At 61.3% G+C, this 230,686-nt stretch carries 191 protein-coding genes, 1 tRNA gene, 7 pseudogenes and 1 riboswitch (2 of these 200 running past the window's edge); of the genes and pseudogenes, 105 read left to right on the forward strand and 94 right to left on the reverse strand.

Features of this window, described 5'->3' with window-relative positions; translation table 11 throughout:
• Positions 1-222 carry the 3' end of an ArnT family glycosyltransferase gene (locus AB3G88_RS01545; RefSeq protein ID WP_480452933.1) on the forward strand. The gene continues 1,383 nt to the left of window position 1, outside the view, so only the last 222 of its 1,605 coding nucleotides appear in the window; its start codon lies beyond the left edge, outside the window; it ends in the stop codon at positions 220-222.
• A 53-nt stretch (positions 223-275) separates the two neighbouring features.
• Here AB3G88_RS01545 and AB3G88_RS01550 read toward each other — a convergent pair whose 3' ends face one another.
• From AB3G88_RS01550 to AB3G88_RS01570, 5 genes are all read right to left on the reverse strand, one after another.
• Complete coding sequence (locus tag AB3G88_RS01550; RefSeq protein ID WP_099583874.1) at positions 276-596, reverse strand: hypothetical protein; 321 nt, start codon at positions 594-596, stop codon at positions 276-278.
• A 416-nt stretch (positions 597-1,012) separates the two neighbouring features.
• Positions 1,013-1,088 (reverse strand) — tRNA-Phe (locus AB3G88_RS01555).
• A 103-nt stretch (positions 1,089-1,191) separates the two neighbouring features.
• On the reverse strand, positions 1,192-1,464 hold the full coding sequence (locus AB3G88_RS01560; protein ID WP_099583873.1) for an oxidative damage protection protein: 273 nt from the start codon (positions 1,462-1,464) through the stop codon (positions 1,192-1,194).
• Entirely contained in the window at positions 1,461-2,528 is a 1,068-nt protein-coding gene (mutY, locus tag AB3G88_RS01565; protein ID WP_099583872.1) for an A/G-specific adenine glycosylase, read from the reverse strand. Before mutY ends, AB3G88_RS01560 begins: the two co-directional genes overlap by 4 nt.
• Entirely contained in the window at positions 2,525-4,738 is a 2,214-nt protein-coding gene (locus tag AB3G88_RS01570; protein ID WP_400527440.1) for an AsmA family protein, read from the reverse strand. The genes mutY and AB3G88_RS01570 overlap by 4 nt, the downstream gene beginning before the upstream one ends.
• Positions 4,739-5,063: 325 nt before the next feature.
• Here AB3G88_RS01570 and AB3G88_RS01575 point away from each other — a divergent pair, with 325 nt between their 5' ends.
• The 7 genes from AB3G88_RS01575 (at position 5,064) to AB3G88_RS01605 (ending at position 10,827) form a co-directional block, all read left to right on the forward strand.
• Positions 5,064-6,725, forward strand: a complete 1,662-nt coding sequence (locus AB3G88_RS01575; RefSeq protein ID WP_158879025.1) for an OFA family MFS transporter — start codon at positions 5,064-5,066, stop codon at positions 6,723-6,725.
• A gap of 233 nt (positions 6,726-6,958) precedes the next feature.
• A complete protein-coding gene (gene hisB / locus AB3G88_RS01580; protein WP_003218037.1) occupies positions 6,959-7,552 on the forward strand; it encodes an imidazoleglycerol-phosphate dehydratase HisB in 594 nt (197 codons plus the stop codon).
• The gene (hisH, locus tag AB3G88_RS01585; protein ID WP_112193017.1) at positions 7,552-8,190 is read left to right on the forward strand and encodes an imidazole glycerol phosphate synthase subunit HisH; all 639 of its coding nucleotides are present in this window, start codon (positions 7,552-7,554) and stop codon (positions 8,188-8,190) included. The genes hisB and hisH overlap by 1 nt, the downstream gene beginning before the upstream one ends.
• Positions 8,191-8,448 (forward strand): DUF2164 domain-containing protein, encoded by a 258-nt coding sequence (locus AB3G88_RS01590; protein WP_112193018.1) that lies wholly within the window; start codon positions 8,191-8,193, stop codon positions 8,446-8,448.
• Between the two features lie 39 nt (positions 8,449-8,487).
• The gene (gene hisA / locus AB3G88_RS01595; RefSeq protein ID WP_048723388.1) at positions 8,488-9,225 is read left to right on the forward strand and encodes a 1-(5-phosphoribosyl)-5-[(5-phosphoribosylamino)methylideneamino]imidazole-4-carboxamide isomerase; all 738 of its coding nucleotides are present in this window, start codon (positions 8,488-8,490) and stop codon (positions 9,223-9,225) included.
• A 9-nt stretch (positions 9,226-9,234) separates the two neighbouring features.
• A complete protein-coding gene (hisF, locus tag AB3G88_RS01600) occupies positions 9,235-10,005 on the forward strand; it encodes an imidazole glycerol phosphate synthase subunit HisF (protein ID WP_003171107.1) in 771 nt (256 codons plus the stop codon).
• A gap of 66 nt (positions 10,006-10,071) precedes the next feature.
• Complete coding sequence (locus tag AB3G88_RS01605; RefSeq protein ID WP_480452938.1) at positions 10,072-10,827, forward strand: substrate-binding periplasmic protein; 756 nt, start codon at positions 10,072-10,074, stop codon at positions 10,825-10,827.
• On the opposite strand, the gene AB3G88_RS01610 is transcribed toward AB3G88_RS01605, so the two are convergent.
• The 5 genes from AB3G88_RS01610 to gpmI all read right to left on the reverse strand — a co-directional run bounded on the left by AB3G88_RS01610 (position 10,808) and on the right by gpmI (position 17,383).
• A complete protein-coding gene (locus AB3G88_RS01610; RefSeq protein WP_480452940.1) occupies positions 10,808-12,085 on the reverse strand; it encodes a Vps62-related protein in 1,278 nt (425 codons plus the stop codon). The two genes, AB3G88_RS01605 and AB3G88_RS01610, sit on opposite strands and share 20 nt — an antisense overlap.
• A gap of 71 nt (positions 12,086-12,156) precedes the next feature.
• Positions 12,157-12,942: a divergent polysaccharide deacetylase family protein gene (locus AB3G88_RS01615; RefSeq protein WP_112193019.1), complete on the reverse strand. Its 786-nt coding sequence runs from the start codon at positions 12,940-12,942 to the stop codon at positions 12,157-12,159.
• 1 nt (position 12,943) lies between these two features.
• A complete protein-coding gene (locus AB3G88_RS01620) occupies positions 12,944-14,272 on the reverse strand; it encodes a S41 family peptidase (RefSeq protein ID WP_099583866.1) in 1,329 nt (442 codons plus the stop codon).
• Between the two features lie 30 nt (positions 14,273-14,302).
• On the reverse strand, positions 14,303-15,598 hold the full coding sequence (locus AB3G88_RS01625) for a murein hydrolase activator EnvC family protein (RefSeq protein WP_099583865.1): 1,296 nt from the start codon (positions 15,596-15,598) through the stop codon (positions 14,303-14,305).
• A 258-nt stretch (positions 15,599-15,856) separates the two neighbouring features.
• Complete coding sequence (gpmI, locus tag AB3G88_RS01630) at positions 15,857-17,383, reverse strand: 2,3-bisphosphoglycerate-independent phosphoglycerate mutase (RefSeq protein WP_480452943.1); 1,527 nt, start codon at positions 17,381-17,383, stop codon at positions 15,857-15,859.
• 152 nt (positions 17,384-17,535) lie between these two features.
• On the opposite strand from gpmI, the gene AB3G88_RS01635 reads away from it, so the two are divergent.
• Genes AB3G88_RS01635 through secB form a run of 3 tightly spaced genes read left to right on the forward strand, consistent with a single transcriptional unit; the run spans position 17,536 to position 18,727 of the window.
• Positions 17,536-17,949 carry a rhodanese-like domain-containing protein gene (locus tag AB3G88_RS01635; RefSeq protein ID WP_480452945.1) on the forward strand — a complete coding sequence of 138 codons (414 nt, stop codon included), beginning with the start codon at positions 17,536-17,538 and terminating at the stop codon, positions 17,947-17,949.
• A 1-nt stretch (position 17,950) separates the two neighbouring features.
• On the forward strand, positions 17,951-18,205 hold the full coding sequence (gene grxC / locus AB3G88_RS01640; RefSeq protein WP_033896917.1) for a glutaredoxin 3: 255 nt from the start codon (positions 17,951-17,953) through the stop codon (positions 18,203-18,205).
• Positions 18,206-18,247: 42 nt separating this feature from the next.
• Positions 18,248-18,727, forward strand: coding sequence for a protein-export chaperone SecB (gene secB / locus AB3G88_RS01645; protein ID WP_112193023.1), 480 nt, complete (start codon positions 18,248-18,250; stop codon positions 18,725-18,727).
• 186 nt (positions 18,728-18,913) lie between these two features.
• On the opposite strand, the gene AB3G88_RS01650 is transcribed toward secB, so the two are convergent.
• Positions 18,914-19,369: a tRNA (cytidine(34)-2'-O)-methyltransferase gene (locus tag AB3G88_RS01650; RefSeq protein WP_010563141.1), complete on the reverse strand. Its 456-nt coding sequence runs from the start codon at positions 19,367-19,369 to the stop codon at positions 18,914-18,916.
• Between AB3G88_RS01650 and AB3G88_RS01655 the strand changes: the two genes are divergently transcribed.
• Positions 19,368-19,808 carry a hypothetical protein gene (locus AB3G88_RS01655; protein ID WP_112193024.1) on the forward strand — a complete coding sequence of 147 codons (441 nt, stop codon included), beginning with the start codon at positions 19,368-19,370 and terminating at the stop codon, positions 19,806-19,808. The two genes, AB3G88_RS01650 and AB3G88_RS01655, sit on opposite strands and share 2 nt — an antisense overlap.
• A 341-nt stretch (positions 19,809-20,149) precedes the next feature.
• On the opposite strand, the gene ntrC is transcribed toward AB3G88_RS01655, so the two are convergent.
• The 4 genes from ntrC to glnA all read right to left on the reverse strand — a co-directional run bounded on the left by ntrC (position 20,150) and on the right by glnA (position 25,007).
• A complete protein-coding gene (gene ntrC / locus AB3G88_RS01660; RefSeq protein ID WP_048723367.1) occupies positions 20,150-21,586 on the reverse strand; it encodes a nitrogen regulation protein NR(I) in 1,437 nt (478 codons plus the stop codon).
• Complete coding sequence (glnL, locus tag AB3G88_RS01665) at positions 21,583-22,668, reverse strand: nitrogen regulation protein NR(II) (RefSeq protein WP_099583861.1); 1,086 nt, start codon at positions 22,666-22,668, stop codon at positions 21,583-21,585. The genes ntrC and glnL overlap by 4 nt, the downstream gene beginning before the upstream one ends.
• A 252-nt stretch (positions 22,669-22,920) precedes the next feature.
• Positions 22,921-23,457, reverse strand: a complete 537-nt coding sequence (locus tag AB3G88_RS01670; protein WP_480452948.1) for a chorismate mutase — start codon at positions 23,455-23,457, stop codon at positions 22,921-22,923.
• 143 nt (positions 23,458-23,600) lie between these two features.
• Positions 23,601-25,007: a type I glutamate--ammonia ligase gene (gene glnA, locus AB3G88_RS01675; protein WP_032890148.1), complete on the reverse strand. Its 1,407-nt coding sequence runs from the start codon at positions 25,005-25,007 to the stop codon at positions 23,601-23,603.
• Positions 25,008-25,341: 334 nt separating this feature from the next.
• On the opposite strand from glnA, the gene thiI reads away from it, so the two are divergent.
• Both thiI and typA read left to right on the forward strand, forming a co-directional pair.
• The gene (thiI, locus tag AB3G88_RS01680) at positions 25,342-26,796 is read left to right on the forward strand and encodes a tRNA uracil 4-sulfurtransferase ThiI (protein WP_099583859.1); all 1,455 of its coding nucleotides are present in this window, start codon (positions 25,342-25,344) and stop codon (positions 26,794-26,796) included.
• 139 nt (positions 26,797-26,935) lie between these two features.
• Positions 26,936-28,756, forward strand: coding sequence for a translational GTPase TypA (gene typA / locus AB3G88_RS01685; RefSeq protein ID WP_480452951.1), 1,821 nt, complete (start codon positions 26,936-26,938; stop codon positions 28,754-28,756).
• A gap of 192 nt (positions 28,757-28,948) precedes the next feature.
• On the opposite strand, the gene AB3G88_RS01690 is transcribed toward typA, so the two are convergent.
• The gene (locus AB3G88_RS01690; RefSeq protein WP_024072902.1) at positions 28,949-29,383 is read right to left on the reverse strand and encodes a YkgJ family cysteine cluster protein; all 435 of its coding nucleotides are present in this window, start codon (positions 29,381-29,383) and stop codon (positions 28,949-28,951) included.
• A 239-nt stretch (positions 29,384-29,622) separates the two neighbouring features.
• Here AB3G88_RS01690 and AB3G88_RS01695 point away from each other — a divergent pair, with 239 nt between their 5' ends.
• The 6 genes from AB3G88_RS01695 (at position 29,623) to AB3G88_RS01720 (ending at position 39,262) form a co-directional block, all read left to right on the forward strand.
• Positions 29,623-32,073 (forward strand): glycogen/starch/alpha-glucan phosphorylase, encoded by a 2,451-nt coding sequence (locus AB3G88_RS01695; RefSeq protein ID WP_099583858.1) that lies wholly within the window; start codon positions 29,623-29,625, stop codon positions 32,071-32,073.
• Between the two features lie 173 nt (positions 32,074-32,246).
• Positions 32,247-35,759 (forward strand): DUF2339 domain-containing protein, encoded by a 3,513-nt coding sequence (locus AB3G88_RS01700; protein ID WP_480452953.1) that lies wholly within the window; start codon positions 32,247-32,249, stop codon positions 35,757-35,759.
• Positions 35,759-37,111, forward strand: a complete 1,353-nt coding sequence (locus tag AB3G88_RS01705) for a DUF3999 domain-containing protein (protein ID WP_480454401.1) — start codon at positions 35,759-35,761, stop codon at positions 37,109-37,111. The genes AB3G88_RS01700 and AB3G88_RS01705 overlap by 1 nt, the downstream gene beginning before the upstream one ends.
• 109 nt (positions 37,112-37,220) lie before the next feature.
• Complete coding sequence (locus AB3G88_RS01710; protein ID WP_003237460.1) at positions 37,221-38,231, forward strand: class 1 fructose-bisphosphatase; 1,011 nt, start codon at positions 37,221-37,223, stop codon at positions 38,229-38,231.
• A 176-nt stretch (positions 38,232-38,407) separates the two neighbouring features.
• Positions 38,408-38,662, forward strand: coding sequence for a hypothetical protein (locus AB3G88_RS01715; RefSeq protein WP_099583856.1), 255 nt, complete (start codon positions 38,408-38,410; stop codon positions 38,660-38,662).
• A 30-nt stretch (positions 38,663-38,692) separates the two neighbouring features.
• A complete protein-coding gene (locus tag AB3G88_RS01720; protein ID WP_400529941.1) occupies positions 38,693-39,262 on the forward strand; it encodes a lipocalin family protein in 570 nt (189 codons plus the stop codon).
• Positions 39,263-39,318: 56 nt separating this feature from the next.
• On the opposite strand, the gene AB3G88_RS01725 is transcribed toward AB3G88_RS01720, so the two are convergent.
• The gene (locus AB3G88_RS01725; RefSeq protein ID WP_480452956.1) at positions 39,319-40,683 is read right to left on the reverse strand and encodes a formimidoylglutamate deiminase; all 1,365 of its coding nucleotides are present in this window, start codon (positions 40,681-40,683) and stop codon (positions 39,319-39,321) included.
• Between the two features lie 147 nt (positions 40,684-40,830).
• Here AB3G88_RS01725 and hutC point away from each other — a divergent pair, with 147 nt between their 5' ends.
• The 20 genes and pseudogenes from hutC (at position 40,831) to AB3G88_RS01825 (ending at position 65,204) form a co-directional block, all read left to right on the forward strand.
• Complete coding sequence (gene hutC / locus AB3G88_RS01730) at positions 40,831-41,541, forward strand: histidine utilization transcriptional repressor HutC (protein ID WP_244653868.1); 711 nt, start codon at positions 40,831-40,833, stop codon at positions 41,539-41,541.
• Entirely contained in the window at positions 41,538-42,098 is a 561-nt protein-coding gene (locus AB3G88_RS01735) for a HutD/Ves family protein (protein ID WP_112193029.1), read from the forward strand. The genes hutC and AB3G88_RS01735 overlap by 4 nt, the downstream gene beginning before the upstream one ends.
• A 324-nt stretch (positions 42,099-42,422) precedes the next feature.
• On the forward strand, positions 42,423-44,126 hold the full coding sequence (hutU, locus tag AB3G88_RS01740) for a urocanate hydratase (protein ID WP_112193030.1): 1,704 nt from the start codon (positions 42,423-42,425) through the stop codon (positions 44,124-44,126).
• A gap of 80 nt (positions 44,127-44,206) precedes the next feature.
• A complete protein-coding gene (locus tag AB3G88_RS01745) occupies positions 44,207-45,652 on the forward strand; it encodes a purine-cytosine permease family protein (protein ID WP_099583849.1) in 1,446 nt (481 codons plus the stop codon).
• Between the two features lie 68 nt (positions 45,653-45,720).
• Positions 45,721-46,686: an ABC transporter substrate-binding protein gene (locus AB3G88_RS01750; RefSeq protein ID WP_112193031.1), complete on the forward strand. Its 966-nt coding sequence runs from the start codon at positions 45,721-45,723 to the stop codon at positions 46,684-46,686.
• Positions 46,687-46,757: 71 nt separating this feature from the next.
• The gene (locus AB3G88_RS01755; RefSeq protein ID WP_053140441.1) at positions 46,758-47,609 is read left to right on the forward strand and encodes an ABC transporter permease; all 852 of its coding nucleotides are present in this window, start codon (positions 46,758-46,760) and stop codon (positions 47,607-47,609) included.
• Positions 47,606-48,430 carry a quaternary amine ABC transporter ATP-binding protein gene (locus AB3G88_RS01760; protein ID WP_016972280.1) on the forward strand — a complete coding sequence of 275 codons (825 nt, stop codon included), beginning with the start codon at positions 47,606-47,608 and terminating at the stop codon, positions 48,428-48,430. The genes AB3G88_RS01755 and AB3G88_RS01760 overlap by 4 nt, the downstream gene beginning before the upstream one ends.
• Positions 48,431-48,572: 142 nt before the next feature.
• Positions 48,573-50,081: an HAL/PAL/TAL family ammonia-lyase gene (locus tag AB3G88_RS01765; RefSeq protein ID WP_480452960.1), complete on the forward strand. Its 1,509-nt coding sequence runs from the start codon at positions 48,573-48,575 to the stop codon at positions 50,079-50,081.
• A gap of 41 nt (positions 50,082-50,122) precedes the next feature.
• Positions 50,123-51,655, forward strand: a complete 1,533-nt coding sequence (hutH, locus tag AB3G88_RS01770; RefSeq protein WP_099583844.1) for a histidine ammonia-lyase — start codon at positions 50,123-50,125, stop codon at positions 51,653-51,655.
• A 109-nt stretch (positions 51,656-51,764) separates the two neighbouring features.
• Positions 51,765-53,174: an L-histidine transporter HutT gene (locus tag AB3G88_RS01775; protein ID WP_480452962.1), complete on the forward strand. Its 1,410-nt coding sequence runs from the start codon at positions 51,765-51,767 to the stop codon at positions 53,172-53,174.
• A gap of 15 nt (positions 53,175-53,189) precedes the next feature.
• Positions 53,190-54,395 carry an imidazolonepropionase gene (gene hutI, locus AB3G88_RS01780; protein ID WP_400529948.1) on the forward strand — a complete coding sequence of 402 codons (1,206 nt, stop codon included), beginning with the start codon at positions 53,190-53,192 and terminating at the stop codon, positions 54,393-54,395.
• A gap of 11 nt (positions 54,396-54,406) precedes the next feature.
• Entirely contained in the window at positions 54,407-55,207 is an 801-nt protein-coding gene (gene hutG / locus AB3G88_RS01785) for an N-formylglutamate deformylase (RefSeq protein ID WP_480452965.1), read from the forward strand.
• A gap of 188 nt (positions 55,208-55,395) precedes the next feature.
• Positions 55,396-56,367 (forward strand): prolyl aminopeptidase, encoded by a 972-nt coding sequence (gene pip / locus AB3G88_RS01790; protein ID WP_099583838.1) that lies wholly within the window; start codon positions 55,396-55,398, stop codon positions 56,365-56,367.
• The gene (dtd, locus tag AB3G88_RS01795) at positions 56,364-56,801 is read left to right on the forward strand and encodes a D-aminoacyl-tRNA deacylase (protein ID WP_480452967.1); all 438 of its coding nucleotides are present in this window, start codon (positions 56,364-56,366) and stop codon (positions 56,799-56,801) included. Before pip ends, dtd begins: the two co-directional genes overlap by 4 nt.
• Before the next feature lie 324 nt (positions 56,802-57,125).
• Positions 57,126-58,805, forward strand: a complete 1,680-nt coding sequence (locus AB3G88_RS01800) for a glucan biosynthesis protein G (protein WP_177411593.1) — start codon at positions 57,126-57,128, stop codon at positions 58,803-58,805.
• Positions 58,798-61,370: pseudogene (gene mdoH / locus AB3G88_RS01805) on the forward strand (glucans biosynthesis glucosyltransferase MdoH); the annotation flags it as partial. The gene AB3G88_RS01800 and the pseudogene mdoH, both read left to right, overlap by 8 nt.
• 184 nt (positions 61,371-61,554) lie before the next feature.
• On the forward strand, positions 61,555-62,355 hold the full coding sequence (locus tag AB3G88_RS01810; RefSeq protein ID WP_480452970.1) for a transporter substrate-binding domain-containing protein: 801 nt from the start codon (positions 61,555-61,557) through the stop codon (positions 62,353-62,355).
• A 218-nt stretch (positions 62,356-62,573) separates the two neighbouring features.
• Entirely contained in the window at positions 62,574-63,371 is a 798-nt protein-coding gene (locus tag AB3G88_RS01815; RefSeq protein ID WP_053140467.1) for a transporter substrate-binding domain-containing protein, read from the forward strand.
• A 146-nt stretch (positions 63,372-63,517) separates the two neighbouring features.
• Positions 63,518-64,477, forward strand: coding sequence for an amino acid ABC transporter permease (locus AB3G88_RS01820; RefSeq protein ID WP_112193038.1), 960 nt, complete (start codon positions 63,518-63,520; stop codon positions 64,475-64,477).
• Positions 64,470-65,204, forward strand: coding sequence for an amino acid ABC transporter ATP-binding protein (locus AB3G88_RS01825; RefSeq protein WP_057724449.1), 735 nt, complete (start codon positions 64,470-64,472; stop codon positions 65,202-65,204). The genes AB3G88_RS01820 and AB3G88_RS01825 overlap by 8 nt, the downstream gene beginning before the upstream one ends.
• An 11-nt stretch (positions 65,205-65,215) precedes the next feature.
• On the opposite strand, the gene AB3G88_RS01830 is transcribed toward AB3G88_RS01825, so the two are convergent.
• From AB3G88_RS01830 to ubiE, 12 genes and pseudogenes are all read right to left on the reverse strand, one after another.
• Entirely contained in the window at positions 65,216-67,123 is a 1,908-nt protein-coding gene (locus AB3G88_RS01830; RefSeq protein ID WP_480452973.1) for a methyl-accepting chemotaxis protein, read from the reverse strand.
• A 153-nt stretch (positions 67,124-67,276) separates the two neighbouring features.
• Complete coding sequence (locus AB3G88_RS01835) at positions 67,277-68,149, reverse strand: methyl-accepting chemotaxis protein (protein ID WP_371929514.1); 873 nt, start codon at positions 68,147-68,149, stop codon at positions 67,277-67,279.
• Positions 68,135-69,193 (reverse strand): annotated as a pseudogene (locus AB3G88_RS01840) (methyl-accepting chemotaxis protein); the annotation flags it as partial. The gene AB3G88_RS01835 and the pseudogene AB3G88_RS01840, both read right to left, overlap by 15 nt.
• Positions 69,194-69,322: 129 nt before the next feature.
• The gene (locus AB3G88_RS01845; RefSeq protein WP_480452975.1) at positions 69,323-70,030 is read right to left on the reverse strand and encodes a 16S rRNA (uracil(1498)-N(3))-methyltransferase; all 708 of its coding nucleotides are present in this window, start codon (positions 70,028-70,030) and stop codon (positions 69,323-69,325) included.
• Entirely contained in the window at positions 70,027-70,818 is a 792-nt protein-coding gene (gene tatC / locus AB3G88_RS01850; RefSeq protein WP_049710428.1) for a twin-arginine translocase subunit TatC, read from the reverse strand. The genes AB3G88_RS01845 and tatC overlap by 4 nt, the downstream gene beginning before the upstream one ends.
• On the reverse strand, positions 70,815-71,225 hold the full coding sequence (tatB, locus tag AB3G88_RS01855) for a Sec-independent protein translocase protein TatB (protein ID WP_480452977.1): 411 nt from the start codon (positions 71,223-71,225) through the stop codon (positions 70,815-70,817). The genes tatC and tatB overlap by 4 nt, the downstream gene beginning before the upstream one ends.
• 10 nt (positions 71,226-71,235) lie before the next feature.
• Positions 71,236-71,514, reverse strand: a complete 279-nt coding sequence (locus AB3G88_RS01860) for a twin-arginine translocase TatA/TatE family subunit (RefSeq protein WP_017738835.1) — start codon at positions 71,512-71,514, stop codon at positions 71,236-71,238.
• Positions 71,515-71,540: 26 nt separating this feature from the next.
• Positions 71,541-71,873: a phosphoribosyl-ATP diphosphatase gene (locus AB3G88_RS01865; RefSeq protein ID WP_003209299.1), complete on the reverse strand. Its 333-nt coding sequence runs from the start codon at positions 71,871-71,873 to the stop codon at positions 71,541-71,543.
• Between the two features lie 2 nt (positions 71,874-71,875).
• Positions 71,876-72,268, reverse strand: coding sequence for a phosphoribosyl-AMP cyclohydrolase (gene hisI, locus AB3G88_RS01870; RefSeq protein WP_012721796.1), 393 nt, complete (start codon positions 72,266-72,268; stop codon positions 71,876-71,878).
• A 41-nt stretch (positions 72,269-72,309) separates the two neighbouring features.
• Positions 72,310-73,914: a ubiquinone biosynthesis regulatory protein kinase UbiB gene (ubiB, locus tag AB3G88_RS01875; RefSeq protein WP_099583824.1), complete on the reverse strand. Its 1,605-nt coding sequence runs from the start codon at positions 73,912-73,914 to the stop codon at positions 72,310-72,312.
• Positions 73,911-74,534 (reverse strand): ubiquinone biosynthesis accessory factor UbiJ, encoded by a 624-nt coding sequence (locus AB3G88_RS01880; protein WP_099583823.1) that lies wholly within the window; start codon positions 74,532-74,534, stop codon positions 73,911-73,913. The genes ubiB and AB3G88_RS01880 overlap by 4 nt, the downstream gene beginning before the upstream one ends.
• Positions 74,534-75,304 carry a bifunctional demethylmenaquinone methyltransferase/2-methoxy-6-polyprenyl-1,4-benzoquinol methylase UbiE gene (gene ubiE, locus AB3G88_RS01885; protein WP_003171186.1) on the reverse strand — a complete coding sequence of 257 codons (771 nt, stop codon included), beginning with the start codon at positions 75,302-75,304 and terminating at the stop codon, positions 74,534-74,536. The genes AB3G88_RS01880 and ubiE overlap by 1 nt, the downstream gene beginning before the upstream one ends.
• 144 nt (positions 75,305-75,448) lie before the next feature.
• On the opposite strand from ubiE, the gene AB3G88_RS01890 reads away from it, so the two are divergent.
• From AB3G88_RS01890 to AB3G88_RS01900, 3 genes are all read left to right on the forward strand, one after another.
• Positions 75,449-75,724, forward strand: a complete 276-nt coding sequence (locus AB3G88_RS01890) for a polyhydroxyalkanoic acid system family protein (protein ID WP_099583821.1) — start codon at positions 75,449-75,451, stop codon at positions 75,722-75,724.
• Positions 75,725-75,828: 104 nt separating this feature from the next.
• The gene (locus tag AB3G88_RS01895) at positions 75,829-76,251 is read left to right on the forward strand and encodes a phasin family protein (RefSeq protein ID WP_191959770.1); all 423 of its coding nucleotides are present in this window, start codon (positions 75,829-75,831) and stop codon (positions 76,249-76,251) included.
• Between the two features lie 12 nt (positions 76,252-76,263).
• Entirely contained in the window at positions 76,264-77,187 is a 924-nt protein-coding gene (locus tag AB3G88_RS01900) for a phasin family protein (protein ID WP_480452981.1), read from the forward strand.
• 70 nt (positions 77,188-77,257) lie between these two features.
• Here AB3G88_RS01900 and AB3G88_RS01905 read toward each other — a convergent pair whose 3' ends face one another.
• The 6 genes from AB3G88_RS01905 to AB3G88_RS01930 form a co-directional block, all read right to left on the reverse strand.
• Complete coding sequence (locus AB3G88_RS01905) at positions 77,258-77,785, reverse strand: fimbrial protein (protein ID WP_099583817.1); 528 nt, start codon at positions 77,783-77,785, stop codon at positions 77,258-77,260.
• An 18-nt stretch (positions 77,786-77,803) separates the two neighbouring features.
• Positions 77,804-78,745, reverse strand: coding sequence for a fimbrial protein (locus tag AB3G88_RS01910; protein ID WP_480452984.1), 942 nt, complete (start codon positions 78,743-78,745; stop codon positions 77,804-77,806).
• Between the two features lie 2 nt (positions 78,746-78,747).
• The gene (locus AB3G88_RS01915) at positions 78,748-81,282 is read right to left on the reverse strand and encodes a fimbria/pilus outer membrane usher protein (protein WP_480452986.1); all 2,535 of its coding nucleotides are present in this window, start codon (positions 81,280-81,282) and stop codon (positions 78,748-78,750) included.
• A 159-nt stretch (positions 81,283-81,441) separates the two neighbouring features.
• On the reverse strand, positions 81,442-82,209 hold the full coding sequence (locus AB3G88_RS01920; RefSeq protein WP_480452988.1) for a fimbrial biogenesis chaperone: 768 nt from the start codon (positions 82,207-82,209) through the stop codon (positions 81,442-81,444).
• A gap of 8 nt (positions 82,210-82,217) precedes the next feature.
• The gene (locus AB3G88_RS01925) at positions 82,218-82,988 is read right to left on the reverse strand and encodes a fimbrial biogenesis chaperone (protein WP_400528608.1); all 771 of its coding nucleotides are present in this window, start codon (positions 82,986-82,988) and stop codon (positions 82,218-82,220) included.
• Positions 82,989-83,040: 52 nt separating this feature from the next.
• Complete coding sequence (locus AB3G88_RS01930; RefSeq protein WP_158879053.1) at positions 83,041-83,619, reverse strand: fimbrial protein; 579 nt, start codon at positions 83,617-83,619, stop codon at positions 83,041-83,043.
• A gap of 370 nt (positions 83,620-83,989) precedes the next feature.
• Here AB3G88_RS01930 and AB3G88_RS01935 point away from each other — a divergent pair, with 370 nt between their 5' ends.
• The gene (locus AB3G88_RS01935) at positions 83,990-84,652 is read left to right on the forward strand and encodes a response regulator transcription factor (protein WP_112193048.1); all 663 of its coding nucleotides are present in this window, start codon (positions 83,990-83,992) and stop codon (positions 84,650-84,652) included.
• A 7-nt stretch (positions 84,653-84,659) separates the two neighbouring features.
• Here AB3G88_RS01935 and AB3G88_RS01940 read toward each other — a convergent pair whose 3' ends face one another.
• The 10 genes from AB3G88_RS01940 to AB3G88_RS01985 form a co-directional block, all read right to left on the reverse strand.
• Positions 84,660-85,280 carry a TetR/AcrR family transcriptional regulator gene (locus AB3G88_RS01940; protein ID WP_099583808.1) on the reverse strand — a complete coding sequence of 207 codons (621 nt, stop codon included), beginning with the start codon at positions 85,278-85,280 and terminating at the stop codon, positions 84,660-84,662.
• Between the two features lie 27 nt (positions 85,281-85,307).
• Entirely contained in the window at positions 85,308-86,990 is a 1,683-nt protein-coding gene (phaC, locus tag AB3G88_RS01945; RefSeq protein ID WP_099583806.1) for a class II poly(R)-hydroxyalkanoic acid synthase, read from the reverse strand.
• Positions 86,991-87,078: 88 nt separating this feature from the next.
• A complete protein-coding gene (phaZ, locus tag AB3G88_RS01950; protein ID WP_017526534.1) occupies positions 87,079-87,924 on the reverse strand; it encodes a poly(3-hydroxyalkanoate) depolymerase in 846 nt (281 codons plus the stop codon).
• A gap of 87 nt (positions 87,925-88,011) precedes the next feature.
• Complete coding sequence (gene phaC / locus AB3G88_RS01955) at positions 88,012-89,691, reverse strand: class II poly(R)-hydroxyalkanoic acid synthase (RefSeq protein WP_112193051.1); 1,680 nt, start codon at positions 89,689-89,691, stop codon at positions 88,012-88,014.
• 248 nt (positions 89,692-89,939) lie between these two features.
• Positions 89,940-90,317, reverse strand: a complete 378-nt coding sequence (locus AB3G88_RS01960; RefSeq protein WP_099583804.1) for a gamma-butyrobetaine hydroxylase family protein — start codon at positions 90,315-90,317, stop codon at positions 89,940-89,942.
• Positions 90,318-90,465: 148 nt separating this feature from the next.
• Positions 90,466-91,803 carry an ATP-dependent protease ATPase subunit HslU gene (hslU, locus tag AB3G88_RS01965; RefSeq protein WP_480452992.1) on the reverse strand — a complete coding sequence of 446 codons (1,338 nt, stop codon included), beginning with the start codon at positions 91,801-91,803 and terminating at the stop codon, positions 90,466-90,468.
• Between the two features lie 37 nt (positions 91,804-91,840).
• Positions 91,841-92,371: an ATP-dependent protease subunit HslV gene (hslV, locus tag AB3G88_RS01970; protein WP_010563201.1), complete on the reverse strand. Its 531-nt coding sequence runs from the start codon at positions 92,369-92,371 to the stop codon at positions 91,841-91,843.
• Positions 92,372-92,560: 189 nt separating this feature from the next.
• The gene (locus tag AB3G88_RS01975) at positions 92,561-93,262 is read right to left on the reverse strand and encodes an SPOR domain-containing protein (protein WP_099583801.1); all 702 of its coding nucleotides are present in this window, start codon (positions 93,260-93,262) and stop codon (positions 92,561-92,563) included.
• Between the two features lies 1 nt (position 93,263).
• A complete protein-coding gene (gene argS / locus AB3G88_RS01980) occupies positions 93,264-95,000 on the reverse strand; it encodes an arginine--tRNA ligase (RefSeq protein ID WP_400528600.1) in 1,737 nt (578 codons plus the stop codon).
• Between the two features lie 110 nt (positions 95,001-95,110).
• Positions 95,111-97,330 carry a primosomal protein N' gene (locus AB3G88_RS01985; protein WP_480452995.1) on the reverse strand — a complete coding sequence of 740 codons (2,220 nt, stop codon included), beginning with the start codon at positions 97,328-97,330 and terminating at the stop codon, positions 95,111-95,113.
• Between the two features lie 223 nt (positions 97,331-97,553).
• Between AB3G88_RS01985 and rpmE the strand changes: the two genes are divergently transcribed.
• The 3 genes from rpmE to AB3G88_RS02000 all read left to right on the forward strand — a co-directional run bounded on the left by rpmE (position 97,554) and on the right by AB3G88_RS02000 (position 100,055).
• A complete protein-coding gene (gene rpmE, locus AB3G88_RS01990; RefSeq protein ID WP_049710411.1) occupies positions 97,554-97,784 on the forward strand; it encodes a 50S ribosomal protein L31 in 231 nt (76 codons plus the stop codon).
• Between the two features lie 14 nt (positions 97,785-97,798).
• On the forward strand, positions 97,799-98,608 hold the full coding sequence (locus tag AB3G88_RS01995; RefSeq protein WP_480452997.1) for a thermonuclease family protein: 810 nt from the start codon (positions 97,799-97,801) through the stop codon (positions 98,606-98,608).
• Positions 98,609-98,786: 178 nt separating this feature from the next.
• Positions 98,787-100,055 (forward strand): malic enzyme-like NAD(P)-binding protein, encoded by a 1,269-nt coding sequence (locus AB3G88_RS02000; protein WP_099583795.1) that lies wholly within the window; start codon positions 98,787-98,789, stop codon positions 100,053-100,055.
• Positions 100,056-100,172: 117 nt separating this feature from the next.
• On the opposite strand, the gene AB3G88_RS02005 is transcribed toward AB3G88_RS02000, so the two are convergent.
• Positions 100,173-102,632: a penicillin-binding protein 1A gene (locus AB3G88_RS02005; protein WP_371929515.1), complete on the reverse strand. Its 2,460-nt coding sequence runs from the start codon at positions 102,630-102,632 to the stop codon at positions 100,173-100,175.
• Between the two features lie 220 nt (positions 102,633-102,852).
• Here AB3G88_RS02005 and pilM point away from each other — a divergent pair, with 220 nt between their 5' ends.
• The 11 genes and pseudogenes from pilM to AB3G88_RS02060 form a co-directional block, all read left to right on the forward strand.
• Positions 102,853-103,509: a type IV pilus biogenesis protein PilM gene (gene pilM / locus AB3G88_RS02010; protein WP_480454403.1), complete on the forward strand. Its 657-nt coding sequence runs from the start codon at positions 102,853-102,855 to the stop codon at positions 103,507-103,509.
• Positions 103,506-104,057 carry a PilN domain-containing protein gene (locus AB3G88_RS02015; protein ID WP_191946966.1) on the forward strand — a complete coding sequence of 184 codons (552 nt, stop codon included), beginning with the start codon at positions 103,506-103,508 and terminating at the stop codon, positions 104,055-104,057. Before pilM ends, AB3G88_RS02015 begins: the two co-directional genes overlap by 4 nt.
• Positions 104,054-105,025 carry a pilus assembly protein PilP gene (locus AB3G88_RS02020; protein WP_480453000.1) on the forward strand — a complete coding sequence of 324 codons (972 nt, stop codon included), beginning with the start codon at positions 104,054-104,056 and terminating at the stop codon, positions 105,023-105,025. Before AB3G88_RS02015 ends, AB3G88_RS02020 begins: the two co-directional genes overlap by 4 nt.
• A 138-nt stretch (positions 105,026-105,163) precedes the next feature.
• Positions 105,164-106,420: pseudogene (locus tag AB3G88_RS02025) on the forward strand (type IV pilus secretin PilQ); the annotation flags it as partial.
• A gap of 4 nt (positions 106,421-106,424) precedes the next feature.
• Entirely contained in the window at positions 106,425-106,943 is a 519-nt protein-coding gene (aroK, locus tag AB3G88_RS02030) for a shikimate kinase AroK (protein ID WP_010213757.1), read from the forward strand.
• Between the two features lie 125 nt (positions 106,944-107,068).
• On the forward strand, positions 107,069-108,169 hold the full coding sequence (gene aroB, locus AB3G88_RS02035; RefSeq protein WP_112193059.1) for a 3-dehydroquinate synthase: 1,101 nt from the start codon (positions 107,069-107,071) through the stop codon (positions 108,167-108,169).
• 10 nt (positions 108,170-108,179) lie between these two features.
• On the forward strand, positions 108,180-109,742 hold the full coding sequence (locus AB3G88_RS02040; protein WP_099583785.1) for an SPOR domain-containing protein: 1,563 nt from the start codon (positions 108,180-108,182) through the stop codon (positions 109,740-109,742).
• 353 nt (positions 109,743-110,095) lie between these two features.
• Positions 110,096-114,541 (forward strand): glutamate synthase large subunit, encoded by a 4,446-nt coding sequence (gene gltB, locus AB3G88_RS02045; protein WP_480453003.1) that lies wholly within the window; start codon positions 110,096-110,098, stop codon positions 114,539-114,541.
• Between the two features lie 32 nt (positions 114,542-114,573).
• Positions 114,574-115,992 carry a glutamate synthase small subunit GltD family protein gene (locus AB3G88_RS02050; RefSeq protein WP_016979195.1) on the forward strand — a complete coding sequence of 473 codons (1,419 nt, stop codon included), beginning with the start codon at positions 114,574-114,576 and terminating at the stop codon, positions 115,990-115,992.
• 245 nt (positions 115,993-116,237) lie between these two features.
• Positions 116,238-117,305 carry a uroporphyrinogen decarboxylase gene (gene hemE, locus AB3G88_RS02055; RefSeq protein WP_112193061.1) on the forward strand — a complete coding sequence of 356 codons (1,068 nt, stop codon included), beginning with the start codon at positions 116,238-116,240 and terminating at the stop codon, positions 117,303-117,305.
• Between the two features lie 195 nt (positions 117,306-117,500).
• A pseudogene (locus AB3G88_RS02060) lies at positions 117,501-117,989 on the forward strand (cytochrome b/b6 domain-containing protein); the annotation flags it as partial.
• Between the two features lie 32 nt (positions 117,990-118,021).
• Here AB3G88_RS02060 and AB3G88_RS02065 read toward each other — a convergent pair.
• Positions 118,022-119,242, reverse strand: coding sequence for an MFS transporter (locus tag AB3G88_RS02065; RefSeq protein WP_244653867.1), 1,221 nt, complete (start codon positions 119,240-119,242; stop codon positions 118,022-118,024).
• Positions 119,243-119,414: 172 nt separating this feature from the next.
• Here AB3G88_RS02065 and AB3G88_RS02070 point away from each other — a divergent pair, with 172 nt between their 5' ends.
• On the forward strand, positions 119,415-120,308 hold the full coding sequence (locus AB3G88_RS02070; protein WP_099583775.1) for a LysR family transcriptional regulator: 894 nt from the start codon (positions 119,415-119,417) through the stop codon (positions 120,306-120,308).
• A gap of 95 nt (positions 120,309-120,403) precedes the next feature.
• On the opposite strand, the gene AB3G88_RS02075 is transcribed toward AB3G88_RS02070, so the two are convergent.
• From AB3G88_RS02075 to AB3G88_RS02170, 20 genes are read right to left on the reverse strand one after another with little or no spacing between them, the layout of a single operon-like run.
• Positions 120,404-120,850, reverse strand: a complete 447-nt coding sequence (locus tag AB3G88_RS02075) for a hypothetical protein (RefSeq protein WP_099583774.1) — start codon at positions 120,848-120,850, stop codon at positions 120,404-120,406.
• A gap of 26 nt (positions 120,851-120,876) precedes the next feature.
• Positions 120,877-122,103: a beta-ketoacyl-ACP synthase gene (locus tag AB3G88_RS02080; protein ID WP_480453007.1), complete on the reverse strand. Its 1,227-nt coding sequence runs from the start codon at positions 122,101-122,103 to the stop codon at positions 120,877-120,879.
• Positions 122,103-122,831 (reverse strand): 3-oxoacyl-ACP reductase FabG, encoded by a 729-nt coding sequence (fabG, locus tag AB3G88_RS02085; RefSeq protein ID WP_480453009.1) that lies wholly within the window; start codon positions 122,829-122,831, stop codon positions 122,103-122,105. Before fabG ends, AB3G88_RS02080 begins: the two co-directional genes overlap by 1 nt.
• Positions 122,828-123,289, reverse strand: a complete 462-nt coding sequence (locus AB3G88_RS02090; RefSeq protein ID WP_480453010.1) for a hotdog family protein — start codon at positions 123,287-123,289, stop codon at positions 122,828-122,830. Before AB3G88_RS02090 ends, fabG begins: the two co-directional genes overlap by 4 nt.
• Positions 123,286-124,452: a beta-ketoacyl-[acyl-carrier-protein] synthase family protein gene (locus tag AB3G88_RS02095; RefSeq protein ID WP_158879065.1), complete on the reverse strand. Its 1,167-nt coding sequence runs from the start codon at positions 124,450-124,452 to the stop codon at positions 123,286-123,288. The genes AB3G88_RS02090 and AB3G88_RS02095 overlap by 4 nt, the downstream gene beginning before the upstream one ends.
• Positions 124,449-124,931, reverse strand: a complete 483-nt coding sequence (locus AB3G88_RS02100) for a hypothetical protein (RefSeq protein WP_099583767.1) — start codon at positions 124,929-124,931, stop codon at positions 124,449-124,451. The genes AB3G88_RS02095 and AB3G88_RS02100 overlap by 4 nt, the downstream gene beginning before the upstream one ends.
• Positions 124,928-125,662 (reverse strand): class I SAM-dependent methyltransferase, encoded by a 735-nt coding sequence (locus AB3G88_RS02105; protein ID WP_099583765.1) that lies wholly within the window; start codon positions 125,660-125,662, stop codon positions 124,928-124,930. The genes AB3G88_RS02100 and AB3G88_RS02105 overlap by 4 nt, the downstream gene beginning before the upstream one ends.
• Positions 125,659-126,906: an NAD(P)/FAD-dependent oxidoreductase gene (locus AB3G88_RS02110; RefSeq protein ID WP_150676092.1), complete on the reverse strand. Its 1,248-nt coding sequence runs from the start codon at positions 126,904-126,906 to the stop codon at positions 125,659-125,661. The genes AB3G88_RS02105 and AB3G88_RS02110 overlap by 4 nt, the downstream gene beginning before the upstream one ends.
• Before the next feature lie 33 nt (positions 126,907-126,939).
• Entirely contained in the window at positions 126,940-129,252 is a 2,313-nt protein-coding gene (locus AB3G88_RS02115) for an MMPL family transporter (RefSeq protein WP_158879067.1), read from the reverse strand.
• Positions 129,242-129,826 (reverse strand): outer membrane lipoprotein carrier protein LolA, encoded by a 585-nt coding sequence (locus AB3G88_RS02120; RefSeq protein ID WP_371926578.1) that lies wholly within the window; start codon positions 129,824-129,826, stop codon positions 129,242-129,244. Before AB3G88_RS02120 ends, AB3G88_RS02115 begins: the two co-directional genes overlap by 11 nt.
• 8 nt (positions 129,827-129,834) lie before the next feature.
• The gene (locus AB3G88_RS02125; RefSeq protein WP_158879069.1) at positions 129,835-130,260 is read right to left on the reverse strand and encodes an acyl-CoA thioesterase; all 426 of its coding nucleotides are present in this window, start codon (positions 130,258-130,260) and stop codon (positions 129,835-129,837) included.
• Positions 130,253-131,794, reverse strand: a complete 1,542-nt coding sequence (locus AB3G88_RS02130) for an HAL/PAL/TAL family ammonia-lyase (protein WP_112193071.1) — start codon at positions 131,792-131,794, stop codon at positions 130,253-130,255. The genes AB3G88_RS02125 and AB3G88_RS02130 overlap by 8 nt, the downstream gene beginning before the upstream one ends.
• Positions 131,778-132,713 carry a lysophospholipid acyltransferase family protein gene (locus AB3G88_RS02135; RefSeq protein ID WP_112196898.1) on the reverse strand — a complete coding sequence of 312 codons (936 nt, stop codon included), beginning with the start codon at positions 132,711-132,713 and terminating at the stop codon, positions 131,778-131,780. Before AB3G88_RS02135 ends, AB3G88_RS02130 begins: the two co-directional genes overlap by 17 nt.
• Complete coding sequence (locus tag AB3G88_RS02140) at positions 132,710-133,444, reverse strand: glycosyltransferase family 2 protein (RefSeq protein WP_480453014.1); 735 nt, start codon at positions 133,442-133,444, stop codon at positions 132,710-132,712. Before AB3G88_RS02140 ends, AB3G88_RS02135 begins: the two co-directional genes overlap by 4 nt.
• A complete protein-coding gene (locus AB3G88_RS02145) occupies positions 133,437-135,107 on the reverse strand; it encodes an acyl-CoA synthetase family protein (protein ID WP_158879070.1) in 1,671 nt (556 codons plus the stop codon). The genes AB3G88_RS02140 and AB3G88_RS02145 overlap by 8 nt, the downstream gene beginning before the upstream one ends.
• Positions 135,104-135,649 (reverse strand): COG4648 family protein, encoded by a 546-nt coding sequence (locus AB3G88_RS02150; RefSeq protein WP_099583753.1) that lies wholly within the window; start codon positions 135,647-135,649, stop codon positions 135,104-135,106. The genes AB3G88_RS02145 and AB3G88_RS02150 overlap by 4 nt, the downstream gene beginning before the upstream one ends.
• Complete coding sequence (locus tag AB3G88_RS02155; protein ID WP_003187949.1) at positions 135,646-135,900, reverse strand: acyl carrier protein; 255 nt, start codon at positions 135,898-135,900, stop codon at positions 135,646-135,648. Before AB3G88_RS02155 ends, AB3G88_RS02150 begins: the two co-directional genes overlap by 4 nt.
• A 9-nt stretch (positions 135,901-135,909) precedes the next feature.
• Complete coding sequence (locus AB3G88_RS02160; protein WP_480453017.1) at positions 135,910-136,179, reverse strand: phosphopantetheine-binding protein; 270 nt, start codon at positions 136,177-136,179, stop codon at positions 135,910-135,912.
• Positions 136,157-136,969, reverse strand: coding sequence for a lysophospholipid acyltransferase family protein (locus AB3G88_RS02165; protein ID WP_480453019.1), 813 nt, complete (start codon positions 136,967-136,969; stop codon positions 136,157-136,159). Before AB3G88_RS02165 ends, AB3G88_RS02160 begins: the two co-directional genes overlap by 23 nt.
• Complete coding sequence (locus AB3G88_RS02170) at positions 136,945-137,664, reverse strand: beta-ketoacyl synthase chain length factor (RefSeq protein ID WP_112193075.1); 720 nt, start codon at positions 137,662-137,664, stop codon at positions 136,945-136,947. Before AB3G88_RS02170 ends, AB3G88_RS02165 begins: the two co-directional genes overlap by 25 nt.
• Before the next feature lie 327 nt (positions 137,665-137,991).
• Between AB3G88_RS02170 and AB3G88_RS02175 the strand changes: the two genes are divergently transcribed.
• Together AB3G88_RS02175 and AB3G88_RS02180 are read left to right on the forward strand one after the other, a co-directional pair.
• Entirely contained in the window at positions 137,992-138,762 is a 771-nt protein-coding gene (locus AB3G88_RS02175; protein ID WP_099583750.1) for a ParA family protein, read from the forward strand.
• 452 nt (positions 138,763-139,214) lie between these two features.
• Complete coding sequence (locus AB3G88_RS02180; RefSeq protein WP_112193076.1) at positions 139,215-139,436, forward strand: DUF6124 family protein; 222 nt, start codon at positions 139,215-139,217, stop codon at positions 139,434-139,436.
• Between the two features lie 307 nt (positions 139,437-139,743).
• On the opposite strand, the gene trxC is transcribed toward AB3G88_RS02180, so the two are convergent.
• From trxC to AB3G88_RS02220, 8 genes and pseudogenes are all read right to left on the reverse strand, one after another.
• Positions 139,744-140,178, reverse strand: coding sequence for a thioredoxin TrxC (trxC, locus tag AB3G88_RS02185; RefSeq protein WP_191946955.1), 435 nt, complete (start codon positions 140,176-140,178; stop codon positions 139,744-139,746).
• 222 nt (positions 140,179-140,400) lie between these two features.
• A complete protein-coding gene (locus tag AB3G88_RS02190; protein WP_342214423.1) occupies positions 140,401-141,564 on the reverse strand; it encodes an MFS transporter in 1,164 nt (387 codons plus the stop codon).
• Between the two features lie 31 nt (positions 141,565-141,595).
• Positions 141,596-141,871 carry a hypothetical protein gene (locus tag AB3G88_RS02195; RefSeq protein ID WP_480453023.1) on the reverse strand — a complete coding sequence of 92 codons (276 nt, stop codon included), beginning with the start codon at positions 141,869-141,871 and terminating at the stop codon, positions 141,596-141,598.
• 121 nt (positions 141,872-141,992) lie between these two features.
• Positions 141,993-143,456, reverse strand: a complete 1,464-nt coding sequence (gene selO, locus AB3G88_RS02200; protein ID WP_480453025.1) for a protein adenylyltransferase SelO — start codon at positions 143,454-143,456, stop codon at positions 141,993-141,995.
• 48 nt (positions 143,457-143,504) lie between these two features.
• Positions 143,505-146,889: pseudogene (mscK, locus tag AB3G88_RS02205) on the reverse strand (mechanosensitive channel MscK).
• A gap of 52 nt (positions 146,890-146,941) precedes the next feature.
• Entirely contained in the window at positions 146,942-148,684 is a 1,743-nt protein-coding gene (locus AB3G88_RS02210) for a potassium/proton antiporter (RefSeq protein ID WP_099583744.1), read from the reverse strand.
• A gap of 172 nt (positions 148,685-148,856) precedes the next feature.
• Complete coding sequence (locus tag AB3G88_RS02215; RefSeq protein ID WP_371926581.1) at positions 148,857-149,729, reverse strand: methyl-accepting chemotaxis protein; 873 nt, start codon at positions 149,727-149,729, stop codon at positions 148,857-148,859.
• A 30-nt stretch (positions 149,730-149,759) separates the two neighbouring features.
• A pseudogene (locus AB3G88_RS02220) lies at positions 149,760-150,482 on the reverse strand (MCP four helix bundle domain-containing protein); the annotation flags it as partial.
• Positions 150,483-150,760: 278 nt separating this feature from the next.
• On the opposite strand from AB3G88_RS02220, the gene AB3G88_RS02225 reads away from it, so the two are divergent.
• Both AB3G88_RS02225 and AB3G88_RS02230 read left to right on the forward strand, forming a co-directional pair.
• Entirely contained in the window at positions 150,761-150,991 is a 231-nt protein-coding gene (locus AB3G88_RS02225; RefSeq protein WP_099583742.1) for a hypothetical protein, read from the forward strand.
• Positions 150,988-151,281, forward strand: a complete 294-nt coding sequence (locus AB3G88_RS02230; RefSeq protein ID WP_112193081.1) for a cell division protein ZapA — start codon at positions 150,988-150,990, stop codon at positions 151,279-151,281. Before AB3G88_RS02225 ends, AB3G88_RS02230 begins: the two co-directional genes overlap by 4 nt.
• Before the next feature lie 55 nt (positions 151,282-151,336).
• On the opposite strand, the gene AB3G88_RS02235 is transcribed toward AB3G88_RS02230, so the two are convergent.
• The 3 genes and pseudogenes from AB3G88_RS02235 to putA all read right to left on the reverse strand — a co-directional run bounded on the left by AB3G88_RS02235 (position 151,337) and on the right by putA (position 157,649).
• Positions 151,337-151,537, reverse strand: coding sequence for a hypothetical protein (locus AB3G88_RS02235; protein WP_480453028.1), 201 nt, complete (start codon positions 151,535-151,537; stop codon positions 151,337-151,339).
• A gap of 171 nt (positions 151,538-151,708) precedes the next feature.
• Positions 151,709-153,512 (reverse strand): annotated as a pseudogene (locus AB3G88_RS02240) (acyl-CoA dehydrogenase).
• A gap of 183 nt (positions 153,513-153,695) precedes the next feature.
• A complete protein-coding gene (gene putA / locus AB3G88_RS02245) occupies positions 153,696-157,649 on the reverse strand; it encodes a trifunctional transcriptional regulator/proline dehydrogenase/L-glutamate gamma-semialdehyde dehydrogenase (RefSeq protein WP_480453030.1) in 3,954 nt (1,317 codons plus the stop codon).
• A gap of 460 nt (positions 157,650-158,109) precedes the next feature.
• On the opposite strand from putA, the gene putP reads away from it, so the two are divergent.
• The 3 genes from putP to AB3G88_RS02260 all read left to right on the forward strand — a co-directional run bounded on the left by putP (position 158,110) and on the right by AB3G88_RS02260 (position 162,555).
• Positions 158,110-159,594, forward strand: a complete 1,485-nt coding sequence (gene putP, locus AB3G88_RS02250) for a sodium/proline symporter PutP (protein ID WP_099583739.1) — start codon at positions 158,110-158,112, stop codon at positions 159,592-159,594.
• A 204-nt stretch (positions 159,595-159,798) separates the two neighbouring features.
• Positions 159,799-161,814, forward strand: coding sequence for a type VI secretion system Vgr family protein (locus AB3G88_RS02255; RefSeq protein ID WP_480453032.1), 2,016 nt, complete (start codon positions 159,799-159,801; stop codon positions 161,812-161,814).
• 15 nt (positions 161,815-161,829) lie between these two features.
• The gene (locus AB3G88_RS02260; protein WP_480453035.1) at positions 161,830-162,555 is read left to right on the forward strand and encodes a DUF4123 domain-containing protein; all 726 of its coding nucleotides are present in this window, start codon (positions 161,830-161,832) and stop codon (positions 162,553-162,555) included.
• On the opposite strand, the gene AB3G88_RS02265 is transcribed toward AB3G88_RS02260, so the two are convergent.
• Positions 162,541-163,818, reverse strand: coding sequence for an O-acetylhomoserine aminocarboxypropyltransferase/cysteine synthase family protein (locus tag AB3G88_RS02265; RefSeq protein WP_150677445.1), 1,278 nt, complete (start codon positions 163,816-163,818; stop codon positions 162,541-162,543). The genes AB3G88_RS02260 and AB3G88_RS02265 overlap by 15 nt on opposite strands.
• A gap of 173 nt (positions 163,819-163,991) precedes the next feature.
• On the opposite strand from AB3G88_RS02265, the gene AB3G88_RS02270 reads away from it, so the two are divergent.
• Complete coding sequence (locus AB3G88_RS02270) at positions 163,992-164,828, forward strand: 23S rRNA (adenine(2030)-N(6))-methyltransferase RlmJ (RefSeq protein ID WP_016975658.1); 837 nt, start codon at positions 163,992-163,994, stop codon at positions 164,826-164,828.
• A 128-nt stretch (positions 164,829-164,956) separates the two neighbouring features.
• On the opposite strand, the gene msrA is transcribed toward AB3G88_RS02270, so the two are convergent.
• The 4 genes from msrA to aceE form a co-directional block, all read right to left on the reverse strand.
• On the reverse strand, positions 164,957-165,604 hold the full coding sequence (gene msrA, locus AB3G88_RS02275) for a peptide-methionine (S)-S-oxide reductase MsrA (RefSeq protein WP_480453037.1): 648 nt from the start codon (positions 165,602-165,604) through the stop codon (positions 164,957-164,959).
• A 72-nt stretch (positions 165,605-165,676) separates the two neighbouring features.
• A complete protein-coding gene (locus AB3G88_RS02280; protein WP_480453039.1) occupies positions 165,677-168,370 on the reverse strand; it encodes a putative bifunctional diguanylate cyclase/phosphodiesterase in 2,694 nt (897 codons plus the stop codon).
• A gap of 303 nt (positions 168,371-168,673) precedes the next feature.
• A complete protein-coding gene (gene aceF / locus AB3G88_RS02285; protein ID WP_480453041.1) occupies positions 168,674-170,323 on the reverse strand; it encodes a dihydrolipoyllysine-residue acetyltransferase in 1,650 nt (549 codons plus the stop codon).
• Positions 170,324-170,334: 11 nt separating this feature from the next.
• Entirely contained in the window at positions 170,335-172,980 is a 2,646-nt protein-coding gene (gene aceE / locus AB3G88_RS02290) for a pyruvate dehydrogenase (acetyl-transferring), homodimeric type (RefSeq protein ID WP_099583732.1), read from the reverse strand.
• A 383-nt stretch (positions 172,981-173,363) separates the two neighbouring features.
• Between aceE and glnE the strand changes: the two genes are divergently transcribed.
• The 19 genes from glnE to AB3G88_RS02385 all read left to right on the forward strand — a co-directional run bounded on the left by glnE (position 173,364) and on the right by AB3G88_RS02385 (position 196,401).
• A complete protein-coding gene (gene glnE, locus AB3G88_RS02295) occupies positions 173,364-176,303 on the forward strand; it encodes a bifunctional [glutamate--ammonia ligase]-adenylyl-L-tyrosine phosphorylase/[glutamate--ammonia-ligase] adenylyltransferase (RefSeq protein WP_099583731.1) in 2,940 nt (979 codons plus the stop codon).
• Positions 176,304-176,357: 54 nt separating this feature from the next.
• Complete coding sequence (waaF, locus tag AB3G88_RS02300; RefSeq protein WP_158879081.1) at positions 176,358-177,392, forward strand: lipopolysaccharide heptosyltransferase II; 1,035 nt, start codon at positions 176,358-176,360, stop codon at positions 177,390-177,392.
• A 1-nt stretch (position 177,393) separates the two neighbouring features.
• Entirely contained in the window at positions 177,394-178,455 is a 1,062-nt protein-coding gene (gene waaC / locus AB3G88_RS02305) for a lipopolysaccharide heptosyltransferase I (RefSeq protein WP_099583729.1), read from the forward strand.
• Entirely contained in the window at positions 178,455-179,579 is a 1,125-nt protein-coding gene (locus tag AB3G88_RS02310; protein ID WP_480453045.1) for a glycosyltransferase family 4 protein, read from the forward strand. The genes waaC and AB3G88_RS02310 overlap by 1 nt, the downstream gene beginning before the upstream one ends.
• A complete protein-coding gene (rfaP, locus tag AB3G88_RS02315) occupies positions 179,576-180,382 on the forward strand; it encodes a lipopolysaccharide core heptose(I) kinase RfaP (protein WP_099583727.1) in 807 nt (268 codons plus the stop codon). Before AB3G88_RS02310 ends, rfaP begins: the two co-directional genes overlap by 4 nt.
• Positions 180,382-181,116: a lipopolysaccharide kinase InaA family protein gene (locus AB3G88_RS02320; protein WP_158879084.1), complete on the forward strand. Its 735-nt coding sequence runs from the start codon at positions 180,382-180,384 to the stop codon at positions 181,114-181,116. Before rfaP ends, AB3G88_RS02320 begins: the two co-directional genes overlap by 1 nt.
• Positions 181,113-181,865 (forward strand): lipopolysaccharide kinase InaA family protein, encoded by a 753-nt coding sequence (locus AB3G88_RS02325; RefSeq protein ID WP_099583725.1) that lies wholly within the window; start codon positions 181,113-181,115, stop codon positions 181,863-181,865. Before AB3G88_RS02320 ends, AB3G88_RS02325 begins: the two co-directional genes overlap by 4 nt.
• Positions 181,865-183,322, forward strand: a complete 1,458-nt coding sequence (locus tag AB3G88_RS02330) for a lipopolysaccharide kinase InaA family protein (RefSeq protein ID WP_480453048.1) — start codon at positions 181,865-181,867, stop codon at positions 183,320-183,322. Before AB3G88_RS02325 ends, AB3G88_RS02330 begins: the two co-directional genes overlap by 1 nt.
• Before the next feature lie 72 nt (positions 183,323-183,394).
• Positions 183,395-184,273, forward strand: a complete 879-nt coding sequence (locus AB3G88_RS02335; RefSeq protein WP_099583723.1) for a DUF3800 domain-containing protein — start codon at positions 183,395-183,397, stop codon at positions 184,271-184,273.
• 310 nt (positions 184,274-184,583) lie between these two features.
• Positions 184,584-185,570, forward strand: coding sequence for a sugar ABC transporter substrate-binding protein (locus AB3G88_RS02340; RefSeq protein ID WP_480453050.1), 987 nt, complete (start codon positions 184,584-184,586; stop codon positions 185,568-185,570).
• On the forward strand, positions 185,570-187,093 hold the full coding sequence (locus tag AB3G88_RS02345) for a sugar ABC transporter ATP-binding protein (RefSeq protein WP_480453052.1): 1,524 nt from the start codon (positions 185,570-185,572) through the stop codon (positions 187,091-187,093). Before AB3G88_RS02340 ends, AB3G88_RS02345 begins: the two co-directional genes overlap by 1 nt.
• On the forward strand, positions 187,086-188,036 hold the full coding sequence (locus AB3G88_RS02350) for an ABC transporter permease (protein WP_480453054.1): 951 nt from the start codon (positions 187,086-187,088) through the stop codon (positions 188,034-188,036). Before AB3G88_RS02345 ends, AB3G88_RS02350 begins: the two co-directional genes overlap by 8 nt.
• On the forward strand, positions 188,033-188,959 hold the full coding sequence (locus tag AB3G88_RS02355; protein ID WP_099583719.1) for an ABC transporter permease: 927 nt from the start codon (positions 188,033-188,035) through the stop codon (positions 188,957-188,959). The genes AB3G88_RS02350 and AB3G88_RS02355 overlap by 4 nt, the downstream gene beginning before the upstream one ends.
• A gap of 166 nt (positions 188,960-189,125) precedes the next feature.
• On the forward strand, positions 189,126-190,883 hold the full coding sequence (locus AB3G88_RS02360; protein ID WP_099583718.1) for a carbamoyltransferase family protein: 1,758 nt from the start codon (positions 189,126-189,128) through the stop codon (positions 190,881-190,883).
• Complete coding sequence (locus AB3G88_RS02365; RefSeq protein ID WP_112193094.1) at positions 190,867-191,997, forward strand: glycosyltransferase; 1,131 nt, start codon at positions 190,867-190,869, stop codon at positions 191,995-191,997. Before AB3G88_RS02360 ends, AB3G88_RS02365 begins: the two co-directional genes overlap by 17 nt.
• The gene (locus AB3G88_RS02370; RefSeq protein WP_158879093.1) at positions 191,997-192,893 is read left to right on the forward strand and encodes an antimicrobial resistance protein Mig-14; all 897 of its coding nucleotides are present in this window, start codon (positions 191,997-191,999) and stop codon (positions 192,891-192,893) included. The genes AB3G88_RS02365 and AB3G88_RS02370 overlap by 1 nt, the downstream gene beginning before the upstream one ends.
• Entirely contained in the window at positions 192,890-194,287 is a 1,398-nt protein-coding gene (locus AB3G88_RS02375; protein ID WP_112193096.1) for a PIG-L deacetylase family protein, read from the forward strand. Before AB3G88_RS02370 ends, AB3G88_RS02375 begins: the two co-directional genes overlap by 4 nt.
• Positions 194,288-194,298: 11 nt before the next feature.
• Entirely contained in the window at positions 194,299-195,255 is a 957-nt protein-coding gene (locus AB3G88_RS02380; RefSeq protein ID WP_158879095.1) for a glycosyltransferase family protein, read from the forward strand.
• Positions 195,256-195,303: 48 nt separating this feature from the next.
• Positions 195,304-196,401, forward strand: coding sequence for a glycosyltransferase (locus AB3G88_RS02385; RefSeq protein ID WP_480453058.1), 1,098 nt, complete (start codon positions 195,304-195,306; stop codon positions 196,399-196,401).
• On the opposite strand, the gene AB3G88_RS02390 is transcribed toward AB3G88_RS02385, so the two are convergent.
• A complete protein-coding gene (locus AB3G88_RS02390; RefSeq protein WP_177411505.1) occupies positions 196,390-196,956 on the reverse strand; it encodes a BUD32 family EKC/KEOPS complex subunit in 567 nt (188 codons plus the stop codon). The genes AB3G88_RS02385 and AB3G88_RS02390 overlap by 12 nt on opposite strands.
• 148 nt (positions 196,957-197,104) lie before the next feature.
• On the opposite strand from AB3G88_RS02390, the gene AB3G88_RS02395 reads away from it, so the two are divergent.
• The 6 genes from AB3G88_RS02395 to AB3G88_RS02420 all read left to right on the forward strand — a co-directional run bounded on the left by AB3G88_RS02395 (position 197,105) and on the right by AB3G88_RS02420 (position 204,016).
• Positions 197,105-198,283: an O-antigen ligase family protein gene (locus AB3G88_RS02395; protein WP_099583711.1), complete on the forward strand. Its 1,179-nt coding sequence runs from the start codon at positions 197,105-197,107 to the stop codon at positions 198,281-198,283.
• 9 nt (positions 198,284-198,292) lie between these two features.
• Entirely contained in the window at positions 198,293-200,101 is a 1,809-nt protein-coding gene (gene msbA / locus AB3G88_RS02400) for a lipid A export permease/ATP-binding protein MsbA (protein ID WP_099583710.1), read from the forward strand.
• A gap of 153 nt (positions 200,102-200,254) precedes the next feature.
• Positions 200,255-200,959 carry a sulfotransferase family 2 domain-containing protein gene (locus AB3G88_RS02405; RefSeq protein WP_250926000.1) on the forward strand — a complete coding sequence of 235 codons (705 nt, stop codon included), beginning with the start codon at positions 200,255-200,257 and terminating at the stop codon, positions 200,957-200,959.
• The gene (cysC, locus tag AB3G88_RS02410) at positions 200,952-201,560 is read left to right on the forward strand and encodes an adenylyl-sulfate kinase (protein WP_099583708.1); all 609 of its coding nucleotides are present in this window, start codon (positions 200,952-200,954) and stop codon (positions 201,558-201,560) included. The genes AB3G88_RS02405 and cysC overlap by 8 nt, the downstream gene beginning before the upstream one ends.
• A 103-nt stretch (positions 201,561-201,663) precedes the next feature.
• Positions 201,664-203,088 (forward strand): bifunctional D-glycero-beta-D-manno-heptose-7-phosphate kinase/D-glycero-beta-D-manno-heptose 1-phosphate adenylyltransferase HldE, encoded by a 1,425-nt coding sequence (hldE, locus tag AB3G88_RS02415; protein WP_480453061.1) that lies wholly within the window; start codon positions 201,664-201,666, stop codon positions 203,086-203,088.
• Positions 203,081-204,016: a UDP-N-acetylglucosamine epimerase PgnE gene (locus AB3G88_RS02420; protein ID WP_099583706.1), complete on the forward strand. Its 936-nt coding sequence runs from the start codon at positions 203,081-203,083 to the stop codon at positions 204,014-204,016. The genes hldE and AB3G88_RS02420 overlap by 8 nt, the downstream gene beginning before the upstream one ends.
• 56 nt (positions 204,017-204,072) lie before the next feature.
• Here AB3G88_RS02420 and AB3G88_RS02425 read toward each other — a convergent pair whose 3' ends face one another.
• From AB3G88_RS02425 to AB3G88_RS02440, 4 genes are all read right to left on the reverse strand, one after another.
• On the reverse strand, positions 204,073-205,032 hold the full coding sequence (locus AB3G88_RS02425; protein WP_099583705.1) for a metal ABC transporter ATPase: 960 nt from the start codon (positions 205,030-205,032) through the stop codon (positions 204,073-204,075).
• Between the two features lie 41 nt (positions 205,033-205,073).
• The gene (locus AB3G88_RS02430; protein WP_480453064.1) at positions 205,074-205,886 is read right to left on the reverse strand and encodes an aldo/keto reductase; all 813 of its coding nucleotides are present in this window, start codon (positions 205,884-205,886) and stop codon (positions 205,074-205,076) included.
• On the reverse strand, positions 205,883-207,058 hold the full coding sequence (locus tag AB3G88_RS02435) for an NAD(P)/FAD-dependent oxidoreductase (RefSeq protein ID WP_480453066.1): 1,176 nt from the start codon (positions 207,056-207,058) through the stop codon (positions 205,883-205,885). Before AB3G88_RS02435 ends, AB3G88_RS02430 begins: the two co-directional genes overlap by 4 nt.
• A 99-nt stretch (positions 207,059-207,157) precedes the next feature.
• Positions 207,158-207,493, reverse strand: a complete 336-nt coding sequence (locus AB3G88_RS02440) for a DMT family transporter (protein ID WP_003236297.1) — start codon at positions 207,491-207,493, stop codon at positions 207,158-207,160.
• Between the two features lie 97 nt (positions 207,494-207,590).
• On the opposite strand from AB3G88_RS02440, the gene AB3G88_RS02445 reads away from it, so the two are divergent.
• Both AB3G88_RS02445 and waaA read left to right on the forward strand, forming a co-directional pair.
• Positions 207,591-208,481, forward strand: coding sequence for a LysR family transcriptional regulator (locus AB3G88_RS02445; protein WP_112193106.1), 891 nt, complete (start codon positions 207,591-207,593; stop codon positions 208,479-208,481).
• Between the two features lie 23 nt (positions 208,482-208,504).
• Entirely contained in the window at positions 208,505-209,782 is a 1,278-nt protein-coding gene (gene waaA, locus AB3G88_RS02450) for a lipid IV(A) 3-deoxy-D-manno-octulosonic acid transferase (protein ID WP_480453069.1), read from the forward strand.
• 22 nt (positions 209,783-209,804) lie between these two features.
• Here the strand turns inward: waaA and AB3G88_RS02455 are convergent, their stop codons facing one another.
• Positions 209,805-211,244: a TolC family outer membrane protein gene (locus AB3G88_RS02455; protein WP_480453071.1), complete on the reverse strand. Its 1,440-nt coding sequence runs from the start codon at positions 211,242-211,244 to the stop codon at positions 209,805-209,807.
• Between the two features lie 196 nt (positions 211,245-211,440).
• A riboswitch (TPP riboswitch) is annotated at positions 211,441-211,546 on the forward strand.
• Between the two features lie 147 nt (positions 211,547-211,693).
• Here AB3G88_RS02455 and thiC point away from each other — a divergent pair.
• Positions 211,694-213,583: a phosphomethylpyrimidine synthase ThiC gene (thiC, locus tag AB3G88_RS02460; RefSeq protein ID WP_099583699.1), complete on the forward strand. Its 1,890-nt coding sequence runs from the start codon at positions 211,694-211,696 to the stop codon at positions 213,581-213,583.
• A gap of 145 nt (positions 213,584-213,728) precedes the next feature.
• Positions 213,729-215,018, forward strand: a complete 1,290-nt coding sequence (gene cytX, locus AB3G88_RS02465; protein WP_480453073.1) for a putative hydroxymethylpyrimidine transporter CytX — start codon at positions 213,729-213,731, stop codon at positions 215,016-215,018.
• Here the strand turns inward: cytX and AB3G88_RS02470 are convergent.
• Positions 214,987-215,724: an RsiV family protein gene (locus AB3G88_RS02470; RefSeq protein ID WP_099583697.1), complete on the reverse strand. Its 738-nt coding sequence runs from the start codon at positions 215,722-215,724 to the stop codon at positions 214,987-214,989. The genes cytX and AB3G88_RS02470 overlap by 32 nt on opposite strands.
• A 192-nt stretch (positions 215,725-215,916) precedes the next feature.
• Between AB3G88_RS02470 and AB3G88_RS02475 the strand changes: the two genes are divergently transcribed.
• The 8 genes from AB3G88_RS02475 to AB3G88_RS02510 all read left to right on the forward strand — a co-directional run bounded on the left by AB3G88_RS02475 (position 215,917) and on the right by AB3G88_RS02510 (position 224,725).
• Positions 215,917-216,534: an NUDIX domain-containing protein gene (locus tag AB3G88_RS02475; protein WP_480453076.1), complete on the forward strand. Its 618-nt coding sequence runs from the start codon at positions 215,917-215,919 to the stop codon at positions 216,532-216,534.
• Entirely contained in the window at positions 216,525-216,974 is a 450-nt protein-coding gene (locus tag AB3G88_RS02480; RefSeq protein WP_003171323.1) for a DUF1249 domain-containing protein, read from the forward strand. Before AB3G88_RS02475 ends, AB3G88_RS02480 begins: the two co-directional genes overlap by 10 nt.
• A gap of 98 nt (positions 216,975-217,072) precedes the next feature.
• Positions 217,073-217,888, forward strand: a complete 816-nt coding sequence (cpdA, locus tag AB3G88_RS02485; protein ID WP_480453078.1) for a 3',5'-cyclic-AMP phosphodiesterase — start codon at positions 217,073-217,075, stop codon at positions 217,886-217,888.
• A gap of 49 nt (positions 217,889-217,937) precedes the next feature.
• Entirely contained in the window at positions 217,938-218,546 is a 609-nt protein-coding gene (locus AB3G88_RS02490; RefSeq protein ID WP_099583694.1) for a YqiA/YcfP family alpha/beta fold hydrolase, read from the forward strand.
• Positions 218,547-218,600: 54 nt separating this feature from the next.
• Positions 218,601-220,505, forward strand: a complete 1,905-nt coding sequence (parE, locus tag AB3G88_RS02495) for a DNA topoisomerase IV subunit B (protein ID WP_099583693.1) — start codon at positions 218,601-218,603, stop codon at positions 220,503-220,505.
• Entirely contained in the window at positions 220,505-221,500 is a 996-nt protein-coding gene (locus AB3G88_RS02500; RefSeq protein ID WP_099583692.1) for an esterase-like activity of phytase family protein, read from the forward strand. Before parE ends, AB3G88_RS02500 begins: the two co-directional genes overlap by 1 nt.
• Positions 221,501-221,573: 73 nt before the next feature.
• Positions 221,574-223,838 carry a DNA topoisomerase IV subunit A gene (parC, locus tag AB3G88_RS02505; RefSeq protein ID WP_480453080.1) on the forward strand — a complete coding sequence of 755 codons (2,265 nt, stop codon included), beginning with the start codon at positions 221,574-221,576 and terminating at the stop codon, positions 223,836-223,838.
• A 176-nt stretch (positions 223,839-224,014) separates the two neighbouring features.
• Positions 224,015-224,725: a PqiC family protein gene (locus AB3G88_RS02510; protein ID WP_178075326.1), complete on the forward strand. Its 711-nt coding sequence runs from the start codon at positions 224,015-224,017 to the stop codon at positions 224,723-224,725.
• 170 nt (positions 224,726-224,895) lie between these two features.
• On the opposite strand, the gene AB3G88_RS02515 is transcribed toward AB3G88_RS02510, so the two are convergent.
• Entirely contained in the window at positions 224,896-226,422 is a 1,527-nt protein-coding gene (locus tag AB3G88_RS02515) for an AhpA/YtjB family protein (RefSeq protein ID WP_480453082.1), read from the reverse strand.
• 133 nt (positions 226,423-226,555) lie between these two features.
• Between AB3G88_RS02515 and serB the strand changes: the two genes are divergently transcribed.
• Positions 226,556-227,770, forward strand: a complete 1,215-nt coding sequence (serB, locus tag AB3G88_RS02520; protein WP_099583688.1) for a phosphoserine phosphatase SerB — start codon at positions 226,556-226,558, stop codon at positions 227,768-227,770.
• Between the two features lie 55 nt (positions 227,771-227,825).
• Here the strand turns inward: serB and asd are convergent, their stop codons facing one another.
• The 3 genes in view from asd to AB3G88_RS02535 are tightly spaced (at most 57 nt apart) and all read right to left on the reverse strand, a layout consistent with a single transcriptional unit that may run on beyond the window.
• On the reverse strand, positions 227,826-228,686 hold the full coding sequence (gene asd / locus AB3G88_RS02525; RefSeq protein ID WP_099583687.1) for an archaetidylserine decarboxylase: 861 nt from the start codon (positions 228,684-228,686) through the stop codon (positions 227,826-227,828).
• 15 nt (positions 228,687-228,701) lie between these two features.
• A complete protein-coding gene (locus AB3G88_RS02530; RefSeq protein ID WP_250925991.1) occupies positions 228,702-229,517 on the reverse strand; it encodes a rhodanese-like domain-containing protein in 816 nt (271 codons plus the stop codon).
• Between the two features lie 57 nt (positions 229,518-229,574).
• Positions 229,575-230,686, reverse strand: the 3' portion of a protein-coding gene (locus AB3G88_RS02535) for an HDOD domain-containing protein (RefSeq protein WP_480453086.1). Its footprint extends 424 nt past the window's final position; the window shows 1,112 of its 1,536 coding nt (coding positions 425-1,536); its start codon lies off the right edge, out of view; the stop codon is at positions 229,575-229,577.

Raw genomic sequence — 230,686 nt, forward strand, 5'->3', positions numbered from 1 at the left:
ACCTGGGCGGTGCGCTACATGATGAACCTGGATCACGACGAGCAGCCGGTGTTCATCGGCGGTCATGAGCTTGGGCAACTAGCCGATGTACCTCGGCCAGCCTGGGTGGTCGTGGCGCGCAAGGAAACCGCGTTGCTGGCGGGGACGCCGTTGGAGCACCAGGGCCCGGATTTTGAAGGTCGGTTAAACGACAATCCATTGATGGTGTTTTTGTTGAGGTGAGTCAGCCAGTCAGCAAAAAGCCTGCGTTCAGCAGGCTTTTTGTCGAATACGGTTTATGCGGTTTCCAGCTGAGGGATCTGCATGCCGATCTTGGCCGAGGCAAAGTTCATGTCGCCGCTGGCGATGGACTGAGCCTTGAAGCCTTGGCCGATCAGATCCTTGATGTAGAGCTTGTTGTAGATGAACGCAAAGACGATGTTGCTGACGCCCATGGTGATCATCGCAATGACGAACTGGATCAAGCCATATTTCACGTCGCCGCGAAACAGTGCCGGGAAGCAACCGAAAAAGAAGGTTGTCCACGAAAAGCCGACTGGAGCTTCCTTCATCGCGCCCGTATTCGGGTTTTTGAAAATGATCGATGTGTATGCCATTTATTTCTCCATGTGCCCGTATGAGTAAGCGATACGCCGGGCTGCGCGTCGCCGGATGATGTGTCCTTGTTCCGCTGCTCTTGCGCGCACGCTCTCACCGTTTGGGCATGACCCAAGGTGGTGTTGAAGCGGGGGTGTGGAGTTGCAGCGTTTTGGGCGAGGAGCGCGGGGATACTGGATCCGCCGTCGTTGCCTGTTCCGATGCTACGTGGCAATGGCTGACGGGTTACAGGAGGGATGCATCCGCATACTGTTAATCGCCTACCTTGGCACATTTTGAATCATATCATAGCGCTACTAGTGCGCGGGGTAACGGGACAGGGCATTGGGGGTTAAATCCCAGGCAACAAAAAACCCGCACTTGGCGGGTTTCTTGTGTGTTTCAGATGACGTTTGCACCACCTGAAACTAATTAGTGGTGCCCAGAGACGGAATCGAACCGCCGACACGGGGATTTTCAATCCCCTGCTCTACCGACTGAGCTATCTGGGCAACGGGGCGCATTAAACGGGTTTTTCAGGGGGTCGTCAAGCAAGTTTTCAAAAAATATTTAATTATTACCGTCGCTTACGAGTCGACCCCGGTTTTTGATCAATTATTGAGCAGGTGGAACGTAGCCGTCGGCCTTGGCGTATTCCTCGCCGGAAAAGAACTTGTCCATCTCGCCCGCCAGGTATTTGCGGTCTTCGGCGTTCATCATGTTCAGGCGTTTCTCGTTGATCAGCAGGGTCTGGTGTTTGAGCCAGTCGCCCCAGGCTTTGGCGGAGACGTGGTCGTAGATGTCCTGACCCTTGACGCCTGGGTACGGAGGGCGTTCCAGGGCTGGCAGTTCTTCTTTGTACTTGCGGCACATTACGGTGCGGGTCATGACGACACTCCTGCGTTCAATACTTCAGCCGCGCGCTTCAGCAGTTTCTTCACCGGGGCGGCAAGGCCCAGGCGCGGCGGGGTGGCGAGGTTATACCAGAGCCAGTCGGCCTCGGCCACGTGATGGGCGGATTCCTCGACCTGGACCAGCCAGGGTTCGATGGCCAGCTGGAAGTGGCTGAAGGTATGGATCAGTCCTGGCAGCTCCTGGTGCTTGCCCAGTTCGAGCGCATGCTGGATGGCCAAGTGATCGAGGTCTTCCAGGTTGTCCAGCTCCGGCAGGCTCCACAGGCCGCCCCACAAGCCGGTTGAGGGGCGACGGTAAAGCAGGATCGCGCCCTCGGCGTTGGCCAGCATCGGCATCAGCGTGCGCTTCTGCGGGATGGTCTTGCGCGGCTTGGGGATCGGGTAGCGTGTCTCCAGGCCGAGCATGTGGGCTTCGCAGCCTTTTTCCAGCGGGCACAGCAGGCAGCTGGGTTTACTGCGCGTGCACAGGGTGGCGCCCATGTCCATCATCGCCTGGGTGTAGGCATTGACGCGATCATGGGGCGTGAAGCGTTCTGCGGTAGCCCACAGCTGCTTGGCTACCTTGGGTTCGCCTGGGTAACCCTCTTGTGCGGTAAAGCGCGCCAGTACGCGCTTAACGTTGCCGTCGAGGATCGGCGCGCGCAGGCCCATGCTCAGGCTGGCGATGGCGCCGGCGGTGGACAGGCCGATGCCGGGCAGTTCGGTGAGCTTTTCGACATCCCTGGGAAACTCGCCACCGTATTCGGCCACGACGATCTTCGCGGTCTTTTGCAGGTTGCGCGCACGGGTGTAGTAGCCAAGGCCTGTCCACAGGTGCAGCACTTCGTCCTCCGGCGCAGCGGCCAGGGCTTCGACCGTTGGCAAAGACGCCATGAACCGGTCGAAGTAATTGAGCACGGTGCTCACCTGAGTCTGTTGCAGCATGATCTCCGAGACCCACACCCGGTAAGGCGTGATGCCCTGCTGCCAGGGCAGGTCATGGCGACCGTGGCGGTCGTACCAGTCGAGCACCGCCTGTGAAAACTGCTCGTTTCTCATCGCTTGAACAGGCCCTTCAATGCATCTTTCAATTGCGGGTTTACCTTGTCGAGCTTCTCTTCCAGCTTCTCGCTGAGCTTGTTACCCGCCGCCTTGATCGCGACCTGGCTCAAGCCGTCCTTGTCCAGGCGGCAGGCCTTGGCGCCCAGTTCCAGCGGGCCACGGCAGCGCAGCGGCACTTCGATGTTGCGGAAGTTGGAGCCCACTTCGCAGGCCGGGTCCGGCACTTCGCGCTGGTCGCCTTCGACGATGATGCCGACGCGGTAGTCCATGCCCAGTACGCGCAGGTCGATATCACCGTTGCCGTTGACCGCCAGGCCGGGGATGCGCACTTTCAGGTCGGGGTTATTGGCCACGCCGTTACGGAAGCTCAGGTTGCCCTTCAACTCCTGGAAAGGCGTGTCTTTGCCGCGCTGTTCGCCGCTCAGGGTTTTGCGATTGAGCATGGCGATACCAGTGCACAGTTGCTGTTCAAGGTTGGCATTGAGCAGCACACCGTTGTTGATCACAAAGCTGGCGGTACCGTTGAGGCTGTCGATCAGCGCCTTTTGGCTATTGCCACGGCCGCTCAGGTTGCTGTCGAGAGTGACCTGGCCTTTCACGGGCGGCGTTTGCCCCTGGGCTTGCAGGATGCGTTCGACCGGGACCTGCTTGATCCGGCTTTGCAGCGCCAGCACTGGAATGTCCTGGCGCACATCGAGCGTGCCGTTGGCCTGGAAGCTGCCGTTGTAGAGGCCACCGCTCAGGGTGTCGAGCTTGAGTTGGCCGTCGATGCCGGACGCTTTGAGCACGGCATCCTGGATCGGCAATTTGCTCAGGGTCAGTTGGCCGAACGCAAGGTCGGCATTCACGTCCAGCTTGCGCAGATGGGCCAGGGGCAGCAGTTTGTCAGTGCTCCAGGCGCCTTTTGTCGGTGCATCCGGCAGCGGTGTGGTCCCGCCAGCCGCCATGGCGCCGGCTTCGCTGTTCTGTACTTCAGCCTGGCGGGCGGCGGTCGCGCCCTTGGCGGATTCGGACTTGGCCGGCAGATAGTTGTCGGCGTTGAAGGTATCGCCCTTGAGTTGCACGCGCAGCGACTGCTTGGCGAAATCATCCACGGCGACGCGGCCGGTGAAGGTGCTGCCGTCGAGCTTCAGGTTCAGGTCTTCCAGGGCCAGGCTGGTCGGCGTGCCCTGGAGGCGGCTGACCAGTTCGACCTTGCTCAGGCTGCCTTCGGCCATGGGTGGCAGGGGGTTGCCGACGCTGTCGAGGAACTTGGCCAGGTCGAACTGGGCGATGGACAGCGCGCCACTGAGCTGCGGGGTTTTGTCCAGATCATTGACCTTCAGCTCACCCAGTGCGCGCAATTGGTTGGCCGAGAGTTTCAGGTTGGTCCATTCGGCGATGTTAGCCGCCTGGTCCACCAGCAACTGGCCCTGGGTGGAAAAGGTCACGGTCTTGCCTTGCAGCGGTTCGCCGGTGGCTTCGCCGCTGATGCGCATGTCTTCAAACTGGTAGCGCTTGAGGGCGCGCTGGATGCGCAGATTGCCGTTGAGCTCGGTCTTGACGCGCATCACCGGCTGGTTGCTGCCGAAGAATGCGGTGAGCTTCACCGGAATGCTGGCGCCTTCGTGCACGGCGCCGGCGCTCAACTGGATGCTTTCGGCACTGAATTGCTTGCCGGTCTGCTCATCGTTGTATTCAACGCGGGCGTTGTTGATTGTCAGGCTGTCGATGTCCAGGCGGATCGGCTGTGCAGGCTTCTCCGGCTTGGCTTCGGGTGCCGGCTCTGCTGGAGCTGGCGCAGTGCTGGCGGTGGCATCGGGCACATTCTTGCCGATGTCTTCCCAGTTGCCATGGCCCTGCTTGTCGCGGTTGAGGCGCAGGTTGAGGCCTTCGACACGTACATCGCTCATCTGCACTTCGCGGCGCAGCAGCGGCAGTACGCGCACCGACAGGCCGAGCATCTGCAGGTCGGCGAAGGGCTGGGTTGGCGCGGTCAGGGTCGCCACGCTGGCTTCGTGCAGTTCAAGGCCGAGCCAGGGGAACAGGCTCCAGCCGATATCGCCATTGAGCGTCAGCTCGATGTGGGCCTTGTCGCGGGCAATCTGGCGAATCTCTTCTTTGTAGTCGTTGGGATCGAAAAGATGGGTCAGGGCAAAGCCCAGAGCCACGATGATCAGCAACAGCCCGAGAAGTACCAGACCCAGGATTTTGCCGAACGCTTTCATGGGCGAGTCCTTGTATGTCGATTTCAAAATTTAGCCGAAGAGTATAACGCCCGATGGCCGGCGTCAGGTCACCGATCGTTACATTGTATCTACGGGCGCGGAGGGCGGGATTCTGGCGTCAATAAAAGAGAATTTCCTGAAAAAGTGATATCAGTTTGGTTTTTCTCGCGTCCGCAGGTGCTAATCTCTGCGCGTTCGTCCGCCTTCTGCGACGTATCGTCGCGCCAAAATGGAGCTTCACTCAACAAAAACGGCCACGCTCTGCGTGCTAGGCCGAGGGGGAGAGCGCCTGACGGACGCATACCAATAACTGGGGGAAACACCAATGAGCACTAGCACTGTGGCCGGTTCTGCCGCCGCACAGCCGGCGTTCCTGTCCAAGGAACGCATCATCGCCAAGCCCGGGTTCAACCGCTGGCTGGTTCCACCGGCCGCCCTGGCCATCCACCTCTGCATCGGCATGGCCTACGGTTTTTCGGTGTTCTGGCTGCCGCTGTCCAAGGCGCTGGGTATCACCAAGCCGGTTGCCTGCGCGCCGGACATGAGCTTTATCGCCCAAGTCTTCTCGTCCCAGTGTGACTGGCCTATCTCCATGCTGGGCTGGATCTACACTCTGTTCTTCATCTTCCTGGGCTGTTCGGCAGCGATCTGGGGCGGCTGGCTGGAACATGCCGGGCCACGCAAGGCCGGCGTTGTATCGGCGCTTTGCTGGTGCGGTGGCCTGTTGATCTCGGCGTTGGGCATCTATACCCACCAGATCTGGCTGATGTGGATCGGCTCCGGCGTGATTGGCGGCATCGGCCTGGGCCTGGGCTATATCTCGCCCGTGTCGACCCTGATCAAGTGGTTCCCGGACAAGCGTGGCATGGCCACCGGCATGGCGATCATGGGTTTCGGTGGCGGCGCGATGGTCGGTGCACCGTTGGCCGCAGCGCTGATGGGTCACTTCGCTTCGCCGACCAGCGTGGGCGTATGGCAGAGCTTCCTGGTGATGGCGGCGATCTACTTCGTGTTCATGATCGGCGGCGCACTGTCCTACCGCGTGCCACCAACCGGCTGGAAGCCTGAGGGCTGGACCGCGCCGGCGAAAAAAGCCAGCAATGCGATGATCACCCACCGTCACGTGCACGTGAACGTGGCCTGGAAAACCCCGCAATTCCGCCTGGTATGGCTGGTGTTGTGCCTGAACGTATCGGCCGGTATCGGCATCCTCGGCATGGCTTCGCCGCTGCTGCAGGAAGTGTTTGGCGGCAAGTTGCTGGGTGTGGACGTGCCCTTCGGTCAACTGGACGCCGGGCAGCTGGCGTCGATCGCGGCAATCGCGGCGGGTTTCACCGGTCTGCTGAGCCTGTTCAACATCGGTGGCCGGTTCTTCTGGGCGTCGTTCTCCGACTACCTGGGCCGTAAAAACACCTACTTCGTGTTCTTCGCCCTGGGCTTTGCCCTGTACGCGCTGATCCCGAACCTGGGGCACCTGGGCAACGTGGCGCTGTTCGTGGCGGCGTTCTGCGTCATCCTGTCGATGTACGGCGGCGGTTTTGCGACCGTCCCGGCTTACCTGGCCGATCTGTTCGGCACCCAGATGGTCGGCGCGATCCACGGCCGCCTTTTGACCGCCTGGGCTGCGGCGGGCGTATTGGGCCCGGTGTTGGTGAACTACTTGCGTGAGTATCAACTGAGCATCGGCGTTGAACGTGCTGCGGCCTATGACATCACCTTGTACATCCTCGCCGGCCTCCTGGTGTTGGGCTTCATCTGTAACCTGCTGGTGCGTCCAGTGGCCGACAAGTACTTCATGACCGACGCGGAACTTGCCGCCGAACAGGCGCTGGGCCATGACAAAGGTGCTGATGCCAGCACATCCCTGGAGTGGAAAGCAGCTCCCGGCACGGTGCCAATGGCGATAGCCGCCTGGCTGGTGGTGGGTATTCCGTTGGCGTGGGGTGTGTGGGTGACCCTGCAGAAGACGGCGGTACTGTTCCACTAACACTGCAAAACCCTTGTGGGAGGGGGCTTGCCCCCGATAGCGGTGGATCAGTCACTGCATCACTGACTGAGACTCCGTCATCGGGGGCAAGCCCCCTCCCACATGTATACACATGTCTATCCCCCGACATTCCTCGCTCAACTCGTCAGTCTTATCCCCTCCGATGTTTCTGTTTAGCGCCCGCGCCCCTATAATGGCTGCCTTTTTCGCCCAATGATTTTGCGGAGCTGGTGATGGCCGAACGTAAGGCGTCCGTCGAGCGCGACACTCTGGAAACCCAGATCAAAGCCTCGATTAACCTGGATGGCACCGGAAAGGCCCGATTTGATATCGGTGTACCTTTTCTTGAGCACATGCTGGACCAGATCGCCCGTCACGGGCTGATCGACCTGGATATCGTCAGCAAGGGCGACCTGCATATCGACGACCACCACACGGTGGAAGACGTAGGCATCACCCTCGGCCAGGCATTTGCCAAGGCCATCGGCGACAAAAAAGGCATCCGTCGCTACGGCCATGCCTATGTCCCGCTGGACGAAGCGCTGTCGCGCGTAGTCATCGACTTCTCTGGCCGCCCAGGCCTGCAGATGCACGTGCCCTACACCCGCGCCACCGTGGGCGGCTTCGACGTCGACCTGTTCCAGGAATTCTTCCAGGGCTTCGTCAACCATGCACTGGTCAGCCTGCACATCGACAACCTGCGCGGCACCAACACCCACCACCAGATCGAAACCGTGTTCAAGGCCTTCGGCCGTGCGCTGCGCATGGCTGTAGAGCTGGACGACCGCATGGCCGGGCAAATGCCCTCGACCAAGGGCGTTCTGTAATGCAGACGGTCGCGGTTATCGATTACGGCATGGGTAACCTGCACTCGGTGGCCAAGGCCCTCGAACACGTGGGCGCCGGCAAGGTGCTGATCACCAGCGACGCCAACGTGATTCGCGAAGCCGACCGCGTGGTGTTCCCCGGCGTTGGTGCGATTCGCGATTGCATGGCCGAGATCCGTCGCCTGGGCTTTGACAGCCTGGTGCGCGAAGTCAGCCAGGATCGTCCGTTTCTCGGGATCTGCGTGGGCATGCAAGCCTTGCTCGACAGCAGTGAAGAGAACGACGGCGTCGACTGCATCGGTCTGTTTCCCGGCCAGGTGAAGTTCTTCGGCAAGGACCTGCATGAAGACGGCGAACACCTGAAAGTCCCGCACATGGGCTGGAACGAAGTCCGCCAGACGGTGGATCACCCGCTGTGGCACGAAGTGCCCGACATGGCGCGTTTCTACTTTGTGCACAGCTACTACATTGCCGCCGGTAAACCGGACCAGGTAGTGGGTGGCGGGCACTACGGCGTGGATTTTGCCGCAGCGCTGGCCGAAGGGTCGCGTTTTGCCGTGCAGTTCCACCCTGAGAAGAGCCATACCCATGGCCTGCAATTGCTGCAGAACTTCGCCGCCTGGGACGGGCGCTGGTAAATGGCCAGGAAGCCGAAGCCGCCGATCTTGAATCTCACGCCCGAGCAGGAGAGTGAGGCTACCCTCAAGATCAAGCGCTTCATGGAGGATCGCTTCGAGCTCAGGCTGGGCTCGTTCGAGGTCGCCGAGATTCTTGAGCTGTTTACCACCGAAGTGGCTCCGCACTATTACAACAGGGCGATTTTCGACACGCAGACGCTCCTTAAAGAAAGGTTCGAAAGCATCGAAAGCGACCTGTGGTCGCTTGAGAAACCCTGATTTCCCAAGCATTGCTGAATATCGAATAAGGTTTGCCAGATGCTGATTATCCCCGCTATCGATCTCAAGGACGGCGCTTGCGTCCGTCTGCGCCAAGGCCGCATGGAAGACTCCACAGTGTTCTCCGATGACCCGGTGAGCATGGCTGCCAAATGGGTGGAAGGGGGCTGCCGTCGTCTGCATCTGGTGGACTTGAACGGCGCCTTCGAAGGCCAGCCGGTCAATGGCGAAGTGGTTACCGCCATCGCCAAGCGCTACCCGAACCTGCCGATCCAGATCGGTGGCGGTATCCGCTCCCTGGAAACCATCGAGCACTACGTCAAGGCAGGCGTGAGCTACGTGATCATCGGCACCAAGGCTGTGAAAGATCCGGCCTTCGTTGCTGAAGCCTGCCGCGCGTTCCCAGGCAAAGTCATCGTGGGCCTGGACGCCAAGGATGGTTTCGTCGCCACCGACGGCTGGGCTGAAATCAGCACCATCCAAGTGATCGACCTGGCCAAGCAGTTCGAAGCCGACGGCGTGTCCGCCATCGTTTATACCGACATCGCCAAAGACGGCATGATGCAGGGCTGCAACGTACCGTTCACCGCCGCGCTGGCTGCGGCCACCAGGATTCCGGTGATCGCTTCCGGCGGTATTCACAACCTGGGCGACATCAAGTCGCTGCTCGACGCGAAGGCGCCGGGAATCATCGGTGCCATCACCGGCCGGGCGATCTACGAAGGTACCCTGGACGTCGCCGAAGCCCAGGCTTACTGCGATGCCTACAACGGCTGAGGACTGACCATGGCGCTGGCCAAACGCATCATCCCTTGCCTGGACGTCGACAACGGTCGGGTGGTCAAGGGCGTCAAGTTCGAGAACATCCGTGACGCCGGCGACCCGGTGGAAATCGCCCGTCGCTACGATGAGCAGGGTGCCGACGAGATTACCTTTCTCGACATCACTGCCAGCGTCGATGGCCGCGACACCACGCTGCATACCGTTGAGCGCATGGCCAGCCAGGTGTTCATCCCGCTGACCGTGGGCGGTGGCGTGCGCACCGTGCAAGACATCCGCAACCTGCTCAACGCCGGTGCGGACAAGGTCTCGATCAACACCGCCGCCGTGTTCAACCCCGAGTTCGTCGGCGAAGCCGCGCAGCACTTTGGCTCGCAGTGCATCGTCGTCGCCATCGACGCCAAGAAAGTTTCCGGGCCGGGCGAAACCCCGCGCTGGGAGATCTTCACCCACGGCGGTCGCAAGCCCACCGGGCTGGACGCGGTGGAGTGGGCGATGAAGATGGAAGGCCTGGGCGCAGGGGAAATCCTGCTGACCAGCATGGACCAGGACGGCATGAAAAACGGCTTCGACCTGGGCGTAACCCGTGCTATCAGCGATGCGCTGGGCATTCCGGTGATCGCCTCCGGCGGCGTCGGCAACCTGCAGCACCTGGCCGACGGCGTGATCGAAGGCCATGCCAGCGCAGTGCTGGCGGCGAGCATTTTTCACTTTGGCGAATACACCGTGCCTGAGGCCAAGGCCTACATGGCGGCGCGCGGTATCGTCGTTCGCTAAACGTTGCTGGACAGCATGGCAGGCGCGCGGCACTCTCTGCGCTTGCCATGGATTCCGGTAACTTTCATGTTCAAACACCTGCTGCTCGCCCTCGCCACTACCTGCGTGTTCATGGTCGGTAACGCCCACGCCAACGAACCGTCTGACGCCTCCCTGGTGTTGCTGACGGAAAACTTCCCGCCGTACAACATGGCGAAAAATGGCAAGAACTTCGCCAAGGAAGAGAATATCGAAGGCATCGCCGTGGACATCGTGCGCGAAACCTTCAAGCGTGCCGGCATTTCCTACAACCTCACCCTGCGTTTTCCCTGGGAGCGAATCTACAAACTCGCCCTGGAGAAACCCGGCTATGGCGTCTTCGTGATGGCGCGCCTGCCGGATCGTGAGGCGCTGTTCAAGTGGGTCGGCCCCATCGGCCCGGATGATTGGGTGCTGCTGGCCAAGGCCGACAGCAAGATCCAACTGGATGACCTGGAACACGCGCGCCGCTACAAGATCGGCGCCTACAAGGGTGATGCCATCGCTGAGACTCTGGAGAAACAGGGGCTCAACCCGGTGGTGGTGTTACGCGACCAGGACAACGCGCAAAAGCTGCTGGATGGGCAGATCGACCTGTGGGCCACGGGTGATCCTGCCGGGCGTTACCTGGCGCGTCAGGTCGGCGTGACCGGGCTCAAGACGGTGTTACGGTTCAACAGTGCCCAGCTCTATCTCGCATTGAACAAGGACGTACCGGACGAACTTGTGACCAAGCTGCAGGCGGCGTTGGATCAGCTGCGTCAGGACGGTGTCGTCGATCAGATCATGGCGCGCTACCTCTAGTGCTTGTGGTTGGCTCAGGTAATGCGTTGCTGGTGACCTGGCATTCTCTGGTGGGCGGGTATTCACTCCAATAGACGCTGTCGCCGTCGGTGTAGCTGACATCGGTTGCTACCTGTGTGCCGTTTTCACGTAGCAGCCGGTAGTCACTCTGGATCAGGTAGACCGCCACTGCCTTGTTGGCCGGCACAGCCGCAGTAATTTCAAACGCAGTCGAGGTGACCCAGCCGCTGGATGAGGTTTCGGTGTGGGTAAGGCCTTTGCTTAACTTGGCTGAAAACTTGATCGACGTGCCCCAAAGATTGAACTGCCACTCACCGCCAACTTCGATGGATGTTGTTTCGGTAAGTGTCTTGGATTTTCCACCATTCTCTCCACGGGTAGCAGTCCATTTGAAGGTCTGGTTGATTGACGTCTTGTTGTGTCCGAAGCCGACCAGCACATAGCGATCCGTTCGTTCCAGGCGATAGGTGGGTGACGTGAACAACTGTTCGGCCGGGCGCAGGTTGGGGTCCTTCACCGTAAACCACGGGATCTCACAGGTATGGGTGATGTGCGCCGCTTCGAACGGCGACGGCTGCCGGTAATCGGGTAGGGCCGGAGCTGGTGGCGCGGAGCTGACGGTCTGCCGGATTTGCATGCGCAGAGAGTAGGCGGCGACATGGGTTGACGGTTTGGTGTAGCTGTCGGCGCCGACAAAGGTACCTGCCGAAAAGTACGCCTCCCCGGAGGCGGCGCCAGGCGGTGAAATGCTCCAGGCGCTGAAATCCTTCTGGGCTCCGCTGCCCCTATCGTTCCAGATCAGGTCGCTGATGTAGGAGGCGATGACCAAGTCTGCTCGTACGCAACGAATGGCGTTGCGCGATGGTTTGTCGTGGCCGGTGCCGCACACCAGCCCCAGCGCCACATAGCCTTCGGGTGGAATCGGTCGCCAGATGGCACCATCGGTATGAGCGCGGGAGCCGGAATCATTCCAGACCAATTCATACTCCACGGGTGCGCTCAGAGCCTTTTCCAGGCGAGGCGCCCCGGGGATTAGCGGCGCTTCACTGGCCACTGCGACGATGCGTTTTCGGTTGATGTTGTCGTAGTTGCCAACCGCCAGGTCCCCGAGGGGGTAGAAACCATTCAAAAAGTCCGACGACGCTACGGGTCGCCAGAAGCTGACAGGCTTTGTGCTGCCGGCGCCTTTATCGTTCCAGAGTGGCGTGAATTCGCTGGTGAAGTTGATCAGCAGGTTTGAGTAGCAGATAGAGTCCATGGCGTGTCGCGTCCTGAAAGTGTAGGCCGTAAAGGTCTACTATTCAGGAGCGACTACGTCCTATGTGGTACTTACTTGCGCACCGGTTGGTAGGTACCGTTTTTTCCGTGTCCGCTCATGGCCTGATTACTGCGCACACTGATCATCAACTTGATATCAATCCACTCCACGCCTTGGGCCTTGAGCTTGGGCAATTCGCGCTCCAGCACCGCCAGGGTCTGTGGGTAAGGGTGCCCGATCATCACCGCCGAACCCTGCTTGTGCGCCAGCTTGATTGCGGTTTGCAGTTGCGCGGTGATCGCTGCCTCGGTGCGTTCGTCATCAAGGAACACATCCCGCGAAACATGCGCGAGGCCGATCTTCTGTGCCTCAGCGGCGGCCACGGTCTGCGCGCTGGTGCGGCTGTCGACGAAGAACTTGTTGCGCCGTTGCAGCTCGGCCATCAACCAGGCCATGGCGGCCGGTTGCGCGGTCATGCGGCTGCCCATGTGGTTGTTGATGCCGGCGGTGTAGGGTACGGCGTTGAATGCGGCGTCCAGACGCTTGCCGAGTTCTTCGATGGGCAGCTCAGGGTGCCAGGCGAACGGGCCGGTGGCTGGGTCCATGGGCATGTGCAGGATTACGATTTTGCCGGCCTTGTGCGCTTCACGGGCGAATTCGGCGGCGTGGGGTGTGTCGGGCATGATCGCCGTGGTGACCGGGCCCGGCAGGGCCAGCACGCGCCGATCCCGGGGCAGGTTTTGCCCGAGGTCGTCGATGATGAGGGTCAGGTAGGCTTTGTGGGATTCGCTGGCAGGGGCCGCTTGGGCGACCCCTGCCAGGCTGCACAGCACAGCGATGATCAGGGCAAAACGCATATCAACGGCTGCGCGTAATGCTCAGGCCTTTGAGCAGGCTCAGCGCCTGGGCCAGCTGGTAATCGTCGTCCTGCGGCATCGGCTTGGCTTTCTTGCTGCTGCCGGTCGGCTGGTCGGCGCCGCCGTTGCCATTGCCCAGGTGACCTTGCAGGTCGGCTTCCTTGTAGTACTCGCTGTCGATCTCGTTAGTGATCTTGGCCTTGCGCACTTCGATGTCCGGCACGATGCCCTGGGCCTGGATCGAACGGCCATTCGGTGTGTAGTACAGCGCGGTGGTGATCTTCAGTGCGCGGTCATTGTTCAACGGAAGCACAGTCTGCACCGAGCCTTTGCCGAAGCTGGTAGTGCCCATCAGCACGCCGCGTTTCTGGTCTTGCAGGGCGCCGGCGACGATTTCCGAGGCCGAGGCGCTGCCGCCGTTGATCAGCACGGCCAATGGCACGTTCTCGCTGAGGTCGTTGCCGGTGGCCGAGAAACGCAGCTCGGAATTGGCGATACGGCCCTTGGTGTAGACGATCAGGCCTTTGGTGATGAAGTGGTCGACCACTTCCACCGCCGACTGCAGCACGCCGCCTGGGTTGTTGCGCAGGTCGAGGACGATGCCGTTGAGTTTTTTGCCATTGTCCTTGCGCAGCTTGGCCAGGGCCTTGGCTACTTCGTCGCCGGTCTTGACCTGGAATTGGGTGATGCGGATGTAACCGTAGCCCGACTCCAGCAGCTGGCTCTTCACGCTCTTGACCACGATGGTCGCGCGGGTGAGTGTCACGTCGAACGGGTTGCCGCCATCGCGTACCAGGGTCAGGGTGATTTTCTGGCCGATCTTGCCGCGCATCTTGTCGACGGCTTCGGTCATGGTCTGGCCACGTGTCGGCTGGCCGTTGATCTTGACGATAAAGTCGCCAGCCTGGATACCGGCCTTGGACGCCGGGGTGTCGTCGATGGGGGAGACCACTTTGACGTTGCCGTCCTCGGCGCCGACTTCAATGCCCAGGCCGCCGAATTCACCGCTGGTGCTTTCCTGCAGCTCGGCGAAATCTTCAGGGCCCAGGTAGGCGGAGTGCGGGTCGAGGTTGCTGAGCATGCCCTTGATGGCATTCTCCAGCAGGGTCTTGTCGTCTACGGGTTCGACATAGGCTGCCTTGATCCGGTCCATGACCTCCGCGAAGGTACGCAGCTCGTCCAGCGGCAACGGTGCCTTGGTGGTCGCGGCAGAGCTGGCGGCCGTGGCGGCAGGTGCTGCCGGAGCGGCCTGGTCGGCGAAAGCCAGAGGCGCGCCGATCACCAGGGCGATCGTCAGGGCCAGCGAAGTGAGGCGGGACAAATGCAGCATGTCGAACGAACTCCTAATGTAGATGCGGCCCTATCCTTGGGAACGGCACCATTGTGCGGGATCGCTCGGGCGACCCTGCTGACGAATAGCGAAGTACAGCGCCGGGGTGTCCTGGCCACCACTGTTACCGACAGTGGAGATGGATTCACCGGCTTTTACAACATCACCTGCCGACTTGAGTAAAGTCTGATTGTGGCCGTAAAGGCTCAAATAGCCATTACCGTGGTCGAGAATCACCAACAAACCGGCGCCCCGCAGCCAATCGGCAAACACCACGCGCCCACCGTGGACAGCGTGGACCTGGCTGCCGGCGGAGGCGCTGATCATCACGCCATCCCACTTGGCGCGGGTGTCATCACCACGGGTTTCACCGAAGCGTGCCAGTAATCGACCATCAACTGGCCATGGAAGTTTGCCCCGCGCTGAAGCAAAAGGGCCGCCGAAGGATTCGCCGGCGCTGGAAACCAGCGGGCCAGGCGCTGCATGCGCCGGTTTACGGGGTGCCGGAGCGTCCGTGGTGGCTGCCAGTTCGGCCTCACGCTGGCGCTTTTTTTCGGCTTCCTGCTGGGCGATCAGCGCTTTTTGCCGCGCCTCTTCAGCCTCGCGTGCCTGGCGTGCCAGGGTTTCCTCGATGGTCTTGAGGACTTTGCCCAGGTCGGCCTGGTCTTGCTCGCGGGCCTGTAGCTTGGCGTCACGGGCTTTCACGTCGTCGTTGAGCTTGGCCAGTGCCAGCTGACGCTCCTTGCGGACCTTGTCGAGTTCGTCGCGCTGAGTGTCCAGGGCGAGTTTCTGATCCTGCAACTGCGACTGCTGGTTGGCAATTTCCTGTTCCACGTTGACCAACTGGCGCAGCGTCTCGTTGAAGCTTTTAAGTTGCTCCAGGCGGGCCTTGCTCAAGTAGTCGTAGTAGGTCAGGGTGCGCGCGAATTTCTCGGGGTTCTGCTGGTTGAGCAGCAGCTTGAGGTATTCCTGGCGGCCGCTCTGGTAGGCGGCGCGGGCCTGGATCGCGATCAGGCGTTGCTGTTCAACGCGTGCGCTCTGGAGTTTTTTTTTCTCAGCGTCGAGTCGCTCCAGTTCCGACTCGCTCTTCTTTAGTTCCTTTTGCAGCTCCTGGACCTGCTTCTCCAGCTTGCCCATTTCGGTTTCAGTACCGCGCAGGTCTTTCTGCACCCCGGATTTTTCTTCCTGGAGCTTGCCGAGCAGTTTTTTCAGCTCGGTAATGTCCTGACGCGTAGCGTCCAACTGTTGTTGGGTTTGTGCACGCTCGTCGGCAAACGCCGGTTGGAGCAGGCAGACAAGAGCAAGGGTAATCAAGGCGCGAAGCATAGAGGCGGGCGACACCAGGGAAAGGGACGGCCTAGTATGCCCGCCAAGCGCGGCAAAAAAAACGCCCAATTCGGGCTGGCGGGCAAGATAGGTGCCGAGTGGGGGTGGTATGGCAAAAAGACATCTACCAAACCCAGAGGATCAAATGTGGGAGGGGGCTTGCCCCCGATGGCGGTGTACCAGTCGACATAGCTGCAAACTGATACTCCGCTATCGGGGGCAAGCCCCCTCCCACACTGATTTTCAGTGAGGCTGACGTCAGACCAGGATCGAAGTGCCCGTCATCTCAACCGGCTTATCGAGCCCCATCAGCATCAACATGGTCGGCGCCACATCCGCCAGCACGCCGCCGTCACGCACTTTGAAATCGCGCTTGCCGACATAGATGAACGGCACCGGCTCGGTGGTGTGGGCCGTGTGTGCCTGGCCGGTGGATTCGTCGGACATCTGTTCACAGTTGCCGTGGTCGGCGGTGATCAGCGCTTCGCCGCCGACCTTTTCCAGGGCGTCGACGATGCGACCGACGCACAGGTCCAGGCATTCCACGGCCTTGGTCGCGGCTTCCAGGTTACCGCTGTGGCCGACCATGTCGCCGTTGGCGTAGTTGACCACTATTACGTCGTAGCGCTGGTGCTCAATGGCGTCGACGATCTTGTCGGTGACTTCCGGCGCGCTCATTTCCGGTTGCAGGTCGTAGGTGGCGACTTTTGGCGACGGGATCAGGATGCGCTCTTCGCCGGGGAACGGTTCTTCACGCCCGCCCGAGAAGAAGAAGGTCACGTGGGCGTATTTTTCGGTTTCGGCGATGCGCAGTTGGGTCTTGCCGTTTTTCGCCAGGTAATCACCCAGTACGTTGTCAAGGCTGCCCGGAGCAAACGCGGCGGGGGCCGGGATGCTGGCCGCGTATTGGGTCAGGCCGACGTAGTGCACTTTTGGCTGGCGGGCGCGTTCGAACTCGCTGAAGCCGTCTTCGACAAACACGCGGCTCAGCTCGCGGGCGCGGTCGGCGCGGAAGTTCATGAACACTACGGCGTCGCCGTCTTCAACTTTCACCGGCTCGCCGATGGTGGTGGCTTTGACGAATTCATCGCTCTCACCGCGGGCGTAGGCGGCTTCCAGGCCTTCCTGGGCGGTGGCGGCGTTGAATTCGGCCTGGCCGTCGACGATCAGGTTGTACGCCTGGGACACGCGGTCCCAGCGGTTGTCGCGGTCCATGGCGAAGTAACGGCCGACGATGCTCGCGATACGGCCCTTGCCCAGGGCGGCGAAGGTGGTGTCCAGCAGTTCGATGGAGGATTGCGCGCTTTTCGGCGGCGTGTCGCGACCGTCTAGGAAGGCGTGCAGATAGATCTTGTCGGCGCCGCGCTTGAAGGCCAGCTCGGCCATGGCCACCAAGTGGTCCTGATGGCTGTGTACGCCGCCGTCCGACAGCAGGCCCATGAAATGCACGGCCTTGCCGGCGGCCACTGCGTTATCTACCGCGGCGCAGATGGTCGGGTTCTCGAAGAACTCGCCGTCGCGGATCGCTTTGGTCACACGGGTGAAGTCCTGATATACCACTCGTCCGGCGCCGAGGTTCATGTGGCCGACTTCCGAGTTGCCCATCTGGCCGTCCGGCAGGCCAACGTCCATGCCCGAGCCGGAGATCAGGCCGTTGGGGACGCTGGCGGTCAGGCGGTCCAGTACAGGCTTCTTGGCCGCGTACACGGCGTTGTCGTGGTGGCTTTCACTGTGTCCAAAGCCATCGAGAATTATCAGGACCAAAGGTTTAGGCGTGGTAGTCATAGATCCTCTCGCGGCGGTAAATAAAGGAAGGCAATTGAAAAGTGAGTGGCAGTTTAAAGCGAAGTTCCGACCACGTCACCGCTTTACGGGGGTTGGCCCCCCCTGACGGCTGTGTATACTTACCGCCATTTTAACGCCCTGGAACCTCCTTGATGGTTGATCACCTGATTGCATTTGCCACTGCCCACTATCTGCTCGTGGGTGCCTTCGTCATCCTGCTGGCGCTGCTGATCGCTCACGAATTGAGCCGTGGTGGCCGCAGCCTGAGCACATCGGAGCTGACCGCACTGGTCAACAAGGATGAGGCCATCGTGGTGGATATCCGCCCCGCCAAGGAATTCGCTGCCGGCCATATCGTCGGTGCCCTGAACATTCCACAGGACAAGCTGATTGGGCGCCTGGCCGAGCTGGAAAAGCACAAGGCCAAGACCATCATCCTGGTCGACGCCCAGGGCCAGCACGCCGGCACCCACGCCCGCGAAATGCTCAAGACCGGTTTCACCGCCGCCAAGCTGTCCGGTGGCATCAGCAGCTGGCGCGCCGATAACCTGCCGCTGGTGAAGTGATATGAGCCAGGTTGTCGTGTATTCCAGCGATTGGTGCCCTTACTGCATGCGGGCCAAGGCTTTGCTGGAGAAGAAGGGCGTTGCCTTCGAAGAGATCAAGGTCGACGGCAAGCCCCAGGTGCGCGCCGAAATGGCCCAGAAGGCGGGGCGCACGTCCGTGCCGCAGATCTGGATCGGCGCCAGGCACATCGGTGGTTGCGACGACCTGTTTGCCCTGGAGCGCGCCGGTAAACTCGATGCGCTGCTGCTCGTCTGACTCCTAAACCCTAAAAGACCCCAAGATCAAGAAGGATCTGCGATGACTGACCAACAGAACACCGAAGCAGCAGAAGCTCAAGGCCCACAGTTCTCGCTGCAGCGTATCTACGTGCGTGACCTGTCGTTCGAAGCGCCGAAAAGCCCGGCCATCTTCCGCCAGGAATGGACCCCAAGCGTTGCGTTGGACCTGAACACCCGTCAAAAAGCATTGGAAGGCGACTTCCACGAAGTCGTGCTGACCCTGTCGGTCACGGTCAAGAACGGCGAAGAAGTGGCCTTCATCGCTGAAGTGCAACAGGCCGGTATCTTCCTGATCCAGGGCCTGGACGAAGCGTCCATGAGCCACACCCTGGGTGCGTTCTGCCCGAACATCCTGTTCCCGTATGCCCGTGAGACCCTGGACAGCCTGGTCACCCGTGGCTCGTTCCCGGCGCTGATGCTGGCACCGGTGAACTTTGATGCCCTGTATGCTCAAGAGCTGCAGCGCATGCAATCGGAAGGCGCGCCGACGGTTCAATAAGTCGATGCGTTAAACAATGTGGGAGGGGGCTTGCCCCCGATGACGGTGAGTAGCAGCTGTCGAGCCTTGGCGAGGCTGCGTCGGCGGTGTGTCAGACACGCCGCCGACGCAGCCTCGCCAAGGCTCGGCAGCTGCTACGGATTACCGCCATCGGGGGCAAGCCCCCTCCCACATTTGTTATGTGTGTTACTTGAAGCCGAGCTGGCGCCAGCCTTCGTAAACAGCGACGGCCACGGTGTTGGACAGGTTCAGGCTGCGGCAGCCCTCGCGCATCGGCAGGCGCAGGCGATGGCCGTCGGGCAGGGCATCGAGCACCTCGGCGGGCAGGCCACGGCTCTCCGGGCCGAACAGGAAGGCATCGCCCTCGGCAAAGCTGGCATCATGGAATGGCCGCGAACCTTTGGTGGTGAACGCGAACAACCGTGGATGCCCCAAGCTTTCCAGGCAGCTGGCCAAGTCGGCGTGACGCTGGAGCGTAGCGTACTCGTGGTAGTCCAGCCCGGCACGACGCAGGCGCTTGTCGTCCATGTCGAAGCCCAGGGGCTCGATCAAATGCAGGTGGCAGCCACTGTTGGCGCACAGCCTGATAACGTTGCCGGTATTCGGCGGAATTTCTGGTTGAAAAAGGATGACGTGAAACATGCACGGCTCCGAAGGCAAAGATGCGCTGCATTCTACCCCTGAAGAAGACCCAAGACCGAAGCTATTGCCAAGAGTCATGGGCTCGCTGGCGATTGTCGGCCTGATGGTGGGCCTGATGATCGGCCGCCTGACCACGGCGGACCCGGTCGAACTGCAACAGGTGGAAACGACCGCGGACGGCGTCGTGGTGTGGTTCAACAGCGAACCCAAGCTGCACGGCGAGCATATCGATGGCACCGTGGCGTTGCTGTTTGACGCCCAAGGCAAGGCCGGTACCGGGCAACTCAAGGTCAACGACAAAGACGTGAACTGGCGCGTGCGCAAGACCGATGGCGGCCTGCTGCTGAACCTGGTGGCGGCTCGGCCATTGCGCGGAGAGTGGAAGGGGGAGGAGGTCGATGACCGCTGGCGGTTGGAGATCCATCTCCAGGAGCAATAAAAGAGGGAGTTCCCGGCCTGCCTGTACCAGGGCTCCCAAAACGGTTGAAGCCAAAGGCTTCGGTGTTAAAGAGGGGATTCTCGGCCTGCCTGTACCAAGGTCCCCGAAACTGGGTTGTACTGGGGTTGTTGCAGGGCGCGTGCCAGACTCGTCAAGTTTTGCCAAATAATTTCACCACAAAGCGCAAAGCCCCGGAATACGGGGCTTTGGTGGTTTCGGCTGGCGAGAGTTTTTCAGCGATAGCGGTGTTTCAGGTATCTGACCCGTGCCCAATGCCGGTTCATGGTGCATTGAAGCGGTGCACAGCCCCCTCCCACATTGGATAGTGGTGAGGTCCAGAATCAGGCGTCGTCGCCCTCATCATCATCCCCGCCATCAACCTTCATCCCCAACTCCTTGATCTTGCGTGTCAGGGTATTACGGCCCCAACCGAGCAACACAGCAGCGTCGCGGCGGCGGCCGGCAGTGTGCTTCAACGCAGTCTCAATCATGATCCGCTCAAACGCCGGCACGGCGCTGTCCAGCAGGTTCGACTGGCCGCGCGCCAACGCCTGGTCGGCCCATTGGCGCAGCGCTTGTTCCCAGTTGGTCACGGGGGCAGAGTCTTGCGGCAGGCTCAACAGCTCCGGTGGCAGGTCGCTGATATGCACTTCGCGCCCGGACGCCATCACGGTGATCCAGCGGCAGGTGTTCTCCAACTGGCGCACGTTGCCTGGCCACGGCAGGTTTTTCAGGTATTCCTCGGTTTCGCTTTTGAGCAGCTTCGGCTCGACGGCCAGCTCCTGGGCGGCGCGGCTGAGGAAGTGGCGGGCGAGGGTCGGGATGTCCTCGCGGCGGTCCGACATGCGTGGAATGTGGATACGGATCACGTTGAGGCGGTGGAACAAGTCCTCACGGAACTTGCCCGCATGCACCAGGGTTTCGAGGTTCTGGTGGGTCGCCGCGATGATGCGTACATCAACCTTGACCGGCGTGTGGCCGCCGACGCGGTAGAACTCGCCGTCCGCCAGTACGCGCAGCAGCCGGGTCTGGGTATCGGCCGGCATGTCGCCGATCTCATCGAGGAACAAGGTGCCGCCGTCGGCCTGTTCGAAGCGGCCGCGACGCAGGTTGGCCGCGCCGGTGAACGCGCCTTTTTCGTGGCCGAACAGCTCGGATTCCATCAAGTCTTTGGGAATCGCCGCCATGTTCAATGCGATAAACGGCGACGCCGCCCGTGGGCTGTGACGGTGCAGGGCATGGGCCACCAGCTCTTTACCGGTACCCGACTCGCCGTTGATCAGCACGGTGATGTTGGAGTGGCTCAAGCGCCCGATGGCGCGAAACACTTCCTGCATCGCCGGTGCTTCACCGATGATTTCCGGGGTGCGGGTCAGGGCCGGTGGGGCTTCCTGGTTCTGCTGTTCCTGGGCGTGCTGGTTGGCGCGCTTGACCAGCGCGACGGCCTCGTCCACGTCAAACGGCTTGGGCAGGTATTCAAACGCACCGCCCTGGTAGGACGCGACAGCGCTGTCCAGGTCCGAGTGCGCGGTCATGATGATTACCGGCAGGCGCGGGTGCTGCTCGCGAATCCGGGCCAACAGGTCCAGGCCGCTGGCGCCGGGCATGCGGATGTCGGAGATGATCACGTCGGGCTGCTGGCGCGCCAGGCGGCTCATCACGCCATCGGCGCTATCGAAGCTCTGGGTGGTCATGCCTTCCTGTTGCAAGGCTTTCTCGAGGACCCAGCGGATGGAACGGTCGTCATCGACGATCCAGACGGTTTCACTACGGCTCATGTCGAAGGGGCTCCTTGTTCCAGTGGCAGAAAGATCGAGAACGTGGTGTGACCCGGATGGCTCTCACACTCGATCAAGCCCTGATGCTGGCTGATGATGTTCTGGGTAATGGCCAGGCCCAGCCCGGTACCGTCCGGGCGGCCGCTGACCATGGGAAAGAAAATGGTTTCCTGCAGTTCCACAGGAATGCCCGGGCCGTTGTCGATGATCTCGACCTTGGTCACCAGACGATGGCGCACGTGGCCGATGGTGAACTGGCGCAGGGCGCGGGTACGCAGGCTGATGCGGCCCAGGCGCAGTTCGTTCTGGCTGCTGATGGCCTGCATCGCGTTGCGCACGATATTAAGCACCGCCTGGATCATCTGCTCGCGGTCGATCAACACGTCAGGAATGCTTGGGTCGTAGTCGCGCACCAGGGTGATGCAGCCCTGGCTCTCGGCGTCGACCAGTTGGCAGACGCGCTCCAGCACCTCGTGCACGTTGGTCATCGCCAGGGACGGCAGCTTGTTGGAACCGAGCATGCGGTCCACCAGGTTACGCAGGCGGTCGGCTTCTTCGATGATGACGTTGGTGTAGTCCTTGAGGTGCTCCTCCGGCAGCTCGCGGGCCAGCAACTGCGCTGCGCCACGGATGCCGCCCAACGGGTTCTTGATCTCGTGGGCGAGGCCGCGCACCAGCATCTTGCTGGTTTCCTGCTTGGACAACTGTGCTTCCTCTTTGGTGATGCGCAGCAGGCGATCACGCGGATGCACTTCGAGCAGCAGCAAGGTGGTGCCGTTGCTCAGGATCGGGGTCACGGCGTAGTCGACAGTCAGCGTCTGGCCCGTAAGCGCCGTGAGCATCGCTTCGCGCTTGGTGAACGGGTGTGCCTGCTCCACGGCCTGGCGCAACGAGCTCAAGGCTTCGGCCGACTCGGTGAACAGCTCGCTGATGAACTGCCCATGGCTGCGCTGGCCGCTGATGGCCAGGAGCATTTCCGCCGCCGGGTTCATGTACTCAAGACGCAAATCGTCATTGAGCAGGATGGTCGCGGTGGTCAGGTTGTCGAGTAGCAAACGGTGCAGTGCATCGCTGATGGTCATCAGGACCTCTTTTGGAGCAAGGCGCGGGCTTGAGGCACACGCTGATACAAGGAAAATGCAAAAACCAAACCAAGGCTCCGAAAAGAAGCGTTAAAGCCTTGAAATAGGGGTTTGAGGCGCGAAACTGTGGCGTTCTGCCAGCCTGCGCGGGAAGTTTCGAACCAAAATGGGCTGGACAGGTGGGAAGGGTGCAGCTAGTCGCACCAATATAGTGCGATTTGCTGCAGTCTGTTCAGGTAGCCGAAAAAAGCTTTAGCCGGGGTAGATGCACAGCTCGGCCGTAGCGCGGATCATGGCCAGTTGGCGAAGCGGGTCATTCAGTGGTTCGTGTACGGCTGCCGCCAGCCATTGCGGGCATTGTGGGTCTTTGCGCTGGGGCGTGAAGTCCGCCAGTTGTTGCAGCAGGCGTTTTTGCAATTGGTCCAGCTGCGGTCGAATCTGCTTTACCAGGTCCGGGCGCGGATCGTCGGGTGCCTTGCCCTGGAACTGCCAGTCGGACAGGTGGGTGTATTGCACCAGCTTGTTCGCCTCGATCTGCGCCGAGAAAAATTGCTCGGCGGTGGCGGGGTCGAGTTTGTAGCTTGGGGCCTGGGCGACGACGCTGGCGATCACCTCTTGTTCGCGTTTCTTATCTTCCACCGGTTTGTGGCTGTCCCATTTGCTCAGGGCCACTTGGTCGGCGATTTCCAGGCGCTCGGCGATGCTGTTGAGCAACGGCTCAAGCTTGGGCGGCGCGGCACTCGCACTGGCGCTGACAAATAACAGAGCGAATACAAATCGACGTTTCAATGGATATCTCCTTATGGGAGGGGGGGGCGCTGATGGTTAGCCGTATGCTCGACCGCCAAGCGGCCATCTGACAATCACCAGGCAAAAAAAGACCTCCCGAAGGAGGCCCTTTTCATCACGCTACGTCAAGCAGCGCTACCGGATCAGCAGCTGTAGTACAGCTCGTATTCCAGTGGGTGTACGAAGGTGCGAACCTTGATTTCTTCTTCGCTTTTCAGGCCGATGTAAGCGTCGATGAAGTCGTCGCTGAACACGCCGCCTTTGGTCAGGAACGCACGGCCCTTGTCCAGCTCTTCCAGGGCTTCTTTCAGGCTGCCGCACACTTGTGGGATCTCTTTGGCCTCTTCAGGCGGCAGGTCGTACAAGTTTTTGTCGGCGGCGTCGCCTGGGTGGATCTTGTTCTGGATACCGTCCAGGCCAGCCATTACCAGGGCAGCGAAGGCCAGGTACGGGTTGGCTGCTGGATCCGGGAAGCGGGCTTCGATACGACGAGCGCGAGGGCTGGACACGTAAGGAATACGGATCGAAGCGGAACGGTTGCGCGCCGAGTAGGCCAGCATTACCGGTGCTTCGAAACCTGGGACCAGACGCTTGTAGGAGTTGGTCGACGGGTTGGTGAAGCCGTTCAGGGCCTTACCGTGCTTGATGATACCGCCGATGAAGTACAGGGCAGTGTCGGACAGGCCGGCATAACCTTCGCCAGCGAAGGTGTTCTTGCCATCTTTGGCAATGGACAGGTGAACGTGCATACCCGAACCGTTATCGCCGTACAGCGGCTTAGGCATGAAGGTAGCGGTACGGCCGTAGGCAACGGCAGTGTTGTGTACGCAGTACTTCAGGGTCTGAACTTCGTCAGCCTTGGCTACCAGGGTGTTGAACTTCACACCGATTTCGTTCTGGCCGGCAGTCGCCACTTCGTGGTGATGCACTTCGATGACCAGGCCCATGTCTTCCATGGCGTTGCACATGGAGGTACGGATTTCGTGGTCGTGGTCGAACGGTGGAACCGGGAAGTAACCGCCTTTGATGCCTGGACGGTGGCCATGGTTGCCGCCTTCCACGTCCTGGTCGGACATCCAGGAGCCTTGTTCGGAGTAGATCTTGAACATGGAACCGGAGATGTCGGACTTGAACTTCACTTGGTCAAAGATGAAGAACTCTGGCTCCGGGCCTACGAATACAGTGTCACCGATACCGGTCGACTTCAGGTATTCCTCGGCGCGCTTGGCGATCGCACGAGGGTCGCGGTCGTAGCCTTGCATGGTCGAAGGCTCGATCACGTCGCACACCAGGATCAGGGTGGCTTCTTCGGTGAACGGGTCGAGCACGGCAGTGCTGTCGTCCGGCATCAGGATCATGTCGGAGGCTTCGATGCCTTTCCAGCCAGCGATGGAGGAACCGTCGAACATTTTGCCTTCTTCGAAGAAAGCATCATCCAGCGCATCGCGAGCCGGCATGGTCACGTGGTGCTGTGTGCCTTTGGTGTCCGTGAAGCGCAGATCAATCCATTTAACGTCATGATCTTTGATGAGTTGAACCGACTTCGACATAGTGTCCTCCGGGTGGCTTCGGGCTGGGGTAGTGGAGTTAGCCCTTAGAATGTGGGTGATGCCGGCGCGGATAGTCCGCCATGGCAACCTGCCTCACAAGAGAGCAAATTGCATGCCAGTGCGCCAACATGGGTTTTCTGCTCCAAAAACGCCCCTATAAAGGTGCATTGCGACAAAAGCCCGAAATTGGCGCACCGCAATGTGGCGCACGCGCTCGCAAATGCACCGCTTTAGTGCGAGTTGAGTGCTGTGCATATTAACTGGTTAAACCTTGAGCGATTTCCGCTATAATCCGCGCCCCCCTTTTTCAGCAGGCCCGGCGCGCGCTGTTTCCATGAAATTAATCGTTAAAGTCTTCCCCGAGATCACCATTAAAAGCCGACCGGTACGGACGCGTTTCATCCGTCAGTTGGCCAAGAACATCCGTGCCGTGCTCCGCGATCTGGACCCGGCTATGGTGGTGAACGGTGTGTGGGACAACCTCGAACTGGAAACCCGTGTCACCGACGCCAAAGCCTTGAAGGACATGACCGAGCGCCTGAGCTGCATGCCGGGCATCGCGCATTTCCTGCAGGTGGACGAGTACCCGCTGGGCGACTTCGACGACATCACCGAGAAGTGCAAGCAGCACTTCGGCAATGAGATCGAGGGCAAGATTTTTTCGGTGCGCTGCAAGCGCGCCGGCAAGCACCCATTCAGCTCCATGGATGTAGAGAAATACGTCGGCAGCAAGCTGCGTCGCGAGTGTGGCGCCGCCGGAATTTCCTTGAAAGCGCCAGAAATTGAAGTGCGCATGGAAATTCGCGACCAACGGTTGTTTGTGATCCACAGCCAGCACAACAGCATCGGCGGCTACCCGCTGGGCGCCCTGGAACAGACCCTGGTATTGATGTCCGGCGGTTTCGATTCCACGGTGGCGGCTTACCAGATCATGCGCCGCGGCCTGATGAGCCACTTCTGCTTCTTTAACTTGGGCGGGCGTGCACACGAATTGGGCGTGATGGAAGTCGCGCACTTTATCTGGAAGAAGTACGGCAGCTCCCAGCGCGTGCTATTTGTGAGCGTACCGTTCGAGGAAGTGCTGGGCGAAATTCTCGGTAAAGTCGATAACAGTCATATGGGCGTAGTATTGAAGCGTATGATGTTGCGCGCTGCGTCCCGGATTGCCGATCAGTTGCAGATCGACGCCCTGGTGACCGGCGAAGCGATTTCCCAGGTTTCCAGCCAGACGCTGCCGAACCTGTCGCTGATCGACTGCGTCACCGAGAAGCTGGTATTGCGCCCGCTGATCGCCAGCCACAAGCAGGACATCATCGATTTGGCAGAAGAAATCGGCACCGCCGACTTCGCCAAGCATATGCCTGAATACTGCGGGGTCATTTCGGTGAACCCCAAGACCCACGCCAAGCGCAACCGCGTGGAGTATGAAGAACAACAGTTTGATATGGCCGTTCTGGAGCGTGCGCTCCAGAACGCCAAGCTGGTCCCGATCGATCGAGTGATCGACGAATTGGGCCAGGATGTGCAGATCGAAGAAGTCAGTGAAGCCCTGGCCGGTCAGATCGTTGTCGACATCCGTCACCCGGATGCCGCTGAAGATGAGCCGCTGGAGATTCCTGGCATCGACGTACAAACGCTGCCGTTCTATGCATTGAACGCGCGTTTCAAGGAACTGGATGACAGCCGTCAGTACCTGCTGTATTGCGACAAAGGCGTGATGAGTCGCCTGCATGCCCACCATTTGCTCAGTGAGGGGCATGCCAATGTGCGCGTTTATCGACCGAGCTAAGAGCCCGGGGCTGTTTGCCTGTGGCCTGCGTCACCGGCCCCCCGACTCTGCCGTCAAGCTGTAACGGCAAGGCCTGACTCTACTGTTAATCGCTGCCACGACCTGTCAGCACACCGAATCCTCTGATCGAGATACACAAGTGATCGAAAATCTACGTAACATCGCCATCATTGCTCACGTTGACCATGGTAAAACCACCCTGGTAGACAAACTCCTGCGTCAATCCGGCACCCTGGAGCGCAACGAGCTCAACGACGAGCGCGTGATGGACTCCAACGACCAGGAAAAAGAGCGCGGTATTACCATCCTGGCAAAAAACACCGCTATCAACTGGAACGGCTACCACATCAACATCGTGGATACCCCGGGCCACGCCGACTTCGGCGGCGAAGTAGAACGCGTAATGTCGATGGTTGACTCCGTTCTGCTGCTGGTTGATGCCCAGGACGGCCCTATGCCGCAAACTCGTTTCGTGACCAAGAAGGCTTTCGAAGCCGGCCTGCGTCCGATCGTGTGCATCAACAAGGTTGACCGTCCAGGCGCGCGTCCGGACTGGGTTCTGGACCAGATCTTCGACCTGTTCGACAACCTGGGTGCCACCGAAGAACAGCTGGACTTCAAAGTCGTCTACGCCTCGGCCCTGAACGGCATTGCCGGTCTGGACCACACCGACATGGCTGAAGACATGACCCCGCTGTACCAGTCGATCGTCGACAACGTACCTGCGCCGAATGTTGACCGTGAAGGCGCGTTCCAGATGCAGATCTCGGCACTGGACTACAACAGCTTCCTGGGTGTTATCGGCGTTGGCCGTATCGCTCGTGGTAGCGTCAAGCCGAACACCCCGGTTGTTGCTATCGGCGCCGACGGCAAGAAGCGTAACGGTCGTATCCTGAAGCTGATGGGTCACCACGGTCTGCACCGTATCGACGTTGAAGAAGCTTTCGCCGGCGACATCGTCTGCGTCAGCGGCATGGACTCCCTGTTCATCTCCGACACCCTGTGCCAGCCGGACAACGTTGAGGCGATGAAGCCTCTGACCGTTGACGAGCCAACCGTTTCCATGACCTTCCAGGTAAACGACTCGCCTTTCTGCGGTAAAGAAGGCAAGTTCGTGACTTCCCGTAACATCAAGGAACGTCTGGACAAAGAGCTGCTGTACAACGTTGCACTGCGCGTTGAAGAAGGCGACTCGGCTGACAAGTTCAAGGTTTCCGGCCGTGGTGAGCTGCACCTCTCGGTACTGATCGAAACCATGCGTCGCGAAGGCTTCGAAATGGGCGTTGGTCGTCCAGAAGTGATCATCCGTCAGGTTGACGGCGTGAAGCAGGAACCGTTCGAAAACGTCACCATCGACACCCCGGAAGAATCCCAGGGCAAGGTGATGGAAGAGATGGGTCTGCGTAAAGGCGACCTGACCAACATGGTGCCGGATGGCAAAGGCCGTGTGCGTCTGGAATACAACATCCCTGCTCGTGGTCTGATCGGTTTCCGTAACCAGTTCCTGACCCTGACCAACGGTGCTGGCATCCTGACCTCGATCTTCGATCGCTACGACACCATGAAGTCCGGCGACATGTCCGGCCGTCAGAACGGTGTTCTGGTATCGGTAGAAACCGGCAAGGCACTGACCTACTCCCTGGAAACCCTCCAGGCGCGTGGCAAGCTGTTCGTTGAGCACGGTCAAGAGATCTACAACGGTCAGATCGTTGGTCTGAACAGCCGTGACAACGACATGGGCGTCAACCCAACCAAAGGCAAGAAGCTCGACAACATGCGTGCTTCGGGCAAAGACGAAACCATCGCTCTGGTCCCACCTGTTCGCTTCACCCTGGAACAGGCCCTGGAATTCATCCAGGACGACGAGCTGTGCGAAGTTACGCCTAAGTCGATCCGCCTGCGTAAGAAGATCCTGGACGAAGGCGAGCGTACCCGCGCTGCCAAGAAAGCCAAGAACTGAGTTAACTCAGGCTGAATGAAAAACGCCCCCGGTCGAAAGGCCGGGGGCGTTTTTTTATGTCTGCGGTTTCTGTGGTGGCTGTAATGGCCCCATCGGGGGCAAGCCCCCTCCCACATTTTGATCTGTGAATACATTCAAAGGTGGGAGGGGCTTGCCCCCGATGAGGCCCTAGGAAGCTTCACAAATCTTGGATCAGAACTTGTCGAGGGTCTTGAACTTGGTCTCGCGCACCACTTCTTTCGGCTTATACGCGCAATACCCCGGACGCGGCCCGATCTTCGGGTGATTGCGGCAGGTATCCGGGCGCTTGTCATAAATAGTGCAGAAGCGCGTCTTACGATCCAGATACAGGCAGTCGTTGTTGCTCATGCGCTGCAGGGTAAAAATCTCGGATTTGTTGTTGTAGCGTTCGACGATGCCTTCCTTTTGCAACCGCTTGGCGATGTTCTTCGGCGGATCGCCGCGTTCGAACTCATCGACGATGCCAATGCGGATCAGGTCCTTGATCTTCACTTCGACCGGCAGCGTGCAGCAGCTGGACACGCAACCGCCGCACATGTGGGCGGAATATTTCTGCCAGGTCTCAAGACGGTCTAGTTCCGCGGCGGCGATCAGTTGAGGCTTCATCAAGGTTCCAAAAGGTGGGGCTGTATCCGGGCGCGGGATAATACCGGGATTGGTGGTTTTTTGAACAATATTTTGCGTATTTCATCCCCAACGGTGCGTTGGGCGAAAGCAGGCACGGCCAATGCATCAAAACCCTGCAAAGGTAAATGCGTTAAAAAAGTGCCGAACCAGAGCAGTCACCGTCTGTCAGACCGTCTAGGCTCTAGCAACTCCTTCTATCTCGCCCGAGGTCGCATTTGATGTCTCAGGAACCACTTGCACGAGAAGCAGAGGTAGCCGCATTTCGCGATGCCGTCTTGACCAAACTCACCTACGCGGTGGGCAAGGACCCGGATCACGCCTTCGACCACGATTGGTTCGAAGCCATTGCCCTGGCCGCACGCGACCAGATGGTCGACCACTGGATGGACCACACGCGGCGTATCTACCGCAAAGGTCAGAAACGGGTGTATTACCTGTCCCTTGAATTCCTCATCGGCCGTTTGCTCTACGACAGCTTGAGCAACCTCGGTGTGCTGGAGATTGCCCGCGAGGCGCTCAGCGAACTGGGCGTCGACCTTGAGCGCATCCGCCTGCTGGAGCCCGACGCGGCGCTTGGCAACGGTGGCCTGGGCCGCCTGGCCGCCTGCTTTATGGAAAGCATGTCGACCCTGGGCATTGCCGGCCACGGTTATGGCATTCGGTATGAACACGGCCTGTTCCGCCAGGCGATTGTCGATGGCTGGCAGCAGGAGCAGACCGAACGTTGGCTGGATTTCGGCAACCCGTGGGAGTTCGAGCGCGCCGAGGTGATCTACCCGATCGGCTTTGGCGGCAGCGTGGAAACCCTGCCGGACGCTGCCGGCAAGCTGATCCAGGTGTGGACGCCCAACGAAACCGTGCGCGCCGTGGCCTACGACACGCCGGTGGTCGGTTGGCGCGGTGCCAGCGTCAACACCCTGCGCCTCTGGCGTGCGCGGGCGGTGGAAGACCTGCACCTGGAGCGCTTCAACGCCGGTGACCACCTGGGCGCCGTCGCCGAAGTGGCCCGTGCCGAAAGCATCTCCCGGGTGCTTTACCCGGCTGACAGCACCGAAGCAGGGCAGGAACTGCGCCTGCGCCAGGAATACTTCTTCGTCTCCGCTTCCCTGCAAGACCTGCTGCGCCGCCACAAGAACATGCACGGCTCGGTGCTGAGCCTGGGCGAACACGCCGCCATCCAGCTCAACGACACCCACCCGTCCATTGCCGTGGCCGAGTTGATGCGTCAACTGGTGGACTTGCACGACATCGCCTGGGACGCCGCTTGGCAGGTCACGGTCGAAACCTTGTCCTACACCAACCACACCTTGTTGCCCGAGGCTTTGGAAACCTGGCCTGTAGGGCTGATGGAACGCATGCTGCCCCGGCACATGCAGATCATCTACCTGATCAATGCCCAGCACATCGACTCGCTGCGCGCCAAAGGCATCCACGACTTTGACGTGCTGCGCGCCGTGTCGCTGATCGAAGAAGACAACGGCCGCCGCGTGCGCATGGGTAACCTGGCGTTCCTCGGCTCCCACAGCGTCAATGGCGTGTCGGGTTTGCACACCCAACTGATGCGCAGCACGGTGTTCTCCGAACTGCACAAGCTCTACCCGGACCGTATCAACAACAAAACCAACGGCATTACCTTCCGCCGCTGGCTGTACCAGGCCAACCCCAAGCTCACCCAGATGCTGGTGGAAGCCCTGGGGCCGGACATTCTCGACACCATGGAAACCCGCCTGGGCGAGTTGGAAACCTTCGCCGAGAAACAGACCTTCCGCAAAGCCTTCGCCGACCAGCGCTTGCACAGTAAGCGTGCACTGGCCGAGATCATCCACGAGCGCCTGGGCATCTCGGTGAATCCGGCTGCGATGTTCGACGTGCAGGTCAAACGGATCCACGAATACAAACGCCAACTGCTCAACCTGCTGCACACCGTGGCGCTGTACCAGGCGATCCGTGCCGAGCCGGGCACCGACTGGGTGCCGCGCGTGAAGATCTTCTCGGGCAAGGCGGCGGCCAGTTATCACCAGGCCAAGTTGATCATCAAGTTGACCAACGACATCGCCCGCACCGTCAACAATGACCCGACTGTGCGCGGTTTGCTCAAAGTTGTGTTCCTGCCCAACTACAACGTCAGCCTGGCCGAAAGCATCATTCCGGCGGCGGACTTGTCGGAGCAGATCTCCACGGCCGGCTTTGAAGCGTCGGGCACCAGCAACATGAAGTTCGGCCTCAACGGCGCGCTGACCATCGGCACCATGGACGGCGCCAACGTGGAAATGCACGAGCGCGTGGGCGCCGACCACATGTTTATCTTCGGCCTCAGCGCGCAGCAGGTGGAAGCGCGCAAGCAGGCGGGTGAGTTCAACGCCGGGCTGGATATCGCCGCGTCCCATCGCCTCAACGATGTGCTGCAAGCGATCCGTGGCGGGGTGTTCTCGCCGGATGATCCGGGCCGCTATGTGGGCTTGATCGACGGGCTGATCGACTACGACCGCTTCCTGGTGTGTGCCGACTTCGATTCCTACTGGGACGCCCAGGCACGAGTCGAAGCGCATTGGCATGATTCCAAGGCGTGGTGGCGTTCGGCGGTGCTCAATACGGCGCGGATGGGTTGGTTCTCTTCGGACCGTACCATCAGGGAGTACGCGACCGAAATCTGGAAAGCACTCGACTAAGCCCCGTTGTTCTAAATGTGGGAGGGGCGGTGCGACGATTCGACTTGCCCCCGATGGCGCACCATCAGTTGCTAAATATGTCGACTGGCACACCGCTATCGGGGGCAAGTCCCCCTCCCACATTAGGTCCGCGTCGATATACTGAGCGCCGGTTTGCTTAGGGAATATCGACCATGCAATGGATTTTCATGCTGATTGGCCTGATGCTCGGCTGGACGCTCGATGAGTCGTTCTATGACGCAGGCATCGGCGCACTGCTGGGGTTGGGCATTGGCCAGGCGATTCGTCTGTCGAAGCTTGCGACTCAAGCGGATCAGCAAGCGCGTCAGCTGGAAACCACGCAGAAGGCGTTGATCGCTCTGGGTGATCGCCTGCGGCAACTGGAAGTGCCCGCGCCGACCAGCCCTGTGATTGTCGAACCCTCCATCCCTGAGCCGACACCCGTCGCCAAGGCGCCCGAACTTGTTTGGGAACTGCCGGCGGAATTGGCGCCTGTCGCCATCGTCGCCGAACCGAGCCAGCCTCTGCCGGCTGACGTGTGGGCGCCCGCTCCAACCCCACAACCTAAAGAACCTGCTATCCCTCGCGGCCCCAACCTGATCGAGCGCGCCATCGCTGGCGCACGCAATTGGTTGTTTGGCGGCAACACCGTGCTGCGTGTCGGCGTGGTGCTGTTGTTCCTCGGCCTGGCCTTCCTGCTGCGCTACGCCACCGAAGGCATGGTGGTGCCGATCGAGCTGCGTTACGCCGGTGTGGCTGGCGCCGCTGTCGGCCTGCTGGGCCTGGGCTGGTGGCTGAGATTGCGCAACAGCAATTACGGGCTGATGCTGCAAGGCACCGGCATCGCGGTGCTGTACTTGACCGTGTTTGCCGCGATGCGCCTGCACCCGCTGATCGACCCGAGCGCGGCATTGGGGCTGTTGGTGGCAGTCACGGTGTTCTCGGCAATCCTGGCGATTACCCAGGACGCCTTGGGCCTGGCCTGCGCGGCAGCCCTCGGCGGTTTTGCGGCACCGATCCTCACGTCCACCGGCGCTGGCAACCATGTCGCGCTGTTCAGCTATTTTGCCTTGCTCAACACCGGCATCCTCGCCATCGCCTGGTTCAAGGCCTGGCGCTTGCTCAACCTGATCGGTTTTGTCGGCACCTTCGGCATCGGCTTCGCCTGGGGCATGCGTTCCTACACACCGGAACTGTTGTGGAGTACCGAACCGTTCCTGATCCTGTTCTTCCTGATGTACCTGGCCATCGGCCTGTTGTTCGCCCGCCGCAAATTGCTGGAGATGGGCGACGCGCCCGAGGGCCGGGATGCGTTGTTGCGCTGGTCGGCCGCCAAAGGTGATTACGTTGACGGCAGCATGCTGTTTGGCCCGCCGCTGGTGGGCTTTGGCTTGCAGTTCGCCTTGGTGCAGCACCTGGAATTCGCTGCGGCTTTCAGCGCGTTGGGCCTGGGCATCATTTACATGGGCTTGGCGCGGTTGCTCAGTGGCGGGCGCGCGTTGCTGCTGGCGGAAACCTGCCTGGCCCTGGGCGTGATCTTTGCCAGCCTGGCGATTCCGCTGGGGCTTGATGCGCGTTGGACGGCTGCGGCGTGGGCCGTGGAAGGCGCTGGGATTTTCTGGCTCGGTTTGCGCCAGCAGCGGCCGCTGGCGCGGGCGTTTGGCTTGTTGCTGCAATTAGGCTCGGCGCTGGCCTTCCTCAGCGAGCTGCGCATTGGCGAACACAGCCTGCTTACCGGTGCGCCGCTGGGTGCGCTGTTGCTTGGCGCAGCGTTGCTGTTCAGCTTCGCTCAGTTGCGCAAGGCATCGGCAGAACAGGCGGCAGGCTGGGAGCGCAAAGGCCAGCCGGTGTTGGCGTGCCTGGGCCTGAGCTTTTTGTACCTGCTGGCGCCGTTGCTGTTGCTGACCCAAGGTACCGCGATCAGTTGGGCCATTGCCGGTCTGGCGACCCTGTTTATTGGCCTGCGCATCGGTTCGCGTACCTTCCTGTTCACTGCGTTTGCGGTGCAATTGCTGGGCGGCGCGTTGTTCCTGCTGCGCTTGCAGGGCGGGGAGGGCGCGGCGGTATTCAATGCGGGCTGGAGTGGTTTGCTCACGGCCTCACTGATCGGCCTGGCCTTGATTGGCGGCATGCTGCTCGCGGCACGCGACGAAATGGTGCGCAGCGATGCGCGGCTGTTACGTGGGTTATCGGTGGTGCTGCTCGCCGGTCTGGTGCTGATCAATCTGGCGGTGCTGTTTGTGCTGCCATGGGAAAGCGCCAGCGGCGTCTGGGCGGCCAGTGGGTTGTTGATCATCTGGCTGAGCCTGTACTTGCAACAGCGTGTCAGTTTTGTGTTCGGGTTGCTGCTGCAATTGGTCGGTGGTGGTTCGTTCCTGCTGGCGGTGCCGCAATTGCTCGGACCGTTGACCGGCGAAGGCTTGAGCCCGATGGCGCACAGTGGTTTCTGGACGCCGATGGTGTTGGGACTGGCCGCCTTGATCGGCGCGTGGCGCTTGCAACGTGAACCCCATGCGCCGGTGTTCGCGGTGCTGAAGCTGCAACGCTTGTCCGACCTGTTGCTGGTGTGGGGGGCGGCGTGGTGGACACTGGCGCTGGGCGGCGAAGTCTTGCGCTTTGTTGCGCAGGAGTTGCTGGGGGCTTTCCTGCTGGGTCTTGCGGCGTTGAGCGTGGCGATTTGGGCGCTGCTCGCGGCGCGACTGCGCTGGGCATCCCTGGGTGTGCTGTGCACCTTGCTGATGCCAGCGGCGGGCGTGGCGTTGCTGGTGTCTGCCCACGCTTACTATCACCCGGCGGCACAGTACGGCTGGCTGGCCTGGTTGGCGGTATTCGTGGTGCATTTCATCTCGCTACGCCGTTTGGCGCCTGTGGTTGCGGCCAGGATGCTGAGTATTGCCCACGTTCTCGGCTGCTGGATGTTGATCGGCGTGCTGGCGTTGGAGTTGCGCTATGGACTGTTGCGGCTGTCGGCCGAATACAACGCCTGGCGCTGGTTGGGCTGGGCGATCCTGCCAAGCCTGTACCTGGTGCTGGCTGCGGCGCCGCGCACCTGGCCGTGGCCGGTGTCGGCGTACCCGAGGGAGTACCGAGTCCTGGCCGCGTTGCCATTGGCCGTGCTGATGCTCGGCTGGTTCTGGCTGGCGAATACCTTCAGCGATGGCACCGCCAATCCGTTGCCTTATGTGCCACTGCTCAACCCGCTGGACCTGGGCCTGCTGTTCGCGCTGCTGGGTATTTACCTGTGGTCCCGAAGTGTGGCACCGCAACGCGGGCCGCGTGCCGAGTCGGTCGCCCAGGGTGTCGCGGGCCTCTCGCTGTTTGCGTTCTTCACGGCGCTGGTCATGCGCACCGCGCACCACTGGGGTGGCGTGCCGTTCCAGCTGGATGCATTGCTGGAGTCGATGCTGGTGCAAGCCGGCTTGTCGATTGTGTGGACCTTGATCGCGCTCGGCCTGATGATCGGCGGCCATCTGCGCCATCGTCGCGAAGTGTGGTTAATCGGCGCGGCGTTGATTGCGGTGGTGGTGGCCAAACTGTTCTTTGTTGAACTGAGCAACCGTGGCGGGCTGGCGCGGATCGTGTCGTTTATCGGCGTGGGTGGGCTGTTGCTGGTGGTGGGTTATTTCGCGCCGCTGCCGCCCAAGCGGGCCGAACCTGTGATCGAAACTGAAGGAGCATCCTCTTGATCGGTAAGTTGAGCGTGGCCGTGGTGGGCATGTGTGCGGCGTTGGTGGCATCGGCTCAGGAAGGTCCGGCTGATTTCACCCACCGTGTGCCGCTGAGCGTCAGCGGCAACGGCCCCTGGTATCGCCTTGAATTGCCGCTGGCTGTGCAACTCAACGCACGCCAGGCCGACCTCAGTGACGTGCGCGTGTTTAATGCCGCCGGTGAGCCCCAGGCGTATGCGCTGTCGCGTCAATCTTCCCAGCGCACCGAAAGTCGCAACGTCGCCGATGTGAAGTGGTTTCCGCTGTACGCCGCCGACACTCAGGAAACCCTGCCCGGTGTGGTGATGAAAACCACCAGCGAAGGCACCCTGGTGGAAATCAAACCTTCATCCGCCGCCAAACCCGGCAAGCAGGTGTTGCGCGGCTGGGTGCTGGACGCCAGTGCGATCAAGGCGCCGTTGCAGCAACTGAGCCTGGACTGGAGCCGCGAGCAAGAGGGCTTCCAGCGTTTCAGCATTGAAGCCAGCGATGATTTGCAACGTTGGGAGCCTTGGGGCGAGGGGCAAGTGGCGCGCTTGTCGTTCGCCGACGAACGGGTGGAGCAGCATGACGTCAGCCTGCCAGGGCGCCCGGCGCGCTACCTGCGCCTGGTGTGGAAGGGGCAGGCGGCGCCGCTGCTGACTTCGGCCAAACTGGTGAGCGCTACGCGCAGCAGTCTGCCAATGCCGCTGGTGTGGTCGCAGCCAGTGGCGGGCACGCGACTCAAGGCCGGGGAGTACAGCTGGCAGTTGCCGACGGGGCTGAGTGTCGAGCGCCTGCGCATCGAGCTGAAGCAGCCCAACACGCTGGCACCAGTGACCTTGTCGGGACGTAGCGATGCCAAACAAACGTGGCAGCCGCTGAGCAATGGCTTGCTGTACCGCCTGACGCAAAACGGCCAGGACGTGGTGCAGGATGAATTGCAGTTGCCGGGCCAGGTCGTGACTGAACTCAAATTGCAGGTGGACGAGCGCGGTGGCGGCCTCGGCGTTGATGTCCCGGCGCTGGGCTTTGCGGTGCGCGCTACGCAGTTGGTGTTCCTGGCACGGGGTGAGCCGCCGTTCAGCCTGGCGTTGGGCAATGCGTCGGTTAAGTCCGCAAACCTGCCGCTGTCGACCCTGATCCCCGATTACAGCGCCGAGCGCCTCGACACGTTGGGGCAGGCCAAGGTCGCCGGGGAAATTGCGGTCGCGTCGCCGACGGTCGTAGCCGCTGTCGACGACGGGCCGAACTGGAAAAAACTCGGACTCTGGGCAGTCTTGCTGCTCGGCGTGGCGGCACTCGGTGCCATGGCCTACAGTTTGCTGCGCAAGCCACCGGCGGCACGTTAAATAAAGTCCATGAACTCTATTGGGTTTAAATCCTCTGATAGGAGGAAATACGCCCCGACTCGCGTTAAACTGCGCGGGTTTTCAAGCCCCCCATTCTCCGGAGCCTTACATGTCCCGCGTTACCTTGAGTCGCTATTTGATTGAGCAGACCCGCAGCAACAACACGCCTGCCGATCTGCGCTTCCTTATCGAAGTGGTTGCGCGTGCTTGCAAGGAAATCAGCCATGCCGTGTCCAAAGGCGCACTGGGTGGTGTCCTGGGCAGCATGGGCACTGAAAACGTGCAGGGCGAAGTGCAGAAGAAGCTCGACGTGATCTCCAACGAGATCCTGCTCGAAGCCAACGAGTGGGGCGGTCACCTGGCCGGCATGGCGTCCGAAGAAATGGACAATGCCTACCAGATCCCGGGTAAGTACCCGAAAGGCGCCTACCTGCTGGTGTTCGACCCACTGGACGGTTCGTCCAACATCGACATCAACGCACCCGTCGGCACCATCTTCTCCGTGCTGCGTTGCCCGAACGAATACCTGAGCCAGAACGAAGCCCTGAACGAAAAGGCCTTCCTGCAGCCAGGTACCGAGCAGGTCGCTGCCGGTTACGCGATCTACGGCCCGCAGACCATGCTGGTGCTGACTCTGGGCGACGGCGTCAAGGGTTTCACCCTGGACCGCGAAATGGGCAGTTTCGTACTGACTCACGAAGACATCACCATTCCTGCATCGACCCAGGAATTCGCGATCAACATGTCCAACCAGCGTCACTGGGAAGAGCCGGTGACCCGCTACGTGGGCGAGTTGATGGCCGGTGAAGAAGGCCCGTTGAAGAAAAACTTCAACATGCGCTGGGTTGCCGCGATGGTTGCCGATGTGCACCGTATCCTGACCCGTGGTGGCTTGTTCATGTACCCACGTGACAGCCGCGAGCCGTCCAAGCCGGGCAAACTGCGCTTGATGTACGAAGCCAACCCGATGTCGTTCCTGGTTGAACAAGCGGGCGGCGCGTCCACCGACGGCCACCAGCGTATCCTCGACATCCAGCCGGAAGGCCTGCACCAGCGTGTGGCGGTGTTCCTGGGTTCGAAGGAAGAAGTTGAGCGCGTCACGGCCTATCACAAGAAGTAAGTTGCGGCGATAAGTGATCGGCGTTGTTGTGAGCCGGTTCACCCTTAAAGAAGCCCCGAAACGTTTCAGCGTTTTCGGGGCTTTTTTGTTTTTGCTCGTCGGGAACCAGACACCTGTTTTCCCTTCTAAGCTTCTGGCAGATACCCACGCTGCCTTGTCCCTCCAGGAGTTATTCCATGTCGTTACGCCGTCTCGCTTTGCTGGCTTTTTGCGTGCTGTTGGCCGCTTGCAGCAAGGTCAACCAGGAAAATTACGCGAAGTTGTCGGCCGGCATGGCCAAGGCCGATGTGGAATCGTTGTTGGGCAAACCGACCGATTGTTCCGGCGCACTGGGCATGTCCAGCTGCACCTGGGGCGATAAAACCAGCTTTATCAGCGTTCAATATGCCGGTGACAAAGTTCTGATGTTTTCCGGGCAAGGCCTGAAGTAAACCGGGGCGAGAGCCTGCGGGAGAAGAAGAATGATGCGTTTTGTTTTGTGCCTTTGTGCCAGCCTGTTTTTGGCGGGCTGTGCCAGCCATTCTGGCGATGATCTGCACCCCAAGACCGCCGGCAGCGTCAACCTCAAGCGTTACCAGGGCACCTGGTATGAGTTGGCCCGATTGCCGATGTACTTTCAGCGCAACTGCGCGCAGTCCGAAGCCCGCTACAGCTTGCTGCCCGATGGCGACATGTCGGTGTTCAACCGCTGCCTGACCACCGATTGGAAGTGGGAAGAAGCCAAGGGCACAGCCACGCCGCAAGTAGCTGGCAAGACTGACAAGCTCTGGGTGGAATTCAACAACTGGTTCACGTCACTGCTTCCGGGCGTCGCCAAGGGCGATTACTGGGTGCTGTACGTCAGCGATGACTACAAGACCGCCATTGTCGGCAGCCCGAGCCGGCGCTATATGTGGATCCTGTCGCGCACGCCAACGGTCAGCGCTGACACCCGCGAAGACCTGCTGAGCAGGGCGCGACAGCAGGGGTATGACACCACGCGGTTGATATACCGGACGTCGGACAAGCAGATGGCGAAGACTTCGCAGTAATCCAGGATCGCCACTGTTAGAAATGTGGGAGGAGGCTTGCCCCCCTCCCACATTTTTTAACCGAGCAGATCCCTTAAGACCTGCGTAAACGCCCGGCTGCTTTCTTCCTCGCCAGCATGATGCCCATCCCGCACCACCCACTTACCGTTCACCAACACATCCCGCACCTGCCGATCACCGCCGGCAAACAGCCAGCGATTGAGAATGCCGTCCTCGCTGGCCGTGGCCAGGTATGGATCTGTGCCGTCGAGCACAATCCAATCCGCACGCTTACCCACTTCCAGCCGACCAATCGGCTGCCCAAGCGCCTGGGCGCCACCGTCCAGCGCCGCATCGAACAGCGTACGGCCAACCATCGGCTGGTCATTGCGATACAAGCGGTTACGCCGTTGATCGCGCAGGCGCTGCCCGTATTCCAGCCAGCGCAGTTCTTCCACCACGCTCAGTGACACATGGCTGTCGGAGCCAATGCCCATGCGCCCGCCTTGGGCGAGGAAATCCACCGCCGGGAAAATCCCGTCGCCCAGGTTGGCTTCGGTAGTCAGGCACAAGCCGGCAATTGCCCGGCTTTCCGCCATGCGCGTGACCTCCTGCGCATCCGCGTGAGTGGCGTGCACCAGGCACCAGCGCTCATCCACGTCGACATTGTCATACAGCCATTGCAGCGGACGCTTGCCGCTCCAGGCCAGGCAGTCGTCGACTTCCTTTTGCTGTTCGGCGATGTGGATATGGACCGGGCAGGCCTTGTCGCTGGCGGCCAATACTTGATTGATTTGTTGCGGCGTCACGGCGCGCAGTGAGTGGAAGCACAGGCCCAGTTGCTGCGCCGGCTGCGTCGCCAGAATGGGGCTGAGGCGCGCTTGCAGGTCCAGATAGTTTTCGGTGCTGTTGATAAAGCGCCGCTGGCCTTCATTCGGCGCCTGTCCGCCGAAACCGGAGTGGGTGTAAAGCACCGGCAACAGCGTCAGGCCGATCCCGCTGCTGGCCGCCGCAAGGCTGATCTGCCGCGACAACTCCGTGGGGTCGGCATAAGGCTGGCCGCTGACAGCGTGATGCACATAGTGAAATTCGGCCACCGAGGTGTAGCCGGCCTTGAGCATCTCGATATACAGCTGGCGTGCGATGACGCGCAGCTGCTCCGGGCTGATCTTGCCAACCATGCGGTACATCAGCTCACGCCAGGTCCAGAAGCTATCGTTCGGGTTGCCGGCCACTTCGGCCAAACCCGCCATGGCGCGTTGGAATGCATGGGAGTGCAGGTTGGGCATGCCCGCCAACACCGGGCCTTTCAGCCGTTCGGCGCCCTCTGCATTGGCATTGGCCACCACCTGTGTCAGCAGGCCATCGGCGCCGACTTCAAGACGTACATCGTTGGCCCATCCATTAGGCAGCAGCGCGCGTTCGGCAAAAAAAGCGGACATGTTCAGAGCACTCCGGTCGTGTGTTTATTTGTATATACATATACAGACGTTTGCCTGCTCGGTAAACTCCGGCAATCTATGCATCTTTTCCCCCTGCAAGGATTCCCTGTGCCGACTCCGCCCGCCAAGTCTTCGCTGGCTGCCCACATGGACGAAAGTCCGGCGCCCTTGTATGCCCGCGTCAAACAGATGATCAGCCAGCAGATCCTCAACGGCAACTGGCCACCCCATTACCGCGTGCCGTCGGAGAGCGAGCTGGTCAGCCAACTGGGCTTCAGCCGCATGACCATCAACCGCGCCCTGCGCGAGCTGACTGCAGAAGGTTTGCTGGTGCGCATGCAGGGCGTCGGCACCTTCGTCGCCGAGCCCAAGAGCCAGTCGGCGCTGTTTGAAGTGCACAACATTGCCGATGAGATCGCCTCCCGCGGTCATCGACACACTTGCCAAGTCATCCACCTGGGCGAAGAGGCCGCCGGTTCCGAGCGCGCCGTCGCCTTGGAAATGCGTGAAGGCGGGCGCGTGTTCCACTCGTTGATCGTGCATTTCGAGAACGACATTCCCGTGCAAATCGAGGACCGTTTCGTCAACGCCCTGGTCGCGCCGGAATACCTGCAACAGGATTTCACCCAGCAAACGCCCTACGCCTACCTCAACCAGGTCGCACCGCTGACCGAGGGCGAGCACGTGGTTGAAGCGATCCTGGCTGACGCTGCCGAATGCCAGCTGTTGCAGATCGAACCCAATGAACCTTGCTTGTTGATTCGCCGCCGTACCTGGTCCGGTCGCCAGCCGGTGACTGCCGCACGGTTGATTCACCCCGGTTCCCGTCACAGCCTCGAAGGACGGTTCAGCAAATGAGTGCAGTCACCGTCTGGCGCGCCGCCGATTACGTCCGCATGCCGTGGAAAAACGGCGGTGGCAGCACCGAAGAAATCAGCCGTGATGCCGGCGACGGCTTGGATGGCTTCGGCTGGCGCCTGTCGATTGCCGATATCGCCGAGTCCGGTGGCTTCTCGACCTTCGCCGGCTACCAGCGCGTGATCACCGTGATCAAGGGCGCGGGCATGGTGTTGACGGTGGACGGTGAAGAGCAGCGCGGCCTGTTACCGCTGCAACCGTTCGCGTTCAAGGGTGACAGCCAGGTGTCGTGCCGATTGATCACCGGGCCGATTCGCGATTTCAACCTGATCTATTCGCCTGAGCGTTACCACGCCCGTTTGCAGTGGGTGGATGGTGTGCAGCGGTTTTTCAGTTCGGCGCAGACGGTGTTGGTGTTCAGTGTTGCCGATGAGGTGAGGGTGCTGGGCGAGAAGCTCGGGCATCATGATTGTCTGCAGGTGGACGGTAACACTGGGCTTTTGGATATCTCGGTCAGTGGCCGCAGTTGCATCATTGAACTGACCGCACGCGGTTAGAAAGTATGGGAGGGGGGCAAGCCCCCTCCCACATCTGTTTTTGTGTCGCTCATAAATCTGTTTCCAACCCTCGCACCAATTTGTTACCGAATGCCCCAGCGTGGCGCAAAACCATGCTCTCGTGACAAACCGCCCTCGCTGCCAAAGCCCCCTGCAAGAAATTTCAACACGCCCCGAAGCCTTAATTTCCAAGGCTTGCACGCGCTTTCTAAAAAAATCTCAACATCTCTCCCGTCAAGTTGGCCGCTCGATTGCATATGCTTGTACATACAAGTAAAGATGTGTGCGTAAGACTCTCCTTCGCACCATCACTGTCCGCGCACCATGCCGAGGAGTCCAGCAGTGACCGATTTTTCGAAAACTAGGCCTACAAAATACCGTGACGTCGAAATCCGCGCCGCCCGCGGTAACACGCTCACCGCCAAAAGCTGGCTGACCGAAGCGCCGCTGCGCATGCTGATGAACAACCTCGACCCGCAAGTGGCCGAGAACCCGAAAGAACTGGTGGTATACGGCGGTATTGGCCGTGCTGCGCGTAACTGGGAGTGCTACGACCAGATCGTCGAGAGCCTCACGAACCTGAACGACGACGAAACCCTGCTGGTGCAATCCGGCAAGCCGGTCGGCGTGTTCAAGACCCACAGCAACGCCCCGCGTGTGTTGATCGCCAACTCCAACCTGGTGCCGCACTGGGCCAGCTGGGAACACTTCAACGAACTGGATGCCAAGGGCCTGGCCATGTACGGCCAGATGACCGCCGGCAGCTGGATCTACATCGGCAGCCAGGGCATCGTCCAAGGTACCTACGAAACCTTCGTCGAAGCCGGTCGCCAACATTACGACAGTAACCTCAAGGGCCGTTGGGTCCTGACTGCCGGCCTCGGCGGCATGGGCGGCGCACAGCCGCTGGCCGCAACACTGGCCGGCGCGTGCTCGCTGAACATCGAGTGCCAGCAGGTCAGCATCGATTTCCGTCTGGCCAGCCGTTATGTCGACGAGCAAGCCACTGACCTCGACGACGCCCTGGCCCGTATCGCCAAATACACCCAGGAAGGCAAAGCGATTTCCATCGCCCTGCTGGGTAACGCGGCAGAAATTCTGCCTGAACTGGTCAAGCGCGGCGTGCGCCCGGACATGGTCACCGACCAGACCAGCGCCCACGACCCGCTCAACGGCTACCTGCCCGCCGGCTGGACCTGGGACGAATACCGCGCCCGCGCCAAGACCGAGCCGGCTGCCGTGATCAAGGCCGCCAAGCAGTCGATGGCCGCCCACGTCAAAGCCATGCTGGAGTTCCAGAAGCAAGGCATCCCGACCTTCGACTACGGCAACAACATCCGCCAGATGGCCCAGGAAGAAGGCGTGGAAAACGCGTTCGACTTCCCAGGTTTCGTACCGGCGTACATCCGCCCGCTGTTCTGCCGTGGCATCGGCCCGTTCCGCTGGGCTGCGCTGTCGGGCGACCCGCAAGACATCTACAAGACCGACGCCAAGGTCAAAGAGCTGATCCCGGACGACGCCCATCTGCACAACTGGCTGGACATGGCCCGCGAACGCATCAGCTTCCAGGGCCTGCCGGCGCGTATCTGCTGGGTCGGCCTGGGCCAGCGCGCCAAGCTCGGTCTGGCCTTCAACGAAATGGTGCGCAGCGGCGAGCTGTCGGCGCCGGTGGTAATCGGCCGTGACCACCTCGACTCCGGCTCGGTGGCAAGCCCCAACCGCGAAACCGAATCCATGCAGGACGGTTCCGACGCCGTGTCCGACTGGCCGCTGCTCAATGCCTTGCTCAACACCGCCAGCGGTGCGACCTGGGTCTCGCTGCACCACGGTGGCGGCGTCGGCATGGGCTTCTCCCAGCATTCGGGCATGGTGATCGTCTGCGACGGCACCGACGAAGCCGCCGAGCGGATTGCCCGCGTGCTGCACAACGACCCGGCCACCGGCGTGATGCGTCACGCAGACGCCGGTTACCAGATCGCCATCGACTGCGCCAAGGAGCAGGGCCTCAATCTCCCGATGATCAAATAACCCCATGTGGGAGGGGGCAAGCCCCTCCCACATTTGAACGGTATTGCACACCAAAACAATCCATCAGAGGTTGAATCGACATGGCTGCAAACGACACCACCCCGTTGATCGAGAAACGTTCGATCGACTACATCCCGGAAGCGGAAAGACACGGTCGTCTCTTGAGCCAGTTCACCCTGTGGCTGGGTGCCAACCTGCAAATCACGGCCATCGTCACCGGGGCCTTGGCCGTGGTGCTGGGCGGTGATGTGTTCTGGTCGTTGATCGGTCTGTTGATTGGTCAACTGATCGGCGGTGGCGTCATGGCGTTGCATGCGGCGCAAGGGCCCAAACTGGGCCTGCCGCAGATGATCTCCAGCCGCGTGCAGTTTGGTGTGTATGGCGCGGCCATTCCGATCGTGTTGGTGTGCCTGATGTACCTGGGTTTCACCGCAACCGGCACCGTTCTGTCCGGTCAGGCGCTGGGCCAGTTGTTCGGGGTCAGCGACAGCATCGGCATCCTGCTTTTCGCCAGTGTCATCGTGCTGGTCACGGTGCTGGGTTATCGGGTGATCCACTTCATCGGGCGCGTCGCCAGCGTCATTGGTGTGATTGCCTTCGTTTACCTGTTCAGTCGCCTGATGGGCCAGGCTGACATTGGTGCATTGCTGCAAATCCGCCATTTCAGCTGGAGCAGTTTCTTGCTCGCGGTATCCCTCGCCGCCTCCTGGCAGATCGCATTCGGGCCTTACGTGGCGGACTACTCGCGCTATTTGCCGAGCAGCACGTCTTCGGTGAAAACCTTCCTTGCCGCCGGCGCAGGTTCAGTGATTGGCGCACAGGTGGCGATGATTCTCGGCGTGTTTGCCGCGGCCATGGCCAACGGGCAATTCGCCGGTCACGAGGTGGCGTACATCGTCGGCCTGGGCGGCAGTGGCGCTACCGCTGCGTTGCTGTATTTCAGCATCGCGTTCGGCAAGGTCACCATCTCCACGCTGAACTCCTACGGCAGCTTCATGTGCATCGCGACTATCATCAGCGGCTTTCGCGGTCGCCTGGAGGTTACGCGTCTGCAGCGTCTGGTGTTCGTGGTGGCCATCGTCGGTACGGCGACCCTGATCGCGTTGCTCGGCCAGCATTCGTTCCTCGGTGCGTTCAAGTCTTTCATTCTGTTCCTGCTGGCGTTCTTTACGCCCTGGAGCGCGATCAACCTGGTGGATTACTACTGCATCACGCGCGAGCGCTATGACGTGCCGGCACTGGCTGATCCAAAGGGTCGCTACGGGCGCTGGAACCCACTGGGTATCAGCGTCTATGTCTTCGGTGTGCTGGTGCAGATGCCATTTATCGCCACCAAGTTCTACACCGGCCCGCTGGTGAGCGCCCTTGGGGGTGTGGATATTTCCTGGATCATCGGCCTGGTACTGCCCGCCGCGCTGTATTACCTGTGTGCAAAAAAATGGCACGGCACGGTGCCCGATCAATTGATCCTGCCGGTAGAGCAGGGCGCTACACCAACAACAACCGGGCTGGCTGCACAGGCCTGATGGGACGTGGACAAGGCAGGACGCCTTTTGACTGCCGTAATCCATTTCATGATTGGGAGCGTCACACAATGAAAATGCATAAGACCCTGCTGACCACGTTGTTCTCTGCAGGCTTGCTGGCCAGCGCTGGCGCCCAGGCGGCCGGTTGGTGCGAGTCCGGTAAACCGGTGAAATTCGCAGGCCTGAACTGGGAAAGCGGCATGTTGCTCACCGACATCCTGCAAACCGTCCTGGAAAAAGGCTACGACTGCAAAACCGACAGCCTGCCAGGCAACTCCATCACCATGGAAAACGCCCTGAGCAGCAACGACATCCAAGTGTTTGCCGAAGAATGGGTCGGCCGCAGCGAAGTCTGGAACAAGGCCGAGAAGGCCGGCAAAGTCGTCGGCGTCGGCGCGCCTGTAGTGGGTGCCATCGAGGGTTGGTACGTGCCGCGCTATGTGATCGAAGGTGACGCCAAGCGCAAGCTGGAAGCCAAGGCGCCGGACCTCAAGCACATCGCCGACCTGGCCAAGTACGCCTCGGTGTTCAAGGACCAGGAAGAGCCGTCCAAAGGCCGCTTCTACAACTGCCCGGCCGGCTGGACCTGTGAGCTGGACAACAGCGAAATGCTCAAAAGCTACGGCCTGGAAAGCACCTACACCAACTTCCGCCCAGGCACCGGCCCGGCGCTGGATGCGGCGGTGCTGTCGAGCTACAAGCGCGGCGAGCCGATCCTGTTCTACTACTGGTCGCCGACGCCGCTGATGGGCCAGGTCGACCTGGTCAAGCTCGAAGAAAAACCCGGCGTGGATAAAAGCGTGAGCATCAAGGTCGGCCTGTCCAAGACCTTCCACGAACAAGCCCCGGAACTGGTGGCTGTGCTGGAAAAGGTCAACCTGCCCATCGACCTGCTGAACCAGAACCTGGGGCGCATGGCCAAGGAACGCATTGAGTCGCCGAAACTGGCGAAGATCTTCCTCAAGGAACATCCTGAAGTCTGGCACGCCTGGGTAAGCGAAGACGCAGCCAAGAAAATCGACGCGGCCTTGTAGGTCAAGTGTGCACGGCTACCCTCAGGGGTGGCCGGGCGACTGGCCACAACCCATTGGATCGAGAGCACGCTATGTTTCCTGAGAGTTTTACGTTTTCCATTGCCGACTGGGTCAACGGTTGGGTGGATTCACTGGTCACCAACTACGGTGATGTGTTCCGGCAGATTTCCGACACGCTGCTGTGGGCCATCGTCAACCTCGAAGGCCTGCTGCGCGCAGCGCCCTGGTGGCTGATGCTGGCGATCGTCGGCGCGGTCGCCTGGCACGCCACGCGCAAGGTAGTGACCACGGCGGTAATTGTCGGTTTGCTGTTCCTGGTGGGCGCGGTTGGCCTGTGGGACAAGCTGATGCAGACCCTGGCCTTGATGATGGTTGCCACGGTGATCTCGGTGCTGATCGGCATTCCGTTGGGCATCCTCTCGGCACGCAGCAATCGCCTGCGTTCGGTGTTGATGCCGCTGCTCGACATCATGCAAACCATGCCCAGCTTCGTGTACCTGATCCCGGTGCTGATGCTGTTCGGCCTGGGCAAGGTGCCGGCGATTTTCGCCACAGTGATCTACGCCGCGCCGCCGCTGATTCGCCTGACTGACTTGGGCATTCGCCAGGTTGACGGCGAAGTCATGGAAGCCATCAACGCCTTCGGCGCCAACCGCTGGCAGCAACTGTTTGGTGTGCAATTGCCGTTGGCGCTGCCGAGCATCATGGCCGGTATCAACCAGACCACCATGATGGCGTTGTCGATGGTGGTGATTGCCTCGATGATCGGCGCCCGTGGCTTGGGCGAAGACGTGCTGGTCGGCATCCAGACCCTCAACGTTGGCCGTGGCCTTGAAGCGGGGCTGGCGATTGTGATTCTTGCAGTGGTCATCGACCGCATTACCCAGGCCTATGGCCGTCCACGGCATGAGGCGAGCAAATGACGACTGTCAGCAAAATCGAAGTCAAAAACGTCTTCAAGATCTTCGGCGCCCGCTCCAAAGACGCGCTGGCGATGGTCGGGCAGGGCAAGACCAAGGACCAGGTGCTGGCCGAGACCGGTTGCGTGGTCGGCGTGAACGACCTGTCGCTGAGCATCGGCACCGGTGAGATCTTCGTGATCATGGGCCTGTCGGGCTCCGGCAAGTCGACTCTGGTGCGCCACTTCAACCGCCTGATCGACCCCACCAGCGGCGCGATCCTGGTGGACGGCGAAGACATCCTGCAACTGGACATGGACGCGCTGCGTCAATTCCGTCGGCACAAGATCAGCATGGTGTTCCAGAGCTTCGGCCTGCTGCCCCACAAAAGCGTGCTCGACAACGTCGCCTACGGCCTCAAGGTGCGTGGCGAAACCAAGCAGGTGTGCGCCGAACGTGCGCTGCACTGGATCGAAACCGTGGGCCTCAAGGGCTACGAAAACAAATACCCGCACCAGCTCTCCGGCGGTATGCGCCAACGTGTGGGCCTGGCCCGCGCCTTGGCGGCCGACACCGACATCATCCTGATGGACGAAGCCTTCAGCGCCCTCGACCCGCTGATCCGCGCCGAGATGCAGGACCAGCTGCTGGAGCTGCAAAAGACCCTGCACAAGACCATCGTGTTCATCACCCATGACCTCGACGAGGCCGTGCGCATTGGCAACCGCATCGCGATCCTCAAGGACGGCAAGCTGATCCAGGTCGGCACGCCTCGGGAAATCCTGCATTCGCCGGCGGATGAGTATGTGGACCGGTTTGTTCAGCGGCGCGCGGCGGTGGTCTGATCCTGTTTTGTGGTGAGGCTGCTGGCCCTATCGGGGGCAAGCCCCCTCCCACCTTTGAAGGTGTTCGCAATTCAAAATGTGGGAGGGGGCTTGCTCCCGATAGGGCCGGTAAGCCTGCACAAGCATTAAAGAAGGTATGAAGATGTCCCAGGCAACAAAAATCACCATCGCCGACACCCTCCTGCACTGGCAGGACGTCGTCGCCGTCGCCCGCCACGGCGCCGTCCTCGAACTCTCCGGCCAGGCCTGGGCGCGGATCGACAATGCCCAGGCCATCGTGCAGCGCATCGTTACCAGCGGCGAACGCGCCTATGGCGTGAACACCGGCCTGGGCGCGCTGTGCAATGTGTCGCTTGCGGGCGAGCAACTCAGCCAACTGTCGCGCAATACCCTGCTGAGCCACGCCTGCGGTGTCGGCCCGGTGCTCAGCGATGAGCAGACCCGCGCAATCATCTGCGCGGCCATCATCAACTACAGCCACGGCAAGTCCGGCCTGCACCCGCAGGTAGTGCAGGCGTTGCTGGCGCTGCTCAATCACGGCATTACGCCGCAAGTGCCGTCCCAGGGTTCGGTGGGTTACCTGACCCATATGGCTCATGTCGGCGTGACGTTGTTGGGTGTCGGCACAGTGAGCTATCGCGGCCAGATCGTGACCGCACAAGCCGCCTTGCAGGCTGAAGGCTTGCAACCCGTAGTGCTCGGCGCCAAAGACGGCCTGTGCCTGGTCAACGGCACGCCGTGCATGACCGGCCTGAGCTGCCTGGCCCTGGCTGATGCCCATCACCTGCTGCAATGGGCCGATGTGATCGGTGCCATGAGTTTCGAAGCCCTGCGCGGTCAGATCGACGCCTTCGATGAAGAAATCATCGCCCTCAAGCCGCACCCCGGCATGCAGCGCGTTGGCCTCAACCTGCGTGCGTTGCTCGACGGCAGTGAAGTGATCGCCAGCAGCAAAGGCATTCGCACCCAGGACGCCCTGAGCATCCGCTCGATCCCGCAGATCCACGGCGCGGCGCGGGACCAAGTGGAGCACGCCACCCGCCAGATCGAGACCGAGCTCAACAGTGCCACTGACAACCCGTTGCTGCTCGGCACGCCGGACAGCTACCGCGTGGTATCCCAGGCCAACCCGCACGGCCAGTCCGTCGCCTTGGCCGCTGACCTGCTCGCCATCGCCATGGCCGAGATCGGCTCGGTGGCCGAGCGCCGCCTGGACCGTTTGATCAACCCCCACGTCAGTGGCTTGCCGGCCTTCCTGGTGAGCAACCCAGGCGTCAACTCCGGGATGATGATCGTGCAATACGTCGCCGCATCGCTGTGTGGGCAAAACCGTCAGCTGGCGCAGCCGGCGGTGCTCGACAACTTTGTCACCTCGGGCCTGCAGGAAGACCACTTGAGTATGGGCACCAACGCCGCGCTCAAGCTGCATCAACTGTTGGCCAACGTTACCCAGATCCTCGCCATCGAATACTTGTTGGCGGCCCAGGCATTTGAATTCCTGAAGGACCAGCGTTTCGGCGCAGGCACCAACCGCGCCTGGCGATTGCTGCGTGAAGTGGTCCCGGCTTACGAGCAGGACCGCTGGCTGGCACCGGACATCGAAGCCGCCGCCAAGCTGCTCAAAGACACCGTGTTACCCAATTTGCACTGAACACCTATTTATTCGAAAAATAATTTACAAGGAGTACGAACGTGACTGCGCTAAATCTGATTCCAGGCCAACTGAGCCTTGCCCAACTGCGGGCCATCTACCAGCAGCCGGTGACGCTCAGTCTGGATGACAGTGCCTCGGCCCAGATCGAAGCCAGTGTGGCCTGCGTGGAGCAGATTCTCGCCGAGAACCGCACCGCCTATGGCATCAACACCGGTTTCGGCCTGCTGGCCTCGACCCGCATCGCCAGCGAAGACCTGGAAAACCTCCAGCGTTCGCTGGTGCTGTCACACGCCGCCGGCGTCGGTGAGCCGATCAGCGATGCGCTGGTGCGGCTGGTCATGGTGCTCAAGGTCAACAGCCTGAGCCGTGGGTTCTCCGGGATTCGTCGGCAAGTGATCGACGCGCTGATCGCGCTGATCAACGCCGAGGTTTATCCGCATATTCCGTTGAAAGGCTCGGTCGGTGCGTCCGGTGACTTGGCGCCGCTGGCCCATATGTCCCTGGTGCTGCTGGGCGAAGGCAAGGCGCGCTACAAAGGCGAATGGCTGGAAGCCACCGAAGCGCTGAAAGTTGCCGGCCTCACGCCGCTGACCCTCGCCGCCAAAGAAGGCCTGGCGTTGCTCAACGGCACCCAGGTGTCCACCGCTTATGCCCTGCGCGGCCTGTTCGAAGGTGAAGATCTGTTCGCCGGCGCCCTGGCCTGTGGCGGCCTGACTGTAGAGGCGGTGCTGGGCTCGCGCTCGCCGTTCGACGCCCGCATTCACGCCGCTCGCGGCCAACGCGGGCAGATTGATTCGGCTGCCGCTTACCGCGACCTGCTCGGCGACAGTAGCCAGGTCTCCCAGTCGCACCAGAACTGCGACAAGGTGCAAGACCCGTATTCCCTGCGCTGCCAGCCACAAGTGATGGGCGCGTGCCTGACCCAGTTCCGCCAGGCCGCCGACGTGTTGGTGGTCGAAGCCAACGCCGTGTCGGACAACCCGCTGGTGTTCGCGGCTGAAGGCGATGTGATTTCCGGCGGTAACTTCCATGCCGAACCGGTCGCCATGGCCGCCGACAACATGGCGTTGGCCATCGCCGAAATCGGCTCGCTCAGTGAGCGCCGTATCTCGTTGATGATGGACAAGCACATGTCGCAACTGCCGCCGTTTTTGGTGGGCAATGGCGGCGTGAACTCCGGCTTCATGATCGCCCAGGTGACGGCCGCTGCGCTCGCCAGCGAAAACAAGGCGCTGGCCCATCCCCATAGCGTCGACAGCATCCCGACGTCCGCCAACCAGGAAGACCACGTGTCCATGGCCCCCGCTGCGGGCAAGCGCCTCTGGGAAATGGCCGAGAACACCCGTGGCATCCTCGCCGTCGAGTGGCTGGCCGCGTGCCAGGGCCTGGACCTGCGCGAAGGCCTGAAGACCTCGCCAAAGCTGGAAAAAGCGCGGGATATTCTGCGCGCCAAAGTGGCGTTCTACGACAAGGACCGTTTCTTCGCCCCGGACATCATCGCCGCCAGCGAACTGCTCGCCAGCCGCTGTCTGAATGAGCTGGTGCCGGCGAAGTTGTTGCCGAGCCTGTAAGCGACACTCGCTCTCTGTGGTGAGCGGGCCAACCCGCTCACCCCAAAAAAGCAGTTGTCCCGAGCGCGGATTTTAATTTTCTCAGGATAAAAATAATTAAGGACGAGAAATGCACCAGCAAGAAAAGGGTTTGAAACGCGGCCTCAGCGCCCGACATATTCGCTTCATGGCACTGGGGTCGGCCATCGGCACCGGGCTGTTCTACGGCTCCGCGTCAGCCATCCAGATGGCCGGCCCCGCCGTGCTGCTGGCCTACCTGATTGGCGGCGCCGCGGTCTTCATGGTGATGCGCGCCCTCGGTGAAATGGCCGTGCACAATCCGGTGTCCGGCTCTTTCGGCCAGTACGCCAGCACCTACCTGGGCCCAATGGCCGGGTTTGTCCTCGGCTGGACCTACGCGTTTGAAATGATCATCGTCTGCCTCGCCGACGTCACCGCGTTCGGCATTTATATGGGCTTCTGGTTTCCCGAGGTGGCGCGCTGGGTCTGGGTGCTTGGCATCGTGTTTTTGATCGGCGGCCTGAACCTGTGCAACGTCAAAGTGTTTGGCGAGATGGAGTTCTGGCTGTCGCTGCTCAAGGTTGGCGCCATCGTGGCGATGATCCTCGGCGGTTTCGGCATCATGCTGTTCGGCATCCACTCGGCAGGCGAGACCCAGGCCAGCGGGCTTAGCAATCTTTGGGCCCACGGCGGCTTTATGCCCAACGGCGTCGGTGGCCTGATCGCCTCGTTCGCGGTGGTGATGTTCGCGTTCGGCGGTATCGAAATCATCGGCATCACCGCCGGTGAGGCCAAAGACCCGCAGCGCGTGATCCCCAAGGCGATCAACGCTGTGCCGCTGCGCATCCTGCTGTTCTACGTGCTGACCCTGTTTGTGCTGATGGCCATCTACCCATGGCCGCAGATCGGCAGCCAGGGCAGCCCGTTCGTGCAGATCTTCAGCAACCTGGGCATCGGCTCGGCGGCGACCATCCTTAACATTGTGGTGATCTCGGCGGCAGTTTCGGCGATCAACAGTGACATCTTCGGCGCCGGGCGCATGATGTACGGCCTGGCTCAACAAGGGCAGGCGCCAAAGGGGTTTGCCCAGCTGTCCAGGCAGGGCGTGCCGTGGATGACCGTGGTGGTGATGGGCGCAGCGCTGCTCGGCGGCGTGCTGCTCAACTACCTGATCCCGGAAAACGTGTTCCTGGTGATTGCCTCGATTGCCACCTTCGCTACGGTGTGGGTATGGCTGATGATTCTGTTCACCCAGGTCGCGATGCGTCGCTCGATGACCAAAGAACAGGTCGCCGAGCTGAAATTCCCGGTGCCGTTCTGGCCCTATGCGCCAGCGGCGGCCATCGTCTTCATGCTGTTTGTATTTGGTGTGCTGGGTTACTTCCCGGACACCCAGGCAGCCTTGTTGGTCGGCGCCGTGTGGATCGTGCTGCTGGTCGTTGCCTACCTGCTGTGGGTCAAGCCCGCCGCCGGGCAAGCGGCCAAGGTCCATTACGACCCGGCTGTGTCTCATCGATAACTTAGGGAGGCGTTGATGAAAACCCTTTGGCAACACTGCCACGTTGCAACCATGGCTGGTGGTCACTACTCGATCATCGAGGATGCTGCCTTGGTCACTGCCGGCTCACTCATCGAGTGGATCGGCCCGCGCAGCCAAGTGCCGACGGCGGACTACGCCCAGGTGCATGACCTGCAAGGCGCGTGGGTCACCCCCGGGCTGATCGACTGCCACACCCACACGGTGTTTGGTGGCAATCGCAGTGGCGAATTCGAGCAGCGCCTTGAGGGCGTGAGCTATGCCGAGATTGCGGCCAAGGGCGGTGGTATCGCCAGCACCGTGCGCGCCACCCGCGCTGCGACAGAAGATGAACTGTTTGCCAGTGCTGAAAAACGCCTGCGCAGCCTGCTGCGCGACGGCGTGACCACGGTGGAGATCAAGTCCGGTTACGGCCTGGACCTGGCCAACGAACGCAAGATGCTGCGCGTGGCCCGGCGCCTCGGCGACGAACTGCCGGTCAGCGTGCGCGCCACCTGCCTGGCGGCCCATGCCCTGCCGCCGGAGTACAAGGACCGCGCCGACGATTACATCGAGCATATCTGCAGCGAGATGCTACCGAAGCTGGCAGACGAAGGGCTGGTAGACGCCGTGGATGCTTTTTGCGAATACCTGGCGTTTTCCACCGAGCAGGTGGAGCGGGTGTTCAAGGTCGCCCAGCAACTCGGCCTTCCAGTAAAGCTGCATGCCGAGCAGCTGTCGTCGCTGCATGGCTCCAGCCTGGCGGCGCGTTATCACGCGTTGTCGGCGGACCATCTGGAGTTCATGACCGAAGCAGACGCCATCGCCATGGCTGCGTCGGGCACTGTCGCCGTGCTGCTGCCGGGGGCGTTCTACTTCCTGCGCGAAACCCAACTGCCGCCGATGGACGCCCTGCGCAAACACGGCGTGAAAATCGCCATCGCCAGCGACCTCAACCCCGGCACCTCGCCGGCACTCTCGGTGCGCCTGATGCTGAACATGGCCTGCACCCTGTTCCGCATGACCCCCGAAGAAGCCCTGGCCGGCGCCACCCAACATGCGGCCACTGCGCTGGGCATGGGCGAGACCCATGGCTCGCTGGAAGTGGGCAAGGTGGCGGATTTTGTGGCGTGGCAGATTGATCGGCCCGCCGACCTGGCTTACTGGCTGGGCGGCGACCTGGATAAACGCGTCGTGCGCCATGGCGTCGATGTCACCGTATAAGGAGCACTGCTGTGGATAAGGTTCTGAACTTCAAACAAGGCCGCACGCCGCTGCTGATCAGCATGCCCCACGCCGGCCTGCGCCTGACGCCTGCGGTGGAAGCCGGGTTGATCGACGAGGCAAAAAGCTTGCCGGACACCGACTGGCATATCCCCGCGCTGTACGACTTTGCCGAGGAACTGGGCGCCAGCACGCTCTCGGCGCAGTACTCACGCTTTGTCATCGACCTCAACCGGCCGTCCGACGACAAACCCTTGTACGCCGGCGCCACCACCGGCCTGTACCCTGCCACGCTGTTCGAGGGTGTGCCGTTGTTCCGTGAAGGCCTGGAGCCGAGCGAGGCAGAGCGCGCCAGCTACCTGCAAAAAATCTGGGGTCCGTATCACCGGGCGCTGCAAGAGGAACTGGCACGGCTCAAGGCCGAGTTCGGCTACGCGCTGCTGTTCGATGCGCACTCGATCCGCTCGGTAATCCCGCACCTGTTCGACGGCAAACTGCCGGACTTCAACCTCGGCACCTTCAACGGCGCCGCCTGCGACCCGAAACTGGCCAGCCAACTGGAAGCCATCTGCGCGCAGCATCCGCAGTACAGCCATGTGCTGAACGGGCGTTTCAAGGGCGGGCATATCACCCGGCATTACGGCGACCCGGCGCAGGATATCCATGCGGTGCAGTTGGAGTTATGCCAGAGCACTTATATGGAAGAGGTCGAGCCGTTTAGGTATCGCGCGGATCTGGCCGAGCCGACGCGGGTGGTGTTGAGGCAACTGCTGGAAGGTCTGCTGAACTGGGGGAAAAAGCGCTACAGCTGAACCTGGACACTCCACAAAACCAATGTGGGAGCAAGCCCGTTCCTACAGGTCTTGTGTACGTGGCGAAGGGCTGACACAGGTCTAAGCGCTCAAGGACATGCTCATTGCACAATTCGGGTTTATAGTGCCAGACGGCACAATAAAAGACGTCCCCCCAGGGATGAACCCGACCCCCTACGGAGCGCGCAATGCAGACTTGGTACCCGCAGATCAAACCCTACGCCCGGCACGATCTGGCAGTCGATGACACCCACACCCTGTATGTCGATGAAAGTGGCTCCCCCGAAGGCCTGCCTGTCGTCTTCATTCACGGTGGCCCTGGTTCCGGTTGCGACGCCCAGAGTCGCTGCTATTTCGATCCCAATCTCTACCACATCGTTACCTTCGACCAGCGCGGTTGCGGGCGCTCCACGCCCCGCGCCAGCCTGGAAAACAATACGACCTGGGATCTGGTCGCCGACCTTGAGCGTATCCGCGAGCACTTGGGTATAGAAAAATGGGTGCTGTTTGGCGGCTCCTGGGGCTCCACGTTGGCCCTGGCCTACGCGCAAACCCACCCTGAGCGCGTGCATGGCCTGATCGTGCGCGGCATTTTCCTGGCGCGTCCGCAGGACATCGAATGGTTCTACCAGGCTGGCGCCAGCCGCTTGTTCCCGGACTACTGGCAGGACTACCTTGCGCCGATCCCCGCGGACGAGCGTCACGACATGATCGCCGCCTACCACAAGCGCCTGACCGGCAACGACCAGATCGCCCAGATGCACGCGGCCAAAGCCTGGTCCGGCTGGGAAGGGCGCATGCTGGGCCTGTGCCCAAGCCCGCAGCATGTGGAGCGTTTTTCCGAACCGCAGCGCGCCTTGTCCATCGCCCGGATCGAGTGCCACTACTTCACCAACAATTCCTTCCTGGAACCCAACCAACTGATTCGCGACATGCACAAGATCGCCCATCTGCCTGGCGTAATCATCCATGGCCGCTACGATATGATCTGCACGTTGGATAACGCCTGGGAGTTGCATCAGGCTTGGCCCAACAGTGAATTGCAGGTGATTCGCGAAGCGGGTCATGCGGCGTCCGAGCCCGGCATTACCGATGCGTTGGTCCGCGCGACCGGCGAGATGGCACGGCGCCTGCTTGATCTGCCGCCAGAAGAAGCATGAAGGGCTTGTTGCAACGGGTGCGTGGCGCCCGTGTCGAGGTGGCGGGCGAGGTTGTCGGCGCCATCGACCAGGGCTTGCTGGTGCTGGTGGCCGTTGAGCCTTCAGATACGCCGGAGAGCGCCGATAAGTTGCTGCACAAATTGCTCAACTACCGGGTATTCAGCGACGACGAAGGCAAGATGAACCTGTCTCTCAAGGATATCGGCGGCGGTTTGCTGCTGGTGTCGCAGTTTACGTTGGCGGCGGATACCAAGAGCGGGCTGCGGCCAAGCTTCTCCACAGCGGCCCCGCCGGCCCTGGGAGCGGCGCTTTTTGATCACTTGCTGTTACAAGCGCAACAATTGCATGGCAAGGTGGCGTCGGGGCGTTTTGGCGCCGATATGCAGGTGCATTTAGTCAATGATGGCCCTGTGACATTTTTGTTACAGGTGTGAATGTATTAAAAACGACGCTTAATGCCTAAAAACGCAGGATTTCGCTACAAATACTTCGCTGCCCCTGATGCGTTGTGTCGCGGGCTACTAGATAATCGCGCGCTACGGGGATCAGCGTTGTTTGGTCCATTTTTGACTTAGGTAGAGACTTGTCCGACATCCATTGGGGAATCATTTTGACCCAGGGGAGTCGGAACAATGCTCGCCAACCTGGCATATAGATAGCTGGCCGTTGGTTTTTTGATCTGTTTTCGGCGAGGGTTGCTCGTGATTGTTAGTCCCTGTAATGCACCAAAATTGTCTGCCAAACGGTTACGAAACGCACTGGTAACGGGCTCTGCCCTGTTTTGCCTGTTCGGCGCGGGTCAACTGTGGGCATTCAGTCTGGATGATGTGTCGGCCAAGGCAAAAGAGCTGGCCGGGCAGAAATACGAAGCTCCGCGCAGCAATCTGCCGAACGAATTCCGCGAGATGAAATTCGCGGACTACCAGAAGATTCGTTTCCGCAATGAAAAAGCCGAGTGGGCCGATCAGAACACCCCGTTCAAGCTGTCCTTCTATCACCAGGGTATGCACTTCGATACACCGGTGAAAATCAACGAAGTCACGGCTGACAGCGTCCAGGAAATCAAATACGACCCGTCGCGTTTCGATTTCGGCGATGTGAAATTTGATCCTAAAGCCACCGAACAACTGGGTTATGCCGGTTTCCGTGTCTTGTTCCCGATCAACAAGAGCGACAAGCAAGACGAAATCATGACCATGCTCGGCGCGAGCTATTTCCGTGTCGTCGGCAAGGACCAGGTGTATGGCCTGTCTGCCCGTGGCATGGCGATCGACACCGCGCTGCCGTCTGGTGAAGAGTTCCCGCGTTTCACCGAGTTCTGGATCGAGCGTCCAAAACCGGGTGACAAGCACCTGGTGATCTTTGCCCTGCTCGACTCCCCACGTGCGACCGGCGCCTATCGCCTGATCCTGCGTCCGGGCACCGACACTGTAGTCGACGTGAAATCCCAGATGTTCCTGCGCGACAAGGTCAGCAAACTGGGCGTTGCCCCGCTGACCAGCATGTTCCTGTTTGGCGCGAACCAGCCGTCCAAGGTGCTCAACTACCGTCGCGAACTGCACGACTCCAGCGGTCTGTCGATCCATGCCGGCAACGGCGAGTGGATCTGGCGCCCACTGAACAACCCTAAACACCTGTCGGTCAGCAACTTCACCGTAGAGAACCCGCGTGGTTTCGGTCTGCTGCAACGCGGTCGCAACTTCAGCCATTACGAAGACCTGGACGACAACTACGACAAGCGCCCAAGCGCCTGGATCGAGCCTGAAGGTGACTGGGGCAAGGGTTCCGTCGATCTGGTCGAGATCCCGACCGCCGATGAAACCAACGACAACATTGTTGCCTTCTGGAGCCCGGCTGAATTGCCGAAAGTCGGCGAGCCGCTGGAAGTCGCCTACCGCCTGCACTGGACCCTGGACGACGCCGCGTTCCACTCGCCGGACAGCGCTTGGGTCAAGCAGACCCTGCGTTCCACGGGTGACGTGAAACAATCCAACCTGATCCGTCAGCCCGATGGCAGCGTTGCCTATCTGGTGGACTTCGAAGGTCCGTCCCTGAAGAAACTGCTGCCGGACGCCCCGGTGCGCAGCCAGGTGAGCGTGGGTGACAACGCTGAACTGGTAGAAAACAGCGTGCGTTACAACGAACACACCAAAGGCTGGCGCCTGACCCTGCGCATGAAGATCAAGGACGCGGGCAAACCGACCGAAATGCGTGCGGCCCTGGTCCAGGACATCCCGCAGGCTGAGCCCGAGAAGGTGTCGAGCCAAGTGCTCAAGGCTGACAAGGTCCTGGCCAAGCAACACGAGAAACAGGCCAAGAAAGACGCCAAGGACAAGGAAGCCAAGCAGCCAGAAGCTGCCCCAGCCACGCCGGAGCCGATCAAGACCGAGCAAGTCCTGACCGAAACCTGGAGCTATCAGTTGCCTGCCGATGAGTAATTCTCAAGTCACGCCAGAGACTCTGTCCGAGTATCTGGCGCATCTCCCGATGACCGCTGAGCAGCGCGCCGAACTGGCGGGCTGCACATCCTTCACCGAGTTGCACGAGCGTTTGTCGTCCGCAACCTTTGACGCGCCCGTCGATGCCGCCCAGGCGTCGGTTGGCCGCCGCTTGACCCTGAGCACCGCCGAAGAGCTGCAAGACGCCGAAATGCTGGCGCTCGACGCCAGCGGTCGCGTGTGCCTCAAGGCCACGCCGCCGATCCGCCGCACCCGCGTGGTGCCGGAGCCGTGGCGTACCAATATCCTGGTGCGCGGCTGGCGCCGTATTACTGGCCGCAGCAACCCGCCGGCGCCGCCGAAGGATGAACGCGTATTGCCGGCTGCACGCTGGCGTACCGTGGGTTCGATCCGTCGGTACATCCTGCTGGTGCTGATGCTCGGCCAGACCATCGTTGCCGGCTGGTACATGAAAGGCATCATGCCGTACCAAGGCTGGTCGCTGGTCGACTTCGACGAAATCCGCAACCAGACCCTGCTGCAAACCGCCACCCAAGTACTGCCTTACGCTCTGCAAACCAGCATCCTGATCATGTTCGGGATTTTGTTCTGCTGGGTGTCGGCCGGTTTCTGGACGGCGTTGATGGGCTTCCTGGAGCTGCTTACCGGTCACGATAAATACCGGATCTCCGGTAAAAGTGCCGGTGATGAGCCGATTCCGAAAGACGCCCGTACCGCGCTGGTAATGCCGATCTGTAACGAAGACGTGCCGCGTGTATTCGCCGGTTTACGTGCGACGTTCGAATCGGTGGCCGCTACCGGTGACCTGGACCGCTTCGACTTCTTCGTGCTCAGCGACAGTAATGACGCCGACATCTGCATCGCCGAACAGCAAGCCTGGCTCGACGTGTGCCGCGAAGCCAGTGGCTTCGGCAAGATCTTCTATCGCCGCCGTCGCCGCCGCGTAAAGCGCAAGAGCGGCAACCTCGACGACTTCTGCCGTCGCTGGGGCGGTGACTATAAGTACATGGTCGTGCTCGACGCGGACTCCGTGATGAGCGGCGAATGCCTGACCAGCCTGGTGCGCCTGATGGAAGCGACGCCGGATGCCGGGATTATCCAGACCGCGCCGCGTGCGTCGGGCATGGACACCCTGTATGCGCGCATGCAGCAGTTCGCAACCCGCGTGTACGGCCCGCTGTTCACCGCCGGCCTGCACTTCTGGCAGTTGGGTGAATCCCACTACTGGGGCCACAACGCGATCATCCGCATGAAGCCGTTCATCGAGCACTGCGCCCTGGCGCCGTTGCCGGGTAAAGGTGCGTTCGCCGGTTCGATCCTGTCCCACGACTTCGTTGAAGCCGCGTTGATGCGCCGTGCCGGCTGGGGCGTGTGGATTGCCTATGACTTGCCGGGCAGCTACGAAGAGCTGCCGCCGAACCTGCTGGACGAACTCAAGCGTGACCGTCGCTGGTGCCACGGTAACCTGATGAACTTCCGCCTGTTCCTGGTCAAGGGCATGCACCCGGTGCACCGCGCGGTGTTCCTGACGGGGGTGATGTCGTACCTGTCGGCGCCGTTGTGGTTCCTGTTCCTGGTGCTGTCCACGGCCTTGCTGGCGGTGAATACACTGATGGAGCCGCAGTACTTCATGGCACCGCGCCAGTTGTACCCACTGTGGCCGCAATGGCATCCGGACAAGGCGGTGGCGCTGTTCTCCACCACCATCGTGCTGCTGTTCCTGCCCAAGTTGCTGAGCATCATCCTGATCTGGGCCAAGGGCGCGAAAGAGTTCGGCGGCAAGTTCAAGGTGACCCTGTCGATGCTGCTGGAGATGCTGTTCTCCATGCTGCTGGCGCCGGTGCGGATGATCTTCCACACCCGTTTCGTCCTTGCCGCGTTCCTTGGCTGGGCTGCGACCTGGAACTCGCCGCAGCGTGACGACGACTCCACGCCATGGAGCGAAGCGGTCAAGCGCCACGGTCCGCAAACTGTGCTGGGCTTCCTGTGGGCGCTACTGGTGGTGTGGCTGAACCCGAGCTTCCTGTGGTGGCTGGTGCCGATCGTGGGTTCGCTGATGCTGTCGATCCCGGTGTCGGTGATCTCCAGCCGGGTCAAGCTGGGCCTCAAGTCCCGCGACGAGAGCCTGTTCCTGATCCCTGAGGAGTACAACCCGCCGCAAGCGCTGCTGTCGACGGAGAAGTACACCCACGAAAACCGCTGGCACGCCCTCAATGACGGCTTTGTCCGTTCGGTGGTCGACCCGCAGCAGAACGCCCTGGCCTGTGCCTTGGCGACCTCGCGTCACCGTGAGGCCGAGCCGATCGAGTACCTGCGTACCGAACGTGTTCGTCATGCGTTGAAAGTCGGCCCTGCCGGCCTCAACAACGGCGAGCGCCTGGCGTTGCTCAGTGACCCGGTGGCCTTGGCCCGCCTGCACGAGCAGGTCTGGAGCGAAGGGCATGCCGAGTGGCTCGCCGCTTGGCGTGACTCGATCAAGGCCGACCCGCACGCGCCGTTGCTACCGCTGCAACCGCTGTCGTCCCAGGCCCAACCGGCCTGATTCAGACACCCCCGAGGGCACACCTCGGGGGTGTTTCAAACGCTGGTCCTACAGCGTTTTTCGTATCTTCTTTGTCTTTCTAACCCCTTGTTATTTCGAAACAAAAGACCCTCGTTCGAGGCGTTTTTGCGTGCCCGCGACTGGGTTAGGATCGCCCCCCAAATATGTCTCGGCCACGGGGGATTCATGCTCAAAAGGTATTGTTCGGCATTGCTGATAGGCGCTGCCGCATTGATTCACATCAGCCAGTTACACGCGGGCGCAATTGACGACGCAGTCCGGCGTGGCGTGCTGAAAGTCGGCACCACGCCCACCTACATCCCCTTTGAAATGACTGATAAACAGGGGCGCATCGTCGGTTTTGAAATCGACTTGCTCAAGGTCATGAGCCAGGCGCTGGGGGTGGAGCTTGAGTTGGTCTCAGTGCCCTATACCGCGCTGTTGCCGGGGTTGAAGGCGAAAAAATTCGACTTGATAGGCAGTGGCATGACGGTCACCCAGCAGCGCAATCTGACGCTGAATTTCAGCGACTCCTTCATCGTGGTGGGCCAGACCGTGCTGCTGCACCCGAGCCTGGCAGGCAAGGTCGCCAGCGTTGAGGACCTGGACGATGCCAGCTACAGGATCGCTACCACCGAAGGCACCACCGGCGAGGCTGCAGCGCGGAGGTTTCTGGGGGCAGCTCGGCTGAGCAGCTTTGCGACGCCGGAAGAAGGCGTACGCCAGGTGGTAGACGGCGTGGCCGATGCCTTTATCCATGATGCGCCCTACAACCTGATCGCATTGAGCCGGCCCGAGAACAGCGCGCTGCTGTCCCTGGAGCAGCCGTTTACCTTTGAACCCCTGGCGTTTGGTGTGAGAAAAGGCGACTTCGACAGCCTCAACTGGATCAACCATTTCCTCAATCAGGTTGCTCAGGACGGGACGTACGATCGTCTGCATGACCGGTGGTTCAAAGACACGGCCTGGGTGGAGGACATCGACTGAAAGTCATACCTTCTTACACATCAATCCGTTGGTGAAGCGGCCCACGCACCTGTCTATCCCAGCGCTTCACTGCTGCCTGTAGGGCTTATCCGACATACGCCGATAACAATTACTGGTGAAACCTTTGTGACAGGCAACGAGTGGGGTAGGATCGCACCCCGAAATGGTGCAGCCGTTTTGCGCGCCGACCTTATAAGAATCGTTTTGGGGACTTGATGATGAAAAAGTATCTATCGATGCTGCTGCTTGGCGTCACGGCGCTGGTCGCTGCCAATGCGGCCCAGGCCGGTGCCATTGATGATGCGGTCAAGCGCGGCACGCTGAAAGTCGGCATGGACCCGACTTACATGCCGTTCGAAATGACGGACAAGCGCGGTGAAATCATCGGCTTCGAAGTCGACATCCTCAAGGCCATGGCCAAGTCCATGGGCGTCAAGCTGGAGCTGGTTTCTACTGGCTATGACGGCATTATCCCGGCCTTCCTCACCGGCAAGTTCGACATGATCGGCAGCGGGATGACCCTGACCCAGGAGCGCAACCTGCGCCTGAACTTTAGCGAACCCTTCATCGTGGTCGGCCAGACCCTGCTGATCCGCAAGGAATTGGAAGGCACCATCAAGTCCTACAAAGACCTGAACGACGAAAAATACCGCCTGACCTCCAAGCTGGGCACTACCGGTGAGATGGTCGCCAAGAAGCTGATTTCCAAAGCCAAGTACCACGGCTATGACAATGAGCAGGAAGGCGTGCTGGACGTGGTCAACGGCAAGGCCGATGCCTTTGTGTATGACGCACCGTACAACGTGGTTGCCGAGAAGAAAGTCGGCAACGGCAAGCTGGTGTTCCTGGACGAACCCTTCACCTTCGAACCCTTGGCGTTTGGCCTGAAGAAAGGCGATTACGACAGCATCAACTTCATCAACAACTTCCTGCACCAGATCAAGAACGACGGCACCTACGATCGCATCCATGACAAGTGGTTCAAGAGCTCCGAGTGGCTCAAGGACATGGAATAAGTTCGGCGAAGTACCGAGTCGCGCCCTTCGCGAGCAAGCCCGCTCCCACATGTGACCGAGTTCCAACATGAGAATGCGGTCAAAATGTGGGAGGGGGCTTGCCCCCGATGACGGCCTGCCAGGCGACACATAACCCGGAACCTGAAATGAAACAGAAAAAAGCCCAATGGCCGTGGCACCTGCTGACCGTGGTCGTGCTGGTCGGTCTGGCCGGCGCTTTGTACTACGCCACTTCGCTGATGTCCTACGAATGGCGCTGGAACCGCGTGCCGCAATACTTCGCGTACCAGGCCGAAGAAGCCCAGCGGGCAGCGGATATCTCCACCGTCATTGACCTGGTCCGCAAAGGTGACGTGGCCGAAGTGACCCTGCGCAACGACGCAGGCGCCGAGCAGAAAGTGACGGTCGCCGACAACAGTCTGCAAGTGTCACGCGGCGACGATGTCGCCGAAGGTGATGTTATTGGTGTGAATCGTCATTGGGCCCTGGGCCCGCTGATGTGGGGTTTGTGGACCACGCTGTGGCTGTCGATTGTCTCCGGGATTCTCGGTTTGGCGATTGGCCTTGCTACCGGTTTGTGCCGACTTTCGAACAACCCGACCTTGCGCGATCTGTCGACGATCTACGTCGAACTGGTACGCGGCACCCCATTGTTGGTGCAGATATTCATTTTCTATTTCTTTATCGGCACGGTGCTCAACCTGTCCCGTGAATTTGCCGGGATCGCCGCGCTCTCGTTGTTCACCGGCGCCTATGTGGCGGAAATCGTTCGTGCGGGTGTGCAGTCCATCACCCGTGGCCAGAACGAAGCCGCACGCTCGCTCGGCCTGAGTGCCGGCCAGTCGATGCGCCATGTGGTGCTGCCGCAAGCCTTCAAGCGCGTACTGCCGCCCCTGGCAGGGCAATTCATCAGCCTGGTGAAAGACACTTCGCTGGTCTCGGTGATCGCCATTACCGAACTGCTCAAGAGCGGTCGTGAGGTAATCACTACCTCGTTCTCGCCGTTTGAAATCCTGTTCTGCGTCGCAGGCCTGTACCTGCTGATCAACCTGCCGCTGTCGAAAATGGCCAGCCGGCTTGAGCGGAGGCTCGCCCAAAGTGATTGAAGTCCGCGATCTGGTAAAAGTCTTCGACACCCGTGGCCATGTGGTACGCGCGGTGGACCACGTGACCACCCAGGTGGCCAAGGGCGAAGTGCTGGTGGTGATCGGCCCGTCAGGCTCTGGCAAGTCCACCTTCCTGCGCTGCCTCAATGGCCTGGAGGAGTTCGACTCGGGTTCGGTGAGCATCGACGGCCTGCAGTTGGCTGATCCGAAAACCGACGTGAACGCCTATCGCCGTGAAGTCGGCATGGTGTTCCAGCACTTCAATCTGTTCCCCCACATGACGGTCTTGGAAAACCTGTGCCTGGCGCAAAAAGTCGTGCGCAAGCGCGGCAAGCAAGAGCGTGAAGCCAAGGCCCTGGCCCTGCTGGAAAAGGTCGGCATTGCGCAGAAGGCCAACGAATTCCCATCCCGGCTTTCCGGCGGCCAGCAACAGCGCGTGGCGATTGCCCGGGCGTTGGCGATGGAGCCCAAGGTGATGTTGTTCGACGAGCCCACCTCGGCCCTGGACCCGGAAATGGTCGGCGAAGTGCTGGACGTGATGAAGACCCTGGCCCTGGAAGGCATGACCATGGTCTGCGTCACCCACGAGATGGGCTTTGCCCGCGAGGTAGCGGACCGCGTGCTGTTCTTCGATCATGGCAAGTTGCTGGAAGATGCAGCACCGGCCGAGTTCTTTGATGCACCGAAAGACCCACGTGCCCAGGCGTTCCTGCGTCAGGTGCTGTAGGCACACGCCGTTCAGACCTTGAACCTTCCTACACACTGCTGCAGATCCGTTCCCAGTCGCGCCAACTCGATACTCGCTGCCGCCGTTTGCTCACTGGCGGCAGCGGTTTGTTCCGAGACGTCGCGCACTTTCAATACGCTGCGATTGATCTCTTCGGCGACCAGGCTTTGCTCCTCGGCCGCTGCGGCAATCTGTGGGTTCATTTCCTGGATGAGCGCCACGGTGCGGGCGATCTCCGTCAGGGCGTCCCCGGCGTTGCGGGTCAGGCCGACGCTGTTGTCAGTGAGCGTTCGGCTGTAGTCCATGATGTCGGCAGCCTGCTGCGTGCCGCTGTGCAAGCCACCAATCAACTCTTCGATTTCCTCAGCCGACTGCTGGGTCCGCTGGGCGAGGCTGCGCACCTCATCGGCGACCACCGCGAAGCCTTGGCCGGCTTCACCGGCCCGTGCCGCTTCTATCGCGGCGTTGAGCGCCAACAGGTTGGTCTGCTGCGACACCGACTTGATCACATCCAGCACGCTGCCGATCTTCTGGCTTTCGCGTTGCAGGCCCAGCATGGCTTCGCTGGAACGGGCCATCTCGTGGGCCAGGTGTTCAATTTGCGCCACGGCATCCATCACCACCTGATCGCCCAGTTCCGCCTGTTGAGTGGCCTGGCTGGCGGCGATCGACGCTTGCTCGGCGTGGCGCGCGACTTCCTGGGCGGTGGCCAGCATCTGGTTCATGGCCGTCGCCACCTGCTCGGTTTCATCGCGCTGGTTATTCACTCCGGCGCGGGTCTGTTCGGTGACGGTAGAGAGTTCCTCGGCGGCGCTGGCGATTTGCCGCGCGTTGTCGCTGATGTTGCCGATCAGCCCACGCAGGTTCAGCGTCATTTGGCTCATGCTGCGTTGTAGCTGGCCCAGCTCGTCACGACGCTGTGTCTGCACATCGTGGCTCAGATCGCCCTCGGCAATGCGATTGGCCAGCGACAGCGCCTTGCGCAGCGGGTGCACGATTTGCCCGGCGATCACCCAGGCGGCCAGGGCGCCGAGGAGCAGGGCGGCCGCGGCGATGCCCAAGGTCTGAATGCGCGCTTGTTCGGCTTCGCGGTCGCGTCGTTGGGTCTGGTCCTGGCTCAAGAGGTCACTTTGTGTGAGCAACTGATCCAACTGCTGCTCCAACTGGTTATGTGCACGTTCGGTCGTGAGTTGGATGTCCTTGAGCCGGGTCAGGTGGGTGCGCACGCTCAGTACGGCATTTTTGAGCGCCACGCTGTCGACCGACAGCTTCGCCACGTCAGCTTGGGCGAGTTCAAGGCCTCGCTCTGCGTCAACCACGGCTTGGTCATACGCGTCCAGTGAGCTGGACGCCCAGGCTGGACTCTTGGCCCGGTCTTCGGCCTGCTCCATGGCCTGGCGCAGGTTTTCGACGGCCTCCAGGGCTTTTTCATCGTCCTGATCAGGCAAGTCGCTGGTCAGCTGTGCCAGGACATCGCCAGCACGAGTGGTGCTCTGTGTCAGTTGTCCGCGGGCATTTTCGCGTTTTTCCACCAGCGCAGGCACGCCCTTGAGGGTGGATTTGAAGGTGGCGGAAATCCGCGTCATCTCCTGCAAGTATTGAAGGGACTTTGGCACCTTGAGTCGGTTGGACAGCTCCGTCAGGGCCTCGTCGACTTTCTCCATGCTGGCGCTCAATCGACTGAGGCTGTTGCCCTCGTCCAGAGTGCGGTAGAGGATTCTATCGGCGCGCAGTTCTTCGCCAGCCACCGCCAGTTGCGCCAGCACGGTCAAGGTTTGTGAGCGGTAAAGGGACGCTGCCAATGCTTGCCAGCCGGTCACGGCAATGACAAGGCTCAGGGCCAGTACCAGGGCGAAACCCAGGACCAGTTTGAGGGTGACACTGGCGTTACCCAGCAGGTGAGTCATTCGACCAAACATGATTGACCTCCGACAAGCGAGCTAACGGGTGTAGTTCGATGAACTCACTTGAACGCTAGTGACTTTGAAGGTCGGGTGGGCCTGAAAAACGTGTAGGAAATTTCACAGATTGCAGGCGGCGACCCAGGGCAGGTCGCCGCGCGGGGAGGTGCGTCAGACGCGGAAGCGACCGACCAGTGCTTGCAGGTGGGTGCCCAGGCGCGCCAGTTCGGTGCTCGACGCGGCGGTTTCTTCACTGGCTGCAGCCGTCTGCTCCGAGACGTCGCGCACGTTCAGCACACTGCGGTTGATTTCTTCCGCCACGGCGCTTTGCTGTTCGGCGGCGGTGGCGATCTGGGAGTTCATCGCCTGGATGGTCGAGACGGTACGGGTGATGTTCTCCAGCGCGCTGCCGGCGCGGCGGGTCAGTTCGACGCTGCTGTCGGTGAGGTTGCGGCTGTTGTCCATGATGGTCGCGACCTGTTGCGTGCCGCTCTGCAGGCCGGCAATCAGCTCTTCGATCTCTTCGGTGGACTTCTGGGTGCGCTGGGCCAGGCTGCGCACTTCATCGGCCACCACGGCGAAGCCACGTCCGGCTTCACCGGCGCGGGCGGCTTCAATCGCCGCGTTGAGCGCCAGCAGGTTGGTTTGTTGGGCCACGGACTTGATCACGTCGAGCACGCTGCCGATCTTGTCGCTTTCGCGTTTCAGGTCGCCCATGGCGACCGTGGAGTTGCCAACCTCAGTGGCCAGGCGCTCGATCTGGGCGATGGCTTCACCGACCACCTTGTCGCCTTCGCGGGCCTGCTGGTCAGCTGCTGCGGCGGCTTCGGAGGCTTCTTCGGCATTGCGTGCGACTTCCTGCACGGTGGCGGCCATCTCGTTCATGGCGGTGGCCACCTGGTCGGTCTCGACTTTCTGGCTGTTGACCCCGGCGCTGGTCTGTTCGGTGACGGCCGACAGTTGCTCGGCAGCGCTGGCGATCTGAGTCACGCCTTCGCTGATGCCGCCGATCAACTCGCGCAGGCCTACGGTCATGCTCTGCATGGCCCGTTGCAACTGGCCGAGTTCGTCCTGGCGCAACGAGGTCAGGTTATGGCTCAGGTCGCCTGAGGCAACGCGCTCGGCGACCTGGAGGGTCTGGTCCAGCGGGATGATGATCTGGCGGGTGATCGCCCAGGCAGCCACCAGGCCAAAGATCAACGCCAGCACGGTAGCCAGCAGCAGAAGGTACTTGGCTTGTGCGGCGTCGGTATCGCGCACCACCGTTTGGGAAATGGTCAGCTTGTCGCTGTGACCCAGCAGCAGATCGCCTTGTGCGGTCATGATCTTGAGGGCAGCTGCGTTGGCCACCTGCGAGTCACGGTACTGGCTGACAGCGGCGCGATAGGCTTGCAGCGAGACGCTGGCCTGTTGCAGGTTGGTCGAATATTGCTCGGGCAGTTGGCCGTTGAGGCTGGCGATTTTTTTCAGGGCGTTGTCGATGGCATCCAGTGCCGGCTGCTCGGCTTCGACCTTGCCGCTGTAGGTGTAGCCGCGCACCTGGAAGCGCGCCTGCTGGATCAGTTTGCTCACGTCTACCACGCTGTTGAACAGGCTGACGCTGTCGCCTTGCAGCAACGACTTTTCGATCTCGTTGATTTTGACGACCGCATTGTCGGCGGTATCGCCCAGCTTGCTGCGGGCGTTTTCGCGGTTGGCGCCAGCCTGCACCATGTCGCTGAAAGCGCGCTTGTACTGGTCCACAGCGGCCAACTGTTCATCGACCAGGGCCGTGTCGGCGGGTTGTTCAATCAGCGTGCGGGCGGTCTTGAGGCCGCTGTCGAGCTTGTTCACTAACTCGCTGACCGCGCCAGGTCCTTGTTCGCCACGACGCATGTCATAGTCCAGGCGTGCGAGACGCAAGTCCTTGGTCAACCCATTGAGGCTGGAGATAAAGCCCAGCTTGTCACCGCGACTGATCACATCGCCCAAGCCTTTCCAGGCGGTGAGGGTGATCATCACTGTGAGCAGTAATACCAGGCCGAAGCCTACGCCCAGTTTGGTTTTGACGCTGACATTCCCCAGCTTTTCGGCTAACCAACGATACATGCTGCGAACTCCCGTGGAACAAGGCTTGGACTTATTCACGAGTTATCGGCACGGTTTCGGGATTCTGTAGCGATGCAGACCAATGTGGGAGGGGGGCAAGCCCTCTCCCACATTGGATGTGTGGTGTGTTTAGAACAGGCGGGCGAGGAGGGCCGTCACGGCGGTTTCGACCCGCAGGATCCGGGCGCCGAGTTGCACCGGCTGCAAGCCGGCCTTGGCCAGCAGGTCGACTTCGTAGGGAATCCAACCGCCTTCGGGGCCGATGGCGAGGGTCACCGGCTCATCCAGCCCGCGGGGGCACGCTGGATAATCGCCGGGATGGCCGATCAGGCCCAGGGTGCCTTCGGTCAGGGCCGGCAGTCGGTCTTCGACGAACGGCTTGAAGCGCTTTTCGATGATGATCTTGGGCAACACCGTGTCCCGCGCCTGTTCCAGGCCGAGGATCAGTTGCTCGCGAATCGCTTCGGGCTCCAGGAACGGGGTTTGCCAGAAGCTCTTTTCCACCCGGTAGCTGTTGACCAGCACCACCTTCGGCACACCCATGGCGGCCACGGTTTGCAGCACCCGGCGCAGCATTTTCGGGCGCGGCAGGGCCAGCAGCAGGGTCAGGGGCAGTTTGGTCGGCGGCGGTTGGTCGAAGCTCACTTGCAGTTCGGCTTCACTGGCTTCCAGGCGCAGCAATTGCGCGGCGCCCATCAACCCGCCGATGCGCCCCACGCGCAGGCTGTCGCCGACGGCGGCGCGGTGGACTTCCTGCATATGCACCAGGCGTCGATCACGCAGGATCACCCGGTCGGCCGCGATAAAGTCGGCCTCTTCAAGCAGCAGCAGGTTCACGGCTGGGTCGCTGGCGGCTGGTCGTCGTCGGCGGGTTGGTCATCCGGGTGTTCGCCACGCTTGCTGATCAAACCGCTGAACAGGATGCCGATCTCGAACAGCATCCACATCGGCACGGCCAGCAGGGTCTGGGAGAAGATGTCCGGCGGCGTCAGGATCATGCCGACCACGAAGCAGCCGATGATCACGTACGGGCGGATCTTCTTCAGATAGGCCACGTTGACCACGCCGATCCACACCAGCAACACCACCGCCACCGGGATTTCGAAGGCCACGCCAAAGGCGAAGAACAGCGTCATCACGAAGTCGAGGTAGCTGGTGATGTCGGTCATCATCTCCACGCCGGCCGGAGTGGCAGCGGCGAAGAACTTGAAGATCAACGGGAACACCAGGAAATACGCGAACGCCATGCCGGTGTAGAACAACAGGATGCTCGACACCAGCAGCGGCACGGCGATGCGTTTTTCGTGCTTGTACAGGCCCGGCGCAATAAAGCCCCAGATCTGATGCAGGATCACCGGGATCGCCAGGAACAGCGAGACCATCATCGTCAGTTTCAGCGGCGTGAGGAACGGCGATGATACGTCGGTGGCGATCATCGTCGCGCCGGCCGGCAGGTACTGGCGCAAGGGCGTGGAGACGAAGGTGTAGATCTGCTGGGTAAAGGCGAACAACCCGGCAAAGATGATGAAGATGGCCGCTACGCAACGCAGCAGGCGGGTACGCAGCTCGGTGAGGTGCGAGACCAGCGGCATGTGCTGGTCGTTTTCCGGTTTATCAGCGCTCATGGGGCTCGCGGCGGCAATGTAGGGTCATGGGGCGCGGGCGACGCGGCAGGCGTCGGCGCAGGCTCGGTTGGCGCGGTCGGAATCGGGGCAGCGGGCGCAGGCTCAACGGCGGGCGAGATGCTGTGCTCGGCCACGGGTTCCACCGGTCTGGCGGGTTCCTGGACGGGGGACAGAATCTTCCGGGCTTCCTGCTCCAGCGACAGAATGTGCTCGTTGTGCAGTTGCCGGCGGATCTCGTCGGCGCCGATTTCCCGTTCAACTTCCTGTTTGATCGCGTTGAAACTGCGTTTCAGGCGCCCGATCCACAGGCCGGCCGTGCGCGCGGCACCGGGCAGGCGTTCCGGCCCCAGTACCAACAGGGCCACGAGGCCGACGAGCAGCAGTTCAGAGAAGCTGATACCAAACATTAGTCAGTGCTCACGAGTCTTTGCGGGTCGGCTCTTCGACTTTCTCAGCCTGCACGTCGAAGGTGCGACGCTCGGTGATCGGTTGGGCGGCCTGCGGATGCACCGGCTGGGCCGGCGGCACCGGATTGGCGGCTGGGTCGGCAGGCTTTTCGTCGTCGTTCATGGCTTTGCGAAAGCCCTTGATCGACTCGCCCACGTCGGTGCCCAGGTTCTTGAGTTTCTTGGTGCCGAACACCAGTACCACGACCACCAGAATGACGATCCAGTGTTTCCAGTCAAAAATGCCCATGCTGCAAATCCTCTAGTCTTAGTTATTCAAGCGGACGGGCGCGAGGCCTTTTCGGCATGCCCGGACAAGCCGAAGCGACGGTCCAGTTCATCCAGTACGGCCTGTGGATGCTGCCCCAGTTGGGCGAGCATGACCAGGCTATGGAACCACAAGTCAGCGGTCTCATAGATGACATCGCTGCAGTCGCCGCTGATTTGTGCGTCCTTGGCGGCGATGATCGTCTCGACGGACTCTTCGCCGAGCTTTTCCAGAATCTTGTTCAGGCCCTTGTGGTACAGGCTGGCGACGTAGGAGCTGTCGGCGTCCGCACCTTTGCGGTCTTCCAGCACCTGGGCCACGCGGTTCAGGGTATCGCTCATGATCAGTGTCCTGCGGAGTAAATGGCGTGCGGGTCTTTGAGCACCGGCTCTACAACCTTCCATTCGCCGTTCTCGAATACGCGGTAGAAGCAGCTGTGACGGCCGGTGTGGCAGGCGATATCGCCAATCTGCTCGACCTTGAGGATCACCACGTCGGCGTCGCAGTCGATGCGCATCTCGTGCAGGGTCTGCACGTGCCCGGACTCTTCGCCCTTGCGCCACAGTTTGCCACGCGAACGTGACCAGTAAATGGCGCGCTGCTCAGTGGCGGTGAGGCTCAGGGCCTCGCGGTTCATCCAGGCCATCATCAGCACGCGCCCGGTCTTGTAGTCCTGGGCAATGGCCGGCACCAGGCCGTCACTGTCCCACTTGATCTCGTCCAGCCAGTCTTTCATGTTCGGCTCCGGCAATTTGCGACAGTGTATAACCGGATTGGCTATCGACGCACGATCAGATAAACACCCACGGCGACCATGATCCCCGCTGGCCAGTGGCCCAATTGATTCAACGGCCCGCCAATCGCCAGCATCACCCCGCCCACCAGGTGCGCCGCGCCGAGCAGGCGCAGGAACCAGTCGTCCTTGCGCTTGCGCCATGGTGGTTCCGGGTCCTTGGCGTGGGGCTGGGACATGCGTTCCAGCAGGTCGCGGGTCATGTTGGCCAGGTGCGGCAGTTGCTCCATCTGGCTGTGGAGGTTGCCCAGCACGGTTTTCGGGCTCATGCGCTCGCGCATCCAGCGTTCCAGGAACGGCTGGGCGGTGTTCCACAGGTCGAGGTCCGGGTACAACTGACGGCCCAGGCCTTCGATGTTGAGCAAGGTTTTTTGCAGCAGGACCAACTGCGGCTGCACTTCCATATTGAAGCGCCGCGCCGTCTGGAACAGGCGCATCAGCACCTGGCCAAAGGATATATCTTTTAACGGTTTTTCAAAGATCGGTTCGCATACGGTGCGGATAGCGGCTTCGAACTCGTTGAGTTTGGTTTCCGCCGGAACCCAGCCCGAATCAATGTGCAACTGCGCCACTCGGCGGTAGTCACGCTTGAAGAAGGCGAACAGGTTGCGCGCCAGGTAGTCCTGGTCTTCCGGCGTCAGGCTGCCGACGATGCCGCAGTCGATCGCGATGTACTGCGGGCTCCACGGGTTGACGGTGCTGACAAAGATGTTGCCCGGGTGCATGTCGGCGTGGAAGAAGCTGTCGCGGAACACCTGGGTGAAGAAGATCTCCACGCCGCGTTCGGCGAGCATCTTCATGTCGGTACGCTGGTCGGCCAGGGTCGCGAGGTCGGTGACCTGCACGCCGTAGATGCGCTCCATCACCAGCACCTTGGGGCGGCACCAGTCCCAATACACCTGCGGCACGTACAGCAGCGGCGAGCCTTCGAAGTTACGTTTGAGCTGGCTGGCGTTGGCGGCTTCGCGTAGCAGGTCGAGTTCGTCGTAGATGGTTTTTTCGTAGTCGGCGACCACGTCCACCGGGTGCAGCAGGCGCGCATCGGCAGAGAAACGTTCGGCGGCGCGGGCGAGGATGAACAGCCATGCCAGGTCCTGGCCGATGATCGGCTTGAGACCGGGGCGAATTACCTTCACGACCACTTCTTCGCCGGTCTTGAGCTGCGCGGCGTGGACTTGTGCCACGGAGGCTGAGGCCAGCGGCTCGACGTCGAAGCGGGTAAAGACGTCGCTGATCTTCTTGCCCAGCTGTTCTTCGATCAACGCCATCGATTGCTTGGAGTCGAACGGCGGCACGCGGTCCTGCAACAGCATCAGTTCGTCGGCGATGTCTTCGGGCAGCAGGTCGCGGCGCGTCGAGAGGATCTGCCCGAACTTGATAAAGATCGGCCCCAGGTCCTGTAGCGCCAGACGCAGACGCGCACCCCGGCTCAGCTCCAGTTGCTTGCGCGGGAACCAGCGCCACGGCAGCACATAGCGCACCGCCAGCAGGAACCACGGCAGTGGCAGGGCGAACAGCAGGTCATCAAGGCGGTAGCGGATTACGACGCGCTGGATACGAAACAAACGGCGGACGGCGAGCAGCTTCATGCGTTATCGCTTGGATCAAGGGAACGGCTCAGGCGCTCGAAGCGGGCCTCAAGGCGTTCCAGGTCGATTTTGGCCTTGTCGAGTTCGCGAAAGCGCGCTTGCGCTTCCCGTTCTCCGACCAGGGTGCGCGATTCTTCGCTCAGGTATTCGGCAAGGTTCTGGTTGAGGCTGGCGAACCCTTGCTGGTACCAGCGCGTGCGGCTGCGCAGGTGCCCGCTGATCAGTTGGGTGGCCACGGGGCCGATCCAGCGTGACAGCTCGTATTCCCAATCCAGCTCCAGGTCTTGCAGCACGGCGGCCAGGTCCATCAGCACCGCGCTGTCGCCTTCCAACGCCACTTCAGGGCTGTGCAGGATGGCGGTCTTGTTGCGGCTCAAGGCCAGGTGCAACAGGCTCGATGCCGGCGCACGCAGGGTGCAGTCGGCGTCGGCGGCCCATTGGCTGGCGAGCAGCAGGCCTTCGTCGCTGGGCAGGATAAACAGCTGCAAGGCGGGGCTGGTGCAATCGACGGCAATCACCTTGCCGTTCAAATGCGCGAGCCGCGCCAGGGCGGTACTGTCCAGGCGCAGCACACGGTTGAGGCCGTGTTCGACGCTGGCGAGCAGGCCTGCGAACAGCATCAGGGCTTGATGCCGCGGTGCAGGGCGACGATGCCCGAGGTCATGTTGTGGTAGGTCACGCGGTCGAAACCGGCCTCTACCATCATCGACTTCAGGGTTTCCTGGTCGGGGTGCATGCGGATCGACTCGGCCAGGTAGCGGTAGCTCTCGGCGTCATTGGTGATCAGCTTGCCCATCAATGGCATGAAGGCGAAGGAATAGGTGTCGTAGACCTTGGACATCAGCGCGTTGGTCGGCTTGGAGAACTCCAGCACCAACAGGCGGCCACCCGGCTTGAGGACGCGCAGCATCGAGCGGATCGCGTCTTCCTTGTGCGTCACGTTGCGCAGGCCGAAGGCGATGGTCACGCAGTCGAAATGGTTGTCGGGGAACGGCAGCTTTTCAGCGTCGGCCTGGACGAATTCAATATTCCCGGCCACGCCCTTGTCGAGCAGGCGGTCACGGCCAACCTTGAGCATCGAGCCGTTGATGTCCGCCAGTACCACCTGGCCCGTCGGGCCGACGAGCTTGGAGAACTTGGCCGCCAGGTCGCCCGTACCGCCGGCGATGTCCAGCACGCGGTTGCCGGTGCGTACGCCCGACAACTCGATGGTGAAACGCTTCCACAGGCGGTGCATGCCGCCGGAGAGCACGTCGTTCATCAGGTCGTACTTGGCGGCGACGGAGTGAAACACCTCTGCGACTTTTTCCGCTTTCTGGCTTTCCGGGACGTTCTTGAAGCCGAAGTGAGTGGTGGGTTCGGCATCGCTGCCTTTGCGCTGATCAGTCATATCGCTGTCACCAAAAGAGAATGCGGGACATGATAATCCCCAAGGCCTGCTTTGTCTTGGCAAGGCTGCAGGTAAGATAGCTGCCCACCGAGACCTTTTGCCGCATTGAAGGCAGGCAAATCCCTATAAAGAGGAGTCATTGCAATGGCCCGTATCACCGTTGAGCGTGCACATTCCCTGGGTAAAGAAGGCGCACGGGCAAAGGCCGAGAAGTTGGCGCTCAAACTCAAGGAACAATATGGCCTGGAGCCTTCGTGGTCCGGCGACACCTTGAACCTCAAGCGTTCCGGGGTTAAAGGCACTGTATTAGTGGCGGATGATTCGCTGCGTATCGATGTGGAGTTGGGGCTGTTGATGTCGGCCATGAGCGGCACGATCAAGTCTGAAATCGAGAAAGCCCTGGATAAGGCGCTGGCCTGACCGATTGTTCTTAGGGTGCCGATTCTAATTTTCCAGCCTACTTTGTGCCCAGGCCCTCAACTCCTGTGGGCCGTTCCTCTCCCCCGATCTGCGTGAGGTGCACCATGGCCAAAGTTATCCTGAAGAAAAAAATCGACGTTCATACCGGTGTCCTGACTGACGTTAAAACCTACGCCCGCAAGATCTGGCTGGCCGGTCTCGGTGCTTATGCGAAGGTCGGCAGTGAGGGTGGCGAGTACTTCAAAGAGCTCGTAAAGAGCGGTCAACATGTTGAAAGCAAAGGCAAAAAAGTTGCAGTTGAACAACTTGATGCCGCCAACAGTCAGATTGACCAAGTAAAGAGTAATGTCTCTGCCGTCAAAGGTCTGGTAGAAGTTCAGCTGGATAAAGTTGAAAAAGCTTTTGATACTCGTGTAGCCAGTGCCTTGAATCGAATCGGCATTGCGTCTAAACATGACGTGGAGACACTCTCTGCTAAGCTCGAAGAGCTGACGGCATTGCTCGAACGTGTCGCGCGTAAACACTAAGGAGACATCGGGATGGCTGTTAAAAAGACTACTCAGAAAGAAGGCAGCTCGTGGGTCGGGGAAGTTGAAAAATATTCCCGTAAGATCTGGCTTGCTGGTTTAGGCGTGTACTCGAAGGTTAGCAGTGACGGCGGCAAGTACTTCGAGACTTTGGTCAAGGACGGCGAGAAAGCCGAGAAGTTGACCAAAACCACGGTTGGTAAAAAAGTTGAAGCGGCCAAGGCAACTGCCGGTTCTGCCAAGTCGAGTATTTCTGACACTTGGGGCAAGTTGGAAGAGACTTTCGACAAGCGTCTGAACAGTGCCATTTCGCGACTGGGTGTGCCGAGCAAGGCCGAGCTGAAAACGCTGCACAGCAAGGTCGATACCCTGACCAAGCAAATCGAGAAACTCACCGGTGCCAAAGTCGCCCCGGCTAAAGCCGCTGCGGCTAAGCCGGCTGCCAAGCCAGTCGCTAAAACGGCTGCTGCCAAACCCGCCGCTAAAACTGCCGCCAAGCCTCTGGTAAAAGCCGCCGCCAAGCCAGCTGCAAAACCTGCGGCCAAGGCGCCGGCTAAGGCCGCTGCCAAGCCAGCCGCCAAAGCCAAACCAGTGGCTGCCAAAGCCGCTGCCAAAGCCGCTGCCAAGCCTGCGGCTAAACCTGCAGTGAAGGCCGTCGCCAAACCGGCAGCCAAGCCAGCTGCTAAAACCGCAGCCGCCAAGCCAGCCGCTAAACCAGCTGCTGCCAAACCGGCGGTGGCCAAGCCTGCTGCCAAACCAGCCGCTGCGAAGAAGCCAGCAGTCGCGAAAAAACCAGCAGCGCCAAAGCCGGCCGTAGCCGCCAAGCCTGCAACGCCAGCGCCAACCGCTTCGACAGCCAACTCGGTGTCCGCGCCAGCGCCTGCTGCTGCCCCGACTGCAACGCCGGCAACCCCGACGCCATCCAGTCAGTCCTGATCCTTTCGGGACAAAAAATGCCCGGCCTGCAAAGGTCGGGCTTTTTTTTGCGCGTGATTCCAGCCTCTGTTCAGTTGTAGGTGATCGAAACGGTCACCGCGCTGGCCAGGGTGCCTTGGGTGATCGCCGCACCGGTTTTGTGGTACGCCGCCGTCAGGGGGATCACCGCTTTGTGGCTGCTCGTTGCCACCTTGCGGCTGCGCTGGGCGGGGGTGCCGTTGGCGGGAATGACAAAAGCTGGGGAGACGCGGTGCACCAGTTGAAGGGCGGTCCCCTTGGAGGTCCCTGTGTTGGAAAAAAGCTCGGCGTTGCCGGCGGAGGCTTTTCCTGCGAACAGAAACGTCACGTTACGTATATCCGACTCGCAGTCGGCAGAGACCTCGAAATCAAACGCGCCCGTACTGGGGGTTGCATCGAAGTCAGAGACCTTGACCGTCGGCAGCGTGATGCTGCGGTTCTCATCGCCGGCAGCCAGGTTGCATGTGCCAGCGTTGACTTGCCCGATAAAGGTCAAGGTGCCCGTGGTCTCGGCCTGTGCAGTATGGGTTATCAGGCTCGCCGTGATTGCCAGCAGCGGGGTGAGTGTTCGAATGCTCATCAAAGGAGTCTCAGGGTTTCAGTTATAGGTAATGTTGACGGTGGCGGTACTGACAAGAGTGCCCGGGGTGACTGTGCCGTTTTTGTGATAAGCAGCGCCCAGCGGCAAGACGGCGCGGTTGCCATCAACCACCACCGTGCGCGTGTTGTTATCGCCGTTGGCGCCGATGTTTTGGATCCCTCCACCTATGCGGGAGTAAAGCCACACATCTACTCCGCGAGCAGTGCCGATATTGGCAAAAAGCGCTTCATGCCCTGGCGCGGGTGTGCCTGAAAAGCGAAAGGTGACATTGGATGCGTTGGTGCAGTGGGCGGTGAGCTCGAATTGGCGTTCGCCGATATAGGTGGCGTTTTGAAGGGCGCTGACTTTGATCGGGTCGAGCGAGATCGTACGGTTGACGTCACCGGTCGCCAGGTCACAGGTGGCGCCAGGGGTGACAAAACGAACAGAGTTACCCAGGCGCAGGGTAAAGCCGTCTGGGCGTCCGTCCCTTTTGGCTGACCAGATTTCTCCGGCTGGTACCACCCCGTCGGCGACAGGTGCGATTTTGTAGAGCTTCAATTCTGCGGCGGTGAGGCTGGGGGCTGTTCCACTTGAGGGCGCGCCTGGTTGAGTGTGCATTCCAAAGAAATTGGTGAATCCCCCGGCACTGGTGATGCGCAGACGTGCACCTACACCTGGCGCTTCGGTGCGATGGAACGGGGGGACCGGAGGCATGTTGAGGAATCGCCCGGTAATCCTCAGGTGCGCGTCCCTGCAGACCGCGAAAAAGGCAGGTGCGGTTCCGCTGAATGCGCGACTGATGATTTCCCCGCCTATAGGTAGATCGGCCGGGACGGTGATCGTGTCAGGCAGATTGAGGGTGAGCGTGCTGTTCATATACCGGTCACAGTCTGCATGAGCGGCGATCGGCAGAACGAGGGCCAGGAGTGTGGAGATAAATTGCAGGGAGTGTTTCATCGTCAGTCTCGCAGTGAGGAATAGGCCTTGTCGGCCCGGCAAGTGCCAGAGTCCAATTGCCGCAATCGGCTGGCGCCCTCGGTGCTTGGTTGAACGTCGAGGTGGTAGCGCAGCCTGCAGGTGGCGCGGGCGCTGGATCCCCACCTGACCGTCAACTGCCCCTGCGTGCGAGGCACGCGGACAAAGGCCTTGCCGCCCTGGCCGACCACGCCGACGCTGGCGTCGTCTTCATCGAATACATCCGCGCCGAACGGTAACGGGCTGCCATCCTCGCGCCGCGCCGTAATCAAGAGGGCCTGGCCGCTGACGGTTTCAAACTGCACCTTCACCACCGACCCGGCGCGAGGCGCGACGTTTTGCGCGGCGGTCTTGAGTTCGACGTCGACGGACAGATCCCTGGGGTCCAGTTCAACGACGTTCTGGCGATAAGGCGTGAGGTGAGGTACCACGGCGAAGCCGCTTTTGCCGACCTGTGCACTGTGGTTGCCGTTGATCCGCGCGCCCAGGGCGTCGGGTGCCTCGACGATGCCGATGGTGTCACCCAGTTCTGGGGCAAAGGTCACGCCGTCCGGGTGGGCGACAAGACCGCCGGTCATGCCAAACGAGGTTGTGCGATACGTGTTGCTCTGGCCGTAGCTGGCGGACAGCACCCCTGGGTTCGCCTGGTATTTCACGTCTGCGCTTGTGGCGTTACCACTGCCGAGCGTTCGGCTGGCCCCCAGGCCGTAACTGAGTTCACTGCGCTCGCCGAGACTACCGCCCAGGCTGAGGCGTTCGCCGCTGCTTTGATCGCCGCGGTAGGCCGTGGTGGTCAAGGTTGGCGCGTGCGCGTCGCTGCCCAGCGGCAGGCTCAGGGTGAAGTCTACTTGCTGGTCGACCCGCTCACTCAGCAGGTCCCGGTTGCGCTGCGCACTCACGGTGTAGTGCAGTCGCCTCCAGGTGCCGCTGTACCCGGCGGTGAACGTCAGGTTGCCGCTTTTACGGTTCCAGTAGTTCTGTGATGAGCCCGTCAGGTAAACCGCGCCTTGCTTCAGGCTCTGGTTGAGGCTGATGTCCATTCGGTCGCGCAGTCGCGATACGTTGTCCAGGCGCACCCCGTCGAGGGCGAAGTCGCGGATGCGTGCCGCATCGCCCACGTTCAGGAAGCCCTCGGTGGAATAACGGTACGCGCCGAGGGCAAAGTGGGTGCCGGTATCGGCGAAATTCTTGCTGTAGCGCAGTTGCAGGCTTTGCCCCTTACGTGATCCATGCCCCGGCAAGTGGGCGTCGGAATAGGTCAGGTCAAGCGAGAGTGCGCCCAGCGGCGTATTGAAGGCGGTGCCCAGCAATTGTGAGCGGTAGTCATCGCCCATCACCCCGCCGGTGTACCCGGTCAGCAGGTTGCTCAGACCCTGCTGATAAGTGGCCTGCGCCAGCATTGGCGGGTGGCGCAGGCCGATCTCATCCAGCCGCCCGAGACTCAACGAGTAGCGGCTGAAACCTGGGCGCAGCAGGTGGGCATTGGCGGCGAACGGCACGATGAATTCACGCTGGTGCCCATCGGCCTCGGTGATCGTGACGTTCAGGTCGCCACCGTACCCGGTGGGGAACAAGTCGTTGAGCACGAAGGGGCCAGGCGCTACCGACACTTCGTCCAATAGCACGCCGCGCTGGCGCACCGTGACGCGCGCATTTGTCTCGGCAACGCCGCGTACCACGGGCGCAAATCCGGTCTGGGAGTCGGGCAGCATGCGGTCATCGCTGAACAGGCTGGCGCCGCGCAGGCGCACGCTGTCGAACAATTCGCCGGGGGTGTAGATCTCGCCCGCGATCAACTGTGAGCGCAACGTGCTCCATTCGCGCTGCACGTAAGTGGCGTTGCTTTGATAACCGGAACTGAGCGTGGAGCGGCTGTAGCTGCCGTTGTGGCGCCAGTGCCAGTCGCCCAGGTTGAGCCCGGTGTTGAGGCCCAGATACTGGGAGCTGATGGAGCGGCCATTCGTCTGGGTGGCGAAGGTGTTGGCGTTGTAGCGTACAAAGGCGGCATTGATCCCGTGGTCCCATTGCTGCGGGTCGACATAGCCCCGTGCCTTGCGCGCCAGGTAAACCTGCGGAACCTGCAGGTCCAGGCGGTTTTCGCCGGAGTCGAACTCGCTGCTGGCGCCGGGCAGGTAAGTCGCAATATCCGCGCAGCGGGCAAACGGGGCGGCCGGTGTCTGACCGGCTTCGATAGGCTGCTGTGCGGCCGTGTCCAGGTTGATGCCAAACCTGAGCAGTGCATCGCGCTCCAGGCACAGTTGTGCGGCTTTCTGACCGTTCACGGCGACGAAGTGCAGGGTTTCACGGCCTGTCCACTGGCCGTTGAGGTGCACGTCGGTGCGATAGTTGCCGGGCAGGGTGACATTGCCTTGGTTGAACTTTGATACGTCAACCCGCACCCCGGTCGCATCCGTTGCAAAGAAGGCGGGGTTGAATTCCACAGGCTCAGCCCCGTGGGCACCCATGGCGTGCGCGCCACTCACCAGCAGCAGGCAGTGCGCTGTAAGTCTAAAACTCATGTTTACGTTCTCAAAAACAGCCGCTGTCCAACCGGCGGCATGGGGCGTCCCTGCCCCATCAAATGGGCATCAGCAGAAGGTGTGTGATGAAGCGCGTGGCCTGGCCAGCCGGATGGCTGAACATCGGGAAGCTACGGTGAAGGCCGCCTGTCTACATCGTCATGGCAAGACCTTGGCGTTGTGCTGGACCTTGACCCCAAAATCGTCGAGCGTTTCGAACGCTACGGTCGCAGCGCTGCTCGGCGCAGTCTTGAGGCTGGGTAGCTCAAAGCGATTGCGCCCGCCCGGAATCACCATGTTTGCGGCACTTGAAGCCGATGTTTCGCGGGGATGACGCTGCCCGGCTACCTGCACTTCAATCTGCTCGAAGGTCACGTGGTAGGGGCTTGGGTTATAGACTTCCAATGCCTGGTGCTGCCCCGTCGATACGACGCGCCACTGCAGTTTTCCAGGCGCGGCGTTGACGTCGTAAGGCAGGGTCGATGGACGATAAAGCAGCTTGATCCGGGAGCGAAAAGCCAACTGCAACTGATTGCCTTGTTGGGCGTCTGGCGACTGCGAGGGCACTTCCAGCAGGTTGAACCAGAACAGGCTTTCCTGCGCCGCCGCAAGCGTTGCTCCGGTGTAGGCCAGGCGCACAACCTGTTGTTTTCCGGGCTCCATCCGAAAGATCGGCGGCGTGACCACAAAGGGGATGCCGGCCAGGTCCGGGGTCGAGTATTCGTCTCCATCGTCCAGCCAGGTCTGCACCAGTACCGGTGTCTGGTTCTTGCTGTCGAGCCTGACGGTGACCTCCCTAGCGGCCTGCGGGTAGACAATTCGGGTGCTGTTGATCACAACGCTCGCATACGGGGCGTGGCTGGCGGACAGCACAACCACCGCTGTCAGCAGCTTGGCCAGCCGGTGTGAAAGGGAAGCGGTCTTCATGCGAAAGGTCATCCTGCGCAAGAGGTGCACAGATTCGCCGAGTGGCGTACCCGGGCACCAAAGTCACTGACGGTGGTGAATTCGATGTTGCTTGCGCCACGGGGGCGATTGCGCAGCAGCGGCAGCACAAACAGTTTCACGTCACCGGCCGGGAGCAACAGGCCGTCGTTGGCGTCCTTGCTGGGCGCCTTGCTGAACCGTTTGCCGTCGCTCAGCAAGTCGAGTGAGGCCAGTGAAATATGGTAGGGCGTGGGGTTGGTAGCCTGCAGGGCAAAGCCTTGTTCGTGGGCCACCAGTGCCCACTGCAATTTTTCCGGTGCGTTGCCAACGGTATAGGGCAGTGCCTGTGGCCTGAGGAACACGCGCAAACGGGTGCGAAATGACAGTTCGATCTGGTTTTTTTGCGCCGCATCCAGCGCGCGCGGTGGTACTTCCAGAATGTTCAGCCAGAACAGGCTTTCGCGGTCGTTGGGCAGTGGTTCGCCGGTGTAGCGCAGGCGCAGCGCCTGTTGCTGGTAGGGCTCGATCCGGAAGATCGATGGCGACAGCGTGAACGGCACCTGTGTTGTCGCCGGTGTGGAGTGCCGGTCGCCCCTGTCCAGCCAGGGTTGTACCAGTGCGGGGCGGCTTCCCTTGTTTTCCAGGCGCACCACGACCTCCGGTTGTCCGACAGGGTAGATCACTCGCGTGCCGTGAATAATTACGCTGGCATGGGAGGGCAGCGCCAGTGGCAACAACACGCCAAACGCAAAGGCAGCAAGCCAGGCTGTTTTTTTCATCGTCTGAAGTCTCATGGCATAAGGCGGCCTGCATGCACAGGCTTGCCCGGCCTTACTCGGCGTATTCGATCGTAAAGCCAACGCGGGTGCTGACCTTGCCTTCGCTAGCGGGCCCGCTTGCGTATATTTGCGCGGCCAGCGGGATAACGGCCTGGTTGTCGGCGATCACTACGCCTGCCGATTTCTCGGTGTAGACGTTAATGGGCGAGCCATCACGGTTAGTCACTTCGACCTGCACATTCTTGGCGTGGGTGGTGTCGGACGGGTCGTCGTAACCGTCGATGTTCAAGCGCCCGGTGGCCACGTCGATGGCCGGGCTGGTCGGGTCAAAGGCAACCATGGCGGTGCGGCCGTTGGTGCAGCTGCCCTCGCCGGGCGCGCCAATACGAAGGGTGAAGCCCGTCAGGTTGGCGCGATTCCCCGCTGTCGCCAGGCGTGCGGCAGACACGCCGCCCAGGTTGACGTCCTTGACCACCTTGCCCGCGCCCGGTTCAGCCCCTTCGACCGTGCAGGTCACATCAGTCACCAGGCCGCTGAAGTTGATAACGCCATCGGCGGCATGCGCAGAGTGTGAGACAGCGCCAGCCAAGGTCAGAGCTGCGGCAACGTGGGATAAAGCGATGAGTTTCATGGAGTGTCCAGTTGTGAATGACTTGGGTAATTGCCACCGGTAAAGCGCGGTGTTCTGAATGCTTGGCATGTGGTGGGTGACATAATTTGTATCGAAAAGTGAATTTCATCTATAGAGATGTATCGAGTTTTGGTTCGAGATAGTTCGAAAGTGTATTGTTTTATTTAAAAATTTTACGAGGGCGTGGCGTGGCATAAAAGTTGTTATAGGAAAGTTCTGTAAGGGAACTCTGTAAGATGCAGCGCTATATATTGCTGTGCAGTATTGAAGCCTGTGTTTGGCTCAGGTAATAAACAGGCTGTGTGCGGCGCTGTATTTGCTTATGCGGGAGTCTGGAATGCCAACTTCAAAAGGCAATACGTGTACCGTGATGTTGTTGGATGACCATGAAATGGTTCGCCAGGGCATCGAGTTGAGCCTGAATATGGAGCCCGATCTTGAGGTGATCGGTTCCTTCGGGACCGGCAGGGATCTGCTGGACGCCTTGGGCCGGCGGCCGGCGGATGTCGTGGTAATGGACTTTATCCTGGCACCGTCGCAAAGCGATGGCCTCAGCCTGATTCAGGCGTTGAATAGACGCTTCCGCCAATGCAGGCCTTTGATTGTCTGTTCCCATTACACGCCTGCAACGGTATCGCTGTCTTTGAAGGCAGGCTGCTGGGGCGTTCTGGGTAAAACCCAGAATCTGACTGAGCTGATTACCGCTATCCGAACGGTCGCCCAAGGGCGCATTTACTTGCAGCCTTGTATGGTGCCGGCGTTGCAAGGCATGCAGTCCTTTGCCCATGTTGCGAATATGAAGTCGAAGCAGGATGTATCAACGCCGATGCAGTTGAATGTGTGTCTCACGCCCAAAGAACAGGAAGTACTGCGGTGTTTTCTGGATGGGATGTCGGTGAATTCCATTGCAGCAAAGTTTTCGCGCAGCGCAAGTACCATCAGTACGCAAAAACAATCGGCCTATCGAAAGTTGGGCATCAAGAACGACAGTGAACTATTCAAGTTTACCCAGCAGTTCGGCGAACCTGGCTGACGGGTTTTCAAACCGTGTCTTCCAGATAACGCAATGCCAGCCGCTCTGTCGCCAGCCGGGCCGGTAACAGCAAATGCGGCGCTACCAGCATCATGATTTGATACACCACCACCCGTACCTCACCTTCGCGATCAAGTATCCGCTGGTAATCCAGCGAGAACAGCAACGTCATGGTGATCTGCTCCACCAACTGGCCCAGCGCCTGGGTGTCACTGACCACCTGCCCCGCGGCCTTCAATCGAGCCAGCAATGAGGCCAGTGTGCGTTTGAGTGCCGTGAGCAGGCTGCGAATGCCCTTGGCCAGTTTCGGCAGGCGTCCTGCCAGGTTGGACAAGTCCTGGAACAGAAACCGGTAGTGGGCCATGCGCTCGACGATCAGGTGCAGGAACAGCCAGTAATCCTCCGCCTTCAGTTGTGCGTCTGCGGGCGGGTCCAGCAACGGTGCCAGCTCACATTGAAAGCGTTCGAACAGGCCAATGACCAGCGGCTCCTTGCCATGGAAGTGGTAGTAGAGGTTGCCTGGGCTGATCCCCATTTCATTGGCCACCTCCATGGTCGATACATTCGGCTCGCCCTTGTGGTTGAACAATTGCAGGGCACATTCAAGGATTCGGTCGCGGGTCTTCATCCAGTCTTCTTAATGTGATCGTTGAGCTCAGCGCACCCGCACATAGGTGCCCGGTGCCGCTTCCATCGGTGGGTAATTCTGGTTGCCCAGGGCGGTGAGGGTTTCGCGCTGCACGCCCGAGCGCTGTTGGATCCACTCCAGCCACTGGGGCCACCAACTGCCTTCGACATGACTGGCGTCGTAGTACCAGGCGCGTGGATCGCTGCTCAGCTTGAGGTTTTCGACGTAGTTGGCCTTGGGGTTGCCCGGCGGGTTGAGGATGCTCTGGATATGCCCGCTGTTGGACAGCACGAAACGCCGATCGCCGCCCAGCAATTGCGTGGAACGGTACACCGCGTCCCACGGCGTGATGTGGTCGTTGATCCCGGCCACGCTGAAGCTGTCCACTGTCACCTTCTGCAAGTCGATGGGCGTGCCGCACACCTCCAGGCCGCCGGGATGGCTCAGGGGGTTGTGTTTGAAGAAGTCCAGCAAGTCGCCGTGCAGCGCGGCGGGCAGGCGCGTGTTGTCGTTGTTCCAGTACAGGATGTCGAAGGCAGGTGGTTCCTTGCCCAGCAGGTAATTGTTGATCCAGTAATTCCAGATCAGGTCGTTGGGGCGCATCCAGGCAAAGACCCTGGCCATGTCGCGGCCGTCCAGCACACCTTGCTGGTAGGAACGACGCTTGGCGGCTTCAAGGGTTTGCTCGTCGGCGAACAGCATGGCGGGGCTGTCGATCTGGCTGTCCAGCAGGCTCACCAGGTAGCTGGCGCTGGAGATGCGGCGCAGTTGGCGCTTGGCCTGCAAGTGGCCTTGCAGGGCGGCGATGGTCAGGCCACCGGCGCAGGCGCCCATCAGGTTGACCTCGCGGGCGCCGGTGATCGCGCGGCAGACGTTGAGCGCTTCTTCCAGCGCCGCCACATAGGTGGACAGGCCCCATTCGCGGTGGCGCACATCCGGGTTGCGCCAGCTGACCATAAAGGTCTGCAGGCCATTTTTGAGGGCGTACTGCACAAAGCTGTTGGCCGGGCTCAGGTCGAAGATGTAGTACTTGTTGATCTGCGGCGGCACGATCAGCAGCGGCTTGGCGTACTGTTTTTCGCTCATGGGCTTGTACTGGATCAGCTCCAGCAGCTCATTGCGAAACACCACTGAGCCTGGGGTAGTGGCGACGGTCTTGCCCACTTCAAAGGCGTGTTTGCTGACCTGGCGCGGCAGGCCGTTGTTGTGCAGCAAATCTTCAAACAGGTTGCTCACGCCGCGCACCACGCTGTTGCCGCCGGAGTTGAGCAACTCCTTGATCGCCAGCGGGTTGAGCAGGGTGTTGGAGGGTGATACCGCATCGTTGAGCAAAGCGAAGGCGAAGTGCGCACGGGCGCGGTCATCGGCGTTCAGGGAGCTGTCGTCGATCCAGTGGCGGGTCTGTTTCTGCCAGCTCAGGTAGGCTTGCAGGCTGCGCCGATAGAACGGGTTGAGCGTCCAGGTCGGATCGACGAAGCGGCTGTCCCTTGGGTTGGGCTCGTGCACCGTCTCGCCCATCAGCACCCGCCCGAGTTGACCGCCCAGTGCCAGGGCATGCCGGGCGGTATGCACCGGGTTGCGCAGGCCATGGGCAGCGACGCTGCGCAGTGTGGAGAGCAAGTCCCGACCGCGCAGGCCGGTGATCGCACTTTGGGCGTTGATGAACGCGGCGGGTGTGGGCGCCGGGTTCGTCACGGGTCTTTCTCGCATGAGCCAACACTCCTTCGTCAAGCCATCAACAGGCACGCCAATTCAGAACCATAGTCGGTTCCTGGCAAGTTGCGCGGCGGTGCGGTCCTTACACTGCCGGTCGCGGATGAATCACAGCGCGCAGGCGCTCCTCCTCCAGAAACTTCATGATGATCGGCGCCACGGCTTCGGCCCGGGTGATCAGGAACAGGTGGCCGTCATCGATGATGTGCAACTGCGCGTTGGGAATGCGCCAGGCGAGCATGCGCATGTTGACCAGCGGGATCAGCGGGTCGTCGTCCCCGGCCAGCACCAGCGTGGGCTGGCGGATCTTGTGCAGCCAGTGAATGCTGGTCCATCCCAGCCCCGCAAACAGCTGCCAGTAGTAACCCAGCTTGCCGGCCGAGCGCACTTTGCTGGCGTGTTCGGCGGCCAGCTTGGAATCGCGGCGGAACGAGCCGCCGTAGATCATTGGCGCAATTCGCACCACGTGGGAGGGTTGAATGTATCGTCTCGGGCTCGCCATCAGCCACAACACCTTCGGCTTGCCGGGCACCATAAAGGCCCCGGCGGCGGTGGCGGCCAGGATCAGCTTCTTGCAGCGTTCCGGGTAGTCGTAGGCGAACTGCTGCGCCAACGCACCGCCCCAGGACACCCCCACGGCATTCACCTGGCCGTAGTCCAGGTAATCGAGCATGCGTGCGGTGAGCTTGGCCAGGCCGGGAAAGCGATAGGGCCGCTTGGGCGTCGACGAACCGCCCACGCCCGGTACATCGAAGGCGATCACTTCCAGGTCCGGGTCCAATGCCTGGACGAACGGAAACACCAACTCAAGGTTGGCGCCGATGCCGTTGAAAATCAGCAATGGCGTCAAATGAGGCTTGCCTGGGCGTACCGCCGTACGGATGGTCTGGCCATCCAGGTCGATGGTACGAAAGATGAACGGTTGCGGCATGCTCAAGCCCTGTGAGATGTGACGGTTGGAATGCAGGCCAAATGTGGGAGGGGGCTTGCCCCCTCTCACACTTGACCGCATTTCAATTTAGCGTTCGTGTACATAGGTGCCCGGTGCCGCTTCGGCTGCGGCGTAGGTTTTGTTGCCTAATGTCGTCGGTGCCTTCTTCAGCTTGCCCGCCCGTTCCGCCTGCCACGCCTGCCAATGCAACCACCACGAATCAGTGTGCTTGGTCGCGTTCTCCTGCCATTCCAGTGGCTTGCCCGCGAGACTGTCGCTGGTCTGGTAGCGCGCCTTGGGGTTGCCCGGTGGGTTGAGAATGCTCTGGATATGCCCGCTGCTGGACAACACAAACTCCACCTTGCCGCCAAACAACTGCGCCGATTTGTAGCAGGACTGCCACGGTGTGATGTGGTCATTGGTGCCGGCCAGGGAGTAGATGTCGGCGGTAACCTGCTTGAGATCGATCGGCGTGCCGCACACTTCCAGTGCATTGGCCCGCACGAGTGGGTTGTTCTTGAACAACTCGATCAGGTCGCCGTGGAAGGCGGCCGGCAAGCGCGTGGTGTCGTTGTTCCAGAACAGAATGTCGAACACCGGCGGTTCGTTGCCCAGCAGGTAGTTATTGACCCAGTAGTTCCAGATCAGGTCGTTGGGCCGCATCCAGGCAAATACCTTGGCCATGTCGCGGCCTTCGAGCACGCCGGCCTGGTAGGAATGGCGCTTGGCCGCTTCCAGCGTCTGCTCGTCGACGAACAGCGCCACCTGGGTATCCAGCGTGGTGTCCAGCACACTGACCAGCAGGGTCAGGGCGTTGACCTTTTTCTCCCCCAGCGCGGCGTAGTGGCCGAGCAGGGCGGTGCAGGTAATGCCGCCGGAGCAGGCGCCGAGCATGTTGATGTCTTTGCTGCCGGTAATCGCCGTGACCACATCGACCGCTTCCTTGAGCGCCTCGATATAGGTCGACAGGCCCCATTCGCGCTGGGCCTTGGTCGGGTTGCGCCAACTGACGATAAACGTCTGCTGGCCGTTGCGCAGGCAGAAACGCGCCAGGCTCTTATCCGGGCTCAGGTCGAATACGTAGAATTTGTTGATCTGCGGCGGCACCACCAGCAGCGGGCGTTCATGCACCTGTTCGGTAATCGGCTTGTACTGGATCAGCTCCAGCACATCGTTGCGAAACACCACCGCGCCTTCAGTGGTGCCCAGGGACTTGCCCACTTCAAAGGCGCCCATGTTGACCTGGCTCGGCATGCCGCCGTTGTGCACCATGTCCTTGGCCAGGTGCGACAAGCCATCGAGCAGGCTCTTGCCGCCGGTTTCAAAAAAGCGTTTGACCGCCGCCGGGTTGGCCGCGCTGTTGGTGGGGGCCATGGCTTCGGTCATCAGGTTGATCACGAAGTGGCCACGGCTGATGTCCTGGTCCGACAAGTTGCTGTCGCCGATCCAGTCGTGCAGTTCCTTGCGCCACGCCAGGTAGGTTTGCAGGTAGCGCTTGTAGAGCGGGTTCTGGCTCCAGGCCGGGTCGTGGAAGCGACGGTCATCGCTCTCAGGTACCAGCTCGGATTTGCCGAACATCACATTTTTTAACTCAATGCCAAAATGCGCGACGTGCTTGACGCTGTGCAACGGTTGCTTGATGGCTTGGGTCAGCACCATCTTCGCTGAGGCCAATAAATCCTTTTTGCGTAACGCGATGATCGGGTTCAGCCCCAAGGTGTTTTCCGAGGCCTGGCGTTTCAAGTCATCGTTGTTCTTGTTACTCATCTACGACGCTCCATTGTCCGAAAGACGAGTACCGGGTACCGCTGTGCACCACCTTCGATACACAACACAAGCCTGGTACTGCGACTCGGGTGACCGTTGATACCGCATCGTCAAATGCAGGGAACTTGCCAGTTCCATTGGTTACCCGAGTTTAATTTTTTTCGCAAGCGGGCCAATCATTGACCACGCGACAGGGCATTCAAACAGATGAAATTAGAAAATGCCCTCTAAAGAGCGAGAGGCCTGGACTAGAGCATCAGCCGCACGACCGACTCACTCGGGTCGCGGGTTTTGCCGGCGGCTTTGAGCTCGGCGAGATAATCAGCCCACAGCGCGTCCTGACGCACGGCCAACTGATAGAGGTAGTCCCAGGTGAATAGTCCGCTGTCATGGCCGTCGTCGAAGGTCAATTTCAGTGCGTACTGACCGGCCGGTTCTACCTTGATCAACTTAACGTTGAGCTTGCCGAATTGCAGGATGGGTTTGCCGTGGCCCTGGACTTCAGCGGAAGGCGAGTGGGTGCGCAGCAACTCGGCGGGAAGTTGGTACACCTCATCGGGCCCATAGGTGAGGCCGAGAGTGTTGGAGGTTTTGTGCAGGTTTACAGCAGTAGGAAACTTAGCCATATGAGGTGATCCTGAATAAACCGGCTTAAAAATGTGGGAGGGGGCTTGCCCCCGATAGCCATGTGTCAGTCAGCATACATCTATCTGACAGACCGCCATCGGGGGCAAGACCCCTCCCACATTGAAGCAAAGCAGTTGTGTGTGAGGCTTACAGAATATAGCGCGACAAGTCTTCGTTCTGCGCCAATTCACCCAGGTGGCTGTTGACGTATTCGGCGTCGATCTTGATCACCTCGCCGTTCTGCGCACCGGCCAGGTCACCGGCGCTGAAGGACACTTCTTCCAGCAGGCGCTCCAGCAGCGTGTGCAGGCGGCGAGCACCGATGTTCTCGGTCTTCTCGTTGACCTGCCAGGCGATCTCCGCCAGGCGCTTGATGCCGTCCGCCTGGAACTCGATGCCCAGCCCTTCGGTTTTCAACAGCTCACGGTACTGCTCGGTGAGTGAGGCGTGCGGTTCGCTGAGGATGCGTTCGAAGTCGCCAGGGGTCAGTGCCTTGAGTTCCACGCGAATCGGCAGTCGGCCTTGCAGCTCCGGCACCAGGTCGCTTGGCTTGCTCAGGTGGAACGCACCGGAGGCGATAAACAGGATGTGGTCGGTCTTGACCATGCCCAGCTTGGTGTTCACGGTGCAGCCTTCGATCAACGGCAGCAGGTCGCGCTGTACGCCTTCGCGGGACACATCGACGCCGCCGGAGTTGCCGCGCTTGGCCACCTTGTCGATTTCGTCGATAAACACGATGCCGTGCTGCTCGACCGCTTCCAGGGCCTTGGCCTTGAGTTCTTCCTCATTCACCAGGCGCCCGGCTTCTTCGTCGCGCACCAGTTTCAAGGCTTCCTTCACCTTGAGCTTGCGGCTTTTCTTCTTGCCCTTGCCCATGTTGGCAAACAGGTTCTGCAACTGGCTGGTCATTTCTTCCATGCCAGGCGGTGCCGAGATGTCGACGCCGGAGACTTCGGCGACTTCAATCTCGATTTCCTTGTCATCCAACTGACCTTCGCGCAGGCGCTTGCGGAACAGCTGACGGGTGTTGGAATCGGACGACGGCGCCGCGTCTTCATTGAAACCCATGCGCGCAGGAGGCAGCAGGGCATCGAGGATGCGTTCTTCGGCAGCGTCTTCGGCGCGGTGGCTGACCTTGGTCACTTCCTGCTCGCGCAGCATCTTCAGGGCAGCGTCGGCCAGATCACGGATGATCGATTCGACGTCACGGCCCACATAACCGACTTCGGTGAACTTGGTCGCTTCGACCTTGATGAACGGGGCATTGGCCAGCTTGGCCAGGCGCCGGGCGATTTCGGTTTTACCGACACCGGTCGGGCCGATCATCAGGATGTTCTTGGGCGTCACTTCAACGCGCAGTTCTTCGGGCAGTTGCATCCGGCGCCAGCGGTTACGCAGCGCGATGGCAACGGCGCGCTTGGCATCGTCCTGGCCGATGATATGGCGGTTGAGTTCGTGGACGATTTCGCGGGGAGTCATGGACATAGTGTTTGGCGGCCTCAAGCGGGAATAAGCCTACGGCTTACTCGGCGAGGTCCTGCTCCTCAATGGTGAAGTTGTGGTTGGTGAACACGCAGATGTCGCCGGCGATACCCAAGGCAGTCTCGACGATTTCGCGGGCCGACAAATCGGTTTTCTTCAACAGTGCGCTGGCCGCGGCTTGAGCGTAGCCACCACCGGAACCCATGGCGATCAGGCCGTGCTCGGGTTCAACCACATCGCCGTTACCGGTGATGATCAGGGATGCGTCTTTGTTGGCTACAGCCAGCATGGCTTCCAGGCGGCTGAGGGAGCGGTCGGTGCGCCATTCTTTGGCGAGTTCGACGGCGGCGCGTACGAGGTGGCCCTGGTGTTTTTCCAACTGGCCTTCGAAGCGTTCGAAGAGGGTGAAGGCGTCGGCGGTAGCGCCAGCAAAACCGGCAAGCACCTGGCCGTGGTACAGGCGACGGACTTTCTTCGCGTTGCCTTTCATCACGGTATTACCCAGGGAAACCTGGCCGTCGCCGCCCATGACGACTTTGCCGTGGCGACGTACTGAAACGATGGTGGTCAAGGGGAGAGTCTCCACGCAGCGGGGCGAAAATGCCCTGATGGAAACTGATATGGGGGTGGTGGGGGTGATTTCAACCTTGGGTGGTTAGGGCGGACGAATGGTGTCTATTGGTCTGACACACTTTCGCGAACACCGAGAAACCAATGTGGGAGGGGGGCCCTCCCACATTTGACCCCTGTTGAGCCTGAATCAGCGGCTCTGGCGTTGTTGTAACAACAGGTTGCTAAAGCCGGCGCCAGCCAATTGCTTCTGCGCTACGGTCAATTGTTCGCGGTTGCTGAACGGCCCTACCAACACGCGATACCAGGTCGCGTCCTTCACCGTGCCGGATTCCACCGTCACCGTTTGCCCCAGCAGAATGATCTGCGCACGTACACGATCCGCATCCGCCTGTTTCGGGAACGAGCCCGCTTGCAGGAAGAATTTGGTCACCGGCGCCGCTTTGGTCTCGGCAACTGGCGGCGCTGGCGGCGGGGTGATGCCGGCCAGTGCCGCTTGAGCGCGGGCGGTGTCGATCTTCGCGGCTTCAGCCGGCGTAACCGGAGTGGTCGGCACTTGTGGCGTCGGCAGGGTTTTCTCCGGCACGGCGTCGGGCGGTACGATCACTTCCGATTCGGGCAGCAGCGTGTAGAAGTCGTACTTCGGCTTCACGGGTGCAGTCGGGCTCGGCGCGGTCTTGTTGGCTTCAGCGATTTTCGTGGCTTTCTGCTGCTCCTGTTTGACCCGTTTGACGTCATCGCCCTGGCCAGGATCCAGCTTCATCAGGAACACGATAAACGCACCGACCGAAAGGCCGATGGCCATCCACAACCAGCCCGGAATCGGCTTCTTTGCCGGGGCCTGGTAGCGGCTGGCGCCGCGCTTGGGTGCAGGTTTTTTCTTGGCGGCCAACTTACATACGCTCCAGAGTTTCCAGGCCCAACAGCTCCAGGCCTTGCTTGAGGGTCCGTCCGGCCAATGCGGCAAGGCGCAGGCGGCTTTGCTTCTGGGCTTCGTCGTCGGCGCTGAGGATCGGGCAGTTCTCATAGAAGCTGGAGAACAGGCCGGCGACTTCATACAGGTAGGTGCACAGGATATGCGGTGTGCCTTTTTCGCCGACGCTGTTCAGCACTTCGCCCAATTGCGCCAGTTTGGCGGCCAGTTCCTGTTCGTGGGGTGCGTCCAGCACGATCCGGCCTTCGACTTCGCTGAAGTCCTTGCCCAGCTTGCGGAATACGCCGGCCACGCGGGTGTAGGCGTACAGCAGGTACGGCGCGGTGTTGCCTTCGAAGTTGAGCATCAGCTCGAAGTTGAAGCTGTAGTCGCTGGTGCGGTGTTTGGACAGGTCGGCGTATTTCACTGCGCCAATGCCCACCACGCGGGCGATGTTGCGCAGGTCAGCTTCGGCCAGTTCCGGGTTCTTTTCCTTCACCAGGTTGTAGGCGCGGTCCTGGGCTTCGTTGAGCAGGTCGATCAGCTTTACGGTGCCGCCGTCGCGGGTCTTGAACGGACGGCCATCGGCGCCGTTCATGGTACCGAAGCCCATGTGTTCCATGAGCATCGGGTGAGTGACGAAGCCCGCACGGCGCGCCACTTCGAACACCTGCTGGAAGTGCAGCGCCTGGCGCTGGTCGACGAAATACAGCGCTCGATCGGCCTTGAGCACGCCACTGCGGTAGCGCACGGCCGCCAGGTCGGTGGTGGCATAGAGATAGCCGCCATCGGCCTTGACGATGATCACCGGCAGCGGATCGCCGTCGGCGGTCTTGAATTCTTCGAGGAATACGCACTGCGCGCCGTTGCTCTCGACCAGCAGGCCCTTGGCCTTGAGGTCGTTGACCACATTGATCAGGTCGTCGTTGTAGGCGCTTTCGCCCATCACGTCCGCCATGGTCAGCTTGACGTTGAGCAGTTCGTAGATTTCCTGGCAGTGGGACAGCGAGATGTCCCGGAAGCGACCCCACAGCGCCAGGCATTCCTGGTCTCCGGCCTGCAGTTTCACCACTAGGCCACGGGCGCGGTCGGCGAATTCTTCGGACTCGTCGAAGCGCTTTTTGGCGGCGCGGTAGAAGTTTTCCAGGTCCGACAGCTCGTTGCTGGTGATCGGGTTTTCCTGCAGGTAGGCCATCAGCATGCCGAACTGGGTGCCCCAGTCGCCCACGTGGTTCTGACGGATCACGGTGTCGCCAAGGAATTCCAGGACCCGTGCCACGCCATCGCCAATGATGGTCGAACGCAAGTGGCCGACGTGCATCTCTTTGGCAAGGTTGGGTGCCGACAGGTCGATGGCCACGCGCTGAACGGGACCTGCCTTGCGCACGCCGATCTTGGCGTCGGCCAGGGCGGCATCGAGGCGCGAAGCCAATGCCTGGGTGTTCTGGAAGAAGTTGATGAACCCAGGGCCGGCGATTTCGGCCTTGGTCACACTCTCGTCGACCGGCAGTGCGGCGATGATTTTCTCCGCCAGGTCGCGTGGCTTCATGCCGGCCGGCTTGGACAGCATCATCGCGATGTTGCTGGCGAAGTCGCCGTGGGTCTTGTCGCGGGTGTTTTCCACCTGGATCGCCGGCGTCAGGCCTTCAGGCAACACACCTTCGTTGACGAGTTGGGTGAGGGCTTGTTGGATCAGCTGGCGAATGGTGTCTTTCATGGTGTTCTCTTTCGACCGCAAGCGGCGGCGCGCGATGCGCAGGTGGAAAAACTGGGCATTATCCGTGGCGAGGGCGGGCTTGCCAACCTTCGCGGGACCTGTGGCGTGGGTTAATACAAATCTACCGGGTCTACATCCAACGACCATCGCACCTGTCGGCCGCTGGGCATTTGCTCCAGGGCAAGCAACCAGCTACTTAATAGTCGATGCAGCGGTGCGCGAGACGTTGCCTGCAAGAGTAGTTGAGCGCGATACCGTCCGGCACGGCGCTCCATGGGCGCGGGCACCGGGCCGAGCAGTTCGATGCCGGTGAGGCCCAGTTCGCCGAGCAAACCCTCGGCGATGCTGCAGGCTTCATCCAGAAAACCTTCGGCCTGGCCCGGTTTGTGGGCTTCGGCACGCAGCAGCGCCAAGTGTGCAAACGGCGGCAGGCCGGCGGAACGGCGTTCGCTCAGTGCCTGCTCGGCGAAGGCGAAATAGCCCTGCTCGGTCAGTTGGATCAGCAAAGGGTGGTCAGCCAGGTGCGTCTGGATAATCACCTTGCCCGGCTCCTCTGCGCGCCCGGCGCGACCCGCGACCTGCACGATCAACTGCGCGATGCGCTCGCTGGCGCGGAAGTCGCCGGAGAACAAACCGCCGTCGGCGTCGAGGATCGACACCAGGGTCACCCGTGGAAAGTGGTGGCCTTTGGCGAGCATCTGCGTACCCACCAGGATGCACGGCTGGCCTTTCTGAATGGTGGCGAACAGCTGATTCATCGCGTCCTTGCGCGACGTGCTGTCGCGGTCGACCCGCAGTACCGGGTAATCCGGGAACAGAATGCCCAGGCGTTCTTCGGCACGTTCGGTGCCTGCGCCCACTGGTCGCAGGTCGACTTTGCCGCACTGCGGACAGTGGCGGGGCACCCGTTCTACATGGCCGCAGTGGTGGCAGCGCAGTTCGCCGTGGCGTTGGTGCACGGTCATGCGTGCGTCGCAGCGCTCGCATTCAGACATCCAGCCGCAGTCATGGCACAGCAGCGTCGGTGCAAAGCCCCGGCGGTTGAGAAATACCAAAACCTGCTGGCCGGCGGCGAGGGTCTGGCCGATGGCTTGCTGCATCGGCCCGGAAATACCGCTGTCCAGCGGACGGCTTTTGACGTCCAGGCGCAGGAATCGTGGTTGCTTGGCGCCGCCGGCACGCTCATTCAGGCGTAGGAGGCCATACCGACCGGTGTAGGCGTTGTGCAGGCTTTCCAGGGACGGGGTGGCAGAACCGAGCACAATCGGAATGCCTTCCTGGCGTGCGCGCACCAGCGCCAGGTCGCGGGCGTGGTAGCGCAGGCCTTCCTGCTGTTTATAGGAGCCGTCGTGCTCTTCGTCGATGATGATCAGGCCCGGGTTCTTCATCGGCGTGAACAGCGCCGAGCGGGTGCCGATAATAATGTCGGCCTCGCCATCCCGCGCCGCCAGCCAGGACTCCAGGCGTTCACGGTCGTTGACCGCCGAGTGCACCAGGGCGATGCGCGCATTGAAGCGCTGCTCGAAACGCGCCAGGGTTTGCGGGCCGAGGTTGATCTCCGGGATCAATACCAGCGCTTGCTTGCCGGCTTGCAGGGTTTCGCGGATCAACTGCAAATAGACTTCGGTCTTGCCGCTGCCGGTGACGCCGGCCAGCAGGAACGCATGGAAACTGTCGAAACCTGCGCGAATCGCTTCATACGCTGCGCGTTGCTCGGGGTTGAGCGGCAATTCCGGCTGGGCCAGCCAGTGTTCGTGGCGCGGATCGGGGGCGTGCTTGCGGATTTCCACCTGCACCAGGCCTTTGGCGAGCAGCAGGTCGAGGCTGTCCTTGCTCAGCATCAGCTTGCTCAAGAGCTGATGCGCCACGCCGTGGGGATGCTGCGCCAGCGTGGCCAGGGCTTCACGTTGGCGCGGGGCGCGGGCGATGCGCGGGTCGTCGAGGCGTGCACCGGGCACTGTCGACCAGAAGCGTTCCTGGCGTGCTTCGGCCAACTCGCCCTGGCGCAACAGCACCGGCAGCGCCCAGCTCAGGGTGTCGCCCAGGCTGTGCTGGTAATACTGGGCGGTCCACAGGCACAGCTTGAACAGCGCGGGTGGCAATGGCGCGGTGGCGTCCAGGATCGCCAGGGCCGGTTTGAGCTTCTCGGCGGGGACTTCGCTGTGATCGGCGACTTCTATCAGGACGCCGATCATTTCCCGTCGGCCAAAGGGTACACGCACGCGCATGCCTGGCTGCAATTGCGCTCGCAGCACGCCGGCCGGGGCCCGGTAGTCGAACAGGCGGCGCAGGGGCGAGGGCAGGGCTAGGCGCAAAATGGCGTCGGGCACGCGGGGTTCCATAGTAAGGAGGGTGATGAGCAAGGGCGGGAGCCTAGCAGACGGGGGAAGGCTTGGGTATGCCACGGTTTTCTGATGAAAGGGGCTTTTATGTGGGGAATCGGCCGTAAGGTCCGCTTGCGCGTTTAAAAAGGTCTGGTAGAATCCGCGGCCTAATTACGTGCGGTATTCGACAATAGTGTCGAGTGGCGGCACGCTAGCCCGAGGAAGTGCCATGAAAGCCGATATCCATCCAGCGTACGAAACCATCGAAGTAACCTGCAGCTGCGGCAACAAGTTCGAAACTCGCTCGAACCTGTGCAAGCCACTGGGTACTGACGTATGCAACGAGTGCCACCCGTTCTACACCGGTAAGCAGAAGACTCTGGACACCGGCGGCCGCGTACAGCGCTTCGCAGATCGCTTTGGTGCTTTCGGCAAGAAGCCTGCTACTCCAGCAGAGTAAGGCTCAAGAGCCTTATGGGCTTTTGCCAGCTGTTAAAAAAGGCGTCCCTTGCGGGCGCCTTTTTTATGCCTGGGATTTGGCTGTCGGCCGCCCACGCGCAGGTGTTTTGCCCTGTACCGACGTCTGCGGCCCAGGTCGACGTGCAGCGTGTAGTGGATGGCGATACGGTGCGTCTCAAGGATGGCCGGAGCGTGCGGATGATCGGCCTCAATGCGCCGGAGACGGGTAAAAGGGGCCGCACCGACGAGCCGTATGCTGTGGCCGCACGCCAGCGTTTGCAGGCATTGGTGGCTGCCAGCGGCGGCCGCGTTGGCCTGGTACCGGGGCGTGAGCCCAAAGACCATTACGGTCGTACCCTGGCCCACCTTTATGGTGCCGACGGCGAGAACCTAGAGGCGCAATTGCTGGCTGAGGGCCTGGGATTCCAAGTGGGGGTCGCGCCCAATGTGGATCTCGTCGCCTGCCAGCAGGCTGAGGAAAACAGCGCCCGTCAGGCACGTCTGGGCCTCTGGCGGCAATCGCCGGTGCAGCCCGTGGCACAGCTCAAGCAATCCGGCTTTGCCTTGGTCAGTGGTCGGGTGAACAAGATCGAGCGCAGTCGCGGCGGTGTCTGGATCGAATTGCAGGGTTCACTGGTATTACGCATTGCACCCGATCTGGCCCGACAATTCGACAGCAGCTTGCTCAATGGTCTGCAAGGCAAGACAGTCGAGGCGCGTGGCTGGGTGCAGGATCGCGCCAGGCGCGGCGGCCTGAAACGCGGTCAGGCGCGCTGGCTGTTGCCGCTGACCGATCCCGGCATGATTAAATCGACGTTTGAATAAATAATTGTAGACATTTTTTAGGTCGATTGTGAACAGTCTAGCCCTTGTATCCCGTGGCTTTAGACTAAAGTACGTCGCTGCGGGGCCTTGACACCCGTGACTGCCCAGTCTTGTAGGGGCTTTACGACACGAGTATCCTCGGCGGTCCGTCGACCAACAGTAAAAGCGGAATGCCGATATGTCTGATTTGAAAACTGCCGCTCTCGAATATCATGCCCATCCTCGTCCAGGAAAGCTGAGTGTAGAGCTCACCAAAGCCACTGCCACTGCCCGCGATCTGTCGTTGGCCTACAGCCCTGGCGTGGCTGAGCCCGTACGTGAAATCGCTCGTGACCCTGAGCTGGCTTACAAGTACACCGGCAAGGGCAACCTGGTTGCAGTGATTTCCGATGGCACCGCGATTCTCGGCCTGGGCAACCTCGGCCCATTGGCGTCCAAGCCAGTGATGGAAGGTAAGGGCGTGCTGTTCAAGCGCTTCGCCGGCATTGACGTTTTCGACATCGAAGTCGACTCCGAAAGCCCGCAGGCCTTCATCGACACCGTCAAGCGCATCTCCATCACTTTCGGTGGCATCAACCTGGAAGACATCAAGGCACCTGAGTGCTTCGAGATCGAAAAGGCCCTGATCGAGCAGTGCGACATTCCGGTATTCCACGATGACCAGCACGGCACCGCGATCGTTACCGCGGCCGGCATGATCAACGCCCTGGAAATCGCTGGCAAAACCCTGTCCGACGCCAAGATCGTCTGCCTGGGCGCCGGTGCTGCGGCCATCTCCTGCATGAAGCTGATCGTGAGCATGGGCGCCAAGCTGGAAAACATCTACATGGTCGACAGCAAGGGCGTGATCCAGTCCGAGCGTACCGACCTGAACCAATACAAGGCGATGTTTGCCCACCCGTCCTCCAAGCGCACCCTGGCTGACGCCCTTGACGGCGCAGACGTGTTCGTTGGCCTGTCCGGCCCGAACCTGCTGAGCGCTGAAGGCCTGAAGTCCATGGCGGCCAACCCGATCGTGTTCGCCTGCTCCAACCCTGATCCTGAAATCGCTCCGGAACTGGCTCACGCCACCCGTAGCGACGTGATCATGGCCACCGGCCGTTCGGACTACCCGAACCAGGTCAACAACGTTCTGGGCTTCCCGTTCATCTTCCGTGGTGCCCTGGACGTTCGCGCCAAACGCATCAACGAAGAGATGAAAGTGGCTGCCGCCAACGCCCTGCGTGAACTGGCCAAACTGCCAGTGCCTCAGGACGTGTGCGACGCCTACGGCGGCGCCAAGCTGGAATTCGGCCGTGAGTACATCATTCCCAAACCAATGGACAAGCGCCTGATCACCCTGATCTCCGATGCCGTGGCCAAAGCCGCCATCGAGACCGGTGTGGCCACCCTGCCGTATCCGAAGAACTACCCGCTGCAAAGCGTGGATGATGTGTTCAACGGCTAAGCCGTTGTAGCGCACCAACAAAAAGCCCCGGCTCGTGAGAGTCGGGGCTTTTTGCTGTGTGGTAATTAATTTGAGCCTTGTGAATATCTGAATGTGGGAGGGGGCTTGAGGTCCAGGTTAGAACAGGTCGATCGGCGCCGCCTCGTCCGCCGGCAGCGGGCTGCCCGGTGCAACGCCGTTACCCAGCTCATTGACCGAAGGCGGCGTGTCTTCGCTCTTGAACAGCTCGAAGTACGCGTTCGGCGTGCTTGGCGATGCCGCACGGCCACTCACCGGGTCAATCCGCAGGCTGAGGATGCCTTCCGGCTCCGGCTGGGTATGCAGCGGCTTGTCCTTCAGCGCCGCGCCCATGTAGCTCATCCAGATCGGCAGCGCGACCGTGCCGCCGAACTCGCGGCGGCCGAGGCTTTCCGGCTGGTCGTAACCGGTCCACACGGTGGTCACGTAGTCGGCGTTATAGCCGGAGAACCAGGCATCCTTGGATTCGTTGGTGGTACCGGTCTTGCCCGCAATGTCCGCACGGCCCAGGGCCAGGGCACGGCGGCCGGTGCCTTTTTTGATCACGTCTTCGAGGATGCTGTTAAGGATGTACGTGGTCCGGCCATCCACGATGCGCTCGGCCACGGCGGGTGCCTGCGGCTCCGGTGCAGCAGCATTTGCGGCTGGCGCAGCGCCTGGGGTTGGCTCAATGGTGATACCGCCATTGCTCGGCGCTGCCAGCCCGTCAGTGGCTGCCACACCGTTGACCACATCGCCCGGCACTCGCGGCGGGTTGGCGGTGAACAGGGTATCGCCATTGCGGCTTTCGATCTTGTCGATCAGGTACGGCGTGATCTTGTAGCCGCCGTTGGCAAACGTGCTCCAGCCGGTAGCGATTTCCATCGGTGTGAGCGTCGCGGTGCCGAGGGCCAGGGACAGGTTCGGCGGCAGGTCCGACTTGTTGAAGCCAAAGCGCGTGATGTAGTCGATGGTCTTGCCAACGCCCATCGCCTGCAGCAAGCGGATCGATACCAGGTTGCGCGACTTGTACAGCGCCTCGCGGATACGGATCGGGCCGAGGAAGGTGTTGGTGTCGTTCTTCGGGCGCCAGACCTTGTCCAGGTACTCGTCGACAAATACGATCGGCGCGTCGTTGACCAGGCTGGCAGCGGTGTAGCCGTTATCCAGTGCGGCGCTGTAGATGAACGGCTTGAAACTTGAGCCCGGCTGACGCTTGGCCTGTGTGGCGCGGTTGTAGTTGCTCTGCTCGAAGGCGAAGCCACCCACCAGGGCGCGGATTGCGCCGTTCTGCGGGTCCAGCGAGACCAGCGCGCCTTGGGCCAGCGGTACCTGGCTGAATTTCAGGCTGTCGTCTTTTTGGCGTAACACGCGGATCAGGTCACCCACTTGGGCCACGTCCGACGGCTGCTTGGGCATCGGCCCCATGCTGTTGGTATTCAGGAATGGGCGCGCCCACTTCATGCTGTCCCAGGCGACATGGGCTTCGCCGGCACGGGTCAATACCTGCACGCCGTCTTTCTTCACCTGGGTCACGATGGCCGGCTCCAGGCCACTGATTGCGCGTTGCTTGCCCAGCTCGGTGGTCCAGGCGCTCAGGGTTTTGCCCGGCAGGCGCGATTCAGGGCCACGGTAGCCGTGGCGCTGGTCGTAGGTGATCAGGCCCGAATGCACTGCGTCATTGGCGATGTCCTGCAAGTCGCTCGGAACCGTCGTGGTCACGCGGAAACCTTCGGTGTAGGCCTCGCTGCCATAACGGCCGACCATCTCGGCACGCGCCATTTCAGCAATGTAGGGGGCGTTCACTTCCGGCGTCGGCACGTGATAGCTGGCGTTCAGCGGCTCGGCTATCGCGTTCTCATAAGCGGCTTGGTCGATCTTGCCCAGTTTGTACATGCGCCCCAGGATCCAGTCGCGGCGCTCTTTGCTGCGCGCCGGGTTGGCCAGGGGGTTGAAGCGCGAAGGCGCCTTGGGCAGGCCGGCAATCATCGCCATCTGCGCCAGGCTGGCGTCGCGAATGGACTTGCCGTAGTACACCTGGGACGCAGCTTCGATGCCGTAGGCACGGTTGCCCAGGTAGATCTTGTTGACGTACAGCTCAAGGATCTCGTCCTTGGTCAGCTGACGTTCGATCTGCAATGCCAGCAGGATCTCGGTGGCTTTGCGCGAAAAGCTGCGTTCGCTGGTGAGGAAGAAATTCTTCGCCACCTGCATGGTGATCGTGCTGCCACCCGATTGAATGTGTCCGCTTTTTACCAATTGCGTGGCGGCGCGCACCAGGCTGCTGGGGTCGACGCCATAGTGATTGGCAAAATTATCGTCTTCGGCAGACAGCAGGGCGCTGATGAAATTGGGCGGAATGTCGGCAAAACGGATCGGTGTGCGGCGCATTTCGCCGAACTCCGCGATCAGTTTTTCATCGCTGCTGTAGACCCGCAAAGGAATCTGCAACTGGATACTTCTGAGTGCCTCTACGGAGGGCAAACCCGGACTAAGGTAGAGGTAGGCCCCGCTGAGTACGAGCAGCAGCCCGCAGACGATCGCGACAATGGAGTACCCGAAAAACTTCAGCAGACGAATCAAGGCTTTTGGATTTCCAGAGAAAAGAATGGGTTACGCGTCGGGGCATGCATGGCAAACGATGGATCAACCCGAGCTGCAGATAAAAGCGGGGAAAAACGCTGGGCATTAAAGCATTTTTCGCCTTGGGGCGTCATTCGCGGCGCTTGAACAAGTCGACCGAATGCAGGGTGTACAACAGCAATCAGGCGGTATGACAGGCAAAGTTTTAGGGAGTTTTATGGGAAAGGGATTTTTCAGGCGAAAAGTCGACACCGTCCTGGGTGTCGACATCAATGAAACGGCGATCAAAGTGGTTGAATTGAGCCGTTCAGCCAGCGGTTACACCGTGAAAGGCTACGCCACACAAGGGCTGCCGGCTCATGCGGTGGTCGACGGCACCTTGCTGGACCTGGAAGGCATAGGGCAGGCGCTGAACCTGGCTGTGTCCAGGCTGCATACGTCTGCCAGGCAGGCGGCGGTTGCCGTGGCGGGCCCTTCGGTCATTACGCGGGTAATTGAAGTGCAGGCGGGGCTCGACGACGACGAAATGGCGCGCAGGATTCAAGCGGAGGCGGATCAATACATCCCTTACCCGCTGGAGGAGGTGGCGCTGGACTTTCAGGTGCAGGGGATGTCGGAGCAGGATCCGACTCGGGTCGAAGTATTGCTGGCGGCATGTCTGAAGGAGCATGTCGAGGCCCGTGAAGCAGTTTTGGCCCTGGCGGGGCTGGTTGCCGGTGTGGTCGATGTCGAAGGGTTTGCATTGGCGCGCGCTTGCAGTCAGGATTTCGCCAGCTTCACACCGGGCCATCGAGTCGATGGTAAACAGTGGGTCGTGGATGCCCCAGGGATGGGAGTCGCTTGCGGGTTGGCCCTGAGGAGTTTCGCTGGATGACACGAATCAATCTTTTGCCTTGGCGCCAGGCGCTGGCGGAACGGCGGCGTAAATATTTCCTGATGCTGCTGGCGGCGTTTGCCTGCATGGCGCTCGCAGCGGTGTGGCTGGCGGATCAGGTGATCGACCAGGCCATCGACCGGCAGGTGACACGAAACAATCATGCAGCCAAGGACGTCGCCGTCCTGGACTCGCGCATCAAGACCATTGACGACCTGCAGATGCAAAGCCAGCAACTGGCAGAACGCATGAAGGTTGTGCAGGACCTGCACGATAATCGCTCTGCCGGCGCACAGTTGCTGGATCAACTGGCCCGTGCGGTGCCTGATGGCGTGCACTTGCATGAGGTTGTGGCCAAGGGCGATACCGTGAGTATCAGCGGCAGTGCCGAGTCCAGCCAGGACATTGCCCAGTTGATGCGTCGCCTTGAAGCCTCCGAAGGCGCTCATTCCACACGCCTGCAGCATGTGCGAACCGAGGGCACTCGCGGTAACAATGAATTCCAGTTGATGGTGCGCCAGGGAGAATCCTCCGAGGCCCAGCCATGAGCCTGCCCAGGCTCGAATTTTCCGCGCTGACTCACCACGCTGCAAAATGGCCCTTACCTGGCAGGGTTCTGCTGGGCTGTGCGCTGGCCGCTGTGGTACTGGCGGTGGGCGACCTTGTATACCTGGGCCCGTCGCGGGAGCGGCTGCATCAGGTCGAGGTGCAGGAAGCTGCCTTGCAGCAGCAACACGCGGAAAAAACTGTCTTGGCCAACAGCCTTGAAGAGCAGGCTCGCCAGTTCCAACTGATGCAGGAGCAGGTCAGCGGGCTTTTGCAGCAATTGCCAGGTGAGTCCGAAATGCCCGGTTTGCTGGAGGATATTGCGCGGTTGGCATTGGCCAATGGGTTGGTGATAGAGAGCATTGCGCCGTTGGATGAGCAGCCTCGGCCGGTCTATAACGAGCAGCCCGTTCAACTCGGTGTCATCGGCGCCTATCACGACCTCGCGACGTTTGTGAGTGCCCTGAGTGGCCTGTCACGTTTCGCTACGGTGCATGATGTTGCGCTGCGACGAGATGGCAAGCTGCTGAGCCTTGATCTGGTGGTTAAGAGCTATTGGCACAGGCAGCAAGGCGTTAAACGACGTGCGCCTGCCATGCAAGGGCAATCCTTTGTCTATAACGCCTCCGGTCTTCGTGATCCGTTCCAGCCCCTTGCCTTGCATGTCGATCATGCACCTGGCCGGGCAGCTGTCGCCCCAGACCCCGCTCGCCCGCGTGGTGTTCTGGAAAGCCTCGCAGTGGATCAGTTCAGCATGGTCGGCACATTGTCTCGTGGGCCGCAGCTCTTCGTCCTGCTGCGCCAGGCGTCGACGGTGCATCGCCTGTCGGTCGGGGATTTCCTGGGGCCGGATCACGGTCGGATCACGGCGATTCATGACGGCCACATAGAATTGGTGGAGTTGTTCCCCGATGAACAGGGTGCATGGCTGGAGCGCACGCGAACCCTCGAACTAAACCTCAACACATAACGGAATCAAACAATGAAAAGGACTTTCTCGTCCTTCGGTGTGGCGCTATGGATAGCGTTCACGGCACCGATGGCTGCTGCTGTGCCCATTCGTGTGGATCTCATCCAGCTACCGCCCCCCGGCAATGCGCTGTCGGGTGCCTATACAGGTGACAAGCTGAGTCTCAACTTCCAGGACATCGGCCTGCGCGCTGTATTGCAGCAAATCGCAGACGTGGCAGGCCTCAATCTGGTGGCCAGCGACGACGTGCAAGGCTCCATCACCCTGCGCCTCAGGGACGTGCCTTGGGATCAGGCATTGGATCTGGTGCTGCAAACCAAAGGCTTGGACAAGCGCATAAAGGCCGGCGTCCTGCTGGTGGCGCCCGCTGAGGAACTGGCTGCTCGTGAACTGCTGACGCTGGAGTCGCGTAAGCAGATGGCCGACCTGGCGCCGCTGCGCCGTGAGTTGTTGCAGGTCAACTACGCCAAGGCGTCAGACCTGGCCAAGCTTTTCCAGTCGGTGAGCGGCTTTGAAGGCACGACGGATGAGCGCGGTTCAGTCGCCGTGGATGACCGCACCAATAACATCATTGCCTACCAGACCGGTGAGCGGCTGGAAGAGCTAAGGCGGATCGTCGCGCAATTGGACATCCCGGTGCGCCAGGTGATGATCGAGGCGCGGATTGTCGAGGCCAATGTCGATTACGACAAAAGCCTGGGTGCGCGCTGGGGCGGGCGACTCAATCGAGGCAATTGGGCTGCCGGAGGTATCCAGAAGCCTCTTCCGGACGGAGCCCAAGCCCCGGAAAATCCGCCCAGCTCGCCGTTTGTAGATCTGGGCTCGCTCACGGGTACCTCAGGTCTTGGTATCGCGTATATCACCGACAACCTGCTACTGGACCTGGAGCTGACCGCCATGGAGAAAACCGGTAATGGCGAAATCGTCTCGCAGCCCAAGGTGGTCACCTCCGACAAGGAAACCGCACGCATTTTGAAGGGCACCGAAATTCCCTACCAGGAATCCACCTCCCAGGGTGCTACGTCAGTGTCGTTCAAGGAGGCCTCCCTGTCATTGGAGGTCACCCCGCAAATCACCCCCGATGATCACGTGATCATGGTGGTCAAGGTCACCAAGGATGAGCCCGACTACCTCAACAAACTCAACGACGTACCGCCGATCAAGAAAAACGAGGTCAACGCCAAGGTGCTGGTCAAGGATGGCGAGACCATCGTCATTGGCGGGGTTTTCTCCAATACCCAAAGCAAAGTGGTAGATAAAGTGCCATTTTTGGGCGATGTGCCGTATCTTGGCCGCCTTTTCCGGCGCGATGTGGTGGCGGATAAAAAATCCGAGCTGCTGGTATTCCTGACTCCGCGTATTATGAATAACCAGGCGATTGCTGTGAGTCGTTGATTCTGTGCGAAATTTGATTCTTGTAGGACCGATGGGGGCTGGAAAAAGCACCATCGGCCGTTTGCTGGCCAAAGAGCTGCGCCTGCCATTCAAAGATTCCGACAAGGAAATTGAATTGCGCACGGGTGCCAATATCCCATGGATCTTCGATAAGGAAGGCGAGTTGGGCTTTCGTGACCGTGAGCAGGCGATGATCGCCGAGCTTTGCGGCTGCGATGGCGTGGTATTGGCCACCGGCGGTGGCGCGGTGATGCGCGATGAAAACCGTCGTGCGCTGCATGCCGGTGGTCGGGTGGTCTATCTGCATGCGTCGGTTGAGCAGCAGGTGGGCCGCACCGCTCGTGATCGCAACCGCCCGTTGCTGCGCACGGCCAACCCGGAAAAAACCTTGCGCGACCTGCTCACGCTCCGCGATCCGCTGTATCGGGAAATCGCCGATCTGGTGGTGGAAACCGATGAGCGGCCTCCGCGGATGGTGGTCCTCGACATTCTTGAGCGCCTGCAACGGCTGCCACCCCGTTAAAGACAAGCTCGAAATGCGCTATTCTCGGCGGCGCGCTATCACCCTGCAGGGTGTGGCGTAGAGCCATCAGGCGGTGTCGGATCTCGACGCTGCCGATCGTCAACACATCTTCAACGCGGGGACACATGCAGACACTTAAGGTCGATCTAGGCGAGCGCAGCTACCCGATCCATATTGGCGAAGGTCTGCTGGACCAGCCCGAGTTGCTCGCACCGCATATTGCCGGGCGGCAAGTGGCGATCATCTCCAACGAAACGGTCGCGCCGCTGTATCTTGAGCGTCTGAGCCGCAGCCTGGCGGCGTACTCAGTGATCTCCGTGATTCTGCCCGACGGCGAAGCCCATAAGAACTGGGAAACCCTGCAACTGATTTTTGATGGCCTGCTCACCGCACGCCATGATCGCCGCACCACCGTCATTGCCCTGGGCGGCGGTGTGATCGGCGACATGGCGGGCTTTGCAGCAGCCTGCTACCAGCGTGGTGTGGACTTCATCCAGGTGCCGACCACCCTGTTGTCCCAGGTCGATTCCTCGGTGGGCGGCAAGACCGGCATCAATCACCCGCTGGGCAAGAATATGGTCGGCGCGTTCTACCAGCCCCAGGCCGTACTGATCGACACCGCGACCCTCAACACCTTGCCGCCGCGCGAGCTGTCTGCGGGCCTCGCGGAAGTCATCAAGTACGGGCTGATCTGCGATGAGCCGTTCCTGACCTGGCTGGAAGAACACGTGGACGCCCTGCGCGGCCTCGACCAGGTCGCACTGACCGAAGCGATTTCCCGCTCCTGCGCCGCCAAGGCGTTGGTGGTCAATGCTGACGAACGGGAGTCCGGTGTACGGGCTACCCTGAACCTGGGCCATACCTTCGGCCATGCGATCGAAACGCACATGGGCTATGGTGTGTGGTTGCATGGTGAAGCCGTAGCGGCTGGCACGGTAATGGCACTTGAGATGTCGCAACGCCTGGGCTGGATCAGCGCCCAGGAGCGTGATCGCGGTATCCGCCTGTTCCAGCGCGCCGGCCTGCCGGTGATTCCGCCTGAGGAAATGACCGAGGCGGACTTCCTCGAACATATGGCGATAGACAAGAAAGTGATCGACGGTCGACTGCGACTGGTACTGCTGCGCCACATGGGTGAAGCGGTGGTGACCGACGATTATCCGAAAGAGATTTTACAGGCCACGCTGGGAGCGGATTACCGCGCCCTGGCCCAGCTTAAAGGTTAATAAGATCCCGATGACTAGTTTGCATGCCGACGAGGCGTTCCTCGGCCATTACCACTTAAGCCACGACCCTTTTGCTCCGCGGGTGCCTGGTTTCAAATTCTTTCCGGCCCAGCGCAAGCCGGTGCTCGGGCAACTGCACCACCTCGCACGCTACAGCCAGTTGCTGTTGGTTGTAACCGGCCCGTTGGGTAGCGGCAAAACCTTGCTGCGCCAAGCCCTGGTTGCCAGTACCAACAAGCAATCGGTGCAAAGTGTGGTGGTGTCGGCCCGTGGCAACGGCGATGCGGCCGGCGTGCTGCGCCAGGTTGCACAGTCCCTGGACGTGTCCACTGCCGAACCGAGCGCGATCCTCAAGCAGATCGTGCAACTGGGCCTCACCGGCCAGGAAGTCTACCTGCTGGTGGATGATGCCGAGCAGCTCGACGAATCCGCCCTGGAAGCGCTGTTGGCGCTGGCGGCTGGTACGCCGGAAGGTCGTCCCCATGTGTTCCTGTTCGGTGAGTCGTCGCTGATCGCCGATCTGGAGCAGATCAGCGGTGATCAGGAGCTGTTCCACGTCATCGAATTGCAGCCGTACGAAGAAGAGGAAACCCGCGAATACCTGGCTCAACGCCTCGAAGGCGCCGGGGCCGGTATCGAACTTTTCACGGCAAATCAGATCTCTGATATTCACGAAAGCTCCGACGGCTGGCCTGGCACCATCAACCAGGTTGCCCGCGATGCAATGATCGAAGCCATGATTGCCAGCCGCTCCGCGGTCAAGCGTCCAAAGATGGGGTTCACTATGCCTAAGAAGCACGTACTGGCGATTTCTGCCGTTGTCGTGGTCGCTGTTGCTGCCGCCTGGTTGATCCCGGGTCGCAACAAGGCGCCGACCACCGCCAGCGCGCCAACCGAACAGGCGCAGTTGCCACTGGGCAAGCCTACGCCGAATGTCGAGTTCGCCAACTCCGGCCAACCGACCAACCTGCCAATGGTGGGTCAGCCCGTGATGCGCGGCCCGCTCGCCGAAGAGGCCGGTGGGATCTCCGAAGGCGACGACGGCGTACCGGTAGAGGGCTCCAGCGCCACACCACCGACCGTCACGACCACCGCGCCACCTGCGGGCGTGCCAGCGGGTCAGCCTGCCACCAAGCCAGCCGCCGTGCCGACACCGGCGCCAACCATCGCGACTGCCAAGCCTGCACCTGTCACCAAGCCCGTAGCGCCCGCTCCGGCAGCCAAGCCTGCGCCCGTGACCAAGCCTGTGGAAAAACCTGCCACCGTCGCCAAGGCAGGCGCCGCCGGCAGCAGCTGGTACGCCAGCCAGCCGACCGGCAACTTCGTGGTGCAGATCCTCGGCACCAGCTCCGAAGCCAACGCCCAGGCGTTCGTGAAAGAGCAGGGCGGCGAGTACCGTTATTTCAAGAAAGTGCTCAACGGCAAGCCTCTCTACGTGATCACCTACGGCAACTTCGCAAGCCGTGCCGCAGCTGATTCTGCGATCAAAACCTTGCCAGCGAAGGTTCAGGCTGGTAAACCTTGGCCTCGCACTGTTGCCAGCGTTCAACAAGAACTCGCAACAACTCGCTGAAGATCCGGCGGCCTTACCCAGGCCGCCCTCCCGGCACCTCAAAATTAAAACCGCAAGTGCGTGCTGCCCTCAAGGCCGCGCGCTTTGTGGTGTCTGCGTCACAGTGGCTTTTGAGTCGTAGCGGTCAGAATTAAAAAAGTTTTGACTAGCACAGCATATCGCTTTAAACCTTTCATAAATGCGACATAGATTTGCGACATTTCGTCGCTAAATTTGTGAGCGTCTGTGTCGGTGTGTACAATGACCTCCCTTTTGCCCCCGCTAAGCCGGCGTACGTTCGGCGTGGAAGGTAACCGGTTGAATTGAAAAGAAATTTGCCTCGGTATAAGAGGCAGCCTGGTGAGAAAGTGTCTATGAAAGCAGGTCTGTACCAACCCGATGAATTCAAGGATAACTGCGGTTTCGGCCTGATAGCCCACATGCAGGGCGAGCCCAGCCATACCCTTTTGCAAACGGCCATCGAGGCCCTGACCTGCATGACCCACCGCGGTGGGATCAACGCTGACGGCAAGACCGGTGACGGTTGCGGCTTGCTGATTCAAAAGCCGGACCAATTCCTGCGCGCTGTCGCCAAAGAGCATTTTGCGGTCGAACTGCCCAAGCAGTACGCCGTGGGCATGGTGTTTTTCAACCAGGACCCGGTCAAAGCCGAAGCTGCTCGCGAGAACATGAACCGCGAGATTGCCGCTGCCGGACTGCAGCTTGTCGGCTGGCGCAAAGTGCCCATCGACACCAGCGTGCTCGGCCGCCTGGCCCTGGAGCGCCTGCCGCAGATCGAACAAGTGTTCATCGCAGGTGACGGCCTGAGCGACCAGGACATGGCGATCAAGCTGTTCACGTCCCGTCGCCGCTCGTCGGTGCTTAACGCCGCCGATACCGACCACTACATCTGCAGCTTTTCCCACAAGACCATCATTTATAAAGGCCTGATGATGCCGGCGGACTTGACCGCCTTCTATCCAGACCTGAGCGATGAGCGCCTGCAAACCGCGATCTGCGTGTTCCACCAGCGCTTCTCCACCAACACCCTGCCGAAATGGCCGCTGGCCCAGCCGTTCCGCTTCCTCGCCCACAACGGCGAGATCAACACCATCACCGGCAACCGCAACTGGGCCGTGGCCCGTCGCACCAAGTTCGCCAATGACCTGATGGACCTGGAAGAACTCGGCCCGCTGGTCAACCGCGTTGGTTCCGACTCCTCCAGCATGGACAACATGCTCGAACTGATGGTCACCGGCGGCATCGACCTGTTCCGTGGCGTGCGCATGATCATTCCGCCTGCGTGGCAGAACGTCGAAACCATGGACCCGGACCTGCGTGCATTCTACGAGTACAACTCGATGCACATGGAGCCGTGGGACGGCCCCGCCGGCGTGGTCATGACCGACGGCCGCTACGCGGTATGCCTGCTCGACCGTAACGGTCTGCGCCCGGCGCGTTGGGTCACCACCACCAACGGCTTCATCACCCTCGCGTCGGAAATTGGCGTGTGGAACTACAAGCCGCAAGACGTCATTGCCAAAGGCCGCGTAGGCCCTGGCCAGATCCTGGCCGTGGACACCGAAACCGGGCAGATCCTCGACACCGACGCCATCGACAACCGCTTGAAGTCCCGTCACCCGTACAAGCAATGGCTGCGCAAGAACGCCCTGCGCATCCAGGCGACCATGGAAGACAACGACCACGGTTCGGCTTTCTACGACGTCGACCAGCTCAAGCAGTACATGAAGATGTACCAGGTCACGTTCGAAGAGCGCGACCAGGTGCTGCGTCCACTCGGCGAGCAAGGCTACGAGGCGGTCGGTTCCATGGGCGATGACACGCCGATGGCCGTGCTGTCCCAGCGCGTGCGCACGCCGTACGACTATTTCCGCCAGCAGTTCGCCCAGGTGACCAACCCACCGATCGACCCGCTGCGCGAAGCCATCGTGATGTCCCTGGAAGTGTGCCTCGGTGCCGAGCGCAACATCTTCCAGGAATCGCCTGAGCATGCCTCCCGCGTGATCCTCAGCTCGCCTGTGATTTCGCCGGCCAAGTGGCGTTCGTTGATGACCCTGGATCGCCCGGGCTTCGACCGCCAGATCATCGACCTGAACTACGACGAGAGCCTCGGCCTTGAAGCCGCTGTGCGCAACGTCGCCGATCAGGCCGAAGAAGCCGTGCGCGCCGGTCGTACCCAGATCGTGCTGACCGACCGCCATATCGCGCCGGGCAAGCTGCCGATCCACGCTTCACTGGCCACCGGTGCAGTGCACCACCGGCTGACCGAAAAAGGCCTGCGCTGCGACTCCAACATCCTCGTCGAAACCGCCACCGCCCGCGACCCGCATCACTTCGCGGTGTTGATCGGTTTCGGCGCCTCGGCGGTGTACCCGTTCCTGGCTTACGAAGTGCTGGGCGACCTGATCCGTACCGGTGAAGTACTGGGCGACCTCTATGAGGTGTTCAAGAACTACCGTAAAGGCATCACCAAAGGCCTGCTGAAGATCCTGTCGAAGATGGGCATCTCCACCGTCACGTCTTATCGCGGCGCTCAATTGTTCGAAGCCATCGGCCTGTCCGAAGAAGTCTGCGACCTGAGCTTCCGTGGCGTGCCAAGCCGCATCAAGGGTGCGCGTTTCGTCGACATCGAAGCCGAACAGAAAGCCCTGGCAGCCGAAGCCTGGAGCGCGCGCAAGCCGATCCAGCAAGGCGGCCTGCTAAAGTTCGTGCACGGTGGCGAATACCACGCGTACAACCCGGACGTGGTCAGCACCCTGCAAGCCGCCGTGCAGCAGGGCGACTACGCCAAGTTCAAGGAATACACCTCGCTGGTGGATAACCGCCCGGTGTCGATGATTCGCGACCTGTTCAAGGTGAAGACCCTGGACACGCCGATGGACATCAGTGAAGTCGAGCCGCTGGAATCGATCCTCAAGCGTTTCGACTCCGCCGGTATCTCCCTGGGCGCCTTGTCGCCTGAGGCGCACGAAGCCCTGGCCGAAGCCATGAACCGCCTGGGTGCGCGTTCCAACTCCGGCGAAGGCGGCGAAGACCCGGCGCGCTACGGTACTATCAAGAGCTCGAAAATCAAGCAAGTGGCCACTGGTCGTTTCGGTGTGACCCCGGAATACCTGGTTAACGCCGAAGTGCTGCAGATCAAGGTTGCCCAGGGCGCCAAGCCCGGTGAAGGCGGGCAACTGCCGGGCGGCAAGGTCAACGGTCTGATCGCCAAGCTGCGTTACGCAGTGCCAGGCGTGACCCTGATTTCGCCACCGCCGCACCACGACATCTATTCGATTGAAGACTTGTCGCAGCTGATTTTCGACCTCAAGCAAGTCAACCCGAAGGCCCTGGTCTCGGTGAAACTGGTAGCGGAAGCCGGCGTGGGCACCATTGCCGCCGGTGTGGCCAAGGCCTATGCCGACCTGATCACCATCTCCGGCTACGACGGCGGTACCGGCGCATCGCCGCTGACCTCGATCAAGTACGCCGGCGCGCCATGGGAACTCGGCCTGGCCGAAACCCACCAGACCCTGCGTGGCAACGACCTGCGCGGCAAGGTCCGTGTCCAGACCGACGGCGGCCTGAAAACCGGTCTCGATGTGATCAAGGCTGCAATCCTCGGCGCTGAAAGCTTCGGCTTCGGCACTGCACCGATGATTGCCCTGGGTTGCAAATACCTGCGCATCTGCCACCTGAACAACTGCGCCACCGGCGTCGCTACGCAGAACGAGAAACTGCGCAAGGATCACTACATCGGCACCGTCGACATGGTGGTGAATTTCTTCACCTACGTCGCCGAAGAGACCCGTGAGTGGCTGGCCAAGCTGGGCGTGCGTTCGCTGGAAGAGCTGATCGGGCGTACCGACCTGCTGGAAATCCTGCAGGGCCAGACCGCCAAGCAGCACCACTTGGACCTGACGCCGTTGTTGGGCAGCGATCACATTCCGGCCGATAAACCGCAGTTCTGCGGCGTAGAGCGCAACCCGCCGTTCGATAAAGGCCTGCTTGCCGAGAAGATGGTCGACATGGCCGGTTCCTCGATCAGCGACGCCAGCGGTGGCGAGTTCGCCCTGGACATCTGCAACTGCGACCGTTCCATCGGCGCACGCATCTCCGGCGAAATCGCACGCAAGCACGGCAACCAAGGGATGGCTAAAGCGCCGATCACCTTCCGCTTCAAGGGCACTGCGGGTCAGAGCTTTGGCGTGTGGAACGCAGGCGGCCTGCACATGTACCTGGAAGGCGACGCCAACGACTACGTAGGCAAGGGCATGACCGGCGGTAAGCTGGTGATCGTTCCTCCAAAAGGCAGCGTCTACAAGAGTCAGGAAAGTGCCATCATCGGCAACACCTGCCTGTACGGCGCAACGGGTGGCAAGCTGTTCGCCGCCGGGACTGCCGGTGAGCGTTTCGCCGTGCGTAACTCCGGTGCCCACACCGTGGTGGAAGGCACAGGCGATCACTGCTGCGAGTACATGACCGGTGGCTTTGTCGCGGTATTGGGCAAGACCGGTTACAACTTCGGTTCGGGCATGACCGGCGGTTTCGCCTACGTGCTCGACCAGGACAACACCTTCGTCGACAAGGTCAACCACGAGTTGGTCGAGATCCAGCGGATCAGCGGCGAAGCCATGGAGTCCTACCGGAACCACTTGCAGCACGTGCTGGACGAGTACGTTGAGGAAACCGGCAGCGAATGGGGTCGTAACCTCGCCGAAAACCTCGATGATTACCTGCGTCGTTTCTGGCTGGTCAAGCCCAAGGCTGCCAACCTGAAATCGTTGCTTTCCAGCATCCGTGCCAATCCGCAGTGATATGCGCCTGAAGAGTTTGATGAGGTTTTAACATGGCTGAACGTCTGAATAACGACTTCCAGTTCATCGATGTCGGGCGCAAAGATCCGAAGAAGAAACTGTTGCGTCAACGCAAGAAAGAGTTCGTGGAAATCTACGAACCCTTCAAACCCCAGCACTCGGCCGACCAGGCCCACCGCTGCCTGGGGTGCGGTAACCCGTATTGCGAATGGAAGTGCCCGGTGCACAACTTCATTCCCAACTGGCTGAAATTGGTGGCCGAGGGCAACATCCTCGCCGCCGCCGAGCTGTCGCACCAGACCAACACCCTGCCGGAAGTGTGCGGCCGGGTGTGCCCGCAGGACCGTCTGTGCGAGGGCGCGTGTACCCTTAACGACGGTTTCGGCGCGGTGACCATCGGTTCGGTGGAGAAGTACATCACTGACACCGCCTTCGCCATGGGCTGGCGTCCGGACATGTCCAAGGTCAAGCCGACCGGCAAGCGCGTCGCCATCATCGGTGCGGGTCCGGCGGGCCTGGGCTGTGCCGACGTACTGGTGCGTGGCGGCGTGACTCCGGTGGTGTTCGACAAGAACCCGGAAATCGGTGGCCTGCTGACCTTCGGTATCCCGGAGTTCAAGCTGGAAAAAACCGTGCTGAGCCACCGTCGTGAAGTCTTCACCGGCATGGGTATCGAGTTCCGCCTCAATACCGAAATCGGCAAAGACATCACCATGGAGCAACTGCTCGAAGAATACGATGCCGTGTTCATGGGCATGGGCACCTACACCTACATGAAGGGCGGCTTTGCCGGTGAAGACCTGCCGGGCGTGTATGACGCGCTCGATTTCCTGATCGCCAACGTCAACCGCAACCTGGGCTTTGAAAAGTCGCCGGAAGATTTTGTCGACATGAAAGGCAAGAAGGTCGTGGTGCTGGGCGGTGGTGACACCGCGATGGACTGCAACCGTACCTCGATCCGCCAGGGCGCCAAGTCGGTGACCTGTGCCTATCGTCGTGACGAAGCCAACATGCCCGGTTCGCGCAAAGAGGTGAAGAACGCCAAGGAAGAAGGCGTGAAATTCCTCTATAACCGCCAGCCGATCGCGATCGTCGGTGAAGACCGCGTCGAAGGTGTGAAAGTGGTCGAGACCCGTCTCGGCGAGCCGGACGCCCGTGGCCGTCGCAGCCCCGAGCCGATCCCTGGTTCCGAAGAGATCATCCCGGCCGACGCCGTGGTCATCGCCTTCGGGTTCCGCCCAAGCCCGGCGCCGTGGTTCGAGCAGTTCCAGATCCAGACCGACAGCCAGGGCCGCGTTGTGGCCCCGGAACAAGGCCAGTACAAGCATCAGACCAGTAACCCGAAAATCTTCGCCGGTGGCGATATGGTGCGCGGCTCTGACCTGGTGGTAACCGCGATCTTCGAAGGTCGCAACGCCGCCGAAGGCATCTTGGACTACCTGCAAGTCTGACCCCGATCCCAGGTTGAAATGGGATCAAAGTGTGGGAGGGGGCTTGCCCCCGATAGCGGTGGTTCAGTCACCAGATTCATTGACTGACACACCGCGATCGGGGGCAAGCCCCCTCCCACATTTGTTTTTCCGGTGTGTTCAAGACACCGCGACAAATTGACCCGATAGACAAAAGGCACGGCGCATTCCGTGCCTTTTGCGTCTGGCTCTGAGAAAATGCCCGCACTTTTTTTGCGGATGCCGACATGACTGCCCTCAAGAACGACCGTTTCCTTCGTGCCCTGCTCAAGCAACCTGTAGACGTCACCCCTGTGTGGATGATGCGTCAAGCCGGTCGCTACCTGCCGGAATACCGCGCCAGTCGCGCTCAAGCCGGCGATTTCATGAGCCTGTGCATGAATCCGGAGTTCGCCTGCGAAGTCACGATGCAGCCGCTGGACCGCTACCCACAACTGGATGCGGCCATCCTCTTCTCCGATATCCTGACCATCCCCGACGCCATGGGCCAAGGCCTGTACTTCGAGACAGGCGAAGGCCCGCGCTTCAAGAAAGTCGTCAGTACCCTGGCCGACATCGAAGCGTTGCCGATCCCGGATCCACACAAAGACCTCGGCTACGTGATGGACGCCGTGAGCACCATCCGCCGTGAGCTGAACGGCCGCGTGCCGCTGATCGGCTTCTCCGGCAGCCCATGGACCCTGGCCACCTATATGGTCGAAGGCGGCTCGTCGAAAGACTTCCGCAAGACCAAGGCCATGCTCTACGACAATCCGCAAGCCATGCACCTGCTGCTGGACAAGCTGGCACAGTCCGTCACCTCGTACCTCAATGGCCAGATCATGGCCGGTGCGCAAGCGGTACAGATTTTCGATACCTGGGGGGGCAACCTGTCGGCGGCGGCGTACCAGGAGTTCTCCCTGGCCTATATGCGCAAAATCGTCAGCGGCCTGATCCGCGAACACGAAGGTCGCAAAGTGCCGGTGATCATGTTCACCAAAGGCGGCGGCCTATGGCTGGAAAGCATCGCCGACGCCGGTGCCGATGCATTGGGCCTGGACTGGACCTGCGACCTGGGCGAAGCCCGCCAGCGCGTGGGCAACCGCGTCGCGCTGCAAGGCAACATGGACCCGACCGTGCTGTACGCCAAGCCGGAAGCGATCCGCGCCGAAGTCGGTCGCATCCTGGCCAGCTATGGCAAAGGTACCGGGCACGTGTTCAACCTCGGCCATGGCATTACGCCGGAAGTGAACCCGGAGCATGCCGGCGCGTTCCTGCGAGCGGTGCATGAACTGTCCGCGCAATACCACGAGTAAGCTTCCCTCCTGAAAAACGAGCCCCGTTTTGCCTGGCAAAGCGGGGCTCGTTGCGTTTCAGCGTTCGTTAAGCCCGGTCTTGGTAATTTGAGTTGCTTGGGATTTTTCCTACAGCCTCGGTAACTCGTCTCGGTAAAAATCCTACCCGACGCTTCCACCCGCCAGCCACTGGCGATAATTGTCAGGTGATTTCAGATGACTACCGTTTCCTACTCAACACGCCAGAAGTTGCTGCACTGGATCTCGGCCGTCGTCATTTTGTGGGCGTTGTTGTCGGGTTTCTTCGTGGCCGTGTTTACGGTGCCCGCGCCGGTCAAGGCATGGGTCGGCTTTTTCAATGTGTCGTTGACTACCCTCTACATCCCTGTCTTCGCCTTGCGGGTCTATTGTTCGTTTTCCCATGGCCTGGATTTCTCCATCAAGCGCTCACCGCAGGAATACATCGCGTTGTTGGTCCACAAGGCCATGTACCTGGTGTTGGCAGTGGTGTTGGCCACAGGGGTGCTGATGATGGATCGGCCGATCAATATCTTTAACCTGGTCTCCATCATGCCGTTCGACAGCGACCCGGCACGCATTGCCTGGTACACCCGCGTGCATGTGTTGTCTTGCGTGGGGTTGTTGTTGATGTTGGTCATGCATATTGGTGCTGTAGTCATGCATGAGCGCCGGGGTAAACGGGTGATGGCGCGGATGTCGTTCAAGGCGCCGGTTCTTCAAGCGGCGGCCAACGGCGGCAACTTCGCCAGCCTCAACGCCACCAGCAACGCGCCAATCAACAGCGCCACGATAAACGCACCAATACCGTTCCACCCGGCAAGGTGCCAGAAGAATCCACCCGTAGTGCCCGCGACGCTGGAGCCAGCGTAATAGCAAAACAGGTACAACGACGACGCCTGTCCCTTGGCCTTGGTCGCACGGCGGCCGATCCAGCTGCTGGCCACCGAGTGGGCGCCGAAGAAGCCGAAGGTGAAGATCAGCATGCCCGGCACCACCAGCCACAGTGGGGAGAACAGGGTCAGCAGCATGCCGCAGAGCATCAGCACAATCGTGGCCCACAGCACGCGACGGCGGCCAAGGCGGTCGGCCAGGGAGCCGATTTTCGCCGAGCTGTAGATGCCCGACAGGTACACCAACGACAGCAGGCCGACCACGGCCTGGCTGAGGTCGTACGGGGCGGCCAGCAGGCGATAGCCGATGTAGTTGAACATCGTCACAAATGCGCCCATCAACAGGAAGGCTTCCAGGAACAGCCACGGCAGGCCCGCGTCCTTGAAGTGCATGACAAAGCCGTCCACCAGGCTGCGCGGTTTTAGGCTGCTGGCGCGGAAGTTGCGCGATTCGGGGAGGATTTTCCAGAACACCGTGGCCGCGATCAGCGCCAGGGCGCCGATAATCAGCATCGCGGTGTGCCAGCTGACGAAGTCGATCAACACGCCGATGATCAGGCGACCGCTCATGCCGCCGATGGCATTGCCGCCGATGTACAGGCCCATGGCCAGGCCAATGTGTTGTGGGTGGATCTCTTCGCTCAGGTAGGTCATCGCCACGGCGGCCAGGCCGCTGAGTGACAGCCCCACCAGCGCACGCATCAGCAGAATCCCTTCCCAGCTCGGCATCAGGCCGCTGGCAATTGTGGCCAGCGCCGCACAGAACAGCGCAGCGACCATCACCGGTTTACGCCCCAGGGTGTCGGAAATCGGCCCGGTGATCAGTAGACCCAACGCCAGCATCGCAGTGGACACCGACAGAATCAGACTGCTTTGCGCAGCGTTGATGGAAAACTCGTGGGACAGCGCCGGCATCATCGGCTGCACGCAGTACAGCAGGGCAAACGTGGCAAAGCCGCCAGAGAACAGCGCCAGCACTGTGCGCATGAACATAGGCGTGCCTTTTTCGATGAACACGTCATTGAGCTGAGCCACCACCTCATCCAGTGCGGTAGGCGGGACGTCTTGAGCGAGTGGCGCGACAGCAGATTTCACGGGGACCTCGGGGGGCAAAAGCCTGTCAGGGCTGGCAATGCAAAAAAGAATATAGCTGGCTAATGATTCTTTCCAATATATTGTTCGACCTGTTTGATAGCTTTTACGACCTAATGGGGTTTGCATGGAATTGCGTCATCTGCGGTACTTCATCGCCGTCGCCGAAGAGTTGCACTTTGGCCGCGCCGCGCAGGTGCTGGGCATCTCGCAACCGCCACTGAGCCAGCAGATCCAGGCGCTGGAGCAGGAGGTGGGGGCGCGGTTGTTCGAGCGTACCAATCGTCGGGTTGAACTGAGTGAGGCGGGGCGCCTGTTTCTGCACGAAGCACGGTTGGTGCTGGCCCAAGTGGATAAGGCGTCGGATGTAGCGCGGCGCGCACAGTTGGGTGAGTTGGGGGAGCTGAAGATTGGCTTCACCTCGTCCGCGCCGTTCAACGCCAGTATTCCCCAGGCGATCTTTGCGTTTCGCCAGGCGTTCCCGGCGGTGCACCTGAACCTTCAGGAAATGAGCAGCACCGAAGTGGCTGAGTCGCTGGTGGATGAGTCGATCCAGGTGGGGCTGATGCGGCCATTGCCGCTGCCGGATTCGTTGAGCGTGATCGAGCTGATGCGCGAACCGTTGGTCGCAGTCTTGAGCGCCGGTCACCCGCTGGTGGACGGCAGCGAGCGAGGCTTGCATCTGGCGCAATTGGCTGACGAGCCTTTTGTGTTTTTCCCACGTAGCTATGGGAGCGGTCTGTATGCCCAACTGCTTAACCTGTGCCGCGACGCTGGCTTCAGCCCGCACTTCGCCCAGGAAGCAGGAGAGGCGATGACCATCATCGGCCTGGTGGCGGCGGGGCTGGGGGTGTCGGTGTTGCCGGCGTCTTATCAGCGCATCCGCATTGACGGCGTGGTGTATCGCACTTTGCTGGATCCCGAGGCGGTGACCTCGGTATGGCTGGTACAGCGCAAGGGCGCGCAGACGCCGATGGCGAAGGCGTTTGTGGAGTTGTTGACGCGTAAGGCCGCCCAATAAAAACGCCGCGCTCTGTCAGCCAGAATGCGGCGCCTGATCTGAGGGCTGCTACGCAGCCCATCGCGGGCAAGCACGCTCACCACAGAATCTCGGTTTTACTTGGTGGTGCCCGTCTGCTCAAACAACTGTGCCGCCGAGCCCTGCTCAGCACTCACGCCATTGCTGCGCAAGCCGGCCATGATGTCGCTGTCCAGGTTGTTCACCCAGCGGTTGTAGTTGCGATGGATCTTGCCGTCCTTGTAGCCCAGGTCGCGGCTGTCACGGTAGGTGATGGCGTAGCTGTTGCGGGTGTAGCGGATGTCGATGGCGGCGTAGTACTGGTTACGCACGGTGATTTCGGCCTGCACCAGTTGCGGGCTCAGGCGCTGCACCGTCCACTCGCGTTTTTGCAGGGCGTTGACGATCACCGCCTTCATTTTTTCTTCACTGACCTGGGCGTTGACCGGCAGGTCATGCTGGGTGTTGAGCACCGGTTTGTTGGTGCAGCCAGCCGTGGTCAACAGGGCCAGGGTGATCAGGGTGGCGCGTAGCAAGGAAGACATTCCGTATTCTCCAATCGATTTAAAATTCAGGACCAGCGGCGGAAGATCAGCGACGTATTCACGCCGCCAAAAGCAAAGTTGTTGTTCATCACGTAATCGTGGTGCATCTCGCGGAATTCACCTTGCAGGTAATCCAGTTCGCCGCATTGCGGGTCGACGGACTCCAGGTTGAAGGTGTGCACGTATTGGTTGCGGTTCATCATCTCGATGCTGAACCACGACTCCAGCGCCCCGCACGCCCCGAGGGTGTGGCCGAGGAAGCTTTTCTGCGAGCTGATAGGCATGCGCTTGCCGAACAGGCTGCTGGTGGCCAGGGTCTCGGCGATATCGCCTTGATCGGTGGCGGTGCCGTGGCCGTTGACGTAGCCAATCGCGTCGGGTGTCAGCCCGGCATCTTCCAGGGCCAGTTCCATGGCGCGGCGCATGGTTTTCTGTTCGGGGCGGGTGGTGTGCTGGCCGTCGGCGTTGCTGCCAAAGCCGACCAGTTCGGCATGAATATGTGCACCCCGCGCCAGGGCGTGTTCCAACTCTTCCAGCACCAACATGCCGCCGCCTTCGCCGATCACCAGGCCATCGCGACCGCTGTCGTAGGGACGTGGGCTGGTTTGCGGGGCGTCGTTTTTCAGGCTGGTGGCGTAAAGTGCGTCGAACACCATGGCTTCGGTAGGGCACAGCTCCTCGGCGCCGCCGGCGAGCATCAACGGCAGGCGGCCGAACTTGATCGCCTCGTAGGCATAACCGATGCCCTGGCTGCCGCTGGTGCAGGCACTGGACGTGGGGATCAGCCGCCCGGTCAGGCCAAAAAAGATGCTGATATTCGCCGCCGTGGTGTGCGGCATCATCCGCACATACGAGTTGGCATTCAGCCCCTCGGCCACCGAGTTCAGCAGCATATTGCCGAAGGCCTTGATCTCATCGGTGCTGCCGGTGGACGAACCACAGGCCACGCCCATGCGCCCGTCCTTGATCGACTCATCACCGAGCAACCCGGCGTCCTGCAATGCCTGCTCCGCCGCCCACACCGCCAGGCGCGAGACGCGGCCCATGCTGCGCAGTTGTTTGCGGGTCCAATGGGCTGGCACCACGAAATCATCGATGGGCCCGGCCAGGCGCGTGTTCAGTTCGATAAAGCGGTCCCACTCGTCCATGCGCCGGATACCGCTGCGGTTGGCGCGAAAGTTGGCCGAGATGGTCGCCCAATCGCCGCCCAGGGAGGTCATGCCGGCCATGCCAGTGACGACTACACGTTTCATCAGCACAGGCCTCCATTCACGGCCAACACCTGGCGGGTGATATAGCCGGCTTCGGCCGACATCAGGAAATTCACCGCACCGGCGACTTCTTCCGGCGTGCCCATGCGCTGTGCCGGGATCATTTTCATCAGTTCTTCCACCGGTACGTTCTCGTCCAGCATCGCAGTGTCGATCAGCCCAGGCGCGACGCAGTTGACGGTGATCTTGCGCTTGCCCAGTTCGATCGCCAGGGCCTTGGCCGCGCCGATCAGGCCGGCTTTCGAGGCGCTGTAGTTGACCTGGCCGCGATTGCCGATCAGCCCCGACACCGAGGTAATGCACACGATACGCCCGGCGGCGCGACGGCGAATCATCGGCATCATCACCGGGTGCAGCACGTTGTAGAAACCATCCAGGTTGGTGCGCATCACCACGTCCCAGTCGTCTTCCGACAGGGCCGGAAACGCACCGTCACGGGTCAGCCCGGCGTTGAGCACCACGCCGTAGTAGGCGCCATATTGCTCGACGTCCGCCTCAAGGATCTGCTTGCAGGTCGCACGATCCGCCACGTCGAATTGCAGCACCCGTGCTGTGCGGCCAAGGGCCTGGATTTCGACCTGCACCGCGTCGGCTTCGGCACGGCCGCTGCGGCAATGCAGCACGATGTCATGCCCGGCCTGGGCCAGGCGCAGGGCAATGGCGCGGCCGATGCCACGGCTGGAGCCGGTGACCAGTACGGATTCAGTCATGGCGTTTCGTCCTTCGATTCATCTAAATAAGTGGCCGCCTGGGGCGGTCGAAATACGTTCAAGCGGGCGCTGGCCTGGATACCGTCACCGGTCAGGTGGCATTCGAACACACCCATGCCGTTGTCGTCTTCCAGAGAGCGCAGGCCGTGGATGGTCAGCTCGGCGCCTGCCGGGAAGTGTTCCACGTTGCACTCGAACTTACGTGTGCCGAGCAGGAAGCCCAGCTCCACCGCGTCGCCTTTCTGGCGCGCACGGCAACCGGCGTAGGCGGCAACGCTCTGCGCCATCAGCTCGATGCCGACCCAGGCTGGCAGGCTACCGTCAGGGCGGTTGAACAGGCCGCCAGGCTTGACGGTGGTGCGGGTGTGGATCTGCTCTTCATCGAACGACAGCACCTGGTCGATCAGGATCATGTCGCCCGCGTGGGGCAGCAGGTCGGCGAGTGGCCAAGCGGTCATGGAGCCTCTCCGATAATCAGGCTGACGTTGTTGCCGCCGAAGGCGAACGAGTTACTCATCAGGCAGGGTTTTTCCAGGGTTTCGCCGCTGCGCGCCCATTGCAGGGCAGGCAACGTGGGGTCGGCCTGGCCGTCCCACACGTGGGGTGGGACGCGGCCGTGGGTCAGGCTCAGCCAGCAAAACGCGGCTTCCAGTGCGCCGGCTGCGCCGAGTGTGTGGCCGCTCATGGGCTTGGTGGATGAGCAGGCCACGCCGTCGGGGAACAGGCTGGCGACGGCCAGGCTTTCCATCGCGTCGTTGTGCTGGGTGGCGGTGCCATGCAGGTTCAGGTAGCCGATCTGCTCGGGCGCCAGTTTTGCACTGGCCAGCGCTTTGCGCATCGCCTGCAATGCGCCTTTGCCGGTAGGCTCGGGCGCAGAAATATGGTGGGCGTCGCAACTGGCGCCACTGCCCAGCAGGGCGATGGGCGCAGGCGCTTTACTCATCACAAACAGCACCGCTGCTTCGCCGATATTGATGCCGTTGCGGTTCGCCGAAAACGGATTGCAGCGCTCGTTCGACACGGCTTCCAGCGCGCTGAACCCATTGAGGGTCAGCTTGCACAGGCTGTCCACACCGCCGCAGATCACCGCATCGCACATCCCCAGGTCGAGCAAGCGCTGGGCGCTCATCAGGGCGCGGGCGCTGGAGGTGCAGGCGGTGGATATCACATAGGCCGGGCCGCTCAGTTGCAGCCAGTCGGCGAGGAAGTTCGCCGGGGCGCTGAGTTCCTGTTGCTGGTAGTCGTAGTCGCAGGGGAAGTGCTTGTCGCGCAGGTACAGGGCGATGCCGCGGCTGGCTTCGTCGATGCCCGAGGTGCTGGTGCCCAGCACAATGCCGACCCGCGAAGCGCCGTAGGTGTGGATCGCCTGGCGGATCTCGTCCTCGATTTGCAACGCCGCTTCCAGCAACAGTTGGTTATTGCGGCTGCTCTGCTGGCCGAGTTCCACTGGGATGGTCGCCAATTCGCCCCGCACACTGCCTACCGGCAGCACGCGCTCGGGCACCCAGCCGTTTTCGGCGCACATGCCTGAGCAGTCACCGGCAAACAGGTTGCGACTGACCTGCGCTTGACCCCGGCCAAGGGCGCAAATCACGCCAAGGGCGTTGAGGTAGGCGGTCATTGGGCGGCACCGAGCGGTGTGATGCGGTAGCTCATGGGTTGGCCGGTCATGTTCACGCTGAAGACTTCTGACGACTGGTAGACGATCTGCCAATGCCCCGGCAGGGTCCGTGTGAGGTCCCTCGCCTGGGCGCTCGGATACAGCGCGCGCACGTCGTCCGCCGAGGTCAGGGCGAACAGCAGGGCGGCGAACAGCTCTCGCGCCTGGGGATTGGGCGGCAGCAAGCCATCGGCCTGCCAGGCGCCATCGATCAGTTTTTGCCGGGCCTGGGGAATGCCCAGCGGGTCCATCATCGACCAGCGGATGGCGCCGCCTTCGCGCTGGATCACCAGCAACCAGTCCTGGCTCTGGCCGTCGGCCTGGCGCTGCACATGCAGTTGCATCGGCAACGCGAGCGCGGGCGTTTTTTCCGGCAGCGGCGGCTGGCTGGCGCAGGCGCTCAGCAGCAACAGGCAGCCGATCAACAGGCTGCGCATCATGGTGCGGCACTCGCCAGGGGCTTGCGCGCCACGCAGTTGACCAGGGTTTCTTCGCGCTGGCCCACTGGCGGCGGATTCCGCAGGCCCCAGCGTTCCAGCAGGCCGAAGTCGCTGGAACGGCTCCACCACAAGTACGGGTAAGAAACGTTCTGCGGGCCGAACTCAAAGCCCTGCTCGCGGAGCATCTGCAGGTATTCTTCGGCGCTTTTCTGCACGTGCATGGGGTGACGGAACAGCCAGCGGATCACCCACGTATCGATATAAGCCTCGGTGGATTCGGCAAACAGCAGGTAGCCCCCCGGCTTTAGCACCCGGTAAAACTCTTTGAGTGCGCGATGCTGTTCGACCAGATGATGGAAGGTCTGGTGGCAGAACAGGATATCGACGCTTTCGTCCGGCACATCGAGGGTCGCGCAGTCGCTGCCGATCAGCTCGATGGCCAGGCCCTGGCGTGCGGCTTCAGCCTTGCTCAATGCCAGGCTGTGGGGGTCGGCATCCAGGCCGATCAGGCGCTCGGGGGCGAACACCTGCTGCAAGTACCGGAACGACTTGCCCTGGCCGCAACCGGCGTCCAGCAATACCGGCGCCTCGGGCAGCGGGTCGCTGAACAGGCTGCGCAGGTCGTTGATTGCCACGCGCAGCACATGGTGCTGCCAGGTGTGGCTGCGCAGGAACCAGAAGCCGAATTTGGTTTCTTCGACGTAGTTTTTACTCAGGTATTGAGTGCTCATACCGGCTCACTCGCGCAAATCTCCGACAACATCCGCAACCGTCGCTTGGGTTCGCTGACAAACGGGTTGCGCTCGTCCCACGCGTAGCCGGCGAGGATCGCGCTGATCATGCGGCGAATTTCCGGCGAACTTTCGGGGTGGAAAATCACATCCTGGAACGTCCCCGCGTACCAGCCTTCGACGTAGCAGCGGAAGGTGTCGACCCCGCGCTTGAGCGGCGCGGCAAACTCGGTTTGCCAGTCTACGGTTTCGCCCTTGAGCTGACGGTCCAATAGGCCGGCCGCCATGCTGGCCGAGCGCATGGCAATGGTCACGCCGGAGGAAAACACCGGGTCGAGGAATTCCGCCGCATTGCCCAGCAGCGCAAAGCCCGGGCCGTGCAGGGTTTTGACGTTGGCCGAGTAGCCGCCGATGGTGCGCGCCGGCGTGTCCCACACCGCGTTGTGCAACACGCCGGACAGGCTTGGGGTTTCGTCGATAAAGCCGCGCAGGCAGGCATCGAGGTCGGCGTCGCGGCCGTCGAAATGCTCCTTGGCCGCGACCACACCCACCGAGCACCGGCCGTTGCTGAACGGGATCGTCCAGAACCAGATATCGCGCTGGGTTGGATGAGTGGTCACCAGGATCTTGGTACGGTCGAAACCTGGGTGTTCGATGCGGTCTTCAACGTGGGTGAACACCGCCTGGCGCACCGGGAAATTCGACGGCGCTTCCAGGTCCAGCAGGCGCGGCAGCACGCGGCCGTAGCCGCTGGCATCGAGCACGAACCTGGCTTTGAGGTGGTACTCGCTGCCGTTCTCGCGGCGTACATGCAGGTAGCGGCTATCGCCTGCGAAATCCACGCCGACGATGGTCTCGCCGTAGCGGATCTCCACCCCCTGCAACGCTGCCTGGTCCGCCAGCAGCTTGTCGAACTCGCCGCGCTGCACCTGGAAGGTGGTCGGTTTGCCGTTGCTGAAGGTGTCACTGAAATCAAAAGCGCTGTAGCGCTCGCCCCAGGCGAACGCGGCACCGGTTTTTACCTGGAAGCCGGCGGCCTGCACGGCGTCGAGCATGCCGGCTTCTTCGATAAAGTCGATGCAGTGGGACAGCAGGCTTTCGCCGATCGAGAACCGTGGGAAATACTGGCGCTCGATGATCAATACATCATGCCCTTTGCGCTTGAGCAGCGCGGCGGCGATAGCGCCGGACGGGCCGGCGCCAATCACTACAACCTGGCGACGTTCCATTTCAACTGTGGGCACGAGGGCTCCTTGCCGCTTTGGCGATAATCCGATTCATAAGGCGTGTTTCTGTTGTCCGGCCCAAGGCGCCAGCATAAAGCTGAATGCCAGGCCAAGGCTGACCGATAGGCCGAAATTACTCACTGCCGGCGTGCTGGACACGGCCAGCAGACCAAACGACAACCAGGTCGTGAGCGCCGCCAGCAGCGTACCCAGCAGGCTCACGGCGGGGCCGCCGATCTGCTCGCGCATCAGGATCGCGTAGTCGACGCTGATCGCCGTCACCAGCAGCAAACCGAACAGGCTGAACAACGTCAGCGGCTGGCCCAGCCAACCGAGGCTGGCCAGGCTGCACAGTGCGGCCAGCAATGGCAGCGCGACGATGCGCAGGGCGCCGCCGAAACCAAACGGCAGGATCAGCAGCAGCACGATCAGCACGCACGACATCAATTTCAGTTGCGCGGCGCTGATCTGGGTGGCGGCGAACACGCGGTTCAGATCACCGAGGCGATCCACCAACTGCACGCCCGGCAAGTCCAGGGCCTGCACTCGCAACAGCACCGGGTTGTTCAAGCCTTGCAGGCTGACCATTGCAGCGACGCCGCCGTCCACCGGGCCGAGCCACAGCGTACGCCAGGGTTCGGCCATCGGGCCGATCAGTGCGGCGTCGATGTCTTCGGTGGGCAGCGCTTGCAACTGCGCGACCTCGGCTTGCAGCGCGCTGGCCGGTACGCCGAGGTCGAGCAGCGGCTGCCAGTGCTGTGGCAGTGCGTTCAGGGCATCGCGCAGCTGTTGCTGCTGGGCGGGCAGGTTGACCAGTTGATTGAGCGCCAGGTAACCCTTGAGCTTGTCCATATTTACCAGTTGATCCAGGCGCTGGCCCAGCGCGGCCTGGCGTTCCAGCAGCTGCTGTTGATTGTCGGCGCGCACCAGGAAGAACTGGCTGGTGGGCTGGAAACCGGTAATCCGCGCCACGGCCTGGGCCTCTTGCAGCAACTGCGGCGGTGCGCCGATCCACTGGCGGATATCGTTTTTGCTGTTGAGCTGCCACAACCCGCCGGCGCAAAACAGCAGTACCAGCGCCAGCAGCACCGGGCTCGGCACGCGAGTGAGCAACGCCGCACGAACCTGCCACAAGCCTTCAGCGATACGCAGAGGCCATTGCGCCGGGCGCAACTCAACGCCTTTGAGCAAGGCCGGCAACAGGCACACGGCCGACAGATACGCACCGACCAAACCCGCAGCGGAGAACACCGCGATCTGGGTCAGCGCCGGGAACGGCGTCCAGGCCAGCGCCAGGTAACCGATGCAACTGGTGGCCAGGCTCAGGCTCAGCCCCGGCAGGGTCAGGCGCAATGCCGGCCAACTGCGCCACGGCTTGAGGCTCCAGCTTTTCGACAGGTAATGCAGTGGGTAATCCACCGCGACGCCGATCAGGCTGGAGCCAAGCACCAATGTCATCACATGCATATGGCCGAACAGCGCCACACACGCCACGGCGCCAAACAACATGCCCACCAGCACCGGCACGAATGCCAGCAATACCCGCCAGCGGCGGAACGCCAGCAGCAGCAACAGCAGGATGCCCACGGTCGCGCCGCCGCCGACCCAGGTGATTTCCCGCGTGGCCTGCTGCTGACCATTGGCGGCGTACAACAAACCGCTGGCCGCCAGCAGTTGCGCGCCTTGCTGACCGGCCTGTTCGCGGCTGGCCTGGAGCAAATCCGCCACCTGCAGCGGCAGTTTCATGTCAAAGGCATTGCCCGTGGTGCGCGCACGCAACAGCACCCAGCTTTTGCCGTCGGCATCGGCGATCAACGCGCCGCTGCCGATATCCAACTGCACCGAGCCACGTTGCGGCTGGCTGTTCTGGATACGTCCGGTCAGACCCAGCCAGTCATCCTGGCTCGGCACCAGGCTGAACCCGGTGAAGGGGTCGAACAGCGCCTGCACGCGCTGCTGGATAAAGGCGTCGGGGTGTTCGATCAGTTGCTCGCGGTCCTTGGTCGAGAGCATTGCCAGTCGACCACGCAGCAACTGTTCGCGCAGCGCAGGCAGGTCGGCCTGCAGGTTCCACTGCACCTTTTCGAACAGGCCGCTGGCCTGCCAGCGTTCGCCTAACTGTTGCGCCACGTTCACTGCTTGCTGGCGGTCGGCATGCCCCACCAATACCAGCATCTCGCGGTTCAGCGGTTCCTGCATGCGCTGTTCGGCCTGCAGCTCCAGGGCGTCCGGCGTACTGCCCGGCACCAGTTCCATCAGGTTGGCCGACAGCGGCGCGCCATGGCGCCACTGCCAGCCGGCCAGGGCCAGCACAGCCACCAGCAGGATCAGGAACAGGCGCGGCAGCAGGCGCTCACTGGGCAAAGTCGTGTTGCTCCGCGTCGCTCAACGGTTGTTCGGCGGTGCTGTCCTGCATGCGCAGGAGGGTGCTGTCGCCTTGGGTTTCCCGCAGCTCGATGGTTTGCACGAGGGCGCCACCGTCGATATTGATCTGGGTGAACACCTGCTTCAGCAGCAGCGAGCGCGGGATCAGCGTGAGTTTCCAGTGTGTGGCCTCGCCTTGCAGTTGCAGCTCGAAATCCCGCTGCAAGCCGCTGCTGTCGCCCTGGAGTACCGCGAGGAACAACCGATTCTGCTCGGCACCGGCGCTCTTGTTTGGCAGCGTTTGCCAGCCATTGGCGTCACGCCGGGCGATGCCCTGGGCGCTGATGCGGTAGTCCTGTTGCAGCGGGGTCTTGAGCAGCCACAGCAGGCCGTGGTCTTTGGCGAGGACGAAGGTGCCCTTGCTGACCAACGGCTGCGGCAGGGCGCGCAGGTGTTTTTCCTGGATGAAGCTGCCGTGGATCACGGACGGTTTGGCCAATTGATCGCTGAGTTGTTGCAGGTCAAACGCGTGAGCCAGGCCTGGAATGCTTAACAACAGGACTAGCGCTGCCACAGGGGATCTCATTTCAAGGCTCTCTCTACGGCGTCAGTGAATATTTTGGGCGAGGCCAACTGCATCTCGCGGCTGGCCATCTCCACCGCCACTTGCACGGTGGTGGCGCGGGTCAGGCGCTCGCCGCTGGCCAGGTCCGTAATCAGGTAATTGACCTTCAAACGGTTCTCCCATTCCACCAGGCTGGCGCGCACGTTGATGGTCTGGCCAAACACCGCGCCGCGCACGTAGCGCAGCTGCATGTCGATCACCGGCCAGGCGTAGCCGGCTTCGAGCATCGCCGTGTAGTTGTGGCCGATCTTGTCCAGCAGCGCGCAGCGCGCCACTTCGAGGTATTTCACGTAGTGCCCGTGCCACACCACGTTCATGGTGTCGACATCAAAAAACGGCACCAGAATTTGTGTGTCGCTGTGCAATACGCCGGGGCTACGCATGCAGCCTCCAGTGTTGTTCGGCGATGCGTTGCAGACACAGGCGCAGTTCGCCTTCCAGGGCGCGGTCTTCGATCACTGGCGGGAAGTCCTTGGCCAGTTCCTCGTGCATGGCGGCCAGCGCCGGTGGCAGCGGCCGCGCATCCTCGGCCTGTGCGCGCAGCCACACACCTTGGTTGGCGGCGAGCAAGGTGGCGGCGGCAACCTGTTCGGTCAGCTCCAGCACGCGGATTGCATCGCGGGCGGCGATGGTGCCCATGCTGACCTTGTCCTGGTTATGGCACTCGGTAGAGCGCGAGAACACGCTGGCCGGCATGGTGTTTTTCAGCGCTTCGGCGGTCCAGGCGCTGGTGCCGATCTGCACGGCCTTGAAGCCGTGGTTGATCATGGCGCGGTCGGCGGGCGCGCCCGACAGGTTGCTCGGCAGGCCGTGGTTGTAACGCACGTCCACCAGCAGCGCGAGTTGGCGGTCGAGCAGGTCGGCGACGTTGGCCACCAGAGTCTTGAGGCTGTCCATGGCAAAGGCGATATGCCCGCCGTAGAAGTGCCCACCGTGCAGCACGCGCTCTTCTTCGGCGTCGATGATCGGGTTGTCGTTGGCGCTGTTCAGCTCGATCTCGATAAACGAACGCAGCCAGTTCAGGCTGTCGGCCAACACGCCGAGCACATGGGGCGCGCAGCGCAGCGAATAACGATCCTGCAGGCGGTGCAGCGGCGCGGTCGGCGCATCAATCGCCAGATCCTTGCGCAGCCAGGCCGCGACTTGCATCTGCCCAGGGTGCGGCTTGGCGGCGAACAGGCGCTCGTCGAAGTGTTCCGGGTTGCCTTGCAGCGCCACCACGTTCAGCGCGGTGATGCGCGTGGCCAGTTGCAGCAGGTAGTCGGCGCGGGCGAAGGCCAGGCAGGCGAGGCCGGTCATGACGGCGGTGCCGTTCATCAGCGCCAGGGCTTCCTTGGGACGCAACACCAGCGGGTCCCAACCCAGCTCGCGGTGCACATCGGCAGCCTGGCGACGTTCGCCACGGAACATCACCTCACGTTCGCCCGACAGGGTCGCGGCCACGTAGGACAGCGGCGTCAGATCACCGCTGGCCCCCACCGAGCCCTCTTCCGGGATCAGCGGCAGCACGTCGTGTTCCAGGAACGCATGCAGGCGCTCCAGCAGCTCGACACGCACGCCGGAAACGCCGTGGCACAGCGACTGCAAACGTGCGGCCAGCACCGCGCGGGTGGCCTGTGCATCGAGCAGTTTGCCCAGGCCGCAACCGTGGAAGGTGTACAGGTGACGGGGCAGGGCCTCGACGTGCTGCAACGGCACCGCTACCACGCACGAGTCGCCGTAGCCGGTGGTTACGCCATAGATCACGCCTTCCTTGTCCAGCAGCGAGTCGAGAAACTGCGCGCCCTTGGCGATGCGCTGGCGATACGCGGCGTCGCCCTGCAACTGGGTGGGCGCCTGACGGTTGGCCAGGGCCAGCACGTCTTCGATGCGCAGGGGGCGTTCGCCAAAGGTTACCGGCTCAAGATGCGTCGTCATCGGTCTTCCAGAAAGGGTAAAAGTTGAACCATTGTTGGGGCGCTTGCAGGCAGAACTGGCCCAGGCGTGCGGCGTAGCGTGCGGTCCACTGAGCGATGACCTGCTCGCGGGTGCTGCGTTTCCATTCGATCAAGGGTGTGAACGGTTCGATCGTCAGGCGGTAACGGCCATTGTGCTTGAGGCACATCAGCAGGTTGACCGGGCATTTGAGCAGGCCGGCCAGCAGCCACGGACCTTGAGGGAACGCGGCGTCATGGCCGAGAAAGTCCACGCGCACCGTGCGCCCGCCGTGCAGGGGCACGCGGTCGCCGGCAATCGCCAGCCACTCACCTTCGTCCAGGCGCTGGCTGAGCAGCAACATGGTCGCCGGGTCCAGCTCGCTGACCTGGATCAGGCGCAAATGGGTAGCACCGGCTTCGCCCAGCAGGCGGTTGAATTGTTCGGCGTGCTTGGTATGCACCAGCACGTTCATGGTGACTTGCTCACCGATCTCGGCCAGGGCACGGCACACTTCGAGGTTGCCCAGGTGTGCGCCCACCAGCATCTGCCCGCGCTCGCCACGCAGTTGCCCACGCAATTGCGCGGGGTCGTTGATTTCGATCTGTTCCAGGCGCAGCTTGCGGTTCCACACGTCGAGTTTGTCGAGCAGGGAATCGGCGAAGGCCATGAACTGGCCAAATACTTTGCGGTGGCTGGGGCGCAACTCATCGCGCCCGCTCCACTCGGCCAGGCGCTGTTGGTATTGCCAGGCGCTCTGGCGCGCGCTGCGGCCAAACAGGAAGAAGTACAGCACGATGCCATACAGCACCGGGCTCAGCAGGCGGCGGCCAAGGATTTTGGCCGCGAAGGCGGTGAATTTCATCAGCCAGTAGCTGCCGCGCTCTTCGCGGTCGGCCCAGTGGCGGGTGTTGTCACTCATGCCTGCCACCGCCGCCACAGGATCATCGGCGCACGCACCAACATGCCGAAGAACAGCCGCGTGTGCATGGCGCTGATACGTACGTTGTCGTGAAACAGACGAAAGTGCGACAGGCCGTCAGTGGGGTAATGCACTTGGGTCGCCAGCCAGCGCATCGGCTGGTTGCGCCAGGCCAGGCGTACCAGGATGTCGGAATCGAAGTCCATGCGCGTGCCGATATAGGCCGAGTCCATCAGCGCCAGCACCGGTGTCAGCGGGTACACGCGAAAGCCGCACATCGAGTCGCGGATCTGCAGCGACAGTGTGTTGATCCACACCCACACGTGGGTCAGGTAGCGTGCGTACAGGCGGCCTTTGGGCACGCTCTCGTCGTATTCGGGGTAGCCGCAGATAATCGCGTCGGGGTGCCTGCGGGAGGTGTCCACAAACGTCTCGACTTCGCGCAAATCATGCTGGCCGTCGGCGTCCACTTGCAGGGCGTGGGAGTAGCCCAGGCGTGCGGCTTCGCGGAAGCCGGCCATCACTGCGCCGCCCTTGCCTTGGTTGCTCGGCAGGGTCAGCAGGGTGACGTTATCCAGGGTCGCCAACTGCGCCAACACGGCGGCGCACGCCGGGCTGCTGCCGTCGTCTACCAGCAGGCACGGCAGGCCGCTGTTCAACAGGCTGCTCACCACGGCTGGCACTGCGGCTTCATGGTTATAGACCGGGATCAGGGCACAGGGCTTATGCATGCTCGGCCACCAGTTGGATCCGGCCACTGGAACACGCCGCGACGCCGTTGCGGTAGGCGAAGTACAGCTTGCCGCGCTCCCGGTCGAAGCGCAGGTGCAGTTCGATACGGTCGCCCGGTCGCACCAGTTGCTGGAACTTGAGCACTTCCATGCCGGCGAAGGTCGCGGGCAGGTCGAGCAATTGCTGGCCCAGGTTGAACGCCCATTCCACCTGCACCACGCCCGGCAGCACCGGCGTGACCGGGAAGTGCCCGCTGAAGTAGGCCAGGTCCGGCGGCACGCTCAGTTGCACAGTCCATTCGCCATTGGCTTCGCTCTGCTCCAGCACCTGCGGCGCCTTTGGCCGTGGCGCCAGCAGCAACGCGGTCACATCGGCCTGGGGCAACTTGCCTTGGGCGTTCAGCGGTAACTGGCGCAGCAGACGCCAGCGACGGGGCAGGGCCAGGGCTTCGCAATGCTGGCTCAGATGTTGGCGCAGGGTTTGAGTGAGGCTGCGGCGGCCTTGGTTGCGCAGGGCGTGCAAACCCTCGGCGCTCAGCACTACCAGGGCGCCGAGTGAGGCGCGGCTCTCTTGCACCACGCCCAGGCGCGTTTCCGCGACCCAGGGGTGAGTCATCAGCGCCTGCTCCAGCATGGGCAGGGAGATGCGTTTTTCTTCCAGTTTGACGATGCGGTCCAGGCGGCCGAGCAGCTCGAAGCGGCCATCGGCGTGGATGCGCGCAGCGTCAGCGGTTTGTTCGATATGCCCTGCGGGCAGGTAAGGCGAGGCGATGCGCAGCGCGCCGTCGGCGTCCTGGCTCAGTGCCACACCGGCAAACGGCTGCCAGGGTTGCGCACCTTGGCGCCAGGCGATGCCGCCGGTTTCCGAGCTGCCGAGGATTTCCGTCGGCCATTGCTGCAAACGCTCGTAAAGACTGGCGGCGGCTTCGACGGGTAAGGCGCCGCCGGAGGAAAACACCCGCGACACCTGGCTCAGCGCCGGCCAGTCGAGGTTGTCGCCCATGCGCTTGAGCAGTGCCGGGCTGGCCACCCAGGCGAACTGCGTGTGCTCGCGGCTGGCACGCTGCAAGTCTTCGGGGAAGGCCAATTGCTTGCGCATAAAGGTGCGACCGGCGCACAGCGGCCACAGCACGCGGAACAGCAACCCATAGATGTGCTGGGTGGCGACGCTGCCAATGATGCAGGCGTCTTTAAGGTCCGCACCCCACAAGGTTTCCAGCGCTTGAACCTCGTTGGCCAGTTGGCGCAGGGTCTTGTCGATACGCTTGGGTTCGCCGCTTGAGCCGGAGGTGCACAGGCTCAGCTGGCAGCTGTCCAGGTCGAGCGCGGCGCCAGGCAACGGCGCCTGGTACAGCGCGTCGAGATCGGCAGCGTCGACCAGCCAGGCATCGACGGCATCGGCCCAGCGTTGGCGGGTCTGGGGCTGCAGATCGGCAGGCAGCAGCACGCTGACCCCGGCGCGCCAAGCGCCCAGCAGGGCGATCGCCAGCACACCGGCATCTTCCAGGTGCACCGCCAGGCGCCGAATGCCCCGCGCTTGCAGGCCCGCGGCCAGACTGAGGGATTGCTCCCACAGCTGGGCGTGATTCATGGCAGGTTCGGTCGTGACCCAACGCTGTTGCAGCGGCTCAAGCAGCAAGTGCTCAAGTTTCAACCCATTCATATGCGGCCTCGAACCCTTTGTCGTACCAGCCATTCCACGGCAAACAACAAACCCATCAGCCCGTAGGCGATCAGGCCGTTGTACAACGTCCACCAGCTCAACGGCGCCCACAGGGTGAGGGCGGCGGCGAGCAGGCCATTACACAGAAAAAACACGCTCCACACCACGGTGACCTGGCGTGTATACACAATCGCATGGGGCGGCAGTTGCGGGTCGGTCATGCGGGCCAGGCGTTCGACCATCGGTGGGCCGTATTTCAGGCTCAGCCCAAACAGCGCCAACATGAACGCACTGACCAGGCTCGGGTACCAGCGCAGCAAGTGCGGGTTGTCGAACCAGGCCAGCAACAGGCAAAACACGATCACCGCCAACGCCATCCAGCGGCTGCCGGGGCGTGGTGCGCCGGTAAACGCGCGCAACAGCCAGAGGCTGCCCAGCAGCAGCCCGAATTGCCACGGTGCAAAGTGCTCAGTGCCGTAATACACCGCGAAGGGGTACAGCAGCCCCGCCAACAACAGGCCAAGGCCGATCAGCCGGCTCATGCGGCGGGTTGGACCAGACGGTACACCGCCTCTACCACGTCGTTCACGGTGCGCACGGCCTTGAACTCTTCGGCGGCAATCTTCTTGCCGGTCTGGCGCTTGATGTGGTCGATCAGGTCCACGGCATCGATGCTGTCGATTTCCAGGTCTTGATACAGATTGGCGTCCAGGGTGACGCGCTCCGGGGGGAGTTCAAACAGTTCCACCAAGGCATCGCGCAGGGTGTTGAAAATATCGTCACGAGTTTGCATGGTCCGGTCTCAAGCTGCCTGTCTGGCCGTGACGAACGCCGCAAGGCTCGCCACGTTGGTGAAGTGATTACGGGTGTCCTTGGCGTCGGCATCGATCTTGATACCGTACTTTTTCTGAATCGCCAGGCCCAATTCCAGGGCGTCTACCGAATCCAGGCCCAGGCCTTCGCCGAACAAGGTCTGCTCGCTGCCGATGTCGTCGGGGCTGATGTCCTCCAGGCCCAGGGCCTCGATGATCAGCATCTTTATGTCGTGCTCAAGGCTGTGTTGGTCGCTCATCTTCGGCGAGCTCCTTAATGAAATAGTGGTGCAGGTAATCGTTGAGCTTGCGTGAAGCCTGAGGCGCGGGCCCCAGTGTTGCGAACGCCTGTGGTTCTATATCGGCCCCCACGCGCAAACTGAAGTGAAAACGGCGTTTGGGGATGCGATACCAGGGTTCGGCCTTGGTCAAGGTGGTGGGGCTGACCTTGATCACCACGGGGGTGATGATTGTCGCACCCCGCAGCGCAATGGCGGCGCCGCCGCGATGAAAGGCGGGCGCTGCGCCGGGCGTGGTGCGGGTGCCTTCGGGGAAAATGATCAAGGTCTGGCCCGCGCGCAGGGCGTCCGCAGCGGCATCGAGCATGTCCGCGCTGCCGTCATTACTGATGTAGCCTGCGTCGCGCACCGGGCCCCGCATGAATGGGTTTTGAAACAGGCTCTGCTTGACCACGCAGTTGGTCTGGCGCATCAGGCCGATCAGGAACACGACGTCGATCAGCGATGGGTGGTTGGCGATGATCATCTGGCCGGGGCGACCAAGCTTTTGCGCGCCTTCAACGCTGTAGGTCAGCACACCGGCACGAAACATCATGCGGATAAAGAACCAGAACAGTTTGCTGATGGTGTGGCGGACACGCCGCTGATGTTTTTCCGCGCTGCCCGGCAGGCAACTGAGTAATGGAAATACCAGCAAACGCAGGCACAGCCCACCGAAGCCGAACAGCGTGAAGCTGGCGGCGGTGGCGAACAGGCGCCAGTAGTAGGCGTCCCGTGGCTTGTCGGTCAGGGCTTGCGTTGCCAGTTCCATACACGGTTCTTCCAGGCATGTTGGCAGGCACCCTGTTCGGTGAGCAGGGTGCGCAGCAGGTTCAGGGCGTGGGGCCACTGGGTTTGAGTGGCTTGGACAGTGCCGGGCGTGAGTTCCAGTTGCCACTCGTCGCCTGGGGTCAGCAGCAGGCCGAGGGCGTAGGGGAAGGGCACGTCAACGATCCAACTGGCGTAGGCCTCGGGCGGCTGTTCTTCGGTGATCACCAGCAATACCGCCGGGGCGCCTTCGTTGAGCAGCGCGGCGGCTTCGAGCATGCCGTGCTCCAGGCCGTCGCCGGCGGCGGCGAGGGCAGTCATTTCACTGGTTTCATTACGCAGGATCGACCACAGGCCAATCACAGCGTTATGCACCGACAGGCTGAATTGGGTCGGGGACAGCGGCTGGTCGTTGGCCAGGTCGCTGAGGATGTCGAGGGTGCGCGGGGTTTCGCCATGCCGGGAAATAAACACCAGCGGCAGGTCTTGCAGGCCTTCGGCCAGCGGCCAGCCCACGCTGAACGCCATGCGTGCCAGCCGGCTCAGGCGGCGGCGCTGCATAGCAGGCAGGAACGACACGTCGGGCGAGGCATCGCTGGCGGGCAGCAGCGCAGGGGCCTGGCACCAGGCGTGCCAGTCGTGCGCACTCTCCAGCCCTGGGGCCCAGGCGCGCCATTGGGCGATATTGAAGTTGATCACTGAGAAGTTATCCCGCCCCTGCGGGCTTCCATGTGCGGCTTTTGGCCCCGAATACCGGGACAGGGAGCATTTGCCGAATGGCGCGCATTATCCCGGTGCCGTGGGGTTCTAGCAAACTTTGGTAAAGGTTTGTTCACGGCGGAATACAAATTGTTGGTAAAGATTTACAGATTGTCCGTTATGGACGGCTGGGTTGGCTTGTCGGCCCGTTCCTAATCACTCGTACGTGACTTGCCTTTGATGCAGCAATGCATTGTTGAACGAGGTAGCTAACAGGCGCTTTTGCCCTCTACACTCGGACATTCATTGATACACGGAGGTTTTTCCATGCGGCGTGTGGTGTTCAATCAGAAAGGCGGCGTTGGCAAGTCCAGCATCGCCTGCAACCTGGCGGCGGTCAGCGCCAGCGAAGGCTATCGAACCCTGTTGGTGGACCTCGATGCACAAGCCAACTCTACCCAGTACCTCACCGGGCTGACCGGCAACGACATCCCCATGGGGATCGCGGACTTTTTCAAGCAAACCCTGTCTTCCGGACCGTTTTCGAAGAAGAACAAGGTCGATATCTACGAAACGCCGTTCGACAACCTGCACGTGATCACCGCCACCGCAGAGCTGGCGGACCTGCAGCCTAAGCTTGAAGCCAAGCACAAGATCAACAAACTGCGAAAGTTGCTGGATGAACTGGCCGAAGATTACGACCGGATCTATCTCGATACGCCGCCGGCACTGAATTTTTATGCGGTTTCAGCATTGATTGCCGCTGATCGTGTGCTGATCCCCTTCGATTGCGACAGCTTCTCGCGTCAGGCCTTGTATGGCCTGCTGGCTGAAATCGAAGAATTGAAGGAAGACCACAACGAAGGCCTTGAAGTGGAAGGCATCGTGGTCAACCAGTTCCAAGCCCGAGCGAGCCTGCCGCAGCAGATGCTGGAGGAGTTGATCGCCGAAGGCTTGCCGGTGCTGCCGGTGTACCTGGCCAGTTCGGTGCGTATGCGCGAGTCGCACCAGGAGAGCAAGCCGCTGATCCACCTGGACCCTCGGCATAAACTGACGCAGCAGTTTGTGGAGTTGCATAACCTGCTGGAAAGCGCCTAGATCGAGTGTGGAAGGGGGCTTGCCCCCGATAGCAGTGTGTCAGCCAGCCCACCTGGTACTGATCCACTGCCATCGGGGGCAAGCCCCCTCCCACATTTGTATTGTATTTCTGCTGGTGGATTTGGATTTGCCCCACTGGGGCTGTAGGAACGGTCTTGCAATAGGGCGTGTGCCTTGTCTCATTGCCTACAGCTAAGCCAGAATCGCCCGGCTTGTGCGTCTGGATGGTCGTCTCTAAGGTTTGCCGGTCACTGAATGTTCAGTGATCGGGTTTAGTAGCCTGTGGTGAGACGTACAGCAAATCATTGATCAGGACTGTCCTGTATTTGATGGTGGCTGTACGGAGGGCGCTTTCGAGCGCGCCGGTGAGTCTCCCCGGTCTACTAACCTGCGTACAGCTGCCACCCTCCGTTTAGTAGCGGCTGGTTGCGGCGCTTACTCGGAGACGTTCCATGGTTAACCTTTACGCCGTTGCACCCGACCTCCCCACCGAAACCCTCGTGCTCAACAGCTACGAAACCTTGTCCTCTGTGCGCACGCTATTGCTCAACCTATCCAACGACCTCACTGGCGAACACCGCGACGTAGCCTTGGCTATTCATCAATTGAGTGAGCTGGGCGTGCTACTGGTGGGCCAGATGATGGACCGCGAAGTGCCGCTGGCCTCAAGGTAGGCGCGGTCAAAAAAGTGTGGGAGGGGGCTTGCCCTAATGCCAGTCAGTTAAGGACGAACACCGTACCTGTGGCGAGGGAGCTTGCTCCCGCTGGGCCGCGAAGCGGCCCCAAAAATGGGACTGCTGAGCAGTCCAACGGGAGCAAGCTCCCTCGCCACAGGTTACTTTTTGCCCTTTTATCTCTTAACTGACCGGCATTAGGGCTTGCCCCCGATAGCAGTGTGTCAGCCAGCCCACCTGGTACTGATCCACCGCCATCGGGGGCAAGCCCCCTCCCACATTTGATCCCGTTGATTGAGGGGCTGGTTTACACCCCTTGGCTGCGCAACCAGCTCATCAACTGCGGCAACGGAAACGCGCCGCTCTGGCGCGCCACTTCGCGGCCGTTCTTGAACAGAATCAAACTGGGAATCGAGCGAATCCCCAACTGCGCCGACAACTGCTGATTGGCCTCGCTGTCGAGCTTGGCCAGCCGACACTTGGCCTCCAACTGCCCGGCCGCCTGTTCAAACACCGGCGCGAACGACTTGCACGGCCCGCACCAGTCGGCCCACACATCGACCAGAAGCGGCAGGTCGCCTTTGATCTGGCTGGCGTAGTCGCCTTGTTTCAATTCAAAAGGTTTGTTCAACAACACAGGCTGCTTGCAACGCCCGCATTTTGGCGCATCACCCAGGCGTTCGCCGGGGATGCGGTTGAGGCCGTTGCAATGGGGGCAGGGGATTACAAGAGGTTCGGACATCCGGGGCTCCTGGAGGTGGCCAATGGGTTCAATCTGGAGTCGACAACAAGATTTATCAAGATCAGATGAAAAGGGTGAAGCATGAGCGACGATCCAAAACGGGCTATTGAATACTGGCCCTTTGTTTCTCCGTTGCTAAGCAGGCCGCAAACTGAGCACGACTATGACGCTTTAGCACGAAGCGGGTGCCGCTTACTAATTCTGTCGGGATGTCGGAAAACTTTATGGTGCGGCTCCTTGCGAAGGACAACTCGATACACCGGGGTGAATAAAATTGAGCAGTAGGAGCCCCAGTGCGCATACGCCCAGGACAAGCATCAATATAAAGAATAGTGACGCATGCATCTGAGCGCCCAACCCTGTGGTTAATCCAGCGGTGGCGACTGTGATGCCTCCAAACACAGCCGAGGCTCCAGCTTGCTGCGAAGGCGCAACGTCTAATGCACGGGCAATGGTTAAGGGCAGCAGAATGCAAAAGGCGAAACTGGTCGACGCAGCGGCGAACAGGTACAGGCTCAAATCGTATTGAAACCATGCCGCAACCATTCCTACAGCACCTAGGCCCTGAGCGAGCAAGCCCACTTTGAGACGCTGCGCCTCGGTAAAATACGCGACCGCTTTGCCTGCGGCAAAAAATGCCGAAGCAACCAGCGCTGCCCAGGCTGAAAGGATCGTCCCGATGGTCGATGTGGGTAACTGGAATACGCCGTCAAGGATGAATGCCTTGCTGAGGTTTAACGGGGTAACGGCGCTTTGAATCAATATGCCCATCAGCAATGCGCTGACGAACCTCGGCTGCCTCCAAAGGGCGGTAGCCGCAGTTGAGCCGGGTGGATTCTTGGGCTCTTCTGTGCGCTGGAAGAAAAGCCAGAGGCTGACGACTAGAAGCCCTCCCGCCAGCGTGCCCATTACCCCTCTCCAACCCCAGGCTGAGGCTGAAAGCATCAGTACCAGCGGACCCAACGCAGCAAGTACGCTGATGCCGGCATACAGGTAAGCCGTCGTACTTTGAAATTTCGTTTGACCTAATTGCTGGTGAAGCCATAAGCGCGAGGCTGTAGTTGCCAGTGCGTTGGCCGCAAACATTGCAATAAGGGCAATTGAAAGCATCAAGCGGCTTGCGGTGAAAGTCGTCGCCAAGCATAGAAGCGCAACCAGTGTTGAGCCGGTGGCTAGACTGAGTGAGGCACCTGCTCGGTTGATTAAAGGCGTTGAGAGCCACTGACTCAAGGCGAAAACAGCGAGGCAAAGAGCGAGCATGCTTTGAAAGTAAGCCGCCGACACATTCAGGTCTTGGGCTATAAACGGGGAAAGAGGGACCAAAGCATCGAATACAACAGCGCTGACCAGCGTCCTGCCCATTACTACTTTAAGGGCCGTTGTCACTGGCTGATGCTCCAATCCCTCCCTGTCACTGCTACGTGCTCACTGCGCGTAGAGCAGTGATGGGTTCGTTAGCCTCGGCTCTGGCTTGGCTGCCTTCGAGCCATAGCGCTATCACTTCCCTGTGCTGCGGGTATCGCTCGATCAAAAAGAGCTCAAGTTCCTTCCAAGCGCGCAGCTCCAACCAATGGTTGACTTGGGACAGCTCGCGATGAGGAAAGGACAGGTCCATATGTAGACGAACAGCGGAATATTTATCGGGTGTAGCGTGATCGCACACCGACTCCAGATTCGGAACATCGACGCCCATAACGCACCTCCATTTCATATCTGCTTAAGGTTTGTTGCGTGGTTGCAACAACAAAACCCTAATCCGAAGGGAGGTTTAATGATGTCAGGCGCGTCCGATCTTTATTTCTGAATATGTCCCCTCACGACGAACAACTGATCTCCAAATGCTTGCCCCAATCCGGCGGCCGCTGCGCGTATTGTTCCATTCCCGCCTGTTCCTCAAACGGCTTGGAAAGCACCTCATGCAGCCGCCGCACTTCGCTGTAATCGCCTGATTCTGCGGCGGTGATAGCGTTCTGTGCCAGGTAGTTGCGCAGGATGTACAACGGGTTCACTGCGTGCATCCGCTCACGGCGCTGCTCTTCGCTGCAGTTCCCGTCCCGTGCGACACGTTCCTTGTACTGCTCGGCCCAGGCGTCAAACCCGGCCATGTCGACAAAATCATCGCGCAACCGCGCCACGGCCAGCGCCGCGGATTCATCCCCCAAACGGCGGAAGAACAGGGTGTAGTCCACGCCGCTGTTCTGCATCAGCTTGAGCAGGCGCTCCACCAATTTCTGGTCGTCGTCTTCGGCGGTGGTCAGCCCCAGGCGGCGGCGCATCAGGTCGAGGTAGTGGGCCTGGTAGAACGGCAGGTATAGGCCCAGGGCTTCCTTCAAGGCTTCAACGCTGATAAACGGCGTCAGCGCCTGGGCCAGCGCGCTGAGGTTCCACTGGCCAATCGGAACTTGGTTGCTAAACGAGTAGCGTCCTTCATGGTCGGAATGGTTGCAGATGAAGTGCGCGTCAAAATCATCCAGAAACGCAAACGGCCCGAAGTCGAAGGTGATGCCCAGGATCGACATGTTGTCGGTGTTCATCACGCCATGGCAGAAGCCATAGGCCTGCCATTTGGCGATCATCTCGGCATTGCGTTCGACGATTTCGCGGTACATCGCGAGGTAAGGTTCAGGCTGTTCCTTGCACTCGGGGTAGTGCAGTGAAAGCACGTGCTCGGCCAGTTCCGCCTGCTGCTCTGGTTTCTTGGTGTAGTAGAAATATTCGAAATGCCCGAAGCGGATATGGCTCGGCGCCAGGCGCAGCACCATCGCCCCGCGCTCCTGTTTTTCGCGCCATACCGGCGTGCTGGAGCCGATCACGCACAGCGCACGGCTACTGGGGATGCCCAGCGCGTGGAGTGCTTCAGAGGCAAGAAACTCCCGAATCGACGAGCGCAAAACCGCACGGCCATCGCCCATCCGCGAGTAAGGCGTCATTCCGGCGCCCTTGAGGTGCAGGTCCCAGTGTTCGCCGGCCTGGTTGTACACCTCGCCGAGCAACAACCCACGGCCATCGCCCAACTGCGGGGTATAGCCGCCAAATTGATGCCCGGAATAGACCATCGCACGCGGCTCAGCTTCGGCCCACAGCTTGTGGCCGCCGAACAGCTCGGCGAATACCGGCGTGTCGGCCACTGTCGGGTCGAGGTCGAGCAGGGCCATGGCGGCATCGCTCGCCACGACAAGGCGCGGCTCGTCGAGGGGCTCGGGCAAAACGTGGGTTGAGAACGCGTCGCCCAGGCGTGCGAAGCGGTTGTCGAAGGTCAGTTCGTCGAGGGCTTTCACCGGCCATCTCCAGCAGAATGTCCGAACATTCTGCTGGGGATAGGGCGTTTAGTCGAGTTTGCTCGGTGGCGGTTCCGGCGCGTCTTCGACTTTACCGGGCGGCGGCTCGGGGGCGTCCTGCTCTGCGGCAGGCGCGGCGATGGTCTTGCGATCATCCTCGACCGGCACCAGTTTGTACTCCTGGCCGTGCATGTTCTTGAGGTACACCTCCATCTGCCGGAACGAGATGTTGATGTGCTGCTTCTTGAACTCGCGGTTGATATAGCGGTTGACCTCGTCCAGCACCGGGTTGCGGTCACCGAGGTCGCGCACGTGCATGCGCAGCTCGTGGTCGAGGGTGCTTTCGCCGAAGTTGAGGAAGTACACGTGAGGTTCCGGCTCCTTCAGAACCCGTGGGTTTTCCCTGGCAGCCTTGAGCAGCAATTCCCTCACAAGGTCCAGATCAGAGCCGTAGTCCACGCCCAGCTTCAGGGTGACGCGGGTGATGGTGTCGGTCAGCGACCAGTTGATCAGTTGCCCGGTAATGAACGTCTTGTTCGGGACAATGATGTCCTTGCGGTCGAAGTCGGTGATGGTGGTGGCGCGGATGCGGATCTTGCTCACCGTGCCCGACAGGTTGCCGATGGTGATGGTGTCGCCGATACGCACCGGGCGTTCGAACAGGATCATGATGCCGGAGATGAAGTTGGCGAAGATCTCCTGCATGCCGAAGCCCAGGCCCACCGACAGTGCGGCCACCAGCCATTGCAACTTGTCCCAGCTCACGCCGAGGGTAGACAGGGTAGACACGAAGCCCACGCCGGCAATCACATAGGACAGCAAGGTGGTGGTGGCGTAGGCGCTGCCCTGGGCCAGGTCCAGCTTGGACAGTACCAGCACCTCCAGCAGACCGGGCAGGTTGCGCGCCAGGGCGAAGGTGATGCCGATGATGATCAGCGCGCCGAGCAAGTCGCCGATGCTGATAGGCACCATGCTGATATTCGCACCCGTGCCGCTGGTGTATTCGTACAGCGTTACGTTATCCAGGTAGGAAAACACCGAGATCAGGTCCGACCACACCCAGTACAGCGCGGCGATAAAGCCGCCAAGCAGGGCCAGGCGGATCAGGCGCATGGACTGTTCGTTGACCTGTTCGATGTCCAGGGTCGGTTCTTCGATCACGGCTTCGCCATCACCGGCTTCCTTGGCGGCCTGGCGTTTGGCCAGGGCTCGGGCATAGGCCAGGCGGCGGGCGGCAACGCCCAGGCCACGCACGAAGGTGGCTTTCGATCACCAGCCAGAACATCAGCAGGTACAGGGTGTTGATCAACCGGTCGCTGAGTTTCAGGGCGGTGTAGTAGTAGCCGAAGCACACGGCAATAAACAGCGCGATGGGCAGTGCGGTAAACAGCAGGCCCACGGCTTTGCGGAACAGCGAGGCTTTTTCGTGGGTCGGGCTGTGCAACAGCAGGCGCCCGAGTAGCCAGGCCATCAGCGCATAGCACGTCAGGACCACGGCGATGCCTAGCACGTCGTCGGCCAGTGCCGCCGGTTGATGTTCGGCAATCGCCACCACGGCCACCAGGGCCAGTACGACCAGGCCGAGTTTACGCACCCAGCCTTGCAGGAATTCGACCTGGGGTTTTTCCCAGCGAAAATGCAGTTCGGCCACGCCGCCCGGCGCCAGGATGCGGTAGGCGGTGTAGAACACCAGCCACGCCTGGGCGATCTGCAGCAATGCCGCGCCCAGGTTGGCGTTTTGCCCACGGGCGTCGATTTGCAACGCATAACCGCACAGCGCCAGGCCCAGGGCTACCGGCATCGCCAGCAGGATATTCACCAGGATCGCCTGCGGCGTGTGCCACTGGCTGTCGCGTTTGAAGTGGCCGATGTCCAGGTGGACCCTTTTCAGGCGGGCGTACAGCGCGGTGCGCCGCCACAGCAGGAAGCCGATCAACAGCAACAGCGGCAGGAACAGCAATGGGCGCTGGGTCAGGCCGTCATACAGCTCACTGACGCTGGAGGCCCAGGGCAGGGTGGTGACTTGCTTGCTCAGGTGCGCCGGCACGGTCTCCAGCCACTCGGTGTCTAGCGGCTTGTTGCTCGGGATCCAGAACATCTGCTCGTCGAGCGTGGCGCGCAGGGTGGTGGCGGTGCTGAGCAGTTGTTTCTGGTTGAGTTGCAGGGTGATGGATTCGTTGAGCAGTGCACTCAGCTCGCGGCTCAGGCGCTCCAACAGGTCGCTGCGGGTGACCGCCAGTTCCAGCAGGGTGCGGCGCAGTTGCGGGGTGACGTCGTCCGGTGGCTGGTTGGCCAGCAGGTTGTCGACATAAGCACTGGGGGAACTGATCAGTTCGCGTTGCTGGTTGACCTCGAACTGGTACAGGCGAATGTTGGCAATGTCGTCGGCCAGGTCACGGTCCACGGTCAGGCGCGGCAGTGCCTGTTTTTGCTTATACAGAATCTTCGACAGCAGCAGGCTGCCCTTGAGCACACTGATTTGCTCATCCAGGGCTGAGTCGCTCTGGGTCACGGTGTCCAGTTGCTGCTTGGTTTGCAGGTTCTTCTGGGTCAGGTCGTTGAGGCGGTCGGTGCTTTTGAGCAGGTAGTCGGAGAGCTTCAGGTTGGCCGCACTTTCCGTGGCCAACAGGCTGCTGCCTCCGGCCTTTTGCGCTTCGATGGACTGCTGGGTCACGGTCTGTTGGGACTGGGCCAGGCGCTTCTGGTTGATCAGGGTTTGCAGGTCCTGGATCTCTTGTTCCAGGCGCGCGATTTTTTCCACCACCAGGTCATGCTGGCTGTTGCCCAGGTCTTGCAACTGGCTGTTGCCGGCCAGTTCCTGGCGGCGCAGGGGGATCAGGGCATTGAGTGCGGCGAGCTCGGCGTTCAGTTGGTTGCGTTGGTCGCTGTTAAGCGCTTTGCCATTGTCCTTGCCGGCCTTTAGCGTCGAATTGATCTGCAGAATGCGCGTCTGGCTGCTGCTGATTTCGGTCTGGGCGCGTTCGGGGCGGGTCTGGGCGGCGATGGTCAGGCTGTTGGCTTCGGCCAGGTCTTTTTGCAGGTCGCCTTGCTGGGTGGTGCGCTGCACCAGCAATTGCTCAAGCTGCGGCACCGGCAGCGTGGCATAGCGCTGGGCCACCGGGATGATTTTGGTAGCCTTGAGGCGGGTCAGCTCGCGCTGGTTTTCGCTGGTCTGGCGCGGCGCGTCTTCCAGCTGGCGCTTGAGCTCGACCAGGCGCTGCTCGTAATCCTGCTGGTTGCCCAGATACGTCAGGGTCTGCTGCAGGATGGTTTGCAGCGCCTTCATGTCGGCGTCGGGCAGCTTGCGGTCGGGCAGCTTGTCCAGGGTTTGCTGGATGGCATCGGCGCTGGGCGGGTCGGCGGCGTAGACGCTGCCGAAACAAAGGGTCAGGCCCAGTAGGGCAGTGGCGAGAAACGTGCGCAGGGTTGGCATAGACACCGGTCTTGCAAGGTGAAGAATCGGGAGCGTGCTGTCGCTCCGCAGTTTAGAGGAAGAGTCCGGGGCCCGGGCGACTTCCTTCGGGGAATCTGACGCCCACTTTGCCGATCTTGTTCCCGTCCATGACCGCGACGGTCCAGATGGTGTTGTTCCACTCCACCTGGTCGCCGACGATGGGGGCGCCACCGACTTTTTGGGTGATGAAGCTGCTCAGTGGCATGTCCGGATCGATACCCTCCAACTTCAGGCCGTACAGGGCCGAAACCGCGCCCAGCTGGGCGTCGCCTTCCAGCACGAAGTCGCCGAAGAAGCGCAGGTCGAGGCCGCGTTGCGGTGCCTGGCTGAACAGTTTGCCGAGGGCTGGCAGGTTGTGTTCATGGCCGATCACACAGAGCAGATCGTCGACTTCCAGCACCGTACTACCCGACGGATGGAGCAGTTGCTGGCCACGAAACAGTGCCGCAATCCGCGTGCCCTCGGGCATTTTCAGCTCGCGCAGGGCTGCGCCGATGCACCATTTTTCGGCGCCCAGGCGGTACACGAACAGCTCCCACTCGCTGGTAACGTGTACTTCCAGGGCTGCGCGGGAGATCGGCGCCGGGTCCGGTGGTACGGTCACTTTCAGCAACTTGGCCACCCACGGCAGGCTCGTGCCTTGTACCAGCAGCGACACCAGCACGATAAAGAACGCCAGGTTGAAGTACAGCTGCGCATGGGGCAGGCCGGCCATCAGCGGGAACACCGCGAGAATGATCGGCACCGCGCCGCGCAGGCCGACCCACGCGATAAAGCCTTTTTCGCGACCGTGGAATGCCTTGAACGGCAGCAGGCCGACCATCACCGACAACGGCCGCGCAAACAGGATCATCCACAGCGCCAAGCCCAGGGCCGGCAGGGCGATTGGCAGCAAATCATGGGGCGTGACCAACAGGCCCAGCACCAGGAACATGCCGATCTGTGCGAGCCAGGCCATGCCGTCGAGCATATGCAAGATGCCATGACGGCTGCGCACCGGGCGGTTGCCGATCACCAGGCCGCACAGGTAAACGGCGAGGAAACCGCTGCCGTGCAAGGCGTTGGTCAGGGCGAAGACGAACAGGCCACCGGCGATCACCAGGATCGGATACAGGCCGGTGGCCAGGTTGATGCGGTTGACCATCTGCAGCATCAGCCAGCCGCCGCCCAGGCCAACCATGCCGCCGATGCCGAATTCGCGCACCAGATGCGTCAGCAGGCTCCAGTGCAGGCCGGTCTGGCCGCTGGCGAGCATGTCGATCAGGGTGACGGTGAGGAACACCGCCATTGGGTCGTTGCTGCCGGATTCGATTTCCAGCGTGGCGGTAACCCGTTCGTTCAGGCCCTTGCCGCCGAGCAGCGAGAATACCGCCGCGGCGTCGGTGGAACCGACAATCGCGCCAATCAACAAGCCTTGGATAATATTGAGGTCAAACAGCCAGGCTGCCGCCATGCCGGTGAGGCCGGTGGTGATCAACACCCCCACCGTGGCCAGGGACAACGCCGGCCAGAGTGCCACGCGGAAACTCGCCACCCGCGTGCGCAAGCCACCGTCGAGCAGGATCACGGCCAGTGCGAGGTTGCCCACCAGGTAGGCGGTCGGGTAGTTGTCGAAAATGATGCCGCCGCCATCGACGCCGGCGACCATGCCCACGGCCAGGATGATCACCAGGATCGGAATCCCCAGGCGCGACGAAAGAGAACTCACCAGAATGCTCGCACTCACCAGCAACGCGCCGATCAAGAACAGGCTGTTGATGGTCGTCGCATTCAAAGGCAGTACTCCATAAGCAAACAAGACGGGACGCAAACTGACCATGCAGTCTGCGTGCCAGGGATTCTAACCTGTTGAATTGCGGTGCTGTCAAAAAGCTTTTAACGCCGGGCGCAGATCTGAATGTGGGAGGGGGCAGGCCCCTCCCACATTTTTAACTGAGTGCATTCAGTTAGAGGCGGAACCGCCCCACCATCCCATTCAAATCCACCGCCAACCGCGACAACTCACTGCTCGCCGCACTGGTCTGGCTGGCGCCGGTCGCCGACTGCACCGACAGGTCACGAATGTTCACCAGGTTGCGGTCTACTTCCCGTGCCACCTGCGCCTGCTCTTCCGCTGCGCTGGCGATCACCAGGTTACGTTCATTGATCTGCACAATCGCCGTGTTGATGGTGTCCAGCGACATCCCTGCGCCTTTGGCGATGTTCAGTGTCGATTCAGCACGTTCGGTGCTGTTACGCATCGAGTCCACCGCGTGCTCGGTGCCGGCCTGGATACTGCCGATCATCCGCTCGATCTCGCTGGTGGACTGCTGGGTGCGATGGGCGAGGGCGCGTACTTCATCGGCCACCACCGCAAACCCACGCCCGGCTTCACCGGCGCGCGCTGCTTCGATGGCGGCATTCAGGGCCAGCAGGTTGGTCTGGTCGGCCAGACCGCGAATCACGTCCAGCACCTTGCCGATATCCCGCGACTCATTGGCCAGGTCGCCAATCAGCGTGGCGGTGGCTTGTACGTCGCCGCTCATGCGTTCGATGGCGCTGACGGTTTCCTGTACCAGGTCACGGCCATCGCCGGCCGAAGAGGTGGCATTGCGCGAGGCTTCGGAAGTGCTCACCGCATTGCGCGCAACTTCTTCGACAGCGCTGGTCATCTCGTTGACGGCGGTGGCGGCTTGCTCGATTTCGTTGTTCTGCTGGGTCAGGCCACGGGCGCTTTCGTCGGTGACGGCGTTCAGCTCTTCGGCGGCGGAAGCCAACTGGGTGGCAGAGCCGGCGATGCGTTGCAGGGTGTCGCGCAGCTTGTCCTGCATCTTGGCCATGGCGGCGAGCAGGCGTCCGGCTTCGTCGTTGCCATCAACCTTGATCGGCCGCGTCAGGTTACCTTCGGCCACTTCTTCGGCGGCTTCCAGCGCTTGGGCGATCGGGACGGTGATGCTGCGGGTCAACAGCCAGGCAAACAGCACGGTCAGCGCCGTGGCGATCACCAGCAGGCCCACGACCAGGTCGAAGGCCGCGTTGTATTGGTCTTCCGCCTCCTGGTTAGTCGCCAGTGCCATCTTGTTCTTGATGTCCAGCAAACGGGTGAGCACTGCGTTGACCTGCTCGGAGTTGCTCAGCAGCTCGGTATTGAGCAGCGTACGCAACTCTTCCACCTGATTGGCGCGGGACAGGCTCTTCATGCGCTCTTCGATCTGATGGTACTGGCCGAGCAAGCGCACGTATTCGTTGTAGGTGGAGCGCTCTTCGCTGCTTTCGATCAGTTTTTCGTAGACGTCCTGGGCGGTGCGGATCTGCTGGTTGCGCAGCTCGAAGGACTCCAGGGTCTTTTGCTGTACGTCCGGCTCGCGGTTGGTCAGCAAGCGGTACGACAGCACCCGCAGGCGCAGGGTCAGTTGGGTGAACTCATCAAGCGCACGGATGCTTGGCACGCTGGACAGGGTGATATCTTCGGTCGCGCCACGGATCTTGCTCATCTGGTTCAGGGCGAACACACCGAGAAACAGCATCAGTGCACCAATAAACGCAAAGCCGAGGAAGGCCCTCGGAGCGATATTCATATTACGAAGCGACATGCGGGAATCCTGGGGAGAAGCGCGATCCGTGCGGGGGGTGAGACGGGGTGTGCTTCTCTATCGGTCCTACGACTAAAGTCTAAAGGGGCGTGTGCGTTTTTGTCGCATCTGACGAGGGGTTTGGCCGATTCAGGAACCAGATCGGGTAAATGCAGTCACTAAGGCTCGAAAGTGCGGCCCGGCCCTTAAAAATCGGGCTGCGCGCCGGGGATAACCCTGGCATACGAGGTGAATTTTCTTTATCGTCACCGCCCTTTGAAAAAGCCCGAGAAATCAAAATGTTAGAAGCATCCCTCAGCCAATTGGAACAACTGGTCAGCGACCTGGTACAGCAGAATCAAGACCTGCTGGGCCGCAACGAATCCCTCAAGGCCGAACTGGCCAACGCCAAGGATGAGAACGACAGCCTGCAACTGAGCCTGATGGAACAGGAAGAAAAACACGGCGCTACCGCTGCCCGTATCCAGGCGTTGGTTGAGCGTGTGAGCGCAGGGCCTGTCAGCGCATGAATGAAGGGATAAAGGTCGTTTCGATTCTCGGAGAGGATTACTCGATCAAGGCGCCAGCGGGGGAAGACAAGACCCTGATGCACGCCGTGACCATGCTCAAGGCCTCCCTGGCCACCACCAAGAAAAAGTACCCGACCCTGATCGGTGACAAATTACTGGTGCTGGCGGCGCTGAACCTGTGCGCCGAGCAGATCGAATTGCAGCAGGCTCATCAACAGGAACTCGACCGTTACCAAGAGCAAGTCAGCGCCACGGTCGATGTAATCTCCAAGGTGATTGGGCAGCCATAGTAAAAGCATGCTGGCGCGCAACGTTTTTCAGCGCGCGCCAGGCTTTTTCCGATGTTTACTCGTACACGATTTCGATGCTGTATTCGTCGTAGGTTTTAAATTTGTAAACTTTGTTAATTACTGTTGTCTTATTTCCCAAAACGTCCAGGACATCGCCTGCGTTGGCATAGATCAAGTATTCATCAAGCGTTATAGCTTTTGCGATCGAAGGATCGCCGCTCTTATGGACGAGAGTAATTTTCGGGGCGGTTTTCATGTTGATTCCTCAAAATGGGCAGCAGTAGGTCATTGGTATGGAAGCCAGTGTGAACACGCTCTCAACACCTGAAAGCCTACCCCTTGAAAAGTCTCCTCGGTAACTGTCAGAAATCACAGTTGTTTAGAACTCTTGTTCATTAGCTCGCACGCCCAGACTATTTCGCCGCTATTAGAACCACGCATCCTGCATCCCCAGGCACGTATCATCGCGTGCCTCCAGAATCGCCAGTTCATGATGGCAGCCCGGTACTTCCCAGGTCAGGAAGTAACGGGCGGCCTGGAGCTTGCCTTTATAGAAGGCAACATCCGCCGCATTGCCCCTGGCCAGCCCTTCTTCGGCGCGAATCGCCTGCTCCAGCCAGCGCCAGCCAATCACCGTATGCCCGAACACTTTCAGGTACAGCGCCGAGTTCGCCAGGCTGCTGTTGACCTTGCCGTGGGCGAGATCCGTCAGCAGACCCAGGGTGACTTGTTGCAGGCGCGCTACCAGGTGTTCAAGCGGTTCTCTGATGGCGGTAAGTGATGGGTACTCCTGGGCGCGGGCGCCGGTTTCGGCGATCAGGCGGATCAGTTGCTTTAGCCCCGCGCCGCCATTCTGCGCCAGCTTGCGCCCGAGCAAATCCAGGGACTGGATGCCGTGGGTGCCTTCGTGGATCGGGTTCAGGCGGTTGTCGCGGTAGTACTGTTCCACCGGGTATTCGCGGGTGTAGCCGTGGCCGCCGAGGATCTGGATCGCCAGTTCGTTAGCCTTGAGGCAGAACTCCGAGGGCCAGGATTTGACGATGGGCGTGAGCAGGTCCAGCAGCTCGTGGGCCTGTTTGCGCTCGGTCTCGGTTGCCAGTGTGGTGGTGTCATCGAATAGGCGCGCGGCGTACAGGCCTAGGTCGAAGGCGCCTTCGACGTAGGCTTTTTGGGTCAGCAGCATGCGCTTGATGTCGGCGTGCTGGATGATCGACACCGGCGCCGTTGTAGGATCTTTGCTGTCGGGCAGGCGCCCTTGCGGGCGTTCGCGGGCGTATTCCAGGGAATACAGGTAGCCGGCGTAACCGAGCATGACCGCGCCCATGCCGACGCCGATGCGCGCTTCGTTCATCATCTGGAACATGCAGCTCAGCCCCTGGTGTGGCTTGCCCACCAGATAGCCGACACAGTTGCCGTTATCGCCGAAATTCAGCGCGGTCGACGTGGTGCCGCGCCAGCCCATCTTGTGAAACAGCCCGGCCAACAACACGTCGTTGCGTGCACCGAGGCTGCCGTCATCGTTGACCAGGAATTTGGGCACGATAAACAGCGAAATGCCCTTCACCCCGGCCGGCGCGTCCGGCAGCTTGGCCAGCACCATGTGCACGATGTTTTCCGACAGCGGATGGTCGCCCCCGGAGATAAAGATCTTGTTGCCCTTGAGGCGATAGCTGCCGTCAGCCGCAGGTTCGGCGCGTGTACGAATATCCGACAGCGATGAGCCCGCGTGGGGTTCGGTCAGGGCCATGGTGCCGAAGAAGCGTCCGTTCGATCATCGGTTGCAGGAAGCGTTGCTTCTGCTCCTCGGTGCCGAAGCTTTCGATCAGGTTGGCCGCGCCCATGGTCAGGAACGGGTAGGAAGTAGACGCTGCGTTGGCCGACTGGAAGTGCGCAAAGCAGGCCTGGGACAGCAAGGTCGGCAGTTGCATGCCACCGGCTTCGAAACTGCGGGCGGCATTGAGGAAGCCGGCCTCCAGGAAGGCATCCACGGCCGGTTTGACTTCCGGGATCAGGATCGCCTGACCGTCTTCGTAGCGCGGTTCGTTTTCGTCGTTTTTGCGGTTATGCGGCGCGAAATATTTTTCGGCGATGGAGCGGGCCGTGCTGATGGCCGCATCGAAGGTTTCGCGGTTGTGCTCGGCAAACCGCTCGCGCTGGGTCAGGCCCTCGGCATCGAGGACTTCGTACAGCTCGAAAGCCAGATTGCGGGAACTGAGCAGCGTCTCGGACATGGCGGCTTACCTTTGGAGGAATTGGCCTGAGTCTAAGTGTGCGAATGGAGGGTGGATAGCAAGATTGATCTGGGTGATGGAGGACCAGAATGTGGGAGGGGGCTTGCCCCCGATTGCGGTGTGTCAGCCAGAGATAGGTTGGCTGATCCACTGCAATCGGGGGCAAGCCCCCTCCCACATTAGTTAGCCGATGGTCATCAGGCTGGCGTTGCCGCCCGCCGCAGCGGTGTTGACGCTCAACGCCCGCTCGATCACCAGGCGCTCCAGCGCGATCGCCGTTTCGCCCTGCGACAAACCGTGTACGCCGACAATCGCCCCACCACGCTGTGCCACTTGCTGGCACACCGCACGCAGTTGGTCGGAATCACCGTGATGCAGGACCGCGTCAAACACCACCTCGTCCTTGGTCCAGTCAGCCACGCGCTTGATCTTCGCCTGAATATCCTTAGGCAGGCGTGGGAACAAGGCCTTGGTCAGGTCAGTTTCCGGCCATACCGCAGAACCACCCACCGCCAGCACTGCCGCCAGTTGCGTCAACAGATCGCCTTCCACGTCCGCCAGGCACAACACGTGCTCGCGGGGCAGGATGGCGTAGCTGTTGCGCTCGCCGGTCGGGCCGGCCAGTTGGCGGGTGATACCGCTCTGGGACTGCGCGGCGAACTGGCTGCACAGGGCACTCAGCTCGCTGAACGACTGGCTGTCAGCCCAGGCTTTCAGGGCGGTCAGCGGTTGGCTCATGGCGTCGCGCAGACGTACATCCGGTGCAGCCAACTTGTCGCCACGTATGAAGGATTGCTCGATCGCATCGGTAGGACGAGTCGACAGCAGGCGGTACAGGTACAGCGGGCCACCGGCTTTCGGGCCGGTACCCGACAAGCCTTCGCCGCCGAACGGTTGCACGCCGACCACGGCACCCACGATGTTACGGTTCACGTAGACGTTACCAGCATTGACGTTGTCGATCACCTTGGCGATGGTCTCGTCGATACGGGTATGCACGCCCAGGGTCAGGCCGTAACCGGATGCGTTGATCTGGCCGATCAGTTGGTCGATCTCTTTACGCTTGTAGCGCACCACGTGCAGCACCGGGCCGAAGATCTCGCGTTGCAGCTCGTCGAAGCTTTCCAGCTCGATCAGGGTTGGCATCACGAAGGTGCCGCGCTTGACCTCTTCACCATCGGCAATCGCCACTTGGTACACATTGCGGCCTTTGTCGCGCATGGCCTGGATGTGTTTCTCGATGCCGGCCTTGGCTTCGGCGTCGATCACCGGGCCAATGTCTACCGACAGGCGTTCCGGGTTACCGAGGCGGCATTCAGCCATGGCGCCCTTGAGCATTTCGATGACGCGGTCTGCCGAATCTTCCTGCAGGCACAGTACACGCAGGGCCGAGCAACGCTGGCCGGCACTGTCGAAGGCCGAAGAGACTACGTCGATAACCACCTGCTCGGTCAGCGCCGAAGAATCCACGATCATCGCGTTCTGGCCACCGGTTTCGGCGATCAACGGGATCGGACGACCCTGGGCATCCAGACGACCGGCGACATTGCGTTGCAGCAGGCGCGCCACTTCGGTGGAGCCGGTGAACATCACGCCTTTGACGCGATCATCACCCACCAGGCGGGCACCCACGCTTTCGCCCTGGCCCGGCAGCAGTTGCAGCACGCCTTCCGGAATACCGGCTTCCAGCAGGATGCGCACGGCTTGTGCAGCGACCAGCGGGGTTTGCTCGGCAGGCTTGGCCAGTACCGGGTTGCCGGCGGCCAATGCGGCGGCAACTTGGCCACTGAAAATTGCCAGCGGGAAGTTCCATGGGCTGATGCAGACCACCGGGCCCAGTGGGCGGTGGGCATCATTGGTGAAGTCGTTACGGGCCTGTACGGCGTAGTAACGCAGGAAGTCCACGGCTTCACGCACTTCGGCAATGGCGTTGGCGAAGGTCTTGCCAGCTTCGCGAGCCAGCAGGCCCATCAGCGGCTGGATCTCGCCCTCCATCAGGTCAGCGGCGCGTTCCAGGATCGCAGCGCGTTCGGCGGGCGGAGTAGCCTGCCAGATCGGGCCCGCGTTGATGGCGCATTGAATCGCGTTGTCGACGTCTTCGACCGTGGCTTCTTGAACCTGGCCGACCACATCTCGCAGGTCAGACGGGTTCAATACCGGCGCAGACGGCTGGTCGCTGGAGGCGCAACCCAGCATCGGCGCAGCTTTCCAGTTGTTGTGTGCGGTCGCCAGCAAGGCGCAGGACAGCGACGCCAGGCGGTGTTCGTTGGCCAGGTCGATACCCGCCGAGTTGGCGCGGTCGCTGCCGTAAAGGTCACGCGGCAAGGGGATACGCGGGTGCGGCAAGCCGAAGCCGCCTTCCTGCGTAGCCATTTGCTCGATGCTGGCCACTGGGTCGGCCACCAGCTCCTGAATGGAGATGGACTGGTCGGCGATGCGATTGACGAACGAGGTGTTGGCGCCGTTTTCCAGCAGGCGTCGCACCAGATAAGCCAGGAGTGTTTCGTGGGTGCCGACCGGTGCGTACACGCGGCACGGACGGTTCAACTTGCCCTCGGCTACCTTGCCTACAACCTGTTCGTACAACGGCTCACCCATGCCGTGCAGGCATTGGAACTCGTACTGGCCGGGGTAATAGTTCTGGCCGGCGATATGGTAGATGGCCGACAGGGTATGGGCGTTGTGCGTGGCGAACTGCGGGTAGATGACTTCCGGCACCGACAGCAGTTTGCGTGCGCAGGCAATGTAGGAAACGTCGGTGTACACCTTGCGGGTGTAGACCGGGTAGCCTTCCAGGCCTTCGACCTGGGCGCGCTTGATTTCGCTGTCCCAGTACGCACCTTTTACCAGGCGGATCATCAGGCGATGGCGGCTGCGGCGCGCCAGGTCGATGACGTAGTCGATCACATACGGGCAACGTTTCTGGTAGGCCTGGATCACGAAACCGATGCCGTTCCAGCCGGTCAGTTGCGGCTCGAAGCACAGGCGCTCCAGCAGGTCCAGGGACAGCTCCAGGCGGTCGGCTTCTTCGGCATCGATGTTCAGGCCGATGTCATATTGCTTGGCCAGCAGGGTCAGGGACAGCAGGCGCGGGTACAACTCGTCCATCACACGCTCGTACTGCGCCCGGCTGTAACGCGGGTGCAGTGCCGACAGCTTGATGGAAATGCCCGGGCCTTCATAAATCCCACGACCGTGAGAGGCTTTGCCGATGGAGTGAATGGCTTGTTCGTACGACGCCAGGTATTTCTGGGCATCGTGTTCGGTGAGTGCGGCTTCACCGAGCATGTCGTAGGAATAGCGGAAACCTTTGGCTTCGAACTTGCTCGCGTTGGCCAGGGCTTCGGCGATGGTTTCGCCGGTGACGAACTGCTCGCCCATCAGGCGCATGGCCATGTCGACGCCCTTGCGGATCATCGGCTCGCCGCTCTTGCCGATGATGCGGCTCAGGGACGAGGTCAAGCCCGCTTCGTTATGGGTGGCGACCAGTTTACCGGTCAGCAGCAGGCCCCAGGTGGCGGCGTTGACGAACAGCGACGGGCTGTTGCCCAGGTGCGGGTGCCAGTTGCCGGTGCTGATCTTGTCGCGGATCAGCGCGTCACGGGTGCCTTTGTCCGGGATGCGCAGCAGCGCTTCGGCCAGGCACATCAGCGCCACGCCTTCCTGGGACGACAGCGAGAATTCTTGCAGCAGGCCCTGAACAATACCGGCACGGCCGCCGGCACTCTTTTGATTGCGCAGTTTCTCTGCAATGGAGGCGGCCAGCTTATTGGTAGCTTCGGCCATCGGGGCCGGCAGACGGGCCTGTTCGATCAGCATCGGTACCACTTCCGGCTCAGGGCGACGGTAAGCGGCGGTGATCGAGGCGCGCAGTACGGACTGCGGCAGGATGCTCTCGGCGAACTCAAGGAAGCATTGGTGCGCGTGGTCTGCCTGGACCTCGCCTGCATCATCGGCGTCCTTGCTGCTCAAGCCGTTGAGTTCGGTCAGGGTTGCACCACCCTCCAGTTTCTCCAGGTAATTGAAAATCGCCTGCTTGATCAGCCAGTGCGGCGTGCGATCAATGGAGGTCGCGGCAGCCTTCAGGCGTTCGCGGGTCGGGTCGTCAAGTTTGACCCCAAGGGTGGTCGTCGCCATTTTCTTATCCTCATGGGTGCCACTACCGAGTGGCATCAGCTGGCGGCAAGATTAGCTTTGCGCATCAAGAGGTGCAACCGGGTGCAACCTTTTTTATCCATGAAATTCTCGACGTTCATCCGAAATAAATTTGGCTACAACTGAATCCGCTTTGTCTTGGTGCATTTGCTTCTGACTTCGGCTGTTCTTGCTCCGAAAAGGAGCAAAAACAGGGCGTTTTGTCGATTTCATATCTGGGTGCAACTTATTCGAAAGAAACTGGTTGCACCTTATTTGCTTTGTTGAATAGCATTCGCGACCAAGGTGCAACCGTCGGTAAAACGAGGTTCATCGGCTGACGGCTTTCCTGGGGAAACGTCAGTCATAAATGCGCGGCACACAGGTTCGTTTACCCAGCTATACAGTGGGTAGCGTCTGTAAGACCGCTGCTACATAAAAACAAAGCCAGGGCGTCACTCATATGAGCGTTAGTAATCCAACCTTGATCACGTTCGTGATCTACATCGCAGCAATGGTGCTGATCGGCCTGATGGCCTATCGCTCCACCAACAACCTTTCCGATTACATCCTGGGCGGTCGCAGCCTCGGTAGCGTGGTGACAGCCTTGTCCGCCGGTGCTTCCGACATGAGCGGCTGGTTGTTGATGGGCCTGCCGGGCGCGATCTACATGTCCGGTCTGTCGGAAAGCTGGATCGCCATCGGCCTGATCGTCGGTGCTTACCTCAACTGGTTGTTCGTGGCCGGTCGCCTGCGGGTACAGACCGAGCACAACGGTGACGCCCTGACGCTGCCGGATTACTTCTCCAGCCGTTTCGAAGATAAAAGCGGCCTGCTGCGCATCATCTCTGCGGTCGTGATCCTGGTGTTCTTCACCATCTACTGCGCATCCGGCATCGTGGCCGGTGCCCGTCTGTTCGAAAGCACCTTCGGCATGTCCTACGAGACGGCGCTGTGGGCCGGTGCTGCGGCGACAATTGCCTACACCTTCATCGGTGGTTTCCTGGCAGTGAGCTGGACCGATACCGTGCAAGCCACGCTGATGATCTTCGCGTTGATCCTGACGCCCATCATCGTGCTGCTGGCCACCGGCGGTGTTGACACCACGTTCCTGGCGATTGAAGCCAAGGACCCAACCAGTTTCGACATGCTGAAAAACACCACCTTCATCGGCGTGATCTCGCTGATGGGCTGGGGCCTGGGCTACTTCGGCCAGCCGCACATCCTTGCGCGCTTCATGGCGGCGGATTCGGTCAAGTCGATCGCCAAGGCGCGTCGTATCTCCATGACCTGGATGATCCTGTGCCTGGCCGGTACTGTGGCCGTGGGCTTCTTCGGTATTGCCTACTTCTCGGCGCACCCAGAAGTGGCAGGTCCCGTGACCGAAAACCCTGAGCGTGTGTTTATCGAGCTGGCCAAAATCCTGTTCAACCCGTGGGTTGCCGGTGTCTTGCTGTCGGCGATCCTGGCGGCTGTAATGAGTACCTTGAGCTGCCAGTTGCTGGTGTGCTCCAGCGCCCTGACCGAAGACTTCTACAAAGCGTTTCTGCGCAAGAACGCCTCCCAGCTCGAACTGGTATGGATCGGTCGCCTGATGGTGCTGGTGGTTGCCCTGATCGCCATCGCCATGGCCGCCAACCCGGAAAACCGTGTACTGGGTCTGGTGAGCTACGCCTGGGCTGGTTTCGGTGCCGCATTCGGTCCTGTGGTCCTGATCTCGGTGATCTGGAAAGACATGACACGCAACGGCGCACTGGCCGGTATCCTGGTCGGCGCGATCACCGTGATCGTGTGGAAGCACTTCGAACTGTTGGGCCTGTACGAAATCATCCCAGGCTTCATCTTCGCCAGCCTCGCGATCTACTTCGTGAGCAAAATGGGCGCACCGACTGCCGGTATGGTTGAGCGTTTTGATGCAGCGGAAAAAGACTACAACCTCAATAAGTAATTCGTCTGGCGCTGAGCGTCCGATGAGTTGAAAAAAAGGCCCGCGTCCTACGGATGGCGGGCCTTTTTTTGTGCGTGTTTTTTCACGAGTTGAGGGCGATTCATACGCCCATGTGTAGGGCTTTACTGATTTATCGGACGCGCGCTCTGCAGGGCAAGGCAGTGGTGCAGAATCCACCGCCTACCCCTCGCAGAGAAACACCGGATGTTCGCTCCTGCCAATCAACATGCCTTTACCCTGACCCTTGACGGGGAACCGAGTGAACTCAAGGTATTTGAGTTTCACGGCGCCGAAGCCGTCAGCCAGCCCTATTGTTTTGACCTGGAGCTGGTCAGTGAGCAGCCCGACCTCGATTTGGAGAGCCTGCTGCATCGCCAGGTCTATCTCGGATTCGACGACCAGGGGCATGGCATTCATGGCCTGGTCTATCGGGTGGCGCAGGGCGATTCCGGGCGGCGCCTGACGCGTTATCAGATCCAGCTCGTGCCGCAGCTTGCGTATCTGCAGCACAGCAGTCACCAACGCATATTCCAGCACAAGACAGTGCCGCAGATCGTTGCGCTGGTGCTGGCGGAGCAGGGGGTCCATGCCGACCAATTCGAGTTTCACCTGAGTGGTGATTACCCCGAGCGCGAGTATTGCGTGCAATTCGGTGAAAGCGACCTGGCCTTCATTCAGCGGCTATGTGCCGAGCAGGGTATTCACTATCACTTCCGGCACTCGCCCGAACGGCATCTGCTGGTGTTTGGCGATGACCAGACCGTGTTCGCCCAGCCAGACCAGCCGACGCCCTATCAGCCAGGTTCCGGGATGGTGGCGGATACGCCTGCGATCAAGCGCTTTGTGGTGCAACTGGCAACCCGCACCACGGCGGTCAACCTGCGCGACTACGATTTCCGTAAGCCGAACCTGGTGTTGGAGAGTGGCGTTGCCGGCGCACACTCGCCACGGCTTGAAGAGCAGGGGTACCCCGGTCACTTTTCTGATCGGCCCCACGGTAAATACCTCGCGCAACGGGTGTTGGAGCGGCACCGTAGCGACTATCGAATTGCCCGTGGCAGCGGTGATGATCCCGCATTGGTCTGCGGCCATTTCCTCACGTTGACCGGTCACCCGCGTGACGCATGGAATGACTTGTGGCTGGTGACGCACGTTACCCACGAAGGTAAACAACCCCAGGTGCTGGAGGAGGCTGTGACCGAGGTTGCCGGTGGCGATTTTCGTCAGGGTTATCGCAATGAGTTTGTTGCCTCACCGTGGGACGTGATCTTTCGCCCGCCCTTGCCCGAGCAACCGCGGCCGACATTGGCGGGTTATCAAAACGCTGTGGTGACTGGCCCCGTCGACAGTGAAATTCATTGTGACGAATACGGGCGGGTCAAGGTGCAACTGGCCTGGGATCGACTCGGGGAGCACAACGACCATTCCAGCTGCTGGCTGCGGGTGGCCAGCGGTTGGGCCCATGACCGCTATGGTGCGGTACTTATTCCGCGAGTGGGTATGGAAGTGCTGGTGGGGTTCGTCAATGGTGATATGGACATGCCGCTGGTGATGGGTTGCCTGCCCAATGCGGCGACGGCGGTGCCCCTCGACCTGCCCGCAGACAAGACCCGCAGTGTCTTCCGTAGCCAGAGCAGCCCCGGCGGCGGTGGTTACAGCGAGCTGCGCATCGAAGACCGCAAGGGCGCCGAGGAAATCTACCTGCGCGCCCAGCGGGATTTTACCCAGCATGTGCTGCATGACCAGCGGGTGGAGGTCGACAATCAGCGTCGCATCAGGGTGGGTGGCGAGTCGCACCATGAACTGCAAGGTGAAGAGCAGCGCATTACCCACGGCAACCGCCTGATCGAACTCAAGCAGGATGATCACTTGGTCGTTGGTGGTTCGCAGCAGATGCGCGCCGGGCAGACCATTCAGATCGGCGCAGGGCAAAGCGTTGTGATTGACGCCGGGGCGAGCGTGACGATTCAGGCGGGCGGGCAATCGATCACCCTTTCGGCGGGCGGTATTTTCAGCAGCGTGCCGATCCAGCTTGGCGGCGGGCCTGCTCCGGCGGCGGCACCGTTGATGCCGGGGATTCAGGAAAAACTGCTGGCGATAATCCCCGCGCCGCTTAGCCTGGTGCAGGTGGCCAGCTTGAAACGTAGTGCGCCCTTTTGTGAGGAATGTGAGCGTTGCAGGAACGGGCAGTGCGCTGTCACCCATTCAACTCAGCCTTAAAAGGAATTTATCCCCATGTCTGAACGGTTGGTCCCCAGCGCCTGGCTGGCACAGGCTCCTTTGCTTGCGAATGAGCAGCTCTTCGTGGTGTTGAGCGCTGCCAGCGACGCCAAGCCGCTTGCCGCCTGGCGAAGCACCGCAGCTGGAATGCTGCCCCAACCCATCTGGGCTGGCACGGCTTACGCAGAATGGGAGGAGGTCATGCCTTACGTAGGCATTGTCTCGCCTGACAGTGCATTCCTCGAATGGGTGGCAACCACTGAAGCCCTGGATTGGGGTTGGCTGGCGGTGTCGTCCAGTTCGCTGGAACCCGTGCTCACGCACCTGCAAAGCTTGACCAAGGTCTACCTGCCGGACGGCCAAGAGGTGTTTTTGCGATTCTGGGATGGCACCCAGTTTCTGCCGATGTTGCAGGGCTTGGGTGATGAGGCGGCAAGCGTGTTGCCGGTTTTTCAGCGGTACCTGATCAATGGCCAACCGCTCACGGTTGCAACGGGGCCAGCGACCGAGGCCAAGGCCAGCCCTTGGTGGCGAGTCCCAGCAGCGCTGCAGGCGCACTTGGCAGGGCAATCACCGCAAACCCTGATCGACAACCTGCTGCAATGGCTGCAAGAGCAGCGCCCCGACCTGTACACCGCGTTCACACCGGCGACCTTGCAGCACAAGGTCGCTTACTGTGCCCGTCGGCCGGATATCAGCCATGAGGTGCTCACCGATTACCTGGCCTTAGAGTTGAGTTGAGCCCAGCGCCTGTTGCAGGTCGTCGATCAAGTCTTCAATCGCTTCGATGCCCACTGACAGGCGAATCATCTCCGGCTTCACACCAGCCTTGGCCTGTTCCTGTTCGTTCATCTGTCGATGGGTGGTGGACGCGGGGTGGCAGGCCAGGGACTTGGCGTCACCGATATTCACCAGGCGCTTGAAAATTTGCAGCGCATCGTAGAAGCGTACACCTGCTGCGTACCCGCCCTTCAGGCCGAAGGACAGGATCGCCGAGGGTTTGCCTTGCAGGTATTTGTGCGCCAATGCGTGATGGGGGTGATCCGGCAGCCCCGCATAGCTGACCCATTCCACATCGGCATGGCCTTGCAGGAACTGCGCGACCTTGAGGGCGTTTTCCGTATGACGCTCCATGCGCAGGGCCAGGGTTTCCAAGCCTTGCAGCAGCAGAAAGGCGTTCATGGGCGCCAGGGCTGCGCCGGTGTTACGCAACGGCACCGTGCGGGCGCGGGCGATGAAGGCGGCTGGGCCGAATTTTTCGGTGTAGACCACGCCGTGGTAAGCCGGCTCGGGCTGGTTGAGGCCGGGGAATTTTTCCGGGTATTGGGTCCAGGGGAAGGTGCCGCTGTCAACGATCGCACCGCCCAGGGAGTTGCCGTGGCCGCCGATGTATTTGGTCAGCGAGTGCACAACGATGTCGGCGCCGAACTGGATCGGCTTGCACAGGATGGGCGTGGCTACGGTGTTATCCACCATCAGCGGCACACCACGGGCATGGGCGACGTCCGCCAGGGCTTCGATGTCGATGATATTGCCCGCCGGGTTGCCGATGCTTTCGCAATACACCAGCTTGGTGTTGTCATCGATCAGTTCGGCGATGGCAGCGGCACTGTCGTCGCGGGCGAAACGTACGTCGACGCCAAAGCTCGGCAGCAAATGGGCGAACAGCGTGTAGGTGCCGCCGTAGAGCTGCGGGGTGGTGACGATGTTGTCGCCGGCGCGGGTGAGGGTCTGGATCGCGTAGTGAATGGCCGCGCTGCCGGCCGATACGACCAGGGCCGCGATACCCCCTTCGAGGGCGGCGATGCGTTGCTCCAGCACATCATTGGTCGGGTTCATGATGCGTGTGTAGATATTGCCGGGCACGTCCAGATTGAACAGGTCGGCACCGTGCTGGGCGTTATCGAATTCGAATGCGACGTTCTGGTAGATCGGCACGGCGACGGCCTTGGTGGTCGGGTCCGACTTGAAGGCGTGGTGCAGTGCGATGGTGGCGTCTTTCATGATTGTTATTGACCTCCCTGGATAGTGGATCGCCACAATAAATCCGCCCTGGGCCAGCCATTAGATTTTTTTCAGCCCGCGTCCTGGCTTTAGGGCATAAGCACCGCCCGGCACGCCGCCCTGCACCTTTGCCCTCGTAGAAGGTAAACTTCGCCCCCTGCGCAGGAGCAACCATGAATTATCGTCACGCCTTTCACGCCGGCAACCACGCCGATGTCTTCAAACACCTGACCTTGACCCGCCTCATCGCCCTGATGTCGCGCAAGGAGCAGCCGTTCGCCTACCTCGACACCCACGCCGGGATTGGTCTGTACGATTTGCAAGGCGATCAGGCCAACCGCACCGGTGAGTACCTGGAAGGCATCGCGCGCCTGTGGGGCGAAAGCGATCTGCCGCCGCTGACAGCCGATTACATGCGCGTGCTGCACGAGATGAACCCGGACGGTCAGTTGCGCTACTACCCAGGCTCGCCGGAACTGGCACGGCGCCTGACGCGCCCACAGGACCGCGTGCTGCTCAATGAAAAGCACCCGGAAGACGGCGTGCTGCTCAAGGACAACATGAAGGGTGATCGCCGGGTCAAAGTGCACTTGGGCGAAGGCTGGCATGTACCGCGCGCCTTGCTGCCCGTGCCGGAAAAACGCGCGCTGATGCTGATCGACCCGCCGTTTGAAAAACTCGACGAGATGCAACGTTGCGCCGCTTCCCTCAAGGAAGCCGTCAGCCGCATGCGCCAGACCGTCGCGGCGATCTGGTACCCGGTGAAAGATCAGCGCATGTTGCGCCGCTTCTACCAAGACCTGGCCGGCACCGGCGCGCCGAAGCTGCTGCGTGTGGAGTTGCTGGTGCATCCGCTGGACACGCCCAACACCCTGACGGGTTCGGGCCTGGCGATTGCCAACCCGCCGTGGGGCTTGGAAGAAGAGTTGCGTGAACTGCTGCCGTGGCTGTCCAAGAAACTTGGCCAGACCCAGGGTGGGTGGCAGATGGATTGGCTTATTGCCGAGTAACCAAGTCTGGCGCTAAACCAATGTGGGAGGGGGCTTGCCCCCGATAGCGGTGGGTCAGCTACAGATGTACTGACTGATACTCCGCCATCGGGGGCAAGCCCCCTCCCACATTTTGATTCATGTTGATCTTAGATCGGGCAAGTCACACCTGTGCCGCCAATCCCGCAATAGCCCTGCGGATTCTTGGCCAGGTACTGCTGGTGATACGCCTCGGCGAAGTACACCGTTGGCGCCTCGTCGATCTCGGTGGTAATCACACCAAGGCCCGCTTTGGTCAGTTCAGCCTGATATGCCTCGGCGCTGGCCTTTGCCGCCGCCAATTGCTCCGGCGTGGTCGCATAGATCACCGACCGATACTGGCTGCCGATGTCGTTACCCTGGCGCATGCCCTGGGTCGGGTTGTGCAATTCCCAGAACATCTTCAACAGGTCTTCGTATTTCACTTTGGCCTGGTCATACACCACCAGCACCACTTCGCTGTGGCCGGTCAGGCCCGAGCAGACTTCTTCGTAGGTCGGGTTCGGCGTAAAGCCGCCCGCGTAACCGACCACCGTGCTGACCACGCCATCGCGCTGCCAGAACTTGCGCTCCGCGCCCCAGAAGCAGCCCAGGCCGAAGATCGCGAAGCCGACGTCGTCCACGAATGGACCCAGCAACGGGTTGCCGTTGACGAAGTGCGTCTCCGGCAAGTTCATCGGGGTTTCACGACCAGGCAACGCTTGTTCTTGAGTAGGCAGCACGTTTTTGTTCACCAGGATTTCCGAGCGCAAGACCATGATCAGTCCTCTCAGTCAGATTGAGTAAGGTAAGAATTCAGACAGCCAGTGTGCCCGAGTGTTACCGCGCTGTCAGGCGATTGGCCCGCGCGGGTAGCGTTTGAGCATCTCAAGCAGCTCTGCGCCGGGGATGGGCCGGTCGAACAGGTAGCCCTGGCCAACGTCGCAGCGATGGCGGCGCAGGAACGCAAGTTGCTCGGCGGTCTCGATGCCTTCGGCCACGACCTTGAGCTTGAGGTTGTGAGCCATTGCGATCACGGCGGAGGTGATTTCCATGTCGTCCTGGTTGTCCGGGATTTCGTGGATAAAGCTGCGATCGATCTTGATGATGTCGATGGGGAATTTTTTCAGGTAACTCAGCGATGAGTAACCGGTGCCGAAGTCGTCCATGGCCAGGGTCAGGCCGAAACTCTTCAACTGGTCCAGTTGCAGGCGCGTGTCTTCGGTGGCTTCCAGCAGCAGTCCTTCGGTCAGCTCCAGCTCCAGCAGGTTGGCCGGCAGCTCTTCTTCCTTGAGGATGGTGGCAATCGACGCCACCAGGTCCGGGTCGGAGAACTGCTTGGGCGACAGGTTGATTGCCACCTGCAGGTTGCCCATGCCGGCAGCGCTCAGTTGCTTGCTCATGCGGCAGGCCTGGCGGGCGATCCATTTGCCGATGGGGATGATCAGCCCGGTCTCTTCCGCCACGCTGATGAACTGATCGGGGCGGATCATGCCCTTTTCCGGGTGGTTCCAGCGCAGCAGCGCCTCCATACCCAGCAAGCGGCCGCTGCGCAGGCACAGCTTGGGTTGGTAGAACACATCCAGTTCATTTTGGGTCAGGGCGCGGCGCAGGTTGTTTTCCACGAACAGCTTGTAGCTGGCCTCGGCGTTCAGCGCTTCGGTAAACACCTGAACCTGGTGTTTGCCGTTGGCCTTGGCCTTGTGCAGGGCCAGGCCGGCGTTGCGCATCAGGGTCTGCGGGTCGCGGCCATGCAGCGGCGCGCAGGCCAGGCCTACGGAGCCGGTGACGCTGATCAATTGGTTGTCGACGAACATGGGTTTATCGAGGGTCGCCAACAGTTGGCTGGCAACCTGCTGGCCGCTCTCCAGGTCGGTGTCGTCGAGCAGCACCGCGAACTCGTTACTGGCAAAGCGCGCCAGACTGCCGCCGGCACTCAGGCTGTTGCGCAGGCGTCGGGCCAGGCTGATCAACAGCTTGTCGCCGGTCTGGTGGCCGAGGCTGTCGTTGATGCGCTTGAAGTTGTCGATGTCTACCAGCAGTAGGCTGATCGGGCTGTCGCTGTCGCGGGCAAAGCGTTCGTCGAGGTTGCGGATAAACGCCGGGCGGTTGCCCAGGTTGGTCAGGTTGTCGGTGTACGCCAGGCGCTCGATGCGCTGCTGGGCCAGCTTGGTCTGGGTGATGTCTTCGTAGATGCCGATGTAGTGCGTCAGCTCACGGTTATCGCCATACACCTTGGAAATCGACAACTGGCCCCAGTAGGGTTCGAGGTTCTTGCGCCGGCTCTTGAATTCGCCCTGCCAGCTGTTGCTCTTGGCCAGGCTCGACGGCGCGTCGAACAGCAATTCGCTGAGGTTTTCCAGCGCGGGCAGTTGCGCCAGGCGGTGGCCGTGGACTTCTTCGGCGCTGTACTGGGTGATCGCGGTAAAGCTCGGGTTGACGTACTCCACCACGCCGTCGCAGTTGACCAGCAGAAAGGCGTTGGCACTTTGCTCCACGGCCCGCTGGAACAGGTGCAGGGCGCTGGTGGCGGTGCGGCGGTTGTGGTTGTTGATCACTTGCGCAAACTGGTCCGCGAGCTCGCCGGCGAAGGCGATTTCGTCAGCCTGCCAGTCACGCGGGCTGCCGCACTGCTCCAGGCACAATACGCCGACCACCTGGCCGTCGACGCGGATGCTCGCATCGAGCATGGCGTGGATGTCTCTATTGCGCAGGTTCTCGGCCATCTCGCGGGTGCGCGGGTCGCGCATGGCGTTGGCGGCGTCGATGGCGCGGCTGCTGTGCAAGGCTTCCAGATAATCCGGGAAGCAACTGGCATCGATGGGCTCGGGCAGATGGTGCTGTTGGTCGTCGCGGTGGTAAGCCGAGATGGGCACCAGGCGCTGGCCTTCAAGGTTCCAGATGCTGGCGCAGTCGATCTGGTAGATATCGCAGGCGCTGCGCGTGATCAGCTCGGCGGCTTCCTGCAACGAATTGTTGACGGTGTAGCGCTGGCGCGCCAGTAGCAGGATCAGCTCCTGTTGGGCGCGCACGCGTTCCAGATGCTGCAGTTGCTCCTGCTGGGCGCGTTGGTTGAGCTCCAGGGCGATTTGCAGGCGGCTGTTCTGGCTTTCCAGGTCTTCGGTCGGGAGGAGCAAGGGCAGTTCGCTGAACAGGCCATCGACCACCATCAGGTAGCCGCGCAGCAGGTGACGATTGTGTTGTTTGTAGGCCTCGCCCATTTCCAGCAAGCTCAGGGGGCCGTCGTTGGTGTGCAGGGTGTAGCGCACCAGGTAGTGAGGGCTCTGGGTCAGTTGCTGCTGGATGGTGTCGTGCAGTTGATAGCGGGCCTGGGGTTCCATCAGGCTGGCATAGGGCGTGCCGAGCAGGGCGCACAACTCAACCGCCGGCAGGCCGAATTGGCGCTCGCAATTGGGGTCGAGGTACAGGAGGGTCCAGCTAGCCTCATTAAGCCGCTCGAAACGCAGCATACCGAGGCGCAAAGGCACCGGTAACTGCGTCACTACCTCGGCCGCCATACGGGCGACATCGGGTTGGCTTTTCATGGGGGGAACTCACTTCAAATAACGCGCACGGCGCCGGGCTCACGCCCTCTTTTCTATTGCCTGTGGCAAGGTTGCATCATGCAGCACAGACTGACAAGAGAGGATGAAGGCTAAGTGCTATAAGTGGGTTATCGGCCGGACGGCTGATTTCTGTAGGCGCGCTGACAGAAGGTGTACAACCCTGTTCTGTCTGTACAAAAAAGCAAAAAAAGCCCCGCCAAATTGACGGGGTTGAGGTACGAGCGTGGCGCTCGGAAATCGGTGCAACCAGGCCTCCCCGGTAAAGGGGAGGCCCGTAGAGACTTACAGCAAGATAGTCCGGATGTCATTCAACAGCTGGCTCAGACGCTGGGTAAAGCGTGCAGCGGCCGCGCCGTTGATCACACGGTGATCGTAGGACAGCGACAGTGGCAGCATCAGCTTCGGCTGGAACGCTTTACCGTCCCAGACTGGCTGGATGGTGGCCTTGGAAACACCCAGGATCGCCACTTCCGGCGCGTTGACGATTGGCGTGAAGCCAGTGCCGCCAATGTGACCGAGGCTGGAGATGGTGAAGCAGGCGCCTTGCATGTCGTCTGCGGTCAGCTTCTTGTCGCGGGCCTTGGCAGCCAGCGCAGCCGCTTCAGCAGCGAGTTGCAGCAGACTCTTCTGGTCGACGTTCTTGATGACCGGTACCAGCAGGCCGTCAGGAGTGTCTACCGCGAAGCCGACGTTCACGTATTTCTTGCGAATGATCGCCTTGCCGCTTGGCGCCAGCGAGCTGTTGAAGTCCGGCAGTTCCTTGAGCAGGTGCGCACAGGCCTTGAGCAGCAGCGGCAGCACGGTCAGTTTCACGCCAGCCTTCTCGGCCACGGCTTTCTGCGCAACGCGGAAAGCTTCCAGGTCGGTGATGTCGGCCTGGTCGAACTGAGTCACGTGCGGGATGTTCAGCCAGCTGCGATGCAGGCTCGACGCGCCGATTTGCATCAGGCGGGTCATCGGCACTTCTTCGGTCTCGCCGAAGCGGCTGAAGTCCACGACCGGAATCGGTGGAATGCCTGCGCCGCCGGTAGCAGCGCCGGCAGCCGGAGCTTCCTTGGCTTTCTGCATCATGGCCTTGACGTAAACCTGCACGTCTTCCTTCAGCACACGGCCGTGTGGGCCAGTGGCCGATACGGCGTTCAGCTCGACGCCGAATTCACGGGCCAGTTGGCGTACCGCCGGGCCGGCGTGAACCTTGGCGCCGCTTGGCGCAGGTGCGGCAACAGCAGGGGCCGGTGCGGCCTCGGCTTTTGCAGCAGGTGCAGGGGCGGCGGCCGGTGCAGCTTCAGCTTTTGCAGCAGCCGGAGCAGCGGCAGGTGCTGGAGCGGCAGCCGGTGCGGCGCCTTGTACTTTCAGTTTGAGGATGAAGTCACCGGTACCGACTTCGTCTTCCAGCTTGACTGCGATGCTTTCCACCACGCCGGCAGCCGGCGAAGGGATTTCCATGGAGGCCTTGTCGGACTCCAGGGTGATCAGCGACTGGTCGGCTTCGACGGTGTCGCCGACCTTGACCAGCAACTCGATGATCTTGGCCTTGCCCGACGAGCCGATGTCCGGAACATGAATGTCCTGAACAGAGGCAGCGGCCGGTGCAGCAGCCGGTGCCGCTGGGGCCTCGGCAGCAGCGGCAGGCTTTTCAGCGGCAGGTGCGGGTGCAGCAGCGGCAGCCGGGGCAGCCGCAGGGGCCGCATCAGCGGCACCTTCGATTTCCAGTTCCAGCAGTTCGTCGCCTTCTTTCAGGCGGTCGCCCAGCTTCACTTTCAGGCTCTTGACCACGCCGGCCTTGGGAGCAGGGATTTCCATGCTCGCCTTGTCCGATTCCAGGGTCAGGATGCTCTGGTCGGCTTCGACTTTGTCGCCGACCTTCACAAACAGCTCGATTACTTCACCTTCACCGCTGCCGATGTCAGGTATGCGAATGAGTTCGCTCACAAAAAATCTCCTCAGCAGTCCAGTGGGTTGCGTTTTTCCGGGTTGATCCCGAACTTGACGATAGCGTCAGCCACCACCTTTGGTTCGATCTCACCACGGTCAGCCAAGGCTTCCAGGGCTGCCAACACCACGAAGTGACGGTCGACTTCGAAGAAGTGACGCAGCTTCTTGCGGCTGTCACTACGGCCGAAACCGTCGGTGCCCAGGACTTTGAATTCCTTGGACGGGACCCACTGGCGAATTTGTTCAGCAAACAGTTTCATGTAGTCGGTAGAGGCAATGACTGGACCCTTACGGCCAGCCAGGCACTCTTCGACGTAGCTCTTCGCTGGCTTCTGGCCAGGGTGCAGGCGGTTGCTGCGCTCTACGGCCAGGCCGTCGCGACGCAGTTCGTTGAAGCTGGTAACGCTCCATACGTCGGCGCCGACGTTGAACTCGTCACGCAGGATCTTCGCCGCTTCACGCACTTCGCGCAGGATGGTGCCGGAGCCCATCAGTTGCACGTGGTGCGCTGCTTCCTTGGTGTCTTCTTCGAGCAGGTACATGCCCTTGATGATGCCTTCCTCGACACCGGCCGGCATGGCTGGCTGCTGGTAGGACTCGTTCATCACGGTGATGTAGTAGAAAACGTCCTGCTGCTCTTCGGTCATCTTCTTCATGCCGTCCTGGATGATCACCGCCAGCTCATAGCCGTAGGTTGGATCAAAGGTGCGGCAGTTCGGGATGGTGGCAGCCAGGATGTGGCTGTGACCGTCTTCGTGTTGCAGGCCTTCGCCGTTCAGCGTGGTGCGGCCGGCGGTGCCGCCGATCAGGAAGCCACGGGTACGGCTGTCGCCTGCTGCCCAAGCCAGGTCGCCAATGCGCTGGAAGCCGAACATCGAGTAGAAGATGTAGAACGGCAGCATCGGCTGGTTGTGGCTGGAGTACGAAGTACCGGCAGCGATGAAGGAGCTCATGGCGCCCGCTTCGTTGATGCCTTCTTCGAGGATCTGGCCCTTCTTGTCTTCCTTGTAGAACATCACCTGGTCTTTATCGACTGGCTCGTAGAGCTGGCCGACGGAGGAGTAGATGCCCAACTGACGGAACATGCCTTCCATACCGAAGGTACGGGCTTCGTCCGGGATGATCGGGACGATGCGCGGGCCGATGTCCTTGTCCTTGACCAGCTGCGCGAGGATCCGCACGAAGGCCATGGTGGTGGAGATTTCACGGTCGCCCGAGCCGTCCAGGATGGCCTTGAGGGTGCTCAGGTCCGGAGTCGGTACGGCGAAGCTGTTGGCGCGGCGCTGGGGTACGAAACCGCCCAGGGCAGTGCGGCGCTCGCTCAGGTAGCGGGCTTCGGCGCTGTTTGGCTCTGGCTTGAAGAACGGCAGGTCTTCCAGCTCTTCGTCCTTGACCGGGATGTCGAAGCGGTCGCGGAACAGCTTCAGGCTTTCAACATCAACCTTCTTGGTGTTGTGCGCAGTGTTCTTCGCTTCGCCAGCACCGGTGCCATAACCCTTGATGGTCTTGGCCAGGATGACGGTCGGTTGTTCTTTGTGGTTCACCGCTTCGTGGTATGCCGCGTAGACCTTGTACGGGTCGTGGCCGCCACGGTTGAGTTTCCAGATCTCGTCGTCGGACAGGTCTGCAACCATCGCCTTGAGTTCAGGCGTGTTGAAGAAGTGTTCACGTACGAACGCGCCGTCTTTGGCTTTGTAGTTCTGGTACTCGCCGTCGATGACTTCGTCCATGCGACGTTGCAGGATGCCGTCAACGTCCTTGGCCAGCAGTGGGTCCCAGAAACGGCCCCAGATGACTTTGGTCACGTTCCACTGGGCACCGCGGAACACGCCTTCGAGTTCCTGGATGATCTTGCCGTTGCCGCGAACCGGGCCGTCGAGGCGCTGCAGGTTGCAGTTGATGACGAAGATCAGGTTGTCCAGCTTCTCGCGGCCAGCCAGGGAGATGGCGCCCAGGGATTCCGGCTCGTCGCACTCGCCGTCGCCCAGGAAGCACCAGACTTTCTGCTTGCCTTCCGGAATGAAGCCACGGGCTTCCAGGTACTTCATGAAGCGAGCCTGGTAGATCGCCTGGATTGGACCCAGACCCATGGAAACGGTCGGGAACTGCCAGAAATCAGGCATCAGCCAAGGGTGTGGGTAGGACGACAAGCCGCCACCGTCCACTTCCTGGCGGAAGTTGTTCATCTGGTCTTCGGTGATGCGACCTTCCATGAACGCACGGGCGTAGACGCCTGGCGAGGTGTGGCCCTGGAAGTAGATCAGGTCGCCGCCGTGTTCGTCGGTCGGGGCCTGGAAGAAGTAGTTGAAGCCGATGTCATACAGGGTTGCGCTGGAAGCGAAGCTGGAGATGTGACCGCCCAGGTCCGAATCTTTCAAGTTCGTGCGCATTACCATCGCCATGGCGTTCCAACGTACCAGCGAGCGAATGCGGCGTTCCATGAACAGGTCGCCAGGCATGCGTGCTTCGTGGGTAACGGGGATGGTGTTGCGGTATGGCGTGGTGATGGCGTAAGGCAACTGCGAGCCGCTGCGGGTCGCGAGTTCGCCCATACGGGTCATCAGGTAGTGAGCACGGTCTTCGCCTTCTTTGTCGAGAACCGATTCCAGGGCGTCCAGCCATTCCTGGGTTTCGACGGGATCGAGGTCTTGCATGGCTTGCTCCAGGGCGGAAAGGCTACCAGAATCGGTTGCCTGAAGTTTGCGACTGGCCTTGTGGGCAGACGACATAAATTCTTGGATGGCCGAAGGTTGCTTCGGCGTCCTGTAGTTTTACTACAAATCGTCGGCCATTTCAGCCTTTCGAATGTATATACGAGTAGTAAAACTACACAAGACTGAGCGTATGGCTCGGTCTGGCTGGTGAGCATAATCGTTATTGTTGATCTTTTGCGAACAAGAAAAGGTATGAGCTTAATGTTACCTGCCAAAAATTATCAATTTTCAGCTATTTATAACCTTTGTTCGACAGTCCTTCATCGAGCGCCGTGCTTGCGTTCACAACTACAAGCCATTTGCGCGCCGATCAAGGATAGACCATGAGCCTTCCAACGCTGGCCGAATTGCCGGCCATTCTCCTTTCAATTGCCCAGCGGGCCGAGCAGTCATTTCGTGACGCAGTGGCCGCGCTGGACGACGATCATGGCCTTTCTGAGTGGACGCCGCAACGCTGGGCCGACTTCACCCGCGTGTGCGCCGCCAGTGATTTCGTGATTGAACAGAGTGTTCGTGACCCTTTGATGTTGCTGGAGCTGGCGGCCTGGGGCGAGCTGGACCGCGGCTTTGCGCCGGGCGAGTTGTGCGGGCAGATCGCCGGTGCCGTGCAACAGGCAGAAACAGAAGATGAGCTGGGCCGCGTCTTGCGTCGCCAGCGCACGCGCCAGCAAGTACGGATTATCTGGCGTGACCTGACCCGCCAGGCAGATCTGGTGCAGACCTGCCGTGATCTTTCCGACATGGCCGACGCCAGCATCGACCAGGCCTATCAATGGTTGTACCAGCGCCACTGCGTGCAGTTCGGTACTCCCACTGGCCGGCGCAGCGGCGAGCCGCAGCACATGGTCATCCTGGGCATGGGCAAGCTCGGCGCGGTGGAGTTGAACCTCTCGTCGGATATCGACCTGATCTTCGCTTACCCCGAAGGCGGCGAGACGGTGGGCGTGAAGCGTTCACTGGATAACCAGGAATTCTTCATTCGGCTTGGTCAAAAACTGATCAAGGCCCTCGACCCAATGACCGTCGACGGTTTTGTGTTCCGCGTCGATATGCGCTTGCGTCCTTACGGTTCGGCGGGTGCGCTGGTGCTCAGCTTCAATGCGCTGGAGCAGTATTACCAGGATCAGGGCCGTGACTGGGAACGCTACGCCATGATCAAGGCGCGTGTAGTCGCCGGCGACCAGGTGGCCGGTGCGCAGTTGCTCGATATGCTGCGACCGTTCGTGTACCGCCGCTACCTGGACTTCTCCGCCATCGAAGCGCTGCGCACCATGAAGCAGTTGATCCAGCAGGAAGTGCGGCGCAAAGGCATGGCCGACAACATCAAGCTAGGCTCTGGCGGCATCCGCGAGGTGGAGTTTATCGCCCAGGCGTTCCAGTTGATTCACGGCGGTCGCGACTTGAGCCTGCAGCAGCGCCCGCTGCTCAAAGTGCTCGGCACGCTGGAAGGCCAGGGTTACCTGCCGCCGGCGGTGATCGCCGAGTTGCGCAATGGCTACGAATTCCTGCGCTACACCGAACACGCGATCCAGGCGATTGCCGACCGCCAGACCCAGATGCTGCCCAACACCCCGGAAGACCAGGCGCGCATCGCTTTTATGCTGGGCTTTGCCGACTGGGCCGCATTCCATGAGCGCCTGATGTACTGGCGTGGCCGGGTGGACTGGCACTTCCGCCAGGTGATTGCCGACCCGGATGAAGAAGAGGGCGAAGAAAGCGAGTTAGTCGTAGGCGGTGAGTGGTTGCCACTGTGGGAAGAATCCCAAGATGAAGACGCCGCCTGCCGCCAGTTGACCGAAGGCGGTTTCACCGACGCACCCAAGGCGCTCAAGGCCCTGGCGGGTTTGCGCGGCAGCCCGCAGTTACGTGCGATGCAGCGCCTCGGCCGTGAGCGCCTGGATGCGTTTATCCCACGCCTGCTGGCCCAGGCCGTCGAACATGCCAATCCGGACTTGGTGCTGGAGCGCGTGTTGCCACTGGTGGAGGCCGTCGCTCGCCGCTCCGCCTATCTGGTACTGCTCACGGAGAACCCCGATGCCCTGCGCCGCCTGCTGACCCTTTGCGCGGCCAGCCCGTGGATTGCCGAGCAGATCACCCGTTTCCCGCTGCTGCTGGACGAGTTGCTCAACGAAGGTCGTCTGTTCAAGCCGCCCTTGGCGCCGGAACTCGCCGCTGAGTTGCGCGAGCGCCTCACGCGCATCCCCGAAGACGACCTTGAGCAGCAGATGGAAGCCCTGCGTCACTTCAAGCTCGCCCACCGCCTGCGCGTGGCCGCCTCGGAAATCGCAGGCAGCCTGCCGTTGATGAAAGTCAGTGACTACCTGACCTGGCTCGCCGAAGCCATCCTCGAACAAGTGCTGGCCCTGGCCTGGCGCCAGACCGTGGCGCGCCATGGCTCGCCGCAGCGGCTGGACGGCACCCTGTGCGATCCTGGGTTCATCATTGTCGGTTATGGGAAAGTCGGCGGCATCGAGTTGGGGCATGGTTCGGACCTGGACCTGGTGTTTATCCACGATGGCGACCCGCAGGCCGAGACCGATGGCGCCAAACCGATTGACGGCGCGCAGTTCTTCACGCGCCTGGGCCAGCGCATCATTCACCTGCTGACCACCCAGACCAACTCCGGCCAACTGTACGAAGTGGACATGCGCCTGCGGCCTTCCGGTGCGTCAGGCTTGCTGGTGAGTTCCCTCGGCGCATTTGACCGCTATCAACAAAATGAAGCATGGACCTGGGAACATCAGGCCCTGATCCGCGCGCGGGTGCTGGTGGGCAGCCAGGATGTGGGGCGTGCGTTCGAGCAGGTACGGGCTAAAGTGTTGGGACGTGAACGAGACCTGGCGAAGTTGCGCCAGGAGGTCAGCGAGATGCGCGCCAAAATGCGTGACAACCTGGGCACCAAGGCCACTACGGCCGGTACCGGCGCCAATGCGTTCGACGCTGCGGCGGTGTTCGACCTCAAGCAGGACGCCGGAGGTATCGTCGATATTGAATTTATGGTGCAATACGCGGCTTTGGCGTGGTCTGCCCAGCACCCGTCGTTGCTGCGCTACACCGACAATATCCGCATTCTGGAAGGCCTGGAGCAGGTGGGGTTGATGCCCGCCGCCGATGCCCATCTACTGCGCGAGGTGTATAAGGCCTACCGTTCCGCGGCACATCGCCAGGCCTTGCAGAACGAGGCCGGTACGGTGGCGGGGGATCAGTTCGCCGATGAACGGCGACAGGTGATGCGCATCTGGCAGGCGCTGGGGTTGAGCTGAAACACTATTAGGGCGGGGAGGCATAAGCCTCCCCGCATCGTTTGTGGAAACTACATGAATATTCTGATCGTTGGGCCCAGTTGGGTTGGTGACATGGTGATGGCACAGACACTGTTCCAGTGCCTGCGCCAGCGCCATCCAGACTGCCAGATCGACGTGCTCGCCCCTGAGTGGAGCCGGCCGATCCTTGAGCGCATGCCCGAAGTACGCAAGGCCTTGAGCTTCCCGCTCGGCCACGGCGCCCTGGAGCTGGCCACCCGTCGTCGCATCGGCAAATCCCTGGCCGGCCAGTACGACCAGGCGATCCTGTTGCCCAACTCGCTGAAATCGGCGCTGGTGCCGTTTTTTGCCGGCATCCCCAAACGCACCGGCTGGCGCGGCGAGTTTCGCTACGTGCTGCTTAACGATGTGCGCACATTGGATAAAGCGCGCTACCCGCTGATGATCGAACGCTTCATGGCGTTGGCGTATGAGCCTGGCGCGGAGTTGCCCAAGCCGTACCCGCGCCCGAGCCTGCAGATCGACCCGGTAACCCGTGACGCTGCCCTGGCCAAGTTCGGCCTGACCCTGGACCGCCCGGTGTTGGCGCTGTGCCCAGGCGCGGAGTTTGGCGAGTCCAAGCGCTGGCCGGCGGAGCACTACGCCAAAGTCGCCGAGATGAAGATTCGCGAAGGCTGGCAGGTGTGGTTGTTCGGTTCGAAAAAAGATCACCCGGTGGGTGAAGAGATTCGCCAGCGCCTGATTCCCGGCCTGCGCGAAGAGTCGGTCAACCTCAGTGGCGACACGTCGCTGGCCGAGGCGATTGACCTGCTGTCCTGCGCAGATTCGGTGGTGTCCAACGACTCCGGCCTGATGCACGTGGCGGCGGCGCTGAACCGCCCGTTAGTGGCGGTGTACGGTTCGACTTCCCCAGGGTTTACTCCACCGTTGGCGGACAAGGTCGAAGTGGTGCGCCTGGGCCTGGAATGCAGTCCGTGCTTTGACCGAACCTGCCGCTTCGGCCATTACAACTGCATGCGCCAGTTGCTGCCACAGCCGGTGAACGAAGCTTTGCAGCGGTTGCAGGGCACTGCGGTCGAGGTTCACTGAGTTGCGGGTACTGGTAATCAAGACCTCATCCCTGGGCGACGTGATTCATGCGCTGCCGGCACTCACCGACGCGGCGCGGGCGATCCCCGGCATTCGATTCGACTGGGTAGTGGAAGAAGGCTTTGCCGAGATCCCCACCTGGCACCCGGCGGTGGACAAAGTGATCCCGGTGGCCATCCGCCGCTGGCGCAAGAACCTCTGGCAGACCCTCAAGAGCGGTGAGTGGCGGCGTTTCAAGCAGCAGATCCAGTCGACCAAATACGACCTGGTGATCGACGCCCAAGGCCTGCTCAAAAGTGCCTGGCTGACCCGCTACGTGCGTGCCCCGGTAGCGGGCTTCGACAAGCACTCTGCCCGTGAACCCATCGCGGCGCGCTTCTATTCGCGGCGTCTGGCCGTGGCCCGTGGGCAACACGCGGTTGAGCGCCTGCGCCAGCTGTTCGCCGTGGCGCTGGGCTATGACCTGCCCAAAGGCCTGGGCGATTACGGCTTGAGCACCGAAAAACTGCTCGGCCTGCCGCCGAAAAAACCCTTCGTGCTGCTGCTGCACGGCACCACCTGGGACACCAAGCACTGGCCCGAAGCCTATTGGCGCGAGCTGGCCGAGCGCATGGGCCGCCTGGGCGTGGACGTGAAGCTGCCGTGGGGCAACGCCGCCGAAAAAGCCCGCGCCGAGCGTTTGGCCCAAGGCCTGAACAACGCCGAAGTGCTGCCCAAGCTCAATCTGGCTGGCGTCGCCCGTGTCTTGGCCGGCGCCCGTGCCTGCGTGGCGGTGGACACGGGTCTCGGCCACCTTGCTGCCGCGCTGGACGTGCCGACCATTTCCCTGTTCGGCCCCACCAACCCCGGCCTGACTGGCGCCTACGGCAAGGGCCAGATTCACCTCGGCAGCGACTGGTCGTGCGCGCCGTGCCTGCAAAAGCAATGTACTTATCAACCCACGGCCGACGACCTGCGTCGGTTCGACATCAAGCGCGAGTCGCCCCTGTGCTTCACGCGCCTGAACCCTGAGCGTGTGGCAAGCCGGCTGAGCACGTTGTTATTGGCTGAGGAGCTGCACTGATGCAACTGGCTTTTGTTCTGTACAAATACTTCCCCTTCGGTGGCCTGCAGCGCGACTTCATGCGCATCGCCCTGGAGTGCCAGCAGCGCGGCCATCAGATTCGGGTCTACACGCTGATCTGGGAAGGCGACATCCCGCCCGGCTTCGAAGTGCTGGTGGCGCCGGTCAAGGCGTTCTTCAACCATAAGCGCAACGAGAAGCTCAGTGCGTGGATGGAGGCCGACCTGGCCAAGCGCCCCGTGGACCGCCTGATCGGTTTCAACAAGATGCCCGGCCTGGACGTTTATTACGCCGCCGACGGCTGCTTTGAAGACAAGGCGCAAAACCTGCGTCATTCGCTGTACCGCAGCTTTGGCCGTTACAAGCACTTCGCCGAGTACGAGCGTGCGGTGTTTGCCAAGGATGCCAAGACGCAAGTCCTGATGATCTCCGAAGTGCAGCAGCCGCTGTTCATCAAGCATTACGACACCCCGCTGGAGCGCTTCCATCTGCTGCCGCCGGGGATTGCCCAGGACCGCCGCGCGCCGCCGAATGCGGCCGAAATCCGCGCAGGGTTTCGCCAGGAATTCAACCTTGGCAATGACGACCTGTTGCTGGTGCAGATCGGCTCCGGCTTCAAGACCAAGGGCGTCGACCGCAGCCTCAAGGCCCTGGCCGCGTTGCCGCCTGAGCTGAAGAAACGCACGCGGCTGTTTGTCATCGGCCAGGACGACCCCAAAGTCTTCCAGCTGCAAAGCGCTACCTTGGGGCTGGGCGACAATGTGCAGTTCCTCAAGGGCCGCAGCGATATTCCGCGCTTCCTGCTGGGCGCCGACCTGCTGATCCATCCGGCGTACAACGAAAACACCGGCACCGTGTTGCTCGAAGCCGTGGTGGCCGGGTTGCCGGTGCTGGTTTCTGCCGTGTGTGGCTATGCCCACTACATCGCCGAAGCCGACAGTGGCCTGGTGCTGGATGAGCCGTTTGAGCAGGCTCAGCTCAACCAGTACCTGGCGCGGATGTTGACCGATTCTGCACAGCGCGCGGCCTGGGGCCGCAATGGGTTGGCCTTCGCCGAGACGGCCGACCTCTATAGCATGCCGCAGCACGCTGCGGATGTGATTCTGGCGGAGCCAAAACGATGAAGTTGATTCTTGCCGAACCGTTCAAGACGTTATGGGCCGGGCGTGATGCCTTCGCCGAAGTCGAGAAGCTCGAAGGCCAGGTATTCCGTGAACTGGCTGCGCGTCGCACGTTGCGCACGGTGGTGGATGGCCGGCCGTATTTCGTGAAAATCCACCGGGGCATCGGTTGGGCGGAAATCTTCAAGAACCTGATCACCGCCAAGCTGCCGGTACTGGGCGCGGGCCTGGAATGGGATGCCATCCACCGCTTGCAGGAGATCGGCGTACCGACCATGACCGGTGTGGCCTTCGGCGAAAAAGGCAGTAACCCGGCGGACCAGCACTCGTTCATCATCACCGAAGAACTGGCGCCGACCCTCAGCCTCGAAGACGTGACCCTCAACTGGGTCGCCGAGCCGCCAACACCGGCCTTGCGCCATGCGCTCACCGCCGAGCTGGCGCGCATGGTCGGCGACATGCACCGGGGCGGCGTGAACCATCGCGACTGCTACCTGTGCCACTTCCTGCTGGACACGTCCAAGCCGATCGACCCACGCGACATCAAGCTCTCGGTGATCGACCTGCACCGCGCCCAGATGCGTGCCCATCTGCCGCTGCGCTGGCGCGACAAGGACCTGTCCGCGCTGTACTACTCGGCGTTGGACATCGGCCTGACCCGGCGCGACAAGTTGCGCTTCCTCAAGGGCTATTTCCGCCAGCCGCTGCGCCAGATCCTGACCGAGCAATCGGCGTCTTTGAGCCTTATGCAGCGCAAGGCCGACAAGCTTTACGCACGCAAGCAACGCTACGGGGATGCGATCTGATGGCGGGTTGGAACCTGGAACCTGCCTATGCCGCCCTGGCGGATGATTTTGGAAGCCTCGAAGCGGTGTTCGCCTTGCAAGGTGAGCGGCTGACCCGCGACCCGTTGTCGGAAGTGATCCGGGTGCAGCGCGGTGGCGTCAATTACTACGTCAAGCGCTACACCGGTGCCGGCAAGGGCCTGCGGCGTTATCTGGGCAAGCCGCGGGTCAAGTCCGAATGGCAGAACCTCAAGCGCTTCGCCAAGTGGGGCATTCCCACCGCCGATGTGGTCGCGTGGGGCCTGGAGCGCAATGGCCTGGCCTACGACCGGGGAGCGATGATCACGCGTGAGCTGCCCAATACCGAAGACCTTTCGGTGCTGGCCGAGCGCCAAGATGCGCGCCTGCGCGACCCCAAATGGGTCGATGTCGTCAGCCGCCAGCTCGCCGAGTACACGCGCACGATGCACGACCAGCGCTTTACCCATAACGATTTGAAATGGCGCAACCTGCTGATCGACGACCAGCAAACCCTGTACCTGATCGACTGCCCCAACGGCGATTTCTGGCGCGGTTTCTGGCTCAAGTACCGCATCACCAAAGACCTGGCCTGCCTGGACAAGGTGGCCAAGTATCACCTGTCGGCCACCCAGCGCCTGCGTTTCTACATGCAGTACCGTGGGTGTCGGCACTTGAGCGATTCGGACAAGCGGCGGATCCGCCACGTAGTGAAGTTTTTCGAGGGACGCGAATGAGTGATTTCCTGGCGGCTGAAGACCGTGCCTTGCTGGAGCGCCACGGCCTCGCGACATTCGACGCGCTGTGGGCCAAGCAACTGGACGCGGTGGATGAGCCAAACACCAGCCGTGGCGGCTGGAGCAGCGTGTTTCGCCTGGAGCTCGATGGCCACGGGTATTACCTCAAGCGCCAGAGCAACTACCTCACGCGCAGCTTGCACCGACCGTTGGGCGAGCCGAGTTTCTCCCGCGAATTTCGCAATATCAGCCGTTACCGCGCGCTGGGTATCCCGGCGTTGCAGGCAGCGTTTTACGGCGAGCGCAAAGTCGCCGGTGAACACCGTGCAATGCTGCTGACCCGTGCCCTCGACGGCTGGAATGACCTGGATTCATTGCTGGAGCAGTGGCTGCAACTGAGCGACGCCCAGCACCACGCGATCCTGCTGGCGTGCGGCCAACTGGCGCGCCGGTTGCACAGCGTCGGCCAGGTGCATGGCTGCTTTTACCCCAAGCATATTTTCCTGCAGGCGACCGGCGACGGTTACGCCGCGCAGTTGATCGACCTGGAGAAAACCCGCCCGCTGCTGTTCGGCTGGCGTGATCGGGTCAAGGACCTGGAGCCGTTGCTGCGCCGTGCACCGCAGTGGTCGGACGCGCAGGTGCGCCAACTGTTGGCGGCGTACCTCGATCAGCCTGAAGACAGCGCACTGGTCGCCACCTGGCTGCAACGCCTGACGGCCCGGCGTAGCCACAAGGAGAACCGCTGATGCGCCTGTCCGAACTGAAAAGCGCCGGCCGCACACCGAGCTTGCCCCTGACCCTTGACCTCGCGGATGCGGCAGGCCCCGGCCAACTGCAACTGCTGAGCCTGTTGCGCGTGTTGCCTGGCGAGCGTTACGTGGGCGCAGCCGTGTGGCGCGGGCGCCCGGTGCTGGCCAAGTTATTGGTGGGCGGCAAGGCCGCTCGGCACTTTCAGCGTGAACTGGCTGGCGTACGCCTGCTGGCCCAACAGGGCCTGACTACACCGTTGTTGCTCGCCGATGGCCTGCAGGAAGGCGAGGGCGGCTGGCTGTTATTCGAATTTATCGAAGGCGCCGAAAGCCTGGCCGATGCCTGGCATGCCGTTGAAGGCCTGCCACCGTTGGCCGACGAACAAACCGCCGTGCTTGCCGAAGCGCTGGGCGCGATTGCGCAAATGCATGCCAAAGGGTTGTGGCAGGAAGATCTGCACCTGGACAACCTGCTGCGTCAAAGCGGCAAGTTGTACCTGATCGACGGCGCCGGTATCCGCGTCGAAGAGGCCGGCAAACCGTTGTCGCGGAACCGCGTGCTGGAGAACCTGGGCGTGTTTTTCGCCCAGTTGCCGAAAAACCTTGAGCCGTTTACCGAAGAGCTGCTGGTGTATTACCTGCTGAGCAACGGCGAACACGCCTTGCCGCTGCAAGCCTTGGAAAAACAGGTGCGCAAGGTCAGCGCCTGGCGCTTGAAAGACTTTTTGAGCAAGGTGGGCCGCGAATGCACGCTATTCAGCGTGGAGCGAGGCGCCTTTGGCCTGCGCGCGATGCGTCGCGAAGAAGAGTCCGCGATGCTGCCGGTGCTGGAACAGGCCGATGCGCTGCTCGACCAGGGCCACCTGTACAAGACCGGTGGTGCTGCGAGCGTGGCCAAGGTAGAAGTGGCCGGTCGCCCGCTGGTGATCAAGCGCTACAACATCAAGGGTTTCGCCCACTGGCTCAAGCGCTTCTGGCGCCCGAGCCGCGCCTGGCATTCCTGGCGCGAAGGCAACCGCCTGGCGTTCCTCGGGATCGCTACGCCCAAGCCACTGGCGGTGTTGGAAAAGCGCTTTTTATGGCTGCGCAGCCGTGCCTACCTGATCACCGAATACTTGCCGGGCCCGGACATCATCGAGCGCTTCGCGCCTTACATCGAGCAAGGTGACGCACCGGAAAATGAGCTGGTGGCGCTGGATAAACTGTTTGCCGAACTGATCCGCGAACGCATCAGCCATGGCGATTTCAAGGGCCATAACCTGTTCTGGCACGAAGACCGCTGGGCCCTCATCGACCTCGATGCCATGCGCCAACACAACTCCGCCGCCAGCTTCGCCCCGGCCTTCGCCAGGGATCGCGCGCGGTTTATGCGTAACTGGCCGCAGGAAAGCGCGCTGTACAAACTGATTGATCAGCGACTGCCCAAAGAGATTCTGACTGGTGGCCCTCTGTAGCTGAGCGGGAGGGCACTATGCGCGTAGATGGACGCCTCCAAAAACGCGCATATATCCAGGATTTAACATCCCATGGCTGATGGAAAACCAACCTCCCCACAGTTTTTGCTCTTTGAAAGTGAAAGTGAAGCTGAGTGCGCTGCAGAAGTGGCGGCAGCGACACCACCCAACGGGCCGTTCAGTGATTTCATAGTGTATGTGGATGAAAGCGGCGATCACGGGATGCAGACACTCGATGTCAACTACCCCATGTTTGTTTTGGCTTTCTGTGTTTTCCATAAGAGGCACTACTGTGAAAAGGTCATCCCGGCGCTTCAGAAGTTCAAGTTCAATCATATGGGGCATGATCTTGTAGGCTTGCATGAACTGGAAATTCGCAAGGAAAAAGGCGCGTTCTCCAGCATGTTCGCCTCTCGCCAGCACAAACATCTTTTTCTTGAAGAGCTGACCAGCATCATCGAGTCGAGCAATTTCGTCTTGATCAGTTGTGTGATTGATAAAGCCACTCTTCGCGAGCAGCAAGGTCCAATACACAACCCTTACCATCTGGCATTGGGCTTCTGTCTCGAAACACTCTACGAGTTTTTACAAGAGAAAAATCAGCAGAGTGCGTTGACGCATGTGATTTTCGAGCGTCGGGGTCGTAAAGAAGATAACGAGCTTGAATTGGAGTTTCGTCGGATGTGTGACGGAGCCAATCGTCTGGGCATCCGCTTGCCGTTTGATGTGGTGTTTGCGACCAAGCAGGTCAATTCGACAGGATTGCAGCTTGCGGACCTTGTTGCCCGACCCGTCGGCATGAGCGTTTTACGGCCGGGCCAGGAAAATCGAGCCTTTGACGTGCTTAAGCGCAAGTTTTACTGCAGCGGGGGGCGGAGCAGGGTGGGCGAGGGGTTTGAAAACTGGGGGCTTAAAATTTTCCCTGCCGCAGAAAGCGAAAAGCCCCGGTGAAACTCACCGAGGCTATAACGCCGACCGGGATCCCCCAGTCCATTTGCGGCAGATTCTATGCTTGCGATTTTTGAGTGTCAACGCGGGGTAGCTGAGTAGTCGCCAGGCCATGATCCTGTTCAGTCAACTGACACGCTCACTGTAGATAGCTGTTGCCTGAGCAACAGCTATCGGACATTTCCTAGCTGAGAGCGACAGTCTGCTTTCACTCAAATTTTTCAGCCTATTGGTTTTAAAGGATAAAAACCCTGGCACGGCCTCTGCAATGCCTCCTGGTGAACCCTTTCACCAGCCGCACGCGGAGCCTTGTATGCCTTTGAGTCTTTCCTCGCTTTCCCGTCTGATCTGCCTCGGCGCCGCTGTGCTGCTGGGCCACGCCGCCGTCGTCCAGGCTGGCGAAGGCGATGACGCCGTGCCGTCCCTGGCCGGTAAGCGCATTGCGGTGAGCATGACTGGCACCAGTCACTATTTCGATATCAAGGCGTTCCAGGCCCAGGTGGATGAGATCAAGCGCCTGGGCGGTACGCCGATCACTCTCGACGCCGGGCGCAATGACAAGAATCTGGTGACCCAGCTGCAAACCGTGGTCACCCAGAAGCCCGACGCGGTGATCCAGACCCTCGGCACCCTCAGCGTGATCGACCCGTGGCTCAAGCGCATCAGCAAGGCCGGGATTCCGCTATTCACCATCGATGCGCCGTCGCAGTACAGCCTCAACAACACCACGTCCGACAACGTCGCCACCGGCAAGGCCCTGGCTGATCAACTGATCAAGGACGCCGGCGGCAAGGGCAAGATCCTGGTGTTCAATGGTTTCTATGGTGTGCCGGTGTGTGCGATTCGTTATGACCAGTTGAAGCTGGCGCTCAAGGATTACCCACAGCTGGAAATCATCCAGCCCGAGCTGCGTGATGTGATCCCCAATACCGTGCAGGACGCCTACTCCCAGGTGTCGGCGTTGCTCAACAAATACCCGCAGGGCAGTGTTTCGGCGATCTGGTCGGCCTGGGATATTCCGCAACTGGGCGCGAGCAAGGCGTTGATCGATGCCAAGCGCACCGAGATCAAGACCTATGGCGTCGACGGTACCCCCGAGGTCCTGGCGCTGCTCGGCCAGGCGAACTCGCCGGTGGGTGCGGTAGTCGCGCAGCAACCGGCGTTGATCGGCAAGACGGCCGTGCAGAATGTGGCGCGCTACCTGGCCGGGCAACGTGATCTGCCCAAGGAAACCCATGTCGCCACCTTGCTGACCACCGCCGGCAACCTGGCGCAGGTTCAACAGCTGCGGGGTGACTGATGGCCGCCTTGCACCTGCAACACCTGCGCAAGCGCTTTGGCGCTACCCAGGCGCTGGATGATGCGAGCCTCAAGGTCGAGCGCGGCAGCATCCATGGGCTGGTGGGCGAGAACGGCGCGGGCAAGTCGACCTTGATCAAGATCCTGGCCGGTATCCATACGGCCGACGCGGGGCAGGTGAGCATCGACGGCCAGGCCTATGCAGCGCTGTCGCCGCGCAAGGTGGACGCATTGGGCGTGCAGTTCATCCATCAGGAGCGCCTGCTGCCCGCCAGTTTTACCGTGGGCGAAGCGCTGTATTTCGGGCATGAGTTGCGCCGGGGTCCGTTTGTGGATCGGCGGCGGCAGCAGCGTGAGGCGCAGCGTCTGTTGGCGGAATACTTTGACCTGCAACTGCCTCCCGGCGCCTTGGTGGGCGACTTGAACAGCGCCGAGCGCCAGGTGCTGCAAATCACCCGGGCGCTGATTCGCCAACCGAAGATCCTGGTGTTCGACGAGCCCAGCGTGGCGCTGGTCAAGCGCGAGGTCGACCAGCTGCTGCGCATCGTCAAGCGCCTGCGCGACCAAGGGCTTTCGATCCTTTACATCTCTCATTACCTGCAGGAAATCGACAGCCTGTGCGACGACGTCACGGTGCTGCGCAACGGTCGGGATGTGGCGGTGGTGCAGCCACGGCACACGTCCAGCGCAGAGATTGCGCGGCTGATGGTCAACCGCGACGTGCAGGAGATGTACCCCAAGGCCAAGGTCGAGTTGGGCGCGCCGCTGTTGCAGGTGCGCGGGCTGAGTCTGGCGCGGCGTTATCGGCAGATTGACCTGCAGGTGCGGCGCGGTGAAATCGTTGGCCTCACCGGGCTGGTCGGCTCCGGCGCCAAGGAATTGTTCAAGACACTGTTCAGCGTCGAGCAGGCCGACAGCGGCAGTGTGCATCTGGACGGGCGCTTGCTGCGCCTGCGGTCACCCGGCCAGGCGATTGCCGACGGCATTGCGCTGGTGCCGGAGGAGCGGCGTAGCCAAGGCATCTCGCCGCTGCTGTCGGTGCTGGAAAACCTCACGCTGGCGGGGCTCGCGCGCTTCAGCCGCTGGGGCTTGCTGAACCGTGGCAACGAGCAGGCGGAAACTGCGCGCTTGATTGAGGAACTGGCGATCAAGACGCCGGGGCCTGACGCCGCCGTCAGCCAGTTGAGCGGCGGTAACCAGCAGAAGGTTGCCCTGGGTAAATGGCTCAGCCGTCGCTCGGCGGTGTACTTGCTGGACGAGCCCTGTGTGGGCGTGGATGTGGGCGCCAAGGTGGAAATCTATCGGCTGATTGGGCGCCTGGTGGAAGAGGGCGCAGCGGTGTTGGTGCTGTCATCGGACTTGCCGGAATTGCTGGGGATCAGTGATCGGATCCTGGTGCTGCATCGCGGCGAGATTGCCGGTGAGTTCCGTGCGGGGGAGGTCGACAGCGATCAGTTGCTCGCCTGTGCAACGGGCGCCGTGCCCACGGCAGCTGTGCGGGCGAGGGAGGTCGAGCATGCTTGAGGTCATACTGCGGCGGGGTTCGGCGGGCGTATTCCTGGTGATTCTGCTGGGGTTTGCCCTGGCGGCGCCGGGGTTTGTGTCGCCGGGCAACCTGGCCAATGTGTTCAGTCAATCGGCGATTCTCGGCGTGTTGGCCTTCGGGCTGACCTGCGTGATTATCGGCGGCGGCTCGAATGTGCTGGCCGGTGGGCTCGACCTTTCGCTGGCGGCCAATCTGGGGCTGTGCGCAGCGGTGTTCAGCCGCCTTAACAATGCCGGGCTGGAGCTGGGGCTCACCCTGCTGTTGACCTTGGGCTGTGGCCTGACAGTCGGCCTGTTCAATGGCTTGGCCGTGGTGGTGCTGCGTCTGCCGCCGCTGCTGGCCACCCTGGCGAGCATGAATGTGCTGGCGGGGCTGGAGTTGGTGCTGACGGAAAATACCGTGGTTTCCACCGACTCACCGCTGCTGGACGTGCTCAGCGGCGGCAGTTGGCTGGCGGTGCCCGCCCTGGCCTGGGTGTTGCTGCTGACGGCGGGGTTGCTGACCTTGTTGGTCCAGCATTCGGCCTACGGCCTGCGCCTGCACGCGGTGGGTGAATATCCCCAGGCGGCGCAGGCGGCGGGCATTCGCGTGCGCGCTTATGGGGTGTCGAGTTATGCGCTGTCGGGCCTGTGCGCCGGAGTGGCTGCGTTGTGTTCGGCGGCGTTTTTCAGCGGCAGCACTACGGGCTCCGGCGACATGCTGCTGTCGGTGGTGGCGATTGCCTTTCTCGGCGTGGTGTTTTCCCGCCGGCTGGTGGCAAGTATTCCTGGGACGTTGTTGGCGGCGTTGCTGATCGGTTTTCTGATCAACGGCTTTCAGTTGCTCAACCTGTCGAACTTCTGGGTCAACGGTGTGCAAGGTGTGCTGATCCTGCTGGTGGTGGCCGCGTCCAGCGCATTGAATCGGGGAGCCGGCTCATGAACCCGCGCGCCTTGCTGCCGCTGACATTGCCGCTGGTATTTGCGTTGATCGTGCTGGTGTTTGCTGTTCAGGCACCGGGCTTCCTGAGCGGTGGCAACCTGAAAAGCCTGGTGCTGAATAACTTTGTGCTGCTGGCCATTGTTGCCATCGGCATGACGTACGCGGTGGCGGCGGGCGGCATCGACCTGTCGGTGGGCACCGCGCTGGATTTCGCCAGTTTCAGTTTTGTGGTGCTGCTCAATGGCGGGCATGGCTGGGCCGTTGCCGCGACCGGTGCGTTGATCGCGGCGCTGTTGGTCGGCGTGCTGAATGCCGGGTTGATCGCCGGGCTGCGGATCAGTCCATTTCTTGCCACCTTGGGCACACTGTTTATCGGCACCAGCGCCCAGCAATTGCTCTCGGACGGCGGCCAGCCCATCTACATCAGCCAGGGGTTGAAGCCGGAACTGAGCGGCCTTGCGCCCTTGCTGATCGTGCTGGGGCTGGCGTTGTTCTACGGCTTGGCGTTGGCACGCGGACGCCTGGGTCGTGAACTCCTGGCCCAAGGCACCCAGCCGCTGCTGGCGTATTACTCAGGGTTGTCGGTGCAGCGGATTGTCAGCGTCGTGGCCCTGGCGACTGCCCTGGCCTGCGGGGTGGCGGGGGTGTTGCTCAGTTCGACGGTCAGCGCCTACGTGCCGTTGTCGGGCAATGCCTTTTTGCTCAATGCCATCGGCGCGGTCTTTATCGGCACCACCTTGAGCCGGCAGGGCCGGGCGAACATTCCAGGAACCCTGCTGGGCGTGCTGTTTATCAACGTCATCGCCAACGGCCTGCTGTTGATCGGCTGGAACTTCTACTGGCAGCAAGTGGCGACCGGCGTGCTGATCTTTATCGTGCTGAGCTTCAGTTTTGCCAGTCGGCGAATGTTGGAGCGCAACTAGCCGGCGCTCAGCAGGGTGGTCGACCTCCGCTAACCGCTCGTCGCTAACAGCTTCCTGCTGCTTTTACGCTATAATCCCGCCCTTTAGCTGTTTCCTGCCCAGGCAGGAAGCACACTTTTTTCAGGCGCCACCCGCCTGCATGCAGACTAAAAGAGGCTAGACCCCTGTGGCATTGACGATTCTTGGCCTGTCCGGCGCCCTTAGCCATGATCCTTCCGCAGCCTTGTATATCGACGGCAAGCTGATCGCGGCCGCCGAAGAAGAGCGCTTCGTACGCGACAAACATGCAAAGAACCGCATGCCCTACGAATCGGCGAAGTTCTGCCTGGAACAGGCCGGTATCAAGCCTTCCGATGTTGACGTGGTAGCGATTCCGTTCGCCCCGATCAGCCTGTTCGGCGAGGCGCGCTGGCACTATGCCAAGCGGTACTGGTACGCCCCGGACCGCGCACTTGACGCGATCCTGATGGGCAACCGTCGCTACAAGCGCTATCGCAACAAGATCGTCTGGTGCCTGGAGCAACTGGGCTTCGATCCGAAGAAAATCAAGATCGAACCGGTTGAACACCACCTGGCCCACGCTTCCAGCGCTTACCACTGCTCCGGTTTTCAAGAAAAAACCGCGATCCTGGGGATCGACGGCAAGGGTGAATACGCCACCACGTTCTTCGGCTACGGCGAAAACGGCAAGATCCACAAGATCAAGGAATTCTACGACCCGGATTCCCTCGGCGGCCTGTATGGCGCGATCACCGAGTTCCTCGGCTTCGAGATGCTCGACGGTGAGTTCAAGGTCATGGGCATGGCGCCGTACGGCGATGCCAGCAAATACGACTTCTCGCGCCTGGCCTCCTTTGAGAACGGCGAGTTGGTGATCAATACCGACTACGCCAACGTCATCGGCCTGCGCCGGTATAAAGAGAAGGGCAAGGGCTTCTACTTCTCGCCAAAACTGATCGAGTGGCTGGGTCCCAAGCGTGAAGGCGACATCGCTGACGAACCGTACATCCACTACGCCGCGAGCATGCAAGCGCTGTTCGAAAAACTGGCCTTGCAGATGATCGACCATTACCTGGGCGACATTCTCAAGGACACCGGCAAGCTGGCCTTCGCCGGCGGCTGTGCGCTGAACGTCAAGCTGAACCAGAAGATCATTGCCCGCGACGACGTGAAAGAGTTGTTTGTGCAGCCGGCGTCCGGCGATGCCGGTACGGCAGTTGGCGCCGCCGCCTACGTGTCCCACGCCCGCGGTGTGCCGGTGGAGAAGATGGAACACGTCTACCTCGGCCCGTCCTACAGCAACGAAGACGTAATTGCGGCGTGTGCCAAGCACGAGAGCAAGCCGGTGTGGCGCAAGATCGACAACATGCCCCAGCGCATTGCCAAGATCATGGTCGACGGCAACCCGGTGGCCTGGTTCCAGGGCCGCATGGAGTTTGGCCCGCGTGCGTTGGGCGGTCGTTCGATCATCGGTTGCCCAAGTGCTACCGGCGTGGCTGACCGTATCAACCACCAGATCAAGTTCCGCGAGCGCTGGAGGCCTTTCTGCCCGTCGATGCTCGACACCGTGGCCCCGCAGATGATCAAGGTCGATCACCCGGCGCCGTTCATGACCTTCACCTTTGAAGTCTCGGAAGAGTGGAAAACTCGCGTGCCGGAAGTAGTCCATGAAGATGGCACCTCCCGCGCCCAGGTGCTCAAGCGCGAGTACAACCCGCGCTACTACGACATGATGAAAGAGCTCGAAGTGCTGACCGGCAACGGCGTGTCCCTGAACACCTCGCTCAACCGTCGTGGCGAAGCGATGATCTGCTCGCCGAAGGACGCGCTGGACATGTTCTTCGGCTCCGACCTGCAATACCTGATCATGGAAGACATCCTGGTCGTCAAAGACGGCGTGGACCCTTATGACGCGCTCGGCTGATCGCCACGTCCTGCAGTTCTGCCACGGCTACTACGGGCCGTTCCTGGATTGCGCGCGGCAGTACGCGAGCCTGTTCGCTGGCTCCGGCTACAAGGTGACCACGGTGTTTCTCACCGGGGTCGCCGATCCGCAGGTGGCTGCCGAGTGTGCGTCGGACGAAGTATTGTTCATGGAATTCAGCTCCAGGGCCGTTCGCGGCCTGAAGCTGGGTGCGATCCGTGAACTGCGCAAGATCGCCGCGTCGCGCAACTTCAGCTTTTGTATCGCGCACCGCTTCAAGCCGACCTACATCGCCTTGCTCGGTACGCGGCTGCCGGTGATCGGCGTGCATCACGCCTTTGGTGATTATCAGCGTCAAAGCCGCACACTGTTCGCCGGGTTCTTCCGCAAGCGCCTGAGTTTGCTGGGGGTTTCCGACGCCGTGCGTGACGACCTGCGCCGCAGTCTGCCGGGCTGGCCCGCAGCGCGTATCCAGACCTTGTACAACCGTATCGACGTCGACGCGTTGCAGGCCATTCAGGTGCCGGCCGATGAGGCACGCGATGCCCTGGGCTTGTCGCCGGATGAATGGGTGGTCGGCAATGTCGGCCGTCTGCACGCAGACAAAGACCAGGCCACGCTGCTCAAGGGCTTTGCCCTGGCGTTGCCGCACTTGCCGGCCCAGAGCCGTTTGGCGATTCTCGGCAGCGGCCGCCTGGAGCAAAGCCTCAAGGACCTGGCGCACGAACTGGGGGTTGCCCAGCAGGTGCTGTTTCTCGGCCAGGTGCCGGATGCACGCCGGTATTTCCGTGCGTTCGACGTGTTTGCCCTGAGCTCCGATCACGAGCCGTTCGGCATGGTGCTGCTGGAAGCCATGGCGGCCGGTGTACCGTTGCTGGCCACGGCCTGTGGCGGTGCGAAGGAAGTGGTCGAAGGCGTCGGTATTCTGTTCCCCTTCGGCGACGCCGAACACCTCGCCCAGGGGTTGCGCCATTTGGCCGCGATGGATCACCACCAGCAACGGCAGTGCGCCGAGATGATGCTGGAACGCCTGCGCACGCATTTCTCGGATCAGGCGGTACGCGATACCTTCTGGCAATTGCCGCACGTTATTGAACTGACCGCGGGGGCCTGATGCTCAATCGATTCCAAGGCTGGCGCGAGCGAGGCTGGTCCGTCGTCGACGCGCCTGCCTATAGCGAAGCCTGGCAACGTTTTGGCGGCAGCGTCGCGACGCATCCCCAAGTGATCGAACGCCTGGCCGGGCTGGCCGATATTCCGGTGCGCTACCTGGCCTGGGAGCAGGGCGGTGAAACGCAGGCGTGCATCGCCACCTGGGGCCGCGACCTGGCGTTGTCCAAGGACGTACTCAAGCAAAAAGGCAAGAAAGGCCTGTTTGACTTGGGTAACGCCGAGTTGATCCTGCCCGCCGCCGCGAATGCCCAGGCGCCGTTGCGCCACCGCGCGCGCTACCTGTCGGCCCTGAACGAAGGCCGTTTCAGCGGCCTCAAGCCTCAGGCCGAGCAGTTGGCCATGGCCCGCACCCCGGAAGAACTGTCGAAGAAATTCCGCTACAACCAGCGCCGCGAACTGCGTTTGCTCGAAGAGGCGGGTGGTGTCGTGCGCCCGGTCAGTGAGTTTTCCAGCCAGGAACTGGCCGCGATCTACTGCGATCTGTTCCTGCGCCGCTGGGGGTTTGTCGCCACCGGTGCCGAGCGCATGGCTGAAGTGATCGAGCTGCTGCGCGAGTGGCTGATTGGCTCGGTGATTTTCCTCAACGATGCGCCCATCGCGGTCCAGTTGGTGTACCGGGTCGAGTCGCCCGAGTGGATCAGCGTGGAGTACGTCAACGGCGGTGTCGACCCTGAGACCCGTGCGTTCAGCCCGGGCAGCGTCCTGAGTTTCCTCAACACCCAGAGCGCCTGGGAGCAGGCACGCGAAGTCGGCAAGCCGCTGCGCTTTTCCTTCGGGCGTGCCGACCGCGAGTACAAAGACCGTTGGTGTAACCCTGTGCCGGTGCTGACCGTATGACCCGCAAACAGCAATTGCTCAAGCGTCATCGGCGCAACAAGCGGGTTGCCCTGCTGATCGGCCTGTTGCTGCTGGTGGTGATCGGCGTCTGGGTCGCCTGGTGGTTGCCGTTGTTACTCGGCGTGCTGGCCTGGGTCGCCCATGAGGCCTGGTTTGCCGACCATTTGTTTTATGCTCCCGGCGAAGACTATCAATACCGGTTCTCGGCGGATGCCGAGGTGGCGGGAGTGCGCCTCGACGGCGCGCAACTGCGGGTTGATTCGCCCCTGCAGGCCGATGCGACCCTGGTGTTGGCCATCAAGGTCAAGAGCAGTTGGCTGGGGCGTTTTCTGGATCCGGGTATTGAGATTTCGGGCGCTGACGGCGCTGATCGACAGGTTTTCGAGCGGGGGGTGAACGGGGTTCGTTATCTCAACCTCAGTGGCCTGGCGCCTGCCCTGGCGGCAGGTGAGCTGCGTCTGCGCGGGCATTTTTGCACCTTGCACGGCGCGCCCCGGTTGTGGGCCTGGGTCGATCCGGATTATTCAGAGCAGCGGGTGATGGTCATCGCGCCCCATGCCGATGACGCCGAGCTGGCTGCTTTTGGCTTGTATAGCCAGGCTGAAAAACCATGGATCGTAACCCTTACGGCCGGTGAAATCGAAGCCGAGCATTATCAGCAAATGGGCCTGGACCCGGTCGACGCCTCGCGCATCAAAGGCCGCCTGCGCGCCTGGGATAGCATCGCCGTGCCGCTTTGGGCGGGTGTGCCGCAGGCCCATTGCGTGCAGTTGGGCTACTTCTGCCTGCAATTGCCGGCGATGCGCGCGACGCCTGATCAGCCAGTGGCTTCGCGCGAAGCGCAGCTGTCGGATATCCGCCTGTTTCGCCAATTCAATCCGTTCCCGTTACCGGCGGATGTCGACGGCCTGCCGACCTGGAACAACCTGTTGGCCGATCTGCGCCAGTTGCTGCTGACGGCGCGTCCCGAAGTGATCGTGTTGCCGCATCCGGTGCTCGACCCGCACCCAGACCATATTTGCGCGCAGCAGGCGGTGGTCGAGGCGTTGCAAGGCTTGGAATGGCAACCGACCATTATCCTGGGCTACGCCAACCATCTGCATGACAACGACCGCTGGCCCATGGGTGACGCGGGCGCCGGGATTGCCTTGCCGCCGCTGTTCGACGACACGCTTGAGCTGCGCCCATGTAGCTTGCCGCTGTCGTTGGCGCAGCAGCGCGACAAAGCCATGGCGCTTGGCATGATGCATGACCTGCAACCCGCACCGCCGTTCAAGCGTCGGGTGCGCCGCTGGCTCCAGCGGGTGCTGGCGGGCCGTGCGCGGTCGCCTTATGGCGAGAACGAGTTTTTCCGCAAGGCCGTACGACGGCATGAGTTGTTCTGGCGTTTGTGAAAGGAAAGGTCATGAAAGTTTTGTTTCTGGTACAGAAAGAACAGCGCGCGATTCTGGATCGCTTGTACGAAGGCATTGCCGAGCACTGCGAGTGTGATACCCGCTGGCTGAGCAGCGATGAGCAGCGCAACCTGCGCGGTTACTTCAAGCGCGAAGTCGACGTGACCCGCTATGACCGCATCGTCTTCTTCCTGCGCTTCAAGCAGGAAATCCGCCAGGCCGGGTTTATCCGTACGATCCCGAACCTGGTGATCCTCGAACACGACGCCTACCAGAACTACATCCCCTGCAAATACACCGGCAAGTTCAGTGCGCACTACCGCCGCTTGCCGTGGGCGCGGGTGATCAGCTCCGGCTACAGCGTGGCCGAGCGCTTGCGTGCCGAAGGCTTTGATGCGGTGTTCGTGCCCAAAGGCTACGACCAGGCGTTGTTGCAGCACCAGGGGCTGGAGCGCGACATCGAGCTGGCATTTGTCGGCAGCACCAACAGCGTGGCCTATAGCGGCCGTAAGGCGCTGCTTGATGAGTTGGCCCGCGTTGAGCCGCTGGTGGTCACGCGCACCAAATCGGGTGAGGAATACTGCGCGACGCTTAACCGAATTCGCTTTTTCGTCAGTGCCGATGTGGGCATGGGCGAGTACATGATCAAGAACTTCGAGGCCATGGCCTGTGGCTGTGTGCTGCTGGCGTTTGACCAAGGGGCTGCGGAAAACGAAGCCCTTGGGTTCAAGGACATGGTCAATGTGGTGTTCTACAAGGACATTCCACAGTTGCAGGAAAAGCTCTCGCAGCTGCGCGCCGACCCGCAACTGGCGGCAGAAATCGCGCGCAACGGGCAAGAGCTTGCCGTCAGCCAGTTCAGCTTTGCGCGCATCGGCCAGCGTATTGTCGAAGAGCTCCAGCCGCCCTTGCGGCCTCGTGCGCCGTTGAACTGGCTGGAGCGGTTGCGCCTGAAACTCGGTGTTTGATCCGCGAAGCACAAAGAGCCACACCCACACCGCATAAGGTTTTTTTCGATGAGCATTCTCAACATCATGTGGGCCGGTGGTTCTGCATTTGCCTCGGTGCAGAAGGTGCATCAGCAGATACTGTCCCATACTGACAGCGGCGCTCCCGTTCACCACTGGCTGCTTCAGGGCAGTGCGACCGGCAGCGATGGCCTAGTCGAGGGTGCTGTGGAGTGGAATCTGTCTTCTGCAAAGCTCAAGGGCCGGCACCTGTGGAAGTGGTTGATGCCGTGGATGCATGCACGCTTTCGCAAGGCCTTGCCCGACGATCTGCAGGTGGTGCTCCTTGACGGGATCGGCGTCGCCCGTGTGTTCTTGCCCGTGCTCAAGCACTTGCCGCATGTGCGCGCCGTGGTGATTTTCCATGGTGCCACGCGTTTGCGCGGTGCGGATCAACAGTTGTTCGACTCGTTTCCTGCATCGCAACTCACGGTGACGGCAGTGTCGCAGACCCTCGCCGGTTCGCTGGAGCGTGACCTCAAGCGACCTGTGGTTGTGCTGCGCAGTGCTTTCGACCCTGTGGTTTTTCGTGCTGCGGTGCTTTCCCGTGAACAGGCTCGCTCCCGCCTGGGCCTGTCGTTAGAGGCCGCGCCGGCGATAGGTGCGGTCGGTCGACTGGTCGATGGCAAGGGGTTTGCCTGCTTGGTGGACGCCTTTGCCACTGCGACGGCTGATCAGCCGGATGCGCGCCTGGTGATTATCGGCGAAGGGCCCGCGAGACCTGGGCTTGAGGCGCGTATCGAGGCGCTTGGCGTGCGCGACAAAGTGTCCTTGCCGGGGCATCTGCCCGAGGCGGCGAGCCTTTATCGGGCGTTTGACTGGGTGGCCATTCCTTCGAAGGAAGAGGGCTTGGGGCTGATCGTGCAAGAGGCGGTGATGGCCGGCGTGCCCGTGTTGACCAGCGAGTTGGCGGTGTTCCGCGAGCAGTTGGGGGATTGCGGTTGGTACGCGCCTGCAGACGATGCCGCGTCCTGGAGTGACCTCCTGACGCGTGCGCTCGCGAGTTCCGCTGAGGAGGTCGTCGAGGCTCAGTCGCGGGCACTGGCACCGGAGCAAGCCTGGAGTGATTTCACTGAAACCACCCGACGGCTGTTTTCATGCCGCTAGCAGGGCGTGCTCCAGTGCTTGCATTGGAAAGCGTTCGTTCAGGTTCTCACGCGCAATATAACGTGCGAAGTGTTGCAGGTTGCGCCGAGCCAGTTCCGGGTTCAACGGCGCGCGCAGGAAGCGCATATCGGCCACGTCGATCAGGCCCATTTCATTGTCGGGTGTGACGACAATATTGCCCAAATGTAACGAACGGAAGTAAATGCCCGCGTCATGCAGGCGACGAATAAGGGCCACCAGCGGGTCGAGGTTCGCTTGCCAATCAAAGCCTTCGCGGTTGGAGATCTGGCGCAGTGTCTCGCCCGGCAACGGACGGTACAGCACGGCAGTCATGCCGGGCGCCGTCAGTTGAAAGAACGCGAGTACGCTCAAGGTGGGGATACCACGCTGCTGCAGTTGCGCCACATTGTCGATAAACCGCTTGGAGTACGGGCGAAACAACGCAGAGGAGAACAGGCGTTTGCGGCGAAACAGTTTGAGGATATTCCCGTCGGTCAGCAGGTAGACTTTGGGGCCGTAGCTGTCCTTCTCCAGGATTTTGGCACCTTCAATCATCGCGGTTAAATCGGCCTGGGGGAGCCTTGAACATTGCATCGTCGGAAAGCCTTGTGGGAGTCGCGGGCACAGTGGTCGGTAATAATGCCGAAAGTTTTGGGTTTTAACCATGCCGGGTTGGCGGGTTGAACGTATTCAGGAGCGGGTGATGCAAGCAAGTCGTTGGGCGCAGGTATGGATGATTTTGGGGTTACTTTGGTTTTTGCTGGCAGTTGCCTTCGCGCCGACCAATAAGATTTATCAACAAGGCTTGACGCTGTTCCTGTGGTTGCCGGCAATGGTGTTTGCCTGGGCGGCGCGTGAGCGTCTCAAGGAGGTCTGGCACGAACAGCGCTGGATCTGCCTGATGATTGCCGCGCTTGCTGTCTGGGGCGCGATCAGCCTGTTGTGGACCAACGCCGAAGACCCGTCCCGCGAGGCCAAGCGCCTGCTGTATATCGGCGTGTTCCTGCTGTTTTTCCCGGTGTTTGCGTGTGGTCAACCCGAGCGCGTCATTCGCGTGATGCAATGGGGTGGCTTCGGGCTGGCATTGTCGTCGCTGCTTGCAATCATCAAATTCTATGGCATTGAGCATAATAGCTGGACGGCGCGTCTGGCCGGCTTGGGCCAATTGTCCCACCCCATCCTGGGCGCCTACGTGATCGGCTTGGCGGCCGTCTGGCTGTTGCACTGGGTTCCCCGTGGGCGCTGGATGCAAGTGGGTTGGGTGCTGGCGGTTGGGTTCCTCGGGCTGTTCGTGGTGTTGAGCCAAAGCCGTGGCGCCGCGCTGGCGTTGCTGCTGACAGTGGTGGCGATGCCTGCCTGGTGCCGTGACCGGCGTACCGCCGTGATTGCCATTGGCGCAGTGGTGGCGGCCCTGGCGGTGTTCTTCGCCATGCAATCGCTGATGCTGGCCCGTGGTGTGTCCTACCGCCCGCAGATTTTCATGGCGGCCGTGCAAATGATCAGCGAGCGCCCTTGGACCGGCCTCGGGCTGGGCGGCGACTACAAGATATTTGCCGATAACCTCTTTTTTGACCACTCCCATAACCTGTTCACCCATGTGAGCATCGAGTTGGGCCTGCCGGGTCTGCTGCTGTGGTGCGGCCTGTGGTTCGGTGTGCTGTGGCAAGCCTGGAAGGCCCGCGACACCCTCTACGGCAAGGGCGTCATCGGCATGTGGGTGTTTTCGTTCCTGGCCATGCAGTTCGACGCCGCCAGCCTGACGGGCACGCCGCGTGCCGAGTGGTTCATTTCCTGGCTGCCGATTGCGCTGGCCAGTGTTTTGGTCTGGGCTCGGGCCAAACCCGACGCGTGTGATAAAGTTCGCGTCCTACCCAATCAGTGAGCTCGACACATGAGTGACGCACCGCCCAAAGCGGACCAGGAATCCAGCCTGAAAATCTATTTCCGGCTGCTGGGCTATGTGAAACCGTACCTCGGCATGTTCCTGCTGAGTATCGTGGGCTTCGTGATTTTTGCTTCGACCCAGCCAATGCTCGCCGGGATTCTCAAGTACTTCGTGGATGGCTTGAGCAATCCCGATGTGGTGTTTTTGCCCAAGGTCCCGTTTTTCAAGGACCTGAAGTTGCTGATGGCCGTGCCGCTGCTGATCATCCTGATCGCCGCGTGGCAAGGCCTCGGCTCTTTCCTGGGTAACTACTACCTGGCCAAGGTTTCCCTGGGGCTGGTGCATGACCTGCGGGTCCAGCTGTTCAACAAGCTGTTGGTGCTGCCTAATCGCTATTTCGATACCCATAACTCGGGGCACCTGATTTCCCGCATCACCTTCAACGTGACCATGGTCACCGGCGCGGCCACGGATGCGATCAAAGTCGTGATCCGCGAAGGCCTTACGGTGGTGTTCCTGTTCGGCTACCTGCTGTGGATGAACTGGAAACTGACCCTGGTGATGCTGGCAATCCTGCCGTTGATCGCAATCATGGTCGGCAGCACCAGCAAGAAATTCCGCAAGCAGAGCAAGAAGATCCAGGTGGCGATGGGCGACGTGACCCACGTCGCCTCCGAGACAATCCAGGGTTACCGCGTGGTGCGCAGCTTCGGCGGCGAAGACTACGAGCAGCGCCGCTTTGCCGCCGCCAGCCAGGGCAACACCGACAAGCAACTGAGCATGAACAAGACCGGCGCGGTCTACACGCCGATGCTGCAACTGGTGATCTACACGGCCATGGCCGCGTTGATGTTCCTGGTGCTGCTGTTGCGCGGTGAGGCGACGGCAGGTGATCTCGTGGCCTACATAACGGCGGCGGGCCTGCTGCCCAAGCCGATCCGCCAGCTGTCGGAAGTCAGCTCGACGATCCAGAAAGGTGTGGCCGGCGCAGAAAGCATCTTTGAACAACTGGATGAAGTGCCTGAAGTCGACGGCGGTACCGTGGAGCGTGATCGCGTCAGCGGTCGCCTGGACGTGCGCAACCTGAGCTTCACTTACCCAGGCACCGAGCGCGAAGTGCTCAAGAACATCAGCTTCAGCGCAGCGCCTGGGCAGATGATCGCCCTGGTCGGACGCTCAGGCAGCGGCAAGTCGACACTGGCCGCCCTGATTCCGCGTTTCTACCATCATGAAACCGGGGAAATCCTGCTGGACGAAGTCGAGATCGAAGACTATCGCCTGCGCAACCTGCGCCGCCATGTGGCCCAGGTTACCCAGCATGTGACCCTGTTCAACGATACCGTGGCCAATAACATCGCCTACGGCGACCTGGCCGACGCGCCGCGTGCCGACATCGAAAAAGCAGCGGCCGATGCCTACGCCATGGACTTCATCGCGGAGCTGCCCAAAGGCCTGGACACCGAAGTCGGTGAAAACGGCGTGCTGCTTTCCGGTGGCCAGCGCCAGCGCCTGGCGATTGCCCGGGCCCTGCTGAAAAATGCCCCGCTGCTGATCCTGGATGAAGCGACCTCGGCGCTGGATACCGAGTCCGAGCGGCATATCCAAGCCGCACTGGATAAGGTCATGAAAGGCCGCACCACCCTGGTGATCGCACACCGTTTGTCGACCATCGAAAAGGCCGACCTGATTCTGGTAATGGACCACGGCGAAATTGTCGAGCGTGGTACGCATGTCGAACTGCTGGCCAAGGGCGGCTATTACTCGCGCCTGCACGCCATGGGGCTGGACGAGCCGGTCGCGAACAACATCACCTGAACCAACGGGGCGCGCAATGCGCCCCGCTGTTTGTATCAAGACCCTTACAGGGCTTGACCAAAGCCAAATAATTCACTGCCTGTCGTTTGTTATGTTGGCCTTCTCGATTCGAATGACGAACGAGAGGGCTAACCTTCTTGCGTGGGTAATGGAATGTTGCAACGTCTGTTGTGGAAACTGCTTCCCAAACCCCAGAGGGTGTTCTTGCTGGGGCGGTTGTCGGTGGTGGATCGCCAGGCCGTCAATAAATCCCTGTCGGGGGTGACCACCCTTAATCCGGCTTTCGAACAGCACAATTGTGTGTTTATCCATGTGCCCAAGTGCGCCGGCAGCAGCGTGTGCTCGGCACTTCTCGATGGGCGCTGGCCGGGGCACCTGCCGTATTACTGGTATGAGCAACAGTTTCCCCAACACTGCGAGCGCAGTTTCAAATTCGCCTTCGTGCGTGACCCGCTGGAGCGTGCCTACTCGGCCTACAACTACCTACGCAGTAACCACATGGGCGCCCGCGATCTGCAAGCCCAGGCGCTGGTCAGCCACTACCGCGACTTCGACCATTTTGTGGCCGGCTGGCTGCACCCGGACAACCTGCGCCGCCAACTGCATTTCGCACCCCAGACCGACTTTCTGGTCGATCACCTGGGCCAAATGGCCATGGATTTTCTCGGGCGCCAGGAATCCCTGGAGCAAGATTTCCAGCACCTGTGCGAGCGCCTTGGCGTGACCTCATCGCTGCCACATCTGAATGTTTCACTGGGGCGGCGAAGCGAGCCGGTGAGAGCGTTTTGCTCCGTGCGCACGCGCCGTTTGGTCAAGCGCGCCTATCAGCGTGATTACGAGGTGTTGGGTTATGAATAAGCAGTCGCTGGCCAGAGATGCCGCTGCCATCCGTCCCTTTGCCTTGTCGTTGTCGGCGACCGCACGGGCGGCGCTCAAGCATCAACAACCGTGCTGCCTGTGGTTGACGGGGTTGTCCGGGTCCGGCAAATCGACCCTGGCCAATGCCCTGGAGGTGCAACTCAATGAGCAGGGGCGGCACACTTTTGTGCTTGATGGCGACAATTTGCGCTCGGGCCTGTGCAATGACCTGGGCATGAGCGATGCGGCGCGCAAGGAAAATATCCGGCGCATCGGCGAAGTGGCGCGCTTGATGGTGGACGCGGGATTGATTGTGATTGTGTCAGCAATCTCGCCGTTCAGCGTCGACCGCGCGACCGCCAGGGCACTGTTCGGGCCGGGGCAGTTCTTTGAGGTTTACGTCAGCACGCCGTTCGACGTATGTGCACGGCGTGACCCCAAAGGTTTGTACCGTGCGGCGCTGGATGGGCGTATCAAAGCGTTCACCGGTCTGGACAGCCCCTACGAGGCCCCTCGGCAGGCCGACTGCGAAATCAACACCGATGAGGTTGAACTGGACGAAGCGGTGGCGCGTATTCTGGCGATTTTGTATAAAAATTAACCAGTTTTGGCGCGTGATGCGGTGCGGATAAAGCTCTCGAACTAGGCGGCGCTCACCCTGTGCTAATATCGCGCCCCTGTTCATTTTGTATGTGGGTTGCTCCATGAAGTTGTCCATGCCGCGATTCGATCAAGCCCCTGTCTTGGTGGTCGGCGATGTCATGCTCGACCGTTACTGGCATGGTGGTACCTCACGGATTTCCCCTGAGGCGCCGGTACCGGTAGTCAAGGTCGAGCAAATCGAAGACCGTCCAGGTGGCGCTGCCAACGTTGCCCTCAATATTGCCGCCCTCGGCGCCCCGGCCTCCCTGGTGGGTGTGACCGGCGACGACGAAGCCGCCGACAGCCTGGCCAACAGCCTGCGCGGTGCCGGCGTGCGTGCGCTGTTCCAGCGCATCGCCTATCAGCCGACCATCGTCAAGCTGCGGGTCATGAGCCGTCACCAGCAATTGCTGCGTATCGATTTTGAAGAACCCTTCGCCACCGACGCTTTGGCCCTCAGCGGCCAGGTCGACGAATTGCTCGAAGGCGTCAAAGTGCTGGTCTTGTCCGACTACGGCAAAGGCGCACTGAAGAACCATCAGGTACTGATCCAGGCCGCCAAGGCCAAGGGTATTCCGGTCCTGGCCGATCCCAAGGGCAAGGACTTCTCGATTTATCGGGGCGCCAGCCTGATCACGCCGAACCTCAGCGAGTTCGAAGCCATCGTCGGCGGTTGCGCCGACGAGCACGAACTGGTCACCAAAGGCGCGGCGCTCATGGCCGATCTCGACCTCGGCGCCTTGCTGGTGACCCGTGGCGAGCACGGCATGACCCTGCTGCGTCCCGGCCACCCGGCGATGCACCTGCCGGCGCGGGCCCGTGAAGTGTTCGACGTCACCGGCGCCGGCGACACGGTGATTTCCACCCTGGCCGCCTCCATCGCGGCCGGCGAAGAACTGCCCCACGCCGTGGCCCTGGCCAACCTGGCGGCGGGCATCGTGGTCGGCAAGTTGGGTACCGCTGCGATCAGCGCACCTGAACTGCGCCGTGCCATCCAGCGCTCCGAGGGCTCGGAGCGCGGTGTGCTGACCATCGAGCAATTGCTGCTGGCAATTGACGATGCGCGTGCGCACAACGAAAGCATTGTGTTCACCAACGGCTGCTTCGACATCCTGCACGCCGGCCACGTGACTTACCTGGAGCAGGCCCGCGCCCAAGGCGACCGCCTGATCGTGGCGGTCAACGACGACGCATCGGTCAGCCGCCTGAAAGGCCCTGGCCGTCCGATCAACAGCGTCGACCGGCGCATGGCCGTACTGGCCGGGTTGGGCGCAGTGGACTGGGTGATCAGCTTCCCTGAAGCGACCCCGGAAAACCTGCTGGCCCAGGTCAAGCCGGACGTGCTGGTCAAGGGCGGCGACTATTCCGTCGACCAGGTGGTCGGTGCCGATATCGTCAGCGCTTATGGCGGCACGGTCAAAGTACTGGGCCTGGTCGAGAACAGCTCGACCACGGCGATTGTCGAGAAGATTCGCAACAATGAGTAAGGCTGATCCGATGGTCCTGATCACGGGGGGCGCGGGCTTTATTGGCTCGCATCTCGTCGATGCCTTGCTTGCCAAAGGCTACGCAGTGCGTGTGCTGGACAACCTGTCCACAGGCAAACGCAGCAACCTGCCGCTGGGCAACCCGCGTGTCGAGTTGCTCGAAGGGGATGTCGCCGATGCCGCGCTGGTGGCGCGTGCCGCGGTTGGCGCGACGGCGGTGGTGCACCTGGCGGCGGTGGCGTCCGTGCAGGCCTCGGTGGATGATCCGGTGAGTACGCACCAGAGCAATTTCGTCGGCACCCTGAATGTCTGCGAAGCCATGCGCCAGGCCGGGGTCAAGCGTGTGGTGTTTGCGTCCAGCGCGGCGGTGTATGGCAACAACGGCGAGGGTGCTTCGATTGACGAAGAGACCACCAAGGCGCCGTTGACGCCCTACGCGTCCGACAAGCTGGCTGGCGAGCAGTACTTTGATTTCTATCGCCGCCAGCATGGTCTGGAGCCGGTGATCTTCCGCTTCTTCAATATCTTCGGTCCGCGTCAGGACCCGTCGTCGCCTTACTCCGGCGTGATCAGTATCTTCAGCGAGCGTGCCCAGCAGGGTTTGCCGATTGCCGTGTTTGGCGATGGCGAGCAGACCCGCGACTTCATGTACGTGGAAGACCTGGTGGATGTTTTGGTGCAGGCCATCGAAGCGCCGGACGCACCTTTGGGGGCCATTAACGTGGGTTGGAACCGTACCACCACCCTCAAGCAAGTGCTGCAGGCGCTGGAAGAGGCGGTGGGCAGTTTGCCGGCTGTGACCTACGGGCCTGCGCGGTCAGGGGATATCCGGCATTCGCGGGCGAATAACCAGCGGTTGTTGGCGAGTTTCAAATTGCCCGAGCCGACCCCGTTGAAAGTCGGCCTCCAGCGACTAATCAACGGCTAAATGCTATCAGCTGTGGGAGGGTGCTTACCCCCTCCCACAGTTGGATTGCAGCTCACTCAGCCCTTGGCTTTCTTCTTCGGCACGATCTTGCGCAGCACTCGCCGCGCCAATCCCTTCAGCTTCGATTCTTTCTCCGGCTCCGCCAGGCCTTGCTGCCTGAGCCAATCCTTCCAGCGAATGCGCTCTTCACGCACCAGCCAGCCTTCCTGTTGGGCGAAGCTTTCTGCCAGGTACAAGCCCCGTGTGCTCGCCGGGTACAGCTGGTCTTTTTTTACGGTGTACAGCTCGGGAAGGGGCTGGCCGTCTTTGAGGGGCATCAGGTACAGGTCCGGACGCTTGCGGTCCAGGCGTGCTACCAACTGGTCGCCTTCCAGGCGCTCATCCACGTGGAACAGGCTCAGGGACTTGGCTTCCTTTGGCACTTCCAGGCGCAGGTCGTAGATCAATTGCAGCGACGCCGTGGGCAAATGCACATAGGCCCGTGGGCGTTCGATCAACTGGGTGGTGGCGCAACGCACCGGGCGCGCCGCGCCGGACAGCGGGCTGAGGCGAAACGGCAGCGCTTCGCGGTAATGCAGGGCGGCGGAGTAGGGGGCGGGTAGCCAGGTATCGTTGAAGCGCCCGCCGAGCCAGCCTTCGGGCGTTTCCAGCAGGCATTCTTCGGCAATTTCCTGGATGGCCGTATGCAGCGGCAGGTTCAGTTCATGGGCCGGGACATAGCCGGAGATCAGCTTGAGCACCACGTCGCCACGGTCCTGGCGACGCTGGCGCACCAGCACCCAGTAATCGCGGTTTTGCCAGTGCAGTGTCAGGCGTACCGAGACGCCGAGGTTGGCCAGTTCCAGTGCGAAACGTTCCGGGTCTGCCACCTCCACCGGCTTGCGCCGTTGCAGGGTCTGGGCGAAGTTGAGCGGCATGCCCACGCTCTGGTAGCTCAGGCCTTCGGGGGTGGCTTCGACGTGCAGCGGCAGTGTTTTAAAGTTGCTGGGGTTTTTTCTTATGAGCGTTCGCGGCATGTCGGCTCCTTTTTGCGACGGGGTCGGCCGCGTGGGCGGCATCAGAGTTGACGAATGACCTTGGCAGCGGTCGCCACGTTATGGGCCAGGTGCAGCGGATTAATGGTCCCGACAATAGCACTGGCGACGCCGGTTTGCGCAAACAACAGCATGAAGCTCGCATGTATTGGATCCATTCCAGGCTCAAGGCAAACGTGGCCACTGGCCAGCGCCTTTTTGACCAGAATGCCTTTGTCATGGGCCGCCGCATATTCAATGACGGCTTTCTCTGTCTGTTCGTTCAGATTGTAAGTGACCATCGCGCAATCACCTTGTTCCAAAGCCTTCACGCCGCCTTCGACGGTTTTGCCGGAGAAGCCGAAGCCGCGAATCTTGCCCTCTTTTTTCAGCTCCGCCAGGGTTTGGTAGACCTCGCAGTCGTTGAGGATGTGCAGGTCGTTGCCATCGGAGTGCACCAGCACCAGGTCGATAAAATCCGTTTCAAGTCGTTTCAAGCTGCGCTCAATGGACAGCCGGGTGTGGGCAGCACTGAAGTCGTGCTGCGAGACGCCGTTTTCGAACTCTTCGCCGACCTTGCTGACGATCACCCAATCCTTGCGCTGGCCGCGTAACAGCGGCCCCAAGCGTTCTTCGCTGCGCCCATAGGCCGGTGCGGTGTCGATCAGGTTGATGCCCAACTGGCGGGCCTGGCGCAGGAGCATCCGCGCTTCATCGTCATCCGGAATCTGGAAGCCGTTAGGGTATTTCACACCCTGGTCGCGGCCCAGCTTGACGGTGCCCAGGCCCAGCGGCGAGACCAGAATGCCGGTGCTGCCCAAAGGGCGATGCAGGTCGTGCAAGGTGGGTAGGCTCATGGCAGCAGTTGCTCCCAGGCCGGTACGCCGAGGGCGGGTTTAGGCAGCTCAGGCAGTGGCTCGCAGGTGTTCGGGCGGATACCGTCACGTTCGAGGCTGTTGATCACCCGATCGGCGAAGTCTGGCGCCAACGCCAGTTTGGTTGGCCATCCTACCAGCAGGCGACCTTCTTCTGCGACAAAGGCGTTGTCGGGACGGCTCAGGCCTGATTGCAGCGGCTCGGCACGGTCCACGCGCAGAGTGGCCCAGCGGGTCTGGCTCATGTCGATCCAGGGCAGCAATTGTGCGAGTTCTTTCTGGGCGGTGGCGATTTGCTCTTCGGGCGTGCGCGCCACGCCATCGGCCTCGGCAATATCACCGCCCATGTACCACACCCAGTTGCCATCGGCAGCCGGATGGGTGGTCACGGTGATACGCGGCTTGGTGCCGCCGCCCAGGCAATGGGCGTACAGCGGCTTCAGGCCGGGGCCTTTGGCAATGATCATGTGCAACGGGCGCTTTTGCATGGCCGGGTTGCTCAGGCCCAGTGTTGCCAGGAGTTCAGCGGTGCCGCCGCCGGCACTCAGGACGATGCGCTGGGCGCGGATTTCGCGGCCATCGACCTTCAAACCCACCAGTTTGTTGCCTTCATAAAGCGGTTCGATCTGCTGCCCTGCAAGCAAGCCGTCACCGGCCAAGTGCGCGAGGCGGTTGATCAGGCTTGGCACATCCACCACCAACTCGGCCAGGCGATACACCTTGCCTTTGAAACGGCGGTCTTGCAGTGCCGCTGGCAGGTCGTCGCCCTTGACCTGATCGACACGGCCACGCACGGCCTTGCTGGCAAAAAAGCTGGTGAGGTTGCCGGCGATCGTGCCGGGGGACCACAGGTAATGGGCTTCGGACAGCAAGCGCACGCCGGACAGGTCCAGCTCGCCGTTGCCCGCCAGGGCTTCACGCCAGCGGCGCGGCATATCGGCTATCGCTTCGGAGGCACCGGTAAGGGCGCCGTGCAGGGCGTATTTCGCACCGCCGTGAATGATCCCCTGGGACTTCAGACTTTGCCCGCCACCCAACGTGGCACTTTCCACCACCACCGTGGAAAACCCCTGGCGGCGCAGGCGCGCATTCAGCCAGAGGCCGGCAACTCCGGCGCCGACAATCAGAACGTCGGTGGACATAACGGATGGCATGGGCGACCTCATTTCTAAACAAGGCCGCAAGTATACATTCTCAAACCGTGCACACCGTAGGCGCTGTCGAGCTTTAGCGAGGCTGCGAATATCGGGTGCTTAATGCCCGGCGGTTTTCGAGAACAACTGGATAACCACCACGCCCAGCACAATCAGGCCCATCCCCAGCATCGCCGGGACATCCAGCTTCTGCCCGTAGATAAACAGCGCCGCGATACTGACCATCACGATGCCCATCCCGGCCCACACGGCGTAGGCCACACCCACCGGCACCGTGCGCACCACCAGCGTCAGCATCCAGAAGGCCACGCCGTAGCCGACGATCACCAGCAGTAACGGGATTGGCGTGCTCCAACCCTTGATGGCTTTCATCGAGACAGTAGCAATCACTTCCGAGCAAATGGCGATAGCCAGGTAATAGTAGGCAGGGTTCATGGCGTCAATCCTCGGTGTGCAGCGCATTGGATAAGGTCGGCATTCTAGAGCTTTGCCAGATGGGGTAAAGTCATTACCTATCCGATTGGGAGATGGGTTGGCCATGCAGTGGAATCTGGAACAGATGCGCCTGTTTGTCGACGTCGCCGAGCAGCGTTCGTTTTCGGCCGTGGCGCGTGGGCAGCGCAAGGCGCAATCGGCGGTGAGCAATGCAGTTGCGCTGCTGGAGGCAGACCTGGGCGTGAGCCTGTTTGAGCGTAGCAGTGGCCGCCAGCCGCGCCTGACGGAAGCCGGCAGCGTATTGCTGGAAGAGGCGCGCGAAGTGCTGCGTCAATGTGAGCGGCTCAACGGCCGGGCGTTGTCGCTGACCCGTGGTGAAGAAGCCTGCCTGCGCCTGGCTCAGGACGAGGCGATGCTGTTCCAGCCGGTGCTCGACAGCCTTGAGGCGCTGGCGGTGCAATACCCTTTGCTGGAAGTGCAGCTGTCCAGTGCCGCCCAAGGCGACGTGGCGCGCAAATTGGTGGAGCGCAAGGCGGACCTGGGCCTGTTGTTCTATCACGATCAGATTCCCGAGGCCCTTGAGCGGCGCGTGGTGGGCAGTGTGGAAATGGTCACGGTCTGCGGTGTGAACCACCCGCTGGCCAAGGACGGGTACGTGACGTGCCAGCGCCTGGCCCAGTACCGGCAACTGCTGATGTCGACGCAGACCAGTGTCTATCCCGGCAGCGAAGCCGCCAGCCCGCTGGTGTGGCGCGCCGACAGTTTCTACGTATTGGCCGAATGGCTGATGAGTGGCCTGGGCTGGGCCTGGCTGCCGCGGCACATCGTGCAATATCCGACTTATCAGCAACAAATGGTTGAGTTGGGCAGCGAGTGGACGCCGCCGGCCCTGGTGGTAGAGCTGGTATGGCGCCGCGATGAGCACCTCGGGCCCGCGGCACGTTTCCTCGCCGAACGTTTTGCCGAGTGCCTGCGGGCGATTGATTGAAAAAGTGGATAAACTCCGCCGCCATGAATAGAACTCTCTACAGCTGTCTGTTTTACCTGGCGCTGCCGTTGGTGGCTTTACGTCTGTGGCTGCGCGCCCGCAAGGCGCCGGCCTACGCCGAGCGCGTGGGCGAGCGCTTCTCTTATGGCTTGCCGGTGATGAAGCCGGGCGGGATCTGGGTGCATGCCGTGTCAGTGGGCGAAAGCATTGCCGCCGCGCCGATGATCCGCGGGCTACTGCAGCGTTATCCACAGCTGCCGATCACCGTCACCTGCATGACGCCCACCGGCTCCGAGCGGATCCAGGCGTTGTTCGCCAAGGAGCCGCGCATCCAGCACTGCTATTTGCCCTACGACTTGCCGTGCGCGGCCAAGCGTTTTCTCGACCGCGTGCAGCCCAGGCTCGCGGTGATCATGGAAACCGAGCTGTGGCCCAACCATATCCACGCCTGCGCTCGGCGCGGTATTCCGGTGGCGTTGGCCAATGCGCGGCTGTCGGCCCGTTCGGCCAAGGGTTATGGACGTTTCGCCAAGCTGACGGCGCCGATGCTGGCGCAAATGAGTTTGTTCGCTGTGCAGACGCACACCGAGGCCCAGCGCTTCTTGAGCCTTGGCGCGCGGCCGGAGACTGTAGAGGTGACCGGTTCAATCAAGTTCGACCTGACCATCGACCCGCAACTGCTGGAGCGAGCGGCCGCATTGCGCGAGCAATGGGGCGCCAGCGAGCGTCCGGTGTGGATCGCCGCCAGTACTCACGAAGGTGAAGATGAGGTGGTGTTGGCCGCGCATCGTCAGTTGCTCGCCAGCTATCCCAATGCATTACTGATTCTGGTGCCGCGTCATCAGGAGCGTTTTGGTCCGATGTTCGAGCTGTGCAAGCAGCAAGGGTTTGCCACGGTGCGCCGTTCCACCGGCGAGCCCGTCAGTGCACACACCTCGGTGCTGCTCGGCGATACCATGGGCGAGTTGCTGTTTCTGTATGCCCTGGCCGACAGCGCCTTCGTCGGCGGCAGCCTGGTGGCGACCGGCGGGCACAACCCTCTGGAGCCGGCGGCGCTGGCCAAGCCGGTGATCATGGGGCCGCATGTGTTCAACTTCCTCGAAATCACCGCGATGATGCGCGAAGCCGGGGCTTTGCGTGAGGTGGATGACGCGCAAGGGTTGGCCGAAGCCGTGCGGCAGCTGTTCGAGCTGCCGCAGGATGCGCGTCGGATGGCGCAGGCGGGGCTCAAGGTGATGCAGGCCAACCAAGGCGCGCTGAAGCGCCTGCTGGATGGGTTGGCCAGACTGATCACTCACTGACTCAACAATGATCCAAGTGTGTTCAATAACCCGGTCGGGCTTTGAGTTGTTCGGCGGCAGCCTTGGCCAGGTCCGGCGGCAGGAAGTCTTTATCAGGGTTGTAGTCCGCCTTCAGGTACCGCGTCAGGTCCTGCAAATCCCCTGGATTCAAGGTGCCCGCCGCCTGCTTCAGGCGCAGGTTGTCGAGGATGTAGTCGTAGCGGCTGTTGTTGTAGTTGCGCACCGACGAGTAGAGCTGGCGCTGTGAGTCCAGCACGTCGACGATATTGCGCGTACCCACCTGGTAACCGATTTCCGTGGCTTCCACCGCGCTCTGGTTGGAGATGATCGACTGGCGGCGCGCCTGCACCTGTTCCACATCGGTGTTCACGGCGCGGTGCAGGTTGCGCGTATTTTCCACTACCTGTCGGCGCAGGCCTTCGCGCTGCTGCTCGGTCTGGCCCAGGCGCGAGTACGACTCACGCACTTGCGAGCTGGTCAGGCCGCCGCTGTACAGCGGGATGCTCAGGCGCAGGCCGATGGTGCGCTGCTCGACATCACCGCGATACGGCGTGCCGAAGGCATTTGGGTTGCTGAAGCCGAGGGCGTCGTTATCGCCTTTTTCGTACTGCGCCACCGCATCCAGGGTCGGCGCGTGGCCAGCCTTGCGCTGCTTGAGGGTTTCTTCGGCAGCGGTAACGGCGTAGTTGCTGGCCAGCAGGTTCAGGTTCTGGCGGCCGGCGGTTTCGACCCACGCCTTGGCGTCGTTCGGCAGCGGCGGCAACACCGGCAACGTGTGCACGATGCCCTGGATCGAGTTGTACTGGCGGTTGGTCAAGGTGATCAGCGCTTCAAAGGCGTCATCCACCTGGCGCTGGGCCAGGATGCGGTTGGCGCGAGCGGTATCGTAGCTGGCTTGGGATTGCAGCACGTCGGTCTTGTCCGACAGGCCCACATCGAAGCGCTCGTTGGACTGGTCCAGTTGGCGCTTGAAGGCGTTCTCTTCGGCCTTGGTGGAGGCCAGGTTGTCCTGGGCGCGCAGCACGGCGAAATAGCTCTCTGCGCTTTGCAGGATCAGGTTCTGTTCCGTGGCTGACAGTTGCAATGCGGCCTGCTCGTTGACGGCCTCGGCGGCTTGCAGCTGGAACCAGCGGTCGGCGCGGAACAGCGGCTGGCTCAGGGTTGCGCGCCAGGAATGGGCGTCGCGGTTGGCAGTGGCCGCTGGTGTGTCGATCTGGGTGCGCACGTTGTTGATATCGGCACCGGCCGACAAATTCGGCAGCAACCCGGCGCGTGCCTGGGGCACCACTTCTTTTTGCGCGCCGTATTGGGCGCGGGCGGCAGCCAGGTTGGCGTTGTTATCCACCGCTTCCTGATAGACGCTGACCAGATCGGTTCTGGCAGACAAGGGCGCTTCTGCTGCCCAGACCATTGCGTTGGTCGCACAAGACACGGCAACAGCCAGTGAAAGTTTGCGCAGCATGAGGCGATCCCTAGTGTGAATATTACGGTGATAATTTAGCGCCCAAGGCTACGGCTGGCCATTCCTGGCGTCAAGCCTTGAGGCAGCACCCGAGTGTAGTGGTGCGACCCCGGCACAACAATCCTGCAATTGCGCCATTCATCACGCTGAATGCTCCACTGTTGGCAATTTGCCCACGGCATGGTCTAGACTGGCCGCGTTCTTGTCGGGGTGCCTTGTTGGAAGGCTGAGATCGGTAAATACCGGATCCCGTTGAACCTGATCAGGTTAGCGCCTGCGTAGGGAACAAGATTTCTCGTCACCCGGCGAGTCCTCTTGTGCTTCGTCCGGGATGCTGTTCGACACTCGAACAGTCCTCGTGCGCCAAGCACAGCACTGGTTTCAGTGCGTCCATCCGTCACAGGTTCGCTCCGACAAAAATCCACCGCCTGGATATGTTGGAGCCCGTGATGACGACAAAACTAAAAAACACTGTGCATTTAAGTGAATCGGCCAAGGTCGACTCCGGCTCTGTGCAGCCGTTTACCCGCTCGCAAAAAATCTACGTGCAGGGCACTCGCCCGGACATTCGTGTGCCGATGCGTGAGATCAGCCTGGACGTGACCCCCACCGATTTCGGCGGTGAAATCAACGCCCCCGTGGTGGTCTATGACACCTCCGGGCCGTACACCGACCCCAATGTGATCATCGACGTGCGCAAAGGCCTGGGCGATGTGCGCTCGCCGTGGATTGAAGTGCGCGGCGACACCGAGCGCCTGTCCGGCCTGAGCTCGCACTTCGGCCAGCAACGGCTCAGCGACGCCGAACTGACCGCATTGCGCTTTGCCCACGTGAAGAACCCGCGCCGCGCCAAGGCCGGTGCCAACGTCACCCAGATGCACTACGCACGCAAAGGCATCATCACCGCCGAGATGGAATACGTCGCCATCCGCGAAAACATGAAGCTTGAAGAGGCCCGCGCCAGTGGCCTGCTGGACCAGCAACACGCTGGCCACAGCTTCGGCGCCAGCGTGCCGAAAATCATTACCCCCGAGTTTGTGCGCGAAGAAATCGCCCGTGGCCGCGCAATCATCCCGGCCAACATCAACCACACCGAGTTGGAGCCGATGATCATCGGTCGCAACTTCCTGGTGAAGATCAACGGCAACATCGGCAACAGCGCCCTGGGTTCGTCCATCGAAGAAGAAGTGGCGAAACTCACCTGGGGCATTCGCTGGGGGTCGGACACCGTGATGGACCTGTCCACCGGCAAGCACATCCACGAAACCCGCGAGTGGATCATCCGCAACTCGCCGGTGCCGATTGGTACCGTGCCGATCTACCAGGCCCTGGAAAAAGTCGGTGGCGCCGCCGAAGACCTGACCTGGGAGCTGTTCCGCGACACCCTGATCGAACAGGCCGAGCAGGGCGTCGACTACTTCACCATCCACGCCGGCGTTTTGCTGCGCTACGTGCCGCTGACTGCCAAGCGCGTCACCGGCATCGTGTCCCGTGGCGGTTCGATCATGGCCAAGTGGTGCCTGGCGCACCATAAAGAGAACTTCACCTACACGCATTTCGACGAAATCTGCGAAATCATGAAGGCCTATGACGTCAGCTTCTCCCTCGGCGACGGCCTGCGCCCTGGCTCGATTGCCGACGCCAATGACGCCGCGCAGTTCGGCGAACTGGAAACCCTCGGTGAACTGACCAAGACCGCCTGGAAGCACGACGTGCAAACCATGATCGAAGGCCCCGGCCACGTGCCGATGCAGTTGATCAAGGAGAACATGGACAAGCAGCTTGAATGCTGCGACGAGGCGCCGTTCTACACCCTCGGCCCGTTGACCACCGACATCGCGCCGGGTTACGACCACATCACCTCCGGTATCGGTGCGGCGATGATCGGCTGGTTCGGCTGCGCCATGCTGTGCTACGTCACGCCCAAGGAGCACCTGGGCCTGCCGAACAAGGATGACGTGAAGACCGGGATCATCACCTACAAGATCGCGGCCCACGCGGCAGACTTGGCAAAAGGTCATCCGGGCGCGCAGATCCGCGACAACGCCTTGAGCAAGGCGCGCTTCGAGTTCCGCTGGGAAGACCAGTTCAACCTCGGCCTGGACCCGGACACCGCACGTTCCTATCACGACGAAACCCTGCCGAAGGACTCGGCCAAGGTCGCGCATTTCTGCTCGATGTGCGGGCCGAAATTCTGTTCGATGAAAATCACCCAGGAAGTGCGTGAATACGCGGCCAACCAGCGCATTGACGCGGTGGATGTGGATGTGGCCAAGGGGCTGGCGGAGCAGGCGGAGCGGTTCAAGCAGGAGGGGAGTCAGCTGTACAAGAAGGTCTGATCCGGGGTTGGCGGTAACTGTGCCGGCCTCATCGGGGGCAAGCCCCCTCCCACATTTGAATTGTGAACACTTTCAAAACTGTGGGAGGGGGCTTGCCCCCGATTGCTATCTCCCAAACAACAAATGTTCTTCAGAGATAAAACCCTTGAGCATTCAACCCAGCACCTATTCCCCCGACATCGCGGTGCCTGCTGACAAAAGAGTCTTCGGCGCCCGCGACCTGTTCTCCCTGTGGTTCTCCCTCGGCATCGGCCTGATGGTCCTGCAAACCGGCGCGTTGCTCGCTCCGGGCCTGGGCCTTAGCGGTTCATTGCTGGCAATCTTTCTCGGCACCCTGGTCGGCGTGCTCTTGCTGGCCGCCGTCGGCGTGATCGGCAGCGATACCGGCCTGTCCGCCATGGCCGCGCTCAAGCTCAGCCTCGGCGCCAAGGGTGCAAGCCTGCCGGCGTTGCTGAACCTGCTGCAACTGATCGGCTGGGGCTCGTTCGAAATCATCGTGATGCGCGATGCCGCCAGCCTGCTGGGCACGCGGGCATTCAGCGAGGGCAGCCTGTTGGCCAGTCCTGTGTTGTGGACGCTGTTTTTTGGCGGCCTGGCGACCTTGCTGGCAGTCAGCGGTCCATTGACCTTTGTGCGTCAGATCCTGCGCAAATGGGGCATCTGGCTGCTGCTCGCCGCCTGCGTGTGGCTGACTTGGAACCTGTTTGCCAAGGCCGACCTGGCCGCGTTATGGGCTCAGGCCGGTGACGGTTCGCTGCCATTTGCGGTGGGCTTTGATATTGCCATCGCCATGCCGCTGTCGTGGCTGCCGCTGATTGCCGATTACTCCCGTTTCGGCAAGCGCGCCAAAAGTGTCTTCGGCGGCACCGCGCTGGGATTCTTTATCGGTAATTTCTGGCTGATGAGCCTGGGCGTGGCCTATACCCTGGCGTTCGCGCCAAGCGGCGAAGTGAACGCGCTGCTCCTGGCGTTGGCGGGTGCGGGCCTGGGGATTCCGCTGCTGCTGATCCTGTTGGATGAGTCGGAAAACGCCTTTGCCGATATTCACTCGGCGGCGGTGTCCAGCGGGATTTTGTTGCGCTTGAAAGTCGAGCACCTGGCATTGGCTATCGGGGTGATCTGCACCTTGATCGCCTGTTTTGCGCCGTTGGCCCAGTACCAGAACTTCTTGCTGTTGATCGGCTCGGTGTTCGCGCCGTTGTTCGGCGTCGTGTTGGTGGATCATTTCCTCCTGCGCCGTCGTGGCCAGGGTGTGGTCACCAGCCTGCATTGGTCGGCGTTGCTGGCCTGGCTGGGTGGCATCGCCACTTACCACTTGTTGGCGAATCTCTACCCGGATGTCGGCGCAACCCTGCCGGCGCTGGTGCTGGCAGGGTTGCTGCAGTTCATCCTGGGTCGCGCCTTCAGCGGCGCGCAGGCACCAGCTCAGGCTTGAGGATGCCTTCCAGGCGCGAGTAGGGAATCTGCAACTCGACATGGCCCAAGGCATACGGCGCGATGGTGGTGGTGGGGTACTTGAGGACCACGCCACCATAGGTCAGCGCCACGTTCGGGGTTTTCTGGAAGGGGTAGGTTTTCACGAACTCCGGTTCCAGGCTCAGGCGGGTGCTGATCAGCCAACTGTTGTGCGCCACCTGGGCGGCTTTCCAGAAGGCGTCTTCCTTGCCCGGCAGTAGCATATCGGTGAGCGACAGCGCTTTTTGCTGCTGGCGCGAATAGTTGATGAACGCACGGCCCGGCTCGCCATGGGTGGCGCCCTGATCCAGGTAGCTGGACAGTTCGATAATCACCAAGCCGTCATGCTGCTCCCGTACCTTGGCCTGCAAATACATGCTGTTGCTGGGCGCCGCGGTTTTCAGGAATTGCTCGCGATAGCTCTCAAGGCTGGTCGGCAGCGGGTTGGCGCCGGTCATTTCCAGCAGGCGCTGTTCAATCAAGGCGTCGAGCTTGGGGTCTTTGGCAAAGTGCACGGTGTCGATATTCACCAACGCGCAATCGGCGCTGGCACAGCCCGGCCGGGTTTGTTCGGTGGTGTCGCGGGTGGCTTCCAGCGGGGTGCGCCAGTTGGGTTGGAACAGGCTTTGGCAGGCGCCGAGGGTCAAGGCGATGCAGGCCACGGAGGCGATTTTTAAAAGCGACATGGATGTCCTTCGTCTATCGATAAGAGCGAAATTGTGCAGCTTCGACTACCTGCAAGGCAGTCAGTTCGCCACTAAGCTGATTAGAGTGAGTTTGACCGCCGCCGTCTATCCCGGCAACCGGAAAGGGGCTGCATCCTAGGGCGCGAGCGCGTTAGGATGGCGCGAATTGCTCAGGCATAACGAGGAAAGGATATGACGGACACCGCAAAATCGACGCCGAGCAAGATTGAGATTGTTCAGCGCGACAATGCCTACAAGGGCTTCTACCAGCTTGATCGCGTGCAACTGCGCCACGAAAAGTTCGATGGCGGCATGAGTCGTGTAATCAACCGCGAAGTTTTCGTCCGTCACGACGCGGTGTGTGTCCTGCCGTACGACCCGCAGCGCGATGAAGTGGTATTGATCGAGCAGTTCCGAGTAGGTGCCATGGGCCGCAGCAACAACCCTTGGCTGGTGGAAATGGTCGCGGGGCTGATCGACAAGGAAGAACAGCCAGAGGAGGTTGCACACCGCGAAGCCGAGGAGGAAGCAGGGCTGACGTTCTCCGCGCTGTGGCCGATCACCAAGTATTTCCCGTCGCCCGGTGGCAGTACCGAGTTTGTGCATTTGTACCTGGGCCGTTGCGAGAGCGTCGGTGCCGGTGGTGTCCATGGACTGGAAGAAGAGGCAGAAGATATCCGCGTCACCGTCTGGGCCTTCGAAGATGCCCTGCAAGCGGTGCGCGACGGTAAGATTTCCAACGCAGCCAGCATTATCGCCCTGCAATGGCTTGCGCTTAATCGCGCGGAAGTGAGGGGGTTATGGCAGTAAAGGCGCGGGAACGTTATCGAGTCGACCTGATCGGGCTGCAAGCCGCCTGCGAAGCCAACTATGCGCGGCTGATGCGCCTGTTGCCCGACATGCGCCACGCCCCCGAGGCGCGGCGTATCGGCGTTACCCATGGCGACCAGATGCTCGGCGTGCTGGCCCTGGAAGTCATCGTCAACTGCCCATACACCACCACCCTGCGCGTGCGCCAGGAGCACAGCCTGCCTTGGCTGCCGGTGCCGCAACTGGAAGTGCAGGTCTACCACGACGCCCGTATGGCGGAAGTGATCAGCGCCGAACATGCACGACGCTTTCGCAGCATCTATCCTTACCCCAACGTGTTCATGCACCAGCCCGATGAGAAAGCGCAGCTCAATGTGTTCCTCGGTGAGTGGTTGAGCCATTGCCTGGCCCTGGGTCATGAGTTCGAAGTCGTGCGGTAGATGTGAACTGCGTCTGCTTCCCTGGGTTTCCTCTTTGCGTTCTGCCCCAGCATAATCGCCCCAATTGTCCATTCCTGTGATTGCCTTGGGAGAGCGCCTTGCCGAGCGTATCCACCGTGAACCCCGATGCACCGGTATTGCTGGTGCAACTGTCCGACAGTCATTTGTTTGCCGAGGCCGACGCTGTGCTGTTGGGCATGAATACCCGTGACAGCCTGCAAGGCGTCATCGAATTGGTGCGCGCGCAGCAGCCGCACATCGATTTGGTGTTGGCCACGGGGGACCTGTCACAGGACGGCACGCTGGAGTCGTACCAGCAGTTTCGTGACATGACCCGGCAGATCGACGCCCCGGCGCGCTGGATTCCCGGTAATCATGACGAACCGCAAATCATGGCCCACGCCGCCGTGCACAGCGATTTATTGGAGCCGGTGGTGGATGTGGGCAACTGGCGGGTCATCCTGCTGGACTCCGCCGTACCCGGTTCCGTGCCGGGTTACCTGCAAGACCAACAACTGCAACTACTGGCTCAGGCTCTGAGCGAAGCGCCAAACCGTCACCATCTGGTGTGCTTTCACCATCACCCGGTGTCCATCGGCTGTGCCTGGATGGAGCCCATCGGCCTGCGCAACCCCGAGGCGCTGTTTGCCGTGCTGGACCGCTTCCCCCAGGTCAAGGCCGTACTCTGGGGTCATGTGCATCAGGAAATCGACCGTGAGCGCAACGGCGTGCGCCTGCTGGCATCGCCGTCCACCTGTATCCAGTTCGCTCCGGGCAGCGAGGACTTCAAGGTCAGTGAGGACGCGCCAGGCTATCGTTGGCTGCGTTTGCATGCCGACGGACGGTTGGAAACTGGTGTAGAGCGGCTGGCCGGCTTCGCGTTTATGGTGGATTACGGTAGCAACGGCTACTGAGATTTACCTGTAAACTGCGCCCTTTTGGCGCAAGCACGGAGAGCCCGGTATGTCTGCTTCGATCCTGTATATCCACGGTTTCAACAGTGCGCCGGCGTCCAACAAGGCCAGCCAGCTCATCACCGTGATGGACAGCCTCGGCCTGGCCGACCAACTGCGTGTGCCGGCCCTGCATCACCACCCGCGTCAGGCCATTCCTCAGTTGGAGGAGGCCATTGTCCAACTGGGGCGGCCACTGCTGGTCGGCAGCTCACTCGGCGGCTACTATGCAACCCATCTTGCCGAGCGCCATGGCCTCAAGGCGCTGCTGGTCAACCCGGCGGTGAGCCCCCATCGGATGTTCGACGGTTACCTGGGCACCCAGAAGAACCTCTACACCGATGAAACCTGGGAATTGACCCACGACCACGTCACGGCGCTGGCCGAGCTGGAAGTGCCGGCGCCCCAGGACGCGGCGCGTTACCAGGTGTGGTTGCAGACCGGGGATGAAACCCTGGATTATCGCCTCGCCCAGCAGTATTACCGGGCCTGTGCCTTGCGCATCCAGGCCGGTGGCGACCATGGTTACCAAGGGTTCGCCCAGCAATTGCCGGCGCTGCTCAGCTTTGCCGGCATTGGCGCAGATCAGTATCAATCCTTCGATTTTTCGGCACTGTAATTGCCTTGGAAACCGCAGGTTACTTTTTAATCGAACGACTCACGACGAGACCCCATGGCCACTCCCAGCGCTAGCTCTTATAACGCCGACGCCATCGAAGTCCTCTCGGGCCTCGACCCGGTGCGCAAACGCCCCGGCATGTACACCGACACCAGTCGGCCGAACCACCTTGCCCAGGAAGTCATCGACAACAGCGTCGACGAAGCCTTGGCCGGGCACGCCAAGTCGGTGCACGTCATTCTCCACGCTGACCACTCCCTGGAAGTGTCCGACGATGGTCGCGGCATGCCGGTGGACATTCACCCGGAAGAGGGCGTGTCGGGCGTCGAGCTGATCCTCACCAAGCTGCACGCAGGCGGCAAGTTCTCCAACAAGAACTACCAGTTCTCCGGTGGCTTGCACGGTGTGGGTATTTCCGTGGTCAACGCCCTGTCGACGCTGGTGCGGGTCAAGGTCAAGCGCGATGGCAACGAGTACCAGATGACCTTCGCCGATGGCTACAAAGCCACCGACCTGGAAGTGATCGGCACCGTGGGCAAACGCAATACCGGCACCAGCGTGTACTTTGCGCCGGACCCGAAATACTTCGATTCGCCGAAGTTCTCCATCAGCCGCCTCAAGCATGTGCTCAAGGCCAAGGCCGTGTTGTGCCCGGGCCTGCTGGTGACCTTTGAAGACAAAGGCACCGGCGAGAAGGTCGAATGGCACTTTGAGGACGGCCTGCGCTCCTACCTGGAAGATTCCGTCAGCGACTTCGAACGCCTGCCAAACGAGCCGTTCTGCGGCAGCCTGGCCGGTAATAAAGAAGCGGTCGACTGGGCGCTGCTGTGGTTGCCCGAGGGCGGCGACAGTGTGCAGGAAAGCTACGTCAACCTGATCCCCACCGCCCAGGGCGGCACCCACGTCAACGGTTTGCGCCAGGGGCTGCTGGATGCCATGCGCGAATTCTGCGAATACCGCAGCCTGCTGCCGCGAGGTGTAAAGCTGGCGCCGGAAGACGTGTGGGAGCGCATCGCGTTCGTGCTGTCGATGAAGATGCAGGAGCCACAGTTCTCCGGGCAGACCAAAGAGCGTCTGTCGTCCCGTGAGGCGGCAGCATTTGTCTCCGGTGTGGTCAAGGACGCCTTTAGCCTGTGGCTCAACGAGCATCCTGAGCTGGGCCTGGCCCTGGCCGAACTGGCGATCAACAACGCCGGCCGTCGCCTCAAGGCCAGCAAGAAGGTCGAGCGCAAGCGCATCACCCAGGGCCCGGCATTGCCCGGCAAACTGGCCGATTGCGCCGGGCAGGATCCGATGCGTTCCGAGCTGTTCCTGGTGGAAGGTGATTCCGCCGGCGGTTCCGCCAAGCAAGCGCGGGACAAGGAATTCCAGGCGATCCTGCCGTTGCGCGGCAAGATCCTCAACACCTGGGAAGTCGACGGCAGTGAAGTCCTGGCCAGCCAGGAAGTGCACAACATCGCCGTGGCCATTGGTGTTGATCCAGGTTCGGCGGATATCGCCCAACTGCGCTACGGCAAGATCTGCATCCTCGCCGACGCCGACTCCGACGGCCTGCACATCGCTACATTGCTCTGTGCGCTGTTCGTACAGCACTTCCGCCCGCTGGTGGATGCCGGTCACGTCTACGTCGCCATGCCGCCGCTGTATCGCATTGACCTGGGCAAGGAGATTTTCTATGCCCTGGATGAAGCCGAGCGCGACGGCATCCTCGACCGCCTGGTTGCCGAGAAGAAGCGCGGCAAGCCACAGGTCACGCGATTCAAAGGCCTGGGCGAAATGAACCCGCCGCAATTGCGTGAAACCACCATGGATCCGAACACCCGACGCCTGGTGCAGTTGACCCTGGAAGACTACGCCGGCACTTCGGAAATGATGGACATGCTGCTGGCGAAGAAGCGTGCGCCGGATCGTAAGGCGTGGCTGGAATCCAAAGGCAACCTGGCCGAGGTGCTGGGCTGATGCGCACAGGCGTCGCCCTGGCGATCCTGATGTTGAGCGGGCTGGCGGCCACCCCGGTGGTGGCTGCGCCCGTGGCCGAGCTCAAGCTCGTGTCCGAGCACCCGGTGGACGGCATGCGCGGCGGCAACCTGTCGGGTCTGGCTATGTGCGGCAAGGAGTTGTGGACGGTTTCCGACCGTGACGACGACCAGATCTACCGCCTGGATATCAGCGCGCCGACCTGGCAGGCCGAAACGCTGAAAATCGATGTCCCGCCCGTGCCGGAGTCCGGTCTGCCGTGGGGGCTGCGTTCGCGCACCAAGGCTGCTTCGTTCATTCGCGGTGGCGACCTGGATTTTGAAGGAATCAGCTGCGATGCCGCCGGTAATCGCTACATCGTCAGTGAAGCCCATGCGGCGGTGCTGCAGGTGCCGGTCACGGGCGCGCCTGAATGGCTGAAGATTGCCCCAGGCATGGTGCGTGAAGCGCGGGCCAGTGGCATGTTGCTGCACTTCAATGCCTTGTTCGAAGGCTTGGCGGTGAACCCGCAAGGCAATCAGATCTGGTTGGCGGCGGAGCGCGAGCGGCGCGGCTTGATTTCCATCAAGCGCCCGCAAAGCCTGTGGGATTGTGACGGCGCGTGCGTGTTGTTGAGTGAGGCCGGCCAGGAAGTACAGCCGGCCAAGTTCACCGACGCCAAGGCTGTGTCCAAGGATTTCGCTGATCTTTCCCTGTTCAACGGCAAGCTGTTCACTCTGGAGCGCAACGCGTTCCAGATTTGCCGCCGCGATGCGGTCACGGCCAAGGTTGAGCTGTGCTGGTCGTTTGCCGACGAAACCCTGACGCCCGAGCGGCGTTACGCCCAGCCCTATGGCTTGGCTGAAGCCCTGGTGGTGGACGCTGAGGGCGCATGGCTGGGTATCGACAACAACTTCGGCCCCCGCGCCGATGGTGAAAAACGCCCGGTGGTCTATCGTTTTGCCGCCCCGGTCGGCGGCTGGAGTGCCCAGCCGTGAATGATCAAACACTTGAATTGACCCGGCGCAGCGGCATTTCCGCTGCGCCTTACCAAACAATGATGAGGCCCGCATGAGTGACATCCTCGCAGACAGCTTAGACGGCGTAGAGCGCCGGTCGCTGGCTGACTTCACCGAAAATGCCTACCTCAACTACTCCATGTACGTGATCATGGACCGTGCCTTGCCGCATATCGGCGACGGCCTCAAGCCTGTGCAGCGGCGCATCATCTACGCCATGAGCGAGCTGGGCCTGGATGCCGATTCCAAGCACAAGAAGTCGGCGCGTACCGTCGGTGACGTGCTGGGTAAGTTCCACCCCCACGGCGACTCGGCCTGCTATGAAGCCATGGTGCTGATGGCGCAGCCGTTCAGCTACCGCTACACGCTGGTAGATGGCCAGGGTAACTGGGGCGCGCCGGATGATCCCAAGTCCTTCGCCGCCATGCGTTACACCGAAGCGCGTTTGTCGCGTTACTCGGAAGTGCTGCTCAGCGAACTCGGCCAGGGCACTGCGGATTGGGGCCCGAACTTTGACGGCACTCTGGACGAGCCTCTGGTGTTGCCTGCACGTTTGCCGAATATCCTGCTCAATGGCACCACCGGTATTGCGGTTGGCATGGCCACCGACGTACCGCCGCACAACCTGCGGGAAGTCGCCACGGCTTGCGTGCGTTTGCTGGATGAGCCAAAAGCTACGGTCGAGCAGCTCTGCGAGCATATCCAGGGTCCGGATTACCCGACCGAAGCGGAAATCATCACGCCGCGTGCCGACCTGCTGAAGATGTACGAAACCGGCAAGGGCTCGGTGCGCATGCGCGCCGTCTACCACATCGAGGACGGCGACATTATTGTCACCGCGCTGCCGCACCAGGTGTCCGGCGCCAAGGTGCTGGAGCAGATCGCCGCGCTGATGCAGGCCAAACCGTCGAAACTGCCTCAGGTCGCCGACCTGCGTGATGAGTCCGACCACGAAAACCCATGCCGCATCGTGATCATTCCGACCAACAGCCGGGTCGATCACGAAGTGCTGATGCAGCACCTGTTCGCCAGCACGGACCTTGAGTCCAGCTACCGGGTCAACGTCAACATCATTGGCCTGGACGGCAAGCCACAGCTGAAAAACCTGCGCAACCTGCTGGTGGAGTGGCTGGAGTTCCGGGTACAGACCGTTCGTCGCCGCCTGCAATTCCGCCTGGACAAGGTCGAACGCCGCCTGCACCTGTTGGATGGCTTGCTGATCGCCTATCTCAACCTGGATGAAGTGATCCACATCATCCGTACCGCCGAGCACCCGAAAGCCGAGTTGATTGCGCGCTTCGAGCTGAGCGAGATCCAGGCTGACTACATCCTCAACACCCGCTTGCGTCAATTGGCGCGACTGGAAGAGATGAAGCTACGTGACGAACAGGACGCGTTGCTCAAGGAACAAGCCAAGCTGCAAGCCCTGCTGGGCAGCGAAGCCAAGCTGAAAAAGCTGGTGCGCAGCGAGCTGATCAAAGACGCCGAAACCTATGGCGATGACCGTCGTTCGCCAATCGTGCAGCGCGCTGAAGCCAAGGCGCTGACAGAAACCGAACTGCTGCCTAACGAGAAAATTACCGTCGTTCTGTCGGAAAAGGGTTGGGTTCGTTCAGCCAAAGGGCATGATATTGACGCCACTGGCCTGTCTTACAAAGCGGGTGATGGCTTTAAAACCGCCGCAGCCGGGCGTTCCAACCAGTTTGCGGTGTTTATCGACTCCACGGGGCGCAGCTATTCGGTGCCGGCGCATACCTTGCCGTCCGCGCGGGGGCAGGGCGAGCCGTTGACCGGGCGTCTGACGCCGCCGCCAGGGGCGAATTTTGAATGCGTGCTGCTGCCGGATGATGACTCGCTGTATGTCATTGCCTCCGACGCCGGTTACGGGTTTGTGGTCAAGGGTGAAGACCTGCAGGCCAAGAACAAGGCGGGCAAGGCGCTGTTGAGCCTGCCGAACAGCGCCAAGGTGATCTTGCCGCGACCGGTGGATGACCGTGAGAGCAATTGGCTGGCGTCGGTGACTACCGAAGGGCGCTTGCTGGTGTTCAAGATCAGTGATCTGCCGCAGTTGGGCAAAGGCAAGGGCAACAAGATTATTGGTATTCCAGGGGAGCGGGTGGCCAGTCGCGAAGAGTACGTGACCGACATCGCAGTGATCCCGGAGGGCGCTACTTTGGTACTTCAGGCCGGTAAACGCACGCTGTCGCTGCGTCCCGATGACCTTGAGCACTACAAGGGCGAGCGTGGCCGGCGTGGTAATAAACTGCCGCGAGGTTTCCAGCGGGTAGACGCATTGCTGGTGGAAACGCCCGTTTAAGGCGTACTAGAGCCCTCGATCTACGATTTAAAGCGTAGATCGACGCTTTGGCGCTGGAGTCACGGCGCATATTCACGGATGATATGGCCTTTCCAGCGCCGGCGTGGCCGAGCGTGTTTAGGTTATTTTTAGTATTACATTGTGGTTCGCCTTGTGGCAGCCACCTGGATGGGATGATGACTGCTCCACGCCTTCCTCTATTTTTGATGCTCGCTGGCCTTTTGGGGCTGGCGGGTTGCAGCACACACCAACCGGTGTCGCTGTACCAGCTGGACAGCGGAAGTCCGGCGCAACCCGCACAAAGTGCGGGTATGGCGGTTCTGCTGGGCCCGGTGGTTGTCGCCGACTACCTGCAACGCGAAACCCTGCTGCAACGTCAGAACGACGGCAGCCTGCAAGGTTCCACCGATGGTCGTTGGGCGGGCAGTTTGTCGTCCGACATCAACCAGTTGATGCTGCGCCAGGTAGCCGGTCATCTGGACAGCCAGCGTGTGGTCCTCTCACCTGCGCCCGCCGGTTTTTCGCCGGATGTGCAGGTTTTGCTGACCATTACGCGGCTGGATTCGGGGGCTTCGCAACCGGCGATCCTCGATGCGCAGTGGCGCTTGATCGACCGTCGTGGCCAGGTGCGCGACAGCCGCATCGTGCATTTGCAGGAGCAGCACGCCGGCACTACCGCGTCGCAGGTCCAGGCCCAGGGCGTGCTGTTGCAGAACCTGGCGCAGCAGTTGTCGGTGGCCCTCAAGCCATTGGCCAACCAGCCGCCGATTGCCGAGGCGCCGCGCAAGCAAGCCCCGGCGGTGCAGGCCAGGCCAGCAGAACCGCAGAAGCCTAAAATGCCGATGGCTACGCCGATCCGTACGGATATGGAAGTGTTCAGGTTCTGATCTGAATCGCACAAATAAAAAGGCCCGCTCATTCAGCGGGCCTTTTTATTTGTGTGCGATTAACTGTGGGAGGGGGCTTGCCCCCGATGGCTGAGTATCAGTTGGCACATCATTAACTGAACCACCGCTATCGGGGCAAGCCCCCTCCCACATTAGCCCTGCAGTGTTCTTCAGGGCTTGCGGGTCTCGTGCATCCGCGCCAATTGGCGCTCCAGCATCGACGGGTACGGCTCCATCAGCCGCTCCACACAGCTTGCGCCTTCAGGGCTGGCAATCGGGCGGATGCGGGCGCGTTGGCGGATCAGCGTGTCCTCACTGATCTTGCGCTCCACCAGCAGCAGGTTGCGGCTGTGTTGCGACAGGGCCAGGGCGTCCTGGGCGATCTCGGTCAGGAGCAGATCGATCTGGCTCATGCCGAACAGGTCGTCACCTACCGTCAAGCCAAGTTGCAGTTGCAGAGTGATGCCACTGTCCGCCACTTCGATCTGCAGGGCATGGCCCAGGGCGCGCAGCAACTCGCCGCAGCAGATGGCGTTGGTCAGGTAGTCTTCGCCGCTGTCTTCGCTGTGGAACAGCATCAGCGTACTGCCATCGTTCAGGGTGTGCAGTTCGCTCTGGTACAGCGAGGCGGCCTGGTCGAGGCAATCGCGATAACGTTCCAGCAATTCGGTCAGGCGTGCGCGGGGCAGGCGGCGCAGTTGGTCCTGGGCACCGAGTTGCACGGCCAGTACGGCGCTGTGCTGGGGCTCGGTGTTCCTTGCCGGTGCGGGCTTGGGCGCGATGGCCGGACTGCTGACAGAGGTGTCGCGCAGGTCGGCGAAGGGGTCTTCGTCGTCCAGCTCGTCTTCTTCGGCCTGGATTACCTTGCGTGTAGCGGGTTTGAGACCTGCCACCGGCGCGCTTTCATCGAAGCCTGGATCTCGCAGGTTGCGCACTTCAAACTCTGGCTCGTCGTCGTAATCGGTGTCGTCGAACTCAGGTTCCGGCTCAGCCTTGGGCGCTGGCTCCGGCGCGAAGCTGGCGTGCAATTGGCGGGCGAGGTCACCGATCTCATCCTGGCGGTCGGTGGCCGGGGTATGTTCGTCGATATCCCGCAGCCAGATGCGCAGTTGCATCAAGGGCGTGGAGATATGCCGGCCCAGGCGCAGGCTCAAGGCCAGTGCCAGTGCCAGCAGGATCGCGCTGAGGATGCCCATGCTTTGCAGGCTGATGGTCATCGGCTGCTGGAATTGCTGCATGTCCAGGCTGATGCGCAGTTGGCCGGCCTTCACATCCTGGAATGTAATGTTGCTCTGGTACAGGCCTTCGGCTTCACCCAGCAGGCCGTTTTTCGGGCGCTGCCCGGCTTCGGCCATGATGCGGTTGTCCACGCTGTAGATCGCGGCGTGGGCCACCAGCGGGTTTTTGGTCAGGTTGTTGAGCAGCACGTTGAGGCTGAGGATGTCGTTGGACACCAACAGCTCAGTCGCCGAGGTGGCGGTCTGGGTGGTCAGGCTCTCGCCCAGGGCGTCGGCTTGCTCGTGCATCGCCTGTTTGAACTGCAAACCCATCACACAGGCATAGATCACCAGGGCCAGGGCGACCAGGATCACGTTATGGCTGGCGATGCGTAATGCGATCGGTACACGGCGGTGGCGCAGTGCCCGGAAGATCAGCAGGAAGAAGTTATCGGTTTTTACTGGCGTGGGCCGGTTCACTTGCGCTCGGCTCTCGGTCCGTGAAGTTGACGCGCAGTATAGCGACAGGCCCAAGACCGGCAAAGCGCTGGCTGTGCCCGATGGTCACTGAAAGTGGGTAGAATGCGGTTTTTTTCCAGCCTGGGGGTGCGCCTTGCGCGAAATTGTCCTGATTAACATCACTGGCGAAGACCGTCCGGGTCTTACCGCTGCCATTACCGGTGTGCTGGCCCAGGGTGGTGTGAACATTCTCGACATCGGCCAGGCGGTGATCCACGACACCCTGTCGTTCGGCATCCTGGTGGAAATCCCTAGCACCGAGCAGGCCTCGTCAGTGCTCAAGGACATCCTCTTTACCGCGTACAAGCTCGACCAACAGGTGCGTTTCACCCCGGTATCCGAAGAGGATTACCGGCACTGGGTGGCCGGCCAGGGCAAGAAGCGCCATATCGTCACGTTGCTGACCCGTAAGGTCACCGCCGAACAACTGCAGCGCGTCAGCTCGATCACGGCGCAGTACGGCCTTAATATCGACCATATCGACCGTCTGTCGGGCCGCATGCCCCTGGACACGCCTGCTGACCAGGGCAAGGGCTGCATCGAGTTCTCCGTGCGCGGCGAACCGGCCGATCCGCAGGCCCTGCGCGCCGAATTCCTCAGCGTGGCCCAGGAGCTGAATGTCGACATCGCCTTCCAGGAAGACTCGCTGTTCCGTCGCAACCGTCGCCTGGCGGTGTTCGACATGGACTCCACGCTGATCGAAGCGGAAGTCATCGACGAACTGGCCAAGGCCGCGGGCGTGGGTGAGCAGGTTTCGGCGATCACCGAGCGCGCCATGGCCGGGGAGCTGGACTTTCGCGCCAGTTTCAAAGAACGTCTGGCGCTGCTCAAAGGCCTGGATGTCAGCGTGCTGGACTCTATCGGTGCCTCGCTACGCCTGACTGAAGGCGCCGAAACCCTGTTCGCCGAACTCAAGCGCCTGGGCTACAAGACTGCAATCCTGTCCGGCGGCTTCACCTACTTCGCCAAGCAATTGCAGGCCAAGCTGGGCATCGACTATGTGTTCGCCAATGAGCTGGAAGTGGTGGATGGCAAGGTGACGGGCGTGGCGGTGGAGCCGATTGTCGACGCACAGCGCAAAGCGGATCTGCTGAAGGAGTTGGCCCACAAGGAAGGCTTGCGTCTGGAGCAGACCATTGCGGTCGGCGACGGAGCGAATGACTTGCCGATGCTGGCGATTGCCGGCTTGGGTGTAGCGTTCCGTGCCAAGCCGTTGGTTAAGCAATCGGCCAAGCAGGCGATTTCGACGTTGGGGTTGGATGGCGTGCTGTATCTGCTGGGCTTTCGCGACCGCGACGGTCAGCTGTAACTGAGTGTGGGAGGGGGATTGCCCCCTCCCACATTGGATCTTTACCGCTCTGGAATTAGGCTTTCGGCAGTGCGATGCCTTGACCCATCTGCACAGGCGAACCCGCCAGCAGTTCTTCAGACCACTTAACCTGATCCGGCCCGAACAGCACAATCGCGGTCGAACCCAGCTTGAAGCGGCCTAGCTCCGCGCCTTTCTCCAGGTGAATCGGCGCACGTGCGGCTTCGTCGTAGCGGAAGGTTTTCAGCTCGCGCTTCGGTGGTGTTACCAGGCCAGCCCATACGGTTTCAATCGACGCGACGATCATCGCACCCACCAACACCACGGCCATCGGACCACGCTCGGTATCGAAGATGCAGGCAACGCGCTCGTTACGCGCAAACAGCTCCGGCACATTTTCGGCGGTGGTCTGGTTGACCGAGAAGATGCGGCCCGGAATATAGACCATTTCCCGCAGGGTGCCGGCCAGTGGCATGTGCACGCGGTGGTAGTCCTTGGGTGACAGATAAACTGTCGCAAAATCCCCGCCCATGAACGGTGCTGCTACAGCCGCATCACCACCCAGCAACTCCAGCACGCTGAAGCTATGGCCTTTAGCCTGGAACACACGACCATGTTCAATCGGTCCGAGCTGGCTGACCGCACCGTCGGCCGGGCTGAGCACCGCGCCTGGAGTTGGGTCCAGTGGGCGCGCGCCATCCTTGAGGGCGCGGGTGAAGAAGGCGTTGAAGTGCTCGTAGGCGGTCACGTCTTCAACCAACGCTTGAGACATATCCACTTGGTAGCGCTTGGCGAACCAGGTAGTGAATGCATTCTTGAACCAACGCACGCGGCACTCGGCAATGCAGCCCGCCAGGCGCGACAGCAGGTGGTGCGGCAGCAAGTACTGGCTGAGGATAAACAACTGCTTTTTCATAACTGTCCTTAAACCTTAAATCTCAACGGGGGTGTCGGGGTGGTTGCCCCATTCGCCCCAGGAACCGGCATAACCTTTGACTCGCGGATAACCGAGCGCCTTGGCCACCAGGTAGGTGAAGCCAGAGCGGTGGTGAGTCTGGCAGTGGGTGATGATTTCTTTATCTTTTGTCAGCCCGAGGTTTTCAAGGATTTGCGGCATGTCGCGGCGGATACGCAGGTTGCGTGCCTTGTCCATGCCGGCGGTCCACTCGAAATTCACTGCGCCGGGGATGTGCCCGCCTTTGGCGGCAAGCACCTTTTCACCGGAGTACTCCAGCGGGCCGCGTGCGTCCCAGATGCCCAGGTCGGCCGCGCCGAGGCGGCTTTGCAGGTATTCGCGGGTCGCGGTGGGGCCGTCGTGCAACGTGAGGCTGACCGGGCCGCCGACCGGAGCTGGGGCATCAGTGGAAACAGGGTGCTTATCTTCCAGCCACGCCAGCAGGCCGCCATCGAGGTAGTGATATTTCTGGTGGCCGATCACGTCGAGCAGCCAGATAAAACGCCCGGCCCAGCCGCCGCCTTCGTCGTCGTACACCACGTAGGTGGCGTCGGGCGTGTGGCCCAGTTCGCCGAAGAGTTTTTCCAGGTCGGCTTTATTGGGCAGCAGGCCGGGTGCCGGCGGCTGGCCCAGTTGGGTGCGCTTGGGGTCAACGAAATGCGCGCCGGGGATATGCCCTTCGGCGTAGCGGGCGGCGCTGGTGAGGTCCACCAGAATCAGGTGCTCGGCATCCAGTCTGCCGAGCAGGTCGCTGGATTCGATCACCAGCGGCAAGCCAGAGAAGTCAGGCATGTGAGGTCTCCTGGGCACAAATGTTGGCGATAAAGGACGGCGATTGTAGCGCAAGCATCAGGCGCTGCGGTTGGTAAAGCTGTGCAGGGCTTTCTCGATGCATTGGGCGGTTTTGCCGAAGGCCTGCACGGTGGTTTCCGAGAACGGCCCGCCGCCCTGGTCGGCGACCATCACCATCACCACGCGGCCATTGCAGCTCATCGAGCGCAACAGCAGGTGTTCACCGGTGAACAGGCGGCGCAGGATCGGCGGCAGCAAGGCCGAGAACTGCGCGTGGTTGTCAGGCGTCAGGCGCACTTGGGCGGATTTTTCCAGCAGGCGTTGCAGCAGCGTGCTGTTGACCACGTCCAGGCTCAGGTTGGCGGCGTCTTTGGGCAGGCCGTCGGCCTGGTGTACGCGCAAGGTGCTCAGGGCGCGATCGGCCATGAACAACAGGACACGCTGCATGCCACTGGCCACCAGGGCTTCCTTGGCGCAGGTGCTCAAATGCATGGCATTGGCAAAGCGGCTCGGCTCTACGAGCAGTTCGGTGCAGCGGTTGCGCCAAACGGCCAGGGCCTCGGCAGTCGGTGGCGGCGCCGGCAGCAGGCCGCGATGGATCTTCTGTACGTGCCACGGCCAGATCAGCGACAGCGCCGGGTGCCAGAGGTCGGGCATCAGGGCGGTGCGGGCGCTGGTCACGGCTTGTTGGTGAGAGTGTTGCTGCACCTCTGCCAAGGGCTGTTGCAGGTACAGGGCGGTGAGGTATTGCCAGCGTTGGGTGTGCGGGCAGGTCCAGGACTCCTGGGCCGACATCGCCAGGCCATTGGCCAGCAGCACGGTATTGGCCGGCTGGTTCAGCCAGCGGCGCAGATTGGGTTCGGCGTCGAGCAATTGCTGGTGGCGCAACGGGTCGTCTTCGCGGGCGATATGCAGCGCCTTGACCAGCAAACGTTGTTCGCGCAGCAACAGGGTATAGCCCTGGGATACCCAGATCGGCAGGTGCCAGGCTTCGGTCAGACCCAGGCACAGGTCCAGCAGGCGCACGCCGAACAGTTCCTGCTCGACCTTGCGTGCAGGCTCGCCTTTGTGGATGACGCGCAGTTCCCACTCTTCAAGCAGCTTGGGGTAGGCAACGGCCATCGGCCACAGCGGCGACAGAAACAGCAGGCTGCCCCAGTGAATGTCCT

It is taken from the genome of Pseudomonas arvensis (assembly GCF_056688935.1).

Excerpts from the sequence above, each read along its gene's own strand:
- AB3G88_RS01550 (WP_099583874.1), bottom strand. The coding sequence starts at position 596 with ATGGCATACACATCGATCATTTTCAAAAACCCGAATACGGGCGCGATG.
- AB3G88_RS01560 (WP_099583873.1), bottom strand. The coding sequence starts at position 1,464 with ATGACCCGCACCGTAATGTGCCGCAAGTACAAAGAAGAACTGCCAGCC.
- mutY (WP_099583872.1), bottom strand. The coding sequence starts at position 2,528 with ATGAGAAACGAGCAGTTTTCACAGGCGGTGCTCGACTGGTACGACCGC.
- AB3G88_RS01570 (WP_400527440.1), bottom strand. The coding sequence starts at position 4,738 with ATGAAAGCGTTCGGCAAAATCCTGGGTCTGGTACTTCTCGGGCTGTTG.
- AB3G88_RS01575 (WP_158879025.1), top strand. The coding sequence starts at position 5,064 with ATGAGCACTAGCACTGTGGCCGGTTCTGCCGCCGCACAGCCGGCGTTC.
- hisB (WP_003218037.1), top strand. The coding sequence starts at position 6,959 with ATGGCCGAACGTAAGGCGTCCGTCGAGCGCGACACTCTGGAAACCCAG.
- hisH (WP_112193017.1), top strand. The coding sequence starts at position 7,552 with ATGCAGACGGTCGCGGTTATCGATTACGGCATGGGTAACCTGCACTCG.
- AB3G88_RS01590 (WP_112193018.1), top strand. The coding sequence starts at position 8,191 with ATGGCCAGGAAGCCGAAGCCGCCGATCTTGAATCTCACGCCCGAGCAG.
- hisA (WP_048723388.1), top strand. The coding sequence starts at position 8,488 with ATGCTGATTATCCCCGCTATCGATCTCAAGGACGGCGCTTGCGTCCGT.
- hisF (WP_003171107.1), top strand. The coding sequence starts at position 9,235 with ATGGCGCTGGCCAAACGCATCATCCCTTGCCTGGACGTCGACAACGGT.
- AB3G88_RS01605 (WP_480452938.1), top strand. The coding sequence starts at position 10,072 with ATGTTCAAACACCTGCTGCTCGCCCTCGCCACTACCTGCGTGTTCATG.
- AB3G88_RS01610 (WP_480452940.1), bottom strand. The coding sequence starts at position 12,085 with ATGGACTCTATCTGCTACTCAAACCTGCTGATCAACTTCACCAGCGAA.
- AB3G88_RS01615 (WP_112193019.1), bottom strand. The coding sequence starts at position 12,942 with ATGCGTTTTGCCCTGATCATCGCTGTGCTGTGCAGCCTGGCAGGGGTC.
- AB3G88_RS01620 (WP_099583866.1), bottom strand. The coding sequence starts at position 14,272 with ATGCTGCATTTGTCCCGCCTCACTTCGCTGGCCCTGACGATCGCCCTG.
- AB3G88_RS01625 (WP_099583865.1), bottom strand. The coding sequence starts at position 15,598 with ATGCTTCGCGCCTTGATTACCCTTGCTCTTGTCTGCCTGCTCCAACCG.
- gpmI (WP_480452943.1), bottom strand. The coding sequence starts at position 17,383 with ATGACTACCACGCCTAAACCTTTGGTCCTGATAATTCTCGATGGCTTT.
- AB3G88_RS01635 (WP_480452945.1), top strand. The coding sequence starts at position 17,536 with ATGGTTGATCACCTGATTGCATTTGCCACTGCCCACTATCTGCTCGTG.
- grxC (WP_033896917.1), top strand. The coding sequence starts at position 17,951 with ATGAGCCAGGTTGTCGTGTATTCCAGCGATTGGTGCCCTTACTGCATG.
- secB (WP_112193023.1), top strand. The coding sequence starts at position 18,248 with ATGACTGACCAACAGAACACCGAAGCAGCAGAAGCTCAAGGCCCACAG.
- AB3G88_RS01655 (WP_112193024.1), top strand. The coding sequence starts at position 19,368 with ATGCACGGCTCCGAAGGCAAAGATGCGCTGCATTCTACCCCTGAAGAA.
- AB3G88_RS01650 (WP_010563141.1), bottom strand. The coding sequence starts at position 19,369 with ATGTTTCACGTCATCCTTTTTCAACCAGAAATTCCGCCGAATACCGGC.
- ntrC (WP_048723367.1), bottom strand. The coding sequence starts at position 21,586 with ATGAGCCGTAGTGAAACCGTCTGGATCGTCGATGACGACCGTTCCATC.
- glnL (WP_099583861.1), bottom strand. The coding sequence starts at position 22,668 with ATGACCATCAGCGATGCACTGCACCGTTTGCTACTCGACAACCTGACC.
- glnA (WP_032890148.1), bottom strand. The coding sequence starts at position 25,007 with ATGTCGAAGTCGGTTCAACTCATCAAAGATCATGACGTTAAATGGATT.
- thiI (WP_099583859.1), top strand. The coding sequence starts at position 25,342 with ATGAAATTAATCGTTAAAGTCTTCCCCGAGATCACCATTAAAAGCCGA.
- AB3G88_RS01690 (WP_024072902.1), bottom strand. The coding sequence starts at position 29,383 with ATGAAGCCTCAACTGATCGCCGCCGCGGAACTAGACCGTCTTGAGACC.
- AB3G88_RS01695 (WP_099583858.1), top strand. The coding sequence starts at position 29,623 with ATGTCTCAGGAACCACTTGCACGAGAAGCAGAGGTAGCCGCATTTCGC.
- AB3G88_RS01700 (WP_480452953.1), top strand. The coding sequence starts at position 32,247 with ATGCAATGGATTTTCATGCTGATTGGCCTGATGCTCGGCTGGACGCTC.
- AB3G88_RS01710 (WP_003237460.1), top strand. The coding sequence starts at position 37,221 with ATGTCCCGCGTTACCTTGAGTCGCTATTTGATTGAGCAGACCCGCAGC.
- AB3G88_RS01715 (WP_099583856.1), top strand. The coding sequence starts at position 38,408 with ATGTCGTTACGCCGTCTCGCTTTGCTGGCTTTTTGCGTGCTGTTGGCC.
- AB3G88_RS01720 (WP_400529941.1), top strand. The coding sequence starts at position 38,693 with ATGATGCGTTTTGTTTTGTGCCTTTGTGCCAGCCTGTTTTTGGCGGGC.
- AB3G88_RS01725 (WP_480452956.1), bottom strand. The coding sequence starts at position 40,683 with ATGTCCGCTTTTTTTGCCGAACGCGCGCTGCTGCCTAATGGATGGGCC.
- hutC (WP_244653868.1), top strand. The coding sequence starts at position 40,831 with ATGGACGAAAGTCCGGCGCCCTTGTATGCCCGCGTCAAACAGATGATC.
- AB3G88_RS01735 (WP_112193029.1), top strand. The coding sequence starts at position 41,538 with ATGAGTGCAGTCACCGTCTGGCGCGCCGCCGATTACGTCCGCATGCCG.
- hutU (WP_112193030.1), top strand. The coding sequence starts at position 42,423 with ATGCCGAGGAGTCCAGCAGTGACCGATTTTTCGAAAACTAGGCCTACA.
- AB3G88_RS01745 (WP_099583849.1), top strand. The coding sequence starts at position 44,207 with ATGGCTGCAAACGACACCACCCCGTTGATCGAGAAACGTTCGATCGAC.
- AB3G88_RS01750 (WP_112193031.1), top strand. The coding sequence starts at position 45,721 with ATGAAAATGCATAAGACCCTGCTGACCACGTTGTTCTCTGCAGGCTTG.
- AB3G88_RS01755 (WP_053140441.1), top strand. The coding sequence starts at position 46,758 with ATGTTTCCTGAGAGTTTTACGTTTTCCATTGCCGACTGGGTCAACGGT.
- AB3G88_RS01760 (WP_016972280.1), top strand. The coding sequence starts at position 47,606 with ATGACGACTGTCAGCAAAATCGAAGTCAAAAACGTCTTCAAGATCTTC.
- AB3G88_RS01765 (WP_480452960.1), top strand. The coding sequence starts at position 48,573 with ATGTCCCAGGCAACAAAAATCACCATCGCCGACACCCTCCTGCACTGG.
- AB3G88_RS01775 (WP_480452962.1), top strand. The coding sequence starts at position 51,765 with ATGCACCAGCAAGAAAAGGGTTTGAAACGCGGCCTCAGCGCCCGACAT.
- hutI (WP_400529948.1), top strand. The coding sequence starts at position 53,190 with ATGAAAACCCTTTGGCAACACTGCCACGTTGCAACCATGGCTGGTGGT.
- pip (WP_099583838.1), top strand. The coding sequence starts at position 55,396 with ATGCAGACTTGGTACCCGCAGATCAAACCCTACGCCCGGCACGATCTG.
- dtd (WP_480452967.1), top strand. The coding sequence starts at position 56,364 with ATGAAGGGCTTGTTGCAACGGGTGCGTGGCGCCCGTGTCGAGGTGGCG.
- AB3G88_RS01810 (WP_480452970.1), top strand. The coding sequence starts at position 61,555 with ATGCTCAAAAGGTATTGTTCGGCATTGCTGATAGGCGCTGCCGCATTG.
- AB3G88_RS01815 (WP_053140467.1), top strand. The coding sequence starts at position 62,574 with ATGAAAAAGTATCTATCGATGCTGCTGCTTGGCGTCACGGCGCTGGTC.
- AB3G88_RS01820 (WP_112193038.1), top strand. The coding sequence starts at position 63,518 with ATGAAACAGAAAAAAGCCCAATGGCCGTGGCACCTGCTGACCGTGGTC.
- AB3G88_RS01830 (WP_480452973.1), bottom strand. The coding sequence starts at position 67,123 with ATGTTTGGTCGAATGACTCACCTGCTGGGTAACGCCAGTGTCACCCTC.
- AB3G88_RS01835 (WP_371929514.1), bottom strand. The coding sequence starts at position 68,149 with ATGCAGAGCATGACCGTAGGCCTGCGCGAGTTGATCGGCGGCATCAGC.
- tatC (WP_049710428.1), bottom strand. The coding sequence starts at position 70,818 with ATGAGCGCTGATAAACCGGAAAACGACCAGCACATGCCGCTGGTCTCG.
- tatB (WP_480452977.1), bottom strand. The coding sequence starts at position 71,225 with ATGTTTGGTATCAGCTTCTCTGAACTGCTGCTCGTCGGCCTCGTGGCC.
- AB3G88_RS01860 (WP_017738835.1), bottom strand. The coding sequence starts at position 71,514 with ATGGGCATTTTTGACTGGAAACACTGGATCGTCATTCTGGTGGTCGTG.
- AB3G88_RS01865 (WP_003209299.1), bottom strand. The coding sequence starts at position 71,873 with ATGAGCGATACCCTGAACCGCGTGGCCCAGGTGCTGGAAGACCGCAAA.
- hisI (WP_012721796.1), bottom strand. The coding sequence starts at position 72,268 with ATGAAAGACTGGCTGGACGAGATCAAGTGGGACAGTGACGGCCTGGTG.
- ubiB (WP_099583824.1), bottom strand. The coding sequence starts at position 73,914 with ATGAAGCTGCTCGCCGTCCGCCGTTTGTTTCGTATCCAGCGCGTCGTA.
- AB3G88_RS01880 (WP_099583823.1), bottom strand. The coding sequence starts at position 74,534 with ATGCTGTTCGCAGGCCTGCTCGCCAGCGTCGAACACGGCCTCAACCGT.
- ubiE (WP_003171186.1), bottom strand. The coding sequence starts at position 75,304 with ATGACTGATCAGCGCAAAGGCAGCGATGCCGAACCCACCACTCACTTC.
- AB3G88_RS01890 (WP_099583821.1), top strand. The coding sequence starts at position 75,449 with ATGGCCCGTATCACCGTTGAGCGTGCACATTCCCTGGGTAAAGAAGGC.
- AB3G88_RS01895 (WP_191959770.1), top strand. The coding sequence starts at position 75,829 with ATGGCCAAAGTTATCCTGAAGAAAAAAATCGACGTTCATACCGGTGTC.
- AB3G88_RS01900 (WP_480452981.1), top strand. The coding sequence starts at position 76,264 with ATGGCTGTTAAAAAGACTACTCAGAAAGAAGGCAGCTCGTGGGTCGGG.
- AB3G88_RS01905 (WP_099583817.1), bottom strand. The coding sequence starts at position 77,785 with ATGAGCATTCGAACACTCACCCCGCTGCTGGCAATCACGGCGAGCCTG.
- AB3G88_RS01910 (WP_480452984.1), bottom strand. The coding sequence starts at position 78,745 with ATGAAACACTCCCTGCAATTTATCTCCACACTCCTGGCCCTCGTTCTG.
- AB3G88_RS01915 (WP_480452986.1), bottom strand. The coding sequence starts at position 81,282 with ATGAGTTTTAGACTTACAGCGCACTGCCTGCTGCTGGTGAGTGGCGCG.
- AB3G88_RS01920 (WP_480452988.1), bottom strand. The coding sequence starts at position 82,209 with ATGAAGACCGCTTCCCTTTCACACCGGCTGGCCAAGCTGCTGACAGCG.
- AB3G88_RS01925 (WP_400528608.1), bottom strand. The coding sequence starts at position 82,988 with ATGAAAAAAACAGCCTGGCTTGCTGCCTTTGCGTTTGGCGTGTTGTTG.
- AB3G88_RS01930 (WP_158879053.1), bottom strand. The coding sequence starts at position 83,619 with ATGAAACTCATCGCTTTATCCCACGTTGCCGCAGCTCTGACCTTGGCT.
- AB3G88_RS01935 (WP_112193048.1), top strand. The coding sequence starts at position 83,990 with ATGTTGTTGGATGACCATGAAATGGTTCGCCAGGGCATCGAGTTGAGC.
- AB3G88_RS01940 (WP_099583808.1), bottom strand. The coding sequence starts at position 85,280 with ATGAAGACCCGCGACCGAATCCTTGAATGTGCCCTGCAATTGTTCAAC.
- phaC (WP_099583806.1), bottom strand. The coding sequence starts at position 86,990 with ATGCGAGAAAGACCCGTGACGAACCCGGCGCCCACACCCGCCGCGTTC.
- phaZ (WP_017526534.1), bottom strand. The coding sequence starts at position 87,924 with ATGCCGCAACCGTTCATCTTTCGTACCATCGACCTGGATGGCCAGACC.
- phaC (WP_112193051.1), bottom strand. The coding sequence starts at position 89,691 with ATGAGTAACAAGAACAACGATGACTTGAAACGCCAGGCCTCGGAAAAC.
- AB3G88_RS01960 (WP_099583804.1), bottom strand. The coding sequence starts at position 90,317 with ATGGCTAAGTTTCCTACTGCTGTAAACCTGCACAAAACCTCCAACACT.
- hslU (WP_480452992.1), bottom strand. The coding sequence starts at position 91,803 with ATGTCCATGACTCCCCGCGAAATCGTCCACGAACTCAACCGCCATATC.
- argS (WP_400528600.1), bottom strand. The coding sequence starts at position 95,000 with ATGAAAGACACCATTCGCCAGCTGATCCAACAAGCCCTCACCCAACTC.
- rpmE (WP_049710411.1), top strand. The coding sequence starts at position 97,554 with ATGAAAGCCGATATCCATCCAGCGTACGAAACCATCGAAGTAACCTGC.
- AB3G88_RS01995 (WP_480452997.1), top strand. The coding sequence starts at position 97,799 with ATGGGCTTTTGCCAGCTGTTAAAAAAGGCGTCCCTTGCGGGCGCCTTT.
- AB3G88_RS02000 (WP_099583795.1), top strand. The coding sequence starts at position 98,787 with ATGTCTGATTTGAAAACTGCCGCTCTCGAATATCATGCCCATCCTCGT.
- pilM (WP_480454403.1), top strand. The coding sequence starts at position 102,853 with ATGGGAAAGGGATTTTTCAGGCGAAAAGTCGACACCGTCCTGGGTGTC.
- AB3G88_RS02015 (WP_191946966.1), top strand. The coding sequence starts at position 103,506 with ATGACACGAATCAATCTTTTGCCTTGGCGCCAGGCGCTGGCGGAACGG.
- AB3G88_RS02020 (WP_480453000.1), top strand. The coding sequence starts at position 104,054 with ATGAGCCTGCCCAGGCTCGAATTTTCCGCGCTGACTCACCACGCTGCA.
- aroB (WP_112193059.1), top strand. The coding sequence starts at position 107,069 with ATGCAGACACTTAAGGTCGATCTAGGCGAGCGCAGCTACCCGATCCAT.
- AB3G88_RS02040 (WP_099583785.1), top strand. The coding sequence starts at position 108,180 with ATGACTAGTTTGCATGCCGACGAGGCGTTCCTCGGCCATTACCACTTA.
- gltB (WP_480453003.1), top strand. The coding sequence starts at position 110,096 with ATGAAAGCAGGTCTGTACCAACCCGATGAATTCAAGGATAACTGCGGT.
- AB3G88_RS02050 (WP_016979195.1), top strand. The coding sequence starts at position 114,574 with ATGGCTGAACGTCTGAATAACGACTTCCAGTTCATCGATGTCGGGCGC.
- hemE (WP_112193061.1), top strand. The coding sequence starts at position 116,238 with ATGACTGCCCTCAAGAACGACCGTTTCCTTCGTGCCCTGCTCAAGCAA.
- AB3G88_RS02070 (WP_099583775.1), top strand. The coding sequence starts at position 119,415 with ATGGAATTGCGTCATCTGCGGTACTTCATCGCCGTCGCCGAAGAGTTG.
- AB3G88_RS02075 (WP_099583774.1), bottom strand. The coding sequence starts at position 120,850 with ATGTCTTCCTTGCTACGCGCCACCCTGATCACCCTGGCCCTGTTGACC.
- AB3G88_RS02080 (WP_480453007.1), bottom strand. The coding sequence starts at position 122,103 with ATGAAACGTGTAGTCGTCACTGGCATGGCCGGCATGACCTCCCTGGGC.
- fabG (WP_480453009.1), bottom strand. The coding sequence starts at position 122,831 with ATGACTGAATCCGTACTGGTCACCGGCTCCAGCCGTGGCATCGGCCGC.
- AB3G88_RS02090 (WP_480453010.1), bottom strand. The coding sequence starts at position 123,289 with ATGACCGCTTGGCCACTCGCCGACCTGCTGCCCCACGCGGGCGACATG.
- AB3G88_RS02095 (WP_158879065.1), bottom strand. The coding sequence starts at position 124,452 with ATGACCGCCTACCTCAACGCCCTTGGCGTGATTTGCGCCCTTGGCCGG.
- AB3G88_RS02100 (WP_099583767.1), bottom strand. The coding sequence starts at position 124,931 with ATGATGCGCAGCCTGTTGATCGGCTGCCTGTTGCTGCTGAGCGCCTGC.
- AB3G88_RS02105 (WP_099583765.1), bottom strand. The coding sequence starts at position 125,662 with ATGAGCACTCAATACCTGAGTAAAAACTACGTCGAAGAAACCAAATTC.
- AB3G88_RS02125 (WP_158879069.1), bottom strand. The coding sequence starts at position 130,260 with ATGCGTAGCCCCGGCGTATTGCACAGCGACACACAAATTCTGGTGCCG.
- AB3G88_RS02130 (WP_112193071.1), bottom strand. The coding sequence starts at position 131,794 with ATGACGACGCATCTTGAGCCGGTAACCTTTGGCGAACGCCCCCTGCGC.
- AB3G88_RS02135 (WP_112196898.1), bottom strand. The coding sequence starts at position 132,713 with ATGAGTGACAACACCCGCCACTGGGCCGACCGCGAAGAGCGCGGCAGC.
- AB3G88_RS02140 (WP_480453014.1), bottom strand. The coding sequence starts at position 133,444 with ATGCATAAGCCCTGTGCCCTGATCCCGGTCTATAACCATGAAGCCGCA.
- AB3G88_RS02145 (WP_158879070.1), bottom strand. The coding sequence starts at position 135,107 with ATGAATGGGTTGAAACTTGAGCACTTGCTGCTTGAGCCGCTGCAACAG.
- AB3G88_RS02150 (WP_099583753.1), bottom strand. The coding sequence starts at position 135,649 with ATGAGCCGGCTGATCGGCCTTGGCCTGTTGTTGGCGGGGCTGCTGTAC.
- AB3G88_RS02155 (WP_003187949.1), bottom strand. The coding sequence starts at position 135,900 with ATGCAAACTCGTGACGATATTTTCAACACCCTGCGCGATGCCTTGGTG.
- AB3G88_RS02160 (WP_480453017.1), bottom strand. The coding sequence starts at position 136,179 with ATGAGCGACCAACACAGCCTTGAGCACGACATAAAGATGCTGATCATC.
- AB3G88_RS02165 (WP_480453019.1), bottom strand. The coding sequence starts at position 136,969 with ATGGAACTGGCAACGCAAGCCCTGACCGACAAGCCACGGGACGCCTAC.
- AB3G88_RS02175 (WP_099583750.1), top strand. The coding sequence starts at position 137,992 with ATGCGGCGTGTGGTGTTCAATCAGAAAGGCGGCGTTGGCAAGTCCAGC.
- AB3G88_RS02180 (WP_112193076.1), top strand. The coding sequence starts at position 139,215 with ATGGTTAACCTTTACGCCGTTGCACCCGACCTCCCCACCGAAACCCTC.
- trxC (WP_191946955.1), bottom strand. The coding sequence starts at position 140,178 with ATGTCCGAACCTCTTGTAATCCCCTGCCCCCATTGCAACGGCCTCAAC.
- AB3G88_RS02195 (WP_480453023.1), bottom strand. The coding sequence starts at position 141,871 with ATGGGCGTCGATGTTCCGAATCTGGAGTCGGTGTGCGATCACGCTACA.
- AB3G88_RS02215 (WP_371926581.1), bottom strand. The coding sequence starts at position 149,729 with ATGGCCAAGATGCAGGACAAGCTGCGCGACACCCTGCAACGCATCGCC.
- AB3G88_RS02225 (WP_099583742.1), top strand. The coding sequence starts at position 150,761 with ATGTTAGAAGCATCCCTCAGCCAATTGGAACAACTGGTCAGCGACCTG.
- AB3G88_RS02230 (WP_112193081.1), top strand. The coding sequence starts at position 150,988 with ATGAATGAAGGGATAAAGGTCGTTTCGATTCTCGGAGAGGATTACTCG.
- AB3G88_RS02235 (WP_480453028.1), bottom strand. The coding sequence starts at position 151,537 with ATGAAAACCGCCCCGAAAATTACTCTCGTCCATAAGAGCGGCGATCCT.
- putA (WP_480453030.1), bottom strand. The coding sequence starts at position 157,649 with ATGGCGACGACCACCCTTGGGGTCAAACTTGACGACCCGACCCGCGAA.
- putP (WP_099583739.1), top strand. The coding sequence starts at position 158,110 with ATGAGCGTTAGTAATCCAACCTTGATCACGTTCGTGATCTACATCGCA.
- AB3G88_RS02255 (WP_480453032.1), top strand. The coding sequence starts at position 159,799 with ATGTTCGCTCCTGCCAATCAACATGCCTTTACCCTGACCCTTGACGGG.
- AB3G88_RS02260 (WP_480453035.1), top strand. The coding sequence starts at position 161,830 with ATGTCTGAACGGTTGGTCCCCAGCGCCTGGCTGGCACAGGCTCCTTTG.
- AB3G88_RS02265 (WP_150677445.1), bottom strand. The coding sequence starts at position 163,818 with ATGAAAGACGCCACCATCGCACTGCACCACGCCTTCAAGTCGGACCCG.
- AB3G88_RS02270 (WP_016975658.1), top strand. The coding sequence starts at position 163,992 with ATGAATTATCGTCACGCCTTTCACGCCGGCAACCACGCCGATGTCTTC.
- msrA (WP_480453037.1), bottom strand. The coding sequence starts at position 165,604 with ATGGTCTTGCGCTCGGAAATCCTGGTGAACAAAAACGTGCTGCCTACT.
- AB3G88_RS02280 (WP_480453039.1), bottom strand. The coding sequence starts at position 168,370 with ATGAAAAGCCAACCCGATGTCGCCCGTATGGCGGCCGAGGTAGTGACG.
- aceE (WP_099583732.1), bottom strand. The coding sequence starts at position 172,980 with ATGCAAGACCTCGATCCCGTCGAAACCCAGGAATGGCTGGACGCCCTG.
- glnE (WP_099583731.1), top strand. The coding sequence starts at position 173,364 with ATGAGCCTTCCAACGCTGGCCGAATTGCCGGCCATTCTCCTTTCAATT.
- waaF (WP_158879081.1), top strand. The coding sequence starts at position 176,358 with ATGAATATTCTGATCGTTGGGCCCAGTTGGGTTGGTGACATGGTGATG.
- AB3G88_RS02310 (WP_480453045.1), top strand. The coding sequence starts at position 178,455 with ATGCAACTGGCTTTTGTTCTGTACAAATACTTCCCCTTCGGTGGCCTG.
- rfaP (WP_099583727.1), top strand. The coding sequence starts at position 179,576 with ATGAAGTTGATTCTTGCCGAACCGTTCAAGACGTTATGGGCCGGGCGT.
- AB3G88_RS02320 (WP_158879084.1), top strand. The coding sequence starts at position 180,382 with ATGGCGGGTTGGAACCTGGAACCTGCCTATGCCGCCCTGGCGGATGAT.
- AB3G88_RS02325 (WP_099583725.1), top strand. The coding sequence starts at position 181,113 with ATGAGTGATTTCCTGGCGGCTGAAGACCGTGCCTTGCTGGAGCGCCAC.
- AB3G88_RS02330 (WP_480453048.1), top strand. The coding sequence starts at position 181,865 with ATGCGCCTGTCCGAACTGAAAAGCGCCGGCCGCACACCGAGCTTGCCC.
- AB3G88_RS02335 (WP_099583723.1), top strand. The coding sequence starts at position 183,395 with ATGGCTGATGGAAAACCAACCTCCCCACAGTTTTTGCTCTTTGAAAGT.
- AB3G88_RS02340 (WP_480453050.1), top strand. The coding sequence starts at position 184,584 with ATGCCTTTGAGTCTTTCCTCGCTTTCCCGTCTGATCTGCCTCGGCGCC.
- AB3G88_RS02345 (WP_480453052.1), top strand. The coding sequence starts at position 185,570 with ATGGCCGCCTTGCACCTGCAACACCTGCGCAAGCGCTTTGGCGCTACC.
- AB3G88_RS02350 (WP_480453054.1), top strand. The coding sequence starts at position 187,086 with ATGCTTGAGGTCATACTGCGGCGGGGTTCGGCGGGCGTATTCCTGGTG.
- AB3G88_RS02355 (WP_099583719.1), top strand. The coding sequence starts at position 188,033 with ATGAACCCGCGCGCCTTGCTGCCGCTGACATTGCCGCTGGTATTTGCG.
- AB3G88_RS02365 (WP_112193094.1), top strand. The coding sequence starts at position 190,867 with ATGACGCGCTCGGCTGATCGCCACGTCCTGCAGTTCTGCCACGGCTAC.
- AB3G88_RS02370 (WP_158879093.1), top strand. The coding sequence starts at position 191,997 with ATGCTCAATCGATTCCAAGGCTGGCGCGAGCGAGGCTGGTCCGTCGTC.
- AB3G88_RS02375 (WP_112193096.1), top strand. The coding sequence starts at position 192,890 with ATGACCCGCAAACAGCAATTGCTCAAGCGTCATCGGCGCAACAAGCGG.
- AB3G88_RS02380 (WP_158879095.1), top strand. The coding sequence starts at position 194,299 with ATGAAAGTTTTGTTTCTGGTACAGAAAGAACAGCGCGCGATTCTGGAT.
- AB3G88_RS02385 (WP_480453058.1), top strand. The coding sequence starts at position 195,304 with ATGAGCATTCTCAACATCATGTGGGCCGGTGGTTCTGCATTTGCCTCG.
- AB3G88_RS02390 (WP_177411505.1), bottom strand. The coding sequence starts at position 196,956 with ATGATTGAAGGTGCCAAAATCCTGGAGAAGGACAGCTACGGCCCCAAA.
- AB3G88_RS02395 (WP_099583711.1), top strand. The coding sequence starts at position 197,105 with ATGCAAGCAAGTCGTTGGGCGCAGGTATGGATGATTTTGGGGTTACTT.
- msbA (WP_099583710.1), top strand. The coding sequence starts at position 198,293 with ATGAGTGACGCACCGCCCAAAGCGGACCAGGAATCCAGCCTGAAAATC.
- AB3G88_RS02405 (WP_250926000.1), top strand. The coding sequence starts at position 200,255 with ATGTTGCAACGTCTGTTGTGGAAACTGCTTCCCAAACCCCAGAGGGTG.
- cysC (WP_099583708.1), top strand. The coding sequence starts at position 200,952 with ATGAATAAGCAGTCGCTGGCCAGAGATGCCGCTGCCATCCGTCCCTTT.
- hldE (WP_480453061.1), top strand. The coding sequence starts at position 201,664 with ATGAAGTTGTCCATGCCGCGATTCGATCAAGCCCCTGTCTTGGTGGTC.
- AB3G88_RS02420 (WP_099583706.1), top strand. The coding sequence starts at position 203,081 with ATGAGTAAGGCTGATCCGATGGTCCTGATCACGGGGGGCGCGGGCTTT.
- AB3G88_RS02425 (WP_099583705.1), bottom strand. The coding sequence starts at position 205,032 with ATGCCGCGAACGCTCATAAGAAAAAACCCCAGCAACTTTAAAACACTG.
- AB3G88_RS02430 (WP_480453064.1), bottom strand. The coding sequence starts at position 205,886 with ATGAGCCTACCCACCTTGCACGACCTGCATCGCCCTTTGGGCAGCACC.
- AB3G88_RS02435 (WP_480453066.1), bottom strand. The coding sequence starts at position 207,058 with ATGCCATCCGTTATGTCCACCGACGTTCTGATTGTCGGCGCCGGAGTT.
- AB3G88_RS02440 (WP_003236297.1), bottom strand. The coding sequence starts at position 207,493 with ATGAACCCTGCCTACTATTACCTGGCTATCGCCATTTGCTCGGAAGTG.
- waaA (WP_480453069.1), top strand. The coding sequence starts at position 208,505 with ATGAATAGAACTCTCTACAGCTGTCTGTTTTACCTGGCGCTGCCGTTG.
- AB3G88_RS02455 (WP_480453071.1), bottom strand. The coding sequence starts at position 211,244 with ATGCTGCGCAAACTTTCACTGGCTGTTGCCGTGTCTTGTGCGACCAAC.
- thiC (WP_099583699.1), top strand. The coding sequence starts at position 211,694 with ATGACGACAAAACTAAAAAACACTGTGCATTTAAGTGAATCGGCCAAG.
- AB3G88_RS02470 (WP_099583697.1), bottom strand. The coding sequence starts at position 215,724 with ATGTCGCTTTTAAAAATCGCCTCCGTGGCCTGCATCGCCTTGACCCTC.
- AB3G88_RS02475 (WP_480453076.1), top strand. The coding sequence starts at position 215,917 with ATGACGGACACCGCAAAATCGACGCCGAGCAAGATTGAGATTGTTCAG.
- AB3G88_RS02480 (WP_003171323.1), top strand. The coding sequence starts at position 216,525 with ATGGCAGTAAAGGCGCGGGAACGTTATCGAGTCGACCTGATCGGGCTG.
- AB3G88_RS02490 (WP_099583694.1), top strand. The coding sequence starts at position 217,938 with ATGTCTGCTTCGATCCTGTATATCCACGGTTTCAACAGTGCGCCGGCG.
- parE (WP_099583693.1), top strand. The coding sequence starts at position 218,601 with ATGGCCACTCCCAGCGCTAGCTCTTATAACGCCGACGCCATCGAAGTC.
- AB3G88_RS02500 (WP_099583692.1), top strand. The coding sequence starts at position 220,505 with ATGCGCACAGGCGTCGCCCTGGCGATCCTGATGTTGAGCGGGCTGGCG.
- parC (WP_480453080.1), top strand. The coding sequence starts at position 221,574 with ATGAGTGACATCCTCGCAGACAGCTTAGACGGCGTAGAGCGCCGGTCG.
- AB3G88_RS02510 (WP_178075326.1), top strand. The coding sequence starts at position 224,015 with ATGACTGCTCCACGCCTTCCTCTATTTTTGATGCTCGCTGGCCTTTTG.
- asd (WP_099583687.1), bottom strand. The coding sequence starts at position 228,686 with ATGAAAAAGCAGTTGTTTATCCTCAGCCAGTACTTGCTGCCGCACCAC.
- AB3G88_RS02530 (WP_250925991.1), bottom strand. The coding sequence starts at position 229,517 with ATGCCTGACTTCTCTGGCTTGCCGCTGGTGATCGAATCCAGCGACCTG.